Origin of the sequence: Actinoplanes sp. NPDC051494 (assembly GCF_044454705.1) — a bacterium.
Classification (GTDB): domain Bacteria; phylum Actinomycetota; class Actinomycetes; order Mycobacteriales; family Micromonosporaceae; genus Actinoplanes.
Map to the genome: position 1 here is coordinate 205,447 of NZ_JBITDZ010000003.1, position 223,882 is coordinate 429,328.

The following is a 223,882-nucleotide window of genomic DNA, read 5'->3' on the forward strand; positions in this document are numbered from 1 at the left end:
GGCGACGTCGATGGTGGCCTTGATCAGCTGGACCGTCTGGGTCAGCGTGATGGCCCGGGCCAGGGTCCGGGGCGCGGCCGCGAAGACCTCGTCGGAGATCTCCTGGGTGCCGGCGGCGGTGCCGCCCGAGCGCAGCCACTCGACCAGCGAGCGGATGCCGGCCTGGGCGACGAGCATGACCGACGACCGCTGATCGGCGGGCAGGGCCCGGAACCACGGCAGGGTTTCTTCCATCCGGGCGACGCTGGCCGAGGCCAGCGCTCCGGCGCTGCGCTCGACCCGGGGCAGGGTGGCGGCCAGAGGTGGGGCGGTACTCCCGGATTTGCGTGCCACCGGACCAGCATGGCAGGCCGGTCCGGGGCGGCGACGCGCGCGGGAGGAGGCGTACCTTTTGAGATATTTGTCCGTAATAGCGGTGCGCCTTCCCCGCGATTCCGGTCGGTGACCTGGCAGTGTGTCGTCCTAGTGCCACGCGGCTACGGTCTGGACAACTCGGCTCCGATCAGGGTCAAGCCAGGCCCCGCGATGCCGATGAGAGCGGTGCCGACGACCCGGCGACACGAACGGAAGGAGGCGGAAGTGACGGACCACGAGGGCGTACGCCCCGACGGGGAGCAGGACTGCGCCGAGATCGCCGTCCCGGTGATCGAGGAACCCGCCGACGACTTCCCGCACCGTGTCGGCTGCCGGACCCACCTGCACGGCTGGGCCGGCGCCCACCTGCACGGCGCCGTCCGCCCCCGCCGCCGCGCCGCCGGCCGAGGCCGTCCCCCCGGCCGCTGGTGCTGAGCCTGCTCCCCCTCGGCCGAGAAGCGCGGTAAAGCTCACTCCGTGGTGTGACCGTGCGGCGCGCCCGTCGGCTGTTGCCGGGCCGGGCGCCCACGGTGGGCGGGTGGACGACAAGAGACGGCTCATCCTCGACCAGGCCATGGCGCTTGTGGACGAGCGCGGGCTCGCCGCGATGTCCATGCGCGCGGTCGCCGAACGCGTCGGGCTCACCTCGATGGCGCTCTACCCGTACGTCGGGGGCAAGGACGCGCTGCTCGACGGCCTGGTCGAACTGCTGCACCTGGAACTGGGCAGCGACGACACCCAGGAAGCGGCCGACATCGACTGGCGGCAGCGGCTGCGGGCGCTGGGCCGGGCGGTCCGCGGACTGTCCCTGCGGCACCCCGGCGCGTACCCGCTGATGTTGAACCGTCCCTCGGCCGGCGGAGCCTGGCTGACCGCGGCGCTGCGGGCCACGCTGCACGACGCGGGCGTGCCCGCGCCGACCGTGCCGAGGCTGACCCGGATGATCTGCGCCTTCCTGCTCGGTTACACCACCGGCGAGGTCACCGGCGGCCTGCCCGGGACCACCGCGCAGCCGCCGGACGCGGAGTTCGACGCGGACCTGGACGACCTGGTCCGGCTCGTGGAGGTCACCGTCCGGGTCGCGTGAACCCGTTCGGCGGCGAGGCCACCCCGCGGTGCCCTATAAAGAGGCGAGAGGGAGGCCCGATGACCGACGAATACGTGGCTCAGCGGTACGCCCACCTGCGCCGCGCCGCGTTCCTGATGTGCGGCGACTGGACGCGGGCCGGTGCACTCGCCCGGGGCACGCTGGCCCGGGCGCTGACCGATCAGGACGTCGGCGACCTCGACCTGTGGGCGTACGGGGATCTGATGGCCGCGTTCAAGCCCGGTCACGGCCGCCGTGAGCACGTCTTCGTCGCGCCGCCGCAGACGGCCGGGGAGTCCGACGCCGACGCCGCGCTCAGCGACGTCTTCACCGTGCTCGTGCTGGACGCATTGCGCCGGCTGTCACCGAAGTGCCGCGCGGTCCTGGTGCTGCACCACTTCTGTCACCTGGCGGTGGGGGAGACGGCCGACGTGCTGGGCCTGGACGGCAGCAAGGTCACCGAGTACGAGGCGGAGGGTCTGGCCGCGTTCGGCGAGCTGCTGCGCGCGACCCAGCCGGCGCCGGCCCGATGAGCGCCGCGATGACCACGGTCCTGGAACGGGCCTGTGCCGGTGAGCCGGAACTCGGCGACGCGGTCGACGACATCTTCCGGCGGGCGGACCGGTTGCGCCGGCGCCGGGCCCGCTCGGTCGTGCTGGCCGGTCTGGTGGCCGTCGCGCTCGTCGTCTCTCTCGGGTACGCCCTCACGACGGTCCTGCTCCCGGGGGCCAAACCGCGCTCGACGGCGGCCGTGGCGGTGGCCCAGCCCCGTCCGTCCGGGGTGCTGGACCCGGTCCTGAAGGTGCTCGCTGTCCCGGTGGACGCCAAGGACCTGCAGATCGTGCCGCGCCCGCCGTTCTCCGGTCCGGGCTGGCGGCAGTACGCCGTGCTGGACGCCGGGGGTGCCCCGCGCGGGCTGGTCGAGGTCGCGGTCTTCGACGCCCCGGCCGGGCTGTGCCTGCCGGTGCTGGCGGACCCGACTTCCTGCGCGCAACCGGACCGTACGGCGTCCGGTTTCGACTATGCCCGTTACGACCGGACCGAGGACCAGGACTGGCAGGTGCACGAGGTGATCGCGCGCCGGGTCGTGGACGGGCGCACGGTGGCCGTCCAGGCGACCGGCGAGCGCGGCACGGGGGACCGGGAGCGGGGTGAGCCGCCGCTGTCCACCCGGGAGGCCGCCGAGGCGGCGACGGACCCGCACCTGCTGGACGGTTTCGGGCTGGGGGAGCGCTGCAACACGCCGGCCCCGGCCTGCCCGGTCCTGCAGGTCCCGGTCCGGCCGGTGGGCTGATCCGACTCTAGATGCGGCGGCGGATCAGGAACGCGACGCCGGCGAGGCCGAGCAGGACCACCAGGAGCACCGCGCCGTTGAGCAGGAAGAGCTGCTGCAGCTGGGCGACCACGTCCTTGCCGACGGCCAGCGGGTCGAGCTCCTCGTTGACGACGTCCGAGCCGGAGCCGCCGCCGATGCCGCCGGTGACGATGTCGGTCCGCTGCTCGAGCGGGACCCCGGCGACGCGCAGGGACTCCGACATGGTGAGCCGGCCGTAGAACCAGCCGGGGGTCTTCTTGCCGGTCGGCTGCTTGGCCGGCCGGAACGCGCGGGGGCCGCCCGCGGCCAGCGGGTAGACATCGTAGACCTGGCTGGCCTTGTTCTTGACCAGCACGGTGACGGTGAGCTTGAGGCCGAGCTTGTCGGCCTTGGGCTGGGTGGTGGTCGGCGTGGCGGAGCTCAGCCAGTTCACCTCGCCCAGCAGTCGCTGGTAGGCGTCCGGGTGCTCGGCCTGCTGGATGGTCAGCTTGCCGCCGTCGAACTTGCCCGCGACCATGACCGCGGTCGGGGCCGCGGGTGCGGCACTGGCCGGCGCCGATGCCAGGGACAGACCGATCGCGACCGTCGCGACCAGCGCGCCCGCCCCGGAAACGATCCGCATGAACATCCCTCGAGCCACCGTTCGGCCTCCCCCGCCTGCATGATGGGCATGATCCGCCACGCCTGCGTCGGCACAGCACTCTCCGCAGACCAGCTTCCCCGCAGACCGGCCCGGGCGCATCCCGGGGCGACGACCTTTTGGAGCCATCCGGAATCGGATCGCGGCGAAGGGGCGGTCACCTGGGACGGGGAGCTGATCGGCGGGCGAATAGTACCCAGCGGAAGCAAGTGATCGGGGTCTCGGTCACCCTTGCCGTGGATACCTCCACCCCTATGACGCGTGGCCCTGACCTGCTGGTTGCATCAATAGGTACGCGCGCACCGAATGTCTCGGAGCGCGCGTACCGAAATGGTTACGAAATGTTCAGGAGATCTTTGCGCGGGCCGCCACGATGCGGGCGAGCGTCTTCTCCCGGCCCAGGACCTCGAGTGATTCGAAGAGCGGAAGACCGACGGTACGGCCGGTGACCGCGACGCGTACGGGAGCCTGGGTCTTGCCCAGCTTGAGCCCGCGCTCCTCGCCGACCCGCTCGAGTGCGGCCTTCAGCGGCTCGGCCGCCCACTGCTCGAGAGCGCCGAACGCGGCCGTGGCGGCGTCGAGGATCTCGGCGGCGCCCTCCTTCATCGCCTTGTTCCACGACTGCTCGTCGGAGACCGGCTCGGCCAGGAAGAAGAAGTCCACGTAGTCGACGATCTCGCTCAGCACCGCGATGCGGGTCTGGGCGAGCGGCGCGACGTCGGCGAAGACCTGCATGTCGAACGACTCCGGGTCCCACGGCGGGGCCGGGATCGTCTCGGTGCCGCCGAGCCACGGCGCGCACACGGCCGCGAACTCCTCGGACGAGAGCGCGCGGATGTACTCGCCGTTGAACGCCCGCAGCTTCTTCACGTCGAAGAACGCCGGGGAGTGGTTGACGCCCTCGAGCTTGAACTCGTCCTCGACGACCTGCCACGGCACGATCTCGCGGTCGCCGGTGGGCGCCCAGCCGAGCAGCATGAGGTAGTTGCGCATCGCCGCGGCCAGGTAACCCTCGTCGCGGTACGACTCCAGCGCCACCTTGTCGCGGCGCTTGGAGAGCTTCTGGCGCTTCTCGTTGACGATGACCGGCACGTGCGCCCAGATCGGGGGCTTGACCCCGAGCGCCTCCCACAGCAGCTGCTGCTTGGGGGTGTTGGGCAGGTGCTCCTCGGCCCGGATCACGTGGGTGATGCCCATGGTCATGTCGTCGACCACGTTGGCCAGCAGGAAGACCGCGGTCCCGTTGCTGCGGGCGATCACGAAGTCCTCGAGGAGCTTGTTCTCGAACGTGGGCTCGCCCCGGACCAGGTCGACCACCACGGTCGAGCCCTCGTCCGGGGTGCGGAAGCGCAGGGCGCGCCCCTCGCCGGGGCCGAGCGCGCGCTCGCGGCAGAAGCCGTCGTAGCCGGTGTGGGTGTTGCCGGCGCGGGCGACGATGTCGTCTCGGGTGCAGTCGCAGTAGTAGGCGCGGCCCTCGCCATAGAGGCGGGTGGCCGCGGCGGTGTGTTCGCTCGCATACGAGGACTGGAAGTAGGGGCCCTCATAGGTGCCGCGCTCGATGCCGATCCAGTCCAGCGCCGAGATGATGCCCTCGGTCCACTCGGGACGGTTGCGGGCCGCGTCGGTGTCCTCGATACGCAGGACGAAGGCGCCACCGCTCTGGCGGGCGACGATCCAGTTCTGCAGCGCGGAACGGGCGCCGCCGACATGGAACATTCCGGTCGGTGAGGGGGCGAAGCGTACTCGTACTGTCACACAACCAGCGTACGGCGCCCGTCCACCAGGTTCGCGTCCGGTGGGAGAGCACGGCGTACGGCCGCGGGTAGTTTGCCGAAAGTTGTGATCACCGGCACCCCGTCCTTGCGCTCCCAGACCCCCTCGATGCGACCGTTGACCACCAGCGTGGGGGAGATCCAGCCCTGCGGCCGCGAGACCGCCGACCGGGGCCCGCTGCAGATCTGGTCCAGCTGCCGGGTGGCGGCCACCACGTACGGGTCGAAAGCCGGCAGCAGGTGCACGGTCTCGCCGCCCGCGGGCATCTCGGCGCCCTCCGGAAGCCCGTCCGGCCCCAGCTCCAGGCGTGCGAACGACTTCTTGGCCAGCGCCGGCCTCAGATCGAACCAGCGGGCGAACTCGGTGGACCCGGCCGGCCCGTAGGCGTCCAGGTAGGCGAGCGCCAGGCGGTCCACGGCCTGCTCGGTGCCGACCGGTTCCCAGTCACCCAGCCAGGCACGGGGCGCCACGAACGTCACATTGCGGCCGCGCGGCGGCCCGGAGCAGAGCAGTCCCCGGAACGCGAGCGGCTTGAGGATCGCGCCGAAGCCCTGGGTCAGCGGTTCGCTCAGCCCGGTGTGCCCGGTCGCCGCGATGATGGCGGCGGACAGCTCCTCCCGGGTCAGCGGCGTGTCGCTCAGCACGTCGGGCACCGCGGCGATGATGTCGGCCATCTGCTCCGCGGTCACGCCGTGGTACGTGAGCCAGGAACCCGTGGTCTCCCGGGTCCGGGTGCTCATCGCCGCGACCCAGTACGGCAGGTCATCGGCCGGGAGCAGGTGCAACGTCCCGCGGGCGGCCCACGTCCGGACCAGCGTACGGTCGCGGTGCAGGGCTTGCTCGAGGTCGTGACCGGTCCCGGCGCGCAGGTCGGTCGCGGCCTGGGCGGACGACGCCACCTGGGCGTGGATCCCGCTGAGCCGGCGGGCCACCTCGACCACGTCCCGGCCGCGGGTGGCGCCGAGGAACTGCCGTTCGACGCGCCGCCGCAGGATGTCGTCCAGATTCACCCCTTGGTTATACCGAGCCTCCTTGACCATGCGGCCGTGACCTGTGTAATTTACCAACTAGCTAATTAACCCAGAAGTTAAGTATGGAGGCCGGAGACATGGGCAAGATCATCGCGGTGGAGTACGTGACGCTCGACGGGGTTTTCGAGGAGCCGAGCTGGAGCGGCCCCTACTTCAACGACGAGCTCGGTGCCTGGCAGGACGCGAATCTGACGGAGGCCGACGCGCTGCTGCTCGGCCGAAAGACGTACGAGGGCTTCAAGGCCGCCTGGCCCGGCATGGAGGAAGCGACCGGGCATTTCGGCAAGAAGATGAACGCGATGCCGAAGCACGTCGCCACCACGTCGCTGACCGAGCCCGAGTGGAACGCCGCGTTCCTGACCGGCGAGGTGTCCGACGCGGTCGCCGCGCTCCGGGCCGGGTCGGAGAGCCTGCTGATCAACGGCAGCGCCGATCTGGTCAACTACCTGACCCGGCACAACCTGATCGACGAGTACCGCATCATGGTCTTCCCGGTCGTGGTGGGCGAGGGCCGCAAGCTCTGGCACGACGGCACCAAGGTCGCGCTGAGCCTGACGAAGACCTGGACCACGAAGACCGGTGTCGAGGTCAGCACGTACGTGCCGGCCTGACCTGGTGGCCGACGACCAGCTCAGCCTCATCTTCGCCTCGCTCGCCGACCCGACGCGCCGCGCGATCCTCGCCCGGCTCGCGGACGGGGAGGCCACGGTCAACGAGCTGGCCGCACCGTTCGCGATGAGCCTGCCCGCGGTCTCCAAACACCTCAAGGTGCTGGAACGCGCCGGGCTGATCTCCCGCGGCCGGGACGCCCAGTGGCGCCCGTGCCGGCTCGAGGCCGCGGGCCTGCACGAGGCCTCGGACTGGGTCAACCGCTACCGGCGTTTCTGGGAGTCGAGCTACGACAAGCTCGACGCCCACCTCAGACAGCTGATGAAAGGCGACACCTGATGGAATTCAGAGAGCTCGACATCGTACGGATCTTCGACGCGCCCCGGGAGCTGGTCTGGGCCGCGCTGACCGAGCCCGATCAGGTCGCCGCCTGGTGGGGTCCGGCCGGCATGAGCACGCCGCGCGAGAGCGTCGAGATGGACGTGCGCCCCGGCGGCGTCTTCCGGCTCACCATGGTCAGCGGCGACGGGTCGGAGTTCCCGTCCGACATGCGGTTCACCGTGGTGGAGCCGGTCGGGACCCTCGGGTACGAGTGGGAGGGCCAGCGTGGCATCGGAGGCGGCGGTGCGACCGTCACCCTCAAGGATCTGGGCGACGGCCGCACCGAGCTGACCAACCATTTCGCCGGCTGGACGACCGACGAGATTCAGGGCTTCATGGTGCAGGGCACCAACCAGCAGTTCGACAAGCTGGCCGCACTGATCAGACGGTGAACCGGCCGACCAGCACGGTCAGGCGCTGAGCGGTGTTGTTGAGCTCGTCCGCGGCCTGGTGCGACACCGCCACCGCGCTGCGCGTGCTGTCCACCGCCCCGCTGACCGCGCCGATACCCTGCGCGATGTCCTGGCTGCCGGTCGAGACCTCGGTGATGTTGCGGGACATCTCGGCGGTCGTCGCGGCCTGCTCCTCGACCGCGGCCGCGATCGCCGTCTGGTAATCGTTGACCTGGCCGATCGTCGCGGTGATCGCGGTGATCGCCTCGACCGCCTTGGCGGTGTCCGACTCGATGGCCGACACCCGGGCGGTGACGTCCTCGGTCGCCTTGGCGGTCTCCTGGGCCAGGTCCTTGACCTCGCCCGCGACCACCGCGAAGCCCTTGCCGGCGTCGCCCGCCCGGGCCGCCTCGATCGTCGCGTTCAGCGCCAGCAGGTTCGTCTGCTCGGCGATGCTGGCGATCAGCCGCACCACGTCGGCGATCTTGCCGGTGGAGACCCGCAGCTCGTCGATGACCCCGGAGGCGGTGGCGGTCAGGCCCACGCCGTCGCGGCCGGCCCGCGCCGCGTCCTGCGCGTTGCTGGAGATCTCGCTGATCGAGGCGCCCATCTCCTCGGCGCCGGCGGCGACCGTCTGCACCACGGCGGAGATGTCGTCGGCGGCCCGGCTGGCCGATCCGGCCCGCTCGGACGCGGACTCGGCGGACTGGGTCAGTTCGGCACCGGTCGTGGCGACCTGCCCGGCCGACTTCGACACCTCGTGGGAGGCGCCGGTGACCTCGACGATGACCTCGCGCAGCTCGGCCACGGCGGTGTTGAGCGCCTCCCCGGCCTGCCCGATCTCGTCGCCACCGGTCTCGGTGCTGCGGACCGTCAGGTCCCGCTTGGCCAGCCTGGTCAGCGACGCGGTCAGCCCGCCCAGCCGCTTGGAGATGCGGCGGGCCTGCCAGGCGGCCAGCACGCCACCGGCCAGGGCCATCAGCAGGGCGGCGATCCCGAACGCGATGAGCATGTCGCGGCGGCCGTCGCGCACCGCGGTGGCGGCACCACTCGCGTCGGCGTCGTAGCCGTTGACCGCGATCGCCCAGGAGTACGGCTTGTAGAACGACACCGTGGTGGTGGTCGCCCCGGCCGCGGCGCCGCCGGCTCCGGGCAGCTGGTACGTGGTCCGGAACGTGGTGCCGTCGGTGAGCTTCGGTGCCTCGGTGACGATCTGCTCGACGTACTTCACGCCCTTGGCGTCGGTGGCGTCGATCTGGGTGTCGGTGGCCGGGTCGGCCATGCTGGACGCGATGATCCGGCCCTTGTCGGCGGAGTTCGTGCTGTAGACGACGACCGAGCCGTTCTCGCGGATCTGGCTGCCCGCGATGGCCTCGGTCAGGTTGCTCAGCGCGGTGGTCTGCGGGGTGCCGACGAACAGGGCGCCGATCACGTCGCCGTCGCTGTTCTTGATCGGGTCGTACGCGGTGATGAACCAGTTGCCGACGACGCTCGCCACGCCGCGGTACTCCTTGCCGCCCTTGATGGCGGCGGCGACCGCGTTGGCGGAGCCGTCGGCGTTGGCCGCCGGGATGTACGTGCCGATCGCCCGGGAACCGGTCGCCGACTTGATGTTCGTGGCCACCCGCAGCAGGTCGCCGTTGGCGTTCATCCGCTGGAAGACGGTGACCGAGAGCCCGGTCAGGTCGGCGGTGTCGTCGACGAACGCGGTGGGCGTCTCCAGGTCGGTGTTCTGTCCCAGCCAGTCACCGCCCACGGCCATCCGGGGCAGCGTCACCGTGGTCTTCGCCTGGCTGACCTGGTTGGTCGCGGTCCACTTGGCGGTCTTGCCCTGCAGCGCGGCCCCACCGTTGACCTTGAGCACCGCCTCGGCGGTCTTCATCTGCCGGTTGACGCCGGACTGGACCTCGTCACCGACCGAGCTGACCAGCCGGCTGATCTCGTCGGAGGTGCGGTTCAGGTCGTCGGTGGTCAACTGGCTGACCTGCGACTCGGTCCGGTCGGCGAACGACTGGCTCTGCCAGGCGCCGACACCGACGAGTACTGCCGCCGTACTGAGCACACTGCCCAGACCGAGGGCCATGAGCTTGTGACTGATCTGAGCACGCACCATGCCGGACTATTCGTCCGGACCGGGCAAAAGCTGAGGGATGTACCCGGACATTCCCGGGCACATCCCTCAGTCGAAAAACCTCAGCTGTCGCCGCCGGTCTCGCCCACCGGCGCGGCGTTGACGTCGTCGATCGCGTACTTCTTGGCGGCCTCGGCCGGGACGTGCGCCGGAACCTTGCCGCGCAGCGCGAGCTGACGCAGCGTCGCCACCGTCACCGACTCCGCGTCCACGTGGAAGTGGCGGCGCAGGGCGTGCCGGGTGTCACTCATACCGTAGCCATCCGTGCCCAGCGACGTGTAGTCGTTCGGGATCCAGCGGCTGATCAGGTCGGGAACGGCCCGCATCCAGTCGCTGACCGCGACCACCGGACCCTCGGTGCCCTCGAGCTTGGTCTGGATGTACGGCTTGCGCCCCGGCTCACCCGGGTTGAGCAGGTTGTGCTCCTCGGTCTCCACCGCGTCGCGGCGCAGCTCGGTCCAGGAGGTCACCGACCACACATCGGCGCCGACACCCCAGTCCTGAGCGAGCAGCTCCTGGGCCTTGAGCGCCCACCCCATGCCGGTGCCGGACGCGAGGATCTGTGCCTTCGGCCCGGTGGTCTCCGGTGCGGCGGCGTACCGGTAGATGCCCTTGAGCAGGCCCTCCACGTCGACGTCGGCCGGCTCGGCGGGCTGCAGGATCGGCTCGTTGTAGACCGTCAGGTAGTAGAACAGGTTCTCCTGCTCCGCGCCGTACATGCGGTGCAGGCCGTTCTCCACGATGTGCGCGATCTCGAACGCGTACGCCGGGTCGTAGGCGACCACCGCGGGGTTGGTCGCGGCCAGCAGCAGCGAGTGACCGTCCTCGTGCTGCAGGCCCTCACCGTTGAGCGTGGTGCGCCCCGCGGTCGCGCCGAGCAGGAACCCCCGGGCCATCTGGTCGCCGGCCGCCCACAGCTCGTCGGCGGTGCGCTGGAACCCGAACATCGAGTAGAAGATGTACAGCGGGATCATCGGCTCGTCGTGCGTGGCGTACGCGGTGCCGGCCGCGATGAAGCTGGCGGTGGACCCGGCCTCGTTGATGCCCTCGTGCAGGATCTGCCCGGTGGTCGCTTCCTTGTACGACAGGAAGAGCTCACGGTCGACCGAGGTGTAGGTCTGGCCGTGCGGCGAGTAGATCTTCTTCGTCGGGAACAGCGAGTCCATGCCGAACGTACGGGCCTCGTCCGGGATGATCGGCACCCAGCGGGCCCCGAACTCCTTGTCCCGCATGAGGTCCTTGAGCAGCCGGACGAACGCCATGGTGGTGGCGATCTTCTGCTTGCCGGAGCCGCGCTTGACGTCACCGAACGTCTTCGACTCGGGGATCGCCAGCGACTTGGCCTTGGTGCGCCGGGTCGGCACGAAACCGCCCAGCTCACGGCGCCGCTCGAGCATGTACTGCATCTCGTCGGACTTCTCACCGGGGTGGAAGTACGGCGGGAGGTACGGGTTGTCCTCGAGCTGTTTGTCGCTGATGTCCAGGTACAGCCGGTCGCGGAAGCCCTTGAGGTCGTCCAGCGTCAGCTTCTTCATCTGGTGCGTGGCGTTGCGGGCCTCGAAGTGCGAGCCCAGCGTCCAGCCCTTGATGGTGTGCGCCAGGATCACCGTCGGCTGCCCGGTGTGCTCGCTCGCCGCCTTGTAGGCCGCGTAGAGCTTGCGGTAGTCGTGGCCGCCCCGCTTGAGACCCCAGACCTCGTCGTCGCTCATGCCGTCGACCAGCTTGCGGGTCCGCGGGTCACGACCGAAGAAGTTCTCCCGGACGTACGCGCCGGACTCGCCCTTGTACGTCTGGAAGTCGCCGTCCGGCGTGACGTTCATGAGGTTGACCAGCGCGCCGTCGGTGTCCTTGGCGAGCAGCGGGTCCCACTCCCGGCCCCAGACGACCTTGATGACGTTCCAGCCGGCACCGCGGAAGAACGACTCGAGCTCCTGGATGACCTTGCCGTTACCGCGCACCGGCCCGTCGAGGCGCTGCAGGTTGCAGTTGATGACGAAGGTCAGGTTGTCGAGCTCCTCGCGGGCGGCCAGGCCGATCGCGCCCAGCGACTCGACCTCGTCCATCTCGCCGTCGCCGAGGAACGCCCAGACGTTCTGGTCCGAGGTGTCCTTGACGCCGCGGTTGTGCAGGTAACGGTTGAACCGGGCCTGGTAGATCGCGTTCAGCGGGCCGATGCCCATGCTGACCGTCGGGAACTCCCAGAAGTTCGGCATCAGCCGCGGGTGCGGGTAGGACGGCAGACCGCCACCCGGGTGCGACAGCTCCTGACGGAAACCGTCCAGATCGTGCTCGCTCAGCCGGCCCTCGAGGTACGCCCGGGCGTACATGCCGGGGGACGCGTGACCCTGGAAGAAGATGTGGTCGCCGCCGCCGGGGTGGTCCTTGCCCCGGAAGAAGTGGTTCATGCCGACCTCGTACAGGCTGGCGCTCGACGCGTACGTCGAGATGTGCCCGCCGACGCCGATCTGCGGGCGCTGCGCGCGGTGCACCAGCATGGCGGCGTTCCACCGGATGTACGCCCGGATCCGCCGTTCCACCATCTCGTCACCCGGGAACCAGGGTTCCTGCTCCGGCGGGATCGTGTTGATGTAGTCCGTCGAGGTCAGGGGCGGGACACCGACCTGTCGCTCGCGCGCCCGTTCGAGCAGGCGCAGCATGACGTATCGGGCTCTCTTCGCCCCACCCTCGTCGATGACTCCGTCGAGCGACTCGACCCACTCACTTGTTTCCTGGGGGTCGATGTCCGGAAGCTGGCTCGGCAGGCCGTCACTGATCACCGGGCGCTTGCGTTCCGTGGCCACAGGCATTCCTCTAGGTCGGTGTCGGACCGTACGCCCATTGTGTGAGCCGCACGGCAATGGTTCCATCCTGCCCCCTCACCGTGGCTGTCGTCACGCCTACCGTCCGGCTGCGCGACGAGTGACACACGTACTCGGGGGTAACTAACGGTTAACCGGGGAGAAAACTGAACCGCACGTGCCGTTCCGGGTTGTCACCGTTGGTGTCAACGAGGCAGACGGACTGCCAGGTACCCAGCGCGATGCTGCCGCCGATCACGGGCAGCGTCGCGTACGGCGGGATCCAGGCCGGTAGCACGTGATCGCGGCCGTGACCGCGTGATCCGTGCCGGTGCCGCCACTTGTCCTGGGTCGGCAGCAGCTCGTCGATGGCCGTGAGCAGGTCCTCGTCGGAACCGGCACCGGTCTCGATGATCGCGATCCCGGCGGTCGCGTGCGGGACGAAGACGTGCAGCAACCCGTCGCCGCGACCCCGGACGAACTGCTCGGCCTCGGTTGTGATGTCCCGCACGACCGGCTTGTTGCCGGTCCGCACGGTGATCACGGTGGTGTCCATGACCGGGAAGTCTTCCATGCAGAGGTCCGTCCCCGGGAAGGCCGCCCCCGCAACCGCGCGGTGGCGGGCCTGGCCAAGGTCGGCAATGCTGGATCGGTGACCACCCCCCAGCACCTCGACGAGCGTTTCCGCGACGCGGTCTCGGCCCTCCAGCCGCGGGACCCGCGCCGCGCGCCCGGCGAACCGGTCCACGAGGGTTCGGCGCTCACCGGCGACCGGGCCCGGGAGCTCTTCGACGCCCAGCTCACCAGTCGTCACCTCGATCTCGCGGCCCGCTGGCTGCGCAGTTTCAACGAAGGCTTCTACACCATCGGATCCGCCGGCCACGAGGGCAACGCGGCGGTCGCGGCCGCCCTGCGCCCGGACGATCCGGCCCTGCTGCACTACCGCTCCGGCGCGTTCTACTGTGTCCGCGCGGTCCAGGCCGCCCCGCCGTTCGAGGAGGACGCCGATCCGCTGGTCGACGCCGCCCGCGACGTGCTGCGCGGCATCGTCGCGTCCGCCGAGGAGCCGATCGCCGGCGGACGCCACAAGGTCTTCGGACGGGCCGATCTGCAGATCATCCCCACGACGTCCACCATCGCTTCGCACCTGCCGCGAGCTGTCGGGATCGCGTACGCGATGAGCGCGGTCCCGGGCCTCAAAGGGGTCGACACCCCGTGGCCCGAGGACGCCCTCGTCGTCGCCTCGTTCGGGGACTCCTCGATCAACCACGCCACCGCCACGGCCGCGTTCAACACCGCCGGCTGGTACGACCACTCCGGGCGCCACCTGCCGCTGCTGCTCGTCTGCGAGGACAACGGTTACGGCATCAGCGTCCCGTCGCCGCGGGGCTGGGTGGCCGAGTCGTTGCGGTCCCGGCCCGGCCTGCGCTATTTCGCCGCCGATGGCACCGACCTGGCGGCCGCCCACGCCGCCGCCGTGGAGGCCGTCGCCTGGGTACGCGAGCAACGCCGGCCCGCGGTGCTGCACCTGTCCATGATCCGGCTGATGGGCCATGCCGGGGCGGATGCCGAGATCGCGTACCGATCGGCGGACGAGCTGTCCCGCGACCTGGACCGCGATCCCCTGATCCGGACCGCCCGGCTCCTGATCGAGGAGGGCTTCGCCACCCCCGACGACCTGATCACGAGGTACGACGAACTCGGCTGGCAGGTCCGCAAGATCGCCGAGGAGGTGCTCGGCGAGCCGAAACTGACCACCGCCGCGCAGATCGCCGCACCCCTGGTCACCCGGCGGCCGTTGCGCGTCTCCCGGCACCTCACCGACGCGGCCACCCGGGCGGCCGGCGCCGGCTCGGCCGCCCGCTCCCAGGCGTTCGGCGGCAAGCTCCCCGAGCGGGCCGGTCCGCTGACCCTGGCCCAGACGATCAACGCCACGCTCACCGACGCCATGCTCACCCAGCCCGGCGCGGTGCTGTTCGGCGAGGACGTCGCGGTCAAGGGCGGCGTCTACGGGGTCACCAAGAACCTGCGCGACCGCTTCGGTGCCGGCCGGGTCTTCGACACCCTGCTCGACGAGACGTCGATCCTCGGCCTCGGCCTGGGCGCCGGCCTCGCCGGGATGCTGCCGATCCCGGAGATCCAGTACCTGGCGTACCTGCACAACGCCGAGGACCAGCTCCGCGGCGAGGCGGCCACGATGGCGTTCTTCTCGAAGGGCGCGTTCCGCAACCCGATGGTCGTCCGGGTCGCCGGGCTCGCCTACCAGCAGAATTTCGGCGGCCACTTCCACAACGACAATTCGGTCGCCGTGCTCCGCGACATCCCCGGGCTGGTCCTGGCCGTCCCGTCCCGCCCGGCCGACGCCGCCCCGCTGCTGCGCTCCTGCCTGGCCGCCGCGGCCGTCGACGGCGCGGTCAGCGTGTTCCTGGAGCCGATCGCGCTCTACCACACCCGTGACCTGTTCCAGCAAGGTGACAACGAGTGGCTCGCCCCCTACGCTGCGCCGGGGGAGTGGTCCACCGCGCACATCCCGATCGGCCGCGCGCGGACCTATCCGGTCGGTTCCGCCGAGGACCTGACCATCCTGACCTTCGGCAACGGGGTCCGGATGTCCCTACGCGTCGCAGCCCAACTCGCCGCGGACGGGTACGGTTCCCGGGTGGTGGATCTGCGCTGGCTCAGCCCGCTCCCGGCCGCGGACCTCGTACGTGAGGCCTCCGCGACCGGCCGGGTCCTGATCGTGGACGAGACCCGGCGCTCCGGCGGGGTGGGGGAGGGAATTCTGGCGGCATTGGTGGACGGTGGCTTCGTGGGCGCGGCCCGCCGGATCGCCTCCGCGGACTCACCCGTTCCGCTCGGTCCGGCAGCACAAGAGGTCCTGATCGGGGAAGATGCCATCACACAGGGTGCCCATGCCCTGTTGACGCGGTAAATTGCCACACACTCGGTGCGCCACTTGCGCCCGGGCCCCTGAATGTGTGGACTACCCCCACACAACAGTCGTGAACAGCAAGGAGGAATTCGACAGTGAGCGCGACCGCTGGTCAGGCCGACGGCGTACGCAGCCTGGCGGACCGGTTCGGCTTCGAGCCGACCATGGTGGTCATGGAGATGGGCTACGACGATGACGTGGACGAAGATCTCCGTGACGCCCTGACCGAACGCGTGGGCGAGTTGGTCGACGAGGACACCGACGAGGTGGTCGACGCGGTACTCCTCTGGTACCGCGACGGCGACGGTGACCTATTCGAAATACTCACCGACGCCTTGAGCCCGCTCGCGGACAGCGGCGTGGTGTGGCTCCTGACCCCCAAGGCAGGCCGCGACGGCCATGTCGAACCCAGTGAGGTCAGCGAGAACGCGCCGACGGCCGGTCTCCAGCAGACCTCCACGGTGAACGCCGGCAAGGACTGGACCGCAGCCCGGCTGGTGTCGTCCCGCGGAGCCAAGAAGAAGTAAGACCGCAGGCGTACCCCCGCCGCCCCGTCACTCTCTCCCGTGGCAGGACGGCGAACGCCGCGCGGCCCTCGCCGCCGCGCGGCGCTTCGTGTTGTCCGGATATCGTGGTCCCATGGTGATCGACGTAGGCTCTCAGGCCCCGGACTTCACACTGAAGGACCAGAACAACCAGGAGGTGACGCTCGCCGACTTCCGCGGCCGCAAAGCGGTCCTGCTGGTGTTCTACCCGCTGGCCTTCACCGGCACGTGCCAGGGGGAACTGGCGGAAATCCAAGAGCACTACTCCGAGTACTCCAACGACTACATCCAAGTGCTGACGGTCAGCGTCGACTCGGTCTACAGCCACAAGATCTGGGCCGACAGGGAAGGATTCACCTTCCCGATGCTCGCCGACTTCTGGCCCCACGGCGAGGTGGCCCGGTCCTACGGCGTCTTCAACGACCAGGCCGGCTTCGCCAACCGCGGCACCTTCATCATCGACCGCGAGGGGCTCGTCCGCTTCGCCCAGATGCAGGCGGCCGGCGAACCCCGCGACCAGAAGACCTGGCGAGACCTCTTCCAGGACCTGATCTTCTGACCTCCGGTGCGGAGAAGGCTCCGGCCCGCAGGGTAGGATGGCCACTCCGGCACGCTGGAGCCGGGCGCGTAGCTCAGTGGGAGAGCACTCGCCTTACAAGCGAGGGGTCGTAGGTTCGAAACCTACCGCGCCCACCCTTTGACCAGGACCGGAACGGGCCACCCGGTCACCCGGCGGCCCGTTCCGTCTTAGTTTTCGTCTCAGTTGGGTTTCCAGAGCAGCCCGGCTACCTGCTCAGCGATGCCGGTTGCCAGCTGGGGCACTCCATGACCGCGCGCGCCGGCCAGGAGCGGCCGTTCGGCGCGCTTCGTGCGCCCAGCCGTCCCGCACTCCGGAATCCTTCCACGCGTCGTGATCGGCATGCCGGCTGCCTTGTCCGTTCCATCGGCGGGAAGGCGTTGCGGACGACGGCGAGGTGGGTCCGTACGGTCGCGGTCTTATCGCTGTGCCCGTAGCGGATCCCGGCGCCCTGGTAGTGGTTGCCCCACTTCACGCATTCGCCATCGCAGTCCGCTGCTGCGTGAGCCGCGCAGTGTCTGCCATCGACCGCGATTGCTGCGCTCGGCCTGTCCGGTGGTGGCCCGGCTGGTGAGCCAGGCGCCGATCGCGTGGATCCGCCAGGTGTGCCCACACCGCAGGACAGTGGTCAGCGATGACGGTGAGGGGGCATTGCTCACTTCGGACAGATTAAAAAGGACTCGGGAGGCCTTCGGGGAGCGGAAGAACTGTGGCTCCGCGGATGTCTGGCCCGATGGTCTTGGCATTGCTCTCCGCCAAACCGGGCAATGAGCCCCTGGTGCCAGGAGCGGCGAATCGGCGTTCGAGGCCATCGGTGGGCGGAACGGATTATCGCAATCTTTCGGGTCGTATGTGTGGGAAGAAAAAGCGTATTAGAAGAACATTCGACTTTGCTGTGAGCGATATGGATGATCTTGCAGTTCGCGCCACCCGCGAAGAAATGCCGGACCATCGCCGACGAGACCGACAGTGACGGCGAATTCCCCCTCGACATCACCATTCCCGGTGATACCGGCGCTCCGACCGCTGTCTACAGTGGCCAAGGCCGACGCCGCCGGCGCTGTCCGTCCGTACGACGAGGAGACCGGCAAGCTCGGCACCTTCGACCTGACGCTGGTCAAGTACACCGATGGCACCGGCACCACCACGCCGGACCTGGCGGCCGGCCCGATCGTCACCCGGCTCGACACCACCTGGCCCGGCGCGACCATCGAGTACGCCGGCGCCACGGTCGGTGTCAGCGTGCAGTCGGGTCAGGTCACCCCGGCCGTGTCCGACCCGACCGCCACGACGTTCAAGAACGTCGCCACCGCGACCGACGCCGAGGTCGCAGCGTTCCCGGCGGCGCGCAGTTGCTGAGCGTGCTGCGGAACAGCTCGGCGAGGACGTCGCAGAAGTACAACCTGTCCCTGCCCGCCGGTGTGCAGCTCACCGCGCTGCCCGATGGCGGCTACGTGATGCTCGACGCGGCCGGCCAGTCCGTCGGTCGTATCGACTCCCCGTGGGCCAAGGACGCGACCAGTAAGGATCTGTCTACCAGGTACACCCTCGCGGGCAACGTGCTGACCCCGACGACCAATACCACCGGCGCGACGTTCCCCGTGGTCGCCGACCCGAAGGTGTCGCTCGGCCTGCGCGTCTACGTCCGGTACTCCCGCGCCGAGGTCAAGGCCTTCAAGGCCCGCAACGCCCTCATCGCCGGCTCGTCGCTCACCGGCACGTTCAAGGACGCCGCGAACCGCGACCGGTGTGTGGAGCTGAAATTCAACTACCAGGGCATCGTGATGGAGTGGACGTCCCGGGCCCGCGGTTCCTGGTGCGCATAAGCGCGACCGTGGTATCACTTACGCCGGGTGCAATTTCGTCCCAGCCGGGATCATGTAGGGATAGCGAATGGTAATCGGAACCGGCGTGGCGAAGTCGCCATGGATCGGCGTGTTGATCGCCGTGGCTGCGATGGCAATGGTCAGCGTCTTCGCAGTGGCGCAGGATTGGGATCCTGGTTCCTGGGTGTGGGCGGCCGTCGTTTGCGCTGTGACGGGAATCTTTTCCTCCGTCATGCAGATTCGCCGGAACCGCCAGCTTGATTCCGCGGCCGGGCAGGCACGCGAATTCGGCAACGGGCCGGACCTCGGCAACAGCTCGCAATAGGTCACCGGCATCACCGACACGCCTCGCATCCTCAAGTATCCGAGGCGTGTCGCTGTGTCCGGCTCGCCTGAGCCATCGGGGTGACCGCTGGTGGGTTGCCCGATGGTCGTGGGAGCGCTCCCGACGTCGCAGATGGCGCAAGTTCCGGTTGCTGGCCGAAATTTCCGCGCGTTCCGCTTGGTCTCCTCTGAGCTGCGGTGATGCGCTCAAAATCAACGTTTGATCGGGTGCTGCGGGCTGCTCTACGGGGAAATCTCGGCGATTCAAGTTTCGGCGGCGTTTCGCTACCGTGTCGTATCGAGATGGCTCGATTCCTCCGGGCCGTCCTCGCTTGCGTCACGTCCTCAGCTCCCCGTCAGCGGAAGGCAACCGGCAATGACACATGACTTCGCTCGCGTACGCGGGCGCAGCACCAGCAGGCTGCGTGGTGTCGTCCTCACCGTGGCGGCCGGCGCCGTCGCCATCGGTGCCGCCATCACCTTCAGCGGCACCGCCGACGCGGCGACCACGCTCGGCGCCTCGGCCGCTGCCAGTGGGCGCTATTTCGGCACCGCGGTCGCCGCGTACAAGCTCAGCGATGCCACGTACCTCGGCATTCTGAGCCGCGAGTTCACCATGGTCACGCCTGAGAACGAGATGAAGTGGGACGCCACCGAGCCCAGTCAGAACACGTTCTCGTACGCGAATGCCGATCGGATCGTGGCCCAGGCCGTCTCGCAGGGGGCCCGGGTCCGGGGTCATGCGCTGGCCTGGCATCAGCAGCAGCCGGGTTGGGCGCAGAGCCTGAGTGGCACCGCGCTGCGGTCGGCGATGCTCAACCATGTCACCCAGGTCGCCACCCATTACCGTGGCCAGATCTACGCCTGGGACGTGGTGAACGAGGCGTTCGCCGACGGCGGTTCCGGCGCGCGCCGGGACTCCAATCTGCAGCAGACCGGCAACGACTGGATCGAGGCCGCGTTCCGGGCGGCCCGGGCGGCGGACCCGGCGGCCAAGCTCTGTTACAACGACTACAACACCGACGGCCAGAACGCGAAGAGCAACGCGGTGTACGCCATGGTCCAGGATTTCAAGACCCGCGGCGTCCCGATCGACTGTGTGGGTTTCCAGTCGCACTTCAACTCTGCCTCCCCGGTCCCCAGTGACTATCAGGCCAACCTCCAGCGGTTCGCCGCGCTCGGCGTCGAGGTACAGATCACCGAGCTGGACATCGAGGGTTCCGGCACCGCGCAGGCCGACTCGTACACCCGGGTCACCCAGGCCTGCCTGAACGTCGCGCAGTGTGCCGGCATCACCGTGTGGGGGATCCGGGACACCGACTCGTGGCGGGCGAGCGGCACCCCGTTGTTGTTCGACGGCAGCGGTAACAAGAAGGCCGCGTACACCTCGACCCTGAACACCCTCAACGGCGCCGGCACCTCGGTCCCCCCGACCACCACGCCGCCGGTCACCACCCCGCCCACGACCCCGCCGGTCACGACCCCGCCCCCGTCCGGTGGTGCGTGTTCCGCGGCCCTGTCGGCCAACGCCTGGACCGGCGGCTTCGTCATCACCGTCAAGGTCACCGCGGGTGCCTCGGCGGTCAGCACCTGGTCGGTGGCGCTCACCCTGCCCAGCGGATCCGCGCTCACCAACGCCTGGAACGCGCAGGCCACCGGCTCCTCCGGCGCGGTCCAGTTCGCGAACGTCTCGTACAACGGCCGCATCGCCGCCGGGGGCAGCACCGAATTCGGTTTCCAGGGCACGGGAACCCCGCCGACGGCGGTCTCCGGCTGCACCGCGAGCCTCGCATGACGACCCGGCGAACCGTCCGTGCCCTGCTGGGAGCGGCGGCGGCCGCCACCGCGCTGTGTGCCGCGGTGCTCGTCGCGGCCCCACCGGCCGTCGCGGCGTCCCTCGTGGAGATCACCGGTTTCGGCACCAACCCGACCGGCCTGAAGATGCACGTCTACGTCCCCGACAACCGCCCGGCCAACCCGGCGCTCCTGGTGGCGGTCCACTACTGCACCGGATCCGGTCCGGCCTTCTATTCCGGTACGCAGTTCGCCTCGCTCGCCGACCGCTATGGATTTGTCGTCGTGTACCCGTCGGCCACCCGCTCCGGCAACTGCTTCGACGTGTCCTCCCCGGGCGCGCTGCGCCACGACAGCACCAGCGACCCGGCCGGCATCGTCTCCATGGTCCGCTACGCCCAGCAGCACTACGGCACGGACCCGTCGCGCACGTACGTCACCGGTGCGTCGTCCGGGGGCATGATGACGAACGTCCTGCTCGGCGATTACCCGGACGTCTTCAGGGCGGGCGCCGCGTTCATGGGCGTCCCGTTCGGCTGCTTCGCCACCACCGACGGATCCGGCTGGAACAGTGCCTGCGCCCAAGGTCAGATCACCAAGACCCCACAAGCCTGGGGCGATCTCGTACGGGCCGCCTACCCCGGATACACCGGAACGCGCCCGCGTATGCAGCTGTTTCATGGCGTCACCGATGACACGTTGCGGTACCCCAATTTCGCCGAGGAGATCAAGCAGTGGACGGATGTTCTCGGTGTCAGCCAGACGCCGGTGCTGACGGACACGCCGCAAGCGGGCTGGACGCGTACCCGGTATGGCTCGTCCGGGGTGCAGGCGCCGGTCGAGGCGATCAGCGTGGCCGGTGTCGGCCATTCCCTGCCGCTCGCCGGACAGGCCCAGCTGGCGATCAGCTTCTTCGGACTGGACGGCACCGGCCCCACGCCGACGCCGACCACCCCACCGCCGACGACCCCGCCGCCCACCACCCCGCCACCGACGACCCCACCGCCCACCACCCCGCCACCGACCACCCCGCCGCCTGACCCGGGCACGGCGACGTGCAAGGTCGGTGACACCGTCAACGCCTGGAACACCGGCCTGACCTCGTCGATCACCATCACCAACACGGGCAGCACCCCGATCAGCGGCTGGACGCTGGCTTTCACCCTCCCGCAGGGCCAGACCATCACCTCCGGCTGGAACGCCTCCTACACCCCGTCGGCCGGCGCCGTGAAGGCCACCAACGCGACATACAACGCCCAGCTCGCCCCCGGCGCGTCGACCGGGATCGGCTTCCAGGCGACGCACACCGGCAACACCGCCCCGCCCAGCGCGTTCACCCTCAACGGAGCCACCTGCACGACCGCGTGACCGCGCACCCCGTCCCCGGGGCCCGGCCTTGATCATCGGATCAAGGCCGGGCCCCGGGCCGTGCCGGGCGTCACTGCCGGCCGCCCACGCCCTCCCCGGTCCGGCCGTCACTCGGGCTCGACGGCCACCTCCGCATCCGGCGGCTCGGCGGTCTCCGCTCCTCCCGCCGTGTCGCGGCCCCGGAACGGCGAACCCGCGTCCGGCTCGATCTCGCCGAGCGTCTCCAATCGCGCCCGGATGCCGCCCCGGCTGCGGCCGAACTCCTCCATCAGGGCGCGTTCGGTGCAGCCGCCCCGGAAGCGGGCCAGCAGGAGCGCGTCGTCCTCCGTGGACCATCGGGTGCCCCGGTTCGGATAGCGCTTCGGTCGCTCGACCGCGGCCTTCGCCTTGACCACCTTGCCGGGCGAACGCATGGCGACCAGCCCCGCCAGCGTGGACGACAGGGCCTCGGCCACCGCGGGAAGATCGAGCGACGAGATCCCGCCGCTCATCTCGCTCACGACCGCGCCCTCGGGACCCCAGCCGTACAGCGAGAGACTGACCTTCTCCCCGCCTGTCCCGGACGCGGTGATCTGATAGGTGTGCGCACCCACGACGAGGTGCTGCTCCAGCATGGTGTGCGGGCGCCGATCCTGCTCCGGCGCGAACCCGGTGTCATTCATGCGCCGACCGTAGGACGGCCCACTGACAGTTTTTCGCGGGCGTGTCCCGGCCCCCGGCGTTTCGTGTCAAAGACCCGACGACAGCCGCCGAGAGCCCGAAAAGCCCGAATCCCCCGAGGCATAATGGAGACGTCCGACCGCGGAGCGGCACCACTCGCCGCGGCACCGGACGAGCAAGCTGCCCAGCCCAGCACTTCTCGCGGCTGTGGTGCTCTCAGATCGCCCAGCGGTGTTCGCGGCGATCCAGCCCTGGCACGGCCCAGCGCCCTTCGCGGCCTTCCGGTGTGTCGCCCATCACCCCGCGTCGGGGGCGCGGCGGCCGAGGATCCGGTTGCGCAGGACGCGGACGCCAGGGCCGTCCAGTTCGGTCAGTACCGCTTGTCTGCCGCACATGGCCATCAGCAAGGTTTCCGCCGGCCCGGCAACCAGCTCACCCACCCCGGAGAACCAGTTGAGATCAGAAGCCTCGAAACGCAGCCCGGCCAGCCGCCGCCTCGGTGCGAAACCGAAAGCCTTCCCGCTGGTCAGAAACTCGAGGGACACCTTGAGCCGATCGAGCCGCAGACCATGAGGCAGTCCGAGCGGGCGCCGCATGTCCTGGCCGTGCACCTGCAGGTCGGTCAGCTGTCCCGGATATCCCACCAGCGGTGCTTCGAACGGATTGTCCGCGCCGTCGCGCAACTGCTGGGCCAGCTCGGCCGCCGGCCGGGCCGCCGTCCGCACGGCGAGCCGGGAGTTCGCCTTGTGCAGATTGAAGCCGCTCCTGACCAGCATGCCGAGCAGCGCTCGGCTGGGCGAGGGCGCGCCCGGTGCCGAGCCGCCGGAGGCCGCGATCAGGTGACCGGCCACCTCCTTGACCGTCCAGTCACCGCACAGACTGGGCGCGTCGAGCTGTGCGGGCTGCAGCGAATCGACCAGGTCGGCGAGGCGGCGACGCTCGTCGGCGATGGCGGCACGGATGTCCATTCGCGAAAGGCTAACGACGAACGGTCGCGACGGTGGCCCCGGCCCGGCCGACACCCTGGGGATCACCTGGTCCAGGTCAGGACCGGTCGCGGTTCCGGGGCTGTACACCCCCGCCGGCATCCGCGAAGGTCGACGGATGACCCCGGCGCCCGCGACGTTGTGGCGCAACCGGGAATTCAACCTGCTCTGGGTCAGTCAGTCCTGCTCCGACCTCGGCACGGCGATCTCCGGCCTGGCCGTACCCCTGCTGGTCCTGGCGCTCACCGCCTCGCCGCTGCGGGCGGGTGCGGTCGGCACGGTCGGGCTCGTGGTCACCGTGCTGTCGCGACTGCCGGCCGGGGTCCTCGCGGACCGTTTCGACCGCCGCCGGATCATGCTGGTCTGCGACGCGATCCGGCTGGTGGCCTATCTGGTCCTGGGCTGTGCCGTGCTCCGTGGCCAGGCGTCGCTCGCCCTGGTGGTCGCCGTGGTCGTGGTGGCATCGGGCGCCAACGCGTTCTTCGGTACGGCGGAGTATTTGTCCCTGCGTACGATCGTCGCCGCCGAGCAGCTGCCGGCGGCGGTGGCCCGCAACGAAGCCCGCGCGTACGGCACCTCCCTCGCCGGCCCACCCCTGGGTGGCCTGCTGTTCGGGCTCGGACACGCGGTGCCGTTCCTCGGCGACGCGGTCACGTTCCTGGCCTCGATGATCGGTGTCGCGATGGTGCGCCGCCCGCTGCAGGAGCCCCGCGAGACAGCCCCCGGCAGTCATCTGTCAGCGTTGGCGGAGGGCGTGCGCTTCGTGCTCGGCAACTCCTTCCTCCGTACGGTGGTGCTGGTCGTCGCCCCGCTGAACCTCGCCTTGCACGGGGTCATCTTCACGGTCATCGTGACGATGCAGGCGCACCGGGTGACCCCCGCCGTCATCGGCACGGTGGAGACGGTGGTCGGGGTGGGCGGGCTGCTCGGCGCGGTGCTCGCCCCGGCGCTGACCAGGCGCCTGGTGCTGCCCGTGCTGAACCGTGCGGTCTGCTGGTCGGCGGCGGTCCTCATGTCGCTGAGCGCCCTGGTCACCGACAGCGTGGCCGCCGCGGTCCCGGTCGGCCTGGCGGTCCTGCTGGGCCCGGCGACCAACGCGGCCCTGTTCGGCCACCAGGCAGCGGTCACCCCGGACCGTCTCCAGGGCCGCGTCGTCAGCGTCATCATCGTGCTGGCCACCTCGATCGCCGCCGCGGCCCCACTGCTGGCCGGTCTGATGATCACAACCATCGGCCCGCAAACAGCGATCCTGGCCTTCGCCGCCATGGTCTGCTGCTCAGCCGTCGCCGCCTCGGTCACCCACAGCCTGCGCGTCTGAAGCCGCCCACAGCTTGCGCGTCTGAAGTCGACCCACGGCCTGCGCGTCTGAAGCCGCCCTCGGTCTGCGCATCCGCAGGCATGCTCGGCCTGCGGGTCGCAGGGCCGGCGTGGATGGCGGGTTTAATGACCTGATGGCTGAGGATCATGGACCGCCGGATGCGGTGCTGCGGGCTTTCGGTGCGCACGGCGATCCGGTGCGGCTGGCCGGTGGGAAGGGCGGGACCTGGCGGGCCGGTGATGTCGTCATGAAGCCCTCCGAGGGTGATGACGAGGTTCGCTGGCGTGCCGGGGTCCTGTCCACGCTGCCCGAGTCGCCGGATTTCCGGATCGCGCGGCCGGTGCGGGCCGAGGACGGTGACTGGTTGGCGCACGGGTGGGAGGCGACGCGGCTCGTGGCGGGGGAGCCCGACCAGCGGCGGGTGGCGGAGATCGTCCGGGCCGGGGCGGCGTTCCACGGCGCGCTCGCCGGGGTGCCTCGTCCCTCCTTTCTGGACACCCGGCGCAATCCCTGGGTCACCGGTGAGCGGCTGGCCTGGGAGACGCAGGTGCCGGGTGCGGCGAGGCGGCCGAGTGTGCTGCTCGACGAGCTCCTGGCGGTCCGGGAGCCGGGGCGGTGGGCGGAGCAGATCGTGCACGCCGACCTGCTCGGCAACGTCCTGTTCGCCGAGGGGATGGCGCCCGCGGTGATCGACTGGGCCGCGTACTGGCGCCCGCCGGAGTGGGCGTCGGCGGTCGCGGTGGTGGACGCGATGGTCTGGCACGGCTTCGACATCGGGCTCGCCCGGCGGTGGGAACACGTTCCGTCGTGGGGGCAGCTCCTGGTCCGGGCCGCGATCTTCCGGCTCGCCACCTGGGACGCGGCCGGGTGGGCGGCCGAGCCCGAGCAGGCGTACGAGCGGGTGGTGCACAACATCGTCGCGTTCGTCGCGAGCGGAGGTTAGGGTCCGGGACATGGCAGGTATCAGGCTGGAACCGATGACCGACGCTCAGTTCGCGCGCTACCGCGAGTCCGCGGAGGAGGGATACGCCCGGCAGGTCGCGGAGTCGGGGGAGATGTCGTGGGAGGCCGCCGTCGAGAAGGCCACGAACGACTACGCGCGGATTCTGCCGGACGGTCTGCGGACCCCGGATCAGTTCCTGTTCCGCGCCTACGACACCGCAGCCGACGAAACAGCGGCTGATGACAAAGGTGCGGGGGTCGGGATGCTCTGGCTCAACATCGCGCTGAAGGTCGACGGGCTCCAGGCCTGGGTCTACGACGTCATCGTCGACGAGGAGCACCGGCGCCGGGGCTACGGCCGGGCCATCATGCGGGCGGGCGAGGAGCTCTGCCGCTCCCGTGCGGTGCGGTCCATCGGTCTCAACGTCTTCGGCGGCAATGCCGGTGCCCGGGCACTCTACGAGCAGGAGGGCTACGTGACGACCGCGTTGCAGATGAGGAAGCGCCTCTGAGCCCACCGGCGGGAGGTGCGAACCCAACTGCACCCGTACCTGTCTCATGTCGGGGCCCGGCCGCCCGATCCTTGTGGCACCTGCGGACGGCTCCGCGGGTGAGCGGGCCCGGTCGGACCCCCCTCGGCGACCGGGCCCGCTCAGCTTCCCCCAGGATCGAAGGAGCGTGCCGTGACCGCTCCCCACGACCTGCACATCGGCGCCGACCACGAGAAGACGGTCGTCTCGGCGTCCCCGCTGCGGATGCGGACCGGGCGGGCCCGGCGGTACCGGGCCGGTTCGGTGGTCGAGGTCGTGCCCCGGCGCCCGAGCGGCCGTACCCGTGCGGATCTGATCCGGGTCTCGTCGCAGTTGTCGCTGGTCCTGCTGGTGGTCAGCGCCTTGTTGACGGGTGCCGGCGTGCCCTGGACGGCTGCGGCCGCCGGTTCGCTGGCGCTGGTCGCGCTGGTGAGTGTGCGGCTGGCTCGTGCTGCCCGGCCCGGAACGTTCGCCCTGCCCAAGGACCAGGACGCCCCGGTGCTGCACGGGCCGCGGGAGAGGGCGGCTTACGGCCGGGCGGTGGCGACCGCCCGGCGGGTACGCGCGACCTGGCCCGCCCTGCGTCACATGATCGATCCGGCCGAGGCGGACCGGGGTCTCACCACGGCCCTGCGCGACCTGGCCGCGGTCATGGCCCGCCGTCAGCAGGTCCGCCGGCTGCGCGATGAGCTCGGGGCGGCGTCGGGGCACGGTCTGCCGGGGGAGAGTCCGGCCGCGGTGGCCCTCGCGGAGCAGCGGGACCGCGTCGAGGAGCTGTGGCGCGAGAGTGGTGCGGACGCCAACCGGATCATGGCGAGCATCCACGCTGCCGCTGTCGCCGGCGAGAACCTGATCCGGGAGCAGCGGATCCACGAGACGGCCCGCAACGCCGAGATGGCGATCGCCCGGCTGACCGCGACGGGCGTACCGGTCTCGGACGCCGGCCCGGAGCTGGCCGAACGCACCGCCGCGGTGATCGCCGCCTACCGCGAGCTGCAAGCCGAGCCCTGACCCGCAGCCCGCCAGCCGCAGCCCGCCAGCCGCAGCCCGCCTGCCAAAGCCCGCGCGAGCAAAGCCCGCCTGCCAAAGCCCCGCGCGAGCAAAGCAGGCCAAGCAGGCCAAGCAAAGCGACCGAAGCGGTCTAAAGCCGGCGCGCCAGATGGATAGTCGTCGCGCGGAGCAGGAACACGTCCTGGCGCCGCAGCACGCTTTCGGGCAGGTCCGGGTCGGTGAGCTGGTCGATGCGGGCCGCGTCCTGCGGGGTCTGCTGGCCGCGGTGGTTGGTCAGCACCACGCTGAGGTGCCGCCGGGCCGGGTCGGTCAGTGGTGACGGCAGGTCCAGCAGGAAGCTGCGGCTGGCCACCCGGGTGAGCCCGGCCTCGGCGAGCAACGCCGGCCAGGACCGTGGTGCGGCGACCGCTCCCATCGGGTGTTGCTGCTGGTGGGCGAGTTCCTCACCGCGGGCGGCCATCCGGCCGGACAGCCCCGCGTCGGCGTACGAAGGCAGGAACTGGGCCGGCAGTCCGCCCTCGCGCAGCGCCAGCACCCCGCCGTCACGCAGCAGCCCGGCGAAGGCCCGGACCCCGGCGGGTACGTCGGGCAGGTGGTGGGCGACCCCGCTGGCCCAGATGAGGTCGGCCCGGGGGAGGTGGCCGAAGTCCCGGGGGAGCGAGACCTGGCAGGTCGTGAAGCGGTCGCCCAGGCCGAGCCGTCCGGCTCGTTCCCGGGCGAGGGTGAGCAGGGTGCCAACGCCTGGTCCACCATCGGCGCGTTGATCTCGGCGTCGAGCACCAATTCGGGCCCGCGCCTCTCCCATTCCGGACTCGCGTGCATGGACGTCATTTTCCCAGACAGGCAAGTCGCTTAAAGTAGCCGATCAATTACTCAGGATCACCACGGTCGGACCGATTCTCGTACTTGTGCCTGCCTCCGTGGAAAGGGTCTCCCCCATGCGTCGTCAGCGTCGTCGTTTCGTCACCCCGGTCGCCGTACTGATCGCCCTGTTCGGTGTGGGTGCCGCGTCCGCGCAGGCCGCGGCCCGGGTCTCGGCCAACGACGACAAGGAACTCGTGGTCGCGTCGTCGGAGGTCCCGGCGGGCATGGAGCTGATCGCCTCCTACGAGGGCGAGGAGCAGTGGCAGGGCCCGCGGGTCGAACTGCCGAACCAGGCCTACCAGGCGGTGGTCTCCTACAAATGCGACAAGAACGGCTTCCTGTACGTGTCGTGGGACGGCGAACCGTACAGCTATGAGACCGCGCACTCGTCGGACGCCAAGGGCACGGTGACCCTCGACGGGCACGAGGGGGGCACTCGGGGGTACTTCTCCGTCGACACGTGGCTGGGCTGCTCGTGGTCGATGAAGGTCTACTCCTGAGCGATGCTCTTGGCGAACCAGTGGTCGGCGTACGCGCGGTCCCGATGGGGCGGGATCTCCGTGAAGCCGGCGGCGGCATAGAGGGCGCGGGCCTCGACGAGGTCGGTGCGCGTGTCGAGGCGCAGGGTGCGCAGGCCGCGGTCGAGGGCGAGCTCCTCGATCGCGGCCAGCAGCCGTCGGGCGACGCCGGTGCGCCGGGCCGCCGGCAACACGAACATCTTGGTGATCTCGCCGACCGGGGGCTCGGCGGGGCGCAGGCCGGCACAGCCCACCGCGGTGTCGCCGCGGAACGCCACGAGCAGGGCGATCAGGTCGTCGCCGGGGTCGTCGGCGAGCGCGGCGTCCACCTCGGGGGCGGACGCCGGTCGGCCGTGATAACGCGCCACCATCTCGGTCAGGTAGGCGCGGACGACCGGCGCGGCGACGGGGTCCCGGACCGGGAGCTCGCGAATCACGATCATGGTGCGGATCGTGCCAGTGTGGCCCCCGGATCAGCGAGCGGGTTTCGGGCGCAGCGTGCTCGGCGGGCGCGATCCGGCGGGCCGGGATCCGATCGGCCTACTACCCAACGGCCGCGTGCCTGCGTAGCGTGACGAGTTGTTCACCCATAAGTGTGACTCGACTACCGCGAAGTAGCCGCATACCTTGTCTCGTGACATGTCTTCCCCCGGTCAGACCCGTATACCGTCCGCTACCAGCCTCAACGATCCGGCGGCCGGTGGGTGGCCGATGCCCGGATCAGGCCGCCCGGCGGGACGTGGACATCTGGCGGGGGACGCTCGGGACGCTGGTCCGGGCCGGCCGGGGACCGATCGCGTCGAGGAGTATCACCTGCACGGCCGCCGCCGCGGGCAGTCGCCAGCCGTGCTGTTCCGGTGGGACGACCCAGCGCACCCGGCCCTGTGGGGTGGGGCTGGGCGCGGCCGGGACCCACGAGCCGCGCCCGTGGTGCCGGACGTCGAGGCAGGAGGCCAGCTCCGGGCGCAGCTCCTCGTCCGGGCGCACGAAGAACATCCAGCGGCCCGCCGGGGTGACCGCGACCGGGCCGATCAGTCCCGGCCCGATCACGCCGGAGTGCAGCCGGGCCGCGCCCAGGGCCCGCAGGCCGACGGCCGCGGTCACCTCCAGCACGTCGAACGTCCTGCCGGTGGCCAGCAACACCGGGTGCGGCAGGTGCCGCCACCACAGCGCCACCCGGGCGACGTCGGTGGACGCCTCGTCCTCCCATGCTTCGATCCGTTCACCGGTGCGATAGGAGCCGGGCGCGACGGCCCAGTCGTGTGCCGCGTAGCGCAGCGCCGCCCTGCGCAGGCGGATCCGGTCGACAAGACGCATTTTTCGGTATACCCCCGAATCGGAACTCGCTATACCAGGCGGGGCGGCCGTCACCAAATTCGACACGCGTCGTTGGTTCGGGCAGATCACCCTTTTGCAAGTTGCATGAGAAATTACGAGCCACGGTGAGCAGCCGACCACACAACCTGTGCGACCAGCACGGACGAGTGAGGTCCACACTGCACCTGAAACACCGTTCGGCTCACCGGCGGGGGACGCCGGATGAGTTTGGGGAGGCACCGTGGACGAGCTGCCGATCGGCCGCCGAGTCGCCTACTGGCGCGGCCGTCGAAAGATGTCCCAACAGGTCTTCGCGGACCGGTTGGGCAAATCCAAGAGCTGGGTCGACAAGGTGGAGCGGGGGGTCCGCCGGCTCGACAAGTTCTCCGTCGTCTACGAGATCGCGGACGTCCTGGCCATAGACGTGACGCTGCTGCTGGGCAAGGACGTCGAGCGGCGTCCGGAAGCGCTCAACTGCATTGACCAGGTCGAGGTCGAGGAGATCCGCGCCGCGCTCGAGCGCTACGACCAGATGAGCGCGTTCTTCCATCCGGTGCCACAGGCGCCACCGCTGACGGAGATGCGCAAAGCGGTCAGTCACGCCTGGCTGACGTACCAGCATGCCAAGTACGGCGTACTGGCGCGCAAGCTGCCGCAACTGCTGCGCGACGCCCAGGCCGCCGACAGTGCCCACGCCGGCGGCGAGGAGGCGCGCGACGCGGCGCATCTGCTCGGGCAGGTCTATCAGATCGCGTCGTCGGCGCTGCGCAAGGTCGGCGAGCACGAGTTGTCCTGGCTGGCCGCGGACCGCTCCATCGCGGTGTCGCAGCGGGCCGGTGACCAGCTGCTGGCCGGGATGGCCAGTCACCGGGTCGGCATGGCGCTGCTCTCGCTGGGCCGGGTCCGCTCGGCGCTCGAGGTCAACGTCAACATCGCCAACCGGCTCGCGCCGGTCTCCTCGGAAGCGGCCACCCCGGAACGACTCAGCGTGTACGGCCTCCTGCTGCTCACCGGAGCGATGGCGGCCGCCCGGATCGGCGACAGTGCCACCGTCCGTGACCTGGTCAGCGGCGCCGAGCAGGCGGCCGGTGCGCTGGGTGGGGACTACAACTACTACTGGACGTCGTTCGGCCCGACCAACGTGGAGCTGCACCGTGCGGCCGCGGCGGTCGAACTCGGCGACGGTGGCAAGGCGATCGAGACACACGAGGCGATCGACCGGGAGTGCTTCGCGGCGATGCTGCCGGAGCGGCGGGCACACCATTTCCTGGACATCGCGCGTGGCTACACCCAGCTGGGCAACGTGGAGAAGGCCAGCGAGATGCTGCTGGAAGGCGACCGGCTCGCCCCCGCGGAGATACGGTGCCGCCCGCTTGCCCATGAAGTGATCTCCGACGTGCTCCGACGCACGCGGGGGACCCCGCCGGCCCCCATCGCGGAGCTGGCAGAGCAGATGGGAGTCGGGGTATGAGGTGGGTTCTGCGGTGAGTCACGGAGTCCTTTACATCCTGGTCTGCGGCTCGCCGATCGCCCGGGACGTGGGTTTGCTGGTCGACCTGGCGAAGCACGACGGCTGGGAGGTCTGCGTGATCACCACGCCGGACGGGCGCAAGTTCGTCGACACGGCCGCGTTGCACGCCCAGACCGGGCACCCCGTGCGCAGTTACTACAAGAATCCCGGTGACAGTGATCTGCTGCCGCCGGCGGACGCGATGATCGTCGCCCCGGCCACGGTGAACACCGTGAACAAGTGGGCCGCCGGTATCACCGACACGCTGGTCCTGGGTCTGCTGGTCGAGGGCTACGGCTTCCAGACCCCGACCGTGGTGGTCCCGTACACGAACAAGGTCATGGCGATGCACCCGGCATTCCATGACAGCATCGCCAAACTTCGCAATTGGGGCGTTCACGTCCTGCACGGTGACGATGTCGTCCGTCTCGGCGGCCCCGGGCAGAACGACCGCTTCCGCAGCCACTTCCCGTGGCGCCGCGCGTTGCAGGTGCTGCACGCCCATTTGCCGGCCGGTGACCGAGTCGAGCCCGGGGCCCGCTCCTGAACCTGGGTAGAGTTGGCGGCCGTGACCGATACCGCCGTTGCCCCGCCCACCGTCCGTGAGGTGGTGGCCGCCCTCGACGCCCGGTATCCCCGGGCCTGGGCCGAGCAGTGGGACCGCGTGGGTCTCGTCCTCGGCGACCTCGATCTGCCGGTGCGCACCGTGCTGTGCGTCGTCGACTGCGTCCCCGAAACCGTCGAGGAAGCGGTCGCGGCCGGCGCGGACATGATCGTCGCGCACCACCCGTTGCTGCTCAAGGGCGTCTCCTCGGTCGCGCCCGACACGTTCAAGGGCCGCATCGTGCACCGGCTGATCAAGGCCGACGTCGCGTTGTACGTGGCGCACACCAATGCCGATGTGGCCAACCCGGGGGTTTCCGACGCGCTCGCGGACCGGCTCGGCCTGACCACCCTGCGGCCTCTCGTGGACCACGGTGAGGGCCGGGGGATCGGCCGGGTCGGGGAGCTGACCACGCCGCTCACCCTCGCCGAGCTGACCGCGTTCGTGGCGGAGAAGCTACCCCCCACCGCTGCCGGGGTACGGGCGGCCGGCGACCCCGATTCCCTCATCCGTACGCTCGCGGTCAGCGGAGGAGCGGGCGACTCGTTCCTGCGCGACGCCGCCGGCGCGGGCGCCGACGCGTACCTCTGCGCCGACCTGCGGCACCACCCGGCGAGCGAACACCTCGCCGCCGGCGGCCCGGCACTGATCGACGTCGCCCACTGGGCGAGCGAGCGGCCGTGGCTCGACGAGGTCGGCGCCTGGCTGCGTGAGCAGCTCGGCGTGCGTGCCCTCGTGTCCGACCTCGACACCGACCCCTGGACCGTGCACTCGGTCAGTTCAAATAAGGAGATCCACCCGTGAAGGCCGCCCCGGACGCCCAGCGCCGCCTGCTCGACCTGCAGGCCGTCGACACCGCGCTCAACCAGCTCGCGCACCGCCGCAAGTCCCTGCCCGAGCTGGCCGAGATCGACACCGTCTCGCGGGAGCTCTCGGCCCTCGAGGACGAGCGCGTCCGCGCCCAGGTGGCCGTCGACGACCTGGACCGCGACATCACCCGCTTCGAGCGCGACATCGAGCAGGTCCGCACCCGCAAGGACCGCGACCAGGCCCGGCTCGACGCCGGCGGCGCGCTGCGCGAGATCGAGGGTCTGCAGCACGAGCTGGCGACGCTCAACCGCCGTCAGGGCGAGCTCGAGGACGCCGAGCTCGAACTGATGGAGAAGCGCGAGACCGCCGAGCAGACGCTCAACGAGATCAAGAAGCGGATCAGCGACGCGCTCGAGCGGCGCGGGGCCGCCGAGGCCCGCCGGGACGCGGCGAACGCCGACATCACCAAGGAGCAGGAGTTCAAGACCCAGTCCCGGGGGCCGCTCGCGAACGACCTGCCCCAGGACCTGGTCCAGCTCTACGACAAGATCCGGGCGAACACCGGCCTCGGCGCGGCGCTGGTGCGGGCCGGGCGCTGCGGCGGCTGCCGGATCGAGCTGTACGGCGCCGACCTGAACCGGGTCAAGGCGGCCAAGCCGGACGAGGTCGTGCGCTGCGAGGAGTGCAGCCGCATCATGATCCGTACGAACGAGTCGGGCCTATGAGCGGTCTCACGGTGGCCGTCGAGGCCGACGGCGGGTCCCGGGGCAACCCCGGGCCGGCCGGGTACGGCGCTGTCGTGCTCGACATCGACTCCGGTGACGTGCTGCTCGAGCGGTACGCGTCGCTCGGCACGACCACGAACAACGTCGCCGAGTACTCCGGGCTGATCGCCGGGCTGACGGCCGCGGCCGAGCTGGGCGCCGACCACGTCGCGGTGCGGATGGACTCCAAGCTGGTCGTCGAGCAGATGTCCGGCCGCTGGCAGATCAAGAACCCGGGGTTGCGCCCGCTCGCCGCCCAGGCCGCGACGCTGGTCGCGAAGTTCTCCTCGGTGACCTTCGAGTGGATCCCGCGGGAGCGCAACAAGCTCGCCGACGCCCTGGCCAACCGTGCGATGGACGAGGCCGCCGGCAAGCCGGTGTCGTCCGCCGCGGTCGATCTGGACGTGACCACCGAACCCAAGCGAGAACGCAACTGGGCCCCGCCGTCGCTCGACAAGGCCACCCGGCTGATCCTGGTGCGCCACGGCGAGACCGCGATGACCCAGCAGGGCCGGTACTCCGGGCGCGGCGACGTGCCGCTCTCCGACGAGGGTGAGGCCCAGGCCATGGCCGCGGCCGGGCGGGTGGCGGGCATCAGCCGCGACGTCGCGGCCGTCGTCTCCTCACCCCTCCTGAGGTGTACGAGGACAGCTGAGCACATCGCGGCCGAACTGGGAAACATTCCGGTGACCGTGCTGCCCGAGCTGATCGAGTGCGACTTCGGCGATTGGGAGGGGCTGACGTTCGCCGAGGTCCGCGAGCGCTGGCCGGAGCAGCTGGACGCCTGGCTCGACTCGACGAGTGTGGCCCCGCCGGGCGGTGAGTCGTTCAAGACCGTGTCGAAGCGGGTCCGTGGGGCGATGGCGACGCTGCTCTCCGCGTACCCGTCGTCGGTGATCGTGGTGGTCTCGCACGTCTCGCCGATCAAGCTGGTCCTGCGCGACGCCCTCGCGTCGAGCGACGCGTTCCTGCACCGCATGTTCCTGGACGCCGCCGGTGTGTCCACCGTGGACATGTGGCCGGACGGCGGCATCGCGGTGCGTTCCGTGAACGAGACGGCGCACCTGAGATAAGTGACTGTTGACCCTCCGAGGCGCGAGTGATTAGGTTTCTTTACTAATGCTCGCCCTTGGAGGGCTCATGCGTTTGCTCGCGGCCGCCGCGGCCATTCTTGTCGGCGTCACCCTGGCGCCGACCCCCGCTCAGGCATCTCACCGCTCCTACGTCAAAGTCGGATACTTCACGCAGTGGGGTATCTACGGCCGCGACTTCCAGCTCGCCAAAGTGGACGCGTCCGGGGCCGCCGCCCGGCTGACCCACCTCAATTACGCATTCGGGCCGGTGACCGCCGACGGCGTGTGCGCCTCCGCCGATCCGTGGGCCGACTGGCAGACCTCTTTCCCTGCCGGACTCAGCGTCGACGGTGTCGCGGACGAGGCCGGACAACCGCTCGCCGGAAACCTCCACCAGCTCGCCGAGCTCAAAGCGAAACACCCCGCTCTGAAAGTGCTGATCTCGCTCGGCGGATGGACCGGTTCCGCGTACTTCTCCGATGCCGCCCGGACCGACGCCTCGCGCCGGAAACTCGTCAGCTCCTGCGTCGATCTCTGGATCAAGGGCAATCTGCCCGGCCTGCCCACCGGGGCGGCGGCCGGCATCTTCGACGGCATCGACCTCGACTGGGAATGGCCCGGCTCGTCCGGCAACGACGGCAATGTGATCCGCCCCGAGGACCGCCGCAACTTCACGCTGCTGGCCGCCGAATTCCGCCGCCAGCTCGGCCCCCGCCGCGAACTCACGGCCTTTCTGCCGGCCGCCCCGGCAAAGATCGACGCCGGCTTCGAGGCCCGCAAGATCTTCAAATACCTCGATTTCGGTACGGTCCAGGGGTACGACTTCCACGGCTCCTGGGAAACGCGCACCAACCAGCAGTCGGCGTTGCGGGTGCCGGCCGGCGCCCCGGACAACCCCGATTTCTCCGTCGAGGTCGCCATCGACACCTGGCGCGACCGCGGCGCACCCGGGAACAAACTCGTCCTCGGCATCCCGTATTACGGACAGGGCTGGACCGGTGCCCCGAGCGGCCTCTTCGGGCCGGCGGCCGGTGGTGCACCGGGCACGTTCGCGGTCGGCACCGAGGATTACAAGGTGCTCAAGAATTTGCCCGCCCAGGGATACCAGCTGCATCGCGACTGGCGGGCCGGCCACTCGTGGCTCTATGACGGAACAACGTTCTGGACGTACGACGACCCGGCTCAGATCCTGCAGAAAACGCTCTATATCCGGGCCAGGGGACTGGGTGGGGCGATGATGTGGTCGCTGGACGGCGACGACGCGAACGCGACGCTCACCCGTACCGTGTCCGCCGGTCTGTAGGTCCTCGCCAGGGCGGTGTGCCGTTCGGCGCACCGCCCTCGCCGTTCGGCGCAGGGGGTGATCTCGGCTCCGAACGGCGTGTGAAACCTCTCGGTAACGTGCGGCGCACGGGAGGTTATAGCCATGACGGAACCACAACCGCGCAGTGATCGCAGCCCCTGGAACTGGCTGCTCATAGTCCCCATCGTGCTGCCTGTGCTGACCCCGCTGTTCAACTTCGACGCGCCACGACTGTGGGGATTCCCCGCGTTCTACTGGCTGCAGTTCTCCTTCATCCTCGTCGGTGTCGTGACCACGTCCATCGTGTACCGGATGACGCGGAAGAGGTCGGGCAATGGGTGAACACATCACCGAGATCGTCGTCTTCACGATCCTGTTCCTGCTGGTCAGCGGCATGGGATTCCTGGCCGCCCGCTGGCGCGCCCCCAAGGACATGGCGCACCTCGACGAATGGGGTCTGGGCGGGCGCAGCTTCGGCGGCTGGATCACCTGGTTCCTCGTCGGCGGTGATCTCTACACCGCGTACACGTTCGTCGCGGTCCCGGCCCTGATCTTCGGCGCGGGCGCGGCCGGATTCTTCGCGGTGCCCTACACCGTGATCATCTACCCGCTGTTCTTCCTGATCCTCATCCGCCTCTGGTCGGTGTCGCACCGCCACGGATTCGTCACCCCCGCCGATTTCGTCCGCACCCGATTCGGCTCACCGACACTGGCGCTGCTCATCGCGATCACCGGCATCGTGGCGACCATGCCGTACATCGCCCTGCAGTTGATCGGCATCGAGGCCGTTCTCAAGACGATGGGCGTCACCGGCGACTCCGCGCTGGCCCGGCACGCACCGATCATCGTGGCGTTCGCGATCCTGGCCGCGTACACCTATCAGTCGGGTCTGCGGGCCCCCGCCCTGATCGCGTTCGTCAAGGACACCCTGATCTACATCGTCATCTTCGTGGCGGTGCTGTACCTGCCCTACAAGCTCGGCGGCTGGGGCACCATCTTCGACGACGCGGCCGCCAAATTCGAGGCATCGCCGGCCCCGAACGACGGCATCACCCTCAACGCGAACAACCAGATCCAATACATCACCCTGGCACTCGGCTCGGCGCTGGCGCTGTTCCTGTACCCGCACAGCATCACCGGCGTCCTGGCCAGCAAGAGCCGCAACGTCATCAAACGCAATATGTCGGCGTTGCCCGCCTACAGTTTCCTGCTCGGCCTGATCGCCCTGCTCGGCTACATGGCCATCTCGGCCGGCGTGAAACCGCTGCCCGGCAACAAAGCGGGCACCGTCGACAGCAACACGGTCGTACCGTTGCTGTTCGACCAGCAGTTCCCGGCCTGGTTCGCGGGCATCGCGTTCGCGGCCATCGGCATCGGCGCCCTCGTCCCGGCGGCCATCATGTCCATCGCGGCGGCGAACCTGTTCACCCGCAACATCTACCGCGAATATCTGCGCAAGGACGCGACCCCGGCGCAGGAGGCCAAGGTCTCCAAGATCGCGTCCCTGGTCGTCAAGGTCGGCGCGGTCGGTTTCATCATCTTCCTCGACCCGCAGTTCTCCATCGACCTGCAACTCATCGGCGGCATCATCATCCTGCAGACCGCCCCCGCGGTGGCGATCGGCCTGTTCACCCGCTGGTTCCACAAAGGCGGCCTCATCGCCGGCTGGATCGCCGGCATGGGCCTGGGAATGTGGATGCTGTATACCATCCCGAACGCGGCAACCGGCCGGAAGCACTTCGGCGGCTCGGCGTTCCCGCTCTCCGACTTCGGCTTCGACACCCCGCGAACCATCTACGTCGGTTTCGTGGCGGTCGCGGTCAACCTGCTCATCGCGGTCATCGCCACCCTGATCCTGCGGGCGGCCAAAGTCGTCGACGGCGGCGACGGCACCGAACTGTCCGACTACTTCGCCGACGAGGGCGACCCCCGCCTCGAAAGTGCCCGGACCACCCCGGACACCCTCACGTCATCCACGTAGTTCCCCAGCTCTGACCCGCTCCCGCCGCGGCTCCGGACGTCCTATCCGGGGCCGCGGCCTTTGATGTAGGAGTCCATGTCCCGGGTGAACCGCTCCAGCGCCGAGGCCAGATCCCGCCGTTCCTGCGGAGCCCAGTCCTTCAGCACGACGTCATAGAGCTCTCGCCGGGCCGCACTGACCGCGTCGACCTGCGAAAGCCCGTCGGCGGTGGCCTCGATGACCGTGCCCCGGCCGTCGTCCGGATCAGCGTGCCGCTCCACCAGCCCGTCCCGGAACATCGCACTGACCTGCCGGGTCACCGTGGAACCGTCAAGATTCAGCCGATGCGCGACGGCGGAGATGTTCTGCGGCCCCGACTCCTGCAGAAGCCGCAAAATAACGTACGCCGCCCGATCCAGCGCCCGATGCGGTCGAGGCGAGCTCCGCCGGGTGGCCTCCCCGAGCCGAATCAGCATCGCGACCTGAGTCTCGATGCTGCCAAGCGCTGATTCGTCGTCCATGCCGGGTAATGGTAGGTGGCCCTTCCTGAAAGTTTGCTGCGAATCCAACGGGTGAACCTTGGTTGGCCGACCGCGGCAGGGGAATGCAGATCGTCGATCGTCTATCGAGAGAGGGCCGGCCATGGAACATGCAGCCATCAGCGAAGAACTCCAGCGTTTCGTCCTACCCCTCGCGCGGTTCGACGGTGTGGCCCTGCAGGCCCGCAACCCCCGCGACCTGGCCGGCTTCTGGCACCACAACCTGCCCGGCACCACCGCCGACGAAGGCCGCGGCCGCCTGCGCCTCAACCCGTCCCACTCCCGCGCCGCAGCAGAGATCCTGAGGCTGATCCCCACCCCGGCACCGGCCCCCGACCCGTCCCGCGTCCATTTCGACATCCGTCTGCCCGGCCAGTCACCGACTGAGCTCCTGGAAGCGGGAGCGTCAGTGATCCGCCACCCCGGCGAAGACCCGTGGTGGGTGCTGGCCGATCCGGAGGGCAACCACTTCTGCGCCTACCCCGCAGTCGACGACCGCCCAGCCGGCGTCTTCCAACTCGTCGTCAAATGCCACGACGCGCCCGCCCTGGCCCACTGGTGGGCGGACATCCTGTCCGGCCAGGTCACCCTCGAGGGAGAATCCGCCCTGATGACCGGAGCCCCGGAATTCCCCTGGGACTACATGCTCTTCGACCCGGTCCCCGAACCCCGAACCGGCCCCAACCGCATGCACTGGCACGTCGAACTCCGCGACCCGGAACCGCACATCCTGGTCAAGCGAGGAGCAAAGGTCCTCCACACCCCCTTCACCGCCCCACCCTGCGACGCCCACGACGGCGCCTGGATCCTCGCCGACCCGGAGGGCAACGAGTTCTGCGCGCTGCCGGGCACGTAGACTGGGCGGTGACGGACGAGTTGGCTGGGCGGTCGCGTCGGCGTCCCCTCCGGGGGCCGCCACCGAGGAACGTCCGGACTCCGCAGAGCAGGGTGGTTGCTAACGGCAACCCGGGGCGACCCGCGGGAAAGTGCCACAGAGAACAAACCGCCGACCCCTCGGGGCCGGTAAGGGTGAAACGGTGGGGTAAGAGCCCACCAGCACCCCGGGTGACCGGGGTGGCTCGGTAAACCCCACCCGGAGCAAGGCCAAGCAAGGCAAGGATCGCAAGATCCGAACCGGCGCAGGGATTGAGGGCTGCTCGCCCGATCCTGCGGGTAGGCCGCAAGAGCATGCCGGCAACGGTAGGCCGAGATGGATGATCGCCCAGCGGCGAGCAATCGCCGCGGACAAAATCCGGCGTACAGGCCAACTCGTCCGTCACTATCAAGGTCGCTGGTGTCGGTACGTTCTGGCCGTGACCAGCTTTCCCGCCCAGGCTCGACGGGTCCGTGATCGTGAACTAGCGCTGCAGCACCGGCTCCTTGCGTTGCGGGAGTGCGTAATGCACTTCGGGCCCTATGGGTTCCGGGCTACCTGGCATCACCTCGTCGTCAGTGCCGGCATTCCGCAACGGCTCGAAGACGACCCGGCAGCGCTGGAGCGAGCGCTGGCCGAACTGGAAGAGGCCCGCGTGCTGTGGGCCGCTTACCGCGATGTCTTCGCAGAGCGCCGCCGCCAGGAGAAGGCGCTCGGTCGGCGTACGCCACGGCGGTCGGAGCGTTGGTACTCATGGCACCGAATCGCTTATTGCCCGGACCCCACGCGTCATCCGGGTGACCGCCTCGCGGCCGTCGTGCAGCGGGTCATGGACAACTACAGCACCGACGCGGACTGGTCTGCCATGTGCCCCGCGTGCGGCCGCGGTCGTCTCGAAACCGAACTCTGCTCCTATTGTGGCGTGGCTCCGCCCTACCCTGTGATCACCCTGCCGATGGACCTTGCCCCTTGGGCCGAGAGTCAGTGGGGTCACATCGGGCACAGGATCGCTCACCTCGATTGACCAGGCGTCATGCACGACCCGGACGGATCCGTCAAGCATCAGGTGGGACTAGACATGGTCCAGCAGGAGATCCGTTCCAGATCTCGGTGAGGGCTTGCCGGGCATGGCGGCTGGCCTGGTCGGGGTTGGATACCGTACTGGCATGTATCGCTGGAACGAGCGTGGTCTGATGGCGACGCCCGATGCCTGGCGGGACGCGTTCATCGACCTGCATGGGGAGAGCCGGGTCACCCTGACCGATGCCGGCCCTTGGGCGGGGAGGCTGGAGTGGCAGCGGTCGCGGTCGTACGGCATTGCGCTCTGCGGTAGCGTCCGCGAGGAGTTTGTGCGGGAGCGGCGGCATATCCGGGCCGATCCGCGTGGCGTGTTCGAGCTGCTGGTTCCTACCGCCGGGAGTGCCCAGGTGGAGCAGGCCGCGGCTGCGGGCGAGATCCGGCCGGGCGTTCTCGCGCTGTGTGACGTGGACCGGCCGGTGACCTTCACCCATGGCGTGGAGTTCCAGTCGGTCGCGTTGATTTTTCCCGGTGAGGCGATCTACCGTCGCAGTCCCGCTGTGGTCCGTGGTGAGCAGGTCTTCGACGGCACTGTGGGGCTCGGCCGGCTGATCCGGCAGACGGTGCTCACCCTCCAGCAGGAGCGGGAACATTTGTCCGAGGCGACCTTCGACATCGCCTGCGATCAGTTGCTCGACCTGCTCTGCCTGGTCGCCGAGGGTGCCGGCGACTCGGCGCCGGCCGCTCAGCGCAGAGAGGTCGAGGCGCAGGTGAGGCAGTATGTCCGCCGTCATGCTGCCGACCCCGACCTCTCCATCACCGGCATCGCCCGGGCTCTGGGCTGGTCGGCACGGTATCTGCAGGACGTACTACGGGCCGCCGGCACGACCTCCCGCGACCTCATCCGCGCGGAGCGGCTGCGGCTGGCCCGGACCCGGTTGGCCAGTTCGGCCTGGGACAACCGGTCGATCGCGCAGGTCGCGTACGCGTCCGGGTTCGCCAGCCACGCGTCGTTCGCCACCGCCTACCGCCGCGAGTTCGGCGGCACGCCCCGTGAGACCCGCGGGGACCGCCGGGAGTTGGGCGGCACGCCTCGTGAGACCCGCGGGGACCGCCGCGAGTTGGGCGGCATGCCCGGCGAGACCCGCGGTGAGTTCTGAGCCGGGCCTCAGGCCAGGGCGCCGCCGTCGACGCGGAGGGTGCTGCCGGTGATGTACGCGGCGTCCGGCCCGGCCAGGAACGCCACCGCACCGGCGACCTCGTCGGCCTCGGCGTACCGGTGCATCGGGATGACCGCCTGGAGCATGAACTGGCCGCCCTCGGAATCCTTCGACATTGCCATGTCGGTGTCGATGATGCCGCATTCGATCACGTTCACGTTGATTCCGCGCGCGGCGAGATCCTGGGCCCAGCCGCGGGTGTACGCCGTGACCGCGGCCTTGGTCGCCGCGTAGTCGGACATGCCGGCGGCGAAGGTCTTGCTGGCCAGGCCGGACGACAGGTTGACGATCCGGCCTCCTTCGCCCATGTGCCGCACGGCCCGGTAGGTCGTGTCGGCGACACCGGTCAGGTTGATGGCGACCTGCTCGTCGCGTACGGCGTCGGTGAGCTCGCCGGGCCGGAAGACTCCGGCGCTGTTGACCAGGATGTCGATCCGGCCGAATTGTTGAGCGACCGCGTCCACCATGGCTGTCACCTGCGCGCGGTCGGCCTGGTCGGCCTGGATGGCCTCGGCGCGTATGCCCTGCGACCGCAGTTCTTCGACCAGCGTCTTCGCCTTCTCCGCCTGTGCGACGTAGGTGATGACCACGTCCGCGCCCAGCGTGGCCAGCCGCCGGGCCGTCGCGGCGCCGATCCCCCGGCTGCCCCCGGTCACCAGCGCCACCTTGCCCGACAGAATTTTCTCGCTCACGAGCCACTCACTCCTTGTGAAATCCGCGCCTACCCCGTGCCCGGTCAACACTCGCCGCCGGGGCGCGCGTGGTCTTTCGCCCTGGCGCACAGCGCTTGCGCCAGGGCGCAGAGAAACGAGCGGCAGTAGCTAAGCTCGTCGATCAGAATCATCGCGAGCACTGGGGGATTCGTGGATGAAGAGGCGAGCCTGCTGCGTTTTGGTCTGACGCCGGCGGGTGCGGATCTGGACGCTGTCCGGGCCGTGCTGCGGGAGCAGGGGGAGTTGGATCCCTATTACCAGGATGTCGCCCTGATGAAGCTGGGCTGCGTGCAGCTTTTCAACGCCGGCCGGGTCGAGGATTCGCTGGTCGTCTGGGCGGCCAAGGAGTCCGGGTTCGACGCGCACTGCTCGATCGATGTGCAGCTGCTCTGCGGCGCGGGGCTCGAAGCCACCAAGGCCTACCTGGCAGCGGACGGCTCCCAGGAAGCTGCCGACGCACTGCGGTATCTGGGCGAGTGCGAGGCTACCGGGGATTTCACCGGGTTCACGCCGGAGGGCATCACCCGTCAATGGCAGCGGTATTACCGGGGTGAAGCTATTTGATGCGCTTCGTCGACCTGGCCACTGAGCTTTCATACTCGGGGTGTTTGTCCAGCCAGCCGCTCAGGAACGGGCAGATCGGGACAACCGTGCGCTGCTTCGAGCGGGCGTCTTCCATGGCTGCTCTGGCCAGGGCCGAGCCGACGCCGTGGGATTCGAAGGCCGGCTCGACCTTCGTGTGGGTGTAGGCGATGATCGGGCCGGACAGCTGGTAGGTGAGGACGCCGGCCAGGTCTCCCTGCTCGTCGCGTGCCTCGAAGCGTTCTTTGTCCGGGACGTCGGTAACCGTGATCTCCACCTGCCCATCCAATCATGGGCACCGGCATAGGGTCGGGGTGTGGCGCGGGTTCTGATTACGGGGATGTCGGGGACCGGGAAGTCGACGGTGCTGGCGGCGCTGGGTGCGCTGGGGCATCGGGTCGTGGACACCGACACCGAGCAGTGGAGCCGGTGGGTGACGCTGCCTGATGGGGAACGGGACTGGGTGTGGCGGGAGGATGCCGTCTCCGGTCTGCTGGCCGGGCATCGGGACGGGCATCTGTTCGTGGCCGGGTGCAAGAGCAACCAGGGGCGGTTCTACCCGCAGTTCGACCGGGTCGTCCTGCTGAGTGCTCCGGCTGACGTGCTGCTCGCCCGGATCGCCTCGCGGACCAACAATCCGTACGGCAAGCGGCCGGAAGAGCTCGCCGCCATCCTTCGGCACCTGGCCGAGGTCGAGCCGTTGCTGCGGGCTACCGCCACCGTCGAGATCGATGCTTCCGGGCCGGTCGCGGAGGTCGTACGGCGGGTGCTGGCGGGGTTGTGAAAGTCATCCGCAACGATTGCCGGGGGCCGTGCGTGTCCTCGCTGTGACAGCCAGCGCTGAGCGTGCCCACATAGGAGCGAGGCCGGTGGATCAGGCCCCTTCGTTCGACGAGTTGTATGCCGCGCATGATGCCGATCTGACCGTTCAGCTGTATTTGTACTTCGGGGATCGGCAGGAAGCGCACGACATCGTGCAGGAGGCATTTTGCCGGGCTTACGCCCGGTGGCGGAGCATTTCGCGGTACGAGGACCCGGTCGGCTGGGTTCGTCATGTTGCCTGGAATCTGGCGTTGAGCAAGTGGCGGCGTACCCGATCCGCTTTTGCGTTCCTGAATCGGCAGCGGCGCATCGAGCCGCAGGTCGCCGGGCCCGGGCCGGAACGGGTGGCGGTGCTTGCCGCGCTCGCGATTCTTCCGGAGCAGCAACGGCGGGTGGTGGTGCTCCGGTATGTCGCCGACCTGACCGTGCCGGAGATCGCCGAGCGGGAGCGCGTCGCGGAGGGCACGGTGAAGTCCTGGTTGCACCGGGCCCGGCTGGCGATGGCCGCTCACCTGAAGACCGATGATGCCGGGGAAGGCGCACGATGACCGACCAGCTGGAACAGCTTCTCAAGCAGGCCCGGACCGAGTCGTTGCGGGAGGTGCTGGCGCCAGGAACGGATCAGGTACGCCGTACCGTGCGGCGCCGCCGGGGGATTCTGGCCGGGACCGGGGCGGTCGTCGCGGTCGGGGTGATCGCGTCGGGGATCGCGCTGGCCGGGGGCGGCGGTGGTGGTGGCGATGTCGCGCCGATCGCTCCTCTGCCGGTCGCGCCGCCACCGCCGTCGGCGGAACTATGGGTGCCGGAAGGGCCGCTCCCGTCGCCGGATCCGGTGCTGGAGTCGCGGTTCGCGGCAGCCGATGCCGCGCTCGGCGACCGGCAGAAGGAACCTTTCGTCATGGGGACCACCGGGGTGGTGAGTCCCGATTACGAGAACCACGTGAACGACATGGCCGCGGACGACTATCAGCTCTATGTCTACTGTGGGGGAAAGGGCACGATCGACGTGGTGGTGAAGGCCGGGCAGGCCGGTGACACGAAACTGGCGGCCGGCACCGTGGAATGTGCGGACAGGCCCGATCCGGAGCCGTTGGCGTTCACCCAGCCGGTGACCGGCTATCTGCGGGTGTTCCTGAGCGGTGACAAACAGGCCTCGGACAAGGGCGCTTTCTCGTTCAAGTTCGTCCGGGTGGCGGATCTGGTGGTGCCGGCGAGTGCCGAATCGGTCGCGAACGCGGAGAAGGCGGCCCGGTTGCTGACCGCCGCCGGGGTCAGCGCGCCGGAAAAGGTGACCACCGAACGGGACAAGGCGGTGGACTCGCCGCACCCGGCGGGGGATTACCGGGCCAGTTTCGGGTGTGCCGGACCGGGGACGATGAGCTTCATCATCCGGTCGGGAAAGACGCTGCGCGACGGTACGGTCGCCACGAACGGACAGACGCAGACGGCGGTCAGTTATCGGTGCACGGCGGCCGGCAAGATCACCAAGGACGTGGCCATGAAACTCCCGGCCGGTTCGGCGTTCACCGTCACCGCGGAGGCCGACGACCCGGCGCGGGACAGGGCCGGCTGGGCGTGGGCGATCACCCCGGCCTGAGCCCGGTCAGCCCAGCTGGGTGGCGAGATCGTCGTACAGGTCGATGAGCTGGGCCATCGGGATCGGCCGGCGGGAGACCGCGGACAGGTCCCGGCCCTCGCGGGTGAACGGTGGCGGCATCGCGCTGATGCCCTGGCCGAGGTCGAGTTCGGCGACCTCGGCCGGCCAGCCGGGCCAGCGCAACGACGCGTAGAAACCGGTCAGGCCGCCGCTGAGAACGGCGGACAACCAGGCCGTGTAACCCTGGTCGAGGTCGAGCCAGCTCAAGGCGTCCGGGCCGAAATAGTGCACCGTCGGCCGGGCTTGCGGGGCCGGCTGGACCCAGGCGAAACGGCCGCCGAGAACGTCGTGCGCGACGACGACACCGTCGGGTTGGGCGATCACCTCGGGCAGGCCGTCGTGGCCGCTGCCGAGCACGCGCACCCAGCCGTGGTCCACGAGAATGCCACCGGAGGAAGCGACCACGGCGCCGAGCCAGGACCTGGTGGTGAGACCGCCCAGCGCGGTCAGGCAGGCCGCCGCCCGGGCCGGTTCGGCGGGCAGGACATCGACCGGATAGGGGGCCCCGGCGATCGCCGCCGAGATCTCGGGCCAGGCATTCTCATCCACGATCGGTCCGGCCTTCCGTGAGGGCGTCGCCAATGGGCGATCGGTTTCAGCTGAGGTCCGAGGGGTTCGTGTTCGCGCCGCACAACAGCACCACCACCCGTTCGTCCGGGGCGGGCACGTAAGCGCCCGAGGTCAGGGCCGCCTGGGCGGCCGCCGTTCCGTGCTCGACCGCCAGCCGGTACTCGTCCCACAGATGGCGACGGGCCTCCACAATGGCGTCGTCGTCGACGAGCACCGAGGTCAAAGACGTTTCCACCGCCGTTTCGTACGCGATCCGGCCGATCCGCCGCGCGCCGAGGGAATCCGCCGCGACCCCCGAGACCGGCACGTCCACCGGAGCGCCCGCGGCGAGGGCGGCGCTCAGGGCCCGCGCCGTGACCGGTTCGACCGCGACGACCTTCTTCTTGCCGTTCAGGGCCGCGACGACGCCCGCGATCAGGCCACCGCCGCCGACGGCGACCAGCACGGTGTCGAACGACGCCTGGTCCAGCAGTTCCAGGCCCAGCGTGCCGTTGCCGGCGACCATGTCCGCGTCGTCGTACGCGTGACAGAAGACCGCCCCGGACTCCTCGGACCGGACGATCGCCGCCGCGTACGCTTCCGCGTACTCATGGCCGGTCTGGGTGACCGACGCGCCCAGCTTGGCGAGTTTCGCGACCTTGACCGGCGGTGCGGTCTCCGGCACGTAGATCTCGGCGCGGACGCCCAGCTCGCGTGCCGCGTAGGCCGCGGCCAGCCCGGCGTTGCCACCCGAGGCCGCGATGATGCCCGACGCCGGCAGACCCCGCTCGGCCGCGGCGAGGATCTTGTTGAACATGCCGCGGGTCTTGAACGAGCCGGCGTGCTGCAGCAGTTCGAGCTTGTAGAGCACGGACCCGGTGTCGAGGACCGGCGTCGACCGGACCCGGCCGTGCAGTCGCCGGGTCGCGGTCTCGAGCGCGTTGCTGTTGATCACCAGGTCTTTCTACACGACGGCGGGATGCAGACGGGCGCCCGCGGGCACGGACTCACGTTCCCCCAGCAGGCGGGCCAGGTCCAGCAGCCGGTGGGAGAAGCCCCATTCGTTGTCGAACCAGCCCCGGACCTTGACCCGGCCGTCGGCGGTGACCCGGGTGCCGGCCGGGTCGAACAGGCAGGAGGCCGGGTTGCCGAGCACGTCGATCGACACGGTCGGGTCCGGCTCGTAGTCGATCAGGCCACGCATCGGCCCGGCCGCCGCCTCGGCCATCGCCCGGTTCACGTCCTCGACCGTGACCCGGCGGTCGATCTGCCCGCCCAGCTCGGCCAGGGACCCCACCGGCGTGGGTACGCAGTAGTAGCTGTGGCAGATCTCGCCGAGCCGCGGCAGCACGACGCTGACCAGGTCACCCGCCACATGATCGTGCGGGATGGTGCTCTGCGCGCCGGCCCGGCCCAGCCGCGGGTCGTCGCGGGAGGTGCCGACGGACTGGTCGTGCACCTTCTGCCAGCCCTGCATCGCCAGGATCACCGAGGTGTGCACGCTGTGCAGGTCGTACCGGTCGAGCAGCACTTTCGCCATCACGGACAGGGCGTTCACCCCGCAGGAGGCGGGCGAGACCACATCGTGCCGGTCCGGGTCGTAGCTGTCCTGGTTGGCCCCCCACACCAGGTACGCGTCCGGGTTGTCGGCGGAAGCACTGATCAGCACCTTGCGGGCGCCGCCGTGGCTGATGTGGGCGCGGGCGAGGTCACCGCCGCGGAAGCGCCCGGTCGCCTCGATGACGACGTCGACACCCTCGTCGGCCCACCGGATCCGGCTGGGCTGCTGCTCCTGGAACGCCCGGATCGAGCGGTCGTTGACGATCAGCTGCCCGGGACGCGTGGCGACGGTGCCGCCGAAACGGCCACGTAAGCTGTCCCGTTTCAAGCCGTAGGCCAGCCGATCCGGCGCCGCGATGTCATTAATGGCGACCACCGTGATTCCGGGATCGAGGGCCTGGCTGACGATACGCATAAGGGTGCGACCGATGCGCCCGAAACCGTTGATACCGATTCTGACACTCACCAGGAACTCCTCGCGGCCGGTCGATCAACAAGCGCTCACCACGCGACGGACAGCGCGGAAAATCGTACCCATGGGGTACCCGCGGTCACATAGCAGACACTATGAGTGTGCAACTTGCACGTCAACAGGGGCATCCGGAGGGGAGACTCACAGACACGCACCCGGGTGAGGAGCGCTTCCAGCCGTTTGATAGTCCTCACCGGACAGTGGTCTTCACCAGCTGATACGGTGGATCTGCGCAGGCCGGAGATCGTCCGGCGGCAGCGTGGTGAGCGACCGCAGGTCCCGGCCCCGCCCGGCAGGTGGCGGGGCGGCCGCCGCGGTCGCCGCAACGTCGGGTGTCACGGTCCGGAACGGGACGTCATGCCTGGTGAATCATTATTTGATGCATTCACGCCGGCCTTCGTGCCGATTCCGGCGGCGGCGCCCGTTGCGGAGCCCGCGGGGAATTCGGGCGTGCGGGATCGGTCCTCCCGAGACCGCCCGGGCGGGATTCGCGAAGCGGGCCGTCCACGACCTGAGAATTGACGGACCGCCATTCCCGGGCGCTGAGGTCAGGGCGCTGAGGTCAGGTCAGGGCGCTGAGGGATTCGACACCGGTGCGCGCGAAGTAGTAGATCGCGTGGCCACGGTGGTGGCTGAGCAGCCGGCCGATCGTCTCGCGGGCCGCCGGGGCGGCCGGGACGATGAGCAGGATGTGACCCTGCTGCCAGCCCGCGAGGTACAGGTTCATGATGGTGGCGTCGCGGCCCCAGTCCCGCAGGTGGCAGGGCCCGGCCTGCTGGGGGCGGATCGGCCGGGGGATGAAGCCCGCGTCCGACAGGGATCTCATCGCGGCGTCGGCGTGAGCGCGACCGGGGAGGAGACCGGCGACCGCGTCGACCGGGCGGGCGACCGCCGCTGCCGCGGGCGCCTGAGCGGTGAGGGGATGGACGGTGAGGGGATGAGTAGTGGTCATCGTGATCGCCTCCAGCGCAACCAGACTCCTCGAAGCCTAGGGCGGCGGCGCCCTGCCGGGAACGCGCAGGCGGATCCCCGACAGAAGCGCGTACCCGGATCACCAGGCGACGACGCCCTGGCGGATGGGCTGCAGCGAGCCGATCTGCAGCGACGCCATGGTGATGGTGCTCTTCTCCGGGGCGGGGAAACCCTCGAGCTCGGCCGACATGTCCGCGGTCCGGCAGCCCGCCGGGTCTTTCGAGGAGGAGGAGGAAACAGCGGCGACGGAGGCCGTCGTGGTGGCGGGCGCGGCGGAGGAAAGAGGCGCAGCGGCAGGAAGAGCGGGCGTGGTGGTGGAGGCGCAGCCAGCCGCGACGACAGCGACAGCGGCCACCGGGAGGAGGCGGAGCGCGAGGCAGGTGGTGGAGCGCATGATGGGATCCCTTCGACGATGTGCTCGACGCGTGCTGACCCCACCGACCCTGCCCGGTCCGTTGCGTCACCCGTCGCCGGGAATGTCGCTCTGGCACGAACGCGGGAGTAGTTTCCCGATCATCGCGATGGGCGGTGATCTTCTCGGCGATGCTGGAGGGATGGCCGAGGGGGACGATGCGATCAGTTCGGTACGCCAGTTCCGGCGGTTCGCGCTGGTGGTGTGCGTGGCGGGGGCCGTGGTGCAGCTGGTGCTGACCGCGTATTACCTGGGCATGGGCCACAAGGCGACCCCTCGTGACGTACCCGTCGGGTTGGTCTCCCCGGCCGCCAAGCAGGCCGCGGTGATCGACCTGCTGGAGCAGAACGGGGTCTTCCGGGTCGACGTCTTCGCCTCGGTGACGGAGCTGGACACCGCGATCAAACGCCGGGAGGTGTACGGCGGGGTCGACGTGACCGCCGCGCAACCGCACCTCTATACCGCGGGTGCCGCCGGGCCGGCCGCCGCGACGCTGCTGCGCACCACGTACACGACGGTCGTCGCACAGCAGAACGCCGAGCAGCTCAAGGCGCTCGCGCAGCAGGGTGACACCGTCTCGGTCGCGCAGGCCCAGCTGCTCGCGACGCCACCGCAGATCACCGACGTCGTCCCGCTGCCCGCCGACGACGTCAGCGGTGCCTCGCTCGGCTTCCTCACCCAGGCGCTCGCCCTGGGCGGCACCATCGCTTCGCTCGGCCTGGGCCGGCTCATCCCCCGGACGCGACGTTCCTGGAGGCGGGCGGCCGGGCACCTGACAACCCTTTTCCTGTACGCGGTGAGCTCGGCGGCCGTGGTCCTCTGGTCCATGAGCTGGTTCGGGGTCGGAGCGGGCGCGAACCACGCGGAGATGTTCGCCATCTTCGCGCTCGTGTCGCTGGCCATCACCGGCTCGACCGCGGGCGCTGTGGCGTTGCTGGGCCCGGCCGGCGCGCTGGTCGGTGCGCTGTACTTCACGATCGGCACGGTCATCTCGGGGGCCAGCATCCTGCCCGAGTTCCTGCCGGCGTTCGGCCGGGTGCTCGGGGAGAATCTGCCGACCGGTGCGGGGGTGCAGGCGGTTCGCGACGATCTGTATTTCCCGGCCGCGCCGATCGGTTCGCACCTGCTCGTGCTCGGCCTGTACGCCGGGGTCGGCTGCCTCCTCGTGCTGGTCACGAACCTGCTGCCGAACCGCAGCGACCGGGTTTCGGAGCTCGATCTGGAGGTCCGGGACCGGATCGAGGGCAACGAGGTCCGCGAGCCCGTGACGATTCCCTCACTCAACCCTTGATCCGATGTGACGTTTCCTGCGTGGATCCCTTAACAAGTGCCGGGTACGGTCGTACCTGTACTTGAAGCGTCAAGTGCTAAGGGAGCGCGTACATGTCTCTGGGTATTCGTAGTCGCGTCACCGTCCCGCTGAAGTTCGCGGACGGCTATGCCACCACGGCTGAGGTCATCACGTTCGACGGCCTCGCCGACGGCAAGGAGCACCTGGCCCTCAAGCTCGGTTCCCCCGGGGCCGTGCCGCTGGTCCGGCCGCACTCCGAGTGCATGACCGGCGACGTCTTCGGCTCCGAGCGCTGCGACTGCGGCCCGCAACTGCGCGAGGCCGTCGAGCGGATCGCCGAGACCGGCGGCTACCTGCTCTACCTGCGCCAGGAGGGCCGGGGCATCGGGCTCTACGCCAAACTCGACGCGTACGCGCTGCAGGACCTCGGCATGGACACGTACGAGGCGAACCGCGCACTCGGGCACGCCGATGACGAACGCGACTACACCGCCGCGGCGCAGATGCTCTCGGTGCTCGGCGTGACCGAGGCCGACCTGCTGACCAACAACCCGGACAAGGCCGGGCAGTTGCGCGAGCTCGGCGTGTCCGTGCGCTCGGTGCAGCCGACCGGGGTGCACGCCTCCGACGCCAACGTGCGCTACCTGCAGGCCAAGGTGTCGCACACCGCGCACACCATCGACCTGCCGCTGGCGGTCTGACTTCCGCGGTAGCCGCTCAGTTATTTTCCGGTTGCGCCGAACAGGCAGGGGTCAGCCGGTCGAGCGCGGGGGTTCGCTGTGGGGATCGAGGGCGTCAACAGTCGGATCGCGGCCATCCAGAGCCGGATGATCGCCATGCAGACCCAGCAGGCGACCAAGCCGTCGGCCACGACGACGACCGCGGCCGGGGGCTCCGGGGCCACGACGGCCTCGGGGGCCTCGTTCGCCACCGCGCTGCAGAGCGCCATGGGAGCGCAGGCGACCTCGGCGGCGCAGGCGACCACGGCAGCGGCCCCGGCGGACAAAACGTACTCGTTGAACGGCAAGGGGATTCCGACCGAGCTCGCGGCGTACGGGAACGGCAAGATCCCGGCGAACGCGCTGGAGAAAGTCGGCAGCACCGGCCACAAGCTCTGGGCGCCGGCGGCGCAATCGCTGAACCAGATGATGGCGGACGCCAAGGCCGACGGCGTGACCATCGGCATCACCGACTCCTACCGGCCGTACGAGGAGCAGGTCGACCTGGCCAAACGCAAGGGGTTGTACTCCCAGGGCGGGCTGGCCGCCAAACCCGGCACCAGCGAACACGGCTGGGGCATGGCGACCGACCTCGACCTCAACTCCAAGGCACAGACCTGGATGCGGGCCAACGGGGAGAAGTACGGCTTCACGGAGAGTGTCCCCCGCGAGCCCTGGCACTGGTCCTACAAGCCCAGGACCGCCTAGACCTTCAGGATCAGCTCGCCGTGCAGCAATGACATCCAGCCGTCGGGGTCGGCGGCCCACGTCCGCCAGCCGGCCGAGATGCGTTCCAGGTCCTCCTGGGTCGCGGCGTCGCTGTCCAGCGCCTGGCGCGCCAGGTCGGATGCGAGGATCCGGTCCGCCCAGAGGCCGCCCCACCACGCCCGGTCCCCGGGGGTGGCGAAGCACCACGTGCTCGACGACGGCGTCACGTCGGTGAAGCCGGCCGCGCGGGCCCAGGAGAGCAGCCGCCGGCCCGCGTCGGGTTCGCCGCCGTTGCTGCGGGCGACCCGTTCGTACAGATCGAGCCACTCGTCCAGCTCCGGCAGCTGCGGGAACCAGGTGAACGCGGCGTAGTCGCTGTCACGGACCGCGACGATGCCGCCCGGCCTGGTGACCCGGCGCATCTCGCGCAGCGCCTGGACCGGGTCGCCGACATGCTGCAGCACCTGATGGGCGTGCACCACGTCGAACGTGTCGTCCGGGAACTCGAGGGCGTGCACGTCGCCGACGACGAAGTCCACCGTCGTCAGCCCACGGCCGGCGACCTCAGCCCGGGCCAGGGCGAGCGCGTCCTCGGTGCGCTCCAGTGCGGTGACGCGCCCGGGTGTGATGTGCGTCGCGAGTTCCGCGGTGATCGTGCCGGGACCGCACCCGACGTCCAGCAGGGTGGCGCCGGAGGTCAGGTGGGGCAGGAGGTAGCCCGCCGAATTTTCTGCGGTGCGCCAGCGGTGGGAGCGCAGGACCGATTCGTGATGCCCATGTGTGTAGACGGCAGCCATGGCACCGACGCTACGACCGCGTCCCGTATTTCGGGAGCAAAATCCTGAGATCTGAGACGCGGTCGTTTTACCGATTTCCGTACGTGGTGCCGGGGCCGTAGCTTTGTGCCCATGAGGATCGGCATTGTGGGCGCGACGGGGCAGGTCGGCAGCGTTATGCGCCGCATCCTGGCCGAGCGCGAATTCCCGGTTGACCAGCTCCGTCTCTTCGCGTCCGCGCGCTCGGCGGGACGCACCCTGCCCTGGCGCGACGGCGAGGTGACCGTCGAGGACGCCGCCACCGCGGACTACCGCGGCCTGGACATCGTGTTGTTCTCCGCCGGCAAGGGCAGCTCCAAGGAGTACGCCCCGCGCGTCGCCGAGGCCGGTGCCGTCGTGATCGACAACTCGTCGGCGTACCGGATGGACCCGGACGTCCCGCTCGTCGTCGCCGAGGTCAACCCGGACGCCATCGCGAACCGCCCCAAGGGCATCATCGCCAACCCCAACTGCACCACCATGGCCGCGATGCCGGTGCTGCGCCCGCTGCACGACGAAGCCGGTCTCGTCGCCATGGTCGCCACCACGTATCAGGCCGTCTCCGGTGCCGGCCTGGCCGGTGCGGCCGAGCTCGACGAGCAGGTCAAGAAGGTCGCCGACCGGGCCCTCGAGCTCGTCCACGACGGCAGCGCGGTCGACTTCCCGGCACCCCGCTCGTTCGCCCGCCCGATCGCGTTCAACGTCCTGCCGCTCGCCGGCTCGATCGTCGACGACGGCCTCGGCGAGACCGACGAGGAACAGAAGCTGCGTAACGAGAGCCGCAAGATCCTCGGCATCCCGGACCTCAAGGTCTCCGGCACCTGCGTCCGCGTCCCGGTCTTCACCGGTCACTCCCTGCAGGTCCACGCCCGCTTCGCCCGCCCGATCAGCCCGGCCCGGGCGACCGAGCTGCTGGCGTCCGCCCCCGGCGTCGAACTCTGCGACATCCCGACCCCGCTGCAGGCGGCCGGCCAGGACCCGACGTACGTGGGCCGGATCCGCAACGACGAGACGGTCGACAACGGCCTGGCCCTCTTCATGTCCAACGACAACCTCCGCAAGGGTGCCGCCCTCAACGCGGTCCAGGTCGCCGAGCTGGTCGCCGCAACCCTGCGCTGACCGCCTTTCTGCTGCCGGTCCCGTCCCGCCATTTCGGTGGGGCGGGACTTTTTTGTCGTTCCTTCGGGGGGTCTTTGCGACGCTCCATTATGGAAAAATGGGTCTTTTTGTGCGAATCGGTAGCGCATGGCCGGTTTGAGGTGCACAGTGATGTCATGAACGACAGTGGGCCCGGCGGCGGCTACTTCTGGTGCCTCCGCCACAAGCGGGTCGAGTCCGGCGACGACGTGTGTCCGTCACAGTTCCGGCTCGGTCCGTACGCCTCCGCCGACGACGCCACGCGGGCACTCGACACCGTCGAGAAGCGCAACGCGGCGTGGGATTCCGAGGATGCCCGCTGGACCGGGGAGGTCAGCTAGGCCGGCAGGACCCGATCGCGCGGTCCACCGGCCCGCGCACGGTGTCCACGCCGGAATCTTCGGTCTCCAGGCGGAGACGAGCCCGCAGTCATTCGCAAGGAGGAACTTCCCCATGGCCGCTACCAAGAAGGCTGCCCCGGCCCGGGCAGCCGCGACCCGGGCCACCCCGGCCCGGGCCGCAGGCACCGCCACCCCGGCGGCGCCGAGAAAACCCGCCGCCAAGTCGGTGCCGGCGACGAAAGCCGCCGCCCAGCGGGTCACCACCAAGGCTGTCACCACCAAGCCCACCACGGCCAAGACCGTTGCGGCCAAGCCCACCGCGGCCAAGGCTGTCGCGGCCGGCGTGGTTGCGATCAAGCCCACGGCCGCGAAGCGCACGGCTGCCGCCGCCACCAAGTCCGCGGCGAAGCGTACGGCCGCCGCGACCTCAGGCACCACCAAGACTTCCGCCGCCCGCGCGACTGTCGGCCGGACGCCCGCCGCCAAGCGCACGGCAGCGGCCGGCAAGACCGCGGCTCCGGTGACCACCGCGACGGCGGCGAAGCGGACTGCTGCGGCCACCTCGGCAACCGGCGCGAAGCGGGCCATCGCCAAGCCGGTCGGCTCGAAGGCGTCGGCCACCACGAAGGCTCCGGCGACCAAGACCACGGCCAAGCGGGCACCCGCGACGAAGACCGCGACCAAGGCCCGGACGACCGCCGCCGCGCGGACGGCAACGTCCCCGGCCAAGGCCGCTACCGTCAAGCCGACCACCGCGAAGCCGGCTGCTGCGAAGAGGGCAGCGACCACGTCGGCACCGGCGAAGGCAACAACGCCGTCGGCCATTGGCGCCAAGACCGCGGCCAAGTCGAGCCCGGTGAAGGCCAGTTCCGCGAAGGCCAGTTCCGCGAAGGCCGGCTCTGCGAAGGCCGGGGCGGTGAAGGCCGGTGCGGCCCGGGCCGTGGTGAAGTCGGCGCCGGCCCGAGGTGCCGCGTCCAAGACCGCCGCGGTCAAGGCGACCGGTGTGGCCAAGAAGGCTGTTGCCACGTCGACCGCTGCGAAGCGGAGTTCGATGAAGCCGGCTGGCCCGTCAGCGCCCGCCGCGGGAAAGACCGTGGCGAAGAAGGCTGCTGCTACGAAGACCACGGCCACCAAGACCACGGCTACCAAGACCACGGCCACCAAGGCCGCGGCCACCAGGACCGCGGTGAAGAACGTTCCGGGCAAGAACGCTTCGATGAAGAGCGCGGCGGTCACGGCGGCCAAGGCTGGGACCACGACGGCCGCGACCAAGTCGGCTGGGACCAAGCCGGCTGGGGTCAAAACGGCGACGGGTAAGGGTGCTGCGGCCACGTCGGCGGGGTTGAAGGCGGTCGCGGTCAAGGTAGCCGCGGGTAAGACGGCAGCTGGGGGTAAGGCAGCGGCCAAGCCGGCTGCGGGAGCGGCGACCGCGGGCAAGTCGGCGGCGGGCAAGTCGGCGGCGGGCAAGGCAGCTGCGGGCAGGGCGGCCGTGGGTAAGGCGGTCGGGGGTAACGCGGCCGTGGGTAAGGCGGTCGCGGGTAAGGCGGTCGCGGGTAAGGCGGTCGGGGGTAAGGCGGCTGCTGGCAAGACGGCGGCGGGGGCTGTGTCGGCTGGGGGGCAGGCCGCGGGTTCGGTTTCGGCGGATGCGAAGTCGGCGGCGGTCAGGGCTGCCGCGGCCAAGGCTACGGCGGCCGCGGTCAAGGCTTCGCGGGCTGCCAAGTCTGCTGCCGGCAAGGCTGCTGCTAATGCGTCTCCCGCCACCCGGGTCACCACGGCCGGGCGCGCTGCCGGGAATGCCGGCGCCAACGGGCGTACGGGGGCCGGGGTCAAGGCCGGGAATGCGAAGTCCGCGGGGATGACCAAGAATTCTGCGACCAATGCCGGCCGGGTTGCGAAGCCGGCCGGGGCTGCTGCCGCTCGTCAGGCTACGGCCGCGGGCAATGGGCGTACCGGAGGATCTCGCAAGGCCACCGTGAAACGCTGAACCGGACCGCAGATCTCGGGCCGCGCCGATTTCGGCGCGGCCCTTTGCGTGTTAGGAATGAGCCGTGCCTATTGTTCGTGTGCTGGCTCCGCGCATTGATTTTTCCGTGCTGCGGACGGAGTTGGATCTGCCGGGCGAGTTTCCCGCCGAGGCGGTGGCCGAGGCGCGGGCGGCGGTGGCCACCGCGCTGCCGCCCACCGACCGGACGGACATCCCGTTCGTCACCGTCGACCCGGTCGGTTCGCGGGACCTGGACCAGGCCGTGCATCTGTCGCGGGCCGACGGTGGCGGTTTCCGGGTGCGGTATGCGATCGCGGATGTCGCCGCCTATGTCCGGCCCGGTGGGGCGCTCGAGGCGGAGACCTGGGTGCGGGGGCAGACGATCTATCTGCCGGACGGGAAGGTTCCGCTGCACCCGCCGGTGCTGAGTGAGGATGCCGTCAGCCTGCTGCCCGGTGTGGACCGGGCCGCGATCCTCTGGACCATCGACCTGGACGACTCCGGTGCCATCACCGCCGTCACCGTCGAACGGGCCCGGGTCCGTAGCCGGGCCCAGCTGAACTATCCGGACCTGCAGGTGGCCGCCGACGAGGGCAGAGCACCCGAAGCGGTCGCGCTGCTGAGCGAGATAGGAACGCTGCTCGCCAAGAATGCCGCCGCCCGGGGCGCGGTCAACCTTCCCCTGCCCGAGCAGGAAGTGGAGCCTGACGGGGACGGCTGGCGGCTGATCCTGCGAGCACAGCTGCCCGTCGAGAGCGACAACGCGCAGATCTCACTGCTGACCGGCATGGCCGCGGCGTCCCTGATGCTCGAAGGCGGGACCGGGCTGCTGCGAACGATGCCCGCACCACGCCCCGAAGCGGTCGACAAACTGAAGGCCGCCGCCCGCTCACTGGCGGTCGCCTGGCCGGACGGGGCGACGGTCGGCGCGGTCGTGGCGTCCGTCGAGCCGGCCGACCCACGCGGAGCCGCGTTCCTCAACCAGGCCGCCGAGCTGCTGCGCGGTGCCGGTTACACCGCCTTCGACGGTACGGCCCCCGAGCTGACCACCCACGGCGGAGTGGGAGCCCCGTACGCCCACGTCACGGCCCCGCTGCGCCGCCTGGCCGACCGCTACGCCACCGAGGTCTGCCTGGCCCTCCACGAGGCCCGCGAGATCCCCGCCTGGGCCCGCGAAGCCCTGCCAAGACTCCCCAGGACCATGACCACCACCGGCCGCACAGCCTCAGCAGCCGACCGGGCCGCCGTATCCCTGGCCGAAGCGGTCCTGCTCCAGAACCAGGTAGGCAGCACCTTCGAAGCAGCGGTCCTGGACGTGGACGACAAAGGCAGAAAGAGCGGCACGGTAGCGATCGACACCCCCGCAGTCCAAGCCCGCTGCGAAGGCAGCCTCCCCCTGGGAACCCGAACCCAGGTCCAGCTGACAAAGGCCGACCCCACCACCCGGGAAGTCCTCTTCACCCACCTTCCCGGCTGATACCGAGATCGTCGCGGGGTGACCGACCCCACCGCGTCAATCAGCGACGGAGATCAGAACCTTGCCCACGACGGACGCCTCGACAGCGGCATGCGCATCGCCGGTCAGGTGCAACGGGAAGTGATGCAACGGCAGCCCGTGCTCAGCCCCGACCGGCAACGCCCCGTCGATCAGCGCCGACGTGACATCCTCGCCCGCGGCGCGCAGAGCCTCGGCCCCGACGGTGTAAAGGATGAGGAACTGAATCCGGGTGTTGAGCATCATGTGCGGCCGGATGTCGAACGCGACCGTGTCCCCGCCGTTGTTGGCGTAGATCGCGATGGTCGCGTGATTGGCCGCGACCGCCTGATTCAGCGCGGCGTTGGTGGCCGGTGAGACCTCGACGATCAGATCGACCCCGTCCGGGGCGACGGCCCGGATCGCCGCCGCCGGCTCTGCCTCGCGGTAGTTGACCACGTGATGCGCCCCGGCCGCGGTGGCCAGGGCCGCCTTCTCGGGGCTGCTGACCGTCGTGATCACCGTGGCGCCGGCCCATCGGGCGAGCTGGATCGCCGCGTGGCCCACGGCTCCCGCGCCGCCCGCGACCAGGACCGTGCGGCCGTCGAGGGCGCCGGGGGAGAGGCGCCGGGGGCCGTCCTCCGCCACCGTCAGGGCCCGGTGCGCGGTGACCGCGGGTACGCCCATCGACGCGCCCGCGTCGTACGAGATCGGGTCGGGGAGGGGGAAGACGTGCTCGGCGGCGATGACGGTGAACTCGGCGGCGGTGCCGTAGGGGCTGTTGTGGGCGGCCAGCATGACCCAGACCCGGTCGCCGGGGCGGAACGCGGTGATGTCCGGGCCGACCGCGTCGATGGTGCCGGCGCCGTCCTGGTCGGGGGTGAGCTCGGGGAACGGCAGCTCGCCGGCGGATCGGCGTTTCCAGTCGGTGGGGTTGACGCCGGAGCGGATGATCCGCACGCGGACCTGGCCGGGGCCGGGTTCCGGGGTGGGCCGTTCGACGAGCTGGAGCACGGATGTGTCGCCGGTCTCGCTGAAGACGATCGCCTGCACGGTGACTCCTCGGTCAGGGAAGCAGAGGCGCGCCGACGTCGTCGAGCGGCCAGTCCGGGTGGTGGGTGATCTCCCAGAGGTGCCCGTCGGGGTCGGTGAAGTAACCGAGGTAGCCGCCGGACTCGGTGGGCAGGCCGGCGCGGACCAGGGTCGCCCCGGCCTGCACGACCGAGCGCAGTGCGTCGTCCACCGCGTGCGGGCTGTCGACCGCGATGCTGAGCATGGTGGCGCGGGTGCCGTCCGGGACGTGGGACGACACGGTGCGGTTGGGCAGGCCCGCGTCGACGGTCAGGTCGCTGGTGGCGACGAGGGAGAGGCGGCCGCCGGAGGTGTGGAAGTAGCTCACCACCCCGGGCACCGACGCCTTCGACAGGCGCCAGCCGAGCGACTCGTAGAACTCGGTCGCGCGGGCGACGCTGGCCACGCCGAGGGTGGCGAGGCCGACTCGGGCAGGAACGGACATGGACACCTCCGTGGTACGGAATGCCACCGTAGCGATCTTGCCCGAGCCGTGCCACATGGGGTTTTGTCCTAGAAGGTGTGTTCCGCGGCCGGGAACTCGCCGGTGCGGACCTCGTCGGAGAACTGCTTGACCGCGTCGCCGAGCAGCCCCGCCATGTCGGCGTAGCGCTTCACGAACCGGGGCGCCGTACCCTCGCGCAGACCGGCCATGTCCTGCCAGACCAGCACCTGGGCGTCGGTGTCCGGGCCCGCGCCGATGCCCACGGTCGGGATCGGCAGTTCCTTGGTGATCTGCGCGGCGACCTCGCCCATCACCATCTCGAGCACCACCGCGAACGCGCCCGCCCCGGTCACCGCCCGCGCGTCGGCGAGCACCTTCTCGGCGTCGCTGCCCCGGCCCTGGACGCGGTAGCCGCCGATGGCGTGCTCGCGCTGCGGCGTGAAGCCGATGTGCGCCATCACCGGGATGCCGGCCCCGGTCAGCGCCTCGATCTGCGGGGCGACCCGGCGGCCGCCCTCCAGCTTGACCGCGTGGGCGCCGGTTTCCTTCATGAACCGCACGCCGGTACGCAGGGCCTGCACCGGACCTTCCTCGTACGACCCGAAGGGCAGGTCGGCCACGATGAGCGGCGTCTTCGTGGCGCGCACGACCGCGCGTACCAGAGGGATCAGCTCGTCGACCGTGATCGGCAGTGTCGTCTCGTGGCCGAAGACGTTGTTGGCGGCCGAGTCGCCGACCAGCAGCACCGGGATGCCCGAGCGGTCGAAGATCGCGGCGGTGTACTGGTCGTAGGACGTGAGCATGGCCCAGCGGTCGCCGCGTTCCTTGGCCGCGATCAGGTCGCGGGTCCGCACGCGGCGGGTCGGTGGGCCGCCGTACAGGGTGGGCACGTCGGACATGGTGATCTCCTTCCCTCGAGGCCGCCGAATGCGGTCCCCGGGTACGACCGATCGTCGCACCGGGAACCGCTTCGTGGTCAGGGGTTCGTGGAGCCGATCACACACCCTCGCGGAATCTGTTGGTGATCGGGAGCCGGCGGTCGCGGCCGAAGGCCTTGATGGAGATCTTTGTACCCGGTGCGGACTGGCGGCGCTTGTACTCGGCGATATCCACCATGCGCAGCGTCCGGTCGACCAGCGCGGCGTCGTGACCGGCGGCGATGAGCTCCGCGCGGCCCTCGTCGCGGTCGATGTAACCGGTGAGGATCGCGTCCAGCACCTCGTAGTCGGGCAGCGAGTCGGAGTCGACCTGGCCCGGGCGCAGCTCCGCGGACGGCGGCTTGGTGATCGAGCTCTCCGGGATCGGCGGCTCGCCACCGCGCCGCGCGGCGTCCGCGTTGCGCCAGCGCGCGAGTTTCCACACCAGCGTCTTGGGGACGTCCTTGAGCGGGTTGAAGCCGCCCACCGAGTCGCCGTACAGCGTGGAGTAGCCGACCGCCAGCTCGCTCTTGTTGCCGGTGGTCAGCACGAGGTGGCCCTCCTGGTTCGACAGCGCCATCAGGATCACGCCGCGGACCCGGGCCTGCAGGTTCTCCACCGCGAGGCCAGACAGCGACATGTTGGCCAGGAACGCGTCGACCATCGGCTGGATCGGCTCGGTGCGGTAGTCCAGGCCGGTGCGTTTGGCCAGGTCGGCGGCGTCGTCCTTGGAGTGGGCGGAGGAGTACCCGCTGGGCATCGAGACGCCGACCACGCGTTCCGGGCCGAGCGCGTCGACCGCGATCGCCGCGACGACCGCGGAGTCGATGCCGCCGGAGAGGCCGAAGGTCACCGAGCGGAAGCCGTTCTTGTCGACGTAGTCGCGCAGCCCGAGGGTGAGCGCCGACCAGATCTCGGCCTCGTCGGTGATCCGCTCGGCGATGCCGCCGACCGCCGGGCCGTCGGTGACCGGGCGCGGCTGCTGGTCGAGCTCGACGCGCTCGATGCCCATGTCGTCGGCGCCGCTGTCCTCGCCGCGCAGCGACTCGGCCGAGGTGGCCGGGGCGGGCGGCGGGGTGCCGGTGGCCGGGGCCGGTTCGATCTCGACGTCGTGCACGAGCAGTTCCTCGGCGAACTGACCGGCGCGGGCGAGCAGCTCACCGCGGGCGTTGACGATCACCGAGTCGCCGTCGAAGACGAGTTCGTCCTGGCCGCCGACCATGTTCACGTACGCGACGGTGGCGCCGGCCTCGGCGGCCCGGCGCTGGATGAGCGGCAGCCGGACCTCGTCCTTGTTCAGCTCGTACGGCGAGGCGTTGATGTTGACCACGAGTCCCACCCCGGCCCGGCGGGCCGCGGCGAACGGGCCGCCGGCCTGCCAGACGTCCTCGCAGACGGTGAGCGCCACGTCGATCCCGCCGAAGCGGACGACGGTCAGCGAGTCGCCCGGCTCGAAGTAGCGGTCCTCGTCGAAGACGCCGTAGTTGGGCAGGTGGTGCTTGAAGTACGTGGCCTTGACCTTGCCGCCGAGCAGCAGCGCGGAGGCGTCGCGCCGGCCGCGGCCGCGGACCGCGTCGGAGCTGGTCGGCGCGGGGCCGTCCGCGTCGACGTAGCCGACCACGACCGCCACGTCACCGAGGCCGTCGGCGGCCAGGTCGGTGGCCAGCTGCCGCAGCGCGTCCTGCGAGGCGGCCACGAAGGAATCCCGGAAAACCAGGTCCTCGATGGGATAACCGGTCAGCATCATCTCGGGGAACGCGACCAGCTGGGCGCCGGAGTCCGCGGCCCGCCGGGTCCAGCGGCGGACCGATGCGGCGTTGCCGGCGATGTCGCCGACGGTCGAGTTCACCTGGGCGAGGGCAAGGCGCAACGAAGGCATGCATTCATTCTTGCTCAGTGTTGGCATGTCATGCTGTGGGTACCTGCCGTACTGTCTGAGATCAACATCGGCCCTTACCCGGGACGCGCGCCAGGGCGTTGGTCAGCGTAATCTCGGCGTAACGGGACCGGGAGAGACTGACCGCCGGGCAAGTTCAAGGGGTTGACGTGGACCGACAGCAGGAGTTCGTGCTTCGTACGCTCGAGGAGCGCGACATCCGTTTTGTCCGGCTCTGGTTCACCGATGTGCTGGGCACGTTGAAAAGCGTCTCGGTGGCGCCGGCCGAGCTCGAGTCCGCCTTCGAGGAGGGCATGGGCATCGACGGCTCGGCGATCGAGGGCTTCGCCCGCGTCTCCGAGTCCGACATGGTGGCCATGCCGGATCCGACGACCTTCCAGGTGTTCCCGTTCGAGGGCGGGGCCAGCGGCGAGAGCGCGCGGATCTTCTGCGACATCCTGCTGCCCGACGGCAGTGCCGCCTGGGCCGACCCGCGCCACGTGCTGCGCCGGATGCTCGCCAAGGCGGCCGAGAAGGGCTTCACCTTCTACACCCACCCGGAGATCGAGTTCTTCCTGGTGCAGGACGGGCCGCTGGACGGCTCGGTGCCGATCCCGGTCGACAACGGCGGGTACTTCGACCACACCACGCACTCGGTCGCCCGGGACTTCCGGCGCCAGGCCGTGCTCGCGCTCGAGCGGATCGGCATCTCGGTGGAGTTCAGCCACCACGAGGTCGCGCCGGGCCAGCAGGAGATCGACCTGCGCTACGCCGACGCGCTGACCACGGCCGACAACATCATGACGTTCCGGCACGTGGTCAAGGAGGTGGCGCTCTCCCAGGGGGTCCGCGCGACCTTCATGCCCAAGCCGTACACCGACCAGCCCGGCAGCGGCATGCACACCCACCTGTCGCTGTTCGAGGGTGAGCGCAACGCGTTCTACGACGCCGAGGACCCGCTGAAGCTGTCCAAGACCGGCCGCGCGTTCATCGCCGGTCTGCTGGTGCACGCCCGGGAGTACACCGCGGTCACCAACCAGTGGGTCAACTCCTACAAGCGGCTCTTCCCGCTGCAGCTGCCCGACCGGATCACCGAGTCGCCGGCGTTCGTCAGCTGGGGCGCGCTCAACCGCTCCGCGCTGGTCCGGGTGCCCGCGTTCGGCAAGCCCGGCTCGGCCCGCGTCGAGGTCCGCTCGCTGGACTCGGCGACCAACCCGTACCTGGCGTTCGCCATCATGCTCGGGGCCGGCCTCAAGGGCATCGAGGAAGGCTACGAGCTTCCCCCGGGTGCCGAGGACGACGTCTGGTCGCTGTCCCCGCAGGAGCGCAAGGCGATGGGCTACGAGTCCCTGCCGGAGAACCTGGCCGAGGCGATCGACGTGATGAGCAAGTCGGAGCTGATCCCCGAGGTCCTCGGCGAGCACGTCTTCGACTTCTTCCTGCGTAACAAACGCCAGGAATGGGAGCAGTACCGGCGCGAGGTCACCCCGTACGAGCGTCAGCGTTATCTCGGGACACTCTGAGGTTTCGACCGGCCGGTGGATCACGCGCGAGCGCGGGTCCGATACCGTGCCCACGACATACGTCGTGACGAGGGGGAATGTCGTGCTGGAGAATTTGCTCGAGGGTGCCGGCAAGAGCATCGTGTTCGGTGCGCTCGGGATCGGCCTGATGGCCGTGGGATTCGTGCTCGTCGATCTGCTTACGCCGGGCAAGTTGCGCGACCTGATCTGGGTCGACAAGAACCGCAACGCCGCCCTGCTGCTGTCGGCCAACCAGCTCGGCATCGCGCTGATCGTGTTCACCGCGATCTTCACCAGTTACGACAACTTCGCCGAGGGGCTCGCGTCGACCGCGCTCTTCGGCATCCTCGGCATCGGTGTGATGGGCCTGGCGTTCGTGGTGCTGGACTGGATGACGCCGGGCAAGCTCGGTGAGGTCATCTGCACCGACGAGCACCACCCCGGCGCCGTGGTCAGTGCCGCCTCGCACTTCGGTGCCGCGCTGATCGTCTGTGCCTGCATCGCGTGACCCTGGTCGAGCTTGAGCCCGTCACGAAAGAGAACTGGCGTACCTGCGCGGGCCTGACCGTGCACCCGGCACAGAAGGACTTTGTCGCCGACGTCACCTACTACCTCTGCATGTGCAACTACGGCGACACCTGGCATCCGCTGGCCGTCCGGCTCGAGGGCCAGGTCGTCGGGTTCTGCATGTGGGCCCGCGACGACGACGGCAGCCGGTGGATCGGGGGCGTCGTGGTGGACGCGGCCCGGCAGCGGCAGGGGATCGGGCGGGCCATGGTCACGGCGCTGCGCGACCAGCTGGCCGCCGTGCCGGGCACCCCCAACGTGGCCCTGAGCTATCAGCCGGCCAACACCGCGGCCCGGGCGCTCTACCTGGCGCTGGGCTTCGTGGAGACCGGTGAGGTCGAGGACGACGAAGTCATTGCCCGGTGGACACCCGGGGTGGACGTCGTACCCACCCGATAGCCTCGGTGTGTGGGCACAGCACTGGTGATCGAGAACGACCCGTCCGATGATCTGCGCCGGCTCGGCGACTGGTTCGCGGAGGCGGGGCTCGAGGTGACTGTCGTACGTCCGCACGCGGGTGATCCGCTGCCCGGGACGCTCGACGGTTACCTCGCTCTGGTGGTGCTCGGCGGCGACCAGACCGCCTACGCCCCGGAGGAGGGCTCCTGGCTCCCGGCGGTCGAGGGGCTGCTGCGCAAGGCGGTGCGCAACCACGTGCCGACGCTCGCGATCTGCCTGGGCGCCCAGCTGCTCGCACAGGCCCACGGCGGCCTGGTCGAGCGCAGCACGTCCGGCCCCGAGATCGGGCCGGGGCTGGTCGGCCGGCGCGACGCGGCCGACACCGATCCGCTGTTCAAATGGGTGCCGCTGCTGCCCGACGTGTTGCAGTGGCACGGCGACGAGATCACCGAGCTGCCGATCGGCGCCGTGCTGCTCGCCGCCTCGACCCGCTACCCGCACCAGGCGTTCCGGCTCGGCGACCGGGCCTGGGGCCTGCAGTTCCACCTCGAGTGCGACGCGGCCATGTTCGCCGCCTGGGCGGAGTCCGGCCGCACCGAGCTGGACGAGCTCGGCTACGACCCCGAGGTCGTGGTCGCGGCCGTCGCCGGCGTGCTCGCCGATGTGGAGGAGGTGTGGCAGCCGTTCGCGGCCCGGTTCGCCGCGCTGGCCCTGGGCGAGCTGCCGGACGCCGACATCCCGGTGCCGGGCAACCCGCGCACGCTGCCGCTGCTGGGCCAGTGAGGGCGGTCCGGCGGTGACCAGACCCAGCAGGCTCGCCCGGTACGGCTTCGCGGACAACGGTTCCCGGGCCGCCGACCTGCTCGGCCCCGAGGGCCTCGGGCTGTGGGACCTCGAGGCGCAGGAGCCGACCGGTGCGCCGGAGGCCGACCTGATCCACTCGCTGTCCCGGGCCGCCGACCCCAACCTGGCGCTGCGCCAGCTGCACCGGATGGTCGAGAACGCGGACCGGGAGGCCCGGCGCAGCAACGGCGGCCCGGCCCAGCCCAGCGGCGGGACGGATCTGTCCGCCAGCGCGGCGATGGCGGTGATCATGACCGCGCTGCACGCCGACGCCGGGCTGCGGCGCCGGCTGATCTCGGTGCTCGGCGCGTCCAGTGCGCTCGGCGACCACCTGGTCGCCAACAAGGACCAGTGGCGGGTGCTGTCCACCGGCAAGACCGGGCTGCCACCGGACGCGGACGGGCATCTCGGGTTCGGTGACGGGCCGCCGACCGTGCCGGCGCTGCGCACGGCGTATCGCACGGCCCTGCTGCGCATCGCGGCCGCCGACCTGACCGGTGGGCAGGGGCTGGAACCCACCATGGCGGCACTGTCGCGGCTGGCGGACGAGACACTCGTGGCCGCGTACGAGATGGCGGTGGCCGGCCTGCCGGAGAGCGCGAGCGAGCCGCGGTTGGCGGTGATCGCGATGGGCAAGTGCGGGGGCAACGAGCTCAACTACGTCTCCGACGTGGACGTGATCTTCGTGGCCGCCGGTGACGACGACCTGAGCGCGGGCACCACGGTGGCCGCCCGGCTGATCGAGATCTGCGGTCAGGTGGCGTGGCAGGTGGACGCCGCGCTGCGGCCCGAGGGCAACCGGGGCCCGCTGGTCCGCACGCTCGCGAGCCACCAGGCCTACTACCGGCGCTGGGCGCGCACATGGGAGTTCCAGGCGCTGCTCAAGGCCCGCCCGGCCGCCGGTGACCTGCAGCTGGCGGGGGAGTGGATCGACGATCTCGCGCCGCTGGTCTGGCACGCCGCCGAGCGGCCCGAGGCGGTCGCCGACGTGCGCGACATGCGCCGCAAGATCATCGAGAACGTGCCGCCGAAAGAGGTGGAGCGCGAGATCAAGCGGGGGCCCGGTGGCCTGCGCGACATCGAGTTCGCGGTGCAGCTGCTCCAGCTCGTGCACGGCCGGATCGACGAGACGCTGCACCACCCCGGCACGATGCCCACGCTGCGCGCGCTGGTCGCCGGTGGCTACGTCGGGCGGGAGGACGGCGAGACGCTGCTGCGCGGCTACCGGTTCCTGCGCGGCATCGAGCACCGGCTGCAACTGCAGCACCTGCGGCGTACCCACACCGTCCCCGACGACCCGCAGGCCCTGCGCTGGCTCGCCGCGGCCCTCGGCTACCGCGCGGTGCCCGGCCGCGACGCGGTCGAGGCGTTCCGGTCGGACTGGGTCGGGCACGCCGCCCAGGTCCGCCGGCTGCACGTCAAGCTGCTGTACCAACCGCTGCTCGAAGCGGTCGCCCGGGTGCCCGCCGAGGCGCTGCGGATGACCCCGGAGTCGGCCGGCCGGCGCCTCGAGGTGCTGGGCTTCGCCGACCCGGCCGGTGCGCTGCGCCATCTGCAGGCGCTCACCGGCGGGGTGAGCCGCACCGCGGCCATCCAGCGCACGCTGCTGCCGATGCTGCTGCAGGAGTTCGCCGACGCGCCGGAGCCGGACCGCGGGCTGCTCAACTACCGGCACGTGTCGGACAAGCTCGGCGGCACCCCGTGGTATCTGCGGCTGCTGCGCGACGGCGGCCCGGTCGCCCGCCGGCTGGCCCGGGTGCTGGCCCTGTCCAAGTACGCGACCGACCTGCTCATCCGTGACCCGGAGGCGCTGCGGCTGCTCGCCAACGACGCCGAGCTGCTGCCCCGCGACCGTGACACGCTGCACGACGGGTTCATCGCCGCCGCCGAACGGCACCTGCGCGAGGACGCCACCGATCCGAGACCGGCCATCGCGGCGGTCCGCGCGATCCGCCGCCGCGAGCTGTTCCGGCTGGCCTGCGCCGACATCCTCAGCGGGGCCGGCGAGCTCGCCCCGGCCCAGCCGCTCGACGTGCACGCGATCGGCATCGCGCTGTCCGACGTCACCGACGCGACGCTGGCCGCGGCCCTGCACGTCGCCCGCCGGGTGCACCCGGGGCCCGAGGGCATGCGGTTCGCGGTGATCGGCATGGGCCGGCTCGGCGGGTACGAGATGAGTTACCCGTCCGACGCCGACGTGCTGTTCGTCTACTCCCCGCCCGCGGGCGGGAACGACGGGGAGACCAGCACGGCCGCGCGGATCATCGCCGAGGAGATGCGCCGCACGCTGGCCGCGCCCGCCCCCGACCCGGAGCTCGGCGTCGACGCCGACCTGCGGCCCGAGGGACGTCAGGGCCCGCTCGTGCGCAGCCTCAACGCGTACGCGCAGTATTACGCCCGCTGGTCGAAGGTGTGGGAGTCGCAGGCACTGCTGCGGGCCCGGTTCGTCTGCGGCGACGACGACCTCGGCCGGGAGTTCGAGCAGCTCGCCGACACCATGCGGTATCCCGACGGTGGGCTCACCCGCGAGCAGGTCGTCGAGATCCGGCGGATCAAGGCCCGGGTGGAGACCGAGCGGATGCCCCGCGGCGCCGACCCGAACACCCACACCAAGCTGGGCCGGGGCGGCCTCGCGGACGTGGAATGGGCGGTGCAGCTGCTCCAGCTGCGGCATGCGTACGCGCTGCCCGACCTGCGCCGCACCCGCACGCTCGGGGCGCTGACCGCGGAGGCCGGCGCCAAGCTGATCGACAAGGTGGACGCCGCCGCGATGGAGGCGGGCTGGACCCTCGCCGCCCAGGTCCGCAACGCGCTGACGCTGGTCCGCGGCCGTCCCACCGACCAGCTGCCCCGGCACGGCGTCGAGCTCGCCGGCGTGGTGCTGCTGCTCGGCGGCGGCGACCCGGGCGAGTTCGTCGACCGGTACCTGCGGCTGACCCGGCGCTCCCGGGCCGCGATGGAACGGGTCCTCGATGCGTGAATCCGTCCGGCCGGTCCTGGCCGCGGCGGTGCTCGCGGTGCTGCTGCGCGTGCCATTCCTGTTCACCGGCCTCTCGACGGACGAGGGCGGCTACGCGTACGTGGCCCGGCAGTGGGCACGCGGCGAGACGCTCTACGGCGACGCGGCCTGGCTCGACCGGCCGCAGGGTCTGCTGCTCACCTACCGCGCGCTGCTGGCCCTGGACGGGTCGGGCTGGACCATCCGGCTCGGTGTGGTGCTCGGCGGGGCCGTCCTCACGGTCGCGCTCGCCGTGCTCGGCACGCTGCTGGTGAACCGGGCGACCGGCATCGCCGCCGCCTGGATCTACGCCGTGGTGGGGGTCGCGCCGCACCTCGAGGGCATGACGTTCAACGGTGAGCTGCTGGCGAGCATCCCGTCCACCGTCTCGATCGCGCTGCTGGTGCTCTGGTGGAGACGGTCGCGGTCGCTGTGGTGGCTGGCCGGGGCCGGGCTGCTGGCCGGGACCGCGCTGACGATGAAACAGTCCGGGATCGACGGTGTGGTCGTCGGGCTGGTCGTGCTGGTGCTGGTGCGCCGCTGGTCGGCGGTGGTCACGTTCGCCGCGGCGACGGCGGTGCCGCTGCTCGCGTCGGTGCTGCACGGGATCGTCACCGGCTGGTCCGCGTACTGGACCGCGCTGATCGGTTACCAGCTGACCGCGATGGGCGGCGACGGCTCCAACACCTCGACCCGGCTGACCGACCTCGGGCGGCACGCCGGGGACATCGCGTTCGACCTGGCGCTGATCCTGCTCGTGTCGCTGCTCGGGTGGCGGCTGCTCGACCGCGGTGGCCGGTGGGTGCTCGGCGGCTGGCTGTTCGCCGGGTTCGTCGGCATCAACCTGGGCGGCTCCTACTGGCCGCACTACTTCGTGCAGCCGTTGCCGGCCCTCGTGCTGCTGGTCGCGGCCGCGGTGGTGGGGCTGCGCCCGGCCCGGCTGGGCTGGGCGGTCGGTGGCCTGGTGGCGCTGCCCACGCTGGTCTGGCTCGTCGCGCTGGTGCCGATGCCGGCGCAGCGGCGGGCGGACACGATCCCGTACGACGCACTGGCCGCCCGGGACGCGACGATAGCGGCCGTGATCAGGGCTTCCACCGCACCGGAGCAGCAGATCTACGTGCTGGAGTCGGAGGCGCTGCTCTACTTCCAGGCCGACCGCACGTCGCCGTACCCGTACCTCTGGGGCAAGCCGATCGACAAGATCACGGACGCGTTGCCGGAGCTGCGCGCGATGCTGGCCTCACCCGCGCGACCGGCGCTGGTGCTGCTCGACACCCCGCCCGAGGCGGTCGACCCGTCCGGTGGCATCGCGGCGGACCTGGCCGCGCACTACCACCTCGAGGCGACCGTCGAGGGCGTGCCGATCCTGCGGGCGAACCCGTGACCGGCCTGCTCAGGACCCCGGCCGGGGTGCGGTGGCTGGGCTTTCTCGGTGCGCTGTGCTGCGCCGCGGACGCCGTGCTGTTCGGGGCGCCGACGTGGATCCGGCGGGGGGTGTCCGTCGTGAGTATCCTGCGGGGCCCGCACGGCGTACCCATCATGGTGCTCTGGATCGTCGGTCTGACCGCACTGTGCCTGGCCTGGTGGTGGGGGCGGCGGCTCGAGCTGACGCGCGGGTGGATCGTCGCGACGGCCGCGCTGTGGATGCTGCCGCTGCTCTTCGTGCCTCCGCTGGCCAGCCGCGACATGTACGCGTACGCGTGTCAGGGGTCGTTGTTCGGCGCCGGTTTCAATCCCTCGGTCTCGTCGATCTCGGAGCAGCCCTGTCCCTGGCTGGACTCGGTCTCGGTGGTGTGGCGCACGACGCCCACGCCGTACGGGCCGCTGTGGATCGTGGTGTCCGGGCTGGCCGCGTCGTTCGGCTCGCAGGCCGTGGCGCTGGGGATCTTCCGGGTCGTCGCGGCGCTGGCGATGCTGGCGCTGGCGTTCGTGCTGCCGCCGCTGGCCCGCCGCGTGGGCGTGGACGGGTCGCGGGCGCTGTGGCTGGTGCTGTGCAGCCCGCTGGTCATGGTGCATGTCATCGGTGGCGGGCACAATGACGCGCTGACGATGCTGTTGCTGGTCGGCGGGCTGGCCCTGGTCGCTGCCGGGCGCCGCTTCCTGCTGCTCGGCGGGGCGGTGATCGGGGCGGCGATCGCGATCAAGGCCACCATCGGGGTCGTGCTGCCGTTCGCGGCGCTGCTGGCCGCCGGTGGGCTGGAGCTGACCCGCGACGGGATCATGCGGTTCGCGCGGCGCGGGGGAGCGGTCGTCGGCGGCGCCCTGGCCGGGTTGGTCGTGCTCTCCCTCGGCTCGGGCCTGGGCTTCGGCTGGGCGACCGCGCTGTCCGGCGCGGGGGATTCGCGCAGCTGGACATCGCCGCCCACCGCGGTCGGGATCGCCGTCAACGCGGTCGGCACATGGTTCGGCGCCGAGATCGACGTGGTGCCCGCCGTCCGCGCGGTCGCGCTGGTCGTGATGCTGATCTCACTGGTGGTGCTCTGGTGGCGGTTCCGGCGCGGCGACGCGCTGCACGGCGCCGGACTGGCCTGCCTCGTCGTCATCTTCCTGGCCCCGATCACCCAGCCCTGGTACCTGTTCTGGCCGCTCGTGCTCTGGGCGGTCGCCGCGGCCGGGACCCGGTGGCTGGACGCCGCCGTGGTGGCCTCGATGTTCCTGATCCTGCCGAACGGCGACGGCGCGTGGAAACCGCTGCAGGTGCCGTTCGCGTTCCTGGTCACCGGACTGGCCGGCTGGGTGGCCTGGCGGGCGGTCCGCTGGCTGCGCACCCCTGTCCCGGCCCCGGAGGTCCCGGCCCCAGAGGTCCCGGTATGCGGGTGAGTCCACGCCTGATCCGCTGGGGTGGGCTGGCCGGCAGCGTCGCGACCGCCGGCACCGCCTGGCTCGGCGGCGCCGGATACGAGCGGGTGCCCAGCATCAATCCGGTGACCCTGCTCAGTGGCCAGCGTGGGGTGCTGCTGCCGATCCTCTGGGTCACCGGCACCGCGATCCTGATCCTGGCGTGGTGGTTCGGCCGGCACGTGGTGCCCTCGGTGCGGTGGGCGGTGGTCACGGCGGGGCTGTGGTTCCTGCCGGTGCTCCCGTTCCTGCCGCTGGGCAGTGCGGACGTCTACTCGTACGCGTGTCAGGGGTATGTGCAGTTCTCCGGCGGAGATCCGTACGCGGGCGGGGTCGGTGCGCACGGCTGCCCGTGGCTGGGCTCGGTGGCGTCGTCGTGGCTGGACTCGCCGGCCCCGTACGGTCCGCTGTTCCTGCTGCTCGCGGCCCGGATCGTCGGTCTGGCGGGCGACTCGCTCGCCGGGGTGATCGCGGGGTTGCGGGTGGTCGCGCTGGCCGGCGTGGCCATGATCGCGGTGGGCGTGCCGGTGCTGGCCCGGCGGTCCGGCCTCGACCCGGCCAAGGCGGTCTGGCTCGTGCTGGCCTGCCCGGTCGTGCTGGTCCACCTGATCTCCGGCGCGCACAACGACGCGCTCATGGTCGGGCTGATCGTTGTCGGACTCGCCCTCGCGTCACCGTCGTCACCGGCCCGGCTGGTCGCGGCCGGGGCGCTGCTGGGACTCGCGGTGGGCGTCAAGGCGACCGCGATCGTCGTCGTGCCGTTCGCGGTGCTGGCCGCGGTGCCGGCCGTGGCGTGGCGCCCGGTGCTCCGGGCGACGGCGGCGATCGGCGGCGGGCTGGTGCTCGCCACCGCCCTGCTCAGCCTGGCCTCCGGCCGCGGCGTGGGCTGGGTGGCCGGCCTGCTGCGCAGCGGCGACAGCGTGACCTGGGGCTCGCCCCCCACTGCCGTCGGCCTCACGATCAAGGCCCTGACCGGGTACGACGCGGTGCCCGCGACCCGCCTAGCCGGTGTCGCGCTGCTCGCTGTCCTGCTCGTGCTGCTCTGGTGGCGGACCGCCCGCGACGGTGGGGCGCTCGGGGGTGCCGGGCTCGCACTGGCCGCCACCGTGCTCTGCGCGCCGGTGTTCCACCCCTGGTACGCGGTCTGGCCCCTCGCGGTGCTCGCCGCGACCCGTGCGGAGAGCCGATGGCTGCTGGGACTCGTCGCGCTCGCGGCCACCCTGACCACCCCGGCCGGGTACAACTGGGGGCTCTACACCCGGGTGCCCGGCGCGATCGTCGTCACATCCGTGCTGCTCACCCTGGCCGTGGTCCGGGTCCGCCGGCACCGCGCCCGTAAGGTGGCCGCGTGACCCGATACCGGATCCCGCTCCTCGTCGTCCTGACCCTGACCGCAGCGGGGGTGCTCGTCTGGTCGGCGATCCACCACTTCTACTTCGACTCGACCGTCTACTCCGGCGCGGTCCGGTACTGGTTCCGCGACGGGGGGATGGTCTACGACTACCTGCTCAGCGGTAGTCCGTACGGCTTCACCTATCCGCCGTTCGCGGCGCTGGTCATGGCCCCGATGGCGTACCTGCCGGTGTGGGCGGTGATCACGCTCGCCTCGATCGCCACCGTGCTGGTGACCGTGCTGGTCACGTGGTGGCTGGTGGCCCCGCTGATCCGCCGGCACGGGTGGCAGCCCTGGTACGCGCTGGCGCTGGCGAGCTGCTTCGCGCTGATCTTCGAACCGGTCCGCGAGACGTTCGGTTTCGGTCAGGTCAACATGCTGCTGCTGGCGCTGGTCGCCGCCGACGTGCTGTTCGGGGTGTCCCGGGGCCGGCGCTGGGCCGGCGTGGGCATCGGCCTGGCCACCGCGATCAAACTGACCCCCGGCGTCTTCATCCTCTATCTGCTGGTCATCCGGCGCTGGCGGGCGGCGGGCACGGCGATCGCCACCAGCGCGGCGGCCACGCTGCTCGCCGCCGGGCTGTGGCCGGACGCGTCCCGCGAGTTCTGGACCGCGGCGCTCTGGGACACCAACCGGGTCGGCAACCTCGAGTACGTGTCCAACCAGTCGCTGCGCGGGCTGCTCGCCCGGGGCCCGTTCGACGAGTCCGAGTCGGTGCTGTGGATTCTGGTCGTGCTGGCCGCCCTCGGTGTCTGGGCCTGGCGGGTGCGCCGGGCGGACCCGCTCGGGGCGCTGGCCCTGACCGGCACGCTCAGCCTGCTGCTCAGCCCGGTCACCTGGGTCCATCACTGCGTCTGGCTGCTGCCCGTGCTGGTCCGGTGCATCGAGGGCTGGCCCCGGCACAAGCGGACGTTCTACGGCGCCGCCGGCTGGTACGCGCTGGTGAACACCCGGGTGACGTTCCTGTACGACGGTGGTCCGCGACCGCCGCTGCCGATCCTCGGCGCCAACCTGTACGTGCTGTTCGGCGTCGCGATGCTGGTGTGGATGCCGCTCACGGCCGGCTCCGCCGACCCCGCCCACGACGAGGTTCCCGCCGCGGTCCGGTCAGGTCAGGCGGTGGGGCGGGGCTGACGGACCACCATCGAGCCGACCGCGCGGTCGTGCAGGCCGCGCTGCTGGGAGTCCATGATCACCGCGGGTACGAAGAGGGCCAGCAGCACCGCCCGCAGCAGTGCCATGAGCAGACCGATCGCACCGCCGTCGGCGACCGAGACGCAGCGGAGCCGGGCCAGTGCCATGCCCGGGGTCTGTCCGAACAGGCCGATGAAGACCGTGTTGACCACGATGAGCACCACGACCGGCGGCCACGGGACGACCCGGGGATCGGCGTAGAAGCTGGCGACCAGCATGCAGAGGGCCCAGTCGATGAGCAGCGCGGCGAGCCGGCGGCCGAAGCCGCCCGGTTCCAGCCGTGCCGGGTCGAGGGCGTGTCCGGGGGTGTCGCTGTTGCGTGTCGCCACGGGACGTGAGAGTAACCGTAGAGCTTGGGATTCTCCCCCTCAGCCCCGCGACCAGCGATAGGGTCTGGGGGTTCGCGCGCAGTTCACAGCGTCCTTAACACGGCGGAAACATTTGGGATACGCCTGAGCAACCGGCTTCCCATAGCGTCGCGACCAGCCTAGCCACCGTGGCGGCCCACGCCGCCTCGTGTACTGAAGAAATCTGTGCCAGGAGGACGTGTGTTCGCCAATCCCGAGGAACTCCTGCGATACCTCAAAGACGAGGACGTCAAGTTCGTCGACGTACGGTTCTGTGACCTTCCCGGCGTGATGCAGCACTTCAACATGCCGGTGGAGTCGTTCGACGACAGCGTCATCACCGACGGCCTCGCCTTCGACGGATCCTCGATCCGCGGGTTCCAGGCCATCCACGAGTCCGACATGATGTTGCTGCCGGACGTCACCACCGCTTTCATCGACCCGTTCCGGATCCAGAAGACGCTGGCGCTGAACTGGTTCATCCACGACCCGTTCACGCGTGAGGCCTACTCCCGTGACCCGCGGAACGTGGCGAAGAAGGCCGAGACCTACCTGGCGTCGAGCGGCATCGCCGACACCGCCTACTTCGGTGCCGAGGCCGAGTTCTACATCTTCGACTCGATCCGCCACGAGACGGCCGCCAACCAGGCGTACTACTACATCGACTCCATCGAGGGCGCCTGGAACTCGGGCCGCGAGGAGCCGGGTGGCAACCTCGGTTACAAGACCGCCTACAAGGGTGGCTACTTCCCGGTCTCGCCGCTCGACCACTACTCCGACCTGCGCGACACGATGGTGCGCCGCCTGATCGACGTCGGCTTCACCGTGGAGCGCTCGCACCACGAGGTCGGCACCGCGGGCCAGGGCGAGATCAACTACAAGTTCTCGACGCTGCTGCACGCCGGCGACCAGATGCAGATGTTCAAGTACATCATCAAGAACACCGCGGTCGCGGCCGGCAAGACCGCGACGTTCATGCCGAAGCCGCTCTTCGGGGACAACGGTTCCGGCATGCACACCCACCAGAGCCTCTGGCTCGGTGGCGAGCCGCTGTTCTACGACGAGACCGGTTACGCCGGCCTGTCGGACATGGCCCGCTGGTACATCGGCGGCCTGCTGCACCACGCGCCGTCGCTGCTCGCGTTCACCAACCCGACCGTCAACTCCTACCGGCGCCTCGTGCCCGGCTACGAGGCCCCGGTCAACCTGGTCTACTCGCAGCGCAACCGCTCCGCCTGCACCCGCATCCCGGTGACGGGCAGCAACCCCAAGGCGAAGCGCGTCGAGTTCCGCGTCCCGGACCCGTCGTCGAACCCGTACCTGGCGTTCTCGGCGCAGATGATGGCCGGCCTCGACGGCATCAAGAACAAGATCGAGCCCCCGGCCCCGATCGACAAGGACCTCTACGACCTGCCGCCGGAGGAGTGGGGCAGCGTCAAGCAGGTCCCGGGCTCGCTCGACGCGGTCCTCAACTCGCTCGAGGCGGACAACGACTTCCTCACCGCGGGCGGCGTCTTCACGCCGGACCTCATCTCCACCTGGATCGACTACAAGCGCACCAACGAGATCGACCCGGTGCGCCTGCGTCCGACCCCGCACGAGTTCGAGATGTACTACAACGTCTGATCCGTTCCGACGCTGACAACGGCGGTCACCTCCGGCTCCACGCCGGGAGTGACCGCCGTTCTCGTCGGTGCCGCACCGTTCAGGGCGACGCCCGGACCTGTACGCCGACATGGCCCGCCTGGAGGACACCACCTACCTCCAGGACCGCGAACCGGCCGGCGCCTAATGACCCTGACCGTACGAAAGTGAGGTGGCGGGATGATCCGGATAGGTGGCCCGCTGGACGTGGCGTGGATCGTGGAGCAGACCGGGCCAGGGCTCACGGTCACCTCGGCGATCCCGCCGGTCTTCGAGGCGTACGCCACATTCCACGCGCCGGAGGACGTACCGGTCATGGACCATGAGCGCGCCGTCGTCGCGGCGCTGCTCCGGCACACCATCGGGCAACCCTGGTGGCTGGGCTATCTCGAGACCGGCGCCCACGACGTCGTGTTCGCCGACGCTCCCCGGGTGCTGCTCTACTCGGACTGGCCGTACGTGCTCGCCGAAGCCGGCCCCGAGCAGGCACTCACCTGGCGGACCGGGCACATGCGCGACGGGAACGGCGCCCTGCCCGACCTGTTCTTCCCCGCCGACCGGTCGTGGCTGGTCTCGGCGCTGTGGGACGACACCTGGAGCTGTCTCGGTGGCCCGGCCACGCTGATCGACGACCTCCGGCAGGACCCCCTGGTCAACGCTCACCGGGTCGATCCCGGCGAGGACGCCCTGCCGCCGGGGCTCGACCGGGAATAAGAATCACAGGTAGTCGAAGTAGCGGATCCACCATGTGCCGGGGCCCGCAGCGCGGAGTCGGCCGTGGTGAGCCCGGACGGCACCTGGATCACGGTCAATGTCATCGGTGCGCGGGCCGAGGCCACTGAACCGTGCGGCATCAGCTTTGCCGCCGAGGCCGTCGAGTCCGCCACGGCGGTCGCGGGGGTCAGGTGCCGGTGTCGACCGGGCCGGTCCCGCAATGACAGAACGGCCCGGCGAACCGCCGGGCCGTTCTCGGGTCATGGTCAGCGCGGGCGCTGCTGGCGGCTCATGCCCTTGGTGGGGCGCATGTTCTTCGGGATGGCGCCCTTGGGCATCTGCGGGCGGGCCATCAGCGCGCCGAGGCGCTTGTCGAGAGCGTTGACGTCCTTGCCGGTGAGGTTGCGCGGCAGCTTCATCATCGTGGTCCGCAGCTTGCGGATCGACAGCTCACCCTCCTGGGTACCGATGACGTAGTCGTACATCGGGGCGTTGCCGATGACCTTGGAGAGGCGGCGCTTCTCCTGGCTCACCAGCGTGCGGACCCGCTGCTGCTGGCCCTCGCCGAGCAGGATCACGCCGGGACGGCCGATCACCACGTGCACCATGTCGAACTGGGTCGTGGAGCTGGCCGCCGGGCGGACCCGCCAGTCACCGCGCAGGTTCTCCATGATCGAGGCGGCGGCGCCGGGCTGCCCCTCGGCGGAGTTCATCATCGCGGTGTTCGAGCGCAGGTTGAGCACGATCAGGCCGGCCAGCAACGCCACCATGACACCGATCGGGATCCACACCCAGCCGAGCCCCAGCAGGAACAGCAGCACCGCCACGGCGATGGGGATCAGCACCGCCGCGATCAGCAACGGAACGAACCACTTGTCCTGCCGTGCCGTGAATGCGAACACCTGGCCGATCTGCTTCAGCCGCTCGCGGAACGACACCTTCTCCTGGGGCTTTGCCATACCCGAAAGTGTAAGGGTCGGGTCACCGCCTCAGCGGGGCAGGATGCCCGGGTAAGGAGTCACGCCCGGCCGGATATGCGGCACCTTACGGATGTGGCGCCGGGGACTGCGCGCGAAGAGTCACTGACATGTTCAATTACGGAGATCCAGGGATCCTGCTCGCCATCCACGACCTACGGATCGCGCAGCTCCGGCGCGAGGCCGACGCCCACCGGCTGGCCCGGGAAGCCATCCGTGGCCGGCGCCGCCGAACCCCGGAGGACCGGGCCGGCCACGTTCGGGGCTGAACGTGTCGTACGGGCATGGCATGCTCGAAACCGTGACAGCGCACCCCAGCAGTGCGGTCCTGGTCGGTCGGGAGGCCGACCTGGCCGCGCTGCGGGATGCGCTCAAGCGCACCCGCGGCGGCGAATTCGCCGCGGTCCTGGTCGGTGGTGAGGCCGGCGTCGGCAAGACCCGCCTCGTCGAGGAATTTTCCCGTACGGCCTCCGCTGACGGTTTACGCGTCCTCACCGGGCAATGCCTCGAACTCGGCGAGGAGGGACTCCCGTTCGCCCCGTTCGCGGCGGCCCTGCGGGAGCTCGCCCGCACCGACGGCCCCGGCGTGCTCGACGACCGCTTCGCCCACCTGCTGCCGGAGCTCGGCCCCGCCCCGGAGACCGAGCTGACCCAACGCCGCGGCTACCTCTTCGACCTGGTCGCGGGCCTGTTCGCGCGGATCTCCGCGGACCGCCCGCTGGTGCTCGTCCTCGAGGACCTGCACTGGGCCGACCGTTCCACCCGCGACCTCATCGGGTTCCTGGCCCGCTCCGCCCGCCTCCCGCAGGTGTTGCTGGTCGCCACCTATCGCACCGACGAGCTGCACCGCGGCCACCCGCTGCGCCCGTTCCTTGCCGAGCTCGACCGGGTGCGCGGCGTCCAGCGCGCCGACGTCGACCGGCTGGACCGCGACGGCACCACCGAGATGCTGACCCACCTGCTCGGCACCGAGCCCGAACCGGCCCTCGCCGACACGGTCCACGACCGCGCCCAGGGCAACCCGTTCTTCATCGAACAGTTCGCCGCCTCCGCCGATCCCGTCTGCTGCGACATCCCGCACAGCCTGCGCGACCTGCTGCTCAGCCGGGTCGACCAGCTCGGCGACCAGGCCCAGCGGGTGCTGCGGGTCGCGGCGGTCGGCGGCACCAGCTTCGGCCACGAGACGCTCATCCGGGTCGCCGGGATGCCCGAGGCGGACCTCGAGACCGCGCTGCGCTCGGCGGTCGCGGCCCAGCTGATCACCGTCGAGGCCGACGGCGGCTACGAGTTCCGGCACGCGCTGGTCCGCGAGGCCGTGCACGACGACCTGCTGCCCGGCGAGCACGCCCGGCTGCACGTCCGCTACGCCGAGACGCTCACCGAACTGCCCACACTGGTCGCGGCGGGCCGGGCCCCGGCCGAGATCGCCCACCACTGGCACGCGGCCCGCGACTACCCCCGGGCCCTGGTCGCGGCCCGGGTGGCGGCCGGCACGGCGAGAGCCCAGAACGCGTACGCGGAACAGTCCCGGCTGCTGGAACGGGTGCTCGACCTGTGGGAGGTGGTCGGCGACGCGGCCCGGCTGCTCGACGCCGGCCACGTCGACCTGCTCGAGGAGGCGGCGCTCGCGGCCATCGACGCCGGCGACCACCAGCGCGCCCTCAAACTGACCCGGGCCGCCCTGTCCGACCTCGACGCGGCCGCCGAACCACTGCGCGCCGCCCGCCTGCTCGTCCGCCGGGCCAAACTGCTCTACAACGCCGGCACCAGCAACGGCGCGACCGAGGCAAGGGCGGCGTACAACCTGCTCCGCGACGCACCCGACGTCCCCGAACGGGTCCTGCTCCTCGCGGACGTCTCCCAGTCCCTCGGCGGCATCGACGACGACCTGGCCGCCGAGGTCGCGGCCACGGCGAGGGCGTCGGCGGCCTTCACCGGCGACGTCGCCGACACGGCCGCGGCGGCCATCACCTACGGCCTGCTGTGCGCCGGCCGCATCGCCGCCGAGGACGGCCTGCCCGCGATGATCGCCGCCGCGGACCGCGCCCGCCACGCCGGCGACCTGCCCAACCTGGTCCGGACCCTGGTGATCATCTCGGACTCGCTCTTCGAACTGGGCCGCTACGCGGAATCGGCCGCCGCCGCGGAAGAGGGCATCCCGTACGCGGACCGGGTCGGCGTGGGCCGTACCAAGGGTGTCTTCCTGCTCACCAACCACGCGGAAGCCCTGATCGCCCTCGGCCGCTGGGACGAGGCCGACGCCCGGCACGCCGAGGCCGCCCGCCTGGATCCACCGGGCACGCTCGCGTTGCCCTGGCTGCAGCTACGCGCCAGGTTACGCCTCGCCCGCGGTCACGACGGAGCGCAGCCGCTGGTCCAGCGAGCGGTCGCCTTCCTGGCCCGGCCCTACGTCGACCGGGAGAACCGGCTGTCCCTCCTGGAGCTACGCATCCAGGGAGCCTTGCACGCGGGAGACCACGCCACCGTCTTGAGCGCAGCCCGCATGGCGATGACCGAGCCAGGGATCATCGAACGCCCCCGCTACGGCTGGCCCCTCCTGTCCGCGATAGCAACGGCCGCGGCATCCGCTCCCGCCGTCCCGGCTCTTGCCGGTCCCGTTGCGGCTGGTTCCTCTAATTCCTTGCCGACCTCGGACCCGGGGGCCGGGTCCGCGGAGATCCTCGGGTGGGCTGCCGCGACCGCGGAGCGGATGCCGCGGCGATACCCGGCCGATCATGCTTACGCGGCCCACGTCGACGCGACCGTCGGCGGCGGCCCTGGCCGGTGGAGAGCCGCCGTGCACGCGTGGCGGGCCGACGGACAGCGCTACCAGCTCGCGGTCGCCCTGTTGCGACTCGCCGAGGCCTCGGCCGCGGCCGGCGAACGGGTGACGGCCGCTGAAGCGCTGGAGGAAGCTGCGGCCATCTCCCGGGCGCTCGGTGCCGCGGCCCTGACCTCCGAGGCCGACACCCTCGCGCGCCGGATCGGCATGCGCTCGGCCGCCCACGCGTCGGTCGCCGGGGCCGAGACCCTGACCGGCCGGGAACGCGAGGTGCTCCGGCTGGTGGCGGAAGGCAAGAGCAACCCCCGGATCGCGGAACTGCTCTACATCTCGCCCAAGACCGCCAGCGTCCACGTCTCCCGCATCATCGCGAAACTCGAGGTCACCGGCCGGGGCGAGGCGGCGGCCGTCGCCCACCGCCTCGGCCTGCTGGACTGACCCCGGGCGCTCAGCCGACGACGATGACCGTCTTGCCGAGCAGCTTGCCGTCGCTCGCCTCCTGGTGGACGGCCGGCAGTTCGGCCAGCGACCGGCGGTCGGCGATGTGCAGCTCGAGCACGCCGTTGTCGACCCGCGAGACGAGGTCGGCCAGGTGGGCGGCGTCGGGACCGACCCACACACCCGCCGTACGCACCGAGCGCCCCTCGTCGGCCGGCACCGGGCCGGCGGAGCTGACGACGATGCCGCCGTCGGCCACGTACGAGGTCAGCTTCGCGAGGTCCTCCGGAGCCAGCCGGACATGGTTCACCACCACGTCGAACGGCCCACCGACAGCGGCCGGGCCCGCGTCGAGGTCCAGCGGGCCGACGACCTGCTCCGCGCCGTACCGGGTCAGGCGGTCGGTGTGCTGGGCGCCGTCGACGGCGGTGACGTGCGCGCCGGCGGCGACGGCGAGCTGGACCACGATGCCGCCCACCGCCCCGCCCGCCCCGTTGACGAGAACGGTCTGCCCGGCCGTGATCCCGGCGAGCTCGACCGCAGCCTGACGGGCGGCCAGCCCGGTCAGGGGCAGCGCCGCGGCGTCGGCCAGCGTGATGTTGCGGGGAGCGGCGGTGACCAGGCCGGCCGCGACGACCGCGTACTCGGCGGCTCCGCCGTGCTCGTCGAGCGGGAACATGGCGATGACCGGGTCGCCGACCCGCAGCCCGCTGACGCCGTCGCCGAGCGCCGCGACGGTGCCGGCCAGGTCGAGGCCGGGGGTGATCGGCAGCGGGGTGGGGATCATCTCGGCGAGGACACCCAGCCGGATGTGGTCGTCGACGGGATTGAACGAGGTGGCCGTCACCTGCACCAGCACCTGACCGGCACCGGGGACCGGCTGCTCGACCTCCTCCTGGCGCAGGACCTCGGTGCCGCCGAACTCGTGGTAACGGATCGCTTGCATGGTTCTCTCCCTCATCCGGACTTGCCTAGGCAACTGAAGATGAGTGTCGCTGACTTGCCTAGGCAAGTCAACATGGGTGGCGGGGCAGCACTTCCGGTCGAGTAGGCTGCGCACATGACCGGCTCCCCCCACTGGCTCGACGACGAGCAGCAGCAGGTGTGGCAGGATCTGCGCACCGTGGTCATCGGGCTGCCGATGCTGCTGGACCGCCAGTTGCAGCGGGACGAAGGCATCTCCAACTTCGAGTACAGCGTCATGGCCCGGCTGTCCATGATCGAGTCACGCACGATGCGGCTCAGCGACCTGGCGGTGCAGTGCGACAGCACCCAGCCGCGGCTGTCCAAGCTGATGGTCCGTTTCGAGCACCAAGGCTGGGTCACCCGGTACCCCGACCCGGACAACGGGCGCTACACCCTCGCGACCCTGACCGACGCCGGCCTGCGGAAGGTCGAGGCCAGCGCCCCGGCCCACGTCGAGCAGGTCAGAAACCTGGTATTCGGCCCGGTCACCACCGCCCAGCAGCGCCACCTCGGCGTCGCGCTCGCCCGCATCGCCGCCCAGGTCCGCGAAAACCTCGACGGCCGCTGACCACCGCGGGTCGTGACATCACCGCGTCAGCGCGGGCCGCGACTCCACCGAGACGGCGCAGGCCGCGACATCACCACGACGGCGTAGGCCGCGACATGACCCCCGCGGACGCGACCGGTTGGTGGCCGTGGTCGGGAAGCCCGTCGGCAGCCGAGGCCGATGAAGCCGAGGCGGGGGTGATTGCGGCCGGGGAAGCTCACCGGGCCTGTGCCGCCGAAAGGCGGTCTGGCGTCCGTGGCCGGGGAAGACGACGGCCCGTGTGAGGCTTTGGCCGAGGAAGCCGGCGGGGTCCATGTGAGGGTCTTGGCTGGGGAGGGCTGCCGGGGGTCGTGTGGGGGTCTTGGCTGGGGAAACCTTCAGGGGACCGGGTAGGTGTCGCGGCCGTTGAAGCCTGCCGGGGCCAATGTAGGGGCCGTAGTCGGGGGTCTTGGTCGAGGAAGCCGGCCGGGCCCGCACTGAACCGGGCCGAGCCGGTGCCTCATGTGGAAACTGCCCGGCTGGCGTGGGCCAACCGGGCAGTTCCGTGAGATGGGTGAGGCTGGGCGGCCGGTGAGGCCGGGCGGCCCGCGGCGGGCTCAGCGGGTCAGGCCAGCCGGGGAAACGGGGCTGGGCTGCGGGCTGAGCGGGGCTGGGCTGCGGGCTGAGCGGGGCTGGGCTGCGGGCTGAGCGGGGCTGGGCTGCGGGCTGAGCGGGGCTGGGCTGCGGGCGGAGCGGGGCGCATCAGCCCGCAGAGGGTGGCCGGGACAGGTCAGCCGCGGGCGGCGAGGGCCTGCTGGTAGAGGCGGCCGGCTCGGTAGGACGAGCGGACCAGGGGGCCGGACATGACGCCGGCGAAGCCGATCTGCTCGGCTTCCTCGCGGAGCTCGACGAATTCCTCGGGCTTGACCCAGCGCTCGACCGGGTGGTGGCGGGGGGTGGGCCGGAGGTACTGCGTGATGGTGATCAGCTCGCAGCCGGCGCCGTGCAGGTCGCGCAGGGCCTGGGAGACCTCTTCGCGCTCCTCGCCCATGCCGAGGATGAGGTTGCTCTTGGTGACCAGGCCGGCGGCGCGGGCCTGGGTGATGACGTTGAGGGAGCGCTCGTAGCGGAAGCCCGGGCGGATGCGCTTGAAGATGCGCGGGACCGTCTCGACGTTGTGGGCGAGGACCTCGGGGGTCGCGCCGAAGACCTCGGCGAGCTGCTCCGGGTCCGCGTTGAAGTCGGGGATGAGGAGCTCGACGCCGCAGCCGGGCTGGAGCTTGTGGATCTGGCGGACCGTCTCCGCGTAGAGCCAGGCGCCGCCGTCGGGGAGGTCGTCGCGGGCGACGCCGGTGACGGTCGCGTACTTCAGGCCCATGGTGGCCACGGACTCGCCGACGCGACGGGGCTCGTCGGCGTCGAACTCGGCCGGCTTGCCGGTGTCGATCTGGCAGAAGTCGCAGCGGCGGGTGCACTGGTCACCGCCGATGAGGAAGGTGGCCTCGCGGTCTTCCCAGCACTCGTAGATGTTGGGGCAGCCGGCTTCCTGGCAGACCGTGTGCAGGCCCTCTTTCTGGACGAGCCCACGCATGTGCGTGTATTCCGGGCCCATCTTGGCCTTGACCTTGATCCACGGAGGTTTCCGCTCGATGGGAGTTTCGGCGTTGCGCGCCTCGATGCGCAGCATGCGGCGGCCCTCGGGAGCAATAGTCACAACCCCGAGGTTACGCCGAATGCTTGATCAACTTGAGCAGGGGCGACGAGGCTCACGTGAGCGAAAGTGTGAGGGCGCTCACGTCCTGCCGGTAAATCGCTCGCGACGACTCCTGTCCCGCCGTTAACGTGCTGGCCACGGCAGTGATGGAACCGAGTAACGCCCCGGCACCCCATCGGACGAGAGAGCCACCGGCAGCTGTGAAGGTGGCCCGATGACAGGGGCGCGAAGACACTCCTGAGCCGCAGTTGCACAAAGAGGCGTCCACAAAACGGACGTAAAGGTGTGGTGGCACCGCGAGGATCCCGCTCGCCCACACCTCCCTGGGGCCGCGTTGCTGACACCCGAGGAGGACCAAGCCATGCAACGCATCCTCTCCACCGAACTGGCGACCCACGAGAACCGGACCGTGACGGTCGCCGGTTGGGTACACCGCCGCCGGCTGCTCAAGTCGGTGGCCTTCCTGATCGTGCGGGACGCCGCCGGACTGAGCCAGGTCGTGATCACCGACCCCGCGGTGCGCGCGCTGGTCGGGACGCTCCCGGAGGAAACCGTCATCGAGGTCACGGCCACGGTCACCGCGAACGCTGCGGCTCCGGGCGGGGTCGAGCTGACCGAGCCTTCGGTACGGGCTCTGAGCGGCGCCGCGCCCGTACCGCTGCCGTTCGACCTGCATCGACCGGCGCTGAGCGCGACGATGGCCACCCAGCTGGACCATGCTGCTCTCGCCCTGCGTCATCCGTCGCGGGCGACGGCGTTGCGGGTGTCGGCCGCCGCGGCCGCGGGTTTTCGGGAGACGCTGGAGAAACAGCGGTTCGTCGAGATCCACACCCCCAAGATCGTGGGTACGGCCACCGAGTCCGGAGCGAACGTCTTCACGCTCGACTACTTCGGCCGTCCCGCCTACCTGGCCCAGTCGCCGCAGTTCTACAAGCAGCTCATGGTCGGCGTCTTCGAACGGGTCTACGAGGTCGGACCGGTCTTCCGGGCGGAACCCCACGACACGGCCCGGCATCTCGCGCAGTACACGTCGCTCGACGCGGAGCTCGGTTTCATCGAGGACCACCGCGACGTGATGGCGGTGCTGACCACAGTGGTCGCCGGGATGGTGGCGACGGTGTCGGCCCGCACCGGCGTCGACGTGCCGGTCGTGCCGCCGGAGATCCCGGCGGTGCATTTCGCCGACGCGCTGCGGATCGCCGGGGCGCCGGACGACGAGCCCGACCTCGCGCCGGCCCACGAGCGGGCGCTGGGGGAGTGGGCGCTGCGCGAGCACGGTTCGGACTTCGTGTTCGTCACCGGGTACCCGATGGCGAAACGGCCGTTCTACACCCACCCGCAGCCGTCCGACCCGCGCTGGAGCAACAGCTTCGACCTGCTGTTCCGGGGGCTGGAGCTGGTGACCGGCGGGCAGCGGCTGCACCGCCACGAGGACTACCTGGCGGTGGCGCCGTCACCGGAGAGGATCAGTGGCTATCTGGACGGTTTCCGGTACGGGATGCCGCCGCACGGTGGTTTCGCGATCGGCCTGGAACGTTTCGTGGCGCGCCTGACCGGGGCCGCGAACGTGCGGGAAGTGACCGCGTTCCCCCGCGACCTGCACCGCGTGACGCCGTAGAAAAGGCCGCCGCCCGGCCGCGCGACAAAGCGGCCGGGCGGCGATCGCCGAAGAGCGGGCCGGGCGGGCCGGTCGCCCAGAGCGGGCCGGTCGCCCATGGCGGTCAGAGCGGGCGGGGCGGTCAGAGCAGGGTCGGGAGGTGGCGTTCCACGACCGGGAGGACGTCGGCGACCGGGACCGGGCGGTTGAGCTCGGCCGAGAGCGAGGTCACGCCGGCGTCGCGGATGCCGCAGGGGACGAAGCGGTCGTAGTTGGCCAGGTCGCAGTCGGCGTTGATGGCGAAGCCGTGCTGGGTGACGCCGCGGGCGACGCGGATGCCGATCGCCGCCACCTTGCGGTCGGGGCCGCGGTCGTCGGCCCGGACCCAGGCGCCGCTGCGGCCCTCGACGCGTTCCGCGGTGACGCCGAACTCGGCGCACACGTCGATGAGGAGCTGCTCGATGCGGCGGACGTAGGCGACCACGTCCATCGGGTCCGGGAGCTTGACGATCGGGTAGCCGACGAGCTGCCCCGGGCCGTGCCAGGTGATCTTGCCGCCGCGGTCGACGTCGACGACCGGGGTGCCGTCCATCGGACGGTCCATCGGCTCGGTGCGTTTGCCGGCGGTGAACACACTGGGGTGTTCGAGCAGCAGGATCGTGTCGGGCTGGGTGCCGGCCACGACGGCCTCGTGCAGCCGGCGCTGCTCGTCCCAGGCCTCGCGGTAGTCGACCAGGCCCGGACGAAGGACCTGCAGCGTGGAAGTCGTCACCCCGTCAGCGTAGCCCGGCCCGCTCAGCCGTCGGAGCCCTCGCCGCCGTCGCCCGGCAAGGACTGCGGGTCGATGCCGGGCCGGACCCGCCAGAGCAGGACGTCCTGGACCCGCTCGCCCGGTCCGAACAGCTCCGTCACGGTGTTGACCAGGGCGGCCCGGAACAGGATCCCGTTCGGGCCGCTGATCTCGTCGGGGATGTACATGACCTTGACGTTCCAGAACGTCAGGTCCTCGCGGACCCGGGCCCGGTCGAAGTTGTCGACCTTGTCCCGGTAGCCGATCCGGGCGGCCCGCAGGAACGTGTTGTTGGCGTAGTAGGACGGGCCACCGAGGCGACCGGTGCCGTTCTCCCCGCCGGGGCCGAGGAAGTAGCCGTCCGGGATCTCGAACTGCTTGCCACCCCGGGCCATCGTGTACGCCTGCCAGCGCTGGGCGTCGATGGCCGCGTTGCTGGCGAACGGGAGCGCGGTCACCACGTCGCGGTTCTTCGCGTACTGCTTCCAGGTGCCGTCGGCGATGAACCGCGGTTCGGCCGAGCGCGGGTCGGTCATCAGCGGGGTGGGGATGATCGGGACGAGCGCGGCCGCGAACGCGGCGCCCCAGACGACGCGCGACCACAACCGGTGCCCGCGGCGGGTGAAGACCCGGTCGGCGAGCAGGGCCAGCGTGACACCGATCACGCAGACGACGATGAGGGCGAGCCGGCTGGGTAGTGCGGAGTCGAAGAACGGCAGGTCCATCACCTCGCCGTAGGGCAGCTCGACGTTGTCGTACACCGTGCCGTACCAGTTGAGGTGCGGGCCGAGCGACAGCGCGGTGAAGAGCAGCCCGACCACGGTCAGCGCCCGCAGCAGCGCTTTGCGGGCGCGGTCCGCGCGCCACCAGAGCACGGCCGTGCCGATCGTGACGAGCACCAGCAGCCCCGGGCCGAAGAACGACGCGGCCTCCGACGGGTTGGCGGCCAGGTCACCGCGGTGATAGCCGAGGAAACCCGCGATCGACCGTTCCGGGTACGAGAAGTACGACGCGGCGTCCTCGACGTAGTTGCCCTGCAGGAAGCCGGTGCCCTTGAACGAACCGGGTCCGGAGAAGTGCATGTACAGCGGGTAGGCGAGCAGCGTGCCCGCGACACCGGCGCATACCGCGAGCGCGGCGAAGGCCCGGGGTGCCGCCCGCATCGCCGGCGTGAACGTGGCCCGCGACGGCGCCCACGCGATGATGAACACCGCCGTCGCGACCGCGGTGAAGAACAGCAGCTCGGCGGCGACGGTGAAGCCGGCCGCCACGAGCAGGCCGAGGACGAGGCCGTTGAGGATCCAACGGCGCGAGGTGTACAGCCGGATCACCCACCAGAGGATCGCCGGCACCAGCCAGCCCGCGGTCCAGTTGAGGTGCCCGTTGGCGTGCGAGATCCAGCCCGGGGCGAAGCCGAGGAAGAGCCCGCCGATCACGGCCGCGGCGCGGTGCTCGACGAGGTGCCGGCGCAGGAACGCGTACCAGACGACGGCGGACATCGCGAGATTGAGGGTGAGGATCGTCACGTACGTGATCGGCGGCCCGGCCACGTAGGTCAGCGGCGCGAACAGCACCGCGAGCACCGTGATCGAGGTGTTGGCGGCCAGGTTGACCCCGACCGGGCTGTTCAGCAGGTCGGTGTAGAACGGGTTGGCGCCGTGCCGCACGATCTGGACGCCGTAGCCGAGCAGCCATTCGAAGAACGCGTGGTCGCTGCCGTTCCACTGCACGCTGCGGCGCGCCGGGTCGGCCCAGACCTGGGACGTCACCCAGTAGCCGGCGCCGAGGCAGAACAGCAGGTAGACCACGTCGACGAGCCGGCCGAGACGGCTGCCGCGGGACGCCTGCGCGGGGGCTGGTGGATCGGCCGCGATCACCTCGGGAACGGCTTCTGCTACGGACACGAGCTGCAAAGTAGCAGGCTCGTTCGCGTTGGACACATCCTGTTCGGACACGGCTTCGGGGGTTAACGCGGTGTTAACGAAGTGGCCGGGTCGAGGCCGGGCCGGATGCGCCACAGCAGCACGTCCCCGACCTGTTCGGGCTCGCCCAGCAGGTCCCGGGCGATCGTCTCGACCGCGGTGCGGTACAGCGGCTGATGCGATCCGGTGATCTCGTCCGGCAGGTACAGCGCCTCCACGTCCCAGTAGTCGAAGTCCGCCCGGGCCTGCTCACGGGTGCGGTCGTCGACGGGCATCCGGTAGTTGTAGTAGGCCGCCTGGAAGAACATCCAGTCGGTGGCGCGGAACTTCGCCCCGATCTGGCCGATGCCGTCCGGTCCGCCCGGCCCGAGGAAATACCCGGCGGGGATGCGGAACTGCTTCCCGCCCCGCGCCATCGTGTAAGCCTGCCAGCGCTGCCCGTCCGCCATGTCGGTGGTGGCGAACGGCAGCTCGCTCATCACCCCGTTGTCGCTGACGTAGTCGCGCCAGATGCCGTCGGCGATGAACGCCGGCTCCGGCACCCGGGACACCGTCGGCACCGGCAGCGGGACCAGCGGCAGCAGCGCCACCGCGAACCCGGCGGCCCAGGCGGTGTGCGCGGCCACCGACGGCATCGGCTCGGTCAGCAGCCGTTCGGTGAGCAGCGCCAGCACGATGCCGATCACGCAGGTCACCACCAGGGCGAGCCGGGCCGGCAAAGCGGAGTCGAACAGCGGCAGGTGCATCAGCGCCGCGTACGGCAGGTCGTACCCGATCAGTGCCGTGGTCATCTTGAGCCCCGGCCCCAGCGACAGCACCAGGAAGACCACGCCGACCGTGCTCAGCGCGGCGAGGGTCGAGCGCCGGCCGGGTGCCGCGCGGCGCCAGAGCGTCACGATGCCCACCGGGACGAGGATCATCAGGAAGAGACCGAAGTACGACGTCTCCTCGGTGGGGTTGGGCGCGATGTCGGTGCCGAGCCCCAGCCAGCCGGCGATCGACAGGTTCGGGTATTCGACGAACGACCGCAGCGACTCCGCGTAGTGGTACTGGTTGAAGCCGGTGCCGGTGAACGTGCGGGGCCCGTCGAAGTGCATGTAGAGCGGGTAGCTCAGGATGCCGAGGGCGACCACAGCCGCAGTCGTCAGCGCGGCCAGCACCGTCGGGGCGGCGTCGCGGGCCTCGCGCCACGTCGGCGGGGCGAGCGACCACACGGTCACGAACACGGCGCTGGCCAGCGCCGTGAAGAACAGCCCCTCGGCGGCGACGGAGAACCCGATCGCCAGCAGGACCCCCAGCGTCAGGCCGTTGCGCAGCCACCGGCCCGGCTCGCGCAGTTTGAGCACGGACCAGAGCACCACCGCCGGGACCCAGCCCGCCGTCCAGTTCAGGTGGCCGTTGGCGTGCGAAACGAACCCGGGTGCGAAGCCGATGAAGATGCCGCCCAGCGCCGCGGCGACCGTGCTGCGCACCAGGAAGCGGCGCAGGAACAGGAACCACGCGAACGCCGAGCCGGCCAGGTTGAGCGTCAGGATCGTCACGAAGGTGACCTGCGGACCGGCCAGGAAGGTCAGCGGCGCGAAGAGCGTGGTGTACACGGTGACGGAGGTGTTCGCCGCGAGGTTCACGCCCAGCGGGGCGTTCATCATCGTGGTGTAGAACGGGTCGGTCCCGTGGCCCAGCGTGTAGACGCCGTAGCCCATGAGCCACTCGAACCAGGCCTGGTCGCCCTTGTTGTCGGCCAGCACGCGGCCCAGCGGGTCACGCCACAGGCCACTCGTCTCGTACACCGCGAGCGTCAGCGAGATCAGGGCGACGGTCAGCTGCGGACGCCACGCCCGCAGGCGCTGCCGCGTGGTCGGGGACGACGCCGGGGGCTCGGCGGACTCGGACGGGACTGCCTCGACGACGGACACCAGCGGGAGGTTAGCAAGGCTGCCTGGGTGTCCGCCCCCGTCCCATGCGTTTTCGACCCCCGTGACGGGCGCCTCAGGCGGCCGCGGGGGTCTGCTCGCCGACCGCTGCCCGCAGCGCGGACTCCAGGGTCGGGTGGGTCCAGGTGAAGCCGGCGCGTTCCAGCACCCCCGGCAGGACCCGCTGGCTGCGCAGCGCCTCGTCGGCGAACCCGCCCAGCGCGATCTGCAGGGCGATCCCCGGCACCTGCAGCAGCGCGGGCCGGTGCAGCACCTTGGCCAGCGTCTTCGTGAACTCCGCGTTCGTGGCCGGGTCGGGCCCGACCAGGTTCACCGGGCCGGCCAGGTCGTCGCGCTCCAGCAGGAACTCGACCGCGTCCAGCCAGTCGGTCAGGGAGATCCACGGCACCCACTGCTTGCCGCCGCCGAGCTTGGCGCCCGCGCCGAGGCGGAACAGCGGCATCTGCGGCTTGAGGAGCCCGCCGTGCTGGTCCAGCGGCAGGCCGGTGCGCAGCAGCGCGACCCGGACCCCGGCGTCCTCGGCGGGCCGGGCGGCGGCCTCCCAGACCCGGCACACGTCGCTGAGGAACCCGGAACCGGCCGGGGCCTCCTCGGTGACCTGACGGTCGCCGGTGTCGCCGTACCACCCGACGGCGGAGCCCTGCAGCAGCACCGCGGGGCGGTCCTCGGCGGGCAGCTTGCGGATCGCGTGGGCGATCGTGCCCGCGGTGTCCACCCGGCTGCTGCGGATGAGGCTCTTGTAGTGCGCGGTCCAGCGTTTGTCGCCGACCCCGGCACCGGCCAGGTTGATCACGGCGTCGGCGGCCACCAGCAGGGCCGGGTCCACCTGCCCCTGCCGGGGTTGCCACGTCGCCTCACCGGGCCCCTTGGCCGGGCGCCGGACGAGCCGGACGACGTCGTGCCCGCTCGCACTCAGCCGCTCCGTGAGAAGGGTGCCGAGAAACCCGGACGCGCCGGCCATGAGGATCCGCATACCGACCATCATTCCCGATCTAGAAGCCACTCAAAACAGAGAAGGGGCGCCAAAGGCGCCCCTTCCTGCGGGAAATATCTCAGCTGAGCCCGAGGTCGCCCTCGAACTGGCCGGCCTCGAGGCGCTCCTTGATGGTGACCAGGAAGCGGGCGGCGTCGGCGCCGTCCACGATCCGGTGGTCGTAGGAGAGCGCCAGGTAGACCATCGAGCGCGGCACGATCAGCTCGCCCAGGTTCGGGTCGTCGACGACCACGGCGCGCTTGACGACCGCGCCGGTGCCGAGGATGCCGACCTGCGGCTGGTTGATGATCGGGGTGTCGAACAGCGCACCCCGGCTGCCGGTGTTGGTCAGCGTGAAGGTGCCGCCGGACACCTCGTCCGGGCTGATCTTGTTGTCCCGGGTGCGGCCCGCGACGTCCGCGATCCGCTTGGACAGCCCGGCCAGGTTGAGGTCACCGGCGTCCTTGATGACCGGGACGACGAGGCCCTTCGGCGTCTCCACCGCCATGCCCAGGTGCTCGGCGTCGTGGTAGGTGACCGTGCCGGCCTCCTGGTCGATGGACGAGTTGACCACCGGGTGCTGACGCAGCGCCTCGACCGCGGCCAGGGCGAAGAACGGCAGGAACGACAGCTTGACGCCGTGCTTGGCCTGGAAGTCGGCCTTGGCGCGCTGACGCAGCTGCGCGATCTTGGTGACGTCGACCTCGACGACCGTGGTGAGCTGCGCGGAGACCTGCAGCGACTCGACCATGCGCCGGGCGATCGTGGCCCGGATGCGGGTCAGCTTCTCCGTGCGGCCACGCAGCGGGCTCGGCTCCGGCTTGGCGGCCGGTGCCTTGCTCGCCGTCGCCGCGGGAGCGGCCTGAGCGGCCGGGGCGGGAGCGGCAGCCGCCGCCTTCGCCGCGGCTGCCTTGTCGGCGGCCTCGATGACGTCCTGCTTGCGGATGCGGCCACCGACACCGGTGCCGGTCAGCGCCGACAGGTCGACACCCTTCTCGGTCGCGAGCTTGCGGACCAGCGGCGTCACGTAACCGGCGTCGCCGGCGCCGTTGCTGCGCACCGTCTCGGCGGCGGGCGCGGTGGCCTGGGCCGGGGCGGGCTCGCTCTTGCCCTGCTCGGCCTCGACCGACGGGTCGGCATAGGACTCACCGGGCTGGTAGGACGGGGCGGGCGCCGACTCGATCCTCGGCTCGGGAGCCTGCTGCGGGGCCGGCTTCGCGGGGGCCTCCTGCTGGGGGGCTTCCTGCTTGGGAGCCTCCTGCTGGGGCGCCTTCTGCTGCGGAGCCGGGGACGACGCCGGGGCGCCGCCCGGGGTGCCGATGATCGCGAGGTCGGCGCCGACCTCGGCGGTCTCGTCCTCGGGGACCTTGATCTCGAGGACCGTGCCGGCGACCGGTGACGGGATCTCGGTGTCGACCTTGTCCGTGGAGACCTCGAGCAGCGGCTCGTCGACCTCGATGGTGTCGCCGACCTGCTTGAGCCAGCGGGTGACGGTGCCCTCGGTGACGCTCTCGCCCAGGGCGGGCATCTTCACCGCGGTGCCCTCGCCGCCACCGGTGGGAGCGGCGGTCTCCGGCGCGGGAGCCTCCTCCTCGACCGGCTTCTCGGTCGAGGGGGTGGTCGGCGCGGCGGGCTCGGGCTCGGGCTCGGCTTCCTGCTGGGCGGCGGGGGCCGGGGCGGCGGAACCGGCGTCCTCGCCGTCACCGGCGATCACCGCCAGCTCGCTGCCGACGTCGGCCGTCTCGTCCTCGCCGACGACGATGCGGGACAGCACGCCCGCGGCCGGCGACGGGATCTCCGTGTCGACCTTGTCCGTGGAGACCTCGAGCAGCGGCTCGTCGGCCTCGACCCGCTCGCCCTCCTGCTTGAGCCAGCGAGTGACGGTGCCCTCGGTGACGCTCTCGCCCAGCCGCGGCATGGTGACCGATACCGGCATTCTCAGAACTCCTTAACCGCTTGCGTACGGATCATGATCAGGCGTGTGCGTGCAGGGGCTTGCCGGCGAGCGCGAGGAACGCCTCGCCGAGAGCCTCGTTCTGCGTGGGGTGGGCGTGCACGAGCTGCGCGACCTCCTCCGGGAAAGCTTCCCAGTTGGTGATCAGCTGCGCTTCGCCGACGAGCTCGCCCACGCGGGCGCCGACCATGTGCACACCGACGACCGGTCCGTCGTTGACCCGGACCAGCTTGATGAAGCCCTGGGTCTTGAGGATCTGGCTCTTGCCGTTGCCACCCAGGTTGTAGTTGTACGACGTGACCTTGTCCGCGCCGTACTTCTCCTTGGCCTTGGCCTCGGTGATGCCGACCGAGGCGACCTCGGGGTCGGAATACGTCACGCGGGGGATACCGGCCTCGTCGATCACGACCGGGTTGAGCCCGGCGATCTCCTCGGCGAGGAAGATGCCCTGCGCGAAGCCGCGGTGCGCGAGCTGCAGGCCGGGCACGATGTCGCCGACGGCGTAGATGTTGCCGACGCCGGTGTGCAGCCGCTCGTTGGTGATCACGAAGCCGCGGTCCAGCGTGACGCCCTGCTCCTCGAAGCCCAGGCCCTGGGTCACCGGGCCACGGCCCACGGCGACCAGCAGGATCTCGGCCTCGATGGTCTCGCCGCCGGCGATGGTCGCGCGCACGCCGTTCTCGGTGTGCTCGACCTTCTCGAACGGCTTGCCGACCTTGAAGTTGATCTTCCGCTTGCGGAACGCGCGCTCGACCGCCTTCGAGATCTCCTCGTCCTCGGCGGCCACGAGCCGGGGCAGCGCCTCCAGGATCGTCACGTCGGCGCCGAACGACTTCCACACGCTGGCGAACTCGACGCCGATCACGCCGCCGCCGAGCACGATCGCCGAGGTGGGCACCCGGTCGAGCTTGAGTGCGTGCTCACTGGCCAGCACCCGCTTGCCGTCGACCTCGAGGCCGGGCAGCGAACGCGAGTAGGAGCCGGTCGCGAGAATGATGTTGCGGCCGACGTAGCGGCGGCCGTTCACCTCGACGGCGTCCTTGGCGACGAGTTTGCCCTCGCCCTGGACCACCGTGATCTTGTCCTGCTTGAGCAGGCCCTGCAGGCCCTTGTACAGGCGGCTGATCACGCCGTCCTTGTACGCGTTGACGCCGGCCATGTCGATGCCGATCAGGTCGGCCTTGACGCCGAACTGCTCGCTCTCCCGGGTCTGGTCGGCGATCTCCGCGGCGTGCAGGAGCGCTTTGGTCGGCACACATCCGCGGTGCAGGCAGGTGCCGCCCAGCTCCGCCTTGTCGATCAGCGCCACGGAGAGGTTCAGCTCGGCCGCACGCAGAGCGGCCGCATACCCGCCACTACCGGCGCCGAGGATCACGATGTCGAAGGTTTCGCCAGGCTGGCTCACGTCTACTCCCAGATCGCCCTGTCGCGAGATCATCCGTTGCCACATGGGTCACATGTTGGAAACGGTCACAGCTATCCAGCCCATCTTGTCACTCGATGAACCAATCGATGCAGTCAGGTGCCCTACGACACGTGCGCACTGGGTACCCTTGGCGGCAGTCGGCCTGTAAGGAGCCGGCTCATCCGAAGAGGAGTCGGCAGTGGCGTGGTTCCGGCGGCGCAAGGAGAACGTCCGCACCAGCGGCCGGCCCGCGACCCGGGAAGACCTTGAGTACCTGACCGAGTTCGTGCGTTCGCGGCGTGGTGTCGAAGCTTATATCGAGCCGCGGACCACCGTGACCGAGACGACGATCCTGTTGATCGCGCACGACGGTGAGTGGACCCGTCGGCGGATCGATTCTCCGGAGAGCGCCCGCCGGTTCGCACATCAGCTCGCCATGCCGATCTACGACATCCGGTTGATGGGTTACCCGCAGCGTATGCGGGATTACAACGAGCGTCGGAAGCGGCGTCCTTAGGCTTTCTCGCGCTGCAAGTCCCAGGGTGAGAGAGCCATCCGGGACCACCGGGATATGCCCGGAAGCGGCGCGATGAGGCCGGGACGGCAGGAGCGGCGCGGTCGGCACTGCGTACCGATGAAATGAGCGCCGCCCGGCAGGAAGCCGGACGGCGCTCGGGAAAGCTGGTGATCAGCCGTTGGCCGCGATGTCGTCGATCAGGGCGAGGAGGGTACGGACCGGGACGCCCGTGCCGCCCTTGCTCCAGTAGCCCGTGGGCTCGCTGGTGTGGTACGAGGGCCCGGCGATGTCGATGTGGGCCCACGGCATGCCCTCGGTGACGAATTCGCGCAGGAAGGCGCCGCCCTGCAGCATGTGGCCGGCGCGGTCCATGCTCGCGTTGACCTGGCTGATGTCCGCGATGTCGGAGTCCATGCCCTTGCGGACGTCGTCCGGCAGCGGCATCGGCCAGGCCGGCTCGCCGACGAGGTCGCCGGCCACCTTGACCCGCTCGGAGGTCTCCGGGTCGCCCATGATGCCGGCGATGCGCTTGCCGAGCGCGATGACCTGGCCGCCGGTCAGTGTGGACGTCTCGAACAGGTAGTCGGTGCCGTCGGCGCAGGCACGGGCCATGCCGTCGCCGAGGACCATGCGGCCCTCGGCGTCGGTGTTGAGGACCTCGACGCGCTTGCCGTTGAACATCGTGATGACGTCGCCGGGGCGGTAGGCGGTGCCGGAGGGCATGTTCTCGGCGATGGCGAGGTAGCCGCTGACCGCGACGTCCGGCTTGAGCGCGGCGACGGCGAGCAGGGTCGCGCCGACCGCGGCCGCGCCGGCCATGTCCGATTTCATCTCCCACATGCCGGCGGACGGCTTGATGCTGATGCCGCCGGTGTCGAAGGTGATGCCCTTGCCGACCAGCGCGACCCGCTTGGGGTTCTCCACGCCCTGCGGCGTGTAGGAGAGCTTGACCAGGCGCGGGGGCGCCTCGGAGCCCTGTCCGACCGCGACGATACCGCCGTAGCCACCGGCCTTGAGCGCCTCGAGGTCGAGCACCTCGACCTCGAGGCCGGTGCCCTCGGCGGCCGCGGCGACCGCGTCCGCGAACGTGGGCGGCCGCAGCTCGTTGGGGGGCATGTTGACCCAGTCCCGGGTGAGACGTACGGCCTTGGCGACGATCTCCGCGCGGGTGACCTCGGCGAGGGCGGCGGTGTCACCGGCGTCCGCGACGATGACCTTCAGGGCCTCCACCGGGTTGCGGCGGGCCGGCTGCGGCTTGGTCTTGTAACCGGCGAATTTGTAGGAGCCGAGCAGCGCGCCCTCCATGATGGCGCGCAGCACGGCCGGGGCGTCGGCGTCGTCGGGGACGGGCAGCGCCAGGGCGACCGTGCCGCTGCCTGCGAGGGCGCGGACGGCGGCACCGGTGCCCCGGCGCAGGGTCTCGGTGGCCGGGGCGGAGCCGGTCGGCTCGTCGCCGAGACCGACGGCGACGATCAGCGGGGCGGCGACGGTGCCCAGGGTGGCGAGCTTGGTCACTTCTCCGGGGGCGCCGGTGGCGCCGAGCAGAGCGAGCGTCGCGGTCAGCTTCCCGTCGAACGCGGCGGCGATGCTCTCGGCACCGGCCGCGGGCAGCAGGGCGCCGCCCTCGTCGGGCTGGCTGTGCAGCCCGATGACCAGGGCGTCGACGGCCAGTTCGGCGGGGTCGCCGTCGGCCAGGCTCAATGAGGGGGCGGGGTGGGTCACTCAGGCTCTCCGCGATCGCTGGGCCGGGGCTGTGGGTGGAGCGCCCCGGCGGCGTGGTCCGTCCGGTGCGGGTCGCGCCGGACGGCGGTGGTGTCCCGCCGATGCTAACCACATGCAAGGTCACGGGTAAGTTGCCACTCATGTCCGACGACCTGCTTCGCTCGCCGCTGCACGAGCGCCACACCGCCCTCGGAGCCAAGTTCGCCGCCTTCGGCGGGTGGGAAATGCCCCTGGAGTACGCGGGCGGGGGCGTCCTGCGCGAGCACGCCGCCGTGCGCGAGGCCGCCGGTGTGTTCGATGTCTCCCACCTGGGCAAAGCCCGGGTTTCCGGCCCGGGCGCGGCGGACTTCGTCAACGCCTGCCTGACCAACGATCTGGGCCGGATCGGGCCCGGCCAGGCGCAGTACACGCTGTGCTGCGACGACGCGTCCGGTGGGGTGGTCGACGACCTGATCGTCTATCTCATCAGCCCGTCGGAAGTTTTCCTGATCCCGAACGCCGCGAACACCGCCGAGGTGGTCCGCCGGCTCGCGCTGGCCGCGCCGGACGGGATCACCGTCACCGACGAGCACCGGTCCTGGGCGGTCCTGGCCGTGCAGGGGCCGGACGCGCCCGCGATCGTCAAGGGCCTCGGTCTGCCGGTCGAGCACGACTACATGTCGTTCTCGACCGCGTCGCTGAGCGGTGCCGAGCTGATCGTGTGCCGCACCGGTTACACCGGCGAGGTCGGCTACGAGCTGGTCGTGCCGTGGGACGACGCGGTGCGGGTGTGGGACGCGCTGGTCGAGGCCGGGGTCCGCCCGTGCGGGCTGGGCGCGCGGGACACGCTGCGCACCGAGATGGGCTACCCGTTACACGGTCAGGAACTCTCGCTGGAGATCACCCCGGTGCAGGCGCGTTCCGGCTGGGCGGTCGGCTGGTCCAAGCCGGCGTTCTGGGGCCGGGACGTGCTGGTCGCGGAGAAGGCCGCGAAACCCCGCCGGTCGTTGCGCGGGCTGGAGCTGACCGGCCGCGGCATCCCGCGGGGCCACATGCGGGTGTACGCGGGTGGCGAGCTCGTGGGGGAGACCACCAGCGGGACGTTCTCGCCCACCAAGAAGGTCGGTATCGCGCTGGCGCTGCTCGACACGGCCCCGGGGATCGCCGACGGGGACCTGGTGGAGATCGACGTCCGCGGCCGGCGGATCGAGGCGAAGGTCGTGAAGCCGCCGTTCGTCGAGACGTCGGTGCGTTAGTCAGATCGCTGGTGCGTTAGTCAGATCGCTTCAGAGGATCGCCAGGGCGACGATCGTCATGGTCGTCGCCAGTTCGGTCGTCGCGCCGATGACGTCGCCGGTGATGCCACCGAAGCGGCGTACGGCGTGACGCAGCACCATGATCAGGATCACTGTGACGGCGGCGACCGTGGCCGGGCCGGCCCAGAGCCGGTCCGGGACCGCCGCGGTCGCCAGCGCCGCGACCGGCATCGCCGCGAGGACCGTGACCGCGGTCGGCACGGTGCCGGCCACCAGGGCGCCGAGGCCGTCCGGGCGGGCCGCGGGCAGGCCCTTGCGGCAGGCCAGGGTCACGCCGAACCGGCCGGTGGTCCAGGCGGCGACGATCGCCCACGGGCTGACGCCGGTGCTGATCGCGGCGGTCTGGAGCAGGAGCGTCAGCACGATCGCGGCCACCCCGAACGGCCCGATGTCTGACTTTTTCATGATTTCCAGGGCGGCGGAGCCGGTACGGTACGAGCCCAGCGCGTCCACCGAGTCCGCCAGGCCGTCCAGGTGCAGTCCCCGGGTCAGCAGCACCCCAGCGGTGACGACGAGCGCGGCGCCGAGCAGGTTTGCGGGCAGCAGCTCGTGCCACCCGGCCAGGACCAGCCCGAGCCCGGCGCCCACCAGCGGCGCCAGCATCATCGCGCGGCCCGCGACCTGCCGGTCGATCCGTCCCGCGCGGACCGGTAGGACGGTCAGTGTCGTGACAGCCAGGCGCAGCCCGTCAAACACCGGGCTCGTCGACCTCGGGCTCGTCGAACTCTTCCGGTCCTTCCAGCAGCGCCGGGTGCACGGGCAGGGCCGCGGCCAGGGCGATCGCGGTCCGCAGCAACGGCAGCGCGGCCAGCGCGTTCGCACCCTCACCGAGGTCCAGGCCGAGCTCCAGCACCGGCGTCAGACCGAGCACGTCCGCGCCCTGGTGCACCAGCTGGTGACTGCCGGCGTCGGCGAGCAGGCACCAGTGCCGGCTCTGCGCCGCGAGATCACGGGCCACCAGCCCGGCCGCGATCCCCACCGGGCCGTCCAGCAACACCGGGATCCGCCGGGACGCGGCACCGAGCAGCGCCCCCGCGGCCACCGCGAGATCGGCGCCACCGAGCTGGGCCAGGATGTCCTTCGCCCCGCGCGGCTCCTGCCGGATCCGGTGCATCGCGTCCCGGACCGCGGCGCAGCGCCGCATCCAGGCCTCGTCGTCGTAGCGCCCGCCCGGAGCCAGTACCCGGGGCAGCACGGCGACCGGCTCGGCGCCGGTGGTGGCGGCGACGACAGCGGTCGCGGCGGCCTCCGTGCCGGAACCGCACGACGCGATGACAAGGGCTTCCCGGCCCTCGTCAGCGGCCGCGGTGGCCAGCTCCCACCCCTGCCGCAGCGCGGCGTCGACCCCGGCGGCGTCCAGCACCGGGCCATCCTCCATGGCCCCGGAACCGGGTACGCGGACCACGGCCACATCGGCACCGGCGGTAGCGGCCAGCCGGGCCAGCACACCCTCCCCGGCCTTGGTCTGAGCAGCCCGGCGGGCGCCCTCCGCGGCGTCGGCACCGGCCGACGAGCCCCCGGCGTGGTGCCCGTCGAGCAGCAGCACCCGGACCGGCCCCCACGGCCGCGGGATCGCGGTGCCCTGGGTCGCGGCGGCGAACTCGATCGCCTCGACGAGCGCGCCCACCCCGGCCCCGGGCAGATCCAGCTGAGCGAGCCGGTCCCGGGCGTCCGGCCCGGCGTCGCTGTCCGGCAACGGCAGATCCATCCCGGCCTCGATGACCGGGCCGTCCGCGTCGTCCTCCGAGCCGGCCGTGTCAGCCGAGCCGGCCGTGTCAGCCGAGCCGGCCGTGTCAGCCGAGCCGGCCGTGTCAGCCGGGCCGGCCGTGTCAGCCGAGCCGGCCGTGTCAGCCGGGCCGGTCGTGCTGGCTGTGTCGGTCGTGCTGGCTGTGTCGGTCGTGCCGGCCGTGTGGTTCGTGCCGGCTGTATCGGTCGCATCGGCCGGGCTGGGCTCGATCCCGGGCACGAGCGGCACGGCTGCGGCGGCGACCGTGACCTGCGTGGCTCGGCTCTGCGCCGCCGGAACCGACACGCCTGCCCGGGCCGCGTTGCCCGGCTCCGCCGTGACGGGGTCAGCGGCAGCGGGGTCAGCTGAGACGGGGTCTGTGGCGGCGGGGTCTGTGGCGGCGGGGCTCTCCGGGAGCGGGGTCCTCGGCGGGGCGGCGTTCGCGGCCTCGAGGTCCGAGACGATGCCGGTGTCCCCGGGGCCGGTCTTCAGCCAGGCCGGGCGGCCCGCGACCACCAGGACGACCCGGTCGCACGCGTCCGCGAGGGCCTGGTTGACGGTGCCCAGCGCGTCCGCGAACGCCCGGCCCAGCGGCGTCTGCGGCACCAGGGACAGCCCGACCTCGGGGCTGACCAGGACGATCCGGCCCGCGCACCCGCGTACCGCGGCGGCCAGTTCGGTGACCGTCGCCTCGTCGTCGTTGGGCTGCAGGGCCGGGTCCAGCAGGCCGGCCACCCAGCCGCCGAGGTCGTCGACCAGCAGCGTGTCGTCCGGCTTGGCGTCGTTGAGCATGGTCGTCAGCCGGGCCGGGTCGGCACCGGTCTCCTCGGTGGTCCAGGACTGCGGGCGGCGGCGCTGGTGCGACTCGATCCGGGCCAGCCACTCGGGATCGTCCTCACCGCCGACCGCGGTCGCGACATAGCGCACCGACGGCGCCCCGGCGACCAGCGCCTCGGCGAACGCGGACTTGCCGGATCGGATTCCGCCGAGAACCAGGACCGAACTCCACCCGTCACGAGACATGCCCCGTACCTTAGATCGTCCGTCCCCGGTACGCGGGACGGCCCATGTGCGCGCCCGGGCGGGCGTTGTCGGTGGCACACCGTAGGGTGGGTCTCACGCACGTTCAGACATCGAGGAGGGGCGACCGCATGCCGTGGAGTTGGCGGTACGAGGGCGTCGACGGGCAGCCCGTGGCAGGCCCGGCCGAGACGTTCAGCAGCCAGGCCGACGCCGAGTCGTGGATCGGGCAGGCGTGGCGCGAGCTCGCCACCGCCGGAGTCACCAAGGTCACTCTGCTGGAGGATGACCGGGTGGATTACCCGATGAGTCTGCTGCCCGAAGAGTGAGCAGTTTCCAGATCAGTCGCGAGGTGCCTCGCAGCGCCTTCGTGCCGAGCCCGGTCTTCGTCGGCATCCTGGCGGTGGTGCTGGTCAGCGCCTGGATGACGTGGACCGGGTTCGGCAACGTCCGCGTCGACGTGTTCCTGCTGGTCGTGTCCGGGTGGGTGCTCTCACTCACCCTGCACGAGTACGCCCACGCGATCATCGCGTACTTCTCCGGGGACCGGGGTGTCGCCGACCGTGGCTACCTGCGGCTCAACCCGTTGAAGTACACCCACCCCGTACTGTCGATCGTGCTGCCGTTGATCGCGGTCGTGCTCGGCGGCATCGGCCTGCCCGGTGGGGCGGTGTGGGTGGATCACGCGCACATCCGCAGCAAGGTCAAGGAATCGTTGATCAGCGCGGCCGGCCCGGCGACCAACGTGGTGTTCGCCCTGCTCCTGGCCGCGCCGTTCGCGTTCGGGGCCGGCGACGGCGCGCTGGTCTACTCGGCCGGGGGGATCACGCTGGGGCCGCACGGGGAGTTCTGGCTGGCCCTGGGGGCGCTCGCGTTCCTGCAGGTCACGGCGAGCCTGCTCAACTTCCTGCCGGTGCCGGGTCTCGACGGCGGCAACGCGCTGCGGCCGTGGCTCAGCGCGCCTTACCAGCGCGCCTACGACCTCTTCGCGCCGTACGGCTTCCTGCTGCTGTTCGTCCTGCTCTGGCAGTCGAGCGTGAATGTCTACTTCTTCAACGCCGTCGACTGGCTCAGCACCGCGATCGGGGTGCCGACGGACCTCGGTCAGATCGGGCTCTCGTACATGCGCTTCTGGAGCAATTGACCTGACGCTGTGCCGGGAGGGATCGCCTCCCGGCACCCTGGTCAGGGCCGGCGGGCCGGGCTGACGGTCTTGGCCGGGTCGCGCTCGGCGATCCCACCCACGATCTCGTCGACTGCCTTCATCAGGTCGGCGTCCAGCCGCACGCCGGACGCGGCGGCGTTGTCCCGGACCTGCTCCGGGCGCGACGCCCCGACGATCGCGGCGGACACGTTGCTGTTCTGCAGGACCCAGGCCACTGCCAGCTGGGCCATCGAGATCCCGGCCTGCTCCGCGAGCGGCTTCAATCTCTGTACGGTGGTGAGCACCTCGTCGCTCATGTACCGCTGGATGATGGGCGCGCTCGACTCCGTGCCGGCCCGCGAACCGGCCGGCGGCTGCTTGCCCGGCTCGTACTTGCCGGAGAGCACGCCCTGCGCGATGGGCGAGAACACGATCTGGCCGACGCCGACCTCCTCGCTGAGCGGCACCACCTCGGCCTCGATGACCCGCCACAGCATCGAGTACTGCGGCTGGTTCGACACGAGCTGGATCTTCAGGTCCTGGGCCAGCTCCCAGCCCGCCCGGATCTCCGTCGCCGTCCACTCCGAGACACCGATGTACAGCGCCTTGCCCGAGTGCACGACGTCGGCGAACGCCTGCATCGTCTCCTCGAGCGGTGTCGAGTAGTCGTAGCGGTGCGCCTGGTAGAGATCCACGTAGTCGACCTGCAGCCGCCGCAGCGACCCGTCGATCGACTCCATGATGTGCTTGCGGGACAGGCCGCGGTCGTTCTGCCCCGGCCCGGTCGGCCAGAAGACCTTGGTGAAGATCTCCAGCCCGGCCCGCCGCTCACCCTTGAGCGCCCGGCCGAGGACCTCCTCGGCCTTGGTCCCGGCGTACACGTCCGCGGTGTCGAACGTGGTGATGCCCACATCGAGGGCGGCCCGCACACACGCGAGCGCGGCGTCCTCCTCGACCTGCGACCCGTGGGTGAGCCAGTTGCCGTACGCGATCTCGCTGATCTTGAGGCCGGATCGGCCCAGGTGTCGGTACTCCATACGTCCTAAAGTACCGGCCGGGTCTCCGCCGACAGCCGCTCGATCTCACGCACCACGTCGCCGATGCTCCCGTGCACGACGTCCACCAGCGGCTCACCGCGCCGGTCCAGCGCCCCCCAGCGGTCCTCGGCGTCCCCGATCACGAACGCGGCCGGATGGATCACCAGCCTCGGGAACCGCGGCGTGACCAGCACCTGCCCGGCCCGGTCGACGACCCCGAGAAGATCGTCGGCGTCGATGACCGCCAGCCCCTCCTCGGTGAACCCGTCGATGCTCCCGCTGCCGGTCAGCACCGTCGCGAACCCGCGGTACCGGGTCGGCACGACCACCCGCCCATGCCGGTCCAGCGCACCCCAGCCACCCTTGCGGACCGGGGCCAGGCCGTGCCGGAACGGCAACACCTCGTCGAAGCCACCCGGCACGATCACCCGGTTGTGCCAGTCGATCGCGAACCAGCCACCATCCGCCCGGGAAACCCACGCCAACCCATCCGAGAAAGGCCCGACGTGTACGTATTCAGAGGCGCGATCAATCAGCAATGAACCGGTTTCGTCGATGAGTTCCCACGCCGCGACACCCGGCCGGCGAACCCACGCGGCCCCCTCCTGGAACGGCTGGGCCTCCGCGAACTGCTCGGCGATGACAACATCACCGTTACCGTCGGCGTACCCGAGGAATCCGGTCTCATAATCCGAGGCCGGCTGCGGGGCCCGGCTCTGCTGCAGAATCTCCTCACGCGACCGGGGATAGGGCCCCCACCCGCTCTCCTGAACCCGGGCCATGACCGCGTCGAGGGCAAACTCGGTGCGGGCGACCAGGTCAGGATCCTCGACCCGGCGAAGCTCCAGGGCCAGCTCAAAATGGTTGCACGCTTCGAGATACCGTCCCTGCTCGTAACCGGAACGGCCGGCATTGACATGCATCTCGGCCCGCAGGCGGTCAGGAAGCTCAACAGAATTGGCTTCCTCATAAAGCCGGTCGGCATCGGCGAAATCCCCCCGCCAATGCTGAACATGAGCGAGCCGAGCCTGCACCAGAGCAATCTGCGACAGTTCCCCGGTAGCCTCGGCATGCCGCAGAGCCTCCCGCCCGTCGGCCAGGGCCCGCCCGTACTCACCGAGCACCCGGCTCACCACGGCCCGCAGACTCAGCAACCGGGCGCGAACAGAATCCCGCTCCGCGTACTCGAGCTTGTCGGTGAGCCGATCCCGTACCACCATGAGCTGCTCTGGCTGATCGGCGGTCTCCCGCAGCGTGACCGGATCGACAACCCAGCGGTACGAAGCCAGCACCTGCTCCGGATCCGCCAACCGCCGGACCGGCTCCACCGAAGGCTCAGGCGGAGGGGCGACGGAGATCGTAGGAAGTTGCACACTCGGAGCCCGCACCGCGACCACGGTGGCCTCAGCGACAGCCTCCACAGCCGGCCGCTCAGCGAGGGTTGCGGCCTCGGTAAGTTCGGCTACCGGTTCGGCCGCGGCCGCTTTCTCCGCCGTAACCACGTCCACCGCAGCCTCACCCGCGGACAGTTCATCCTCGGCGAAACCAGGCATATCGGACGCGGTAACGACATCCTCGGTCACACCGACCGGCCCGATATCGTTCCCGGCATCCTCATCCGGCAGATCCTGAGATTCCGCTTCCACGACCTCCGGCTCCGGAGTCCTACCGTCCGGCGACCAGGTATGCGGCTCCCAGATCCCGACCTCAGGGTCCAGCTCATCCCCATCCACGCCTCGGCCTTGGCCTGCCGCGCCTTGGCCTGCGGCGCCTTGGCCTGCGGCGGCCTCATCCGCGCCGGATTCGTCGGCTGCGTTTTCTTCCGCGAAGCCTTCCCCAGACGCCGATTCCGGGCCGGGGCTCTCTTCTGAGACCGCCTCCTCAGCAACCGGCCTCTGTCGATCAGCCCCCGCAACCACGGTCTCCTGCACCGCGACCGCTTGGCCGACGTCGTCCTGCCCCGGTTCATCCCGGTCGACGGCGTCCCGGCCTGCGTCGTCCCGGCCTGCGTCGTCCGGGTCTGCGTCGTCCGGGTCTGCGTCGTCCGGGTCTGCGTCGTCCGGGTCTGCGTCGTCCGGGCCTGCGTCATCCGGGTCTGCGTCGTCTTGCCCCATGCCGGCCCGGCCTGCGTCTTCCTGGCCCGGGTCGTCCTGCCCCAGGACGACCCGGTCGACGGCGTCCCGGCCTACGTCGTCCAGGCCTACGTCCGACCGGCCTGTCTCTTCCCGGCCGATGTCTTCCTGATTCGGGTCGTCTTGGCCTGCGTCTTCTTGGGCAGCGCTTTCCCGAACCGTGTCACTGTGGGCCGAGCTTTCCAGGACCGTCGATTCCGCCCCCATACCTTCCAGGTCTTCTCCACCCTGGACCGTCGAATCCCGGGCGACATCGTCCTCGTCCGCGGCTTCCGGCTCGCTCGGCTCCTCGGCGTGGGTTTCCGGCGCCGCGGTTTCCGCGACCGCAGCTTCCTGGACCGCCAGCTCTTGATCGCCCGCCTCGTCCCTCCACCGGACCTGAGGATCAGGTTCCCCAGAGGCTCGTTGCGTCGTCGCCGGTTCCTGGGTCGCGAACTCCTGAGCAACGTCTTCCCGCGCCCCAAATCCCTGGACCGCAGCTTCCTGGACCGCAGGCTCCTGGACCGCAGGCTCCTGGACTGCGGTTTCCTGGGCCGCTGTCTCCTGGGCCGTGGGCGCCGGCATCGCGGTTTCCTGGATCTCGTCTGCCGCGGTTGCCGGTTCCTGGATCGCGACCTCGAGGTCTCCCGGATCCTGTACGTGGAGATCGGGCTCGGCGTTCTCGTCCGCCGTGTTGACTTCCGGCGAATCGGCGTCGATGGGGGCGAACCAGTCGGTCCTGCCCGGCACCGCGCCGCTGACGGGAGCGTCGGCCTCCACCGTTCCGGCCTCCGGTTCGGTGGGAGCGGGCGACACCGGGACCGGGTCGGGCTCGGTGGCGACCGCGCCCAGGCCGGTGACCGCTCCGAGACCACTCAGCGAGAGCAGCCACCCGAGGCCGCGCTCTTCCTCGGTCTCGGTCGCCGTTTCCTCGACCTCGTCGTCCGCTTCCGGGACATCCTGGATCGGCGCGGCCGGCAGCACCGGAGCCGGGAGGTTGGCGGTCGTGGCCGGGTCTGTCTCCGGCTCGGCGTCCGCTGCAGGCTCGATCTCGAACGCGACAGCATCGACCGGTGCCGAAGGCTCGACGAACGTCGCCTCCACGGTCTCCGGTGACGGGTTGCCACGAACCGGCGCCGGGATCCGCGTCTCTGTCGGCGCGTCATCACTGTACGGAGCCGGCTGCGTCGCACTCCCGGACGGTGTCTGGGCCGCGGCTGGATCGGGCTCGGCCGGGAAAGGTGCTGCTGGGCGGTGGTCCGGCTGGACCGGCGGGTACGGCGTCCGCCCCGAACCGTCGTGACCAGCACCGGACCGCGGGTCGGCAGGCCCACCCGACCGGGGGTCGAGCGGAGCACCCGACCGGGGGTCGAGCGGGGCACCGGACCGGGGGTCGAACGGTGGCGCGGACCGGGGGTCGAGCGGGGCACCGGACCGGGGGTCGAACGGTGGCGCGGACCGGGGGCCGACCCGGGGATCGGTGGGTGGTGCGGACCGGGGTCCGGTCCGGGCGTCGTAGGGCGCGACCGATCGCGGCGTGACCCTCTGGTCGAAGGGTGCACCGGACCGGGGTTCGACCCGGGCATCGTGCTGGGGTGCGGGCGGGCGGTTCTCCGGCCGGGGACCGAACGGCTGGGCCGCGCGATCCTGCACCGGCCGGCCGGGTTCGGCCTGCTGGTCCGGGCGGGAGTCGACGGACTGCGCCGGCCGGGAATCGTACGGTGGGGCCGGTCTGGTCTCGGGCCGGGAGTCGTACGGCGGTGCCGGACGGGTGGCGGGCCGGGAGTCGTAGGGCATGCCGGGGCGACCGTCGGGCCTCGCCTCCTGCGGATGGCCGGTCGTGGGAGGCAGCGGAGGGTTGGCGGCCGTGGGTTGCGGCGCCGCGTGGATCGGCTGAGGAGCCTGCGGGCGAGGATCCTGGTGGGCGGCCGGCCGGCGGTCGGACTGAGGTTCCCACGGTGAACCCTGGGCAGGGTTCGGTGCCGGGTGGCGAGGAGGCTGCGCGGGTCCGGGCTGATGCTGATGAATCGGCGCCTGCTGATGACCAGCCGGAGACTGCCCCGGACCGGTGCGCGGCTGACCGCCCAGACCACCGGCCCCCGGCCGCGCCGGTTGGCCGTCCGGCCGGGCCCGCAAAGGCTGACCATCAGGCCCGAGTCGCAAGGGCTGGCCGTCGGGCCCGAGCCGCAAGGGCTGGCCATCCGGTCCGAGGCGGGTGGGCTGAGCGTTGGGTCCGGGCCGCATGGGCTGGCCGTCGGGTCCGGGCCGCATGGGCTGACCATCGAGCCCGAGGCGGGTGGGCTGACCATCGGGTCCGGACCGCATGGGCTGACCATCGGGTCCGGACCGCATGGGCTGGCCGTCCGGGCCGAGGCGGATGGGCTGAGCGTTGGGTCCGGGCCGCATGGGCTGGCCGTCCGGGCCGAGGCGGATGGGCTGGCCGTCCGGGCCGGGACGGGTGCCGGGCCGCTCGCCGTAGGGGCGGGCGGGTGCGTCCTGGGGGCCGGGGGTGGACAGATGCTGCTGGCGGCGGTCGGTTTCGGGTAGGCGGGCCGCCTGGTTCCAGGATGGGCCGGGGCGGCCGGGGTTCACCGGGGGCGGGGGAGTCGCCGGGCCGTTCCAGGACGGTGGCTGGGAGGTCCGGTTCGGGTGCTGGGCCGCGCCGGGCGTGGCCGGGCCACCTTCCCATGCCTGCGGCGGGGTGGGAGGGGCTTGCGCCGCAGGGCCGTTCCACGACGGTGGCTGGGGGGCGGCCGGCGGGCGGGAGGGCGACGGGGGGCGCGGTGAACCGTCCCACGACGGTGGTGGCTGGGGTGGGCGGCCGACCGTGGCTCGCCCGGCGACGGGGGAGACCGGACGGGTCGGGTGACCGGGTGACGGTGGGCCGGAGGTCGGGCGCTCCTGGTAGGGCGGGCCCGAGATGGGTGGGCCCGAGGTGGGTGGGCCCGCGAAGCCGGGGTGCGAAGGAGGACCGGACACCGGCTGCCCCGGAGCGGTCTGACCGCCGAGGTAGGGCGGACCCGAGGTCGGCGGCCCGTTGAAAGAGGGGGACTGCCCATAGGAAGGCGGGCCGGAAGCAGGCCGCCCGTAAGCCGGCGGGCCGGAAGCGGGTCGGTCGTAGGGCGCGCCGGGAGCCGGCTGGCCGTAAGGCATGCCGGAGGCTGGTTGGCCGTAGGGCTGACCAGGTGCTGGTTGGCCGTAGGCGGGCGGGCCGGAAGCGGGTTGGCCGTAGGGCGCGCCGGGAGCCGGGCGGTGGTGAGGCGCGCTGGAAGTCGGTTGGCCGTAGGGCGCGCCGGAGGCCGGCTGGCCATAGGGCTGTCCGGGGGGCGCCTGGTCGTACGAGGGCGGCCCGGAAGCGGGCCGGCCGTAAGGGGGTCCGGAGGCCGGCTGGCCGTAGGGCGAGCCTGAACCCGGCTGACCGTAAGGAGGCCCCGAGGCGGGCTGGCCGTAAGCGGGCGGTCCGGACGCGGGCTGGCCATAGGCAGGCGGCCCGGACGCGGGCTGGCCATAAGGCTCGTAGGAGGGCGGCCCCGAGGAGGGTGACGCCGCGTAGGGGGGTGCCGAGTAGGGGGGTGCCGAGAAGGGCGGGGCGTACGACGGGGGTGATGAGGCCTGGGCGATCGCCTTGAAGTCCGCGTCCCAGGATGCCGCCGCCTCCGCCGCGGCTGCCGCGTCGTAGACCGGGTGGTGGACCGCCTGGCGGCGGCCGGGGTCGCCGGGGTAGCGCTGACCGGGCTGGGGCTTCCATTCGTACGTTATCTCGTAGACCCAGGCCGGCTCGTCCTCCCAGCCGTAAGCGCTTCCGGTCGAGCTCCAGCCGTTCATCGGGCACCCGGGTAGGTGCCGGACGTCTGGCTACGCTCGGTCACGACGTTCCACCTTGTCGAAAAGGGCACCGTAATAGTACGGAGTGTCCGGTACAGTCGCCGGGCTCCGCTGCGGGGTTCGTGAGAGGAGATTAACGGCGTGGACGTCCTTGACGCCAGGGTGCCGACGATCTCTCCGGGCAGGCCGTTCCGGGAATGGGTCACTACGTTCGGTGCGCTTTCATGGTCGGGTTTCCGGAGGTACGCGACCTACCGGCAGGCGACGATAGCCGGATCGTTCACCAACACCGTCTTCGGGTTCCTCAGGTGTTACGTGCTGCTCGCCGTGGCTGCCGGTGCGACTACGCGCAGACCGGGTGGTTACGACGTCGAGCAGCTGGCGACGTACGTCTGGGTAGGGCAGGGGTTGCTCTCCGTAGTTTCTTTGTGGAGTTGGTCCGAGCTCTCCGATCGGATCCGGTCCGGGGAGGTGACCGCTGACCTGCTGCGCCCGGTGCATCCGGTGGTCCTCTATCTTGCCCCTGATCTGGGCCGGGCCGGACATGCGATGATTTTCCGCTTTCTGCCGCCGCTGGCGGTGGGTGCGCTTTTCTTCGATCTGTACGCCCCCAGCCGCTGGTTCACGGTCCCGCTGTTCGCCGTCTCGGTGGTCCTCGCCGTCGTCATGAGTCTGGCCATGCGTTTCCTCGTCAACGCGACCGCCTACTGGTTGCACGACGCGCGCGGCCCCATCTTCCTGTGGATGTTGTCCGCCGGGGTGCTCGCCGGGCTCTATTTTCCGTTGCGATTCCTGCCGGACTGGCTCGCGGTCGCGCTCTGGGTGGGCACGCCGTTCCCCGGGCTGCTGCAGACCCCGCTGGACGTCCTGGTCGAGCGGGATCCCCCGGCCACCCAGGCGGCCCTGGTCGCACTGCAGGCGGTGTGGGCGGTCGTCCTGCTCGCCCTGGCCGTGGTCGTGCAGCGCCGCGCCGAGAAACGCCTGGTGGCCCAGGGTGGCTGAGCTGAAGGCGTACGTGGCGCTCGCGGGCGGTCAGTGGCGTTCGCTCGTCTCCTACCGCGCGTCGTTCGTGGTCGAGCTGTTCAGCAACCTCGGGTCGACGCTGCTGGACGTCGTCGCGGTGCTGGTGCTGTTCCGGGCGACCCGCACCGTGGCCGGGTTCGACCTGCCCGAGGGCCTGCTCATCGTGAGTCTGGCGTCGTGCGGGTTCGCGCTCGCCGACTTCGCGGTCGGCAACCTCGACCGGCTCAAGGGCTATGTGCGGGCCGGGACGCTGGACGCGGTGCTGATCCGCCCGCTCGGCGTGATGCCGCAGCTGATGCTCATGGACCTGCCGATCCGCAAGGCACTGCGGCTGGTCGTCGGCGGGGCGGTGCTGGTGGTGGCGTTGCGGCTGAACGATATCGACTGGACCCCGGCCCGGGTCGCGCTGGTGCTGGTGACTCCGGTCGCCGGGGGGGTCTTCTTCGGGTCGATCTTCGTGATCAGTGCCAGTCTCGCGTTCTGGTGGGTCGATTCCGGCGAGATCGGCAGTGCTTTCACGTACGGCGGGCGCGACTTCACCTCGTACCCGATCCCGGTCTATTCGGGGTGGTTCCGCGCCGTTTTCGCGTACGGGATGGGCTTCGGTTTCGTGGCTTATCAGCCGGCGGTGACGCTGCTGGGCCGGCCTGATCCGCTCGGTCTGCCCGGCTGGTCGGGCTTCCTCTCCCCGCTGGTGGCGCTGGTCGCCGCGGTCATTGCCGCGCTCGTCTGGCGCACCGGCATCAAGCATTATCGGAGTACGGGGTCATGATCGCCTGCACCGAGCGCAGCGAGGGCCGGAAGAGCATGACAAAGGCAGGCGGAGCATGAGCGTCATTCGGATGCGGGAACTGCGCAAAGAGTTCACGGTACGGATCAAAGCGGGCCGGTTGCGCCGCGAGAAACGTACGGTGTCCGCGGTCGACGGTATCGATCTGTCCATCGACCAGGGTGAGATGGTCGGTTACATCGGGCCCAACGGCGCCGGGAAATCGACCACGCTGAAGATGCTCACCGGCGTGCTGACCCCGACGTCGGGCGAGGTCGAGGTGTGCGGGCTGACGCCGGTGCCGCAGCGCACCCGGCTCGCCCTGCGGATCGGCGTGGTGTTCGGGCAGCGCTCGCAGCTGTGGTGGGATCTGCCGTTGCGCGAGTCGTTCACGCTGCTGCGGCACATCTACCGGGTGCCGCCGGACGCGCACGCCGCCCGGCTGAGGCGCTGCCGTGACCTGCTGGACCTGGACGGATTCATGGACACCCCGGTGCGGCAGCTGTCGCTGGGGCAGCGGATGCGCGGCGAGCTGACCGCGGCGTTGCTGCACGGCCCGTCGGTGCTGTTCCTGGACGAACCGACGATCGGCCTGGACGTGGTCAGCAAGCTGGCGGTCCGGTCCTTCCTCGCCGAGCTGGGCGCGACCGGCGACGTGACGCTGGTACTGACCACCCACGACCTGGCCGACATCGAACGCCTCTGCCGCCGGCTGGTGGTGATCGACCACGGCCGGGCGGTGCACGACGGCACCATCGAAGCCCTTCATCAGCGGTACGGATCCCGGCGCCGGCTCGTGGTGGACCTCGACGGGCCGTTGCCGGCGGATTTCGCGGTCCCGGGCGCGGACCTGCTGTCCACCGAGGCCGACCGGCACCGGGCGGTCTTCGAGCTGGTCTCCTCGTCGGCCGGCGCGGTGGTCGCCGCCCTGCCGTCGTTGCGCGACCTGTCCCTGGTCGAGCCGGACATCGAGGACGTGGTGGCCCGCCTCTACCGCGCGTGAGCCCTGGCGATCTTCCGGTACGCCGTGACCAGCGGGACGGCCGTGCGGCCCAGGCTCGGGGCCGACCTGGAAGTGGGCCACTACCTCGGCTAACGGTGCTCCGACACCAGCACGGCCCAGGTCCCGGGCGCCAGGGCCTCGTAGTGGTGGGGGACGTCGCCGGGGAACGACGCGTAGTCGCCGGGTTCCAGCTCGACCCGGTCCTCGGCCGGCCCGGCCTCGAGCCGGCCCGCCGCGACCACCACGTGCTCGACGGTGCCCGGGAGATGGGCCTCGGCCTGGCGGGGCTGGCCCGGCTCCATCTCCAGGATGTAGAGATCCCGCCGGGCGTGCACCGAACCGGCGGTGAGCAGGCTCGCGGTGAAGTCGGCGTGGTCGGCGCGCAGCCGGGTCTGCTCGGCGGCGCGGACCACCCGTACACCCGGACTGGGTGGTTCGACGAGGCGGCCGAACGGGATCCCCAGCGCGACGCCCAGCGACCAGAGCGTCTCGATACTGGGGTTCCCGGTGCCGTTCTCCAGCTGGGACAGCGTCGATTTGGCCAGTCCGGCCCGGCGGGCCAGTTCGGCCAGGGAGATCCCGGCCCGCTCCCGCTCCCGGCGCAGGGCGGCGGCGATCACGGCGAGCGGGGGTGCGGGTGGTGTCACGTTCACTCCGTCGATCGATTCGTTCGGTTTGACGAACGCCAGGCTTATGTTCGATATTATGAACTATGAGTACGCCACACCGAACGTTCGACCGCGCGCTGCTCCGCGACGCGGCGGCGATCGCGGCCGCCATGATCGCGGTAGGTGGCTCGTTCGGCGCCATCGCCATCGCGTACGAACTGCCCGTCTGGGTTCCCTTCGCCATGTCGACCCTGGTCTTCGCGGGCGGCGCCCAATTCCTCGCGGCCGGCCTGCTGGCGGCGGGCAACCCGATCGCGGCGGTCTTCGCGGGCCTGCTGCTGAACGCCCGGCACTTCCCGTTCGGCCTGGCGGTCGCCGAGACCATCGGCCCCCGCCTGCGCGACCGCCTCGTCGCCAGCCACCTGATGACCGACGAGACGGTGGCCTTCACCCTGCGCGAGCAGGACCCGGTCCGCCGCCGCCGCACCTACTGGACCATCGGCCTGACGCTGTTCACCTCATGGAACGTGGGCACGGCCCTGGGCGTCCTGCTCGGCGGAGCGGTCAGCGACACCGACTCGCTGGGCCTCGACGCGGCGTTCCCGGCCGGTCTGCTCGCCCTGATCCTGCCGTCACTGCGCGACCGCGCGACCCGGGCGGTGGCCCTGACCGGGGCACTGCTCGCGGTGGCCCTGACCCCGGTGCTCCCGGCCGGCCTGCCGGTGCTGTGCGCGCTGCTCGGCCTGCTCGTCCTCGTCATCCCCAGCCTGCGCCGGAGAGAATCCTGATGCTGATCGCAGCGATCGTGGTGCTCGCCATCGGCACCTACACCATCCGGTTGGGCGGGGTCCTGCTCCGCGACCGGCTCGAACTCTCCGACCCGGTCCAGCGTCTCCTCCCGATGGCCGCGGCGTCCCTGTTGGCGGCCCTCGCCCTGACGGCCGCCCTGATGGAGGACACGCACCTGGCCGGCTTCGCCCGCCCGGCCGGCGTCACCGTCGGCGTCCTCCTGGCCTGGCGCCGAGCCCCTTTCGTCCTGGTCGTCCTCGCCGCCGCCGCAACCGCCGCCCTCCTGCGCCTCGCCGGCCTCCACTGACGGTGCGGCCGGTGGTGCCGGCTCGGCCCGGCGCCCGCATAACGCCGGTGAACGCCGGCTCCGCGCCCGCCCCGCGCTGGCCTCGCGCCCGCCCCGCGCTGGCCCCGCGCCCGCCCCGCGCTGGCCCCGCGCCCGCCCCGCGCTGGCCCCGCGCCCGCCCCGCGCTGGCCCCGCGCCCGCCCCGCGCTGGCCCCGCGCCTGCCCCGCGCCCGCCCCGCGCCCGCCCGGCACTGGCCCCGCGCTGTGCTCGAGAAAGAACGTTCGTTCTGCCGGGGTGGGCTGGGGCGGCGGCGCGGGTGAGAGCTTGCCTTGACGTCGGTGTGAGCCCTTAGCGTGGTGTGCATGCTGATCGGGGAGCTGGCCGAGCGGGCCGGGACCAGCGCGCGGACGTTGCGCTACTACGAGGAGCACGGGCTGGTCGAGGCCGGCCGGGATGCGAACGGGTACCGGCGCTACGACGAGGGTGAGCTGCGGGTCGTGCACGAGATCCGGACGCTGCTCGCCGCCGGGTTCGGCGTGGACGACATCCGGCCGTTCGTGGCCTGCCTGCGGGCCGGGAACCCGGCCGGGCACGTGTGCCCGGACTCGGTGGCCGTGCTGCGCCGGCGGATCGCCGAGGTCGAGGCGTGTCTGGGCGAGCTCTCCGAGGTGCGGGACCAGTTGCGTGGGCAGCTGGCCCAGGCTATCGAGGAGAGGGCGACCCGATGCTTGTGGTGACCGATGAGAGTTTTGCCGATGTGGTGCTTGCCGCCCGGCTGCCGGTCGTGGTGGATTTCTGGGCCCGGTGGTGCTCGCCGTGCCGGCCGTTGGGGGCGGCGCTGGGGGACCTGGCCGCGGAGTTCGACGGGCGGCTGCTGGTCGTCTCGATGGATGTCGACGAGAACCCGGGGACCGCCCGGGCCTACCGGGTGATGGCGATGCCGACGCTGATGTTCTTCCGGGACGGCGCGGTGACGCACTCGACCGTCGGGAACCGCCCGAAGAGTGCTCTCCGGGCGGCCCTGCTGGATCAGATCTTGGCGCCGAGCTCCACCTGAGGCTTCGGGACGCGCATGCGGCGGAACGTCAGCGCGCGCATGATGCCGTACAGGTAGAGCGAGCCGAGGCGCTGGGTGGTGGCGGGGAAACGCTCGCCGACCAGCTTCTTGATCCGGCGGGAGATCAGGACGCTGTCGATGATCACCGTGATCGCGAGGATCGCCCAGAGCAGGTTGGCGGCGAGCTGGACCTGGGTGGGCATCTGGCCGGTGGAGCCGATGAACACGATGATCGCGCCACCGAAGAACCAGGTGCCGGCCGTGCGGCGGGAGTCGACGATGCTGCGGACCAGGCCGCGCTCGGGGCCACGGTCGCGGGCGAGCAGGTAACGCTCGTCGCCGGCGCGCATGCCGGCGGTGGCCTCGGCGCGCTCGACGCGCTGGCGGTCGCGCATCTGCTTCATGGCTTCGCGGCGGTTGGCGGGGGCCGCGGCCGTGTCGTGCCGGCGCTGGACGCTCACGCGTTTCGGCGTCTGCCGGCCCAGCTCCTTCTTGGAGGGCGTGTAGGCCTTGGGGCGTGACGCGGTGGCGGTGTCGTCCTCGGTCACCGTGGCGGTGGCGTCGGCGACGAGGTCGGCGGACTTGCGGCGAAACAGCGAGGACACCCCAGCAGAGTAGCCAAGGAAGCCGGCAAACCTGAAACCGCGCCGCCGATATGGATCGGCGGCGCGGTCATGTCAGACGAACCGGTAGTGGATCAGAGCCGTTCGACGTGGGCGCCGAGGGCGGCGAGCTTGTTCTCGAAGTCCTCGTAGCCCCGGTTGATCAGGTCGACGCCGTAGACGCGGGAGGTGCCCTCGGCGGCCAGCGCGGCGATCAGGTGGCTGAAGCCCGCGCGCAGGTCGGGGATCACCAGGTCGGCCGCGTGCAGCTTGCTCGGGCCGGCGATGACCGCGGAGTGCTTGAAGTTGCGCCGGCCGAAGCGGCAGGGGGTGCCGCCGAGGCAGTCGCGGTAGACCTGGATGGTCGCGCCCATCGAGTTGAGTGCCTCGGTGTAACCGAGGCGCTGCTCGTAGACCGTCTCGTGCATGATCGACAGCCCGCGGGCCTGGGTCAGCGCGACCACCAGCGGCTGCTGCCAGTCGGTCATGAAGCCGGGGTGCACGTCCGTCTCGAGGGCGACCGCGTTGAGCTCGCCGCCCGGGTGCCAGAACTTGATGCCACCCTCGACGCCGGTGACACCGGGCCGGCCGACCCGCGCGTCGGTGATCTCGAACTCGCCGCCGATGTTCGTGAAGACGTTCAGGAACGTCATCATGTCGGCCTGCTGCGCCCCGAGCACCTCGATCTCGCCACGGGTGGCGAGCGCGGCGGCGGCCCAGCTGGCGGCCTCGATGCGGTCCGGGATCGGCTTGTGCTTGTAGCCGTGCAGCTTCTTGACGCCCTGGATCTCGATGACCCGGTCGGTGTGCACGGTGATGATGGCGCCCATCTTCTGCAACACGCAGATGAGGTCCATGATCTCCGGCTCGATCGCGGCGTTGCGCAGCTCGGTGACGCCCTCGGCGCGTACGGCCGTGAGCAGCACCTGCTCGGTCGCGCCGACGCTCGGGTACGGCAGCTCGAGCTTGGTGCCGTGCAGACCGTTGGGGGCGGTCAGGTGCATGCCCTCGGGGGTCTTGTCGACGATCGCGCCGAACTCGCGCAGCGCCTGCATGTGGAAGTCGATCGGGCGGGGCCCGATGTGGCAGCCACCGAGGTCCGGGATGAACGCGTGGCCCAGGCGGTGCAGCAGCGGGCCGCAGAACAGGATCGGGATCCGTGAGGAGCCGGCGTGCACGTTGATCTCGTCGGTGCTGGCGGACTCCACGTTGGTGGGGTCCATCACCAGCTCACCGTCGTCGGCGCCGTCGGACACCTTGACGCCGTGCAGCCCGAGCAGACCGCGGACCACCTCCACGTCGCGGATGGCGGGCACGTCGTACAGATGGCTCGGCGTCTCGCCCAGCAGGGCGGCCACCATCGCCTTCGACACGAGATTCTTGGCGCCACGGACCCGGATCTGTCCCTGCAGCGGCGTGCCGCCGTGTACGGCCAGGACGTCGTCGGTCAACGCAACCTCCAGAGACGGGCACACGTTCGCGCGCCCGAACGAATAGGGGTGCTGCCGCGAGTAGGGGGCCACGGCAGTCGCCCGGGCAGCATAGCCCTGAGTGACCGTTACAGAAATCATCACAACGCCCACCAGGGCACGAATCGCAGATGATTAAGCCAAGAAAAAGGTGAGCCCTCTCGGAGGGCTCACCGATGACTACGCAGAGTTGCGATTTAGGGCAGTGCCAACATCTGGTCGAGGGCCACCCGGGCATACTTCGCGGTGTCCGCGTCGACGGTGATCTGGTTGGGTACCCGACCCGCGACCAGCTCCTCCAGCGCCCACACGAGGTGCGGGAGATCGATGCGGTTCATCGTCGAGCAGTAGCAGACCGCCCGGTCCAGGAACATGATCTGCTTGTCGGGGTGCTCAAGCGCCATCCGGCGTACCAGATTCAGCTCGGTGCCGACCGCCCAGCTGGACCCCGCCGGGGCCGCTTCCAGGGCTTTGATGATGTATTCGGTCGAGCCGACCTGGTCGGCGGCGCGGACCACCTCGTGGCGGCACTCGGGGTGCACGAGCACGTTGACGCCGGGCACCCGCTCGCGGACCTCGCGGACGCTCTCGATGGTGAAGCGGCCGTGCACCGAGCAGTGCCCGCGCCAGAGGATCATCGTGGCGTCCCGCAGCTGCTCGGCGGTCAGGCCGCCGTTCGGCTTGTGCGGGTCGTAGAGCACGCAGTCGTCGAGCGTGAGGCCCATCTCGAGCACCGCGGTGTTGCGCCCGAGGTGCTGGTCGGGCAGGAAGAACACCTTCTGGCCCTGCTCGAACGCCCAGTCCAGGGCCCGCTTGGCGTTGGACGAGGTGCAGACCACGCCGCCGTTGCGCCCGACGAAGCCCTTGATGTCGGCCGAGCTGTTCATGTATGTGACAGGAACCACATCATCGGCAATGCCGAGATCGGCGAACTGTTCCCACGCGGTCTCGACCTGACCGAGCACGGCCATGTCCGCCATCGAACAGCCGGCCGCCAGGTCGGGCAGCACGACCTTCTGCGCCGCGGTGGTCAGGATGTCGGCGCTCTCGGCCATGAAGTGCACGCCGCAGAACACGATGAACTCCGCGTCCGGCCGGGCGGCGGCCTCACGGGCCAGCTTGAAGGAGTCGCCGGTGACGTCAGCGAATTGGATGACCTCGTCACGCTGGTAGTGGTGACCCAGCACGAAGACGCGGGAGCCGAGCGCCGCTTTGGCAGCGGTCGCCCGGGCCACGAGATCAGGGTCGCTCGGCGCCGGCAGATCGCCGGGGCAGTCGACGCCGCGCTCGCTGGCGGGGTCGGTGTCCTGACCCAGCAGCAGGAGCGCGAGAGGGGAGTTCGCGGGTTCAGTCCAGGTCGACGTCACGCCACCATGTTTCCACAAGGTTGCCTGGTGTCAGGTGTGGCGAAGCACTCAGCGGCGCTTGCCCTGGGCCTTCGCGGCGAGCGAGCGCAGGCGTGCCTGGTTCTCGGGCTTGGAGAGCTGGTGCCGGCCCTGCTGGACAAGCTTCTGTCCCTTGGGGCTGCGAAGGAAATTCTGCAGTCGCTGCATGAGGGTCATGGAACTTATGTTCCCTGACGGACCTGAGCGAAACCTGTACCTTCTGTGGTCGTGCGCGTACTCATCTGCCCTGACAAGTTCGCCGGAACGCTGAGCGCCGCCGAGGCGGCCGCCGCGGTCGCGGAAGGCTGGCACGAGGTCGCGCCCGCCGACGAGTGTGTGCAACGGCCGCTCTCCGACGGCGGCCCCGGCTTCATCGAGGTGCTGGCCGGCGCGCTGGACGGCCGGGTGATCCCGGTCGCCACCGTCGATCCGCTCGGGCGCCCGGTCCGGGGCGAGGTCCTGCTGGCCGGCGGCACGGCATACGTGGAGAGCGCTCAGGCCTGCGGCCTGCACCTGCTGACCGAGCAGGAGCGCAACCCCAACACCACCACCTCGTACGGCCTGGGGCTGCTCCTCGCGGCGGCGGTCGAGACCGGTGCGGCCGAGGTGGCGGTCGGGCTGGGTGGCTCCGCCGTCAACGACGCCGGGGCCGGGATGCTGGCCGCGCTGGGTGCCGGGCCGGTCGACGGGTCCGGGTACGCGCTCCCGTACGGCGGTTCCGTGCTCGGCACCGCCGCGGGGCTCGCCGGGACGCCCCGCCTGCGCCAGGTGAGCCTGGTGGCGGCCACCGACGTGGACAACCCGCTGCTCGGCCTGCACGGGGCCAGCAACGTGTTCGGACCGCAGAAGGGCGCCTCCCGCGACGACGTGCTGCGACTCGACGCGGCGCTCGAGCACTTCTCGTCCGTACTCGAACGGGCTTTCGGTGTCGAAGGTCTCGCCGCACGGCCCGGAGCGGGCGCGGCCGGCGGGATCGGGGCGGCCCTGCTGGCCCTCGGCGGCCGGGTCGTCTCCGGGATCGGCCTGGTCACCCGCCTGATCGGGCTGGACGCCGAGCTCGACACGGCGGATCTGGTGATCACCGGGGAGGGCTCCTTCGACCACCAGTCGCTGCGCGGGAAGGTCACCGCCGGCATCGCCAACAGCGCTCGTGACCGGGGCCTGCCCTGCGTCGTGGTCGCGGGCCGCAACGAGACCGGGCACCGCGAGGCCGCTTCCGCGGGGGTGACCGAGACGTACGCTCTGGTGGAGCACTTCGGTTCGCTCGGGCTGGCGCTCGGCGAGCCGGCTCGCGGCCTGCGCGAAATAGCCTCCAGGCTGGCCCAGCAGTACAGCCGGTGACTTGGGGAATAAGACCAGGGAGAGCTAGCGTTGGCCGGTACGGCACATCACCGGACCGGCAGGGAGAACCGCAACGTGACAACTGAAGCGCACACCGAGTCGACCGAGGCCACCACGGCCGCGCCGACCGGCGTCATTTTGACCGACGTCGCGGCTGTCAAGGTCAAGGCCCTGATCGAGCAGGAAGGGCGCGATGACCTGCGCCTGCGCATTGCCGTGCAGCCCGGTGGCTGCTCCGGCCTGCGTTACCAGCTGTTCTTCGACGAGCGCTCGCTCGACGGGGATGTCGTCAGCGACTTCGACGGTGTCGAGGTCGTCGTCGACCGGATGAGCTCGCCCTACCTGGCGGGTGCCTCTATCGACTTCGCGGACCGTATCGACGCGCAGGGCTTCACGATCGACAACCCCAACGCGCAGAACTCCTGCGCCTGTGGTGACTCTTTCCACTGAGCCCCGCCCTCTGGCATCACGAAGGCCGTCCATCCCGTCCGGGAGGGCGGCCTCCGCCGTGTAACGCGGAGATGTCACGGGTGCGAACGGCCGGTAGGCTCCGGGGGTAATCGCACCCGACCCTGAGGGCCGACATGAAGATCGCCGTTACCGGCTCGATCGCCACCGACCACCTGATGCACTTCCCGGGCAAGTTCTCGGAGCAGCTCATCGCCGATCAGCTGCACAAGGTCTCGCTCTCCTTCCTCGTCGACGACCTGGTCGTGCGGCGCGGCGGCGTGGCGGCGAACATCGCCTACGGCATGGGCCAGCTGGGCCTGACCCCGCTCCTCGTGGGCGCGGTCGGCGCGGACTTCGCCGACTACCGCTCCTGGCTCGAGCGCCACGGGGTCGACTGCGACTCGGTGCACGTCAGCGACGTCGCCCACACCGCGCGCTTCGTCTGCACCACCGACGCGGAGCTCAACCAGATCGCCTCGTTCTACGCGGGCGCGATGACCGAGGCCCGCAACATCGAGCTCGCCCCGGTCGCCTCCCGCGCCGGCGGGCTCGACCTGGTCGTGATCGGCGCGAACGACCCGGCCGGGATGCTCCGGCACTCTCAGGAGTGCCGCGACCGGGGCTACGCGTTCGCCGCGGACCCGTCGCAGCAGCTCGCCTGGATGGACGGCAAGGACGTGCTGCCGCTGATCGAGGGCGCGCGCTTCCTGTTCACCAACGAGTACGAGCGCTCGCTGCTGGAGACCAAGACCGGCCTCACCGGCGACCAGGTGCTCGAGCACGTCGAGATCCGGGTCACGACGCTGGGCGCCGGCGGTGCCGAGATCACCGGCCGGACCATGGAGCGCATCCACGTGCCGGTCGCCCGCGACGTCGTCCCGCAGGACCCGACCGGGGTCGGCGACGGCTTCCGGGCCGGTTTCTTCGCGGCGCTCAGCTGGGGCGTCGGCCTCGAGCGCGCGGCGCAGGTCGGCTCGCTGGTCGCGGCGAACGTGCTGGAGAGCGACGGCGGCCAGGAGTACGACATCGTCACCGACAACTTCCTGAAGCGGCTGGCGGATTCCTACGGCGACGAGGCGGCGGCCGAGATCCAGCCGCACCTGGCCCAGGGCTGAGGGAGAGAACCATGGTGCTGGCCGTCTTCGCCGGGCTCCCGGGCGTGGGTAAGAGCACGCTCGCGCAGCAGGTGGGGGCGGCCATGCCCGCCACGGTCCTGGCCGTGAACGCGGTCGACTTCACGCTGCGGGCCTACGACGTGACCGAGCCCCGGCCCGGGTACGCCGCCTACGGCGTGGTGCTCGCGATCGCGGAGACCCAGCTGCTCATGGGCCACCACGTGATCATCGACGCGGTCAACCCGGTGCACGCCACCCGCCAGCTCTGGGTCGATCTTGCCGAGCGCCTCGACGTGCCGCTCAAGGTCGTCGAGGTGATCTGCGGCGACGACGCCGAGCACCGCCGCCGGGTCGAGCAGCGCTACGCCGCCCGGACCCACGACGGCATCCCCGACTGGGTGCGGGTCCTCGAACGCCAGGCGGAATACCAGCCCTACACCGGCCCGCGCCTGGTGGTCGACACGTTCCTGGCCAAGGAGCCGGTCGAGCCGGTGGTCGGCTACCTCACCCGCCGCACCTCGTAAGATCCGGTTCCCGGGGAGCCGAGATACTCCTGGCCCTTCAGCCGGCACCACGCCGGGATGTCGTTGGCCGCGGCCGGGTCGTCGGCCAGCACCCGCACCACGTCACCGACCGGCACCGACGGCATCGCCTTCGCCAGGTCGATGATCGGCAGCGGGCAGCGCCGGCCCCGCGAGTCCACCTCGATCACATCCCCGCCTCCCGCCGGATCGCCGCGACCAGGCCCGGCAGCACCGCCAGGAAGCGGTCCACCTCGGCCTCCGTCGTGCCCCGGTGCAGCGATACGCGTACGTTGCCGTGGCTCAGCACGCCCATGGCCTCCAGCACGTGACTCGGCCGCAGCGTCGACGCGGTGCACGACGAACCCGACGAGACGGCGAACCCGTGCCGGTCGAGGGCGTGCAGCAGCGCCTCGCCGTCGACGTACAGGCAGGAGAACGTCACCAGGTGCGGCAGCCGGCCGACCGGATCCCCGACGATCTCCACGTCCGGCACGGTCGCGGCGACGGTCGTCCTGATCTTGTCCACCAGGAGCCCGAGCCGTACCGCCTCCGCCTGCGCCTCGGCGGTCACCGCCCGCAGGCCCGCCGCCGCCGCGATGATCAACGGCAGGTTGAGCGCACCCTCCGCGTGCGGCCTGTGAAGATCATCACCGGGTTGCGGCGAGAGCCAGCGCACACCCTTGCGAACCACCAGCAACCCGACGCCGGCCGGGCCACCCCATTTGCGCGCGCTTCCGGTCAAGATCGACCACCCATGGGGTACGGGAGAGCGGCCCAACGACTGGGCGGCGTCCACGACCAGCGGCACCCCGGCCTCCGCGCACACCTCCGCGGCGGCCGCCACGGGTTGCACCGTGCCCACCTCGTGGCTGGCGCTGATCAGGCTCGCCAGGGCCACCCCCGGGGCGCGCACCGCCTTCTCCCACGCGCCGAGATCGAGCCGGCCCAGACGGTCGACACCGACCTCCGCGGCGTCACCGTGCCGGGCCGCCACGTGCAGCACGGCGGAGTGTTCGATCGCCGAGTGGACGAGTGTTCTTCCTGCTCGCGCGCGTCCGGCCAGTCCGCCGAGGACCGCCGAGTGGACGGCCGCGGTGCCGGAGGGAAGGAACGTGAGCTCGTCAGGGCGTACCCCCAGGATCTGAGCGACCGCGGCCGTCGCCGCCTCCCTCAGCTGTTGCGCCCGCCGGCCCGCGGCATAGAGCCGGTCCGGGTCGGCCCAGCCGTCCGCGAGCGCGGCCAGCAGCGCCTGCCGGGCCACCGGATGCATCGGTGCCGCGCTCGCCGTGTCCATGTACCCGGGCGCACCGGCTTGTTCCGCCGTGTTATCCACCCTCGGAACGGTATCGTCCACACCATCGGGGGTTGCACGGCCGGAGAAAGATCCGACCCCCGGCAGCCAGACGGCATCGGCAGGTCGAGTAATGTGCGACCGTCGGTGACACCTTGCCGCCGGTGTCCGGATTCCAGACGCCGGACGGTGCTCTAGGGAGGCAGGAGCAGGTGGTCTCAAAGAGTTCGGTCGCACGGCCGCGCGTCGTTCGGCTAGCCGGGCTCGGTGTCGGTGGTGCCATGCTGCTCGCCGTGCTGTCCGGTTGTTCGGCCAATTCCATCGGTGACAGACTCGGTGGCTTCGGCTGGCCGCGGCACGGCATCACGCTGCAGGCCCACAAGATGTACGACCTGTGGATCGCCGCGGTCATCGCGGCCCTGGTCGTGGGCATCTTCGTGTGGGGTCTGATCTTCTGGTGCATCATCCGGTACCGCAAGCGCGGCGACAAGCTGCCCGTGCAGACCCGGTTCAACATGCCCATGGAGGTCCTCTACACGGTCACGCCCGTGCTGATCGTCGCGGTGCTGTTCTACTACACGGCCATCGTGCAGACCGATGTGGACAAGCTGTCGGCCAAGCCCGACCAGACTGTCGAAGTCGTCGCGTTCAAGTGGAACTGGCAGTTCAACTACCGTGACGGGGTCGGCGCGGAAGCCAACACGGTCGCCTCGACGCTCGGCTCGACGGACGTCATCCCGATCCTCGTGCTCCCCACCGGTCGCAAGATCCGGTTCGAGGAGACGAGCAAGGACGTCATCCACTCGTTCTGGGTGCCGGAGATGCTGTTCAAGCGGGACGTCTTCCCGGGCAACGTGCGCAACACCTTCGAGGTCACCCTCGACAAGGAGGGCCGCTACGTCGGCCGCTGCGCCGAGCTCTGTGGCACGTACCACGCGTTCATGCAGTTCGAGCTCGTCGTGGTCGACCCCGCCCGGTTCGACAAGTTCCTGGCGGCCAAGGAGGCCGGTCAGGACACGCAGCAGGCGATGGCGACGATCGGCTACACCGGCGAAGAGTCGTACGCCGTCACGACCAAGCCGTTCGACAGCCGCCGCCACGGCGACTCGTGGAACCAGACCGGCGCCACGGCCGCGGGCAAGTAGGAGATCGAGTTGAAGACCGAATACAAGATCTTCGTAGGCGTCGCCGCCTTCCTCTTCGGAGCGGCGGCCGTCTACGGCTTCTACACCCACGGCGCCCAGGACCAGGTCGAATGGATCGGCACGGTCGCGCTGATCCTGTCCGGCCTGCTCTGCACGATGCTCGGCGGCTTCTTCTGGTTCGTCGCCCGCCGCATCGATGCCCGCCCCGAGGACCGCGAGGACGGCGAGATCGCGGAAGGCGCCGGCGAGCTCGGCTTCTTCAGCCCGGGCAGCTACTGGCCGTTCGGCCTGGCGCTGGCCTGCGCGACCGCCGGCCTGGGCCTGGTCTTCTGGATGTGGTGGCTGATCGCCCTCGGCCTGCTCATGGTCGTCTTCGCCGCCTGCGGCCTCCTCTTCGAGTACTACTCGGGAAGCCGTCACCCGGTCGAACACTGACCCGAGAACACCGAAGACCCGCACCCCGGCCCAGGCCGCGGTGCGGGTCTTTCTCGTTGTCCCCGAGCTCTGGGTCAGGCCGCCGTACGCTGCAGCGGGACCACCCGGTCACTCCCCGGCCGCAGCCAGACGCGAATCTCCAGGGGCGCGACAATCTCAGCAGCCCCGCAGCGGGAACAAAGCACGTCCCGCTCATCCTCGCAAAGCGACATCTCCGCGTCACAGACAACGCACCGAGGCTCACGCTCTTCCACGGGTGGCTCCTCTTCGCCGGAAGCTGGAATTACCCGAATGTCCTTCAAACGTTGACACGCCCATCCGAACCACCGTTGGACCCGCCCCGGCGTGTTGTCACAAATCAGGACACAGCGCCCGATCTGGCCCCGGCCACCGGGTCACCCTGACCCGGTCCCGCCAGGAGCACCCACCCGGGCCGGGGCCGGTCACCCCGCTCAAGCGCCGCAGTCGGTCGTCCCGCTTGTCACTTCGCTCAGGCGCGGCAGCCGGCCCCTCTGCTCAAGCGTGGCGGCCGGTCGTCCCGGGCGCGGGCCGCAGCCGGTCATCCCCGCTCAAGCGCGACAGTCAGTCGTCCCGCCGGCCACCCCGTTGGTCCCCATCCTGGCGAGCGACCCGCGAGCGGCGCTCAGGTGTCCGGTGCGGGCCGCCGGTGTCGCGACCGAAGAACCCCGGCGTGGCGTCCGCGGAGGGCGACCGTTCTCTTTGCGTGGCCATCAGTCGAGCGCCCCGCTGCTCCGGCCAGCAGAACGAACGTTCTTTCTAGGGCCGGGCGCGGTAGGTCACCGTTGGCGGCCGACGCCATCGGCCATCTGATCCGGCAGGACTGCCGGGTGCCTTACGCCGCCAGGATCGGCAGGCGGGGGCGTCAGACCGGTTCGGCGGCCTTGGCTTGCTTCGCGGCGGTGACCCAGCGGTTCAGCAGGGCTGTTGCCGCCCCTGAGTCCACCGTCTCCGCGGCCCGGGTGATTCCCTCGCGCATCGTGTCGGTGAACGTTCCGGGGAAGCCTGCGTGGGCTGCGAAGGCCGCCGCCGCATTGAGCAGGACCGCGTCGCGGACCGGGCCCTTCTCGCCGGCGAACATGCGCAGGGCCGCGTCCGCGTTGTAGGCCGCGTCGCCGCCGCGGAGGTCTCCCGGGGCGCTCCGGGGCAGGCCCAGGTCGACCGCGTCCACCAGGGATTCGGTGACCTTGCCGTCGGTGACCAGCCAGACGCGGGTCGGGGCGGTCGTGGTGAATTCGTCCAGGCCGTCCTCGCCGCGCATGACCAGGGCCGAGTCGCCGCGGCGGGCGAAGACCTCGGCCATGACCGGGGCCATGCGCAGGTCGAAGCAGCCGACCGCCGCGTTGCGGGGGCGGGCCGGGTTCGTGAGCGGGCCGAGGAAGTTGAAGAAGGTCGGGTGGCCCAGCTCCCGGCGGGTGATCGAGGCGTGCCGCATACCGGGGTGGTAGCGGGCCGCGAAGCAGAATCCGACGCCGGCCTCGCGTACCGTCCGGGCCACGCCGGCCGGACCGAGGTCGAGCGGGATGCCGAAGTATTCGAGCAGGTCGGCGGTGCCGCACGCGGATGACGCGGCGCGGTTGCCGTGCTTGACCACGGTGACCCCGGCGGCCGCCACGATGATGGCCGCCATCGTGGAGATGTTCACCGTGTGGGCCCGGTCGCCGCCGGTGCCCACCACGTCGATGGAATTCCCGCGGACGTCCTCGGGCAGGTCGACGGTGGTCGCGTTGGCCAGCATGGCCTCGACCAGCCCGGACAGTTCGGCCGGGGTCTCGCCCTTGGCCCGCAGTGCCACGGCGAAACCGGCCACCTGCACCGGGGTGGCGTTGCCCGCCATGATCTCGCCCATCGCCCAGGAGGTGTCCTGCGCCGGGAGCTCCTCGGAGCGCAGCAGGGCGCTCAGCAGGTTCGGCCAGGTTGGTGCGCCCATGGGGGCCTCCGTGAGGGCGAGGAGCGGACGAGGAGATGGTGAGCCGGCCCGCCGCGGAAGGCCGGCGGGCCGTTCGACGGGGAGGTGGTCAGCCCAGGGTGCCCATGGTGCCGAGGGGCACCGCCCCGCCGCGGCGGGCACGGAGCATGCCGGCGACGGTCTGACCCGTGGTGATCGGGTCGAGGGGGTAGATCAGGGTCTCGTCGACCTGCGCGAAAGCCGCCAGCCAGCGGTCGGCCGCACGGGCGATCACGACGCAGGTGGGCGGGGGAGTGGCGTACTCGTCCTTGGTCTGCCGCGCGATGCCCAGACCGCCGGCCGGGGACGCCTCGCCGTCGAGGACCATCAGGTCGATCTCGTACTCGTCGAGCAGCCGCCGGCACTCCTCCCAGGTGGAGGCATCGGCGAACTCGACCTTGAGGCCGGCCGCGGGGCGTACGCCGATCGCGAGTCGGATCTTGTCGCGGACCGCGCTGTCGTCGCTGTAGAGCAGGACCGTGTAACTGTCCGGCTCGGGCTTGGTGTCGTCGCTCATGATCTGCCCCGGCTTCCCACGCTCGTAGGTGCCCGCTGATGGTAGCGAACCGGTCATTCGGCGTCGGTCCGAGGTAGCGCCGGACCGGCCTCGTTTGTGATCTTGCTCGCGCCGGGCGTCGCGGCGGGCACGGCGGGCGGCGCCGTCGGGGCCGCCGCGGCCTGCTCGGCCTCGGCCCGGTCCAGGGCCCGGTCAATCCGTTTCGCCTCGCGTTCGGACTGTTTGACCCACTGCAGGACGAGGATGCCGAGCATCGTGACGCTGACCAGCTCACCGCCCGCCCAGAGCACGCCACCGGCCGTGACCTGGTCGTCGAACGGGTCCATCCAGCTCAGGTGCAGGTTCGGGTACCAGTCACCGCCGAGCAGGGTGCGGCTCTGCATGATCGTCAGGCCGAGCACGGTGTGGAACGGCACCGACAGCACCATGAGCAGCGCCCGGGCCGGGTAGGGCCAGCGGTTGGGCAGCGGGTCGAGGCCCAGCAGCGGCCAGAAGAACAGGCAGCCCGTGACGATGAAGTGCACGTGGATGAACTCGTGCAGCCAGGCGTGCTCGAGGGTCGCGCGGTACAGGCCGGTGAAGTAGAGGACGAACGGGTTCGCGATGAAGATCGCGAACGCCACCAGCGGGAACGTCAGGACCGTCGCGAACCGGCTGTGCACCACGGCGAGCACGATCTTGCGGCCCGGCTTCGGCAACGTACGCAGAGCCAGCGTCACCGGTGCGCCCAGCGCCAGGAAGATCGGACCCACCATGGACAGCACCATGTGCTGGATCATGTGCACGCTGAGCAGGGTTGTGTCGTACGCCTCGATGCCTGTGACGGTGACCGCAGCGATCGATCCGAGCCCGCCGGCGAGGAACGCCACGGTCCGCCCCGTGGCCCAGGTGTCGCCGCGCTGTCTGAGCCGGTGCACCCCGTACAGGTAGAGGGCCGCCGCGATCAGCATGAAGAGCGCGATGAGGCTGGTCAGACGGATCTGGGTGAAGATCTCGCCGGCGCTGAACGGTGGGGGGACAGTATCCCCCGCGGCCCGGACGAGCGTGGTCGTTTCGACGCGTTGCACCACTTCAGGCTAGGCCCAGGCAGGTTCCGCGCGTTCTACCGGGAGGCAACACGAACGGGATTAGGCCCCCCGCGACACGGAGAGGTGATCGCGGGGCAATAATGAGCCTCGTGACAGCGGCCCCAGCCATCGACAAGAGCCGGATCCACTCGCTGACCAGACCCAACATGGTCAGCGTGGGGACCATCGTGTGGCTCTCCAGTGAGCTCATGTTCTTCGCGGCGTTGTTCGCCATGTACTTCGCGATCCGCGCGGCGGACTACAGCCAGTGGGAACACCACACCGAGGCTCTCAACGTTCCGTACGCGACGACGTTCACGGTCATCCTCGTGCTCTCGTCCGTCACCTGCCAGCTCGGCGTGTTCGCGGCGGAGAAGGGTGACGTGTTCGCGCTGCGGCGATGGTTCACGATCACCTTCGTCATGGGCCTGATCTTCGTGCTCGGCCAGGCGAACGAGTACCGCACCCTCGTCGAGGAGGGTGTCAAGCTCAACGGTGACGGTTACGGCTCGATGTTCTACCTCACGACGGGCTTCCACGGCCTGCACGTCACGGGTGGTCTCATCGCCTTCATCGTCTACATGATCCGCACGACCATGGGCCGGTTCACCCCGGCGCAGGCGACGTCGGCGATCGTCGTGTCGTACTACTGGCACTTCGTCGATGTGGTGTGGATCGCGCTGTTCGCCATCATCTACTGGCTGCAGTAGCCCGCCGCCGTCCGTGAGTTCGAAGGTCAAGACCCAGAGGGATACAGCCCATGACTTCTGACACCCCCGCCGGACGGCGCTTCCGGGTGTTCAACCGGCGGCGGTCCGCGCCGAGCCGGGCGCGCAGGCGCCTCGGCGCCGCGGTCCGCATGCTCGCCGCGCTCGCCCTCGCCGGAGGCGTCTACACCGCCTTCGCCCCGGGCGCGTTCGCCGAGGAGGACCGGACACTCTCCACCGCCGCCCAGGAGGGCCAGGCCCTCTTCAACAACAGCTGTGTCACCTGCCACGGCCGCAACGCCGAGGGTGTCGAGGGCCGCGGCCCGAGCCTGGTCGGCGTGGGCTCCGCCTCCGTCGAGTTCCAGGTCGGCACCGGCCGGATGCCGATGACGCGCCAGGAGGCCCAGGCCGAGCAGAAGCGGCCGGTCTTCGACGAGACGCAGACCAAGCAGCTGGGGCAGTACATCCAAGAGCTCGGTGGCGGCCCGGAGATCCCGGACGGCAAGCTCAGCGCCAACGTCAAGACCAACCCCGAGGCGCTGGCCAAGGGTGGCGAGCTGTTCCGCCTCAACTGCGCGCAGTGCCACGGCAACGTCGGCGCCGGCGGTGCGCTCTCCTCCGGCAAGTTCGCGCCGGCTCTGCACGACCCGACCGAGGCGCAGATCTACGGCGCCATGCTGACCGGCCCGCAGAACATGCCGGTCTTCGGTGACAACCAGCTCACGCCGGAGCAGAAGACCGAGATCATCACGTACATCACGCAGCAGATCCAGGAGGACAAGGACCCGGGCGGTCTGTTCAACCTGGGTGGCTACGGCCCGGCGACCGAGGGTCTCGCGATCTTCATCGTCGGCATCACGATCCTGGTGTTCACTTCGCTGTGGATTGCGGGGAAGTCATGACCGTTACCGAGCACGGCTCACACGATTCCGGTGCCAAGCCGGTCGACGTCAACGACCCGCGGCTGTCGCGCTTCGACATCGTCCGCGAGGGCGCCCGGCGCGACGACATCGAGATCCTCGTCTACGAATCGCAGTTCCAGGGGACGAACTCCAAGGCGGAGAAGCGCGTCGTACGCAACATCTCCTCGCTGTTCATCATCTCCGGGCTCGCGGCGCTGGCGTTTGTCGTCTTCTTCATCATCTGGCCGTGGGAGTTCGAGCTCGGCCACACGCTGAGCGACTACTACACGCCGATCCTCGGCATCACCCTGGGCATCTCGCTGTTCGCCCTCGGCATCGCCATCCTGGCCTGGGCCAAGAAGCTGCTGCCGCACGAGGTCTCGATCCAGGACCGGCACAACAAGCCGTCCAGCGACGAGGACCGGCTGATCACCGGCCAGACCATGGCGTACCTCGTCGACGAGCTCGGCGTGCAGCGCCGGCCGCTGCTCAAGGGCGCGATCGCGCTGGGCATGGCGCCGCTCGGCCTGGCCGCGGCGGCCCCGCTCCTCGGCGGGCTGATCGAGAACCCGCACAAGGACGCCGAGCCGATGATGTACCACACCGGCTTCGACCCGGTGACCAACGACGGCGAGCTCGTCCGCCTCACCCGTGAGGACGGCAGCCCGATCCGTCCCGAGGACGTCAGCGTCGGCGGTCAGATGACCGTCTTCCCCGGCATCCCGCACGGCGCGACCAACCAGCACGCCGACTCGCCCACCCTGCTCGTGCACCTGCGGGCACAGGACGCCGAGGAAGCGCGGAACTCGGTCAACGCCGACAGCGTCAACAAGGGCGGCATGTTCGGCAACTACGTGGCGTACTCAAAGATCTGCACGCACGCCGGTTGCCCCGCTAGCCTGTACGAGCAGCAGACGAACCGGCTGCTCTGCCCGTGCCACCAGTCGCAGTTCCTGATCACCGACAACGCCCGTCCTATCTTCGGACCGGCCAGCCGCCGCCTGCCGCTTCTGCCCATCGAGGTGGACGAAGAGGGCTACTTCGTGGCAGCGTCTGACTTCCACGAAGCTGTTGGACCCGATTTCTGGGAGCGGCCATGAAACGCCGGAAGCTTGACCTCGCGCAAGTTCCCGCCAATGTCGGCAAGGGCGTCGACGACCGGTACAAGGTCGCAACCCCGCTGCGTGGCCTGCTGAACAAGGTCTTCCCGGACCACTGGTCGTTCCTGCTGGGCGAGATCGCGCTGTTCTCGTTCGTCGTGCTCCTGCTCAGCGGCGTGTTCCTGACGCTCTTCTTCGACCCGTCGATGAAGGAAGTCACCTACGACGGCCCCTACACCGCCCTGCGCGGCGTGGACATGTCGGCGGCGTACGCGTCCTCGCTGCACATCTCGTTCGAGGTGCGCGGTGGTCTGTTCATGCGGCAGATGCACCACTGGGCGGCGCTGCTGTTCATGGCGTCGATCGTCATCCACATGGCGCGGGTGTTCTTCACGGGTGCGTTCCGCAAGCCGCGTGAGGCCAACTGGACGATCGGCATCATCCTGTTCCTGCTCGGCTTCCTGGCCGGCTTCACCGGTTACTCGCTGCCGGACGACGGCCTGTCCGGTACGGGTCTGCGGATCGCCTCGGCGATCATGCTGTCCATCCCGGTCGTCGGCACCTGGGTCTCGGCCGCGATCTTCGGCGGTGAGTTCCCGGGCGAGTTCATCATCGGGCGCTTCTACATCGCGCACGTGCTGCTCATCCCCGGTGGCCTGCTCGCCCTGATCAGCGTTCACCTGGGCCTGGTCTTCGCGCAGAAGCACACCCAGTGGCCCGGCCCGCTGCGGACCAACGACAACGTCGTGGGCGAGCGCATGTTCCCGCGGTACGCGCTCAAGCAGGGCGGCTTCTTCATGGCCGTCTTCGGCACGATCGCGCTGCTGGCCGGCCTGTTCCAGATCAACCCGATCTGGCTCTTCGGGCCGTACCTCGCCTCCGCGGTGTCGTCCGCGAGCCAGCCGGACTGGTACGTCATGTTCATGGACGGCCTGGTCCGTCTCATGCCGGCCTGGCAGATCGACATCCCGATCGGTGACGGCTACGTCCTGCCGCCGCTGTTCTGGCCCGCGGTGGTCGGCCTCGGCGCGATCTTCACGCTGCCGATGCTCTATCCGACGATCGAGGCGCGGCGGACCAAGGACACCACGTCCCATCACCTGCTCCAGCGTCCGCGTGACGCACCGGAGCGTACGGGTGTCGGCGCCATGGCGTTCACGTTCTTCATCGTCGCCACGATCTCCGGTGCCAACGACGTCGTCGCGGACAAGTTCCACATCAGCCTGAACGCGATGACCTGGGCCGGCCGTATCGGCCTGGTTATCCTGCCGCCGCTGGCGTACTACATCGCGGTCCGGGTCTGCCTCGGCCTGCAGCAGCACGACCGTGAGGTCCTGGCCCACGGCGTCGAGACGGGCATCATCCGCCGCCTCGCCGACGGCCGCTTCGAGGAAGTCCACCAGCCGCTCGGCCCGGTCGACGACCACGGTCACCCGATCCCGCTCGAGTACGCGGGCTGGGTGGTCCCGAAGAAGATGAACCGCATCGGTGCCCTGGCGCCGGCCGTGAAGGGCTTCTTCTTCCCGGTCGAGACGCTCCCGGAAGCCCCGGTCTCCCCGGCGGTCCCGCCGCTGGCCGGCAAGGGCAGCCGCGAGGAGATCACCTCCGGCCGCTGATCCGGCGAGCACCACCAGTACCACGAAGAAGGGGACCCGCTCAGCGGGTCCCCTTCTCGCGTGCAGGAGTCAGTCGGCGTCGGGAAGGCCGATGGCGAAGGCATCCTCGAGGTCGTGCCGGGAGTAGGCGCGGAAGGCCACGTAGGTCTCCGTGTTCACCACGCCCGTGGTCTTCGAGATCCGGCCCGCGATGACCTCGGCGATATCGTCGAAGCGGGACACCCGCACGATGGCGATGAGGTCCGCGCCGCCGGCGACCGAGTAGACCTCGCTGACGCCGGGCAGGGCGGCCAGCGCTTCCGCGACCTCGGGGATCGAGTCGGTGGCGCAGTCGATGTGCACGATCGCGGTATTCACGCAAAGCTCCTCTGGTCGGCGTCGCCGTTCATGGTAGTCAGCGCACGATCGCGCCGGGCCGGGAGCGTCGGCCCCGCCCCGCCCCGCCCCGCCCCGCTTCGCCCCGCCCCGCTTCGCCCCGCCCCGCTTCGCCCCGCGCTGCGCTGCGCTGCCCTGCCCCGCCCCGCTCCGCTTCGCCCTGCCCTGCCCCGCTCCGCTTCGCCCTGCGCTGCCCTGCCCTGTGCTGCCCTGCCCTGCCCTGCGCTGCCCTGCCCTGTGCTGCCCTGCGCTGCGCTGCCCTGCGATCATGCCGGGCCGGAAGGCCGGCCCCGTCCGGAGTGCTGCCGGACGCGGACGGTCTCGGCCGGGTCGGCCTCGGCGGCGCTGAGTCGAGCGTTTGCGGCCTGTTCCTGCAGGACCAGCACGGCCAGGGCCAGGGCCAAGGCCAAGGCCGGGGCCAAGGCCAAGGCCAAGGCCGGGGCTGGGGCCGGGGCCGGGTCAGGCGGGCCGTCCGGGGTGGGCCGGGTTGCGAGAGCCGAGCCCTGTTGGCTGGACTGAGAGAGTCAAACCGGGTGAGTCGAGCCGGATGGGCCGGTCCGGGGTTGGCTGGGACCAGGTGGGCCGGGCCGGATGGGGTTGGGTCGACCGGGCTGGTCGGGTCACGCCGGCATGCTCGGGGAAGAGGACGTCGCCGGGTGAGGCCGGACGGGTCCGGGGGTGAGGTCGGTCAGCTGGGCTGGTCGGGGCCGGGCTGGTCGGGGCTGGCGGCTGGTCGGGGCCGGGTTGGCGGGGCCGGGTGGGCCTTGTGAGCCGGAAGCGTCAGGCCGGGACCGTCAGGGTGGTGCCGGCTCGGATCACGCCGGTCAGGGACTCGGCGGCGGTGACCGTCGCTCCTGGCCAGATCACGCTGCGGGTCACGTGGCCGGCGACCGTTGCTCCGGGGCCGATCACCGAGGCGGTGGTGGTGCCGGTGACGGTTGCGGTGGCGTCCACCAGGCCGGCTGCCGCGTGCAGGTTGGCCCGTAGGTAGTCGGCGGGGGTGCCGGTGTCGATGTAGGTGCCCGGGAACGCGACGAGCTCCAGCTCCCCGGCCGCCTCCGCCGGGCGCCAGACGGTGCGGACCAGGTCGGCGAAGGCCGGGGTGAGGTCGCGGACGTAGCTCCAGGGCAGGAGGGAGAAGCCCGCGAAGCAGTGGCCGCTGAACTCGCCGGTGCGGCCGGGCGCGGGCTCGGTGGTCAGCATGCGGACGGTGTCGCCGGTCCAGCCGTCGAGCAGGGCTGCGATGTCCTTGCCGGGTTCGCGGCCGCCCGCACCGGCGAGTTCAGCGGCCAGGTAGGCGTCCGCGTTGCCGACCAGGACGCCGCGTCCGGCGATCCAGTCGCGCAGCCGGCCCACGCCGCCGGAGGTGCCCAGCGGGCCGTCCGGTTCGACGGAGAGGTGCGCGCGGTCACCGACGTGGGTGACGACCTGGGTGGCCAGGTACGCCGCGTTGACGGCCACGCTCGACGGACCCTGGAGCCCGAGGCCGGCGACCCGGTGCAGCGCGTGGTCGAGGAGGGCGATGTTGCCGACCGGGCACAACGCCTTGGGCAGCAGCGTCGTGAGGGGACGTAGCCGTTGCCCCTCGCCCGCGGCCAGGATGATCGCGCAGACCCCGGGGGTGGTCATCCGATGCCGTACCGGCTCAGGACCCTGGCGGTGTTGGGGGTCAGGGTGGGCAGTTCGTCGACGGCGAACCAGTTTGCCTCGAGGACCTCGCCGCCGTCGACGACCAGGGGGGTGGTGGACGCCGGGACGTAGCCCATGAAGATCATGTCGACCCAGCCCTTGGCGTGCACGATGGCGTTGGGGACCGCCGGCTCGAGGTCGTCGGGGGCGATGACGACGCCGGATTCCTCGTGCAGCTCGCGGGCCGCGCCGACGTGCGGGGGCTCGGCCTTCTTGAGCAGGCCGGCCGGCAGGCCCCAGCCGCGGCCCGGGGGCTGGCGCAGGAGCAGGACGCGCCCGGGCTCCGGGGCTTCGGTGTCGCGGATGATGCAGACGGCGCCGACCAGGTATTTCGGGACGATCAGGCGCACGATCCGGCGGCGCAGCACGTGCGGCATCGAGTAGAACGCCTTGTATGCGGTGCCCCGCACCCGCCGAGGGATTTTCACGACCCCAAGGCTAGCGGTGCGGGTCATGCCGCTCAGTCCGGGTGGTCGACCAGGGCGATGAGCTGCTCGACGACCTGGTCGGGCTCGAGGTTGCGTTCGGTGACCGCCACCAGCATGGTCTCGAGGTCGGGGTAGCCGAGCTCTTCGGCGAGCCGGCGCAGCGGGACCTCACTGGCGAGGCCGCGGTCGTGCTTGCGCAGGGTCAGGCCGATGGTGGCGCGGCCGAGGCGGACCTTGTCCTGGATGCTGATGCCCGGTGCGGTGTCCTCGGCGAAGTAGCGGTTGATCTGCATCTGCGCCTGGGTCGACTTGACGAAGCCGAGCCATTCCTTGCGGGGGCCGCGGGGGGCACCGGGCTCCGGGTTCAGCTGGCCCTCGGTCTCGGTGAAGATCTCCAGGACGTCGCCGTCGCGCAGTTCCGAGCTGAGCGGGGCCAGCCGGCCGTTGATGGTCGCGGCGAGCGTCTGGTCACCCTTGCCGGGATTCAGCTCGTAGGCCAGGTCGACCGGGGTGGAGCCGGCCGGCAGCTCGAACGTCTGCCCCTTGGCGAACACGGTGACCTGGGCCTCGGCGAGGTCGCAGCGCAGCGAGGCGAGGAACTGGCCGGCGTCGGTGGCGTCCTCCTGCCAGTCGAGCACCCGTTTGAGCCAGGTCAGCTGGTCCTGGCCGAGGGCGTCCGCCTCCGACTTGGGATACCGGTAGCCGGTCGCGACGCCGAACTCGGCACATCGGTGCATGGAGACCGTACGGATGAGCACTTCGACCAGTCGCCCTTCCGGGCCGGTCACCGTCGTGTGCAGGGAACGGTAGAGGTTGTTCTTGGGGGAGGCGATGAAGTCCTTGAACCGGCCGGCCACCGGGCGCCACTGGCTGTGGATCGCGCCGAGCGCGGCGTAACAGTCGGTTTCCGGGCCGTCCACCACGACCACGATCCGGGGCAGGTCGAAGGGTACGGAATGACCGCCCGCGACCGTGTCCTTCCAGATCGAGTAGTAGTGCCGGGGCCGGGGCTGGACGTCGGCGCTGACCCGGTGGCGGCGCAGGGCCCCGCGGGCCTTGCCGGTGACCTCGGAGAGGTATTCACCCCAGCCGGGACGGTTCTTGACGTGCTCCTCGATGCGCGCGAAGGAGTCCGGCTCGAGGTGGTAGAGCACCACGTCGTCGAGGTCGCGCTTGAGGGCCTGGATGCCGAGCCGGTCGCAGAGCGGGACGAGGACGTCCAGCGTGGCCGTGGCGATCCGGGCCCGGGACGCGGGGGAGCGGACGCCGAGCGTGCGCATGTTGTGCAGCCGGTCGGCGAGCTTGATCACCAGCACCCGGACGTCCTTGCCGGCCGCGACGATCATCTTGCGGATGGTCTCGGCCTCGGCGACCTTGCCGTAGAACGCCTTGTCGAACTTGGTCACCCCGTCGACCAGGTGGGTCACCTCGGGGCCGAAGTCGCCGTTCAGCGTCTCCAGGGTGTAGCTGGTGTCCTCGACGGTGTCGTGCAGCAGCGCCGCGACCAGGGTCGTCGTGTCCATCCCGAGCTCGGCGCAGATCTGGGCCACGGCGAGCGGATGGGTGATGTACGGGTCACCGCTCTTGCGGAACTGGCCCCGGTGCATGTTCTCCGCGACCGCGTAGCTGCGGCGCAGGACGCCGGCGTCGGCGGACGGATGGATGGCGCGGTGGGTCCGGGTCAGAGTGGTGACCGGGTCGTCGTCATTGCCCTGAAAGCTCAGAAAGGACTTGAGCCGCTTGCTCAGCGGCGTGGGCAGGGCACGTCCCAGTACGGCGCCGTGGCCGGCGTCGACGTCCACTCGGACACCTCCTCACCGTCTCGCGCAACACCCGGATCGTCCAAGCGGACAAGTGCTCGCCATGTCCCGGGCGGATTCCTCGTCCGGCAGATCCTCTGACGACAAGGATATCCCCGGCATTCCCGCCACGTTCCCTACAGCCTAAGCGAGCGAGCGTCATCCGAACGGTCAGTTACCGATGAGCGAACGTATGACTCTCGACGTGACCCGGCCGCTTCCGCCCTGGTGAGAAGGCCGGTGAAGCGCGCAGCGCCACGTGCCGGTGACACCCAGTCGCCGGAAGTTTCCACCAGCCGGGTGTCGGGCCGGTCGAGCCAGGCGAGGATCCGCTCGGTCTCCTCGGCGGTCGCGGCCGGCACCGGCCCCGGTCCGGGTAGGACCGTCTCGGCCGTCGCCTGCGCCATGTCGAGCGTCGGCCGGGGATGCACCCGCGGCGGCGACGTCGCGGCGGCCGCCAGGCGACCGTGCCGGACCACGATGATCTCCCATCCGAAATCGTCGTTGCGCCGCGCCGCGACGAGCTCCCCGATGCGGGTCAGCGCGCCCAGCTTCTGCATCCGCACCATGGCCCGCAGCAGCGCCACGAGCCGGGACCGGATCACCGCGGCCTCCTCGTAACGCTGCTGCGCCGACAGCGTCTCGATCTTCTCCAGGAGCGCCTCGACCAGGGGTTCGGGGTCACCGTAGGTCGCGGTGCGGAACGGATCGGCGGCGCTCTCCGCGTACCGCTGGGGGGAGATCCTGTGCTCGCAGGGCGCCGGGCATTTCCCCAGCTCGGCCAGCGCGCAGGCCGGCGTGGTGGTCTTGATCGAGAGCTTGTGCGTGCACTGCCGCAGCGGGACCGCGTCATAGACCGCGGCGGCGGCCAGCTCCGCCGTCCTTCGCGAGCTGAACGGTCCGAGATAGGCCGCGCCGTCGTCGGCGAGCTGCCGGACCACGGACAGGCGGGGATAGACCTCGGCGGTCAGCTTCAGCCAGACGACGCGTTCCGGATACTTCGACCGCCGATTGTACGGAGGGGAGTGCGCGGCGATGAGTCGCAGCTCACGCACCTCGGCCTCGAGCGAGTGCGCACACTCGACGGCCTCCACCCGGGCCGCGGCGCCGATCATCTCGGACATCCGGGCCCGCTTCTCGCTCGCGGTGAAGTAGCTGCGCACCCGTTTCGCGATGTCGACCGACGTACCCACGTAGAGCGGGCGTTCGTCGGCGGCCCGGAAGATGTAGACGCCGGGCGCGTGCGGCAGCTCGTCGGCCAGGTGTTTCTTGCGCCGCTGCTGCGGGGTGACCGCCTTGCCGAACTCGATCGCGTCGCCCAGCGAGTACACCTTGAAGCTGCCGAGCCGCTCGATCAGCCCGTGCAGCACGTCGACGGTCGCCTTCGCGTCGTCGAGTGCCCGGTGGTTGGGCGTGACGGCCGCGCCGAAGAACTGGGCCAGCGTGCCGAGCTTGCGGTTGGGCACCTCGTCGCGGGTCAGCGCCCGCCGGGCCAGCGCGGCGGTGTCCACCACCCGCAGCTGCGGCCAGGCGTAACCGTGCCGGGCACAGGCGGCTTTCAGGAAACCGACATCGTACGGAGCGTTGTGCGCGACCAGCACTGCCCCGCGCAGGAACTCGAGCAGGCTGGGCAGCACCTGCTCGATCGGCGGGGCCGGAGCCAGCATCGCCTCGGTGATCCCGGTCAGCACGGTGATGAACGGCGGCAGGCGCTCCCCGGGGTTGACCAGGGTGCCGAACACCCCCAGCTCCTCGCCGCCGCGCACCTTGACGGCGCCGATCTCGGTGATGCCGCCGCCGTCCGGAGCCCCTCCGGTGGTCTCCAGGTCGAGCACCACGAACGTCGTGTCCCGCAGGGACAGCGCCGCGGGGTCGACGGAGCCGTCCGCGCTCAGGAGCGTGTCCAGAGTGCCCTGGACGTATGCCGGTTGTGCCACGGCGGGCACATTAGGCCGGGGGTACGACATTCCTGGGACGGCCCCCTGAAAACATCACTTGCTTCCGCAAGCTTTTACGCTGCCCACGGTGGGAGAATGAAAAGATGTCCGCGCCGCACGAGTACGACGCCACGCCTGCTGAGGAAGCGGCGCCCGTCGACGCGGACCCGACCGCCCTGCCGGAAATAACCGAAATATCGGACGCGGTCGAGGTCGGGGTGGCTGAAGGTGAGGTGGCTGTCGCCGGAGTGATCGACGCGGGAGCGACCGACGGCGGGGTGATCGACGCCGGGGTGATCGACGCCGGGGTGATCGACGCGGGAGCGGCCGACGGCGCGGTGATCGACGCCGGACTGACCGACGCCGGGGTGGTTGACGGCGGGGTGGGCGACGGCGGGGCTGAGCCGACGTTGCCGGAGCCCGTGCGGCAGCGGATCACCGTGCTCGCCGCCGCCGCGTTGCCCGGGATGCCGGCCGAGGAGATCCCGGTGCCGCTGCGCCGGGTCGCGCGGTTCGCGCCGAACCGGCGGGCCCGGCTCGGGGGGCCCGCGCTGGCCGCTCAGCTCGCCGCGGACCCGCTGTTCCGGCAGCGGATCGGCAGCCGGATCGTGACCGACTCCGGTGACCTGGGCGCGGCCGTGGCCGGTGGCATGGCGCCGGCCGCCGCGAACCCGGTCGAGGTCGCCGCGCTGGCCTATCTTGCCCGGCCCGAGGGCTGGCGGGCGCTGATCGAGGCGGCCGGGGAGACCGTGCGGGCCGAGGCCGACAGCGCCGCCGTCGCCCAGTTGGTGCAGGACGCCGAGCAACGGGCCGCGCGGGCCGAGCATGACCGCGCGGTCGCCCGGGTCGAGGCGGACAAGCTGCGTGACGAGCTGGTCCGGGTCCGGGAGGAGCTCGGCCAGCTGCGGGAGGAATCCCGGTCGGCCGCCCGGGCGCTGCGGGAGACCCAGGCCGCCCAGAAGCGGGCCGCCGACCTGCTGGCCACCGAGAAGGGGCGCACCGCCAAGATCGCCGCGGATCACGACGCCGAGCTGCGGCGGTTGCGCAGCCGGCTCTCGGAGGCGGAGACCCTCGCCGCCAGCGGCAAGCAGAGCGCCAAGGATGCCCGCGCCGCCGCCGACTCGCGCCTGTGGCTGCTGCTGGAGACGATTGGGCAGGCGGCCACCGGCCTGCGCCGCGAGCTCGCGATCGGCCCGGCCGACAAGCTCCCGGCCGATTTTGTCGCGGACACCGCCGCGGACCGGCCGGGTGCCGCCGAGCGTTCGCGCCCGCGGGCCCAGGACACCGACGACCCGGGCCGGCTCGACCAGCTGCTCGCTCTGCCCCGGGCGCACCTGATCGTCGACGGCTACAACGTGACCAAGCGCGGTTTCGCCGAGATGTCGCTCGAGCAGCAGCGCAAACGCCTGATCACCGGCCTCGGTGGGATCGCCGCGCAGACCGGCGACGAGGTCACCGTGGTGTTCGACGGCGCCGAACGGGTGCACGGGTTGCCCCCGGCGCCGCGCGGCGTCCGCGTGCTGTTCTCGCACAAGGGTGACACCGCCGACGAACTGATCCGCCAGCTGGTGCGGGCCGAACCGGCGGGCCGCCCGCTCGTGGTCATCTCGTCGGACCGGGAGGTCGCGGACGGGGTGCGCCGGCACGGCGCGTACCCGATGGGGGCCGACTCGTTGCTGCGGCGGCTGGCCCGGTCCTGAATTTTTGTCATACCCCTCGCATAGCGTGACCCTCACGGATGGTGGTTGGTTCGCGACACGCACTTCCCCCGGATCGCGGCCCGGCACCTCCCGCAGGAGGAGGAAGCGATGCTGATCGACTGCGGCCGCTGCCCCGGACGGGGGCGCGGATGTGAGGGATGCCTGATCAAGACGCTTGCCGAGACCCCCGAGGGCCTCGGTGACCTGACCCCCGGCGAGCTGCGCGCGATCGAGGTCCTCGAGATGGCCGGCTTCGACGTCGAGCTCCTGGAGACCCCCGACCCGCCGGTCGCCGTCCCGCTCTGGCGCCACCCCGGCAACGTGGCGTGATCAACCCGCCGGGCCACCGCCTCAGGGCGCATCTGACGGGTCACGACGGCCTGCGACGTGGTCCAGCTTCCGCCTCGCGGCGCGGTCCGATCACGCAGGTACAACACCGGTACCTCCGTGCCCGGCCCACTTGCGACGCGAAACCTGGACCACGTCTCGGCTCGCCGTGACCCGTCAGATGCGCCCTAGGATGGGCGCGTGACGCCTCGGGTGTGGGCTGCCGGCACTCTGGCAGTGCTTCTGGTCGGGTTGGTGGTCTATGCCCTGGTGGCGGTGCCGTGGCATCGACCGCCGGCGCCCCGGGCCGACCAGGTGGCCGCGCTGCGGGACTTCCCCGCGGACCAGGTGGCCCGGGGCCGGGCGTTCCACGCGGCGCTGCGCCCCGGGTCGTACGGGTCGATGGCGGTGGGTCTGGTCGTGACGCTGCTGCTCGGGCTGACGCCGCTGGGGGCGCGGCTGGTGACGTGGGCCGGGCGCCCGTTCGGGGATCACTGGGTGGCCCGGGCGGTGCTCGGCGGGCTGGTGATCGTGCTGGTCGTCGAGGTGGTGACGCTGCCGTTCGCGGCGTGGCGGCACCGGGTCGTGGTGGAGTACGGCATCTCGACCCAGACCTGGGGTGCCTGGGCGGCCGACCTCGCCAAGTCGTACGCCGTGGGGGCGGTGCTGGGCGGGCTGGCCCTGCTCGGGTTCTTCGCCGTGACCCGGTTCGCGCCGCGGTGGTGGTGGGCGTTCGGGGCCGCCGGGGCCGCTCTGCTGGTCGTGCTGCTCTCGTTCGTGCTGCCGGTGGTGGTCGAGCCGATCTTCAACAAGTTCACCCCGATGGCGGCCGGTCCGTTGCGCGACGACCTGCTGGGTCTCGCCGCCCGCGACGGCGTGCCCGTCAAGGATGTCCTGGTGGCCGACGCGTCGCGGCGGACCCGGGCGGTGAACGCGTACGTCTCGGGGTTCGGGCCGACCCGGCGGATCGTCGTCTACGACACGATGCTGACCGAGGCGACACCGGCCGAGGTGGTCTCGGTGACCGCCCACGAGCTGGGGCACGCCAAGCGGCAGGACGTGCTGACCGGCACGGTCATCGGTGCGCTCGGTGCCGCCGCCGCGGTGGTCGCGCTCTATCTGCTCGGGTCGCTGGGCTGGCTGCTGCGGTGGGCCGGCGCCGACGCGATGGGGGAGCCGCGGGCCGTCGCGCTGCTGCTCGCCCTGGTCACGCTCGCCGGGCTGGCCGGTGGCCCGGTGCAGGCGCTGGTCTCGCGCCGGGTCGAGGAGCGCGCCGACCGGCACGCGCTGGACCTGACCGGCGACCCGGCGACGTTCGCGTCGATGCAGCGCCGGCTCGGGACCGTCAACCTGTCCGATCCCGATCCGCCCGCCTGGGAGTATCTGATGTCCTCCTCGCACCCGTCCACCGTGGAACGCATGGCCGCGGCCCGTGCCTACGCCCGGGGCGAGCGCTGATGGCCCGTACCCTGCTGGTCACCAACGACTTCCCGCCCCGGCCCGGCGGGATCCAGCAGTTCGTGCACAACCTGGCCGTGCGCCAGCCCGCCGGTTCCGTGGTGGCGTACGCGTCGACGTGGCGGGGGGCGGAGAAGTTCGACGCCGAGCAGCCGTTCGAGGTGATCCGGGAGGACACCGGGGTGCTGCTGCCCACGCCCGCGGTGGCGCGGCGGGCGGCGCAGATCGCCCGGTCGCACGGCTGCGACAGCGTGTGGTTCGGCGCGGGGGCCCCGCTCGGGCTGCTGGCCGACGGGCTGCGCCGGCGGGCCGGGATCGAGCGGGCGGTGTCGCTCACCCACGGTCACGAGATCGGCTGGGCCGCGTTGCCCGGCGCGCGGCAGTTGCTGCGGAGCATCGCGCGCGGGAACGACGTGGTCACGTTCCTGACCGAGTTCCAGCGGGTGCGCCTGGACCGCGCGCTGCACGGGCTGACCTCGCTCGAGCGGCTCACGCCCGGCGTCGACGTGGACGCGTATAACCCGGGGGTGGACGGGTCAGGGGTCCGGGCCCGCCACGGGCTCGCCGGCCGGCCGGTGGTGGTGTGCGTGTCCCGGCTGGTGCCCCGCAAGGGCCAGGACATGCTGATCCGGGCGTTGCCGGAGATCCGGCGACGGGTCCCCGGTGCGGCGCTGCTGGTGGTGGGCGGTGGGCCGTACCGCAAGAAGCTCACGGCCCTGGCCCGCGCCGAGGGTGTCGCCTCCGATGTGGTCTTCACCGGGTCCGTCCCCTGGGCTGAGCTGCCCGCGCATTATGCGGCCGGCGACGTCTACGCGATGCCGTGCCGGACCCGGGGCGCCGGTCTGGACGTCGAGGGTCTGGGGATCGTCTACCTGGAGGCGTCGGCGACCGGGCTGCCCGTGGTGGCCGGCGACTCCGGCGGCGCCCCGGACGCGGTCCTGGAGGGCGAGACGGGCTACGTGGTCGGCGGCGGTGACGTGGCGTCGATCGCCGACCGGGTCGCGGGTCTGCTGGGCGATCCGGAGAAGGCGCGGCTCATGGGTGCGGCGGGCCGGGCCTGGGTCGAGCGGGAGTGGCGGTGGGAGACAAAGGCCGAGCGGCTGACCGCCCTGCTGCGTGCCAACTAATCTCACTCCTGGAATACATATGGACACTTTCCGTAGTTAAGCGGTAGGAACGGCTCAGAGCCCACGGGACGGGAGCCGTACATGCAGGATGCCCGCCAGCAGAGCGACGACGACCAACAGGAAGCAGTCGAAGAGGGCGAGCTTGCGCTGCCCTACTGGCTGACCAGCACCGAGGAAGCCGCGAACACCAGCATCGTGCACATGCTGCGGCGGTTGCCGCGGCTCCTGCGGTCCGCCTGGCTGCTGGCCTGGCACGCCAGCCCGGGCACCACCGCCGCGGTGGTGATCCTGCAGGTCCTCGGCGGGGTGGCCAGCGCCGCCGGCCTGATCAGCGTGGTTGGGGTCTTCGACGGGCTGCTGCGCGACGGGGCGACACCCGAGCGGGTCCGGGCCGCCGTACCCTCGCTGATCCTGCTGGTGGCGGCGATCGGGGTGCGGGGCGCGCTGAACTCCGCCGCCGCGTCGGCCAACGGCCGGCTCTCGCCGCAGGTGTACCAGGCCGCCGAGATGCGGCTGCTGGACCTCACGACCGGCGTCGGCCTGTCCACGTTCGACGACCCGGGCTGGCGCGACGCGATGGAACGGGCCCGCGACCGCGGCATCAACGCCGCCCAGCAGCTCGTCGACCAGGCCATCGCGCTGGGCACCAACCTGATCGGGCTGGTCGCGGCCGCGGGCGTGCTGACCGTGCTGCACCCGGTGCTGCTGCCGCTGCTGGTCTTCTCCGTGGTGCCGATCGCGTGGTCCTCGGCCCGGTCCGCCCGGCTGCGCTACCGCCTGCTGCTGCGCTTCATCGCGGTCTGGCGGCGCCAGCGGATGCTCGCCTACCTGCTCGCCGACCGGGATCCCGCGGCCGAGGTGCGGGCGTTCACGGTGCGCGGCTACCTGCTGGCCGAGATCAGGCGACTGCTGACCGCGGCCACCCGCGAGGAGGTCCGGCTCTCGACACGACAGATCAGGCTCGCGCTGTACGGGAACACGCTGAGCGGCCTCGTCACCGGCGTCACGTACGCGGTGCTGCTGTGGTTGCTGTGGACCGGCCGGATGGAACTCGCGGCGGGGGGCGCGGCGGCGTACGCGATCAGCATGGGTATCGGGAAGCTGACCGAGCTCGCCTACAGTGCCAACCGGGTCTTCGAGCAGGGGTTGTACTTCGCCGACTTCGAGGGGTTCTGCGAGCTCTCCCGCTCCCGGGCCGAGCCGGTGACCGGCGTGGCCGCGCCCGAGACGTTCACCGAGATCGTCCTGGACAAGGTCACGTTCAGCTATCCCGACGCGGAGCGCCCGGCCGTCCGGGACGTCAGCATGACGCTGCGCCGGGGGCAGATCATCGCGCTGGTCGGCGAGAACGGGTCCGGCAAGTCGACGCTGGCCAGCCTGCTCGCCGGGCTCTATCGGCCGGCGAGCGGCCAGGTCCGGTGGGACGGCCGGGACGTGACCGATTTCGATCCGGAGTCGGTGCGGCGGCGGGTGGCGGTGGTCATGCAGGAACCGACCCGCTGGCCGATGCCGGCCCGCACCACGATCAGCATCGGACGGTACGAGAAGGCGGTGCTCATGCCGGAGGTCGAGGCGGCGGCCCGGGCCGGTGACGCGCACGAGTTCGTGATGGAGCTGCCCCGGCAGTACGACACGCTGCTGTCGCGGGACTTCACCGACGGTGCCGACCTCTCCGGCGGGCAGTGGCAGCGGCTCGCGGTCAGCCGGGCGTTCTTCCGGGACGCGCCGCTGCTGATCTGCGACGAACCGACCGCGAACCTGGACGCCCGGGCCGAGCACGACGTGTACGACCGGTTGCGCGAGCTGGCCGCCGGGCGCACGGTCGTCCTGATCACCCATCGGATGGCGAGCGTGCGCGGGGCGGACCGGATCTATGTGCTCGACCACGGCTCGGTGGTGGAGGAAGGCGGCCACGAGGAGCTGATGGCGGTGGCGGGGACGTATTCCCAGCTGTTCACGTTGCAGGCCAACGCCTACCAGACAGCGGCGTAGCTCACAGGCGGGCGACCGGGTCCGCGTGCGAAAGTGGGCGGGTGGAGACGACCGGGCTGATCGTGGCGGCGATGGTGCTGCTGCTCGGCGTGGCCGCCGGGTGGTGGCGCCGCCGCACCGACGGCCGTCTGCGCACGACTGCTACGGAAAGAGGCACGGTGCCCGGGGGAGAAGAGGGCGAGCGGATCGAGGACGGGCTGCTGGCCGAGCTCGGGGTCGGGCCCGCCGACGCGACGCTGCTGCAGTTCTCGACGGCGTTCTGCGCGCCCTGCCGGGCACTGCGCCGGGTCAGCTCCGAGGTGGCCGAGCTGCTCCCGGGGGTACGCCACGTCGAGGTCGACGCCGAGAGCCATCTCGACGCGGTCCGGGCTCTGGGCATCTGGCGGACACCGACACTGCTCGTGCTCGATGGACGGGGCCGGGTCGTCAAGCGCGCTTCCGGCGTACCGTCGAAACCGCAGTTGATCTCGGTGTTGGGGGATCTGCTGCCGCCGGCGGCCACGTGACGGGATTCATGAGGATCTTGGCGCTCGGACGTGCGACAGTCCCTTCATGCAGCTCGATCCCCGTGGACCCCGGTTCGCCGCGGCACTGACCACCGTCGTCCTCGTCGCGGTCCTGGTGACCGGGTGGGGTGAGCTCGCGCTGTTCCAGACGCTGGTCTTCGCGCTCACCGCCGCCGACATCCGGCGCGGCCCCTACGCACTGCTGTACCGCTTCCTCGTCGCGCCCCGGCTCGGCCCGCCGGCCGAGCGGGAGGACGCCGCGCCGGTCCGCTTCGCGCAGCTGGTCGGCTTCGTCTTCCTCGTGGTCGCGTCGATCGGCTACCTGTCCGGCGCCCCCACGCTCGGCATGATCTGCACGGGGTTCGCCCTGTTCGCGGCGTTCCTCAACGCGGCGTTCGGGTTCTGCCTCGGCTGCGAGATGTATCTGGCGCTGCGCCGCCTGACCTCCCGCCCCGCCGCCTGAGAGGTTTTTCGCGGCGGGAGGTGTGCGGCGGCGGTGGGCCGGACCTCTAGGGTCGGCGTCATGACGCGCATCCTGCTGATCTCGGGAAGCATTCGTGCGGCTTCCCTGCACACCGCTGCGCTGCGGACGGCCGCCCAGGTCGCGCCCGAGGACATCACCGCCACAATGTACGAAGGGCTGCGGGGGCTGCCGGCCTACGTGCCGGGGGAGCAGCACGACGCCGTGACGCTGCTGCGGCACCAGGTGGCCACCGCGGACGGCCTGCTGCTCAGCACCCCGGAATACGGCGGGTCGCTGCCCGGCAGCCTGAAGAACCTGTTCGACTGGCTGATCGAGGGCCCGGAACTGTGGGACAAACCGGTGGCGTGGCTGTCGGTCGCCGCCGCCGGGCAGGACCAGGGTGCACTCGCGACACTGGAGAACGTGCTCGCGCACGGCAACGCGCGGGTGCTGCGGTCGGCGCTCATCCGGCTGCCGCTGCGACCCGAGGCGATCGGCGCGGACGGGCTGATCGAGGACGCTCAGCTGCACATGGCGATGCGGGACATGCTGCAGGCGTTCTCCCGGGCGGTGGCGCCCAAACCCACCGGCACGCCGTCCTGGCAGGTCAATTCGAGCTTGTACCCGATGGTCCCGCAGAAGCAGTTCTCAGCCCCGAAAACGCAGCGGGCGCCCCGCCATCTCCGCGAACCGTCCTAGAAAGTCGGGACACGCCGAGTACGTCCGGTTTCGTAATGATCACCGCCCGCAACCGAACCCGGGAGGGCCGGTGCGGGCGGTGGGACCACGTCAGAACTTGGGTGCGTCGGGGGCCTCGAGCAGTCCGAGCCGCAGCGCCGTCATCAGCGCCTGGGCCCGGTTGGCGGCACCCAGCTTCTCGTACAGCTTCGAGATGTGGGTCTTGGCGGTGGACTCCGACACGAACAACTGCTTGGCGATGCCGGCGACACTCATGCCATCGGCGAGCAGGCGCAGGACCTGACCCTCACGCGGGGAGAGCTGCGGGCCCGACGGCGCCAGCCGGCGCTTCATCGCCTCGGCCAGATCGGCCGCGGTGAACGCGCTGGGCGCCGACGCCGCGTGCCGGGCGGCTGCCACGACCTCGTCGGCGGGGGCGGTCTTGGGGACGAACGCGCTGGCCCCGGCCTCGAGAGCACCGAAGAGCTGATCGTCGCCGGCATACATCGTGAGGACCACGATGCCCATGTTGGCGTTGTTCTTGCGCAGCGCGCGGGTCGCTTCGAGGCCACTGCCGTCGGGCAGGCGAAGGTCCATGATGACCACGTCGGGCTGGAGCGCACCGGCCTGGCGGACGGCCTCGGCGGCCGTCGCGGCCTCACCGACGACCTCGAACTGCCGGTCCCGCTCGAACGCGTGCCGCAGCCCCTTACGGATCAGGTCGTGATCGTCGACGAGGAGCACCTTGGTGCGGGTCGTCGGCATCGGACTGGTCGACATGATCGGGTTACTCCCCCTCTGGTGCGGAAACGCTATCCCGCACGCTATCGCGCCGAGCGGATGTTCCAAGCACTACCGCAACGGTTGTCCCGCTGGGGTGTCGTGGACGGATCTCCAAGCGGCCCCGGATACGTTCCGCTCTCTCGGCCATGATCGCAAGGCCGTACCGCCCGTCCGGGCGGTCGTCGGCGAATCCCTTGCCGTCGTCGGAGACCTCGATCTGCGCGTACGGCGGGTCGACGGTGCACGTGACCCAGAGATTCGACGCCCCGGCGTGCTTACGGGCGTTGGTGATCGCCTCCTGGGCGATGCGCAGCAGTTCCGCCTCGGTCGCCGCCGGCAGCCGGGCGGTGGACTCGTCGAACGTGAAGTGCACCCGCAGGCCGGCCGACGTGCCCAGGGTGCGGGCGTACTCGGCGATCGCCGCCGCCAGCCCGCCGTTGCGGTCCACCTCGGAACGCAGCTCGAACAGGCTCAGCCGCAGCTCGGTGATCACCCGGGTGACCTCGCCGCGCAGCGTGCGCAGCTCCTCCGCGGTCTCCTCGGCCCCCTCCGGCAGCGTCGCCTGCGCGTTGTCGATGCCGTAGCCGACCATCACCAGCTCCTGCGCCACCCCGTCGTGGATCTCGCGGGCCAGGCGCTGACGTTCCTCATTGGTCGCGAGCGAGCGCACCTCGTCGAAGAGCAGGGCGGCCTCCAGCCGCAGCGCGGCCGGGCCGGTCAGTTCGGTCACGCTCGCGATCACCGACGACGGGTACGCGCTGGCGGTGTCCACCTCGAGGATGACCAGCCCGATGGTACGGACGCCGGCGACCAGCGGCACCACCAGTGACGACGAGGCGCCGGCGGACACCGAGCGGGCCTGCGACCGGTTGGCGGTGTGCGGCTGCTGGGTGGCCCACGCGTCCGCGATCGCCGAATCGGCGTCGAGCGTGACCTCCCAGTCCACCCGCTCGACCCCGGACTGGGCCAGCACGACCAGCCGGCCACCGCCGCTCGCCGACAGCACCGCGGTCCGGTCGGCCGGCACCACCGTGCGCAGCTCGTCCAGGAGGTGCTCGGAGATGCCGCCCGGGTCCAGGGTCGCGCCGGGCAGCGAACGGGCCACACTGCGCAGCTGGGTGAGCAGCCGGGTGGCCTCCGCGTACGGCTGGGGCTTGTTCTCGACCGGGGTCATCAGCTGGCGCATCGTGTCGGCCGCGAACGTGACGATCGCGCCGAGCACCAGCCACTGACCGCCGGCGGCGAGATAACCGGGCTGGGTGAGGATGGTCGGGTCGGCCCCGGTGATCACCCCGCCGACGACCATCGCCACCGCCGCGACGCCGAGCAGGGCGGCACACTCGGTGGGCCGGCGGCGTAGGGCCGCGGCCAGCAACGGCACCGCGAGGTACGGCAGGACGGCCTCGGCGCCGAAGCCGGCCTCGACGGTGTTGGTGAGGTTCGCGGCGGCGGCCACCGACCCGGCGGCGAGCCCGGTGACGGCGACCTCGGCGACCCGGCCGAGCGGCGCGATGATCCGGTGGTCCGGGGCGAAGAGCGCGGGCAGCCCGGCGATCAGCAGTAACGCGATCCAGCCCAGCTGACCCGGCTCATGGGTGGCGATCAGGGTGAGCGCCGCCACGAGAGCGAGCATGACGAGACGGGCGGCCACCACGAGGGGGTGGACACGCACGGGGACGCTGGCTGAGGCGGGCACGTGACGGATGGTAGCCGCACGGCACGGATCCGGCCCACTGACGGATGACCCCTTCTCCCCGCTCCCCGCGCGGGCGGCCGTCTCTCCCGCGTGGGCGGCCGTCTTCCCGCGCGGGCGGCCGGCCGGACCGTGGTGACGCGGTGGTGCGTCGTCGGGATCGGTCCGGGCACGCGGTAGCCTGCCTGCCATGGCGGACTCCTCGACGCAGTCGATCCAGGTCCAGGCGCCTCCTGCCGAGGTGGCCGCGGTGATCTGCGACTTCGACCGCTACCCGGAATGGGCGGACGCGGTGAAACTGGCCGAGGTCGTCGAGGAGTACGAGGACGGCTACGCCGCCCGCGTGCGCTTCGTCCTCGACGCGGGCCCGCTCGCCGACGATTATCAGCTCGACTACGCGTACGCGGAGGACCTGTCCCGCGTCGAATGGCACCTCGTCGCGCCGTCGAAGATGCAGAAAGTGCTCAACGGCTCATATGACCTGGCCGCGGATGCTGGCGGAAACACGACGGTGACGTACACCCTTGAGGTGGAGCTCACGGTCGGCATGCTGGGCATGTTCAAGCGCAAGGCCGAGAAAATGATCATGGACACGGCCCTGAAGGAGCTCAAGCGCCGCGTCGAGAGCCTCGCCAAGGCCTGACAGCCTGGGCCTGGACGACCCGCACCTGGACAACCTCGGCCCGCACGACCCGGGGCCGGCCAGGCCACGGCGGCACACTTCGCGGTCAGGGGGCAACACGATGGCAGCAAGCACAGGATCGGCACGCGAGGAAGCGGAACGACTCGTCGCCACGGTGCTGGCGATGGCATCCCAGGCCGGCGCCACGTCCGGAGGCGGCCTGGGTGACATGCTCACCGGGATCCTCGGGTCCGGCGGCAAGAAGGCGCATCAGGGCGGATCCTGGTCGACCGGGTCCGCGGAATGCTGCGTCTGCCCGGTCTGCCGGGCGATGGCGGCGATGAAGGACCCGAGCCCGGCGACCGCGGCCCGGCTGGCCTCGGGTGCGGGCGACCTCGCGACCGGGATGGCGGGCCTCATGCGCGGCTTCTCCGCGATGGCGGGCAGCGGGGGCGTCAAGCACCAGTCCGCCCCGCGCCCCGAGCCGACCCCCGACCAGTCCTGGTCGGCCGCGACCCGTACAACCGCGCCCCGGCCTCCCGCCGCCGACGCCGACGAGCCGACGATCGACGAGACCGCCGACCCGTGGACCGCGGCCACCCGCGAGGACGGCCGGTCCGCCCGCCGCGCGGCCGAGGAAGCCCGGCGCGTGGCGGAGGAAGCCCGGCGCGCGAAAGAAGAAGCCCGGCGCGTGGCCGAGGAAGCCCGGCGCGCGGAAGAAGAAGCCCGGCGCGTGGCCGAGGAATCCCACCGCGCGAAAGAAGGAGCCCGGCGCGCGGCCGAGGAATCCCACCGCGCCGAGGAATCCCACCGCGCCGAGGAACCCCACCGCGCCGAGGAAGCGGCCCGCCGCTCTCCGGCGGAAGCCCCTCGCGGTGCGGGAGGTACACCTCGCGCGGTGGCTGAGGACGGCGGGCGGTCGGTGTGGGAGCGGGCGGTGGCCGCGGACCGGCGGCCGGCCCGGCACGGAGCTCCGGGTCGCCCCGCCGGGGCCGGTGACGGCGCCCCGGTCGCGGGAGCGGAGGGGACCGGGGGCGGCGCTGCGGTCGGGGACCGCGGTGTGCGTACCGGAAATGATGCGGAAAAAGCCGTGACGCGCCCCACGGACCCATGGGCCGCAGCCGTCGCGAACTACGCGAAGAGGGACTCACCACGCGAAACCGCCGTGGCGGGAAGCGTCGGCGTAGATCATGATGTGGCGGCACATGGGACACCGGCCGGGGCCGGGGACCGCGGGGACCGGCCGGACGGGGACGTCGCCGGTGACGCGGAGTGACACAACAGAGGGGACGGACAGCGTGGCGCTGACCATCGGGATCGACGTCGGCGGCACGAAGGTGGCCGGCGGGGTGGTGGACGACGCGGGGACCGTGATCGCGCAGACGCGGCGGGAGACGCCGGCGGACGATCCGGCCGGCACCCGGGACACCATCGTCGCGGTCGCCACGGAGCTGGCGGCGCAGTACCCGGCCGCGAACGCGGTCGGGATCGGCGCGGCGGCCTGGATCGACGCGAGCGGGTCCACGGTGCTGTTCGCGCCGAACCTGGCCTGGCGCGACGAGCCGGTCCGCGACTACGTGGCGAAGGCCGTCGGGCTGCCGACCGTGCTGGAGAACGACGCGAACGTGGCCGCCTGGGCGGAGTTCCGCTTCGGGGCGGCCCGCGACGCCGACGACTCCATGGTGATGATCACCGTGGGGACCGGGATCGGCGGCGGGATCGTGCTCAACGGCGGGCTGTGGCGCGGTGCCCACGGGATCGCCGGTGAGCTCGGGCACATCCAGTCCGTCAACAACGGGCATCCCTGCGGCTGCGGCCGGCTCGGCTGTCTCGAGCAGTACGCGTCCGGCAAGGCGCTGATCCGGTTCGCCCGGGCCGGTGCGCGGCAGGAGCCGGAGCGGGCGCGGCAGCTGCTGGACCTGGCCGGCGGTGACCCGCTGGCGATCACCGGGCGGCAGATCACCGAGGCCGCCCAGGCCGGTGACGAGGTGGCCCGGGACGCGTTCGCGCAGATCGGTTACTGGCTCGGGGTCGCGATGGCCGACCTCGCGCAGGCTTTCGACCCGCAGGTGCTGGTTGTCGGGGGCGGGGTCATCGACGCCGGTGACCTGCTGATGGGGCCGACCGTCGCCACGTACGAGGAGCAGCTCGCGCAGCGTGAGCGGTTCCCGGTCGCGGTGATCAAGGCCGCGGAGACGGGCAACACGGCGGGCGTGCTGGGCGCGGCCGACCTGGCCCGCCGGATCTGAGGAGACGACGTGTCCGGGGTTTCCCTGCGGGTGCTCAGCTACAACGTGCACGGTCTGCGTGACGACCGGGCCGCGCTCAGCGGCCTGGTCCGCGAGATCGCCCCGGACGTCGTCATCGTGCAGGAGGCGCCGCGCCGGTTCCGGTGGCGGACCAGGTGCGCGGCGCTCGCCGACAGCTTCGGCATGGTGGTCGCCGAGGGCGGTATGCCCGCCCTCGGCAACCTGCTGCTGGTCAGCCTGCGGGTACGCGTGCACGAGACGTGGTGTCTGCGGTATCCGCTGACGCCCGGCCGGCACCTGCGCGGGGCGGCGTTCGCGCGCTGCTCGGTGCGGGGTGCCCGGTTCACCGTCTCCGGGTCGCACCTGGCCACCGATCCGGCCGAGCGGCCGACCCAGGCGGCGCTCTGGAAGGAGTCGCTGGCCGGGGTCGAGGGCCCGCTGGTGGCCGGCGGTGACCTGAACGAGGGGCCCGGCGGGGGTGCGTGGCGCACCGTCGCCGACGGGCTCACCGACACCGCCGGGCCGGGTGGCGGGTCCACGCTGACGTTCCCGGCGACGCTGCCCCGGCTGCGGCTCGACGGGCTGTTCGTCTCGCCCGGCATCGGGGTGAAGCACTACGAGGTGGTGGAGTCCGACGCCGCCCGGCGGGCCAGTGATCATCTTCCGGTGCTCGCGGAGCTGACGCTGCCTTCCGAGTAACGCTCGCTTCTGCGAGGATTCCCGGGTGCAAGACACCCCGGACATCGCCGGCCGGCACGACGCGGTTTGCGTGATCGGCGCGGGCGGCAGCGGCCTCGCCACCATCAAGAACCTGCGTGAGCAGGGATTCTCCGTCGACTGCTACGAGCGTGAGACGTCGGTCGGCGGTGCCTGGAACTGGCGCCACGACCGCAGCCCGGTCTACTCGACCATGCATCTCATCTCGTCGCGGCCGCTCACGGAATTCCCCGACTTCCCGATGCCCGACGACTGGCCCGACTATCCGCACCACAGCAAGCTGCTCGGTTACCTCGAGCGTTACGCGGAGCATTTCGGGCTGCGGGACGACATCTGGTTCGGCACCGAGGTGGTCGCGGTGACCCCGACCGGTGACGGCCGGTGGGACGTGACCACCCGCAGCACCGGGGGCGGCTCCGAGCGGGTCCAGCGGTATGCGGCGGTGATCGCCGCCAACGGGCACAACTGGGCGCCGAAGCCGCTTTCCGTGGACACCTCGGAATTCCAGGGCAAGGTCATGCACGCGTCGGCGTACAAGGACCCGGCTCAGTTGCGGGGCCGCAAGGTGCTGGTGATCGGTGGCGGCAACACCGGTTGCGACATCGCGGTGGAGGCGGCGCAGCAGGCCACGACGGTCTGGCACTCGACCCGGCGCGGCTACTGGTACGCCCCGAAGTACGTCTTCGGCCGTCCCGCCGACCAGGTCGACCACAAGATGCTGCAGCTGCGTCTCCCGCTGCGGCTGCGGCAGTGGCTCTATCACCGGACGCTGCGGATGACCGTCGGCGATGTCAGCCGGTTCGGGCTGCCCACCCCGGACCACCGGCCGTACGAGAGTCATCCGGTGGTCAACAGTCAGCTCGTGCACTACCTGGGGCACGGACGGATCAGCCCGGTCCCGGACGTGGCCCGGATGGAGGGCTCCACGGTGGAGTTCACCGACGGCCGGCGCGTCGAGCCGGACCTGGTCATCACCGCCACCGGCTACCTGCCGCGGTTCGAGTTCCTGGCGCCGGAGCTGCTCGACGTGGACGACGACGGCCGTCCCGACCTGCACCTGCACGCGTTCGCCCGGCGGCACCCGACGCTCGCCGTGGTCGGTCTGCTGCAGGCCGACGCCGGGCTGTTCCCGATGGCCCACTGGCAGAGCGTCGCGATCGCCCGCTGGCTGCGGCTGCGCCTCACCGATCCGGTCCGCGCGGCGGCGGTGCAGCAGCGCGAGTCGGAGCGCCCGCTGCGCAGCTGGACCCGGTTGCGGGTGGTGCCGTCGTCACGGCACTGGTTCGAGGTGGGCCACATCGATTATCTGCGGGCGGTCGAGGACCTGCTCGAACGGATGGAGACGGCGTCATGAGCTCGCGCGTGCTGCGGTTCGAGGACTGGACGTCACCGGTCCCGGCGACGAGGCGCGAGGTGCTCAGCGCGCTGCCGCACCCGGACGACGGTCAGCCCCCGCTGCTGTTCGTGCCCGGTCTCGGGCACGGCGCGTGGGCCTTCCGGGAGCATTGGCTCGGCCATGCGGCCCAGAGAGGCTTTTCCTCGTACGCCGTGAGCGCCCGTGCGGACGGGTCGCTTCGCGCGTACGTGCACGATGTCGTCCAGGTCGCGGCCGGCCTGCCGAAACAGGCCGTCCTCATCGGCCACGGCGTGGGTGCGCTGATCGTGGCGCACGCCCTCGCCCGCTATCCGGCCCGGGCCGCGGTGCTCTCGGCGCCGGTGATGGGCGGTTGGGCCACCCTGGGTTCGGCCCTGACGACCAATCCGCTGGGTACCATCCCCGCCGCGTTCGGTGGTGCCCTCAAGCTCAACCGCCGGCAGTTGTTCGCCGGCGACCTCCCGGAGGCGGACGGTTACCTGGCCCGGATGCGCCGCGAGCCGTCCGGCGTCTACCGCTCGGTGTTCGAGGCGCCGGAGCCGGGTGCCCCGGTCGGGTCCCCGCCGGTCCTGGTCGTGGGCAGCCCCGACGACCGGATCGTGCCCCGCACGTCGCTGGACCGGACCGCGGCCCGCTTCGGGAGCGCTCCGTTGCTCTTCCCGGGCATGGGCCACGACCTGATGCTGGACACCAACTGGCAGGAGCCGATCGATGCGATCCTCGATTGGCTCATCAAGGAGCTGGCGGCCTGAGTCTCAGCGGCGTAGTCCCGCCGCCACCCGGCCGGTCCGGTCCAGGGTCGTGAGGTAGGCACGGGCCCAGGCGATGATGTCGTGGGTGCTCAGGTGGGCGCGCATGGCGCTCATCCGGCGTTCCAGGTCGGCCGGGTCGGCTTCCATGGCGCGCAGCAGCGTCTCCTTGAGACCGTCGACGTCGTGCGGGTTGACCAGGAACGCGTCCGACAGCTCGTCGGCTGACCCGGCGAACTCGCTGAGCACCAGCGCCCCGGAGGCGTCCGCCCGGGCCGCGACGTACTCCTTGGCGACCAGGTTCATGCCGTCGCGCAGCGGCGTGACCACCATGACGTCGGCGGTCTGGTACAGCGCGGCTAGTTCGGCCCGGTCGAACGGCTGGATGAGGTAGTGGATGGCGGGCTCGCCGACCCGGCCGTACTCGCCGTTGATCCGGCCGACCTCGCCCTCGATCCGGTCGCGCAGCCGCCGGTAGCTCTCCACCCGTTCCCGGCTGGGCACCGCGACCTGCACCATCACGGTGTCGCGGACCTTGACCCGGCCGTCGCGCAGCAGTTCGCTGTACGCGGTGAGCCGGTGCTCGATGCCCTTGATGGGGTCGAGCCGGTCCATGCTGAGCAGCACCCGCCGCGGCCGGCCCAGGTCCTGGCGCAGCTGGGCGGCCCGTTCCCGGACGTCGCGCCGCGCCGCGAGCGACTGCATCTCGGCCACGTCGATCGACATCGGGAACGCCCCGGTGCGGATCGTGCGGCCGTCGAGGGTGATCTGGTCGTCGCCGGTGACCTCCGCGCCGAGCAGTTTCACCGCGAGCTGGGCGACGTTGTGCGCGGCCTGCGGGCGCTGGAAGCCGACGAGGTCCGCGCCCAGCATGCCGCGCAACAGGTCGAGCCGGCGCGGCAGCTGCATGAACAGTTCCGGCGGGGGGAACGGCACGTGCAGGAAGAAGCCGATGAGGACGTCGGGCCGGAGTTCGCGGATCAGCTGGGGGACCAGTTGCAGGTGGTAGTCCTGGACCCAGACCGTGCCACCGGGTTCGACCGCCTCGGCGGCGGCTTCCGCGAAGCGCCGGTTGACCGCGCGGTAGGTCTCCCACCAGCCCCGGTCGAAGACGGGCGGGAGCACCGCGTCGTGGTACAGCGGCCACAGGGTCGCGTTGGCGAAGCCCTCGTAGTACCCGGTGAGGTCCTTCTCGGACAGTCCCATCGGCCGGATCCGTAGCCGGCCGATGTCGGGCAGTGCCGGGGCGGGCCCGGCGCCACCGGCCCAGCCGACCCAGGTGGCCGGGGTGTCGTCGAGGATCGCGTGCAGAGCGCTGGCGAGGCCGCCGGGGCTGCGGCGCCATTCGCAGGCACCGTCCGGGGCGACGCTGTCATCCAGGGGGAGGCGGTTGGCGACGACCACGAGCGAGCTCTGGCGCATCACGAGAGGTTATCGGATGGTTACCCAGTGATACAACGACGAACTTTTATGTGTTGGTCACACGACGGCGCCGTCGTCCAGGTCATCGTCGTCGTCCCCGGTGCGTAGCCGCCAGACCAGCGTGACCGCGCCGGCCACGATCGCCGCGAACGCGATCAGCGTGACGTAGCTGGGGTCGATCGGCACCAGCCACGGGAACAGGAACAGCACGAAGCCCAGCACCACGCCGAGCACCCCGGCGACCGCGTACTTCGAGATGTGCGGCAGCGGGGGAGGCGGCGGCGGGATGTAGCGCTCGTCGTCGTCATCGTCGTCGGGCAGGTCGGCGCCGAACGTGTCCAGCCCGTCCAGCATCGAGGGCTCGTCCACCCGGTCGGTGCGGCGGCGGTTGTGCACCACCGGCCCCTCCGGGGCGGGCGGGGCCGGCTCCGGCGCTCGGCCGGCGTCGATGCCCTCGGCCTCGGGCCACGGCGGGGCGGCCGGGTCGGCGGTGTGGAAACCGGCCACGATCTTGGCCCACTCGGCGTCGACGTCGGGCTGGCTGCCGTTGGCGGGCTCGGGCCGGTCCGGCGCGGTCTGCGGGGTCGGGCCGACGCCCCCGGTCAGCTTCTGCAGGTGCTCACGGGCGGTGCCGAGGTGCTCGCGGTCGACGAAGAGCCGGTCGGTCGGCCGCGCCGGGAACGTGGTGGCCCGCAGGATCGGGTTGAGGTCGGCGGACGGCTGCAGGTAGGCGGCGATGCCCCCGGCCGCCAGCACGTCGAGCAGGTGTTCGCCCACGCGTGGATCCACGTCGCCCGCAGCCGCGTAGTCGGCCGCGTCGATCCCGTTGTCCCGCCGCCCACGACGAGCGCCACCCGCAGACACCCTGTAATCTCCTCGCCCCCGCGCTCCGCGCGCGCGTGCCTTGAATGGTGACACGACAGATGCCGGTTGCGGGAGTGCGTTGTGGCGTGCCGCTCCCGCTTCGTAGGCTTTTCCTGCCCCCCGGACCTCTGGCGCTCGGATAGGACACCGGTGTTCTACTGGCTGCTCAAGTACGTGTTCCTCGGACCTGCCATGAAATGTCTCTTCCGTCCCGATGTGTCGGGCCTCGAGAACATCCCCAGGTCCGGCCCGGTGATCCTGGCCTGCAACCACCTGTCCTTCTCCGACTCGATCTTCACACCCCTGGTGGTGAAACGCAGGGTGACATTCGTCGCCAAAGCGGAGTACTTCACCGGCAAAGGTCTCAAGGGCCTGCTCATGCGGCTCTTCTTCGTCGGCGCGGGGACGATCCCGGTCGACCGTTCGGGTGGGCAGGCGGCCCGGGCCGCGCTCGACACCCAGCTGCGGGTCCTGCGCTCGGGCAACATCGCGGGCATCTACCCCGAGGGCACCCGCTCCCCGGACGGCCGCCTGTACCGCGGGAAGACCGGCGTGGCCCGCCTCGCCCTGGAGAGCGGCGCGGTGGTCGTGCCGATCGCCCTGCTCAACACCGACGAGATCCAGCCCACCGGCACCCTGGTCCCCACCGTCAAGCGGATGCGCATGCGGGTCGGGCGCCCGATGGACTTCTCCGGCCGCCCGGCCGGTGACCGATTCGTCGAACGGGCGGTCACCGACGAGATCATGTACGAACTGATGACCCTGACCGGCCGCGAGTACGTCGACGTCTACGCCTCGACGCTCAAGACCGTGGGCAGCGGGCGGCCCGGGCCGTAGGTGGTGCCGGCGCGGTCGCGTTCGAGCCAGCCCGACTCGACCATCAGGCGGCGGGCTCCCGCGACGTCGGCGGTCAGTGTCGCGAGGCGGCGGTTGATCTCGTCCTCGGCGCAGAGGCCGTCGAGCGCGAGGTACCGGGCGAGGAGCTCGCCGAGCAGGGAATACCGGTCGCTGAGCGTCGGCGGGAACGTGGTCAGCCGGCCGTGGGCGAAGTTGCCGCGCAGCTGGGGGTAGTCGTCGAGCAGGGCGCTGATCGGCTGGAGCCGGTCGACCGCGGCCGCCGCGTCGCGCAGCCGGGACGGCTGGGCACGGTAGAACCCGTTGCCGGTGCCGGTCACGATGCCGGCCGCGACCAGGCGGGCGCAGGCGTCACCGACCTCGGGGAGCGGGCGGTCCACGGCGTAGGCGATCTCGGCCAGGGACGCGCCCTCGGTGCCCCGGCCGGCCAGCGCGGTGAACGCGGCCAGGCGGACGGGCACCGCGAGCTGGGTCAGGATCTCGGCGGCCTGTGCGGCATCGGCGGACATCCCGTCAACGTAGAAGCCCATGGCCGCCGAAGCATCCCTATTTCGTGGGGAGCCCGGCCATGACGTTCCACCGGGCCAGGTTGTGCTTGGCGTCGACGAGGGCGTCGTGGCGGCCCTGGGCGGTCGGCAACGGCGGTTTGCCCTTGTCGTCCCAGAGCTGGCGCAGATCCTTGGTGAACCGGGGGATGATCCGCGGCAGGGCCGGCATCGCACCCCAGAGCTGCGCGAGCGCCACGTGGTCGTACGACGCGTACCACGCCCAGAGCTCGATCTGCTCGTCGCGGCCCTTCACCGGCTCGGTGAGGAAGTCGTAGAGGTCGTCCCGGATGCGCTCGCGGGAGCGCCAGGCCGGGTCGCCGGGGGACGGCAGTTTGTCGAGCACGTTGCGGCGGACCCAGGGGATCGCCTTCGACTCGTCGAACTGGCTGGAAATGGCGTAGAACTCACGCCCGTGCTCGTCGACCATGCCGATGGACACGAGGTCGACCGTCAGGCCGTCCTCGATGAACTCGCAGTCGTAGAAATAGCGGTAGACCATCGCGGTCCATCCTTGCCTACTGCTCCCCGGCGTGTTCGCTCAGGGCCTCCCGCGCGTGCCGCAGCGCCTCGGCGTCGCCCCGGCGGGCCGCCCAGTCGGCCTGGACGGCCCAGCGGAAGCGGAGCATCACCGGCAGGGCGGCGTGCATCTCGTCCTCGGTGACCGGGCCGGCCGCGAGGTAGCCGTCGAGCAGTTCGGCGGCGGTGGCCTCGCCGCCCGCGTACACGACGGCGGCGGCCACGTCGTAGAGCAGCGGGCCGGTGCCGCTGGCGCCGCAGTCGAGCAGCCCGGCCCGGCCGGTGGCCGGATCGACGAGGAAGATCTCCGGGGCCGGGTCGCCGTGCAGGACACCGTAGGTGAGCCGGTCGGTGACGGTGAGCCGGGTCATCGCGGTGATCGCGGTGGTGACCGCGCGGTGCAGCCACGGCTCGGTGGTCAGGTGCGGGGCGTCCGGGTCGAGCTGGTTCCAGCGGCCGAGGCCGGGGTGGTGGAAGCGCTGCAGGGCCCGGTGCACCGCGCCCAGCCGGTCGCCCCAGAACTGCTGGTCGACCGGGTCGCGGCCGTCGAGGGTGCGGCCGGGGGCCCGGCGCAGCACGGCCATCGCGCCGTACGGGGTCTCCACGGTCAGCGCCCCGGCCAGCGTCCGGACCGGTTCGCCGGCCTCGATGCCGGTGGTGCGCAGGTGCTCGGTCGCCGCGAGCCCGGCCTCGACCGGTTGCCGGGCGGCGTGCTCGGCGAGGCGGGCCACGAAGCGCTCACCGCCCGCGGTCACGTCCCAGCCGTGGGAGAGCAGGCCCCCGGGGAGCACCGAGATCTCGGCGGGCACGAGGTGCCACTGGTCGCGCAGCATCGATCGAAGGAGCTCGTCATCCGGCACGGCGGCGATTATCTCTGTACGCACGGTGACGATGACGGACACCGTGGGCGATAGTTACGCGTGGCAATTGGGGGGTGTACAGAAAGCAACATCCGCGAAATGATCGAACGGTAGGCGCTGGAGGTATCAAATGGCGTTGATGACGCTCTTCATGCTAAGAGTGATCGTTCGCGTCGAGGGGCCGACGCCGGACAGCATTGTCGACGGTGGTCCCGACCGGGGGAAGGACTGACCGTGGATCATCGGCTGCCAGAGCCGGGTGACGCGCTTACTGGTGTGGAGATGTTCGCCGGGCTCGAGCCCGACGTGCGTCAGAGGGTGATAGCAGCCGCTGTCCCACGCACCTATCGCAAAGGCCAGATTCTGTGGGTTGAGCACGACCCCGGGGACTCGTTGATCGTCCTCCGCCGGGGTGCCGTCGCGGTGTTCCGCACCGCCTCCACCGGGGAAAGAGCGGTTCTCACCGTCGTCCGTCCGCCCGATGTGCTCGGTGAGGTGTCGTTGCTGGACGCCTCGACCCGGTCGGCCAGCGCGGAGGCCATCGAGGACAGTCAGGCGCTCGCGCTGTCCCGGGTGGCGTTCATGGATCTGGTCCACTCCAACCCCCGCATCCTCGACGCGGTGATGCGCTCGGTCGGCGGCCTCATCCGGCGCCTGACCGAGCAGAACGCCGATCACGTCTTCCTCGATCTGCCGGGCCGGGTCGCCAAGACCCTCGTACGCCTTGCGGGTGACAGTGCCGCCCCGATGATCACCATCGAGCTGAACCAGAGTCAGCTCGCGGAGATGGCCGGCGGCTCCCGGCAGAGCGTGAACCAGGCCATCGGATCGTTCGCCACGCGCGGCTGGCTGCGTACCGAAGGCCGGCGGATCGTGGTCACCGACGTGTCGGCGCTGCGCCGCAGAGCCGGCATGGCAGAACGCTGAATCTTGTCGTTTCGGTGGTCCTCACCCGGGAAGTCCAGGAGGACCACCGAGACGAAGGAGCACCTCCATGGACGAGCAGGCCAAGCGCGAGAAGCTGAAGGAACTGGTCAAGGACGCCCGGATCGGGATGCTGACCACCATGACCGCGACCGGCAAGCACGTCAGCCGGCCGATGGCGCTGCAGGAGGTCGAGTTCGACGGCGACCTGTGGTTCTTCACCTACAGCGACGCCGACCTGGTGGCCGAGATCCGGGTCAACCCGCAGGTGAACGTGTCGTTCAGCGACCCCAAGCAACACGCGTGGACGTCCGTGTCCGGTGCCGCGGTGCAGACCGACGACCGGGCCAAGGCCGAGCAGCTGTGGAACCCCATGCTCAAGGCGTGGTTCCCGGAAGGCCTCGACACCCCGAACCTCACCCTGGTCAAGGTGAACACCGAGTCGGCCGAGTACTGGGAGGCCGCGCACAGCTCCAAGGTGGTCACGCTGTTCGGCTACGCGAAGGCAGCGGTAACCGGAAAGACACCGGACGCGGGCGAGAACGAAACCGTCCAGTTGTAGCGGGGCGCGCTGGTTTGGTTGCGGAGAGCCGACTACAGTGCGCATGCGGCCCGCCTCCGGGCTTCTCGCGACCCGTTATTCCAGGGAGGACGAGCAAATCATGCGTATCGGCGTGCTCACCGGCGGCGGAGACTGCCCCGGGCTCAACGCGGTGATCCGGGCGGTGGTGCGCAAGGGCGTCGCCACCTACGGCCACGAGTTCGTCGGCTTCCGCGACGGCTGGAAGGGCCCGCTCGAGGGTCTGACGAAGCCGCTCGGGATCGCCGAGGTCCGGGGCATTCTGCCGCGCGGTGGCACCATCCTCGGCTCCTCGCGGACCAACCCCTTCAAGATCGAGGGCGGCGTCGAGAAGATCACCGCGAACCTCGCCGAACAGGGCGTGGACGCACTGATCGCGATCGGCGGCGAGGACACCCTGGGCGTCGCGACGCAGCTCGCCGAGCTTGGCGTCAAGGTCGTCGGCGTGCCCAAGACGATCGACAACGACCTCAACGCCACCGACTACACGTTCGGCTTCGACACCGCGGTCAACATCGCGATGGAGGCCATCGACCGGCTGCACACCACCGCCGAGTCGCACCACCGCACGCTGGTGGTCGAGGTCATGGGCCGGCACGCCGGCTGGATCGCGCTGCACGCCGGCCTCGCCGGTGGCGCCAACGTCATCCTGCTGCCCGAGCGCAAGTTCGATGTGGAGCAGGTCGCGACATACGTGACCAAGCGCTTCCAGGTCGAGTACGCCCCCATCGTGGTCGTCGCGGAGGGCGCGGAGCCGCTCGAGGGCCAGATGGTCACCCAGAACAAGGAACTCGACGCGTTCGGCCACGTGCGGCTCGGTGGCATCGGCATGTGGCTCGCCGAGACCCTCGAGAACAAGACCGGCAAGGAGGCCCGCACGGTCGTGCTCGGGCACATCCAGCGCGGTGGCACCCCGACCGCGTTCGACCGGGTGCTGGCGACCCGGTTCGGTCTGCAGGCCATCGACGCGGTCAACGACGGCGACTTCGGCAAGATGATGGCGCTGCGCGGCACCGACATCGTCCGGGTGCCGCTCGCCGACGGCACGGCCGAGCTCAAGACCGTACCGTTGGAGCGTTATGAAGAGGCCGAAGTCTTCTTCGGCAGCTAGCTGTCAGAGCAGGCCCTGCTCCGCCGACTGATAGTCCAGGCTTGGGTAGCGGCAGGGCCTGCCCCGGAAAACGGGAGTGTGCATGTCCGTCGTCGCCGTCATCGGCACCGGCAAGATCGGCGAGCTGGTCGTCTCCGGCCTGATCCGGGCCGGCCGCCCGGCAGAGCAGATCCTGGTGACGGCCCGCCGCCCGGAACGCGCCGCCGAGCTCGCGCAGCGCTACGGCGTGCGCAGCGTCGACAACCTCACCGCGGTCGTCGAGGCGGACATCCTGGCGATCGCGGTCAAGCCGCAGGACGCCGGCACGCTGCTCGACGAGATCCGCGCGAAGGTCCCGGCCGGCAAGCTGATCGTCTCGCTCTGCGCGGGCCTGCCGACCGGTTTCTTCGCGGCCCGGCTGCCCGAGGGCACCCCGGTCGTGCGGGTCATGACGAACACCCCGGCCCTGGTCGACGAGGCGATGACCGCGATCTCGGCCGGCCCGCACGCGACCGCCGAGCACCTGGCGGTCGCCGAGGAGATGTTCAAGCCGCTCGGCTCGACCATCCGGGTGCCGGAGTCGCAGCAGGACGCGGTCACGGCGCTGTCCGGCTCCGGGCCGGCCTATTTCTACCTGCTCGTCGAGGCGATGATCGACGCCGGGATCCTGCTCGGCCTGCCGCGCCAGGTCGCCCACGAGCTGATCGTGCAGACCGCGATCGGCTCGGCGGTCATGCTGCGCGATTCCGGTGAGCACCCGGTCAAGCTCCGCGAGGCGGTGACCAGCCCGGCGGGCACGACCATCTCGGCGATCCGCGAGCTCGAGAACCATGGGGTACGCGCGGCGCTGCTGTCCGCGCTGGAAGCGGCGCGCGACCGGGCCCGGGAGATCGCCGCCCAGAGCAGCTAGCTAGTACCAGATGGCGATGCTGGCGCCGTCGTTCTCCTCCGGAGGGCTGGGGTGGCTCAGGGCGGTGCCGGTGGCCATCCGGTGGGCGCTCCACGCGACCGCCGCCGCGTCCAGGATGTCGTCGGGCGGGGCCTGGCCGGCCGGGCCGAGGTTGTCGGGCAGCGCGATGCCGTGCTTCGCGAGCAGTTCCCGGCGGCGGGCCTGACCGGTCCAGGTCTTCTTCGCGTACGCGAGCGGCTCGCCGGCCATCTCGCGGAAGGACACCTCGGGGTGGGCCTCGAACAGCAGCCCCGGGTGGCGTTCCCAGATGGCGTTGGCCTCGAGCAGCTTGGGGCGCAGCGCCCAGGACTGCCGGCTGAGCCCGGCGCCGGTGAGCTCGCGGCAGACCCGGTTGGCGGCGGCGAAGTCGGCCTCCATCCAGACCGCGCGCGGTGGCACCCGGAAGACGCTGCTGCGGCGCGGGCCGAGCTGGTCGGCGGCGAGGGTGTCGGCCGCGCGCCAGCGGTCCGGGAGCATGCCGAGCGGGATGTCGACGCCGATCACCGCGGCGCCGGAGCTGCCCGCCACGATCTCGTACAGGGTGGAGGCCAGCATCGCGCGGCCGAACTGCCCGTCGCGGAGTTCGACGCCCACCCAGCCGAGCGCGTACGCGTCGACGCCGATCACATGGATGCTCATCCGCGGCTCAGCGGGGGAGCAGCTTCTCGACGACCGCCAGGATCTGCTCGTCCTGGGGTTCGGTCCGGGAGCCGAACCGCGCGGCCACCTCGCCGCCGGGTGCGACGACGAACTTCTCGAAGTTCCATCGGATGTCCTCGCCGTCACCGATCAGTTCCCGGTAGAGCGGGTGCCGGGCCGGACCGTTGACGTCGACCTTCTCCGTGAGCGGGAAGGAGACGCCGTAGTTGACCTGACAGAACTCGTCGATCTCGGCGGCCGTGCCGGGCTCCTGATCGCCGAACTGGTTGCAGGGGACACCGAGGACGGTCAGCCCGCGGGCGGCGTACGTCGCGTAAAGCTTTTCCAGGCCCGCGTACTGGGGCGTGAGGCCGCAGCGGGAGGCCACATTGACCACCAGGACGACATTGTCACGATGTTTCGCCAGGCCGGCGGGTCCGCCGGTGAGTGCGTCGATGTCGACGTCGTAGATGGTCATGTCGGCAGACTACGCGCTGTGCCTAGTTGAGTGCACGCCGTGGCGCCGTCTCTCGGAAAGTTACGACCTCGGGTATTCCTCGATGAGCTTCTTGACTGATGTTCGTTGATGTGACTACCGTCTCCTCATCTTTAGTTTGGAAAGTTTCCTAACTGTTGTTGAGGAGACGCAGTGAAGAGAACCCTCCGTCGCGCTATGTGGGCCGGGGCGATCGTGGCGGTCACCACCGCAGCGGTACCCATGGTCCAGGCGTCCGCCGCCGTCGCCTGCGCATCCCCCTGGAGCTCAACGGCGGTCTACACCAACGGCCTGACCGCCTCGCAGTCCGGCCACAACTACTCCGCCAAGTGGTGGACCCAGAACGAGAGCCCGGCCACGCACAGCGGCCAGTGGGACGTCTGGGCCGACCAGGGCACCTGTGACGGCGGAACCACGCCGCCGACGACGCCGCCCCCCACGACGCCGCCGACCACACCCCCCACCACCCCGCCGACCACCCCTCCCACGACCCCGCCGACCACGCCGCCGGGCACGGCCGGCAAGAACGTCGTCGGTTACTTCGCGGAGTGGGGCGTCTACGGCCGGAACTACCACGTCAAGAACCTCGTGACGAGCGGTTCCGCGTCGAAGCTGACGCACATCCTGTACGCGTTCGGCAACACCACCGGCGGGCAGTGCTCGATCGGTGACGCGTACGCCGACTACGACAAGGCGTACACCGCGGCCGACAGCGTCGACGGTGTCGCCGACACCTGGGACACCGGCGCCCTGCGCGGCTCGTTCAACCAGCTGCGCAAGCTCAAGAAGCAGTACCCGAACATCAAGGTGATCTGGTCGTTCGGCGGCTGGACCTGGTCCGGCGGCTTCACCCAGGCCGCCGCGAACCCGACCGCGTTCGCGAACTCCTGCTACAACCTGGTCAAGGACTCCCGCTGGGCCGATGTGTTCGACGGCATCGACGTCGACTGGGAGTACCCGAACGCCTGTGGCCTGAGCTGCGACGCGTCCGGCCCGCAGTCGTACAACAACGTGATCACCGCGTTGCGCAACAAGTTCGGTTCGTCCTTCCTGGTCACCTCGGCGATCTCGGCGGACGGCTCGAACGGCGGCAAGCTGGACGCGGCCGACTACGCGGCGGGCATCTCGAAGCTGAACCTGGTCTTCCCGATGACCTACGACTACTTCGGTGCGTTCGCCCCGCAGGGGCCGACCGCCCCGCACTCGCCGCTCACGTCGTACACCGGGATCCCGCAGCAGGGCTTCTGGTCCGACGCGGCGATCCAGAAGCTGAAGACCAAGGGCGTCCCGGCGAGCAAGATGCTGCTCGGCATCGGCTTCTACGGACGTGGCTGGACCGGCGTCAGCCAGTCGGCGCCGGGCGGTACCGCGAGCGGTGCGGCGACCGGGACGTACGAGCCGGGTATCGAGGACTACAAGGTCCTCAAGAACTCGTGCCCGGCCAACGGCACGGTCGGTGGTACGGCGTACGCGTTCTGCGGCAACAACTGGTGGAGCTACGACACCCCGGCGACCATCGGCACCAAGATGACGTACGCCAAGAACCAGGGTCTCGGCGGCGCGTTCTTCTGGGAGTTCTCCGGTGACACCAGCAACGGAGAGTTGATCACGGCGATCAAGAACGGTCTCAACTGATTCGTCTCATAGATCGGGGCGCCGGGCATCTGCCCGGCGCCCCTTTCGTGACGCTGGATAAGCTTCCGAGCATGCAGCGTGAGTGGCATCAGCTCAGTCATCCCGGTCTCGGTGCGACGGCACTGCAGACCTCCCGGCCGTCCACCGACTCCGCGGAGGACGCCGCGCTCGGCCTCGACCGCTGGCGCGAACTGCCGCGGTTGCAGATGCCGCCGTGGGCCGACATGAACGAGGTCGCCGAGGTCTGCAAGGTCCTCGACACCGTGCCGTCGATCGTCGCGCCCTACGAGGTCGACCAGCTCCGGCACCGCCTCGCCGAGGTCTGCGAGGGGCGCGCGTTCATGCTCCAGGGCGGCGACTGCGCCGAGACGTTCGCCGACAACACCGAGAGCCACCTGCTCGCCAACGCGCGCACGCTGCTGCAGATGGCGGTCGTGCTCACGTACGGCGCGTCGATGCCGGTGGTCAAGGTGGCCCGGGTCGCCGGTCAGTACACCAAGCCCCGGTCGTCGGCGAAGGACTCGCTCGGGCTGCCCGCGTACCGTGGCGATCTGATCAACTCGCTGGAGGCCAACGAGGCCGCGCGGGTCGCCGACCCGCAGCGGATGATCCGGGCCTACGCCAACAGCGCCGCGGCGATGAACATGCTCCGGGCCTACCTCGCCGGCGGCCTCGCCGACCTGGCCGGGCTGCACACCTGGAACAAGGACTTCGTGCGGGCCTCGCCGGCCGGCGAGCGCTACGAGGCCATCGCCCGCGAGATCGACCGGACGCTCGACTTCATCCGCGCCTGCGGCATGACCGACGACGAGGCGTTGCGTACGGTCAGCCTGTACTGCTCGCACGAGGCGCTCGCCCTCGAGTACGACCGGGCGCTCACCCGGGTGTCGGACGGCAAGGCCTACGGGCTCTCCGGGCACTTCCTGTGGATCGGTGAGCGCACCCGGCAGCTCGACCACGCGCACATCGACTACATCAGCCGCATCGCGAACCCGATCGGGGTGAAGCTCGGTCCCGGCACGTCGCCGGAGACGGCGCTGGAGCTGTGCGAGAAGCTCAACCCGGAGAACATCCCGGGGCGGCTCACCCTGATCAGCCGGATGGGCAACGGCAAGGTCCGTGACGCGTTGCCGGCGATCGTGGAGAAGGTGCACGCCAGTGGCGCCAAGGTGGTGTGGCAGTGCGACCCGATGCACGGCAACACCCACGAGTCGTCCAATGGCTACAAGACCCGCCACTTCGACCGGATCGTCGACGAGGTGCTCGGCTACTTCGAGGTGCACCGCGGGCTGGGCACCCACCCCGGTGGCATCCACGTCGAGCTGACCGGTGAGGACGTCACCGAATGCCTCGGTGGCGCCCAGGGCATTGAGGACCTCGACCTGCCGGACCGTTACGAGACCGCCTGCGACCCGCGCCTCAACACCCAGCAGAGCCTCGAACTGGCCTTCCTCGTCGCGGAGATGCTGCGTGGCTGACCTGCGCTCGGACACCGTCACCAAGCCCACCCCCGGGATGCGGGAGGCGATGGCGGGCGCCGAGGTGGGCGACGACGTGTACGCCGACGACCCCTCCGTCAACGCGCTCGAGGCACACGTCGCGGAGCTGTTCGGGCACGAGGCGGCACTGTTCTGCCCCACCGGCACGATGGCCAACCAGATCGGGCTGCAGCTGCTCGTCGCCCCGGGACACGAGCTGCTCGCCGGGTCGGACGCGCACGTGGTCACGTACGAGATGGGGGCCGCCGCCGCGCTCGGGGGCATCTCCACGCGTACCTGGCCGTCCTGGGGTGCCGCCCTGGACACCGACGCGATCGCGGCGATGATCCGCCCGCCCGGCTTCGGCGCGGTGCCGACCGCGGCGATCGCGGTGGAGCAGACCCACAACCTCGGCGGCGGGGGCATCGTGCCGCTGGCCACCCTGCACCGGCTCCAGGAGCTCGCCATCCTGGGCGGGGTGGCCCTGCACTGCGACGGGGCCCGGATCTGGCACGCGCACGTCGCCGACGGGGTGCCGCTGTTCACGTACGGTCAGCTGTTCGACACGCTGTCGGTCTGCCTGTCCAAAGGGCTCGGCGCACCGGTCGGCTCGCTGGTCATCGGGTCGCGGGAGCGGATCGCCCGGGCCCGGGTCCTCCGCAAGCGGATGGGCGGTGGCATGCGGCAGTCCGGCGTCCTCGCCGCGGCCGGCCGGTACGCCCTCGACCACCACGTCAAACGGCTCAAGCAGGACCACGCCCGGGCCCGCCGGCTGGCCGAGGCCCTGGAACCGTTCGGCGTCGTCGAGGCGTCGACGGTGCGCACCAACCTGGTCGCGCTCGACCTCACCAAGGCCCGGCTCGACGCGCCCGCGCTGGTCGCGGCCGCCCGCGAGCACGGTCTGCGGATGTCCGCGCTGCTGCCCCGCACGGCCCGCCTGGCCACCCACCTCGACCTGGACGACGACGACATCGACCAGGCCATTCTGGTCCTGCGCACCCTGCTGTCCTGACCTCGACATTCGGTACGACGTGGTTACATGCTCTGATGACCGAGCGGGCGACCGGAACCTTCACCACCACGTTCGAACCACTGCCGAGCAGCGACGAAACGCTCGGCCGGATGATCGTGTCGAAGACCATCGAGGGCGGTCTGCGGGGTACGGGACGTGCGGAGATGCTCTCGGTGGGCACCCCGATCGACGGCTCCGCGGGGTATGTCGCCATCGACCGGATCACCGGCACCCTGCACGGGCGGAGCGGCAGTTTCGTGCTCCAGCACTACGGCCTGATGGATCGGGGCTCGGGCACCCTGACCGTCCAGGTCGTCCCCGACTCCGGCACCGACGAGCTGACCGGCCTCACCGGCACGTTCAGCATCGACAACACCGGCGGTGAGCACCACTACGTCTTCGATTACGACGTGGCCGGTCCGGTCTGAGTCAGCCCAGCGTCGCGCTCGCCGCCCGGAGGTCGTCCAGGGCGGGCAGGGTGTGCTGGGCGAGGGTGGTGTCGTCGGCGTCGCGGCCGCCCTCGGACCACGCGGCGTAGCCCCGTTTGAACGCGAGGACCCCCATCTCGCCGGCCAGGGCCGCGGTCGGGCCGGGCACCCCGCGGGCGGCGAGCGCGGCGGTCATGGCGGCCGCGAGGCTGACGCTCTTGAGGGCGTCGCGTTCCTGGAGCTCGCCGCTGGTCGCGACCGCGGCCTTGAGGCGGGGGCCGAGCTCGCGGTTCATCGGGCCCATCGCGCCGGACGCGCGTTCGAGGCCGGCCGCCACCGCCTCGAGCGGGCTGGCGTCCGCGGGCGCCTCGGCGATCCCCTCGGCCAGCAGCCGGCTCAGTGCCTCCTGCCCGGCGACGAGCAGCTCGCGCTTGTCGGGGAAGTGCCGGAAGAACGTGCTCTTGGTGACGCCGGCGCGCTCGGCGATCTGCGCGACCGTGGTGGCGTCGTATCCCTGCTCGGTGAACAGGTCGACAGCGGCCAGGACCAGTCGTTCCCGCGCCCCGGGTTCCCATCGAGCCATGTGCCCATCATAGGCGATGGGACCTTTGTGCCATCACTCTGGTAGTGTGACGGGACAAGAGTCCCATCACCCTCGGGAGTATTCCATGCAGGTCTTCATCACCGGTGGCACCGGCCTGATCGGTTCCGCCGTCGTCGCCGAGCTGCTCGGCAACGGTCACACCGTGCTCGCGCTCGCCCGCTCCGACACCTCCGCGCGGGCCGCCGAGGAGGCCGGCGCCAAGACACTGCGCGGCGGTCTCGCCGACCTCGACGTCCTGCGCGCCGGAGCCGCCCAGGCCGACGGGGTCATCCACCTGGCGTTCAGCAACGACTTCAGCAGCGCCGAGGCGGTCGCCCGCTCGGTCGCCGAGGAGACCGCCGGCATCCTGGCCATGGGCGAGGAACTGGCCGGCACCGACCGTCCGTTCGTCGTCGTCTCGGGCACGCCCTGGGTTCCTGGCGCCGCCTCCACCGAGACCGACCCGCTGCCGCTCGACGGGCCGGTCGGCGGTCGCGGCCGGACGGTCATGGCGGCCCTCGAGCTCGCCTCCCGAGGGGTCCGCAGCACCGCCGTGCGGCTGCCGCGCACCGTGCACAACCGGGGCGAGGGCGGGTTCGCCGGGCTGCTGACCGCGATCGCCCGGCAGAGCGGGGTCTCCGGCTACCCGGGCGACGGCACCCAGCGCTGGCCGGCCGTGCACGCGCTCGACGCCGCCGTCCTGTTCCGGCTCGCCCTGGAGCAGGCCCCGGCCGGCACCGCGTGGCACGCCGTGGCCGACGAGGGCGACGCGGTGCGCGACATCGCCGGGGTCATCGGCCGGCGGCTGGGCCTGCCGGTCGCGTCGGTGCCGGCGGAGACGTTCGGGCCGCTCGGCGCGATCTTCGCGACCGACCAGCCGTCGTCCAGCGCCCGGACCCGCGAGACGCTCGGCTGGGAGCCCCGGCACCCGAGCCTGCTGGCGGACCTGGAGAACATCCAGCCCTGACAATGGGCGGATGAGATTCGTGCTCGCCGGCTCCGGGTTCCGCGCCGCGACGATCCACCGGGTGGCCTCGGTGTTGCCGGAGCTGAGCTGCGTGGGCGCCGTGGTGCGGGTGCCGGGCCGGTGTGCGCTGCCGGTGCCCGCGTTCGATGACCTGGCGCGGTGCGTGGCCGCGACCCGGCCGGACTTCCTGGTGACCGCGGTGCCCCGGACGGCGAACCCCGGCCTGATCATCGCGGCGGCCGGTCTCGGCCTGCCCGTGCTGGCCGAGACGCCGCCGGCCGCCGACGAGGCCGGTCTCCGGGCCCTCCTGGCGGCGGTGGGGGAGTCCGCTCCTGTGCAGGTGGCCGAGCAGTACCCGTTGATGCCCACGCACGCCGCCCGGCTCGCCGCGGTCCGCTCCGGCATCATCGGGACACCCACCCAGGTGCAGGTCTCCTCCACCCAGCAGCACCACGCGGTCGCGCTGATCCGGGCCTACCTCGGCGCCGGCCATGAGCCGGCCGTCATCCGCGCGGTCCGGACGGTCGCGCCGCTGGTGGATCCGCTGGACCGCGGCGGGTGGACCGACGACCCGCGGCCGAGACCGGCCACCACGACCATCGCCACCCTGGACTTCGGCGCCGGCCGGTCCGGTGTCTACGACTTCACCACCGGGCAGACCCGCAACATGCTGCGATTCCGCCGGCTGCTGGTCCGCGGCACCCACGGCGAGCTGCGCGACGACGAGATCGTGCACCTGCCCCGGGCCCGGACCGTCGTCCGGACGCCGCTGACCCGCCACCTCGGCACGATCACGCTCGGCGACCGGGTGCTGCACCGCGATCCGTACCCGGACCTGCGGTTCAACGACGACGAGATCGCGACCGCGACCCTGCTGCAGGCCACGGCCTTGTGGGTACGCGGTGCCGGGCCGCCGCCGTACCCCCTGATCGAGGGCGTGCGTGACCACGAGCTGGCACTAGCCGTCGAAAGGGCGGCCTCAGGCCGGTGATCTCAGGGTCTTCAGCAGGGCGATGTCGGCCGCGTGGCCCTCGTGCTCCTTGGACGGCGTCTCGACGATGACCGGGACGCCGGCGGTGGCCGGGTGGGCGAACAGCTCCGCGAACGGGGCCGTGCCGATGGTGCCGGCGCCGATGGTCTCGTGGCGGTCGCGGGTGGAGCCGCAGGCGTCCTTGGAGTCGTTGGCGTGGATCAGCTGGAGCCGGCCCGGCCCGACGGTGGCGATCAGCGCGTCCAGGGTGCCGGTCATGCCGCCGGGGGTGGCCAGGTCGTGCCCGGCCGCCCAGGCGTGGCAGGTGTCGAAACAGACGCCCAGCCAGGGGTGGTTCTCGACGGCCTCGAGGTAGGGACCGAGGTCCTCGACCTTGGAGGCGAGGCTGCGGCCGCCGCCCGCGCTCGGTTCGACGAGCAGCTTGGGCAGACCCTGCGCCGCGGCCCGGTCGAGCAGCGGGAGCAGCGCCTCGCGGAGCTGGTGCAGCGCCTTGTCGTCGTGGGCCGGGTCGACCGAGCTGCCCGCGTGGTAGACCACCGCGGTCGCGCCGATGGCCTGACCGCGGCGCAGGGCGTGGGTCAGCGTGTCGACCGAGCGCTCGACGGTCAGCTCGGTCGGCGATCCCAGATTCACGAGCAGAGAGGCATGGATGTACGCGGGGAGCGCCCGCTCGCCGCACCCGTCGCGGAACAGGGTGTCCTGCCTCGGGTCGCCGGGCGGCAGCGCCCAGCCCCGGGAGTTGGCGACGTAGACCTGTACCGCCTCCGAGCCCGCGGCGTCGGCGTAGGGCAGGGCCGCCCTGGCCAGCCCACCGGAGGTCTTCGTGTGCGATCCGATGCGGCGGGTCAGAGACAATTCAGCACGACCTCGGTCTGCGGCGGCACCTGGGTGTTGCCGCCCGGGCTCTGCTGGCGGACCAGGCCGTTGGGGTTGAACTGCACGCGGACCCGCAGGTTCATCCCCTCCAGCGTCTGCTGGGCCTGGGGGCAGGGCTGGTTGGTCAGGTCGGGGACGGTGACCAGCGGCGGGCCGTTGCTGATCCGGAGCTTGATCTCGGTGTCCTTCTCGACGCCCGTGCCGGGGTCGGGGGACTGGCTCAGGATCGAGTTGGCCGGTTCGTCGCTGTCCTGCCGTTCCTCGAGGACACGCAGCCCGAGGCCCTGCAGCTGTGCGCGGGCCTCGTCGATGCTCTTGCCCTTGACGTCGGGCACGCTGATCGGGGCCTTGCCCTTGCTGACCACGATGGTCACGGTCTCACCGGGTTTGAGCGACTCGCCGGCCTTGGGGTCGGACGAGATGACCACACCCTGCGGGACCGTGTCGCTGTACTTCGCGGTGCCTTCCTTGACCTTCAGCTTCGCGCCGTCGAGCTCACCCTTGGCCGCGGCCTGCTCCAGGCCGACGATGTCGGGCACCTGATAACGCTCGGGGCCCAGCGACAGCGTCACGTCGAGCACACCGCCCTTGAGCATGTTCTCGCCGGCCGGCGGGTTCTGGGCCAGCACCACGTCCTTGGGGGTGTTCTCGTCGTAGCGGCCGTCGTCGTAACGGATCGAGAAGCCGCCGGTGGTGGCCTGCTGCTCGGCGATCTGCCGGGTCGCGTTCACCAGCTGCGGTGCGTCGGTGTAGCGCCCGACCATGACCCACCAGGTGCTGCCGACGACGGTGAGGACCATCAGCGCGACGGCGACCATGATCAGCACCCGGCGCCGGTCGGTGCCACCGCCGTGGGCCGCGGCCGGCATCGGGGGCGCGGAGCGGCGGCGCTGGCCACCGCGGTGCACCGTGCCACCGCCCTGGTCGGGCAGCCGGGCCCAGGTGGGCCGGTCGCCCCCGGAGCGGGGGAACGGGGACGTCAGGGCCGGGACGACCGTGGTGGCGTCGGCGGCCGGCGGGCGCTGCGGGACCTGGCGCAGCAGCGCGGTCTCCACGTTGGCGGCGCCGAGGTCGTCGCGGACCACCTGGACCTCGGCCAGCAGCGCGCCGGCGTCGGTGGGGCGGGCGCCGGGGTCGCGGCGGGTGGCCCGGGCGACCAGGTCGTCGAGCGCCTTGGGTAGGCCCTTCACGACGCTGGACGGCGCGGGCACGTCGTTGTCGACGTGGCGCCAGGCGATCTCGACCGGCTCGCCGCCGTCGTAGGGCACCTTGCCGGTGAGCATCTCGAACAGCACGATGCCGGCCGAGTAGACGTCGGAACGGGCATCGGAGCGCCCGTCGGTGACCAGTTCCGGGGCGACGTACGCCACGGTGGCCATGAGCTGGCCGGAGTCGTCGGAGGAACTCGCCTCGACGGCGCGGGCGAGCCCGAAGTCGGCGACCTTCACCACGCTGTCGACGAGGTTGGCGAGCCCGCCGCTGGGCGCCTCGGCGACCAGGACGTTCTCCGGCTTGACGTCGCGGTGCACCAGGCCGGCGCGGTGCGCGGCGGCGATCGCGGCGAGCATCTGCTCCAGGATGGCCAGTGCCTCGACCGGGTTGAGCCGGCGGCGCTGGGTGAGCAGGTCGCGCAGGGTGCGGCCCTGGACGTACTCCATGACGAGGTAGGGCAGGCCCTGGTGACGGCCCTGGTCGTAGACCGCGACCACATTGGGGTGGGTCAGCCGGGCGATCGTCTTCGCCTCGTCGGTGAAGCGGTCGACGAAGTGCACGTTCGTCGCCTGCGACGGGTGAATGATCTTCAGGGCGACCGTGCGCTCGAGCCGGTCGTCCACGGCGGTGTACACGGTCGCCATGCCGCCACGGGCTACGCGCCCGGTGATCCGGTAGCGCCCGTCAATCGTCGTGCCGATCAACGTGTCGGCGACAGTCGTGTCCATCGGCGTGAAGTGTATGTGGCGTTTCCCGTGACGTGGACCAGGATCTGGTAGCTGAGACCGAACGGGTACTGCGCGGCGTGCCGACCTGCGCATTTGGAAGAAATTGCCCCGCGACGCCGGAGCGTCGCGGGGCAATTATCGTGAAAAATCGGATCAGTGCTTTTTGGCGCCCCAAGACGGCTTTGTCGGAGCTTCCGTGCTGGCCGCCGTCGACGGCTCCGTCGACGGGGACTCCGTGGCCGGGGTCGGCACCGGCGGATCGACCGGCGCGGGCGTCGGCACCGGGATGCCCGGATCCGGTGTCGCGGTGGCCGGGGTCGGCGCCGGCGGGCTCGAGCAGTCGCACGGCTTCGGCTCGGGGGTGGCCGGGGTGGTGGCCACCACTGTGGTGCGTGCCGGCACCGGAGTCGTGGTGACCGTGGCCCGCGTACCCGCGGGGGTCGGGCCCGTGGGGGTCGGGTCCGTGGTGACCGCGGTGGTGGGGGTGATCACCTGGATCGTGCTCCCCGCCGTCGGCGGCGTGGGCACGTCCACCACGCCCGGCAGGATCGCGGCACCCCGGCCGAAGCCCTCGTTCGACAGGTCCCGGCCCGGCGCCGCGGCGGCCAGCGGGTACGGCTCGCCGGCCACCCCGTCCCCGCCCAGCGCGCCGGCACCGTCGGCCACGACCAGATAACTGCCGGTCGCACCGGCCACCGCCAGAGCGCCGAACGCGGTGACCGCGACCACCCGGCGCGGCCGGCGCACCGGGGCCGGGCGCGCGTGGGCCGGCTTGAACGGCCGGGTGGACGGGAACGTCCCGGTTCCACCGAGGGTGCCCGTTGCGCCGAAAGTGCCCGTTCCGCCGAAAGTGCTCAGCCCGGCCGACGTCACGTTCTCCTCGGCGGGCTCCGGCCGGCCCAGGTCGTAGCGCACCGAGCGCCACGCGCCGGCCACCTCGTTGCGGGTCCTCCGCCACAGGGTCATCGCCACTGCTCTCCGATCTGCGTACGCCGGGCCTTCCCGGCTCCTTCGTGGGGCTCCGCGTGGTGCACCCGGAGCGCGGCATGGCACGCTGGTCGGGTGACCGAATCCGTAACCGACGGCCCGCAGGCCGGCCCGGCCGAGTGGATCAATCTGCCGGACGTGGCGGAGAAGCTCGATGTGTCGATCAGCAAGGTGCACCAGATGATCCGCGACGGCGTGCTGCTCGCGGTCCGTCGCGACGGCATCCGTGTGGTGCCGGCCGAGCTGGTGGCCAACGACACCGCGCTCAAGCACCTCCCTGGCGTCCTCACGCTGCTCCGCGACTCTGGGTACAACGACGAAGAGGCGCTCAAGTGGCTCTACGAGCCCGACGAGACGCTGGACGGGAGCGGCGCCAAAGGGCTCGGTGGTGACCGGGCCCGCGAGGTCAAGCGACGCGCGCAGGCGCTCGGGTTCTGATCCGGCCCGTATGCGGCATTTCTCATATCTGTTCGTGCTCGGCGGCTGCCTCGCCGCGGCACTGTGGCTGGAGCCCGTGCTCAAGGTCAACGTGCTGCGCCGGTGGCGCCGCCTGCTGCTGACGATGGTCCCGGTGCTGGTGGTCTTCGTGCTCTGGGACCTCGCGGCGATCGCGGCCGGGCACTGGACGTTCGACCCGGAGCAGACCACCGGCGTGCTCTTCCCCGGTGGCCTGCCGCTCGACGAGGTGCTCTTCTTCGTCGCGGTGCCGACCTGCGCGATCCTGGGCTTCGAGGCGGTCCGCGCGGTGCTGCGCCGGCCCGCGGGCGACGAATGAGCTACACCGTGGCGGCCCTGCTCGGGGTGGCCGGGGCGCTGGCCGTCGACCTGTTCGTGCTCCGGACCCGGCTGGTGCGCCGGGTGGTGTTCTGGGCCACCTACCCGATCATCATCACGTTCCAGCTGCTGTCCAACGGCATCCTCACCGGGCGCCACATCGTGATCTACGACCCGGACGCGATCATCGGGCTGCGGATCGCGTACGCGCCGGTGGAAGACCTTTTCTTCGGTTTTGCGCTGGTGCTGCTGACGCTCTCGGTGTGGGTCTGGCTCGGCCGCCGCGGGGTCCAGCCCGAGCCCCGCGCGGCCGGCCGCAGGTTCAGACGGCGCGCCGGGTAGCCGCGTCGGCCAGCTCCAGGAGCACCTCGCGGCCCTCGGGATCCAGCTCGGCGTTCTCCAGGGCGGCCAGGGCCGTGCCGGTCAGCGTCGTGATCCGCTCCTCGGTACGGGCCAGCGCCCCGGTCCCCGTGATGATCGAGCGCAGCCGGGTGATGCCCGCCGCGTCCAGGGCCTGGTCACCGAGACCCCGCTCCAGCTCGGCGCGCTCCGCCGGGCCGGCCGCCTCGAACGCGGTGGCGATCAGATACGTCCGCTTGCCCTCGCGCAGGTCGTCACCGGCGGGCTTGCCGGTCTGCCCCGGGTCGCCGAACACCCCCAGCACGTCGTCGCGGAACTGGAACGCCACCCCCAGGGCCAGCCCGTACGCGGAATAGGCCGCCCGCACCCCGTCCGGCGCCCCGGCCAGCGCGGCGCCGATCAGCAGCGGGCGCTCGACGGTGTACTTCGCCGACTTGTAATGGGCCACCTTGTCCGCCCGCTCCAGCGACGTGTCCCCGGTCACCGGGCTGAGCAGGTCGAGATACTGCCCGACGGTCACCTCGGTGCGCATCTCGTCGAAATCGCCCCGGGCCCGGGCCAGCGCCTCCAGGGCCACCCCCGAGGTGTGCAGGAGCTCGTCCGACCAGACCATCGCCAGGTCGCCGAGGAGCACCGCGGTGTTGTCGCCGAAATCACCGCCGTCGCCGCGCCAGCCGGCCGCCGCGTGCCGGGCCGCGAACCGCCGGTGCACCGAGGGCTCACCGCGCCGGGTGTCCGAACGGTCGATCAGGTCGTCGTGGATCAGCGCCGCGGCCTGCACCAGCTCGAGCGCGGACACCGCGGCCACGACCTGGTCGGAGTCGATCCCGCCGGCGCCCCGGTAACCCCAGTAGGCGAACGCCGGGCGCAGCCGTTTGCCGCCGCCCAGCACGAAGTCCTCGAGCGTGTCGGCCACGTCACCCAGGGCATCGTCGATCGTCAGCAACCGGGTGCGCTGGGCGGCGAGGAACGCGCCGAGCGCCTTGTCGACCCGGGGTCGCAGTCCGGCACGGTCGAGCGGGGAGGTGGCAGCGCTGGGGATCACGGCGCCCAACTTAGCCGGTAGAGTCGGGGCGTGGCTTTCGGTCTTCCCTCACGTCTCCCGGCATCCCCGTCGATCGGACATCTGATCCGCCGGCCCGAGCCGACGTTCTCGTTCGAGTTCATGCCGCCCAAGACGCGCGAGGCCGAGCAGATCCTCTGGCAGACGATCCGCGAGCTGGAGGCGCTGCGACCCGACTTCGTCTCCATCACCTACGGCGCCGGCGGCAGCTCCCGCGACACCACGGTCGACGTCTCCGAGCGGGTGGCGACCGAGACGACCCTGCTGCCGATGGCGCACCTCACCGCGGTCAACCACTCGGTCGCCGAGCTGCGCAACGTCATCGGGCGGCTGGCCGGTGCGGGCATCCGCAACGTGCTCGCCGTGCGTGGCGACCCGCCCGGCGACCCCAACGGCGAGTGGGTGCGGCACCCCGAGGGTGTGCACTACGCCGAGGATCTCGTCCGGCTCCTGCGCGAGGTGGGGGACTTCAGCGTCGGGGTGGCGGCCTTCCCGTACAAACACCCCCGCTCGGCGGACATCGAGGCCGACACCCGCAACTTCATCCGTAAGTGCCGGGCCGGCGCCGACTTCGCGATCACCCAGATGTTCTTCCAGGCCGACGAGTATCTCCGGCTGCGTGACCGGGTCGCCGCGGCCGGCTGTGACACCCCCATCGTGCCCGGCGTGATGCCGGTGCTGCGGATGGCGACGATCGCCCGCTCGGCGCAGCTCTCCGGCGCGCCGTTCCCGCGGGAGCTGCTGACCCGCTTCGAACGGGTCGCCGACGACGCCGACGCGGTGCGCCGGCTCGGCATCGAGCTGTGCAGCGAGATGTGTCAGCGGCTGCTCGACGAGGGTGTCCCGGGCATCCACTTCATCACCATGAACCGCTCCACCGCGACCCGCGAGGTCTGGCAGAACCTCGCCGCCGCGCCCGCCGCCGCCGCGTGAGGTGACCTGGGAGCAGTACGCCTCGGCGTGGTCCGCGCTGCACGGTGGCTTCGACCCGCGTACGGCGTCCGGGGTGGTCCGCGGCTGGGTCCGCCTGGCCTGGCGCGGCGGCAACCTGCTGGGCCGGCTGGGCGTCGGGCCGTCCACCGTCACCACGGCCGGCCTGTTCCTGTGCGTGCTGATCCCGTTCGTGCCGCTGGCCGCCGGTGCGGTGCTGGTGCTGCTGGCCGCGTTCGCCGACGCGCTCGACGGCGCGGTGGCCGTGGTGACCGGCAAGGTGAGCCGGCTCGGCTACGTGTACGACTCGGCCGCCGACCGGCTCGGCGAGCTGGCGTGGCTCGCCGCGTTCTGGGTGGCCGGCGTCCCGGGCTGGCTGGTCGTGGCCGGCCTGGCGGTGAGCTGGCTGCACGAGTACGTCCGGGCCCGGGCGACCGCCGGCGGCATGGCCGAGATCGGTGCGGTCACGGTGGGCGAACGGCCCACCCGGGTCTCGGTGGCGATCAGCGGCCTGGTGCTCGCGGCGGTGGCCGGCCTGGTCCACCCCGGCTGGGACACGACCGTCGCGGTGGTCGCGGTGGGCGTCTGGGTCACCCTCGGCCTGATCGGCTTCGCCCAGCTCACCGCCGCCGTCCGCCGGGCCCTGATCGATTAAACCCGTTGTCCGGTACGCCCATCCGTCCTACCTTTTCCTCATCGCCGAGCGCTGGGGAGGTGGCCCGCGATGAGCATGGTCCTCGTTCTGAACGCCGATTTCGGGCCGCTGCACCGGGTCAGCGTCCGGCACGCCATCCGCATGCTGTTCCGTGAGGTCGCGGTCGTGGAAGAGGTCCGGCCGGACGCCCGCATGGGGGTCTTCCCGATCCCGACCGTGGTCCGGCTGGTCAGTTACGTCGTGACCCGCTGGCGGCGGAGCCGGGGCCCGGGCTGGTCCCGTGGCGGTGTCCTCAACCGGGACGGCCGGCGCTGTGCGTACTGCGGGGGCGCCGCCTCGACCATCGACCACGTGCTGCCCCGCTCCCGTGGCGGTCAGAACTCGTGGAGCAACACCGTCGCCGCGTGCGGGCGCTGCAACCAGCGCAAGGGGGACCGCACCCCGGCGGAGGCGCGGATGCCGCTGAGCTGGACGCCCCGGGCGCCCAGCTGGACGGAGGCGGCCGCGTGGTGAGGACGACGGCCGGCGGGCACGCACGGGGGCCCGCCGGCCGTCCCCTTTCGTATCATCCGCTGCCGGACCATCGCGTTACGCTCGGTGGATGGCTCAGCAGGCTCCTCCCCGTACCGTCCGCGACCTCACCGGCATGCTCAACTCGGCGGGCCACGTCCTGGCGAACCGGCTGGCCGGGGCGCTGGCCGAGGTCGGCCTGACCGATCGCATGCAGTGCGTCCTGGTGCACGCGCTCGAGCAGGAACGCACCCAGATCCAGCTCGCGGTGCTTGCCGACCTCGACAAGACGACGATGGTCAGCCTGGTCGACGAAATGGAGCGCCGGGGCTTCGCCGAGCGCCGCCCCGCGCCGGCCGACCGCCGCGCCCGGATCGTCGTGGTCACCGACCTCGGCCGCCAGGTCGCCCAGCAGGGCCAGGAGATCGTCGATCGGGTACACGGCGCCGCCCTGGAGGCGCTGCCCGAGGCGGCCCGGTCCGCCCTGATCGAGGCGCTCACCCGGATCGTCGACGACGGCACCGACCCCGGCCCGAAGCCGGTGCGCCGCGTCCGTCAGCACCACGCCTCCTGACCCCGCCCGCCAGATCGATCCCTTGCAGATAGTCTGCTTCCGGATTATCTGTTACGGTCGTTCGCATGGATGCCCTGACGTCTGCCCGGAACCGGTCCGCGGCGCTCGCCGTGCTCTGCGCGGTGGCGCTCATGATCGTGCTGGACAGCACGATCGTGGCCGTCGCGGTGCCGGCCATCCAGTCCGGCCTCGGCTTCTCGTCCGCCGGCGTGGCCTGGGTCATCAACGGCTACCTGATCGGTTTCGCCGGACTGCTGCTGCTCGCCGGGCGGCTCGGCGACCTGGTCGGGGCGCGGGCGGTGTTCCTGGCCGGGCTGATCGTCTTCACCGTCGCGAGTGCGCTCTGCGGTCTCGCCCGCACCGCCGGATTCCTCGTGGCGGGCCGTTTCGTCCAGGGACTCGGCGGTGCGCTGGCCTCCGCCGTCATCATCGGGCTGATCGTGCGGCTGTATCCGGAGCCGGCCGCCCAGGCGCGGGCGATCGGCGTCTACAGCTTCACCCAGGCCGGCGGCGCGGCGGCCGGTTTCGTGGCGGGCGGCCTGCTCACCGATGCCGCCGGCTGGCCGGCGATCTTCCTGATCAACCTGCCGATCGGTGTCCTCGCCCTGGTCGCCGCGCTGCGGGTGATCCCCCGGGAGGCGGGTCCCGGCCTGCGGTCCGGGATGGACCTGCCGGGCGCGTCGCTGATCACCGCCGGTCTGTCGGCCGGCGTCTACGCGATCGTGGACGGCGGTTTCGCGTACGGGATCCTGGCCGTCCTGCTCGTGCTCGGTTTTCTGGTCCGCCAGCGGTTCGCGGCGAACCCGCTCGTGCCGTTGCGGGTCCTGCGCGAGCGCCGGCTCCTGATCGTCAGCGCCGCGATGGTGCTGATCTTCGCCACCGGCATGGGCTTCCAGTTCGTCAACACCCTGTTCCTGCAGCGTGTCCTCGGCTACGACCCGATCACCACCGCCCTCGCGTTCGTCCCCACCCCGGTGGCGATCGGGCTGGTCTCACTGGTCGTGGCGCCCCGCGTCACCGCTCGCCTCGGTCCCCGTCCGGTGCTGCTCGCCGGCCTGGCCGGCCTGCTCGCCGGTCTGCTGCTGCTCGCCCGGATGCCGGTCGGCGCGCGGTACGCGACCGACGTCCTGCCGGCGCTGGTCCTCATGGGCCTGGCCGTCGGCGTGGTCATCCCGGCGGTCATCATGCTGGTCATGGCCGGCGCCGCGCCACGCGACACCGGCCTGGTCTCGGGCCTGGCCAACACCGCTCAGCAGGCGGGTGGCGCGATCGGCCTGTCGATCCTCGCGGTGGTCGCCGCCCGGCTGACCGGATCGCGGGTGGCCGCCGGGACGGCCGAGGTGGCGGCGCTGCGCGACGGTTACTCGCGGGCCTTCCTCGTGGCGGCGGCGTTCGTGGCCGGAGCGATGGTCCTCGCTGCCCTCATCCCGGCTCCCCGCTCATCTGTCAACGTATCGTTGACAGATGAGCGATCTGGATCAGCTGGCTGAGATCGGCCCGGCCCGGGCCCGGCTCGACGAGCGAGAACTCGAGCTGATCGACCGGGCCCGGCAGGCCGGTGCCACCTGGACCGCGGTCGCCGCCGCGCTCGGGCTGGCCAGCCGGCAGGCCGCGGAACAGCGTCGGCAGCGCCTGGTCGCCGCGTCCCGCTCCCGGCGCCACGATGCGGATCTGCGGTACGCCCTGAGCATCGTCACCCTTCGCGAAGCGGTCACCGACCTGCACCGGAGCATCGCCGCCGACCGTCGCTGGGCCGACCGCCTCACCCGGGCCGACCTGGTGCGGGCGACGGTCTCGGCGGCACTCGACGCCCCGCCCGGTGCGCTGTTCGAGCTGGCCTCGCAAGCGGCCGCGGACCTGCGCGGTGCGGCTCTCCCCGGGTATGTCCGGCTCGCGTTCCGCAAGCTCCAGGATGCTCTGTCAACGCCTCGTTGACGGTCTTGCGCGACGATGGGGCAGGTTCCAAAGCTATGAGTCATGGTGACTCAACCCCTTCTGGCCCGCAACGCCGCGCTGTTCGTGGCGATCTCGCTGCTCGCGGGCTTCGGCAGCACCGCGATGTCCCTGGTCGCCGGCATCTGGACGCTCGACCTCACCGGCTCGCCGAGCCGGGCCGCGCTGGCCGGGCTGTTCGGGTACGCGCCAACCCTGGCCGGCCCCTGGCTAGGCGGCCTGGTCGACCGGCTCCCGCGGCGGCCCCTGCTGGTCGGCACGAACCTGCTGCTCGCGGCATCTGTGCTGCTCCTGCTCGGGGTCACTGCGGCGGACCGGGCCTGGCTGCTCTACGTCGTGTCCCTCGGCTACGGGCTGAGCTACGTCCTGCTCGACGCGGGCGAATCGGCGCTCCTGCCCGCCGCGCTGCCCTCGGACCGGCTCGGCTACGTCAACGGCTGGCGCTCCAGCGCCCAGGAAGGCATGAAGCTGGCGGCCCCGGGGGCCGGCGCCGGCCTGTACGCCTGGCACGGCGGCGCGGCGGTGGCCGTGCTCTGCGCGGTGCTCCCGCTGGTGGGGGCGGCACTGTATGCCTTGGTCCGGCCAGGCGACCGGCCCGCGACCACCCCGCCGGGGTCGTGGTCGGACTCTTCAGCGGCCACCGCCGACGGAAAGAACGTTCGTTCTCTCAGGGCGAGGTGCGCGGGCGAGGGCGAGCCGACCGGGGCGAGGTGGGCGGGTGAGGGCGAGCCGACCGGGGTGGGGAGCGCGGGTGAGGGCGAGCCGACCGGGGTGGGGAGCGCGGGTCAGGGCGAGCCGACCGGGGCGAGGTGGGCGGGTCAGGGCGAGCCGACCGGGGTGGGGAGCGGGGATGGGTTCCAGGCCGGGGTGGGGAGCGGGGGTGGGTTCCGGGACGGGCTGGCGGTGCTGGTCTCGGCCCGGGTGCCGCGGGTCACGGTCGGGGTGGCCGCTGTCGCCATCGCGATGTCGGCGTTCTCGACCGCCCCGCAGTATGCCGTCGTGCTGCACGACATGGCCCTGCCCAGCACGTTCCTCGGTGTCCTGCTCAGCGGCCAGGGCGCCGGGTCCGTCGTGGGCGGGCTGACCGTCGGGCGGGTGATCTCGCGATGGGGTGCACCGGCCGCCGCCGTCGCCGGGGCCGTGCTGTTCGCCGCCGGGCTGCTCGCCCGGTGCCTGCCGTGGTGGCCGGCGATGGTCGTGGGCGCGGTCGCCGGTGGGGTGGGTCTGCCGTGGACGCTCGTCGCGGCGGTCACCGCCGTGCAGACCCATGCTCCCGACCGGCTGCTCGGCCGGGTGTCCGCCACCGCGAACACCGTCATGTTCGGCCCGATCGCCCTGGCCAATCCGCTCGGTGCGGTGGCCGTGCACCTCGGTGGCCGGCCCGGGCTGGGCATCGCCGCCGCGGTCTGCCTGGGGGCCGCCGCCGTCGCGTCACGTGGCGGGGGTCAGGGCCGGAAGCCGAACGCGAGCAGGTCGGCCGGGTCCGAGGTCACGCACGCGACGTAGTTGTCCGGGCGGATCAGGAAGTAGGCCGGGGTGGTCACGTCGTAGGCGCGGTGAGCGTACCCATCGGGGTCGTCGATCTCGAAGGCCCGGACATCGTCGCCCAGCGGGACCGGCGGGGTGCCGAACGCGAGCAGTGTCCAGTGCGGGCCGCGGAGCAGGTCGAACACGCGGGCCCCGGCGGCCAGCGGGGCGTCCGGCGCGCGGTCTCCCGCTCGCACCGCGCCGGGGGTGGTCCGGTGGTCGAGGGCCAGCGGGCCACCCCGGTAGTTCAGGGACAGCTGGCGCAGCACCGGGTCGTCGCGGCGCATCGCGTCCTCGGTCGCCTCGGACTGCTTGGCGAGCAGGCGGGTGCTGATGCCTAGGACACCCGCGGCGACCGGCAACCGCTCCGCCTCGTACGTGTCCAGCAGTTTGTCGTCGCCGGTGGCCAGTTTCCAGCCGAGGTTGTACGCGTCCTGGACGCCGGTGTTCAGTCCCTGGCCCCCGGCGGGGGAGTGCACGTGCGCCGCGTCGCCGGCCAGGAAGACGTTGCCGACCCGGTAGCGGTCGACCATGCGGATGTTGGCGCGGAACGTGGAGGTCCAGGTCACCTCGTCCAAGGTCAGGTGCGGCACGGTCTCGGCCAGGACCTCGGTCACCGACGTCGCGAGCGGTGCCGTCAGCTGCCAGATGTCGGTGCCGGGCAGCGGGCAGAGACCCAGACGGGGGGTACGCCCGTCGGGCCCCGGCCAGATGTGCCAGACGTCGCGGCTGAGCTCGCCGCTCAGGCGGACGTCGGCGATCAGCATGGTCAGCGTCTCGTGGGTGTCGCCCTCGAAGCCGACGCCCAGCGCCTTACGCACCGTGCTGCGCCCGCCGTCCGCGCCGACCAGGTAGCGCACGGTCACCTCCTCGCCTGTGCTCAGGGTGACGTGGACGCCGTCTCCGTCCTCGCGCAGCGTGCTCACCCCGACGCCGAACTCGACCGTGCCCCCGAGTTCGGCGAGGCGCCCGGCCAGCAGCTCCCCGGTGCGCCACTGCGGAACCATCAGGGTGTTCGGGTACGGCACCTCGGGCGTCGGCTCGTGCAGCTCGTCCATCCGCCGGTCCATGTCGCCGTCCGGGGTGTGGATGCGCAGCGGGGGATAAACGGCGCCGCCGGCCAGGAAACGGTCGAGCACGCCGAGGTCCTCCAGCACCTCCAGGGTGCGCGGTTGCAGGCCCTTGCCCCGCGATCCCTCGAACGGCGCCGGCGCCAGCTCGACGATCCGGTGCGGCACGCCGCGTCGCCGCAGCTCGATGGCCAGGGTGAGCCCGGTCGGACCGGCGCCCGCGATCAGTACGTCCATGGTGACTCCTTCAGTGAATCAGGGTTCAGTGAATATGGATTCACCGTACGGCGGCTGATAATCTGCGTCAAGGGCAAGGAGGACGCGATGACGGTGGGCATGCGGCAGCAACAGGCCGCGCAGACGGGGGCGGAGCTCAAGGCGGCCGCGATCCGGGTCTTCGCGCGCCTCGGCTACCTCAACGCGAAGATCACCGACATCACCGCCGAGGCCGGTCGTGCGGCCGGCTCGTTCTACAAGCACTTCGCCAACAAGGAAGCGCTGCTCGAGTCGCTGCTCGCGGACATGCTGCGGCAGGCCGACGCGTCGGTGTCCGACGAGGGGCACAGCGACGACTTCAGCGACCGGGCGGCCATCCGTTTCCACATCGCCACGTTCTGGCACTTCTACCGGCGCAACCGGGTGGTGATGCAGGCGCTGCGGCAGGCCGCGATCGTCGACCCGGTCTTCGAGCAGCGGTCCCGCGAGCTGACCGACCCGGACGTCCACCACATCGCCGGCCACCTGGTCCGCGCCCGTGACGCCGGGCTGCGGCTGCCGGGCGACCCGCTGGTGCTGGCCAGTCTGTTCTCGGCGATGCTCTCGGCCTTCGCCGACGTCTGGCAGTCCGGCACCGGCCCGGAGCTGGGCCGCGACCTCGGCGACGACGAGGCGATCGAGACCCTGACGTCGTTCGTCTACGCCGGCATCGGCGGCAGCACGCCATAGTCGATGACGAGGGAGGCGCGTTCCCACGGGCGGCACTCGGCGAAGTAGAGCTTCTGGCCCTGGACGTAGCGGGCCTGTGACGGGTGCTCCGGGTCGGGATGGCTGCCGTCACGGGCCGCCATCCGGGGCACCGTCACCTCGAACGGGGCGGCCAGGAAGATCGTGAAGTCCCAGTGCCCGGCGAGCTCGTCACGATGCAGGAAGAGGCCGTCCACCACGACAGTGGCGCCGGCCGGCGCCTGGTGCCACGGCAGGTCGAGGAGTTCGTCGGTGTCGACGTCGTGCACGGCCGGGCGGTACCCGCCGGACCCGCCCGGGGCGAACGGTTCCAGGACGTTGGTGATGAGCGCCGGGTAGTCGTACGAGTCGAGCCAGAAGCCCTCGGGAGAGTGCCGTCCGCGACGGTGCCGGATCGCGCGGGGGTGGTGGAAGCCGTCCGCGCTGATGTGGACGGCGGGCCGGCCGGCCGCGTTCAGGTCGGCGACCAGGCGCCGGGCGAATGTCGTCTTGCCCACGCCGTCCACGCCGTCGACGGCCACCCGGCGTGCTTCGACGGGGATGATACTCATTCGAGACCTCCAGCGCAGGAAAGGGACAGCGAACTCACAGCTTGCCCGCTACGGTCCTCGGCGTGACTGAACAGCCCCCCATCTCCCATACTCCTTACGCGACGTACCCGGGTGCTCCCGCCCCGCAGAACACGTCGACCAACGGTTTCGCCATCGCCGCGCTGATCTTCGGCATCATCGGCGGCGTGCTGCTGAGCGTCATCTTCGGCATCGTCGGCCTCGTCCAGATCAAGAACCGCGGCCAGAAGGGCCGTGGCCTCGCGATCACCGGTCTGGTGCTGTCCGGCCTCTGGATCGTCGGCATCGTCGTCGGCGTGATCCTGCTGGTCGCCGCCGACAACAAGAAGAGCGCCCCGGACTACACCGGGGACATCTCGGTGACCCGCCTCGCGGTGGGTGACTGCCTCAACGGCCTGCAGGAGACGAGCGCGGTCGAGAACCTGCCCAAGGTGCCCTGCGCCGGGCAGCACGAGGGCGAGGTCTACGCGACGTTCGAGCTGAAGGCCGGTGCGTTCCCGGGCCTCGACGCGGTGACCAAGCAGGCCGACGACGGCTGCTCCGATCGCTTCAAGGCGTTCTCGGACACCGACGACGAGGCCATCGAGCTGTTCTACCTGCACCCGGTGGAATCCACCTGGACGCTCGACCGTGGCGTCACCTGCATCGCCACCAAGGCCGGTGGCCTCACCGGTTCGCTGAAGAAGTAACGCGGAAAAGGGCGGCCCCCGGCGGGGGCCGCCCTTTCTGTGTATCAGCTCCTGCGCAGTGCGTTGCGGTAGTCGGCGTTGAGCCGGCCGATCAGGGTGAGCGGGATGCCCTTGGGGCAGACCGTGGTGCACTCGCCCATGTTGGTGCAGCCGCCGAAGCCCGCGTCGTCCTGGGCCTCCAGCATGTCGATCACCCGGCTGTCGCGCTCCGGCTGGCCCTGCGGCATGAGGCCGAGGTGCGACACCTTGGCGGCGGTGAACAGCATCGACGAGCCGTTCGGGCAGGCCGCCACGCAGGCACCGCAGCCGATGCAGGTCGCCGCCTCGAACGCCAGGTCCGCGTCCGGCTTGGGCACCGGCGTGGAGTGCGCCTCGGGAGCCGTACCCGTCGGGGCCGTGATGTAGCCGCCGGCCTGGATGATGCCGTCGAACGCGCCGCGGTTGACGACCAGGTCCTTGATCACCGGGAACGGTGCCGCGCGCCACGGCTCGACGTCGATGGTGTCGCCGTCCTTGAACGAGCGCATGTGGAGCTGGCAGGTGGTGGTGGCCCGCTCCGGGCCGTGCGCGACACCGTTGATCATCACGCCGCAGGCGCCGCAGATGCCCTCACGACAGTCGTGGTCGAACGCGACCGGGTCGTCCCCGTCGAGGATCAGCTTCTCGTTGAGCACGTCGAGCATCTCGAGGAAGCTCGCGTCCGGCGAGATGTCCTTGACGTCGTACGACACCATCTTCCCGGAGGAAGACGGGCCGGCCTGACGCCACACGCGTACCTGGATGTCCATTACTTGTAGCTCCGCGTACTCGGGTGGACGTATTCGAATTCGAGCTTTTCCTTACGCAGCGTCGGCGCCTCGCCGGTGCCACCGAACTCCCACGCTCCGACGTAGCCGAACTCGTCGTCGTGGCGCAGGGCCTCCCCGTCGGGGGTCTGGCTCTCGGCGCGGAAGTGACCGCCGGCCGACTCCGCGCGGTGCAGTGCGTCGATGCACATCAGCTCGCCGAGCTCGAAGAAGTCGGCGACCCGGCCGGCCTTCTCGAGGTTCTGGTTGAGCTGCTCGCCGGTGCCGGGCACCTTCACCCGGGTCCAGAACTCCTCGCGCAGGCCGCGGATGAGCCCGATGGCCTTGGTCAGGCCCTCCTCGGTGCGTTCCATGCCGCAGTACTCCCACATGATGTGGCCGAGTTCGCGGTGGAACGAGTCCACGGTGCGGTCGCCGTTGATGCTCAGGAACGTCGCGATGCGGTCCTCGACCTGCTTCTGCGCGGCGACGACCTGCTCGTTGTCCTTCGACACCTTCTCGTACGGCCCGGAGGCGAGGTAGTTCGCCAACGTGTACGGCAGCACGAAGTAACCGTCGGCGAGCCCCTGCATCAACGCGGACGCGCCGAGCCGGTTGGCACCGTGGTCGGAGAAGTTGGCCTCGCCGACCACGAACAGCCCGGGGATCGTCGACTGCAGGTCGTAGTCGACCCAGAGACCGCCCATCGTGTAGTGCACGGCGGGATAGATGCGCATCGGCGTCTCGTACGGGTTCTCGCCGGTGATCCGCTGGTACATCTCGAAGAGGTTGCCGTACTTGGCCTCGACGGCCGGCTGGCCGAGCCGGTCGATCGCGTCGGCGAAGTCGAGGTAGACGCCCAGCCCACCGGGACCGACGCCGCGGCCCTCGTCGCAGACGTTCTTGGCCGCGCGCGACGCGATGTCGCGGGGCACCAGGTTGCCGAACGACGGGTAGATCCGCTCGAGGTAGTAGTCGCGCTCGTCCTCGGGGATGTCGCCCGGGGCGCGCTTGTCGTCACCGCGCTTGGGCACCCACACCCGGCCGTCGTTGCGCAGCGACTCGCTCATCAGCGTGAGCTTGCTCTGGTGCGACCCGGACTCGGGGATGCAGGTCGGGTGGATCTGCGTGTAGCAGGGGTTCGCGAACAGCGCGCCCTTGCGGTGTGCCCGCCAGCTCGCCGTGACGTTGCAGCCCTTGGCGTTGGTGGACAGGAAGAAGACGTTGCCGTAGCCGCCGGAGGCCAGCACCACCGCGTCCGCGAGGTCGGTGGTGATCTCGCCGGTGACCATGTCCCGGACGACGATGCCGCGGGCCTTGCCGTCCACGACGACCAGCTCGAGCATCTCGTGGCGGGCGAACATCTCGATGTTGCCGAGCCCGATCTGGCGTTCCATGGCCTGGTAGGCGCCGAGCAGCAGCTGCTGGCCGGTCTGGCCCCGGGCGTAGAACGTGCGCGACACCTGGGTGCCGCCGAACGAGCGGTTGTCGAGCAGGCCGCCGTACTCGCGGGCGAACGGGACGCCCTGGGCCACGCACTGGTCGATGATGTTCGCGCTGACCTCGGCGAGGCGGTAGACGTTCGACTCGCGGGCGCGGAAGTCGCCGCCCTTGACCGTGTCGTAGAACAGCCGGTACACCGAGTCGCCGTCGTTGCGGTAGTTCTTCGCGGCGTTGATGCCACCCTGCGCGGCGATCGAGTGCGCGCGCCGCGGGCTGTCCTGGTAGCAGTACGACCGGACCTTGTACCCGGCCTCGGCCAGCGTCGCCGCCGCCGAGCCGCCGGCCAGGCCGGTGCCGACCACGATGACGTTCAGCTTGCGGCGGTTGGCCGGGTTGACCAGCTTGGCCGAGAACTTGCGGCGTTCCCAGCGGGTCTCGATCGGTCCGTCCGGGGCCGCCGTGTCGGCGATGGGCTCGCCTTCGTTCCAGAAACTCATGTCAGTCCACCAATCCGGTGAGCACGGCGAACGGCACCGACAGGTAGCCGGCGACCAGGACGACGGAGAGGACCAGGGCGACGGCGCGGGCGATGTGCTCGCCGCGGGGACGCTGCTGGCCGAGCGTGCGGAACGCGCTCCACAGCCCGTGCCGCAGGTGGAAGCCGACGGCCACGATGGACAGCACGTAGAACAGCGTCACGTACCACTGCTCGGCCTTGAAGTCGGCGATGACCCGCGTGGACGGCTCGGTGTCGCCGCCGGCCGGGTTCAGCGTGCCGGTGGTCAGGTCGAGGATGTGGTAGATCACGAACAGCACGATGATGACACCGCCCCAGCGCATGGTCCGCGCCGCGTAGCTGCCCTGGACCTTGGGCCGGTGGGCGTACTTCACCGGCCGGGCCTTCCTGGCGCGGCGGGTCAGGATCGTGGCCGCGACGATGTGCCCCACGACCGCGACGACCAGCCCGAAACGCATGATCCACAGGAACCAGGCGTGCGGGAGCAGCGGCTCGGCGATGGTCCGCAGCCAGTGCGCGTAGTGGTCGAACGCGTCGGCGCCGAAGAAGATCTTCAGGTTGCCGATCATGTGCGCGTACAGGAAGCCGACGAGCAGCAGCCCGGTGACCGCCATGAGGATCTTGAGTGCGATCGAGGACCGCACGCCGTTGGGCCGGCGCTTGCCCTGCTTGGCCGGCACCGTGGTCGCCGGACCAGCCTTCGCCGCCGGGGTTGTACTGGTATCTACCGCCACACCTGGACGGTAGGAGCCATCCGTTGATTCGTCTAATGCATGATCGCCGGGGTAATCATAGACGTAAGCTATCGAGGTGCAGCTGCAGCAACTCCGGTACTTCTTAGCGGTGGAAGAAACTCGGCATTTCACCCAAGCGGCGGACATTCTAGGCGTATCGCAACCCACGTTGAGTAAGCAAATTCACAGCCTGGAGACGACGCTCGGCGCGCCGCTGTTCGAGCGCGCCCGCAACGCGGTCGTCCTGACCGCGGCCGGTGACACGCTGCTGCCCCTCGCCCGCCGGATGGTCGCCGACGCGGACGCCGCGAAGGACGCGGTCCAGGAGATCGTCGGGCTACGCCGCGGCCGGGTCCGGGTCGGTGCCACCCCCAGCCTCTGCTCGTCGCTGGTGCCGGCCGTGCTGCGCCGCTTCCACACCGAGCACCCGGACGTCGAACTGCTGGTCAACGAGGGCAGTTCGCAGGACATGATCGCCCACCTGCTGGCCCGCGACCTCGACCTCGCCCTGATCGTGCAGCCGGAGCACGGCGTCGACCCGTCCCTGCACGCGGCGCCGGTGCTGCGCGAGAGCCTGGTGGTGGCGTCGGTCCGCTCCGGGCCCCCGCCGACCGGCAAACCGCAGCTCGACCTGCCCGACCTGCGCGACACCCCGATGGTGATGTTCCGCGCCGGCTACGACCTGCGTGACGTCACGCTCGAGGCCTGCCGCCGGGCCGGTTTCACCCCGCGCTTCGCCGTCGAGGGCGGCGAGATGGACGCGGTGCTGTCCTTCGTCGAGGCCGGCCTCGGCGTGGCTCTCGTACCGAGCATGGTGCTGGTCAACCGCCCGCTGCTGCGCGCGACCCCGCTGGCCTCGCCCGGCATGCGCCGCACCATCGCCCTGGCCCACCGGCGGCGGGCGATCCTGCCGCACGCCGCCGAGGCCCTGCGCGCCACCGTCCTGGCACACATCGCGACCGGCGAGTTACCAGCCGGCGTCCAGCCGCTCTGACGGTTCGACGTGGTCCAGGCAGACCACGAGGTCGTACGCCTCCAGCACGTCGACCTCCTGCCATCCGTCGAGCACCCGGGTGCTCGACGGGCCGGTCATCTTCCCCCGGGCCGGCCGCAGATCCAGGATCCAGCCGCCCTCGGGCAGCGCCGACTCCACACTGTCGTCCCGGGCCGGGGGCAGCGCGACGTCCACGACCGCCACCCCACCCGGCTCGGCCGGGTCCCGGCGCCGGCTCGTCGTCACCCCGCCGACCGTGGTGACGGCGACGGACAGGTAGCCGGCATCCCGGAGGTGGGTGCCCATGGTGGGCACGCTCATCCCGGGCAGCGGCATGGGAACGCGCTGGATGTGGCTGTTCGCGGCACCGATGACAATCTTGGAACCGGGCGCCGGAACGGTCAGCGCGGTCTGCGCCATGCCCAGGTCCCGCGCGGCGTGATTGCCGCGCAACCCCTGGTCCAGCAGGACGGCGAGCCGCACCTGATGGCGCAGCTCCCGGTCCGCCCCGCGGGTCTCGAGACGGGTGAGCAGATCGGTGAGCAGGGCCGTCACCCGGTCGCGGTCCGCGCGGTCCAGTCCCGCGTACGCCTCGTGCGCGAGCAGCGGATGCCGGTTCGCATACCGCCCGGTCAGCTCGGCGAGCTCGGCGTCCTCACCCCGCACGATCCCGGGCACCGTCGGGGTCGCCGGGACGTCGAGCCCCAGGAACCCGAGCGGTGCGGTGGTGACCCGCATCCACGCCAGCAGCTCCCGGATCTCCGGTGTCTGTCCCATCCGGTTGGTGAGGCCGCGGGACGCGAGGTCGTCCAGCTCCCCGGGCCCGCCCCGGACCCACGCGTCGACCGCCCGCCCCTCGGCGAACCCGGACTCCAGCGCGTACCCATCGAAGCCGCAGCGTTCCACCAGCGGCTTGGTCAACCGCAGCCGCAGGTCCTGATACTGCTTGATCCAGTGCGCGCTCTCCCCGACGGCCACGATCCGGGCCTCCCGCACCGCCTCGACCAGCGGGGTCAGGTCATCGAGCGGCTCGGCGTGGTCGGCGGCATAGGTCCGGAATTCCGAGAGCATGCGCCGATGCTAGTCAGCGGACCCCGGGGTGGCTGACCACCCCGTTCAGGTGACATGGGGTGCACCGGTGGCCGGGGGTGTCCTACGCTTCCCAGCTGAAGCGACAAGGAGCAACGTTGATCCGCCCACCCGCGCCCGCCGCGCCCACCGCGATCACCGTCCGCTGTGTCGACGCCGACTGTCTCATCGTCGTGCTCACCGCATCGGGACGCTGGGACCCGGCGATGCGCCATCAGAGCGTCACCGTGCTGCGGGAATGCCTCGCCGGCCGGCCCGAGGGCCTGATCATCGACCTGACCGGGCTCGACGACCGCGCCGCACTGAGTGTGCCGATCTGGGCCGAGGCCCGGCACCTCGGCTCGGCTATCCTCCCGCCGGTCCCGGTCGTCTACTGCGTCACCCCGCACACCGGCCTCGCCCAGGCTCTGGTGCCGGTCCACCCGACCGTGGGGCAGGCCCACGCCGCACTGCTCGGCGAGTAGTCAGGCCGGGCCGATGGCGTCGGCGACGATCCGGGCGGACAGGGTGACCATGGGCAGGCCCCCACCGGGGTGGGTGGAGCCGCCGACCAGGAACAAGCCGTCGACCGGGCCGCGGTTCGCCGGCCGGAGCAGACCGCCCGCCGTACCGTAGATGGCACCGCCCGGCGCCGCGGTGGCGGTGGCCAGGTCGGCGGGCGTGCGGGTCTCGAGGAAGCGCAGCCGGTCGCGGACGTCCAGGCCGCGGGCGGCGAGCACGGCGAGGACATGCTCCGCGTACGCGTCCGCGAGCCCCGCCCGGGTCCAGTCCACGGTGTCCGCCGCGGTGCCGTGCCGGGGCGCGTTGACCAGCACGAACCAGGCCTCGGCGCCGGCCGGGTGCACCGCGGGATCCGCGGCCCGGGTCACGAACACGGTGGGGTCCGAGGCGGGCCGGGCGCGCCGGCCGTGGGCCGGGTCGCCGAAGACGGCGTCGAACTCGGCGTCGTAGTCACGCGGGAAGAACACCGTGTGGTGGGCCAGCTGGGGGGTCTCCCCGTCGACACCGAGCAGCATGACGAAGCCGGCGAGGCTGCGGTCCGCGAGTCCGGCGAGCCGGTCCGGGGCGGGCAGCAGGTCGCGGTACAGCACCGTGGCGTCCACGTCGGAGACCACCACGTCCGCCGGGACCGCCTCGCCCGACGCCAGCACGACACCGGTGGCCCGGCCCGCGGTCGTGGTGATCGAGGTGACCTCCGACGACAGGTGGATCCGCACCCCGAGCGCCTCGCAGCGCTGCCGCAGCGCGGTGGCCAGCACGCCCAGGCCGCCGGGGAGGTACCAGCCGCCGAACGCGAGTTCGGCGTAGGGGACAGCGGCGAGCGCGGCCGGGGCCCGGCGCGGATCGGCGCCGGTGTACGTCGCGTACCGGTCGAGCAGCATCCGCAGCCGCCGGTCCCGCAGGTAGCGCCGGCCGAGCCCGCGCAGCGACCGTCCCGGCGCGATCGCGAGCAGGTCGCCGACCCGCCACGACAACCGGGCCAGGCTGGCCGGGGTGACCTCGCGCTGCAGCACCGACCGCCAGGACGCGCCCCAGATCCGCTCGGCCCGGTGCCAGAAGCGGCGCCAGTCGGCGGCGGCCGCGGCCCCGAACGCGTCGGCGACCCGCTCGGCGAAGACGTCCGGGTCGGACGACGAGTCCAGCACCGAGCCGTCCGGGAACACGTGGCGCACCACCGGGTCGAGCGGCGTCGCGTTCAGGTCGAGCCCGAGATCGGTGAAGACCTGGGGCAGGGTCAGCAGGCTGGGACCGGTGTCGAACAGGAAGCCGTCGCGCTCGTGACGGCCGAGTTTGCCACCGGGCGTCGCCGCGCGTTCGTGCACCGTGACGTCATGTCCGGAGTCCGCCAGCCGGATGGCCGCGGCCAGCCCGCCGACGCCCGCGCCGATCACCACGATCCTGCTCATACCGTCCGTCCTCGCCAGGTCAGGAGCCCGCGCCGGCGCAGTGCGAACGAGCGCACCACCAGCCAGGCGAACAGCACGATGGAGACCGGGTGGGCCAGCGCGTCGGGCCGGCTCCGCCCGCCGGTCGCGGCCGCGCTGACCACCCGCCCGAGCACCCCGGTCAGGTACGCGGTCAGGGACCAGGCCGCGAGATCCAGCCGGGCCATGGCCAGGAACACGACCGTGGCGATCGCCGGGGCCGCGTACAGGAAGAGGAGCAGGACCACGACGGCGGCCGCACCGGTCGCTGATCCGAACGACGCCCACAGTGACTTGCTGTAGCCGTCGGCCAGCTCCCGCCATGACGAGTACATGTGACATGTCGCCAGCCGTGACCCGTCCGCGAGCGCGATCCGGCCGCCGGAGCGTTTCACCGCCCGGGCCAGCGCGATGTCCTCCAGCACGTCGGCCCGGACCGCCGCGTGCCCGCCGGCCCGCTCGTACCCGGCCCGGTCGATCACCAGCCACTGCCCGCCGGCCGCGGCCAGCGACGGCCGCGGGGAGCGTTCCATCATCCGGACCGGCAGGAACGTCAGCCAGGACCATTGCAGCAGCGGTTGCACCAACCGCCCGGAACCGGCGATCCGCGGGTACGGCGAGAGCAACGTGGCCCCCGCCGACCGCAACAAGGCGACGCCTCCCGCCACGGCATCCGGGGCGAGCACCACGTCGGCGTCCACGAACACCAGCACGTCGGCATCCCGCGCCGCCGCCGCCAGCCGGTCGCAGGCGTGCGGTTTGCCCAGCCACCCGTCCGGCAGCGCGGCCCCGGTCAGCAGGTGCACCTTGTCGCCGGCGATCTCGCGGACCAGGTCGGCGGTGCCGTCGGTGGACCCGTCGTCGAGGACGTAGATCTCCAGCTCCGGCACGCCGCTCTGCCCCAGCAGCGATTCCAGGCAGGGTGTCACCCGGCCGGCCTCGTCCCGCAGCGGCAGCAGCACCGCGACCCGCTCGGTGACCACCGCCCGGCGTGGCGGGCGCCGCAGCAGCGCCGCGTTGATGAGGGTGTGCCCGGTGAGCGCCACCCATGGCAGCAGGGCGAACCACGGCAGCAGGGCAGTCCACGGCAGCGGGGCAGTCCACGGCAGCAGCGTGGCCCCGATCATCCGGCCCGTCCCGCCCGCAGCCGCACGGCGAGCGGCAGCACGGCCGCGCCCATGAGCAGCCCGCCCCACAGCGCTGACCCGGGAAGATCCAGGAAGACCGCGTGGGCGAGCACGGACGAAGCGTACGTCCAGAACCAGAGCGCGAACATCGGTGCGTCGCGGTCTCCCGGGGTGCCGCCGGCCGGGCCGGTCAGCGCGCGCAGGGCGGTCATCAGGACCAGGGCGAAGCCGAGCCAGCCCGCATAGTTGCCGATCGGGATGCCGGGCACCCCGGGCAGCGCGGGGATGGGGGAGTGCCAGAGCCAGTAGCCCTCGGCGACCATCTGCGGGTCGAGGAACAGGTCCCAGGCGGCGAGCCCGAGCGCCGCGACGGCCACCCGCAGTGCCGGGGCGCGGGTCAGCCGCACGGCCGCGAGCCAGGCCGGCCACGCCATCCAGGTCCAGGCCAGCGGGATGATCAGCGGTACGCCGAGGAGTTTCGGCCCCAGCTGCCCGGAGTAGTCGTAGGTGCCGAACGGGAAGCCGGTGGCCACCCCGATCGCCTCGACCGCGAAGCCGCCCACGGTCGCGGTGGCCACCAGGGCGAGCGCCGCGCGGGGACCCCGGCTCCAGGCCGCGTGGGCGACCGAGAGCAGGTAGCCGAGCAGCACCGTCGTCACGGTCATGGCGGCCCGGACCCCGCCCGAGGTCAGCGGATAGCTGATCTGGACCAGGACCAGGACACCGAGCAGCGCCCACAGGCCGGTGCCGTGGCGCGGGGGGTTAAATGCCGACAATGCCGGGAACGCCCTCGACCGGGGCGCGTTCGGTGAGCGGCAGGTCGCGTCCGAGGATCGCGAACGCCCGCTCGTCGCCGGGGAAGAAGAAGTCGCGCAGGACGTCCTCGAAGCCGAACCGCCGGTACAACCGCCAGGCCCGGGAGCGCTGCTCGTCGGCCTCCGGCGTCGACAGCAGGACGGTCTCGCCGTGCGCCATCGTCAGCAGCGCGCGCAGCTGGCGGGCGCCGATGCCGTGGCCCTGGGCGCTCGGGCGCACGTGCAGCTCGACGACCTCGAAACAGGTGCCCAGCCAGCGGTCCCGGTCGGTCTCCGGCAGCGCCGAACGGACCTGGTCGTGCCACCACTGACCGGTGCTGGACGCGTAGCCGTAGCCGAAGCCGGCCAGGTGGCCCTCGGTGGTCAGCGTCGCGACCGCCCGGAAGCCACCGCGGCGCACGTGGGCGCCGATGTATCCACGACGGGTCTGCAGCAGCTCGGCGCGGTAACCCATCGCCTCGCCGTACACGCTGACCACGTCGTCCAGCCGCCGGAGCATGTCGTCCGGCTGCCAGGGGACGAGCCTCATCTCGCTCCTTCCCGCCAGCCCAGCACGGTTGTGTCGCCACTGATGTCGCGCACCGCGAAACGGGCGAACAGATCCTCCGCGTACCACTGTGCGGAAGGGGTCCGGGCGATCACCGCGCGGTGCTCCGGCTGACGGTACGCGAACGCGGTGAGCTCCGCCGAGCTGCTCCACACCGTGACGGTGCCCTGCCAGCCCACCGGCGCCTCACCGATGCCGAAGCGGGCGAGCAGCCCGGGCGCCGCGGCGAGCTCCCGCGCGACCGGTGGCACCGCGTTCCAGAACGTGAGGGCCCGCGACGGCCGCAGCCGGGCCCGGGTCAGGGCCAGGACCATGCCTTCGGTACGACCACCGCGCGGCTCCCCGAACGGTGTCCGGCGCGACCATCGGCCCCGGCTGGCGATCGGCGTCAGATCGACCCGGGCCCGCCCCGCGGCCAGCCGGTCCCACCCGGCACCCACCGAGCCCAGGTCACCACCGCCGTCGTTGTCCCACGCGAGCACCGCGGCGAACCGGGTCAGGTCGGCGTCGCCGGGCCCGAAGCTCGTGCCGGTCCCGGTGCCGAGGAGCTTGCCGAACGTCACGCCGGGCAGCCGCCGCAGCCGCCGCGGATCGGTCGCCATCCGGACGAGGGCGCCGCCGACCGCTCGCCGCGGCACTCGCCACACGTGCAGGGTGACCAGCGGCGGAACCGGATTCATGCCTGCACGCTATACCGGGGCGTCACGTCGCCGGCTTGCGCACCAGCACGGTGACCCGCAGCCGGTGGTAGGACGTGGTCTCCCGGGCGACGTACAACCGCCGGAGCGCGGTGCGCTGAGCGGCCGGCAGCTGCGACAGCACCGATCCCGTGGGGTCGGTCGCGACGAGCCAGATCCGCTGGGTCGTGCCCAGACAGGCGATGAGGTCCGGGCAGGCCTTCCGCTTCCAGGAGTACGCGTTCTCCGGCGGCACGTCCCACAGGACCTCCCGTGGCTGCTCCGATCGGGGCTGGTCGCGCCACTCGTACCGGAAACCCCGGTGCGCGTACGGGTAGTTGGCGAACACGATGCCGTCCCCGGGCTGCTCCAGCGCCCTGATGTGGGCGGCCGCCTCGCGGTACCCGAACCCGGTCCGGGAGAACTCGTGGCGGAGGCCGGTCTGCTGGGGCCAGCCCAGGAACGCCAGGATCGCGACGGCGGCCACCCCGGCGGCCACGATCTTCGCGGTGAACCCGGGGCCGGCCGGCTCGCCGGCGAACCGGCGCAGGGCGACGCCGGCGAGCAGCAGCCACGCCGGGACGGTGAAGAGCATGTAGCGCGGGTAGAAGAAGTGGAAGTCGGGGAACGTGTAATACGCGATCACCGGCGGCAGCAGGGCCCACGTCGCGAGGAAACCGGCGGTCCACCGCTGTTGCTTCTCGAACGCGAGCATGATCACCGCGATCAGCCCCAGGGCCACGGCGAAGCCGGCCACCCCGGCGTTCATGAACACGTCCTCGGGGAAGGCCTGCACCCGCGCCCACGTGTTGGGGGGAACCCAGCTGATCTGCCCGTTCTGGGTGCTTCCCTTGAGGGCCAGCGGCGAGAAGGTGACAACCGCCACGATCACCGCGAGGGGCCAGCCGATCAGCAGGCGGAGCCGTTCCCGGCCCCCGCTCGCGAGCGCGGCCCGGAGCACCAGCAGAAAGTGTGCGGCCAGGGCCATGGCGCTGACGACATGGCTGAAACCGATCGCCATCACCGCGAGCGAGTACAGCACCCAGCGTCCGACGGTCGGCCGCTCCAGCGCCCGCAGCAGCAGCCAGATCGCGGTCACCGTGGCGAGCGTCGCCATCGCGTAGGGACGCGCCTCCTGCCCGTACCGGGAAACGGCCGGGACCAGCGCGACCAGCAGTCCGGCCAGAATTCCCGCGGGTGCGTCGAAGAGCCGCCGCCCGATGAGCGCGAGCACCCCGGCAGCCAGGGCCATGCTCAGGGCGGACGGCATCCGCAGGGAGGTCTCGGAATCCCCGAACACCGCGATCCAGCCGTGCATGAACACGTAGTACGGCAGCAGGACGATGTCCACCGACTGGATCAGCTTGCGGAGATCGGGGAACGTGAGCGTCGCCGACCACCACGTCGCGTTTTCATCCGCCCACAGCTGTCGGTGACCGATCTCGATCAGCATCACGATCAGCGTCACGACGAACGGCGGCAGCATGACCCGCACGCTGCCGGATTCCCACGGCCGGACCCGGCGCTTGGCGGCTACCTGCGTCTCCTGATCGTGATCGGGGGTCGTATCCGCAGGTGCAGCCGTGTCGGCGGCCATAAAAAAGACTCCGAAGGTGAAGGAACGACGTGGAAGCTGCTCATCTTAGAGGGGCTCCGCACTCTCCCCGACCCCGCAGCTGTCCCGCCGTCAGCGTGAGTCATCGATCATGATTGACGACTCTGTCAGGCCAGCGCCGCGCTGAGGAGCGTCACTGCCGCGATCAGGCCGGCCCGGGGGGTTTCCCGCCAGTCCGCGGCCAGGGGTTCGAGGCCGGTGGAGTGCGGATAGCGGTCGCGCAGGTCCGGGATCTGGCGCGCGGTGGACGCGGCGTGGGCCAGCCAGGCGGTGGTGCCCGCGTCGTCCATGCGCCGGTAGGCCGCGCTGGTCTCGGCCGCCGAGCGGGCCACCGCGTACAGCGTGGTGATGGCCGGCGGCCGCAGCCGGGCCGGGACCTGCCAGGTGGTGAGCACCGTGGCCAGGCGTTCGAGCCATTCCTGCTCGTGGGGGCCCTGGGACCACGGCCGGCCGGGCAGCCAGGGGTGGGCCAGGTAGACCGCGAACAGGTGGCCCGCCCAGGCCTGGAGGTCGTCGCCGAGGGTGGCGCCCGGGTCGGTCCAGGCCGGCATCGCCGAGGCGTGGTCGCTCATCAGGGCGAGCAGGTTCTCCTTGGTCCCCACGTAGGGGTAGAGCGCCATCGGGGTCTTGCCGAAACGGGCCGCCACCAACCGGGTCGACACCGCGGCCAGACCGTCATGGTCCGCGATGGCGATGGCGGCCTCGAGGATCTCGTCCAGGTCGAGCTGCTGGCGGGGGCCGCGCCGGGGAGTGGGCAGCGCGGTTCCGTGGTGGCGCCACAGGCGGCGGACGTGCGCGTCGACATCCATAGTCCTTACACTATAAGGAGTTTCCGGACGGAAGGGGAGAGTCATGGATGTCACGGTGCTGGGCGAGGGGCCCGCGGTGCTGCTGCCGGTCGGCACGGCGATCACCGAGGGGGAGGCCGCGGACAGGGCGCGGGCGTGGGGCGCCGGCCAGAACCTGGGGCACGCGCTGGCGACCGGGCTGGTCGAGGCCGGTTTTCAGGTGATCGCCGCCGACTACGAGGCCCACCTGCGGGCGCATCCGCGCCCGGACGACCTCGACGCCGGGGCGCTCGCCGGTGACCTGCTGGGCATCGCCGACGCGGCCGGGGTCGAGCGGTTCGCCTACTACGGATACTCCTGGCTCGGGCTGGCGGGGCTCCAGCTCGCGATCCGCACCGACCGGCTGACCGCGGTCGCGATGGGTGGCTTCCCGCCGCTCGACGGCCCCTACGAGGCGATGCTGAAGGTCACCCACGCGACCCATCGGGCGGCGGTGGAGCAGGGGTCCGAGCCGGTTCCCGAGGCGGAGCCGGGCGACTGGGACGCGGCCGGGATCAGCCTCGACCCGGACCAGACCCGGCAGTACGTCACGCTGTATGAATCCCTGCGGGGCTTCGACGAGCGGGCGGCCCTCGCCGGGGTGCGCGTCCCCCGGCTGGCGTTCGCCGGGGCCGACGACACCATTGTCTACAGTGCGAAGTGGGGCGATGCCACGGTCGTGATCGGGGACGCGCTGCGACGCAACGCCGCGGAGCTGATCGCGCTCGGGTGGCGCGTACGGGTGATCGAGAAGGCCGACCACCTGGTGGCCATGCAGGCGGCGCAGGTCCTCCCGATCCTGATCCCGTTCCTGCGGGAGGCTACGGGAGGTCAGGTGGCGGCGATCGGCAGCTGACGACCCTGCTCGGCGACGCGCTGCCGGAGGCCGGGCTCGACCGGCTCGGCGCGTCACCGGGCCGGCTGCGCGCCTCCGCCGAGGTGCCGGAGCAGGAAATCGGCGGTGGTGTCGGCCGCCTCGGTGACGTAGGGATCGACGTCGTACAGGTCGATGTGCTGCTTGGCGTCCAGCCAGTGGATCTCCTTGGGGCCCGGCGCCGCCAGGTAGGCCGCCTCGGCGAGCTCGGGGGAGCAGTAGTCGTCGGTGCGGCCGTGCACGATCAGCAGCGGCGTCCCGCCGAGCAGCGGGGCCGCGCCGAGCGCGTCGAGCGTCATCAGGGAGTGCAGCGAGCCGTACGTGACCCGGTTCTCCCAGTGCTCGGCCGCCGACCGGCCGGTGCCGTAGTACTCGTACGGTTCGGCACCGCCCATCGCCGCCGGCCCGTCACCGGCGGTGACCGCGGGCAGCTCCTCCTCGTAACGGTCGATGAACGAGCGGATCGCGCCGCGGTACCCCTGCGGGTCGGCCGCGGCGAAACGGGCCGGGCTGTTGTAGGCGCCGGCGATGCCCGCGGCGACGGCGATCCGCGGGTCGGTCGCGGCGGCCCGGACCGCGTACCCGCCACCGAGACAGATGCCGACGACGCCGATGCGCTCCGGATCCACCTCCGGGTGCTCGGCGAGCAGGCCGACCGCGGCCCGCAGGTCGGCGAGTTTGCCCTGGCTGTCCTCGTGGGCCCGGCGGCCGCCGCTCTCGCCGAAACCCCGGTGGTCGAACGCGAGGGTGGTGAGTCCGCGCCGGTGCAACTCCGCCGCGTATCGGCCGGTGACCTGCTCCTTGACGCCGGTGAACGGCCCGGTGAGCACGACGGCGGGGGCGCCGGGGGTGACCCGCAGCTCCCCGGCCAGCTCGATGCCGTCGGCGGTGAACGTGATTCGCATGGCTCGACGGTAAGCGCGTTCGTCCGATCAGGACAGAAGGCACTTCGCGGTACCCTTATCCGTGTCTCTGGTCGTTCCTGATGTGCTCGAAGAGGGCTGCACCACGCGGCAGGCCCTCGAACGCCTCGCGTCCAAGTGGCGGGTCCTGCTCATCTACGCCCTGATGGACGGCCCGCAGCGGCACGCCGTCCTGCGCCGCCGGGTCGCGGGCATCACGCAGAAGGTGCTGACCGAGACGTTGCGGGACATGGAGGCCGACGGCCTGGTGGAGCGCCGGGTGCTCAAGGAGGCCCCACCGCGGCACGTCGAGTATTCCCTGACCGAGCTGGGCCGCACGCTGGAGGAGCCACTCGCCGCCATCTGCGAGTGGGCCACCAAGCACGGCCGGGCGTGACTCAGCCGCGGATCTTGGCGAACGTCGCGGTCGCCACCGCGGGCAGCGCCTTCGCGGCACCGTCGACGTCGCCGCCCTCGTCGAGTTCGTTGACGCTGATGCTGAGGTACATGTTGCCGTCCCAGGCCTCCAGCTGCGGGCCCGTGATCTCGTCGACGTACGTGAACGCGGCGGTGCCCACACCCGGCACCTCGGTCAGCTCGACGCCGGACTTCTCCTGCACCCCGCGGAAGCCGTCGTAGATGATCTTGCCGTCGGCGCCCTTGACGGACTGCGTGCGTACCGTGACGGTGAATTTGTCGTAGGACTTGGCGCAGTTGACCTGCGAGCCGACGGTGGAGCTGATGAGGCCCTCGTCGCGGATCTGCGAGGCGCCCAGCACCGCGTCCATGGCGGTCGTGTCGACGTTGTCGCAGCCCTTGCCGGACGGCTGGTACGTGACGCCGGTCGCGCCCGGGGTCTGCTTGCTTTCCGTGGTGCTGTCGTCACTGCCGCCGCAGGCTGTCGCGCCGAGCAGCGTCATGACGGTGAGGCTCGTGACGAGCCCGATCCTGCCCCCGTGTGAGTTCATGGCAGCGAGTTTCCCGGAGCCGATCCGCCCTGGTCAGCCGGGGTCTCCCGGGGTTGTGCATCCCACCGCGTCCGGGGTTGCGCCTTGAGTAGATCTTGTGATGTGACCTAGTCTCAGAAGGTCGACGCATTGAAACGTTTAAATATGTGGTGATCACCGCCCCGCGCAACTCCCCCCACCGAGGAGAAACCGCATGGCCCCGCACATCCCCCGAAAACTCGTCGCGCTCGCCGCCGCCACCGTCCTGGCCGGCAGCGGGTTCGCCGCCACCCGGGCGGACGCCGCCCCGGCGCTCGTCACGACCCCGGTCAGCCTCACCGGCGCGCACTGGATCTGGTCCGACGACGGCGATCCGGCCACGAACGTCCCCGCCGGCACCCGCTACCTGCGCCGCACCTTCACCGCCCCGTCCGGGCCCTACACCGACGCCCAGCTCGTGGTCGCCGGCGATGACAACGTTGACGTCTGGCTCAACGACACGTATCTGGCCGGCTCCCCGCGCGGCACCGACTCGTGGAAACGCGCGCAGTACGTCGACCTCGCCGCGGCGCTCAAGCCCGGCGCCAACACGCTCACCGTCGCCGCCCGCAACACCAGCGCGGGTGCCGCCGGAGTGCTCGGCCGGGTCCGCATCGCCGGCGCCGGCTCGACCGTCGACCTGGTCACCGACGGGACGTGGCAGGCCGCGGCGAGCGTGCCGCAGACCTGGAGCGCGGCCCGGGACGCCGGTGCCTACGGCGTGGCGCCCTGGCGGCTGGACGTCGTGGCGCCCAGCTCCGGCAGCGCCTCCCCGGTCAGCCTCGCCGGGCTGACCACCGAACGCCGCACCGACCCCGTCGGGATCGACGCGCCGAAGCCGCGGTTCGGCTGGCGGCTCGTCTCCGCGGCCAACGGCCAGCTCCAGGGCCGCTACCAGGTCACCGTCGGCACGAGCGCCGGTGCCGCCGACGTCTGGGACAGCGGTCAGGTCGCCTCGGCTGCGAGCACCGACGTCGCGTACGGTGGCCCGGCGCTGGCCGGCAACCGCACCTACCACTGGCGGGTGCGGGTCTGGGACGCCCAGGGCCGGGCGAGCGCGTGGAGCGCGCCGGCCCGGTTCGACACCGGCGTGACCACGTGGCAGGCCGACTTCATCGGGGGCCCGGCCGGCGCGACGATCACCGGCGCCTCCTGGATCTGGTATCCCGAGGGCGACCCGGCCGTCGAGGCCCCGGCCGCCCAGCGGTATTTCCGGCGCACCGTCGACCTCGCCGCACCCGGCTCGGCCACCCTGGTGGTGACCGGTGACGACACCGCCGACGTGTGGGTCAACGGCACCCCGGTCGCCGCCTCCCGCCGGGCCACCGACTCGTGGAAACGGGCCACCACCGTGGACGTCTCGGCCTACCTGCGGGCCGGGGCCAACACGATCGCGATCGCCGCGACCAACACCAGCGCCGGACCGGCCGGCCTGCTCGCGAAACTCGTCGCGGGGACGACGACCGTGGTCAGCGACGGTTCGTGGAAGACGTCGCAGACCGGCCCGGCCGGCTGGGAGCGGTCCGGCTTCGACGACAGCGGGTGGCCGGCGGCCAGGGTCACCGCGGCGTACGGGGCCGGCCCGTGGGGAGCCCAGGTGGCGGTGCCGAACCCGGCGCCGTACCTCAGCAAGGCGTTCACGGTCGCCAAGCCGGTCGCCCGCGCACGGCTCTTCGCCACCGCGCTCGGCCTGCAGGACACCTACCTCAACGGCGCGAAGGTCGGCACCGAACGCCTCGGCCCCGGCTGGACCGACTACAGCAAGCGCCTGCAGTACAGCGGTTTCGACGTGACCCGGAGCCTCAGGCAGGGCGACAACAACCTGGGCGCGCTGCTGGGCAACGGCTGGTACTCGGGGAACATCGGCTTCGCGGGCAACCAGCGCTACGGCACCGCACCGTGGTACTCGGCGGAGTTGTCCATCGAGTACACCGACGGAACGCGCGCTGACGTGCGTACCGATGGAAGTTGGTCCTCGTCGCCCAGCACGATCGTGTCCGACGACCTGTACCACGGCGAGGATCAGGACGCCCGCGTCGCGGGTGGCCCGCGGCCGGTCACGGTCCGCACCGGCGCGAAGCCGCACCTCGTCGCCCAGGTCGACCCGGGGGTGACCGTCCAGCAGGAACTGCGGCCGGTCGCGATCACCCAGCCGAGACCCGGGGTGTGGATCGCCGACCTCGGCCAGAACTTCGCCGGCTGGAACCGGCTCAAGGCGACCGGACCGGCCGGCACCCGCGTCACGCTGCGGCACGGCGAGATCCTCAACGCCGACGGCACGCTGTACACCGCGAACCTGCGCGCCGCCCAGGCCACCGACACGTTCACCCTGGCCGGCACCGGTGCGCAGGAGGTCTTCGAACCGCACTTCACGGTGCACGGCTACCGCTACGTCGAGATCACCGGATTCCCCGGCACCGTCACCGCGGACAACCTGACCGGGCTCGCGGCCTGGACCGACGGCGCCGAGACCGGTGACTTCACCACGAGCGACCCGCTGATCAACCAGGTGCAGCACAACATCCTCTGGGGCGCCCGCTCCAACATGCTGTCCATCCCGACCGACTGCCCGCAACGCGACGAACGCCTCGGCTGGACCGGCGACATCGCGTCGTTCGGCGCCACCTCGACGTTCAACTTCGACGCCCACGGCCTGCTCGACAAGTTCGCCGACGACCTCGTCGACGCGCAACGGGCCGACGGCGCGTTCACCGACGTGGCGCCGGCCGTGATCGACGGCGCGGGCAAGGCCGGCTGGGCCGACGCGGGCGTGATCGTGCCCTGGACGCTGTGGCAGCGCTACGGCGACCTCAGCGCCGCCGACCGGCACTTCACGGCCATGGCGCGGTATGTGGACTACCTCCGCTCGACCGCGGGCGCCGACCTCATCCGCGACCACGAGACGTTCGGCGACTGGCTCAACGTCCAGGACGAGACGGCCCGCGACCTGACCAGCACGGCGTTCTTCGGATACTCGGCCCGGCTGCTCTCGCGGATGGCCGCGGCGACCGGCCGCACCGCCGAGGCGGCGTCCTACGGAACGCTCGCCGACCGGATCGCGACGGCGTTCACCAGCCGGTTCATCGCCGCGGACGGCACGGTCAGCGGCAACAGCCAGACCGGGTACGTGCTCCCGCTCGCGTTCGGCCTGGTTCCGCCGTCACTCACCCAGGCCGTGGCGGACAAACTCGCCGCCAAGGTCGCGTCGCGCAACGGTCACCTGTCGGTCGGTTTCATGGGCGTGGAAAATCTGCTCCCGGTGCTGGCCACCCACGGTCACCTCGACACGGCGTACCAGATCCTGCAGCAGCCGGACTACCCCGGCTGGGGCTACATGAACTCCCGCGGAGCGACCACCATCTGGGAGCGCTGGGACGGCATCCGGCCCGACGGCACCCTGCAGGACGTCGGCATGAACTCCTTCAACCACTACGGCCTCGGCTCGGTCGGCGACTGGCTCTACCGCACCGTCGGCGGCGTCGCCCCGGCGGCGCCGGGATACAAGCAGGTGCTGATCGCCCCCAAGCCGGGCGGGACACTCACGTCCGCATCAAGTTCCCTCACCACGGGGTACGGCCCGACGAGCGCATCCTGGCAGCGAAGCGGATCAAGGTTGTCGCTCAAGGTCGTCATCCCACCCAACACCACGTCCACGGTCCAGGTGCCGGCCCCCACGGCGGCAGCGGTGACAGCCCCACCGGAAGCAGTCCCCCAGGGCTACACCGACGGCGCGGCAACCTACGCCCTCCCCTCAGGCACCTACACCTTCACCGTCGCCTAGCTCATTTGCTCTTTCCGCCCGGGGTGTCCAGTCTTCTGGACACCCCGGGCGGCAACTCGCTGGTATCGCGGATCGATTGAGGCCGACCACGATGCTTTGGCGCGCCTGTTGGCCGTGGTTGCTCCGGCTCAACTGGCGGCGGTCGCGGTGCCCTCCGGTTTCGACTGGGAGGACAGGCGGGCGGTTGTGGAGCGGATAGCCACGCTGGATCAGCCGAGCCCCGCCCTGGAACAGGGCGGAGGCGGGCCGTAGGTCTTTGCGCCAGGGCGCGTAGTGACGCTCCGAGCCGTCACCGTGATCGGCCAGTGGGACCACCGCACGGAGCCCGGCTGCTGTCTCCGCGGCCTGCTCCGGCAGATGCCGGGTGATCAGCTCCCACGCGGGTACGAAGAGTTCCTGCCACCGGGCCGCTTCGTCGTCGGTCAGCCGGGCCAGCGGGACGGCGTGATAGCCGTCGCGATACGGGCTGGCGTCCTCGAGGCGTAACCGGCATCCCCGCCCGTCGAGCTCGTCACGCTGCTCCGGTGGCCGAGAGCCGCGTCAGATCCGCGGCGACCCGGGCACTGATGTGGCGGATCAACTTCAGCATGTCAGCACAGTAGACGGAAGCATTGCGGAAACCGTCCGACGCTCGGTAGCGATGGGCGTAATGTCCGCCACCGCAGACATCCCGGACCTCGCAGCGAAGACAGTCGTCGCCGAGAGCTCGCAGCCCGATCTGCCGGGCGGCCACGCCGGGATGATCGAGCGCCGCCTCGAACCCGTCACGAAGCACATTCAGGCCGGTGTCACACGCCCCCTGGTAGGCGGATTTCAACGAGTCGACCTGCTCGATCGCACCGTCGGTCTCGATCACCACGACCGCCACCGGACTCAGGCCGACCTGCTCGGACTGACTCGTACCGCCGAGCACCAACGCCAGCACGTCCTCGAAAAGGCGGATGGCGACCTCTTGGCGGGGAGCGTCGTACCAGCGGTCGAAGATCGCGATCAGCCAGTCCGCGTGCGGCGCCGGGCCGCTACCGTCCGGGCGGAACGGCGGCGCCGACCAGTTGGCATGGGGGATGAGGAGGTCGAGAGCGGGTGGCCGGTAGGAGATCAGGGCCTCGTAGCAGGCGATCGGGTCGGTGGTCGGGTCGACAGTGCAGAGCAGCCCGGCGAAGGACGCTCGATACGGTTCCGAGGCGAGCAGCAGGAGCGCTCGGTCGACCTCGGCATGACTGCCCTTGCCGTTCGCGCGGAGCCGATGGCGATCGTGATCCGCGGGCGTGCCGTCGAGGCTGACCCCGATGCCGACCCCACGGGCGTGCAGGCGTTTCAGGGTGGCCTCGTCGAGCAGGACGCCGTTCGTCTGCATCTGCACGTCGAGGCGGCCGAGACCGTCGAAGGCCCGGTGGAATGCTCCGACCACCTCGTCGAGGCGGGCCGCACCGGCGAGGAGCGGCTCACCGCCGTGCAGCACCAGGCGCATGCTGTCGAGCTGGTGGGTGCGGGCGTGGTCGGCCATCCGCCCGGCGGCGGCCCGCGCGATGTGCGGTTCCATCAGCAGGGGACGCGTCCGCCAGGACTGGTCGGCCATCTCGTAGACGTAGCAGTAATCGCAGGCCAGGTTGCAGCGTTGATGGACCTTGAGCACGACGTCACGGAACGGCGTCGGGCACCAGCCGGTGGCACGCAGCGCCGCCACGTCGAGGGCCCGGTGCGGCCACCGGGGCGCCGGGGCGACGATCGGCAGCGAGGTGGGTCGAACGGTGGGCATGAGGTCCTTCCGGCGGTCCGGCTCCGCGTCCGATGCTAGAAAGGTGGCGGCTCGATGTCACCTTCGCCCCGGTTGCCCTGGGCCATCGCCAGCGCCTGCGGGTGATCCTGACCCTGGGCGGCACGCAGCGCGTCGAGGCTCGGCTCGATGAGGGTCAGTGCGGTCGCCGGCTCCCGGTCGCGCAGCAGCAACCCGAGGTTGACCGCGCCGGTCAGCATGTCTGGACGCTGGTCCCGGCGGGCCTCGCGGTCCGCGCGGTGCGGTCGTGTCGCGGACCGAACCGCTCGTGAACACCCTCACCCCGGACAAGCACTCGGGAAGTGGATTCGCGGAGCTGTACCAGGCGCTGGCGGCGAAGTTCGCGTGACCGATCGGGTCTTGTGACTAGTTGCTCAACGACTATGATGGGCGCATGGACGAACTTGATCTGGCCGGCGCGCGCGAGCTGAAGACCCTGCTGGGAGTGAGCCAGCAGCGCGTCTATCAGCTCACCAAGCTCCGGGGTTTCCCGGACCCGGTCGCCGAGCTCGCGCAGGGTCGCATCTGGCTGGCCGGGGAGGTGCGGACCTGGATCGTTCAGCGCCGGGCCGCCCGGGGCGGGACCCGCGCATGAACCGGTTCAGGTGGCGGGTGTGGGAAGCCGGGAAAGGGGAACAGGGATATGTATGGCGATCGATATTGAGGAATTGACGATCTGTCCCGCACGAATCACGCTCGACGCGGCGCAGCTGGCGTTCTTCGGCGGGCTCCCCGCGGACGCGCCGAGTGTGCAGTCGGAGCTGGGCTGCGAGCTCGAACAGGGGCACGAGGGCTCCCATGCCGCGCTGGGCCAGCAGGTCGACGCCACCATGTGGTGGATCCAGTGGACGTTGAGCGCGTCCGAGATCAATCCGTACACGTGGTGCCCGGAACGGCAGGACGCCGTCGAGAGCCGGGTCGAAACGGATTGTCACCTGTTCGTCGGGCACCCCGGCCGGCATTCCTCCGCGGAGCGCTCCTGGCACCGCGCGGAGGTGGCCTGAACCGGTACACGTGGGCGGTGAGCGTGGACATCGTCCCCGTCCTGGCCCACGATGGTGGTGATGATCCCGTTCCTGGCCACGATGATCGCCGCCGGTGCGCTGGCCGCTCCGGCGCCGGCGCAGCCGGTGTGCACGGTCGCCGATCCGCGGGCGGCCGAGATCTCCGGGCTGGTCGCGTTCCCCGACGGCGGGTACGCCGTCATGAACGACGGATCGGACGACCCGGACCGCCGGAAGATCTTCTTCCTGAACGGGCGGTGCGAGGTGACCCGGTCGGTGGCGTACCCGTCCCGGCCCCGCGACACCGAGGACATGGCCCGCGCGCCGGACGGCACACTGTGGATCGCGGACATCGGCGACAACAGCGGCTCGCGGGAGACCATCGGGTTGTGGCGGCTGGCCCCCGGCGCGCGGAAACCCAAGCTGTACCGGATGAGCTATCCGGACGGCGCGCACGACGCCGAGGCGCTGCTGCTCGCACCGGACGGCACCCCGATCGTGGTGACCAAGGGCGTCGGTGCCGCGGGCGTCTACGTACCCGGGAAGAAGCTGAAGACCGGCCGCACCACGCCGCTGGACCGGGCCGGTGCCGTCACCCTGCCGATCAGTGACACCAGCAATCCGTACGGGCTGGCCGGCCGGCTCGTGATCACCGGCGGGGCGGTGAGCCCGGACGGATCGCGGGCGGTGCTCCGTACCTATGCGGACGCGTTTGAATTCGGCGTGACCGGCGGTGACGTGCTCGGCGCGATCACGACGGGGTCGCCGCGCCGGGTGGCGTTGCCGGACGAGCCGCAGGGCGAGTCGATCGCCTACAGCGCGGACGGATCGGCGCTGCTCACCGTGTCGGAGGGCCGCAAGCCACCACTGCTGCGATATCCCGTCGCCGCGCCGGCCCCGACGGCTTCCCCCTCCGCGCCGCCTCCCTCGACCGCGGCATCGCCCTCGTCGGCCGCGGCGCCGCTGGTCAGCAGCGAGCCCGCCGATCGCGGGATGCTGCTGACCGCCGTCCTGCTCCTGCTGTTCGTGGGTGCCCCGATCGGACTGCTCGCCTACCGGCGGCTCGCCCGCTGAACGAGGGCGGCGACGGTTGCCGCGCTGTCGTCGGTCAGGCTTTCCAGGGCGTACGAGGTCGGCCAGAACCCGCCGGCCTCGTCGAGCGCCGCCTCACCGCTGAAGCCCAGGGTCGAATAGCGCGCCTTGTCCATGAGCCCGCTGCGGAAGAACACGATGACCTTCCCGGCCCGCGCCCACCCCGGCTGCCCGTAGTAGAGCTTCGGCGTCAACTCGGGTGCCGCGTCCGCGACCACGGTGAGCAGGCGTTGCGCCGTGGCCCGATCGGGTAGCGGCATCTCGGCGATCTTCGCCAGCACAGCGGACTCCTCGGCGGCCGCCTTCTCCGCGGCACCGGTGCGCCGGGACCCGGCCTTCAACTCGGCCGCCCGGTCCTTCATGGCGGCACGTTCTTCCGCGGAGAACTTCGGTGATGAACTCATCCATTCACGCTACGAGAGGCGCGTACGCCGCGCTTCTCGATTCCTGATCGACACGGTGTGACCATGGTCCGATGGATCAGCGCATTCTCGTCACCGGCGCCCGGCGCGGCATCGGCGCGGCCCTCGCCATCGGTCTCGCCCGCCCCGGCGTCACCCTGCTGCTGCACCACCTGGACGCCGCCGGCCAGGCCGGGGACGTGGCCCGCCGCTGCCGCGACCTGGGCGCGAGCACGAGGCTGCTGGACGCCGACCTGAGCGACCCCGCCGCGGTGACCGCGATGGCCGCCCGCGCCGGCGACGTCGACGTCCTGGTCAACAACGCGGCCCGGGCCTCCAACGTGCCGATCGGCGAGATGACCACCGGGGAGTGGGGATCCACGTTCGCGGTCAACGTCACCGCACCCATGCTGCTCGCCCAGACCCTCGGCGCGGGCATGACCGTACGAGGCTGGGGGCGCATCATCAACGTCGTGTCACCGACGGTGGCGCTGGGCGGGCCGTCCGGACCCGCGTACGTGGCGAGCAAGGCCGCCCTGATCGGCCTGACCCGTTCCCTGGCCCGAGCCCTCGGCCCGGCCGGGGTGACGGTCAACGCGCTCTCACCCGGCGCGATCCGCACCGAGGGCGAGGACGAACTCGAGGAGGCCGAGCGGGCGGCCGGCCGGGACGTCCCCGATCACCAGGCCCCGTTGGCGGCGACCCAGGCGGTGCCGCGCGGCCTGACCCCCGAGGACCTGGTCGATACGGTACGGCTGCTGGCCGCCCCCGGCTCGGCGGCGCTGACCGGCCAGGTCCTCGAGGTCGGCGGCGGCCTGGTCTTCCGCTGACGCCCGGTCGCTGCGACGCGTAGGAGTCGTGGACCGGGTCAGGACGGGGTCCGGTTCCTGGTGACGAGGCCCTTGATGAGGCGGTAGGCGCCGTACAGCATGGGTCCCCAGGCGACGATGTAGAACGTCGCGCCGGACGAGAGGGTCCAGAGCGTGATGATGATGCCGGCGAGCAGCCAGACAGCGCCGAAACCGATGTCGCGGCGGGCGCGGGTCTGCGCCTCGGCGTCCTGGGCGGCTCGCTGGACGCGTTGTGCTCGCGCGGCTTCCTCGGCGTCCTCGATCGGGGGCTGATAGGCGCGCTGTGCGGGCGGCCGGCCCGGGTAGGCCGGAGGCTGCGCCGCGGGCGGGGCCGGCGGGGTCGGGGCCGGGGCCGGTGGTGGGGGAGTGGATTCGTACGAGGGGTGGTTGTCGAAGGTCGGGTCCGGGAAGGTCATGGCGTTGCCCCCGTTGCGGTTTGTCAGCTGACCGGGATGCCGTGCTGGTCGAGCATCCCCATGAGGTGGTCGAGGAGCGGGTCGCGGCCGTCGGTGATCTCGACCGGTAGTGCGATCGTCCGGCCCGGCCGGGTCACCAGCCGGGTCACCAGCCGGTAGTGGACGAGTTTGCCCCTGTCCTCGCCGGCCTTCTGGAGGAACGGCTTGAGCTCGGCGATCTCGTTCCAGGCGTACGCGGTCACCCGGCCGTTCTTGCGGTGCACGAAGCCGCCCGTGTACACGTGGTAGGACTGGGCGCCACGCACGAACGACCTGATGACCAGGACGATCGCGACCACGGTGGCGAAACACAGCAGGTTGGCCACCCAGCCGAGGACGTCCTCGAGCAGGCCCGAGGCTTTCGGGCCGAGGACGCCCAGCAGCACGAACGCCAGGATGCAGCCGGCCAGCAGGAGCAGGGACAACCCACCGGAGATCGCCGGGCTCAGGAGATACCGGCTGGCCAGGCGTCGTCCGAGCCCGCGGGCCAGGGCGGCACCGGTGATCTCGGCGGGTGGTTCTTCGCCGTACGGTTCGGGCTCGGTCATGGTCTGCCCCCGGGCGACGGCCGGCGCCGTCTGATGGCCCGCCGGATGCGGTAGAGGATCATCAGCAGGCCGCCGGTGATCATCAGCCAGACCTGCATCGGCAGGTGCGGCAGGTGCCACCCGTCGCGCTCGGCGTCCGGTGCCGCCGCCGGCTCCGCACCAGGGCCCGCGTCCGGCTGCGTGTCCGCGTCCTGCTGGGCTTCCGTGTCCGGCTGGGCTTCCGTGTCAGGCTGGGCTTCCGTATCAGGCTGGGCACGAGCGGCGACACCGAGCCAGGTACGGCCGGACGGGTCGGCCGCGGCGGCGGTGAACGAGCGGGCCGCCGCGTCCGCCGCCCCGGGCCATCGTTGGCGGAAGGTCTGCTCGTCCACCGGAGCGAGGTTCACCTGAGCGAAGTCCACCCCGCCGTACGAGTAGGTGTAGCGGTAGACCTTGGAGCCGCGCTTCACGTCCCGCACGATCGTGAACTCGCCGTGGTGGTATGACGTGACGTACTTGTCGAACGTCGTGCGTGGCTTCCAGTCGTCCTTGAGCGGCCAGGCGTGGACGGTGCCGCGGTCGATCAGATCCGCGACCGGCCCGGTCCCGGGGTTCGCCCGGTACCACTCGGCGCCGACCCGGCTGAGGTACACCCGGCGCAGGTCGGCGTACTCGGGCGCGGTGTTCACCCGCTTGATCAGCGCCGGCAGCAGGTAGGTGCGGTACAGGTCCTCGAGGTGCTTGCCGGCCGCCTCGTTCCTGGCCGGGCATTTCGCCCCGTCGACCGCGTCGGTGCCGGGCTCGAGGAAGACCCGCTCCACCCGTACGGTCAGTGGTGCGTCCAGGATGTAGAGGCCACCGTTCTCCTCGCGGACCTGTGCCGGCTCCGGGACGATCCACGTGCGCACGGTGACGCACGGCTGTTCCCCGTACCGTTCGCGCAGGGTGTCGAGGCCGGCCCAGTATTTCCTGCCGGTGGCGGTGTCGGGATGCACCTCGGCGGCCAGGGTGGTCTTCATCCGCAGGTCGGCCTCGAGCAGGACCTTGCCGGCCTCGGTGCTGCCGAGACGTTTCTCGACGATCTGGTCGGGCTGGTTGGGGTTGAGGTTGACCCAGTTCGTCTCGGGCGGAAGGCTCAGCCAGACGAAGAACGCGTCGGACGCCAGCAGCGCGGCCCGGCGTCCCTGGTCGAGCCTCGTGGCGCTGTCGGCCGCCGTCGGTGTGCCTTTCGCGGCGGCCGCGTCGAACGCGAAGCGTGTGCCGGTCCCGGCACCGGGACCGGCGACGTACCGCAGCTCGAGGGTCGAGAAGTCGATACCACCGAGGTCCGTCCTACCGGCCAGCGCGTCGGCCAGCGCGCCGTTCGCCGGCCCGGTTCCCGGGGGTGCGCCCACCTGCGCGCCCGCGAACGCTCGGGCAGCCTTCCGGTAGTCCCGGCCGGCAGCGAGATACGCGTCGTAGAAGCTCTTGATCAGCGCTTTGATCTCGTCCAGGGTGGTGGCATCGCCGATGTCCAGGTAGAGCATCGGCGTCCGGGCCTCCGCGGGGAGGGTCATGTCGTACAGCCCGGGGAACCAGCGGACGAACAGTCCCCGGTCGATGGCGTTGTTGGGGTTGAGGTTCGTCTGACAGAAGTTCGGCGCTCGGGAGCACGGGATGAGCTCGGACAGGCCGGCGAACACGGCGGTCGTCAGATCCTTGCCCAGCGCGGATTTCAGGTAGAGATAGGCCAGCTTCTCGGCATGCACATCGTTGAGGGTGGTCAGGCCGCCGAATCCGGGTGCCTGGTTGCCGCGGTACTCCACGCTGCTTTCCGGCTCCCAGCCGGAGGCACCACGGCGGTAGATGTCTACCCATGTCCTGGTGAGGCTGTCGGCCTGCGGCGGCAAGCTCGCGGTGACGATGCACTTGAGGACACCGTTGTCGTAGTAGAGGAACACCGCGACGTTGCGTCCCCAGGGGATCCCGGACCGGTGGGCGTCGCGGTACTGCAGGGCCGGCTCGTAGAGCGGGTTGCCGAACGGGACGGGCTGAAGCCAGGCGTCCCGCGGAACCGGATCAAGCGCTGCTCGTGCGGGTGTGCCGGCGGTGGTGACGAACAGCGTGATCAGGACGGTGAGCGCGGCCACGAACCGCCGGAGGAATCCCTGACGCGCGGTCATGCGTCGTCCTCGCTCTGGAGCTCGACCACCTTGTACGACCAGAATGTCCGAGCTGCCAGGGCGTCCGGGTCCACCGCCGCCAGCTCACGGCGGAAGGCGGCGGTGCCGTCATCGCCGGCGTGCCGGATCAGGGCGAAATAGCGCCCGGCGGTGAGGAGGAAGAGTCCGACGTCCGAGTTGACGAAGTCCGGTGGATCGGACTCGGCCGGGTCGGGCGGCCATTGCAGCACCACCCCGGTGTCCAGCTCGACCACGAAGATCGGTATGCCCGCCGACCCGGCGATCGGAAGGCAGCGACGGCCGGCGCGCTCGAACGGCGCCAGGGCGTCCCCGTGCTCGAAGTCGAGGCCCCAGATCGGCTCGGTGGGCAGCCCGACCCCGGTCAGGAAAGCGCGGGTGCGCTCGGGCACCGTGTCATCGATCTCGGCTGTCACCGGAGCCAGCGAATCACCCCAGAGACGCCGGATCTCCCCCGTGAGATCCATCGCGATCCTCCTTCAAGGACCTTACGGTCCCGCGGAGCACGGTACAACGCTTCGACAAGTGTCGATCTTGTGGTCGCTGTCATCAGATGGATCCACCCCGCATCCCGTACGGAGCTGGGCGCGTTAGGGCTGGTAGAACGTGGGGAAGGTGGCGCGGTGGACAGTTCGGTGGCAACCGTGCGGTATCGGGCACGCCGGTGGGTCCTGGGGCCGGACGACCGGGTCACCGTGGGGCGCGGCAGCCGGTGCACGGTCCGGCTGCCCGACGACGGTCACCTTTCCCGGCTGGCCGCGGCGATCCAGCTGGTCGGCGGCGCTGTCCTGGTGAGCAACACGTCGGCCACCAAACCGTTCGTGGTACGGCCACCGGTCGGTGAGGACCTGGTGGTGGCACCCGGCGCGGCCATCGGGCCCCCGTGCGGGCGGTTCGCCGTCGTGCTGGCCGGCTCGCTGGGTGACGAGTTCGTGGAGGTCGACGGGCCGGCGCGGGAATCGGCGCCGATGCGGCCGGGGATCGTGACCCGGTCGGCCGACACCTTCACCGGGCCCGACCGGTTCACCGCGGCTCAGCACCGGGTGGTCGCCGAACTGTGCCGCCCGCTGCTCACCGGTTCCGGGACGGCCGCGCGCCCCGCGACGTACGCGGAGATCGGCGAACGTCTCGGCCTGAGTCCGCAGTACGTCCGCAATGTTCTCAAGGTCGTCCGCGAGAATCTGACCGGTTACGGCATTCCCGGAATGGTCGCCGCCGAGCAGATCCCGAATGACGATTTCCGGCTTCCGCTGGCGCGGTGGGCATTGTGGAACGGTTGGGTGAACCGCGGCGACCTGGGTGATCCCAGTGGAGAATGAGACCGGTGCGGCCACCGGGGGGCCGGCGGTGCTTCCGGCGCCGCGTCCCAACGGCCTGTTCGCGGGACCGCCCGAGGCCCCGGACCGATTCGAGTTGCTCGGTGAGCCCCGGCGCGGCGGCGAGGGCCTGACCTGGCGCGCCAGCTATCACGGGGAGCTCCGGTCGGCGGTGCCGCTCGCGGTCAAGGCCCTGCACCGGCCGGACGGGGCCGATGACGACTGGCCGTCCGAGGACATTCTCCAACGGTGGAAGGACCGCACGGTGCTGCTCCAGCACCTGCATCTGGAACGGCTGGTATGGCTCAACGAGGTATTCGTCGGCGCCGCCCCACATCACCGGGGTGAGTCAAGCGCCGGTCCGCGGGTGCCCTATGTGGTCATGGAATGGCTCGACGGCCCGACCCTGGCCGAGCTGATCGGTGGCGAACCGGCGACCGCGGGCACCCTGGGCCAGCGCATGCAATACGTCCACGAGGTCGCCGAGGCCCTGCACGAACTGCACGCGGCGAGCAGATCCGCGGGCAATCCGAGTCTGCACCGGGACGTGAAGCCGGGCAATTGCATCGTTCATCCGGCGCGGGGTGTGGTGCTGATCGACGTGGACGGGATCCGGACCGCCGACGACGGATTCGACCCGGCCGGAATGCACACGCCGGCGTACACGGCACCGGAGATCCTGCGGAATCCGTATCGGCCCCGGGAGGATTCCGGAGACCGGTACGCGCTCGGGGCCCTGGCCGTTCTGTGTCTGCTCGGCGAGGATCCACCGGCCGCCGGCGCGGCATTGCCGGATCTGGTCGCGCCCCGGATCCGCGCCGTGGCCCGGACGGCCGGGGTGAACGATCCCGGCGCCCTGGTGGCCCAGGTCCTCGCCATGCTCCGCTCGGATCCGGCCGGCCGGCCCGCCGACGGACCGCGGTGGGCTCAGGAACTGCGCCGGCTCGCCATTTCCCGTACGCGGAAAGCGCCTCGCCGTTGGCCCTTTCTGGTGGCCGCCGGATCGGTGGCTCTCGCGGCGGCCGGCGGCGGAATGGCGGTCGCCGCCCCGTGGGGGTCCGGCGCCCACCCGACGGCCCCGGTCACCGTGTCCAGCGACCCGGCCGCGCCGTCGCCGTCGCCGTCGCCGCCGGTGCCGTCACCGCGCATCTCCGCCGCGCCGAGCACGCGCACAAGCGTCGCCACCAGCACCGTTGTCGCCAAGCTCCCTCGCTCGTCGCCCACGCCACCGCCCTCGGCATTACCCTCGCCCTCGGCATCGCCCTCGGCGTCGATGGCCGGCGCCACGGTCCCCACGACCGGGAAAATCACCGCACCGGCGGCCCGATCCGACGTACAGAGATGTGCTTATGTCTCGGGAACGGCTCGGCTCGCGGCCGGAAAGACATTGATCCTCGCCGTGCGCAACCTGAACAACGACGAGCCCGAAGAATGGTACGTCCAATTCCCGCGCGGCTGGAAAGAACCGTCCACACTGTCCGTCTGGGAAGGCGTCGAATTCTTTCCGGGCGCACCCGGTCAGCATTACGAGATCGGCCTGTTCGCGGTCGACCTGGACGTCGCCAGAGCGGCGCACGCGGCCGGCGTCGGGCCCAGCAACGACCTGGCCGACAGCGCCACCGAACTGGCCACCCGTGAGGTCGTCCAGATCGCCGGCGGCGACGGCAGCGACTGCGGCTGACGAGTGATGCACCCCCGTACTATTGCGCGCTCCTGATCCACGCTGAACTGCTCCTATCGGTCGGAAACACCATTTATAGGAGTGGTCATGCGCAAGCTCATCCACCATGCCGCCCGGCTCACCGTCGCGGCCCTCGCCCTCAGCCTGCTCCCGTTCACCGCGGTCCCCGCCCAGGCCGGCGCGGGAACATTCCGGCTCAGCGCCGGCGAACAACTCGGCACCGACGCCCGCCTGGTCTCCCCGAACGGCCGGTTCGTCCTGGTCATGCAGTCCGACGGCAACCTCGTCGAGTACGCGCCCGGCGGCGTCGCGGTGTGGTCCACCGGCACGAACCGGGCCGGCTCGATCGTCCGCATGCAGACCGACGGCAACCTGGTCGTCGTCGCCCCCGGCAACATCTCCGTCTGGTGGACCGGCACCCACGGCAACCCGAACGCCGCCCTCGAACTGCAGGACGACGGCAACGCGGTGGTGTACGGGGCAGGCCACGTCGCCCGCTGGGCCTCCGGCGTCCGCAACGGGGGAGGTGGCGGTGCCGGCGACCGCATCGCGTCGATCGCCCGCGGCGAGGCCGCCAACCCCGGCCGCAACAGGGAGAACGGCGCGAACTGCAACTACTACTCCGGGGCGCTGAACGTGGGCAGCAGGTGCGCCGGCGGCTGGCGGTCCGAGGCCTGGTGCGCCGACTTCGCCCGCTGGGTGTGGGGCCAGGCCGGGGTGAACACCGCCGGCCTGACCGCCGGGGCGATCAGCTTCCAGACGTACGGCACCAGCCACGGCACCTGGCACTCCGGCTCCGCCCTGGCCGGCGTGCAGGCCGGTGACGTGATCGGCTGGAACTTCGGCGGCAGCACCGCGAACGACCACGTGGGCGTGGTGGTAGCGGTCGGCGGTGACACGGTGACGACCGTCGACGGAAACTACAACGACCGCATCACCACCCGTACGATCCGGCGCGGAACCGCGGGCGTCTCGGGATACACCCACCCGTAAGCACGCAGCGCCCGCCGGAACGGATCCGGCGGGCGCCCGTACTGGATCAACCGGCGGGTTCCGCGTCCTGCCGCACATAGGACAGCCCGTCCAGCTGCAAATCGGAGAACCCGTAGCCGAACCCCGTATCGACCGGATCAATCCGCCAGCGGAAGGTCTGCGGCGCCCGGTCCGGAAAATGCAGGGTCAGCTTCTCCCCGGAAATCACCACGGTGCCGGCCCGCAACACACCGATCCGGCCGTTCGCCTGCTCCGCGTCACCATCGGAGGAGAAGGTGTACGACCAGTTCGCGGTCGCGCCGTCGGTGCCCCCGGACCAGGTGCCGACCAGCTCGGCCGGAACCGGCGTCCTGGGCAGCGTGCTGCTGTCACTGCCACCGGTGTCGCCGCCGCCGCGCTCCCGGATGACGAGCACGGCGGCGAGCAGGGCCACCACCAGCACAATGCCACCGATGACAGCGAACAATTGCCCCGTCGACATCCCCGTACGGTTGTCGATCCGATTGTCCCGACCGGCCGCATAGGCCGCGCCCCCATGCGCCGGCCGGGCGTGCTCCGGCTCAGGATCCGCGGTGTGCTTGCTCAATCTCGTCCCGATCTCGATGACGGCCGCGGTCCCGGTGAGCACCACAAGGCCCACAATCCAGCCGACCCTGTGGGGAGCGTCGCTGACAACATTCGTGGCGATCCCGACACCCACACTCACCACCACGGTCGCCGCACCGGCAACAACCTGCCGCCGCCGATCCGACATGGCAACCTTCCAGCCGCAGCGCTACCGCTTCGGAAGGTTATCCACGCCAGGAGATCGACGGTGCTGCTGTCACTCTTATGAGCACACTGCCCTGGTGCGGACGACCGGCAAGGTCGCCCGCACCAGGACCCCCGTTGATGACCTGATCAGGCTTTGACCCATGCGGTGCAGTAGGTGGCATACGGGTCGCACAGGCGCCACGACGCCACGGTGTAGGAAATCGCGTGGACCTGGTAGAAATCGTTGTCGATGCCGTAATACCGAATCGTGCGCCCACCCGGAACCTGGACATCGATCCACACCCGGCCATGACCCGCGGCCAGATCCCAGATGCCGAAGTATTTGGTGCTGCCGACGGTGTCGAGTTGAGCCTGCCCGCTCGTCACCCCCAGGTGGATCGTCTTGAGCACCCTGCTGGACGCGGCGTTCGCGGGCCCGGCCCCGATCCCCACCAGAGCGACCACCATCACCACAGCCGCCAGCATCTTCTTGATCATCGCGAGTCTCCGTCCCTTGGTTACGTTCGACTCGATCGTTCCGGCCAGGGCGGCGAAGGCGCCACATGTACCTGTCCCTGACCTGCGGATATCTGACCCCGGGGACAGATAGGCCCCGCGCGACGGAAGGCATCGGGGCGGTCGGTGCCGGCAGACCGGTTGGGTGCAGGTGCGCGTTGCTCGTACCTGCAACGGGTTGCTGTGGCAAGCGTGAGCCATCTCATGGCCGCCGAGGACGACAGTCCAGAGGACTGCCCAGTTCACCCGGAAGGCGCCGCCCATCGCGGCGGCAAGGCTCCACTCGGCTCAGGAAGTCGCAGGTCAATCACCCCGCGTTCCGATCCCGCTACCAGCCCGCACGATGCCCCTGATTCACCTGTGCGTCGCCTGTGGACCGTTCTGCTACGCCTCGGACGGTGACGGTGAGGGCCTGGACAAGGACTTAGAAGATCTTTAATCTTTCGATGCCGTTCGGGCATTACATGGGGGAACTTCTCGGTGACACACAATCATGCTGTCTTTTGTCGTCAGTACTTCACTGCAGGTCTCGTGGCCGTCCTCGTCGCCGCGGCGACACCACTGGCTGCTCCGGCGGTAGCGCGAGCTGCCCCTGCGGTCGCAGCGGTGCCGCGGGTCGCACCGGATCAGAGCAGCGCGTTACGGCTCGCGCAGCAGCTGAAAATTCATGTCGAGTGATCTTGAGCGGGCCGTTCATGACCTATTGGTCGAGGGATTGACAGATTGGGTGCCGGTAGACCAAATCATTGACATTGCGCGCGAGATTGCCGCAAGGAGCAGTTATGGCTTTGTCGATATCGCGCGCAATTTGATAACCACTTTAATTCAGGATGATCTTATGATGCCGGGTGATATTGGTTCTGAAGGATTCGAAAGATGGGCAGGGGTGCCGGAAGATTTGATCGCAAGAGTGGTTAATCAGTGCCAGGATATGGATTGGCTCCCGCAAGGGGCCGGCTGCTGGCTAGCTAATACAGATATCGGCAATCGGCTGGCCGTGCAGTAGTGGAGCCATACCGCGACTTACACGCGTCGGACTTGCTTACGTAGAGTGCCATATGCGTGCGCTGACCTCTGGATGCCGGCCTGCGTCGCTGCGATGTCAGCAGGCTGGTGTCCCCGATGACATTATGTCCGCGACCGCTCCGAGTTGGCCGATCACGTGATCACCACTGCGATGAACGCCCTGGCCCCGTCCAGGTGGGTCGCGGCGGGCGAGGCTACGGCAACAACACCGGCCTGCGGGCCCGGATCCGACCGCGAATACCTGTGGGCCCGGGTCCCGATCCGGGTGTTCTGGCGGCCCGCACGCGGCCCTTGGCTGCTCACCCGGCGCAACATCAGCACCGGCGAGCTGGCCTACCGCGTCTGTTACGAACCTCGCAAAACTCGATTGATGGACCTCGCCCGCATCGCCGGCAGCCGCCGGGCGGTCGAGGAATGCTTCCAGCAGGCCAAGAACCAGGTCGGCCTGGACGAATACCGAGTCCGCGACAGGCGGGCCTGGTACGACATCACCTTGTCCATGGCCGCCCACGCCTGGCTCGTCGTCGCCAGAAACCTTGCCCTGAAAGGGGAACCTGCACCAGCGAGCACATGATGATCGGCTACGCCGTACCCGAGATCCGACGCCTGCTCGCCGCACTGACCGTCCGCTGCCACCAGCCGAAACAGCATGTCTGGTGGTGGTCACGCTGGCGACGCAGACGCCAATACCAAGCCCGCCTCAGCCACTACAAACGCCAAGGCTAACCACTCCGATGAATGCCGTTTCGGTATTAGATGTGCGATTGTCGGCTAGCGCACTGACGGCAGGATGGTGTAGCCAGGGGCGGCAGCTAAATGCCATTGATTTTGTCTATTGGCGACAGCTGGTAATAGCGGCGTACTGTTCTTTCGGAGCGGCCAATCCGAGCGGCAATTTCGGCGGGATGCATTGCGGGATCCATTTTGAGCCAGAAGGCTACGGAATTCGCTGTATCTACCCGCGCGGGACGGTCGGCGCTAAAAGTGTTCTTGGCTCCTCTGATGCCAGACGGCCCCGTTGGGGTAAGTTCATTTACCGATGCCGATATGCTGTTGCTGCCCATGGCGGGAAATTGGCAGTTTTGATTGACGGATCCCCATGAGGAGACTCTGGGTTTTCCGGGTTTATGGTCCCGTTGGCCACCGCCTTGGCCCGTCGGGCACGCGCTCCATATCGGAGTCTCAAAGCTGGGAAGCGTCGCCTTGTCGGATGCGGGAGCACCATCGGAGTCTCTAGGACCTGGTGACTGTCGGAAGGCGACTTTCCCGGAACTCGAACGAGAGTAGGTGGAAGATCTTTGGCTAAACGGTGTAGCGTCCGGCGATCTCCACAAGGCTGACGCTGGCGACGAGGACGAGTCTGTCGACGGAAATCGGCAGGAGGAAGAGAAGCTCCAGCGTAGGTTTCGCCGTACCGGGCGGCAACGCCTGCCATGTGCCAGTAGGAGACCCAGGCGGCGATCGCGGCGATGACCGCAGCCGCGAGGAGCCGTACGACGGCGAGGGCTTGGTGGTTGGCGGGGACCCGGGAGACCAGCCATGGCATCGACGTCGAGGTGGTAACCCGCAAAGCGGAGAAAGGTTTCCGGGTTCTGCCACGTCGACGGGTAGCCGAGCGGACCTGTGGCTGGCTGATACAGCACCGTCGCCTCGCCCGAGACTACGAGGCTTTGCCGCAACGATCACGCACCACGATTCATTGGGCGATGGCTAACGCAATGTCCCGCAGGCTGACCCAGGAATCCACCCAAACCTGGCATGACTACTATGCCAGGACCGACCGAAACGGACGTCATCGGATCAGATGCCCCCTTAGATGTCTCCTCGCTGACTGCTCGGATGTTCCACAACCTGGCCAGGCGGGTGCGTACTAACGCGGATGGCGACTGGTTATCCGTACCGCCATGGCTTCTCTAACCACAGAACGTGCTCGCACAAAATCGCAGTGACACGGACCGGTAGGTATGAGGCGGTACGGCATCTGACCGATAGTCCAATCATGACGAATCAGACTTTTAATCTTTAGCTTTAGTTTCCTGGTCAAGGGTGCGGGCGTCGAGATCTGAAGGCTTTGTCTGTGGGCGCCCTTTGTTGGATTAATCGTCGATATTGCGGTGATTCTGGTCTTCGCTACTCTGCCGCCGGCGTCTTCGGCTCCGATGCCCTTTGCCGGCGGCAGGGATGTTCTGTAGCTGAAGAGCAGCACCACCAGAACGATCGTCGCCAGTAGCCATATCGCTATTCGTCTCACCAGCCGAACCGTTCGCGATGGATCTGGGCGGCGGGGACGCCCGTTGCGCGGGCTGCTGCTCGCACCGCTTCCGTCCAGGGGTCCGGGCCGCATATGTACAGGTCATGGCTGGCGATGTCCGGGGCCAGGGATTGCAGTGCTGCCGCGTCCGTGTAGTCCGCGTATTCCATCGGCAGCCATGATCTCGGGTGCGCGCGCGGGCCGATCAGGGGGACCAAACGGACGCCTCGGCGGTCGGCCAGCCATTCGATCTCGGCCAG

General features: G+C 70.9%; 222 protein-coding genes, 1 tRNA gene and 1 other RNA gene (2 of these 224 running past the window's edge). 128 read left to right on the plus strand and 96 right to left on the minus strand.

The window, feature by feature from the left end:
- Positions 1-333 carry the 5' portion of a PucR family transcriptional regulator gene (locus tag ACIA6A_RS13450; protein WP_396097845.1) on the minus strand. Its footprint begins 852 nt before the window's first position, so only the first 333 of its 1,185 coding nucleotides appear in the window; it begins with the start codon at positions 331-333; its stop codon lies off the left edge, out of view.
- Between the two features lie 246 nt (positions 334-579).
- Here ACIA6A_RS13450 and ACIA6A_RS13455 point away from each other — a divergent pair, with 246 nt between their 5' ends.
- From ACIA6A_RS13455 to ACIA6A_RS13470, 4 genes are all read left to right on the plus strand, one after another.
- On the plus strand, positions 580-789 hold the full coding sequence (locus ACIA6A_RS13455; RefSeq protein WP_396097846.1) for a hypothetical protein: 210 nt from the start codon (positions 580-582) through the stop codon (positions 787-789).
- A 103-nt stretch (positions 790-892) separates the two neighbouring features.
- Positions 893-1,441, plus strand: coding sequence for a TetR/AcrR family transcriptional regulator (locus ACIA6A_RS13460; RefSeq protein WP_396097847.1), 549 nt, complete (start codon positions 893-895; stop codon positions 1,439-1,441).
- Between the two features lie 59 nt (positions 1,442-1,500).
- Positions 1,501-1,974 carry a hypothetical protein gene (locus ACIA6A_RS13465; RefSeq protein WP_396097848.1) on the plus strand — a complete coding sequence of 158 codons (474 nt, stop codon included), beginning with the start codon at positions 1,501-1,503 and terminating at the stop codon, positions 1,972-1,974.
- Between the two features lie 8 nt (positions 1,975-1,982).
- On the plus strand, positions 1,983-2,735 hold the full coding sequence (locus tag ACIA6A_RS13470; protein WP_396097850.1) for a hypothetical protein: 753 nt from the start codon (positions 1,983-1,985) through the stop codon (positions 2,733-2,735).
- Positions 2,736-2,742: 7 nt separating this feature from the next.
- On the opposite strand, the gene ACIA6A_RS13475 is transcribed toward ACIA6A_RS13470, so the two are convergent.
- The 3 genes from ACIA6A_RS13475 to ACIA6A_RS13485 form a co-directional block, all read right to left on the minus strand.
- Positions 2,743-3,378 (minus strand): hypothetical protein, encoded by a 636-nt coding sequence (locus ACIA6A_RS13475; protein WP_396097851.1) that lies wholly within the window; start codon positions 3,376-3,378, stop codon positions 2,743-2,745.
- A gap of 363 nt (positions 3,379-3,741) precedes the next feature.
- Positions 3,742-5,151 (minus strand): glutamate--tRNA ligase, encoded by a 1,410-nt coding sequence (gltX, locus tag ACIA6A_RS13480; protein ID WP_396097853.1) that lies wholly within the window; start codon positions 5,149-5,151, stop codon positions 3,742-3,744.
- The gene (locus ACIA6A_RS13485) at positions 5,148-6,179 is read right to left on the minus strand and encodes a winged helix DNA-binding domain-containing protein (RefSeq protein WP_396097855.1); all 1,032 of its coding nucleotides are present in this window, start codon (positions 6,177-6,179) and stop codon (positions 5,148-5,150) included. Before ACIA6A_RS13485 ends, gltX begins: the two co-directional genes overlap by 4 nt.
- 83 nt (positions 6,180-6,262) lie before the next feature.
- Here ACIA6A_RS13485 and ACIA6A_RS13490 point away from each other — a divergent pair, with 83 nt between their 5' ends.
- Genes ACIA6A_RS13490 through ACIA6A_RS13500 form a run of 3 tightly spaced genes read left to right on the plus strand, consistent with a single transcriptional unit; the run spans position 6,263 to position 7,582 of the window.
- Complete coding sequence (locus tag ACIA6A_RS13490; RefSeq protein WP_396097856.1) at positions 6,263-6,811, plus strand: dihydrofolate reductase family protein; 549 nt, start codon at positions 6,263-6,265, stop codon at positions 6,809-6,811.
- Between the two features lie 4 nt (positions 6,812-6,815).
- Positions 6,816-7,148 carry an ArsR/SmtB family transcription factor gene (locus ACIA6A_RS13495; RefSeq protein ID WP_396097857.1) on the plus strand — a complete coding sequence of 111 codons (333 nt, stop codon included), beginning with the start codon at positions 6,816-6,818 and terminating at the stop codon, positions 7,146-7,148.
- Positions 7,148-7,582: an SRPBCC domain-containing protein gene (locus tag ACIA6A_RS13500; protein WP_396097858.1), complete on the plus strand. Its 435-nt coding sequence runs from the start codon at positions 7,148-7,150 to the stop codon at positions 7,580-7,582. The genes ACIA6A_RS13495 and ACIA6A_RS13500 overlap by 1 nt, the downstream gene beginning before the upstream one ends.
- Here the strand turns inward: ACIA6A_RS13500 and ACIA6A_RS13505 are convergent.
- The 3 genes from ACIA6A_RS13505 to ACIA6A_RS13515 form a co-directional block, all read right to left on the minus strand.
- Positions 7,572-9,695, minus strand: a complete 2,124-nt coding sequence (locus ACIA6A_RS13505) for a methyl-accepting chemotaxis protein (protein ID WP_396097859.1) — start codon at positions 9,693-9,695, stop codon at positions 7,572-7,574. The genes ACIA6A_RS13500 and ACIA6A_RS13505 overlap by 11 nt on opposite strands.
- 80 nt (positions 9,696-9,775) lie before the next feature.
- Entirely contained in the window at positions 9,776-12,514 is a 2,739-nt protein-coding gene (gene aceE, locus ACIA6A_RS13510) for a pyruvate dehydrogenase (acetyl-transferring), homodimeric type (protein WP_396097860.1), read from the minus strand.
- 148 nt (positions 12,515-12,662) lie between these two features.
- The gene (locus tag ACIA6A_RS13515; RefSeq protein ID WP_396098536.1) at positions 12,663-13,067 is read right to left on the minus strand and encodes a YjbQ family protein; all 405 of its coding nucleotides are present in this window, start codon (positions 13,065-13,067) and stop codon (positions 12,663-12,665) included.
- Positions 13,068-13,136: 69 nt separating this feature from the next.
- On the opposite strand from ACIA6A_RS13515, the gene ACIA6A_RS13520 reads away from it, so the two are divergent.
- The 6 genes from ACIA6A_RS13520 to ACIA6A_RS13545 all read left to right on the plus strand — a co-directional run bounded on the left by ACIA6A_RS13520 (position 13,137) and on the right by ACIA6A_RS13545 (position 18,391).
- A complete protein-coding gene (locus ACIA6A_RS13520) occupies positions 13,137-15,443 on the plus strand; it encodes a thiamine pyrophosphate-dependent enzyme (protein WP_396098537.1) in 2,307 nt (768 codons plus the stop codon).
- 95 nt (positions 15,444-15,538) lie between these two features.
- On the plus strand, positions 15,539-15,970 hold the full coding sequence (locus ACIA6A_RS13525; RefSeq protein WP_396097861.1) for a DUF3052 domain-containing protein: 432 nt from the start codon (positions 15,539-15,541) through the stop codon (positions 15,968-15,970).
- 112 nt (positions 15,971-16,082) lie between these two features.
- Entirely contained in the window at positions 16,083-16,547 is a 465-nt protein-coding gene (locus tag ACIA6A_RS13530; RefSeq protein ID WP_396097862.1) for a peroxiredoxin, read from the plus strand.
- A 62-nt stretch (positions 16,548-16,609) separates the two neighbouring features.
- Positions 16,610-16,681, plus strand: a tRNA-Val gene (locus ACIA6A_RS13535).
- A gap of 919 nt (positions 16,682-17,600) precedes the next feature.
- Positions 17,601-17,924, plus strand: coding sequence for a hypothetical protein (locus ACIA6A_RS13540; protein WP_396097864.1), 324 nt, complete (start codon positions 17,601-17,603; stop codon positions 17,922-17,924).
- 2 nt (positions 17,925-17,926) lie between these two features.
- Positions 17,927-18,391, plus strand: a complete 465-nt coding sequence (locus tag ACIA6A_RS13545) for a hypothetical protein (protein ID WP_396097865.1) — start codon at positions 17,927-17,929, stop codon at positions 18,389-18,391.
- An 18-nt stretch (positions 18,392-18,409) separates the two neighbouring features.
- Here ACIA6A_RS13545 and ACIA6A_RS13550 read toward each other — a convergent pair whose 3' ends face one another.
- Positions 18,410-18,736, minus strand: a complete 327-nt coding sequence (locus ACIA6A_RS13550; protein WP_396097866.1) for a hypothetical protein — start codon at positions 18,734-18,736, stop codon at positions 18,410-18,412.
- A gap of 355 nt (positions 18,737-19,091) precedes the next feature.
- On the opposite strand from ACIA6A_RS13550, the gene ACIA6A_RS13555 reads away from it, so the two are divergent.
- On the plus strand, positions 19,092-20,510 hold the full coding sequence (locus ACIA6A_RS13555; RefSeq protein WP_396097867.1) for an endo-1,4-beta-xylanase: 1,419 nt from the start codon (positions 19,092-19,094) through the stop codon (positions 20,508-20,510).
- Entirely contained in the window at positions 20,507-21,877 is a 1,371-nt protein-coding gene (locus tag ACIA6A_RS13560) for a PHB depolymerase family esterase (protein WP_396097868.1), read from the plus strand. Before ACIA6A_RS13555 ends, ACIA6A_RS13560 begins: the two co-directional genes overlap by 4 nt.
- A gap of 107 nt (positions 21,878-21,984) precedes the next feature.
- On the opposite strand, the gene ACIA6A_RS13565 is transcribed toward ACIA6A_RS13560, so the two are convergent.
- Positions 21,985-22,539, minus strand: coding sequence for a hypothetical protein (locus ACIA6A_RS13565; RefSeq protein ID WP_396097870.1), 555 nt, complete (start codon positions 22,537-22,539; stop codon positions 21,985-21,987).
- 294 nt (positions 22,540-22,833) lie between these two features.
- Positions 22,834-23,505, minus strand: coding sequence for a maleylpyruvate isomerase family mycothiol-dependent enzyme (locus tag ACIA6A_RS13570; protein ID WP_396097871.1), 672 nt, complete (start codon positions 23,503-23,505; stop codon positions 22,834-22,836).
- A gap of 136 nt (positions 23,506-23,641) precedes the next feature.
- Here ACIA6A_RS13570 and ACIA6A_RS13575 point away from each other — a divergent pair, with 136 nt between their 5' ends.
- From ACIA6A_RS13575 to ACIA6A_RS13590, 4 genes are all read left to right on the plus strand, one after another.
- Positions 23,642-24,841, plus strand: a complete 1,200-nt coding sequence (locus ACIA6A_RS13575; protein WP_396097872.1) for an MFS transporter — start codon at positions 23,642-23,644, stop codon at positions 24,839-24,841.
- A 133-nt stretch (positions 24,842-24,974) separates the two neighbouring features.
- On the plus strand, positions 24,975-25,784 hold the full coding sequence (locus ACIA6A_RS13580; protein WP_396097873.1) for a TIGR02569 family protein: 810 nt from the start codon (positions 24,975-24,977) through the stop codon (positions 25,782-25,784).
- A 34-nt stretch (positions 25,785-25,818) separates the two neighbouring features.
- Entirely contained in the window at positions 25,819-26,295 is a 477-nt protein-coding gene (locus ACIA6A_RS13585; protein ID WP_396097874.1) for a GNAT family N-acetyltransferase, read from the plus strand.
- Between the two features lie 171 nt (positions 26,296-26,466).
- Positions 26,467-27,324: a hypothetical protein gene (locus ACIA6A_RS13590; RefSeq protein WP_396097875.1), complete on the plus strand. Its 858-nt coding sequence runs from the start codon at positions 26,467-26,469 to the stop codon at positions 27,322-27,324.
- A gap of 130 nt (positions 27,325-27,454) precedes the next feature.
- Here the strand turns inward: ACIA6A_RS13590 and ACIA6A_RS13595 are convergent, their stop codons facing one another.
- Complete coding sequence (locus tag ACIA6A_RS13595) at positions 27,455-28,129, minus strand: class I SAM-dependent methyltransferase (protein ID WP_396097876.1); 675 nt, start codon at positions 28,127-28,129, stop codon at positions 27,455-27,457.
- Positions 28,130-28,262: 133 nt separating this feature from the next.
- Between ACIA6A_RS13595 and ACIA6A_RS13600 the strand changes: the two genes are divergently transcribed.
- Positions 28,263-28,688 (plus strand): hypothetical protein, encoded by a 426-nt coding sequence (locus ACIA6A_RS13600; RefSeq protein WP_396097877.1) that lies wholly within the window; start codon positions 28,263-28,265, stop codon positions 28,686-28,688.
- On the opposite strand, the gene ACIA6A_RS13605 is transcribed toward ACIA6A_RS13600, so the two are convergent.
- Entirely contained in the window at positions 28,679-29,149 is a 471-nt protein-coding gene (locus tag ACIA6A_RS13605; RefSeq protein WP_396097878.1) for a GNAT family N-acetyltransferase, read from the minus strand. The genes ACIA6A_RS13600 and ACIA6A_RS13605 overlap by 10 nt on opposite strands.
- Positions 29,150-29,426: 277 nt before the next feature.
- Complete coding sequence (locus ACIA6A_RS13610; RefSeq protein ID WP_396097879.1) at positions 29,427-30,023, minus strand: bifunctional DNA primase/polymerase; 597 nt, start codon at positions 30,021-30,023, stop codon at positions 29,427-29,429.
- 241 nt (positions 30,024-30,264) lie between these two features.
- On the opposite strand from ACIA6A_RS13610, the gene ACIA6A_RS13615 reads away from it, so the two are divergent.
- From ACIA6A_RS13615 to mctP, 8 genes are all read left to right on the plus strand, one after another.
- Entirely contained in the window at positions 30,265-31,494 is a 1,230-nt protein-coding gene (locus tag ACIA6A_RS13615; protein WP_396097880.1) for a helix-turn-helix domain-containing protein, read from the plus strand.
- A 13-nt stretch (positions 31,495-31,507) separates the two neighbouring features.
- The gene (locus ACIA6A_RS13620) at positions 31,508-32,080 is read left to right on the plus strand and encodes a flavoprotein (protein WP_396097881.1); all 573 of its coding nucleotides are present in this window, start codon (positions 31,508-31,510) and stop codon (positions 32,078-32,080) included.
- A gap of 21 nt (positions 32,081-32,101) precedes the next feature.
- Positions 32,102-32,941 carry a Nif3-like dinuclear metal center hexameric protein gene (locus tag ACIA6A_RS13625; RefSeq protein ID WP_396097882.1) on the plus strand — a complete coding sequence of 280 codons (840 nt, stop codon included), beginning with the start codon at positions 32,102-32,104 and terminating at the stop codon, positions 32,939-32,941.
- Complete coding sequence (locus ACIA6A_RS13630) at positions 32,938-33,672, plus strand: zinc ribbon domain-containing protein (protein ID WP_396097883.1); 735 nt, start codon at positions 32,938-32,940, stop codon at positions 33,670-33,672. Before ACIA6A_RS13625 ends, ACIA6A_RS13630 begins: the two co-directional genes overlap by 4 nt.
- Positions 33,669-34,784: a bifunctional RNase H/acid phosphatase gene (locus tag ACIA6A_RS13635; RefSeq protein ID WP_396097884.1), complete on the plus strand. Its 1,116-nt coding sequence runs from the start codon at positions 33,669-33,671 to the stop codon at positions 34,782-34,784. The genes ACIA6A_RS13630 and ACIA6A_RS13635 overlap by 4 nt, the downstream gene beginning before the upstream one ends.
- Positions 34,785-34,851: 67 nt before the next feature.
- Positions 34,852-36,087 (plus strand): glycoside hydrolase family 18 protein, encoded by a 1,236-nt coding sequence (locus tag ACIA6A_RS13640; protein ID WP_396097885.1) that lies wholly within the window; start codon positions 34,852-34,854, stop codon positions 36,085-36,087.
- A gap of 123 nt (positions 36,088-36,210) precedes the next feature.
- Positions 36,211-36,429, plus strand: a complete 219-nt coding sequence (locus ACIA6A_RS13645; RefSeq protein ID WP_396097886.1) for a DUF3311 domain-containing protein — start codon at positions 36,211-36,213, stop codon at positions 36,427-36,429.
- Positions 36,422-38,068: a monocarboxylate uptake permease MctP gene (gene mctP, locus ACIA6A_RS13650; RefSeq protein ID WP_396097887.1), complete on the plus strand. Its 1,647-nt coding sequence runs from the start codon at positions 36,422-36,424 to the stop codon at positions 38,066-38,068. Before ACIA6A_RS13645 ends, mctP begins: the two co-directional genes overlap by 8 nt.
- Positions 38,069-38,109: 41 nt before the next feature.
- Here mctP and ACIA6A_RS13655 read toward each other — a convergent pair whose 3' ends face one another.
- Positions 38,110-38,616 (minus strand): MarR family winged helix-turn-helix transcriptional regulator, encoded by a 507-nt coding sequence (locus ACIA6A_RS13655; RefSeq protein ID WP_396097888.1) that lies wholly within the window; start codon positions 38,614-38,616, stop codon positions 38,110-38,112.
- A gap of 73 nt (positions 38,617-38,689) precedes the next feature.
- Between ACIA6A_RS13655 and ACIA6A_RS13660 the strand changes: the two genes are divergently transcribed.
- From ACIA6A_RS13660 to ACIA6A_RS13675, 4 genes are all read left to right on the plus strand, one after another.
- Positions 38,690-39,442, plus strand: coding sequence for a VOC family protein (locus ACIA6A_RS13660; protein WP_396097889.1), 753 nt, complete (start codon positions 38,690-38,692; stop codon positions 39,440-39,442).
- A 16-nt stretch (positions 39,443-39,458) separates the two neighbouring features.
- Positions 39,459-39,862, plus strand: an RNA gene (rnpB, locus tag ACIA6A_RS13665) — RNase P RNA component class A.
- Between the two features lie 37 nt (positions 39,863-39,899).
- Positions 39,900-40,484: a hypothetical protein gene (locus ACIA6A_RS13670; protein ID WP_396097890.1), complete on the plus strand. Its 585-nt coding sequence runs from the start codon at positions 39,900-39,902 to the stop codon at positions 40,482-40,484.
- Between the two features lie 142 nt (positions 40,485-40,626).
- The gene (locus ACIA6A_RS13675) at positions 40,627-41,637 is read left to right on the plus strand and encodes an AraC family transcriptional regulator (protein ID WP_396097891.1); all 1,011 of its coding nucleotides are present in this window, start codon (positions 40,627-40,629) and stop codon (positions 41,635-41,637) included.
- A gap of 8 nt (positions 41,638-41,645) precedes the next feature.
- On the opposite strand, the gene ACIA6A_RS13680 is transcribed toward ACIA6A_RS13675, so the two are convergent.
- Positions 41,646-42,389 (minus strand): SDR family NAD(P)-dependent oxidoreductase, encoded by a 744-nt coding sequence (locus ACIA6A_RS13680; RefSeq protein ID WP_396097892.1) that lies wholly within the window; start codon positions 42,387-42,389, stop codon positions 41,646-41,648.
- A gap of 171 nt (positions 42,390-42,560) precedes the next feature.
- Between ACIA6A_RS13680 and ACIA6A_RS13685 the strand changes: the two genes are divergently transcribed.
- Complete coding sequence (locus ACIA6A_RS13685; RefSeq protein WP_396097893.1) at positions 42,561-42,974, plus strand: hypothetical protein; 414 nt, start codon at positions 42,561-42,563, stop codon at positions 42,972-42,974.
- Here the strand turns inward: ACIA6A_RS13685 and ACIA6A_RS13690 are convergent.
- On the minus strand, positions 42,967-43,269 hold the full coding sequence (locus ACIA6A_RS13690) for a GNAT family N-acetyltransferase (RefSeq protein WP_396097894.1): 303 nt from the start codon (positions 43,267-43,269) through the stop codon (positions 42,967-42,969). The genes ACIA6A_RS13685 and ACIA6A_RS13690 overlap by 8 nt on opposite strands.
- 39 nt (positions 43,270-43,308) lie before the next feature.
- Here ACIA6A_RS13690 and ACIA6A_RS13695 point away from each other — a divergent pair, with 39 nt between their 5' ends.
- Genes ACIA6A_RS13695 through ACIA6A_RS13705 form a run of 3 tightly spaced genes read left to right on the plus strand, consistent with a single transcriptional unit; the run spans position 43,309 to position 45,411 of the window.
- Positions 43,309-43,776: an AAA family ATPase gene (locus tag ACIA6A_RS13695; protein WP_396097895.1), complete on the plus strand. Its 468-nt coding sequence runs from the start codon at positions 43,309-43,311 to the stop codon at positions 43,774-43,776.
- Between the two features lie 43 nt (positions 43,777-43,819).
- Positions 43,820-44,362 carry an RNA polymerase sigma factor gene (locus ACIA6A_RS13700; RefSeq protein ID WP_396098538.1) on the plus strand — a complete coding sequence of 181 codons (543 nt, stop codon included), beginning with the start codon at positions 43,820-43,822 and terminating at the stop codon, positions 44,360-44,362.
- Entirely contained in the window at positions 44,359-45,411 is a 1,053-nt protein-coding gene (locus ACIA6A_RS13705; RefSeq protein ID WP_396097896.1) for a hypothetical protein, read from the plus strand. Before ACIA6A_RS13700 ends, ACIA6A_RS13705 begins: the two co-directional genes overlap by 4 nt.
- A gap of 6 nt (positions 45,412-45,417) precedes the next feature.
- Here ACIA6A_RS13705 and ACIA6A_RS13710 read toward each other — a convergent pair whose 3' ends face one another.
- The 5 genes from ACIA6A_RS13710 to ACIA6A_RS13730 all read right to left on the minus strand — a co-directional run bounded on the left by ACIA6A_RS13710 (position 45,418) and on the right by ACIA6A_RS13730 (position 49,418).
- Positions 45,418-46,020 (minus strand): DUF2625 family protein, encoded by a 603-nt coding sequence (locus ACIA6A_RS13710; RefSeq protein ID WP_396097897.1) that lies wholly within the window; start codon positions 46,018-46,020, stop codon positions 45,418-45,420.
- A 46-nt stretch (positions 46,021-46,066) separates the two neighbouring features.
- Positions 46,067-46,975 (minus strand): threonine/serine dehydratase, encoded by a 909-nt coding sequence (locus tag ACIA6A_RS13715; RefSeq protein WP_396097898.1) that lies wholly within the window; start codon positions 46,973-46,975, stop codon positions 46,067-46,069.
- A 9-nt stretch (positions 46,976-46,984) separates the two neighbouring features.
- The gene (locus tag ACIA6A_RS13720; protein WP_396097899.1) at positions 46,985-48,046 is read right to left on the minus strand and encodes a type I glyceraldehyde-3-phosphate dehydrogenase; all 1,062 of its coding nucleotides are present in this window, start codon (positions 48,044-48,046) and stop codon (positions 46,985-46,987) included.
- 568 nt (positions 48,047-48,614) lie between these two features.
- Positions 48,615-49,004 (minus strand): hypothetical protein, encoded by a 390-nt coding sequence (locus tag ACIA6A_RS13725; RefSeq protein ID WP_396097900.1) that lies wholly within the window; start codon positions 49,002-49,004, stop codon positions 48,615-48,617.
- A 99-nt stretch (positions 49,005-49,103) separates the two neighbouring features.
- Positions 49,104-49,418, minus strand: a complete 315-nt coding sequence (locus tag ACIA6A_RS13730; protein ID WP_396097901.1) for a hypothetical protein — start codon at positions 49,416-49,418, stop codon at positions 49,104-49,106.
- A gap of 31 nt (positions 49,419-49,449) precedes the next feature.
- On the opposite strand from ACIA6A_RS13730, the gene ACIA6A_RS13735 reads away from it, so the two are divergent.
- The 3 genes from ACIA6A_RS13735 to ACIA6A_RS13745 all read left to right on the plus strand — a co-directional run bounded on the left by ACIA6A_RS13735 (position 49,450) and on the right by ACIA6A_RS13745 (position 52,154).
- Positions 49,450-50,727, plus strand: a complete 1,278-nt coding sequence (locus tag ACIA6A_RS13735) for a hypothetical protein (RefSeq protein WP_396097902.1) — start codon at positions 49,450-49,452, stop codon at positions 50,725-50,727.
- Positions 50,728-50,819: 92 nt separating this feature from the next.
- Entirely contained in the window at positions 50,820-51,428 is a 609-nt protein-coding gene (gene ribA / locus ACIA6A_RS13740; protein ID WP_396097903.1) for a GTP cyclohydrolase II, read from the plus strand.
- A gap of 78 nt (positions 51,429-51,506) precedes the next feature.
- A complete protein-coding gene (locus ACIA6A_RS13745; protein ID WP_396097905.1) occupies positions 51,507-52,154 on the plus strand; it encodes a D-alanyl-D-alanine carboxypeptidase family protein in 648 nt (215 codons plus the stop codon).
- Here ACIA6A_RS13745 and ACIA6A_RS13750 read toward each other — a convergent pair.
- Positions 52,151-52,951 carry a class I SAM-dependent methyltransferase gene (locus tag ACIA6A_RS13750; protein WP_396097906.1) on the minus strand — a complete coding sequence of 267 codons (801 nt, stop codon included), beginning with the start codon at positions 52,949-52,951 and terminating at the stop codon, positions 52,151-52,153. The genes ACIA6A_RS13745 and ACIA6A_RS13750 overlap by 4 nt on opposite strands.
- Before the next feature lie 111 nt (positions 52,952-53,062).
- Between ACIA6A_RS13750 and ACIA6A_RS13755 the strand changes: the two genes are divergently transcribed.
- Positions 53,063-54,088, plus strand: coding sequence for an aspartate-semialdehyde dehydrogenase (locus tag ACIA6A_RS13755; RefSeq protein ID WP_396097907.1), 1,026 nt, complete (start codon positions 53,063-53,065; stop codon positions 54,086-54,088).
- 236 nt (positions 54,089-54,324) lie between these two features.
- On the opposite strand, the gene ACIA6A_RS13760 is transcribed toward ACIA6A_RS13755, so the two are convergent.
- On the minus strand, positions 54,325-55,809 hold the full coding sequence (locus tag ACIA6A_RS13760) for a hypothetical protein (protein ID WP_396097908.1): 1,485 nt from the start codon (positions 55,807-55,809) through the stop codon (positions 54,325-54,327).
- A 686-nt stretch (positions 55,810-56,495) separates the two neighbouring features.
- Between ACIA6A_RS13760 and ACIA6A_RS13765 the strand changes: the two genes are divergently transcribed.
- Positions 56,496-57,908: an RNB domain-containing ribonuclease gene (locus tag ACIA6A_RS13765; protein ID WP_396097909.1), complete on the plus strand. Its 1,413-nt coding sequence runs from the start codon at positions 56,496-56,498 to the stop codon at positions 57,906-57,908.
- Positions 57,909-57,944: 36 nt separating this feature from the next.
- On the opposite strand, the gene ACIA6A_RS13770 is transcribed toward ACIA6A_RS13765, so the two are convergent.
- The 4 genes from ACIA6A_RS13770 to ACIA6A_RS13785 all read right to left on the minus strand — a co-directional run bounded on the left by ACIA6A_RS13770 (position 57,945) and on the right by ACIA6A_RS13785 (position 62,217).
- Positions 57,945-58,958 (minus strand): NADPH:quinone reductase, encoded by a 1,014-nt coding sequence (locus ACIA6A_RS13770; protein WP_396097911.1) that lies wholly within the window; start codon positions 58,956-58,958, stop codon positions 57,945-57,947.
- A gap of 13 nt (positions 58,959-58,971) precedes the next feature.
- Positions 58,972-59,421, minus strand: coding sequence for a VOC family protein (locus tag ACIA6A_RS13775; RefSeq protein WP_396097913.1), 450 nt, complete (start codon positions 59,419-59,421; stop codon positions 58,972-58,974).
- 68 nt (positions 59,422-59,489) lie between these two features.
- Positions 59,490-60,320 carry a 3-methyl-2-oxobutanoate hydroxymethyltransferase gene (gene panB / locus ACIA6A_RS13780; protein WP_396097914.1) on the minus strand — a complete coding sequence of 277 codons (831 nt, stop codon included), beginning with the start codon at positions 60,318-60,320 and terminating at the stop codon, positions 59,490-59,492.
- A 97-nt stretch (positions 60,321-60,417) separates the two neighbouring features.
- Positions 60,418-62,217: an NAD+ synthase gene (locus ACIA6A_RS13785; RefSeq protein ID WP_396097915.1), complete on the minus strand. Its 1,800-nt coding sequence runs from the start codon at positions 62,215-62,217 to the stop codon at positions 60,418-60,420.
- A 167-nt stretch (positions 62,218-62,384) separates the two neighbouring features.
- Between ACIA6A_RS13785 and ACIA6A_RS13790 the strand changes: the two genes are divergently transcribed.
- From ACIA6A_RS13790 to ACIA6A_RS13830, 9 genes are all read left to right on the plus strand, one after another.
- Positions 62,385-63,737, plus strand: coding sequence for a glutamine synthetase family protein (locus ACIA6A_RS13790; RefSeq protein ID WP_396097916.1), 1,353 nt, complete (start codon positions 62,385-62,387; stop codon positions 63,735-63,737).
- Positions 63,738-63,819: 82 nt separating this feature from the next.
- Positions 63,820-64,245, plus strand: a complete 426-nt coding sequence (locus ACIA6A_RS13795; RefSeq protein WP_396097917.1) for a DUF350 domain-containing protein — start codon at positions 63,820-63,822, stop codon at positions 64,243-64,245.
- Positions 64,242-64,703 (plus strand): GNAT family N-acetyltransferase, encoded by a 462-nt coding sequence (locus tag ACIA6A_RS13800; protein WP_396097918.1) that lies wholly within the window; start codon positions 64,242-64,244, stop codon positions 64,701-64,703. Before ACIA6A_RS13795 ends, ACIA6A_RS13800 begins: the two co-directional genes overlap by 4 nt.
- A gap of 9 nt (positions 64,704-64,712) precedes the next feature.
- Positions 64,713-65,486 (plus strand): type 1 glutamine amidotransferase, encoded by a 774-nt coding sequence (locus tag ACIA6A_RS13805; RefSeq protein WP_396097919.1) that lies wholly within the window; start codon positions 64,713-64,715, stop codon positions 65,484-65,486.
- A gap of 13 nt (positions 65,487-65,499) precedes the next feature.
- Positions 65,500-68,526 carry a bifunctional [glutamine synthetase] adenylyltransferase/[glutamine synthetase]-adenylyl-L-tyrosine phosphorylase gene (locus tag ACIA6A_RS13810; protein WP_396097921.1) on the plus strand — a complete coding sequence of 1,009 codons (3,027 nt, stop codon included), beginning with the start codon at positions 65,500-65,502 and terminating at the stop codon, positions 68,524-68,526.
- Positions 68,519-69,928 carry a hypothetical protein gene (locus ACIA6A_RS13815; protein ID WP_396097922.1) on the plus strand — a complete coding sequence of 470 codons (1,410 nt, stop codon included), beginning with the start codon at positions 68,519-68,521 and terminating at the stop codon, positions 69,926-69,928. The genes ACIA6A_RS13810 and ACIA6A_RS13815 overlap by 8 nt, the downstream gene beginning before the upstream one ends.
- Positions 69,925-71,364 carry a polyprenol phosphomannose-dependent alpha 1,6 mannosyltransferase MptB gene (mptB, locus tag ACIA6A_RS13820; protein ID WP_396097923.1) on the plus strand — a complete coding sequence of 480 codons (1,440 nt, stop codon included), beginning with the start codon at positions 69,925-69,927 and terminating at the stop codon, positions 71,362-71,364. The genes ACIA6A_RS13815 and mptB (ACIA6A_RS13820) overlap by 4 nt, the downstream gene beginning before the upstream one ends.
- Positions 71,355-72,734 carry a polyprenol phosphomannose-dependent alpha 1,6 mannosyltransferase MptB gene (gene mptB / locus ACIA6A_RS13825; RefSeq protein WP_396097924.1) on the plus strand — a complete coding sequence of 460 codons (1,380 nt, stop codon included), beginning with the start codon at positions 71,355-71,357 and terminating at the stop codon, positions 72,732-72,734. The genes mptB (ACIA6A_RS13820) and mptB (ACIA6A_RS13825) overlap by 10 nt, the downstream gene beginning before the upstream one ends.
- The gene (locus ACIA6A_RS13830; RefSeq protein WP_396097925.1) at positions 72,731-73,909 is read left to right on the plus strand and encodes a glycosyltransferase 87 family protein; all 1,179 of its coding nucleotides are present in this window, start codon (positions 72,731-72,733) and stop codon (positions 73,907-73,909) included. Before mptB (ACIA6A_RS13825) ends, ACIA6A_RS13830 begins: the two co-directional genes overlap by 4 nt.
- On the opposite strand, the gene ACIA6A_RS13835 is transcribed toward ACIA6A_RS13830, so the two are convergent.
- Positions 73,888-74,298, minus strand: coding sequence for an RDD family protein (locus tag ACIA6A_RS13835; RefSeq protein ID WP_396097926.1), 411 nt, complete (start codon positions 74,296-74,298; stop codon positions 73,888-73,890). The two genes, ACIA6A_RS13830 and ACIA6A_RS13835, sit on opposite strands and share 22 nt — an antisense overlap.
- A 219-nt stretch (positions 74,299-74,517) precedes the next feature.
- On the opposite strand from ACIA6A_RS13835, the gene glnA reads away from it, so the two are divergent.
- Positions 74,518-75,942, plus strand: a complete 1,425-nt coding sequence (gene glnA, locus ACIA6A_RS13840; protein ID WP_396097927.1) for a type I glutamate--ammonia ligase — start codon at positions 74,518-74,520, stop codon at positions 75,940-75,942.
- Between the two features lie 198 nt (positions 75,943-76,140).
- Positions 76,141-76,674 carry a hypothetical protein gene (locus tag ACIA6A_RS13845; RefSeq protein WP_396097929.1) on the plus strand — a complete coding sequence of 178 codons (534 nt, stop codon included), beginning with the start codon at positions 76,141-76,143 and terminating at the stop codon, positions 76,672-76,674.
- A gap of 266 nt (positions 76,675-76,940) precedes the next feature.
- Here the strand turns inward: ACIA6A_RS13845 and ACIA6A_RS13850 are convergent, their stop codons facing one another.
- Positions 76,941-77,633, minus strand: coding sequence for a DUF4191 domain-containing protein (locus ACIA6A_RS13850; protein ID WP_396097930.1), 693 nt, complete (start codon positions 77,631-77,633; stop codon positions 76,941-76,943).
- A 128-nt stretch (positions 77,634-77,761) separates the two neighbouring features.
- Between ACIA6A_RS13850 and ACIA6A_RS13855 the strand changes: the two genes are divergently transcribed.
- On the plus strand, positions 77,762-77,920 hold the full coding sequence (locus tag ACIA6A_RS13855; RefSeq protein ID WP_396097931.1) for a hypothetical protein: 159 nt from the start codon (positions 77,762-77,764) through the stop codon (positions 77,918-77,920).
- A 32-nt stretch (positions 77,921-77,952) separates the two neighbouring features.
- Positions 77,953-80,871: an AAA family ATPase gene (locus ACIA6A_RS13860; RefSeq protein ID WP_396097932.1), complete on the plus strand. Its 2,919-nt coding sequence runs from the start codon at positions 77,953-77,955 to the stop codon at positions 80,869-80,871.
- Positions 80,872-80,881: 10 nt separating this feature from the next.
- Here ACIA6A_RS13860 and ACIA6A_RS13865 read toward each other — a convergent pair whose 3' ends face one another.
- Positions 80,882-81,817, minus strand: a complete 936-nt coding sequence (locus tag ACIA6A_RS13865) for an NADP-dependent oxidoreductase (protein WP_396097933.1) — start codon at positions 81,815-81,817, stop codon at positions 80,882-80,884.
- 114 nt (positions 81,818-81,931) lie between these two features.
- On the opposite strand from ACIA6A_RS13865, the gene ACIA6A_RS13870 reads away from it, so the two are divergent.
- A complete protein-coding gene (locus tag ACIA6A_RS13870; RefSeq protein ID WP_396097934.1) occupies positions 81,932-82,405 on the plus strand; it encodes a MarR family winged helix-turn-helix transcriptional regulator in 474 nt (157 codons plus the stop codon).
- 748 nt (positions 82,406-83,153) lie between these two features.
- On the opposite strand, the gene lipA is transcribed toward ACIA6A_RS13870, so the two are convergent.
- Complete coding sequence (gene lipA / locus ACIA6A_RS13875; RefSeq protein WP_396098539.1) at positions 83,154-84,050, minus strand: lipoyl synthase; 897 nt, start codon at positions 84,048-84,050, stop codon at positions 83,154-83,156.
- A 388-nt stretch (positions 84,051-84,438) separates the two neighbouring features.
- On the opposite strand from lipA, the gene aspS reads away from it, so the two are divergent.
- Positions 84,439-85,695, plus strand: coding sequence for an aspartate--tRNA(Asn) ligase (aspS, locus tag ACIA6A_RS13880; protein ID WP_396097936.1), 1,257 nt, complete (start codon positions 84,439-84,441; stop codon positions 85,693-85,695).
- Positions 85,696-85,816: 121 nt separating this feature from the next.
- Here the strand turns inward: aspS and lipB are convergent, their stop codons facing one another.
- From lipB to lpdA, 6 genes are all read right to left on the minus strand, one after another.
- Complete coding sequence (gene lipB, locus ACIA6A_RS13885; protein ID WP_396097938.1) at positions 85,817-86,446, minus strand: lipoyl(octanoyl) transferase LipB; 630 nt, start codon at positions 86,444-86,446, stop codon at positions 85,817-85,819.
- Between the two features lie 23 nt (positions 86,447-86,469).
- Positions 86,470-88,368: a DUF2079 domain-containing protein gene (locus tag ACIA6A_RS13890; protein WP_396097939.1), complete on the minus strand. Its 1,899-nt coding sequence runs from the start codon at positions 88,366-88,368 to the stop codon at positions 86,470-86,472.
- A gap of 62 nt (positions 88,369-88,430) precedes the next feature.
- The gene (locus ACIA6A_RS13895; RefSeq protein WP_396097940.1) at positions 88,431-90,302 is read right to left on the minus strand and encodes a DUF2079 domain-containing protein; all 1,872 of its coding nucleotides are present in this window, start codon (positions 90,300-90,302) and stop codon (positions 88,431-88,433) included.
- Positions 90,303-90,375: 73 nt separating this feature from the next.
- A complete protein-coding gene (locus ACIA6A_RS13900) occupies positions 90,376-91,293 on the minus strand; it encodes a TIGR01777 family oxidoreductase (protein ID WP_396097941.1) in 918 nt (305 codons plus the stop codon).
- A 79-nt stretch (positions 91,294-91,372) separates the two neighbouring features.
- Positions 91,373-93,229 (minus strand): 2-oxoglutarate dehydrogenase, E2 component, dihydrolipoamide succinyltransferase, encoded by a 1,857-nt coding sequence (gene sucB, locus ACIA6A_RS13905; RefSeq protein ID WP_396097942.1) that lies wholly within the window; start codon positions 93,227-93,229, stop codon positions 91,373-91,375.
- A 37-nt stretch (positions 93,230-93,266) separates the two neighbouring features.
- Positions 93,267-94,685, minus strand: a complete 1,419-nt coding sequence (gene lpdA, locus ACIA6A_RS13910) for a dihydrolipoyl dehydrogenase (RefSeq protein WP_396097943.1) — start codon at positions 94,683-94,685, stop codon at positions 93,267-93,269.
- 166 nt (positions 94,686-94,851) lie between these two features.
- Between lpdA and ACIA6A_RS13915 the strand changes: the two genes are divergently transcribed.
- The gene (locus tag ACIA6A_RS13915) at positions 94,852-95,169 is read left to right on the plus strand and encodes a hypothetical protein (RefSeq protein ID WP_396097945.1); all 318 of its coding nucleotides are present in this window, start codon (positions 94,852-94,854) and stop codon (positions 95,167-95,169) included.
- 171 nt (positions 95,170-95,340) lie between these two features.
- Here ACIA6A_RS13915 and ACIA6A_RS13920 read toward each other — a convergent pair whose 3' ends face one another.
- Positions 95,341-96,891 (minus strand): leucyl aminopeptidase, encoded by a 1,551-nt coding sequence (locus ACIA6A_RS13920; RefSeq protein WP_396097946.1) that lies wholly within the window; start codon positions 96,889-96,891, stop codon positions 95,341-95,343.
- Between the two features lie 140 nt (positions 96,892-97,031).
- Between ACIA6A_RS13920 and gcvT the strand changes: the two genes are divergently transcribed.
- Positions 97,032-98,126, plus strand: a complete 1,095-nt coding sequence (gene gcvT / locus ACIA6A_RS13925) for a glycine cleavage system aminomethyltransferase GcvT (RefSeq protein WP_396097947.1) — start codon at positions 97,032-97,034, stop codon at positions 98,124-98,126.
- A 30-nt stretch (positions 98,127-98,156) separates the two neighbouring features.
- Here the strand turns inward: gcvT and ACIA6A_RS13930 are convergent, their stop codons facing one another.
- Both ACIA6A_RS13930 and ACIA6A_RS13935 read right to left on the minus strand, forming a co-directional pair.
- Entirely contained in the window at positions 98,157-98,882 is a 726-nt protein-coding gene (locus tag ACIA6A_RS13930; RefSeq protein ID WP_396097948.1) for an adenosylcobinamide-GDP ribazoletransferase, read from the minus strand.
- Positions 98,875-100,935: a bifunctional adenosylcobinamide kinase/adenosylcobinamide-phosphate guanylyltransferase gene (locus ACIA6A_RS13935; protein ID WP_396097949.1), complete on the minus strand. Its 2,061-nt coding sequence runs from the start codon at positions 100,933-100,935 to the stop codon at positions 98,875-98,877. The genes ACIA6A_RS13930 and ACIA6A_RS13935 overlap by 8 nt, the downstream gene beginning before the upstream one ends.
- Positions 100,936-101,063: 128 nt before the next feature.
- Between ACIA6A_RS13935 and ACIA6A_RS13940 the strand changes: the two genes are divergently transcribed.
- Both ACIA6A_RS13940 and ACIA6A_RS13945 read left to right on the plus strand, forming a co-directional pair.
- Entirely contained in the window at positions 101,064-101,261 is a 198-nt protein-coding gene (locus ACIA6A_RS13940; RefSeq protein WP_396097950.1) for a hypothetical protein, read from the plus strand.
- Complete coding sequence (locus tag ACIA6A_RS13945) at positions 101,258-102,076, plus strand: site-2 protease family protein (protein WP_396097951.1); 819 nt, start codon at positions 101,258-101,260, stop codon at positions 102,074-102,076. Before ACIA6A_RS13940 ends, ACIA6A_RS13945 begins: the two co-directional genes overlap by 4 nt.
- A 41-nt stretch (positions 102,077-102,117) precedes the next feature.
- Here ACIA6A_RS13945 and ACIA6A_RS13950 read toward each other — a convergent pair whose 3' ends face one another.
- Together ACIA6A_RS13950 and ACIA6A_RS13955 are read right to left on the minus strand one after the other, a co-directional pair.
- The gene (locus ACIA6A_RS13950; RefSeq protein WP_396097952.1) at positions 102,118-103,113 is read right to left on the minus strand and encodes an aldo/keto reductase family protein; all 996 of its coding nucleotides are present in this window, start codon (positions 103,111-103,113) and stop codon (positions 102,118-102,120) included.
- 5 nt (positions 103,114-103,118) lie between these two features.
- On the minus strand, positions 103,119-106,328 hold the full coding sequence (locus ACIA6A_RS13955) for a WG repeat-containing protein (RefSeq protein WP_396097953.1): 3,210 nt from the start codon (positions 106,326-106,328) through the stop codon (positions 103,119-103,121).
- A 2,862-nt stretch (positions 106,329-109,190) separates the two neighbouring features.
- Here ACIA6A_RS13955 and ACIA6A_RS13960 point away from each other — a divergent pair.
- Genes ACIA6A_RS13960 through ACIA6A_RS13970 form a run of 3 tightly spaced genes read left to right on the plus strand, consistent with a single transcriptional unit; the run spans position 109,191 to position 111,844 of the window.
- Positions 109,191-110,051: an ABC transporter permease gene (locus ACIA6A_RS13960; RefSeq protein ID WP_396097955.1), complete on the plus strand. Its 861-nt coding sequence runs from the start codon at positions 109,191-109,193 to the stop codon at positions 110,049-110,051.
- Positions 110,044-110,844 (plus strand): ABC transporter permease, encoded by an 801-nt coding sequence (locus ACIA6A_RS13965; protein ID WP_396097956.1) that lies wholly within the window; start codon positions 110,044-110,046, stop codon positions 110,842-110,844. The genes ACIA6A_RS13960 and ACIA6A_RS13965 overlap by 8 nt, the downstream gene beginning before the upstream one ends.
- A gap of 55 nt (positions 110,845-110,899) precedes the next feature.
- A complete protein-coding gene (locus tag ACIA6A_RS13970; protein ID WP_396097957.1) occupies positions 110,900-111,844 on the plus strand; it encodes an ATP-binding cassette domain-containing protein in 945 nt (314 codons plus the stop codon).
- A gap of 89 nt (positions 111,845-111,933) precedes the next feature.
- On the opposite strand, the gene ACIA6A_RS13975 is transcribed toward ACIA6A_RS13970, so the two are convergent.
- Positions 111,934-112,491 (minus strand): helix-turn-helix domain-containing protein, encoded by a 558-nt coding sequence (locus tag ACIA6A_RS13975; RefSeq protein WP_396097958.1) that lies wholly within the window; start codon positions 112,489-112,491, stop codon positions 111,934-111,936.
- A gap of 65 nt (positions 112,492-112,556) precedes the next feature.
- Here ACIA6A_RS13975 and ACIA6A_RS13980 point away from each other — a divergent pair, with 65 nt between their 5' ends.
- The 4 genes from ACIA6A_RS13980 (at position 112,557) to ACIA6A_RS13995 (ending at position 114,585) form a co-directional block, all read left to right on the plus strand.
- Entirely contained in the window at positions 112,557-113,240 is a 684-nt protein-coding gene (locus ACIA6A_RS13980) for an AzlC family ABC transporter permease (protein WP_396097959.1), read from the plus strand.
- The gene (locus ACIA6A_RS13985) at positions 113,240-113,548 is read left to right on the plus strand and encodes an AzlD domain-containing protein (protein ID WP_396097960.1); all 309 of its coding nucleotides are present in this window, start codon (positions 113,240-113,242) and stop codon (positions 113,546-113,548) included. Before ACIA6A_RS13980 ends, ACIA6A_RS13985 begins: the two co-directional genes overlap by 1 nt.
- A gap of 342 nt (positions 113,549-113,890) precedes the next feature.
- Positions 113,891-114,265 (plus strand): MerR family transcriptional regulator, encoded by a 375-nt coding sequence (locus tag ACIA6A_RS13990; protein WP_396097961.1) that lies wholly within the window; start codon positions 113,891-113,893, stop codon positions 114,263-114,265.
- Complete coding sequence (locus ACIA6A_RS13995) at positions 114,253-114,585, plus strand: thioredoxin family protein (protein WP_396097962.1); 333 nt, start codon at positions 114,253-114,255, stop codon at positions 114,583-114,585. Before ACIA6A_RS13990 ends, ACIA6A_RS13995 begins: the two co-directional genes overlap by 13 nt.
- Here the strand turns inward: ACIA6A_RS13995 and ACIA6A_RS14000 are convergent.
- The 4 genes from ACIA6A_RS14000 to ACIA6A_RS14015 form a co-directional block, all read right to left on the minus strand.
- Entirely contained in the window at positions 114,558-115,190 is a 633-nt protein-coding gene (locus ACIA6A_RS14000; protein ID WP_396097963.1) for a DUF3043 domain-containing protein, read from the minus strand. The genes ACIA6A_RS13995 and ACIA6A_RS14000 overlap by 28 nt on opposite strands.
- 92 nt (positions 115,191-115,282) lie before the next feature.
- A complete protein-coding gene (gene murA / locus ACIA6A_RS14005) occupies positions 115,283-116,638 on the minus strand; it encodes a UDP-N-acetylglucosamine 1-carboxyvinyltransferase (RefSeq protein WP_396097964.1) in 1,356 nt (451 codons plus the stop codon).
- Between the two features lie 215 nt (positions 116,639-116,853).
- On the minus strand, positions 116,854-118,023 hold the full coding sequence (gene nadA, locus ACIA6A_RS14010) for a quinolinate synthase NadA (RefSeq protein ID WP_396097965.1): 1,170 nt from the start codon (positions 118,021-118,023) through the stop codon (positions 116,854-116,856).
- 48 nt (positions 118,024-118,071) lie between these two features.
- Positions 118,072-118,218 carry a hypothetical protein gene (locus tag ACIA6A_RS14015; protein WP_396097966.1) on the minus strand — a complete coding sequence of 49 codons (147 nt, stop codon included), beginning with the start codon at positions 118,216-118,218 and terminating at the stop codon, positions 118,072-118,074.
- Positions 118,219-118,269: 51 nt separating this feature from the next.
- Here ACIA6A_RS14015 and ACIA6A_RS14020 point away from each other — a divergent pair, with 51 nt between their 5' ends.
- The 4 genes from ACIA6A_RS14020 to ACIA6A_RS14035 all read left to right on the plus strand — a co-directional run bounded on the left by ACIA6A_RS14020 (position 118,270) and on the right by ACIA6A_RS14035 (position 121,471).
- Entirely contained in the window at positions 118,270-119,382 is a 1,113-nt protein-coding gene (locus ACIA6A_RS14020) for a glycerate kinase (RefSeq protein ID WP_396097967.1), read from the plus strand.
- 75 nt (positions 119,383-119,457) lie between these two features.
- Entirely contained in the window at positions 119,458-119,832 is a 375-nt protein-coding gene (erpA, locus tag ACIA6A_RS14025) for an iron-sulfur cluster insertion protein ErpA (RefSeq protein ID WP_396097968.1), read from the plus strand.
- Positions 119,833-119,966: 134 nt separating this feature from the next.
- Positions 119,967-120,947, plus strand: a complete 981-nt coding sequence (locus ACIA6A_RS14030) for a carbohydrate kinase family protein (RefSeq protein WP_396097969.1) — start codon at positions 119,967-119,969, stop codon at positions 120,945-120,947.
- A gap of 11 nt (positions 120,948-120,958) precedes the next feature.
- Positions 120,959-121,471, plus strand: coding sequence for an AAA family ATPase (locus ACIA6A_RS14035; RefSeq protein WP_396097970.1), 513 nt, complete (start codon positions 120,959-120,961; stop codon positions 121,469-121,471).
- On the opposite strand, the gene ACIA6A_RS14040 is transcribed toward ACIA6A_RS14035, so the two are convergent.
- Both ACIA6A_RS14040 and ACIA6A_RS14045 read right to left on the minus strand, forming a co-directional pair.
- Positions 121,447-121,659, minus strand: coding sequence for a sulfurtransferase TusA family protein (locus ACIA6A_RS14040; RefSeq protein WP_396097971.1), 213 nt, complete (start codon positions 121,657-121,659; stop codon positions 121,447-121,449). The genes ACIA6A_RS14035 and ACIA6A_RS14040 overlap by 25 nt on opposite strands.
- Positions 121,656-122,765: a cysteine desulfurase family protein gene (locus tag ACIA6A_RS14045; protein ID WP_396098540.1), complete on the minus strand. Its 1,110-nt coding sequence runs from the start codon at positions 122,763-122,765 to the stop codon at positions 121,656-121,658. Before ACIA6A_RS14045 ends, ACIA6A_RS14040 begins: the two co-directional genes overlap by 4 nt.
- A gap of 278 nt (positions 122,766-123,043) precedes the next feature.
- On the opposite strand from ACIA6A_RS14045, the gene coxB reads away from it, so the two are divergent.
- Positions 123,044-123,907 (plus strand): cytochrome c oxidase subunit II, encoded by an 864-nt coding sequence (coxB, locus tag ACIA6A_RS14050; protein ID WP_396097972.1) that lies wholly within the window; start codon positions 123,044-123,046, stop codon positions 123,905-123,907.
- A 9-nt stretch (positions 123,908-123,916) separates the two neighbouring features.
- On the plus strand, positions 123,917-124,342 hold the full coding sequence (locus ACIA6A_RS14055; RefSeq protein WP_396097973.1) for a cytochrome c oxidase subunit 4: 426 nt from the start codon (positions 123,917-123,919) through the stop codon (positions 124,340-124,342).
- Positions 124,343-125,225: 883 nt separating this feature from the next.
- Here the strand turns inward: ACIA6A_RS14055 and trpD are convergent.
- The 3 genes from trpD to ACIA6A_RS14070 form a co-directional block, all read right to left on the minus strand.
- Positions 125,226-126,290, minus strand: coding sequence for an anthranilate phosphoribosyltransferase (gene trpD, locus ACIA6A_RS14060; RefSeq protein ID WP_396097974.1), 1,065 nt, complete (start codon positions 126,288-126,290; stop codon positions 125,226-125,228).
- A gap of 88 nt (positions 126,291-126,378) precedes the next feature.
- Positions 126,379-126,825, minus strand: coding sequence for a hypothetical protein (locus ACIA6A_RS14065; RefSeq protein WP_396097975.1), 447 nt, complete (start codon positions 126,823-126,825; stop codon positions 126,379-126,381).
- A 53-nt stretch (positions 126,826-126,878) separates the two neighbouring features.
- Positions 126,879-127,892 carry a cytochrome c oxidase assembly protein gene (locus ACIA6A_RS14070; protein ID WP_396097976.1) on the minus strand — a complete coding sequence of 338 codons (1,014 nt, stop codon included), beginning with the start codon at positions 127,890-127,892 and terminating at the stop codon, positions 126,879-126,881.
- Positions 127,893-128,002: 110 nt separating this feature from the next.
- Here ACIA6A_RS14070 and ACIA6A_RS14075 point away from each other — a divergent pair, with 110 nt between their 5' ends.
- The 4 genes from ACIA6A_RS14075 to ACIA6A_RS14090 are packed head-to-tail and all read left to right on the plus strand — an operon-like array spanning position 128,003 to position 132,217.
- Positions 128,003-128,602, plus strand: coding sequence for a heme-copper oxidase subunit III (locus ACIA6A_RS14075; protein WP_396097977.1), 600 nt, complete (start codon positions 128,003-128,005; stop codon positions 128,600-128,602).
- A 50-nt stretch (positions 128,603-128,652) separates the two neighbouring features.
- Entirely contained in the window at positions 128,653-129,501 is an 849-nt protein-coding gene (locus ACIA6A_RS14080; RefSeq protein ID WP_396097978.1) for a cytochrome c, read from the plus strand.
- Positions 129,498-130,601, plus strand: coding sequence for a ubiquinol-cytochrome c reductase iron-sulfur subunit (locus ACIA6A_RS14085; RefSeq protein ID WP_396097979.1), 1,104 nt, complete (start codon positions 129,498-129,500; stop codon positions 130,599-130,601). Before ACIA6A_RS14080 ends, ACIA6A_RS14085 begins: the two co-directional genes overlap by 4 nt.
- The gene (locus ACIA6A_RS14090; RefSeq protein ID WP_396097980.1) at positions 130,598-132,217 is read left to right on the plus strand and encodes a cytochrome bc complex cytochrome b subunit; all 1,620 of its coding nucleotides are present in this window, start codon (positions 130,598-130,600) and stop codon (positions 132,215-132,217) included. Before ACIA6A_RS14085 ends, ACIA6A_RS14090 begins: the two co-directional genes overlap by 4 nt.
- A gap of 69 nt (positions 132,218-132,286) precedes the next feature.
- On the opposite strand, the gene ACIA6A_RS14095 is transcribed toward ACIA6A_RS14090, so the two are convergent.
- From ACIA6A_RS14095 to ACIA6A_RS14115, 5 genes are all read right to left on the minus strand, one after another.
- Positions 132,287-132,574 (minus strand): Lrp/AsnC family transcriptional regulator, encoded by a 288-nt coding sequence (locus tag ACIA6A_RS14095; protein ID WP_396097981.1) that lies wholly within the window; start codon positions 132,572-132,574, stop codon positions 132,287-132,289.
- A 798-nt stretch (positions 132,575-133,372) separates the two neighbouring features.
- On the minus strand, positions 133,373-134,221 hold the full coding sequence (locus ACIA6A_RS14100) for an NDP-sugar synthase (protein ID WP_396097982.1): 849 nt from the start codon (positions 134,219-134,221) through the stop codon (positions 133,373-133,375).
- On the minus strand, positions 134,218-134,736 hold the full coding sequence (locus tag ACIA6A_RS14105) for an NUDIX domain-containing protein (RefSeq protein ID WP_396097983.1): 519 nt from the start codon (positions 134,734-134,736) through the stop codon (positions 134,218-134,220). Before ACIA6A_RS14105 ends, ACIA6A_RS14100 begins: the two co-directional genes overlap by 4 nt.
- Positions 134,737-134,741: 5 nt before the next feature.
- Positions 134,742-136,511, minus strand: coding sequence for a RelA/SpoT family protein (locus ACIA6A_RS14110; protein WP_396097984.1), 1,770 nt, complete (start codon positions 136,509-136,511; stop codon positions 134,742-134,744).
- 134 nt (positions 136,512-136,645) lie between these two features.
- Entirely contained in the window at positions 136,646-138,445 is a 1,800-nt protein-coding gene (locus ACIA6A_RS14115; RefSeq protein WP_396097986.1) for a DEDD exonuclease domain-containing protein, read from the minus strand.
- A gap of 104 nt (positions 138,446-138,549) precedes the next feature.
- Between ACIA6A_RS14115 and ACIA6A_RS14120 the strand changes: the two genes are divergently transcribed.
- The 8 genes from ACIA6A_RS14120 (at position 138,550) to ACIA6A_RS14155 (ending at position 146,717) form a co-directional block, all read left to right on the plus strand.
- Positions 138,550-140,145: an NYN domain-containing protein gene (locus ACIA6A_RS14120; RefSeq protein ID WP_396097987.1), complete on the plus strand. Its 1,596-nt coding sequence runs from the start codon at positions 138,550-138,552 to the stop codon at positions 140,143-140,145.
- 45 nt (positions 140,146-140,190) lie between these two features.
- On the plus strand, positions 140,191-140,475 hold the full coding sequence (locus tag ACIA6A_RS14125; protein ID WP_396097988.1) for a hypothetical protein: 285 nt from the start codon (positions 140,191-140,193) through the stop codon (positions 140,473-140,475).
- Between the two features lie 198 nt (positions 140,476-140,673).
- Positions 140,674-141,930, plus strand: coding sequence for a M48 family metalloprotease (locus ACIA6A_RS14130; RefSeq protein WP_396097989.1), 1,257 nt, complete (start codon positions 140,674-140,676; stop codon positions 141,928-141,930).
- A complete protein-coding gene (locus ACIA6A_RS14135) occupies positions 141,930-143,057 on the plus strand; it encodes a glycosyltransferase family 4 protein (protein ID WP_396097991.1) in 1,128 nt (375 codons plus the stop codon). Before ACIA6A_RS14130 ends, ACIA6A_RS14135 begins: the two co-directional genes overlap by 1 nt.
- An 81-nt stretch (positions 143,058-143,138) precedes the next feature.
- Positions 143,139-145,049, plus strand: coding sequence for an ABC transporter ATP-binding protein (locus ACIA6A_RS14140; protein WP_396097992.1), 1,911 nt, complete (start codon positions 143,139-143,141; stop codon positions 145,047-145,049).
- Between the two features lie 41 nt (positions 145,050-145,090).
- A complete protein-coding gene (locus tag ACIA6A_RS14145; protein WP_396097993.1) occupies positions 145,091-145,555 on the plus strand; it encodes a thioredoxin family protein in 465 nt (154 codons plus the stop codon).
- 46 nt (positions 145,556-145,601) lie between these two features.
- Entirely contained in the window at positions 145,602-146,018 is a 417-nt protein-coding gene (locus tag ACIA6A_RS14150) for a DUF4395 domain-containing protein (RefSeq protein WP_396097994.1), read from the plus strand.
- A gap of 60 nt (positions 146,019-146,078) precedes the next feature.
- Complete coding sequence (locus tag ACIA6A_RS14155; RefSeq protein WP_396097995.1) at positions 146,079-146,717, plus strand: NADPH-dependent FMN reductase; 639 nt, start codon at positions 146,079-146,081, stop codon at positions 146,715-146,717.
- Positions 146,718-146,807: 90 nt separating this feature from the next.
- Here ACIA6A_RS14155 and ACIA6A_RS14160 read toward each other — a convergent pair whose 3' ends face one another.
- Positions 146,808-147,476 carry a response regulator gene (locus ACIA6A_RS14160; RefSeq protein ID WP_023359837.1) on the minus strand — a complete coding sequence of 223 codons (669 nt, stop codon included), beginning with the start codon at positions 147,474-147,476 and terminating at the stop codon, positions 146,808-146,810.
- A gap of 7 nt (positions 147,477-147,483) precedes the next feature.
- Complete coding sequence (locus ACIA6A_RS14165) at positions 147,484-149,175, minus strand: GAF domain-containing sensor histidine kinase (RefSeq protein WP_396097996.1); 1,692 nt, start codon at positions 149,173-149,175, stop codon at positions 147,484-147,486.
- 187 nt (positions 149,176-149,362) lie between these two features.
- On the opposite strand from ACIA6A_RS14165, the gene ACIA6A_RS14170 reads away from it, so the two are divergent.
- From ACIA6A_RS14170 to ACIA6A_RS14195, 6 genes are all read left to right on the plus strand, one after another.
- Complete coding sequence (locus ACIA6A_RS14170) at positions 149,363-149,815, plus strand: SRPBCC family protein (RefSeq protein ID WP_396097998.1); 453 nt, start codon at positions 149,363-149,365, stop codon at positions 149,813-149,815.
- A gap of 100 nt (positions 149,816-149,915) precedes the next feature.
- Entirely contained in the window at positions 149,916-151,070 is a 1,155-nt protein-coding gene (locus ACIA6A_RS14175; RefSeq protein WP_396097999.1) for a hypothetical protein, read from the plus strand.
- 22 nt (positions 151,071-151,092) lie between these two features.
- Positions 151,093-152,043, plus strand: coding sequence for an ROK family glucokinase (locus ACIA6A_RS14180; protein ID WP_396098000.1), 951 nt, complete (start codon positions 151,093-151,095; stop codon positions 152,041-152,043).
- 9 nt (positions 152,044-152,052) lie between these two features.
- Positions 152,053-152,742 carry an endonuclease/exonuclease/phosphatase family protein gene (locus tag ACIA6A_RS14185; protein ID WP_396098001.1) on the plus strand — a complete coding sequence of 230 codons (690 nt, stop codon included), beginning with the start codon at positions 152,053-152,055 and terminating at the stop codon, positions 152,740-152,742.
- A gap of 25 nt (positions 152,743-152,767) precedes the next feature.
- Positions 152,768-154,114, plus strand: coding sequence for a flavin-containing monooxygenase (locus ACIA6A_RS14190; RefSeq protein WP_396098003.1), 1,347 nt, complete (start codon positions 152,768-152,770; stop codon positions 154,112-154,114).
- A complete protein-coding gene (locus tag ACIA6A_RS14195) occupies positions 154,111-154,887 on the plus strand; it encodes an alpha/beta hydrolase (protein ID WP_396098004.1) in 777 nt (258 codons plus the stop codon). The genes ACIA6A_RS14190 and ACIA6A_RS14195 overlap by 4 nt, the downstream gene beginning before the upstream one ends.
- Positions 154,888-154,890: 3 nt before the next feature.
- Here ACIA6A_RS14195 and ACIA6A_RS14200 read toward each other — a convergent pair whose 3' ends face one another.
- Together ACIA6A_RS14200 and ACIA6A_RS14205 are read right to left on the minus strand one after the other, a co-directional pair.
- A complete protein-coding gene (locus tag ACIA6A_RS14200; RefSeq protein ID WP_396098006.1) occupies positions 154,891-156,306 on the minus strand; it encodes a trehalose-6-phosphate synthase in 1,416 nt (471 codons plus the stop codon).
- A gap of 57 nt (positions 156,307-156,363) precedes the next feature.
- Complete coding sequence (locus ACIA6A_RS14205; RefSeq protein WP_396098007.1) at positions 156,364-157,170, minus strand: DUF308 domain-containing protein; 807 nt, start codon at positions 157,168-157,170, stop codon at positions 156,364-156,366.
- Between the two features lie 150 nt (positions 157,171-157,320).
- Between ACIA6A_RS14205 and ACIA6A_RS14210 the strand changes: the two genes are divergently transcribed.
- The gene (locus ACIA6A_RS14210) at positions 157,321-158,007 is read left to right on the plus strand and encodes a lysophospholipid acyltransferase family protein (RefSeq protein WP_396098008.1); all 687 of its coding nucleotides are present in this window, start codon (positions 157,321-157,323) and stop codon (positions 158,005-158,007) included.
- Here the strand turns inward: ACIA6A_RS14210 and ACIA6A_RS14215 are convergent.
- Genes ACIA6A_RS14215 through ACIA6A_RS14225 form a run of 3 tightly spaced genes read right to left on the minus strand, consistent with a single transcriptional unit; the run spans position 157,959 to position 159,949 of the window.
- Entirely contained in the window at positions 157,959-158,534 is a 576-nt protein-coding gene (locus ACIA6A_RS14215) for a DUF2087 domain-containing protein (RefSeq protein ID WP_396098009.1), read from the minus strand. The two genes, ACIA6A_RS14210 and ACIA6A_RS14215, sit on opposite strands and share 49 nt — an antisense overlap.
- A gap of 37 nt (positions 158,535-158,571) precedes the next feature.
- A complete protein-coding gene (locus ACIA6A_RS14220) occupies positions 158,572-159,072 on the minus strand; it encodes a polyadenylate-specific 3'-exoribonuclease AS (protein ID WP_396098010.1) in 501 nt (166 codons plus the stop codon).
- A gap of 16 nt (positions 159,073-159,088) precedes the next feature.
- Entirely contained in the window at positions 159,089-159,949 is an 861-nt protein-coding gene (locus ACIA6A_RS14225; protein WP_396098011.1) for a phosphotransferase enzyme family protein, read from the minus strand.
- A gap of 234 nt (positions 159,950-160,183) precedes the next feature.
- Here ACIA6A_RS14225 and ACIA6A_RS14230 point away from each other — a divergent pair, with 234 nt between their 5' ends.
- The 4 genes from ACIA6A_RS14230 to proC all read left to right on the plus strand — a co-directional run bounded on the left by ACIA6A_RS14230 (position 160,184) and on the right by proC (position 163,453).
- Entirely contained in the window at positions 160,184-160,876 is a 693-nt protein-coding gene (locus ACIA6A_RS14230; protein WP_396098012.1) for a Crp/Fnr family transcriptional regulator, read from the plus strand.
- A gap of 67 nt (positions 160,877-160,943) precedes the next feature.
- Positions 160,944-161,435 (plus strand): pyridoxamine 5'-phosphate oxidase family protein, encoded by a 492-nt coding sequence (locus ACIA6A_RS14235; protein ID WP_396098013.1) that lies wholly within the window; start codon positions 160,944-160,946, stop codon positions 161,433-161,435.
- A 100-nt stretch (positions 161,436-161,535) separates the two neighbouring features.
- Positions 161,536-162,564: a 6-phosphofructokinase gene (locus ACIA6A_RS14240; RefSeq protein ID WP_396098014.1), complete on the plus strand. Its 1,029-nt coding sequence runs from the start codon at positions 161,536-161,538 to the stop codon at positions 162,562-162,564.
- 82 nt (positions 162,565-162,646) lie between these two features.
- A complete protein-coding gene (gene proC, locus ACIA6A_RS14245; protein ID WP_396098015.1) occupies positions 162,647-163,453 on the plus strand; it encodes a pyrroline-5-carboxylate reductase in 807 nt (268 codons plus the stop codon).
- Here the strand turns inward: proC and ACIA6A_RS14250 are convergent, their stop codons facing one another.
- Both ACIA6A_RS14250 and ACIA6A_RS14255 read right to left on the minus strand, forming a co-directional pair.
- Positions 163,454-164,131 (minus strand): DUF429 domain-containing protein, encoded by a 678-nt coding sequence (locus tag ACIA6A_RS14250; RefSeq protein WP_396098016.1) that lies wholly within the window; start codon positions 164,129-164,131, stop codon positions 163,454-163,456.
- A 7-nt stretch (positions 164,132-164,138) separates the two neighbouring features.
- Positions 164,139-164,609: a glutathione peroxidase gene (locus ACIA6A_RS14255; protein WP_396098017.1), complete on the minus strand. Its 471-nt coding sequence runs from the start codon at positions 164,607-164,609 to the stop codon at positions 164,139-164,141.
- Between the two features lie 171 nt (positions 164,610-164,780).
- Between ACIA6A_RS14255 and ACIA6A_RS14260 the strand changes: the two genes are divergently transcribed.
- From ACIA6A_RS14260 to ACIA6A_RS14275, 4 genes are all read left to right on the plus strand, one after another.
- Positions 164,781-166,262, plus strand: coding sequence for a glycosyl hydrolase family 18 protein (locus tag ACIA6A_RS14260; protein WP_396098018.1), 1,482 nt, complete (start codon positions 164,781-164,783; stop codon positions 166,260-166,262).
- Positions 166,263-166,333: 71 nt separating this feature from the next.
- Positions 166,334-167,740: a class II 3-deoxy-7-phosphoheptulonate synthase gene (locus tag ACIA6A_RS14265; protein WP_396098020.1), complete on the plus strand. Its 1,407-nt coding sequence runs from the start codon at positions 166,334-166,336 to the stop codon at positions 167,738-167,740.
- Entirely contained in the window at positions 167,733-168,752 is a 1,020-nt protein-coding gene (locus ACIA6A_RS14270; RefSeq protein ID WP_396098021.1) for a threonine aldolase family protein, read from the plus strand. Before ACIA6A_RS14265 ends, ACIA6A_RS14270 begins: the two co-directional genes overlap by 8 nt.
- A 35-nt stretch (positions 168,753-168,787) precedes the next feature.
- On the plus strand, positions 168,788-169,180 hold the full coding sequence (locus ACIA6A_RS14275; protein WP_396098022.1) for a DUF3224 domain-containing protein: 393 nt from the start codon (positions 168,788-168,790) through the stop codon (positions 169,178-169,180).
- A 1-nt stretch (position 169,181) separates the two neighbouring features.
- Here ACIA6A_RS14275 and ACIA6A_RS14280 read toward each other — a convergent pair whose 3' ends face one another.
- Entirely contained in the window at positions 169,182-169,763 is a 582-nt protein-coding gene (locus ACIA6A_RS14280; RefSeq protein ID WP_396098024.1) for a TetR/AcrR family transcriptional regulator, read from the minus strand.
- A gap of 85 nt (positions 169,764-169,848) precedes the next feature.
- Here ACIA6A_RS14280 and ACIA6A_RS14285 point away from each other — a divergent pair, with 85 nt between their 5' ends.
- Positions 169,849-170,730: an SDR family oxidoreductase gene (locus tag ACIA6A_RS14285; RefSeq protein ID WP_396098025.1), complete on the plus strand. Its 882-nt coding sequence runs from the start codon at positions 169,849-169,851 to the stop codon at positions 170,728-170,730.
- A gap of 10 nt (positions 170,731-170,740) precedes the next feature.
- Positions 170,741-171,721 (plus strand): gfo/Idh/MocA family oxidoreductase, encoded by a 981-nt coding sequence (locus ACIA6A_RS14290; protein WP_396098026.1) that lies wholly within the window; start codon positions 170,741-170,743, stop codon positions 171,719-171,721.
- Here ACIA6A_RS14290 and ACIA6A_RS14295 read toward each other — a convergent pair.
- From ACIA6A_RS14295 to ACIA6A_RS14305, 3 genes are all read right to left on the minus strand, one after another.
- Entirely contained in the window at positions 171,710-172,576 is an 867-nt protein-coding gene (locus tag ACIA6A_RS14295; protein ID WP_396098027.1) for a deoxyribonuclease IV, read from the minus strand. The genes ACIA6A_RS14290 and ACIA6A_RS14295 overlap by 12 nt on opposite strands.
- Positions 172,567-174,537 carry a Stk1 family PASTA domain-containing Ser/Thr kinase gene (gene pknB / locus ACIA6A_RS14300; RefSeq protein WP_396098028.1) on the minus strand — a complete coding sequence of 657 codons (1,971 nt, stop codon included), beginning with the start codon at positions 174,535-174,537 and terminating at the stop codon, positions 172,567-172,569. The genes ACIA6A_RS14295 and pknB overlap by 10 nt, the downstream gene beginning before the upstream one ends.
- 153 nt (positions 174,538-174,690) lie before the next feature.
- Complete coding sequence (locus ACIA6A_RS14305) at positions 174,691-175,503, minus strand: hypothetical protein (protein WP_396098029.1); 813 nt, start codon at positions 175,501-175,503, stop codon at positions 174,691-174,693.
- 96 nt (positions 175,504-175,599) lie between these two features.
- Here ACIA6A_RS14305 and ACIA6A_RS14310 point away from each other — a divergent pair, with 96 nt between their 5' ends.
- The 3 genes from ACIA6A_RS14310 to ACIA6A_RS14320 are packed head-to-tail and all read left to right on the plus strand — an operon-like array spanning position 175,600 to position 176,640.
- On the plus strand, positions 175,600-175,962 hold the full coding sequence (locus ACIA6A_RS14310; RefSeq protein WP_396098030.1) for an Rv2175c family DNA-binding protein: 363 nt from the start codon (positions 175,600-175,602) through the stop codon (positions 175,960-175,962).
- A gap of 10 nt (positions 175,963-175,972) precedes the next feature.
- Positions 175,973-176,299, plus strand: coding sequence for a lycopene cyclase domain-containing protein (locus tag ACIA6A_RS14315; protein WP_396098031.1), 327 nt, complete (start codon positions 175,973-175,975; stop codon positions 176,297-176,299).
- Positions 176,296-176,640 (plus strand): lycopene cyclase domain-containing protein, encoded by a 345-nt coding sequence (locus ACIA6A_RS14320; protein ID WP_396098032.1) that lies wholly within the window; start codon positions 176,296-176,298, stop codon positions 176,638-176,640. The genes ACIA6A_RS14315 and ACIA6A_RS14320 overlap by 4 nt, the downstream gene beginning before the upstream one ends.
- Here ACIA6A_RS14320 and ACIA6A_RS14325 read toward each other — a convergent pair.
- Positions 176,621-177,703 (minus strand): polyprenyl synthetase family protein, encoded by a 1,083-nt coding sequence (locus tag ACIA6A_RS14325; protein ID WP_396098033.1) that lies wholly within the window; start codon positions 177,701-177,703, stop codon positions 176,621-176,623. The two genes, ACIA6A_RS14320 and ACIA6A_RS14325, sit on opposite strands and share 20 nt — an antisense overlap.
- A gap of 30 nt (positions 177,704-177,733) precedes the next feature.
- Between ACIA6A_RS14325 and metF the strand changes: the two genes are divergently transcribed.
- The 7 genes from metF (at position 177,734) to ACIA6A_RS14360 (ending at position 183,849) form a co-directional block, all read left to right on the plus strand.
- Positions 177,734-178,654, plus strand: coding sequence for a methylenetetrahydrofolate reductase [NAD(P)H] (gene metF, locus ACIA6A_RS14330; protein ID WP_396098034.1), 921 nt, complete (start codon positions 177,734-177,736; stop codon positions 178,652-178,654).
- Between the two features lies 1 nt (position 178,655).
- On the plus strand, positions 178,656-179,306 hold the full coding sequence (locus ACIA6A_RS14335) for a CDP-alcohol phosphatidyltransferase family protein (RefSeq protein ID WP_396098035.1): 651 nt from the start codon (positions 178,656-178,658) through the stop codon (positions 179,304-179,306).
- A 69-nt stretch (positions 179,307-179,375) separates the two neighbouring features.
- Entirely contained in the window at positions 179,376-179,819 is a 444-nt protein-coding gene (locus tag ACIA6A_RS14340; RefSeq protein ID WP_396098036.1) for an HNH endonuclease, read from the plus strand.
- Positions 179,820-179,907: 88 nt separating this feature from the next.
- A complete protein-coding gene (locus ACIA6A_RS14345) occupies positions 179,908-180,390 on the plus strand; it encodes a MarR family winged helix-turn-helix transcriptional regulator (protein WP_396098037.1) in 483 nt (160 codons plus the stop codon).
- Positions 180,391-180,455: 65 nt separating this feature from the next.
- The gene (locus ACIA6A_RS14350) at positions 180,456-181,880 is read left to right on the plus strand and encodes an MFS transporter (RefSeq protein WP_396098038.1); all 1,425 of its coding nucleotides are present in this window, start codon (positions 180,456-180,458) and stop codon (positions 181,878-181,880) included.
- Positions 181,855-182,325 (plus strand): hypothetical protein, encoded by a 471-nt coding sequence (locus tag ACIA6A_RS14355; protein WP_396098039.1) that lies wholly within the window; start codon positions 181,855-181,857, stop codon positions 182,323-182,325. Before ACIA6A_RS14350 ends, ACIA6A_RS14355 begins: the two co-directional genes overlap by 26 nt.
- Positions 182,326-182,367: 42 nt before the next feature.
- Positions 182,368-183,849 (plus strand): MFS transporter, encoded by a 1,482-nt coding sequence (locus tag ACIA6A_RS14360; protein ID WP_396098041.1) that lies wholly within the window; start codon positions 182,368-182,370, stop codon positions 183,847-183,849.
- Here the strand turns inward: ACIA6A_RS14360 and ACIA6A_RS14365 are convergent.
- Positions 183,789-185,177: an FAD-dependent monooxygenase gene (locus ACIA6A_RS14365; RefSeq protein WP_396098042.1), complete on the minus strand. Its 1,389-nt coding sequence runs from the start codon at positions 185,175-185,177 to the stop codon at positions 183,789-183,791. The genes ACIA6A_RS14360 and ACIA6A_RS14365 overlap by 61 nt on opposite strands.
- A gap of 87 nt (positions 185,178-185,264) precedes the next feature.
- Here ACIA6A_RS14365 and ACIA6A_RS14370 point away from each other — a divergent pair, with 87 nt between their 5' ends.
- Complete coding sequence (locus ACIA6A_RS14370; protein ID WP_396098044.1) at positions 185,265-185,885, plus strand: TetR/AcrR family transcriptional regulator; 621 nt, start codon at positions 185,265-185,267, stop codon at positions 185,883-185,885.
- Here ACIA6A_RS14370 and ACIA6A_RS14375 read toward each other — a convergent pair.
- The gene (locus tag ACIA6A_RS14375; RefSeq protein ID WP_396098045.1) at positions 185,855-186,454 is read right to left on the minus strand and encodes a uridine kinase; all 600 of its coding nucleotides are present in this window, start codon (positions 186,452-186,454) and stop codon (positions 185,855-185,857) included. The two genes, ACIA6A_RS14370 and ACIA6A_RS14375, sit on opposite strands and share 31 nt — an antisense overlap.
- A gap of 62 nt (positions 186,455-186,516) precedes the next feature.
- Between ACIA6A_RS14375 and ACIA6A_RS14380 the strand changes: the two genes are divergently transcribed.
- Positions 186,517-187,161: a DUF4190 domain-containing protein gene (locus tag ACIA6A_RS14380; protein ID WP_396098047.1), complete on the plus strand. Its 645-nt coding sequence runs from the start codon at positions 186,517-186,519 to the stop codon at positions 187,159-187,161.
- A gap of 44 nt (positions 187,162-187,205) precedes the next feature.
- On the opposite strand, the gene ACIA6A_RS14385 is transcribed toward ACIA6A_RS14380, so the two are convergent.
- Genes ACIA6A_RS14385 through ACIA6A_RS14395 form a run of 3 tightly spaced genes read right to left on the minus strand, consistent with a single transcriptional unit; the run spans position 187,206 to position 190,550 of the window.
- Positions 187,206-187,949, minus strand: a complete 744-nt coding sequence (locus ACIA6A_RS14385; RefSeq protein WP_396098048.1) for a succinate dehydrogenase/fumarate reductase iron-sulfur subunit — start codon at positions 187,947-187,949, stop codon at positions 187,206-187,208.
- The gene (locus tag ACIA6A_RS14390) at positions 187,949-189,886 is read right to left on the minus strand and encodes a fumarate reductase/succinate dehydrogenase flavoprotein subunit (RefSeq protein ID WP_396098049.1); all 1,938 of its coding nucleotides are present in this window, start codon (positions 189,884-189,886) and stop codon (positions 187,949-187,951) included. Before ACIA6A_RS14390 ends, ACIA6A_RS14385 begins: the two co-directional genes overlap by 1 nt.
- A 1-nt stretch (position 189,887) precedes the next feature.
- Positions 189,888-190,550 (minus strand): succinate dehydrogenase cytochrome b subunit, encoded by a 663-nt coding sequence (locus ACIA6A_RS14395; RefSeq protein WP_396098541.1) that lies wholly within the window; start codon positions 190,548-190,550, stop codon positions 189,888-189,890.
- Positions 190,551-190,710: 160 nt separating this feature from the next.
- Between ACIA6A_RS14395 and ACIA6A_RS14400 the strand changes: the two genes are divergently transcribed.
- Positions 190,711-191,634, plus strand: a complete 924-nt coding sequence (locus ACIA6A_RS14400) for a LysR family transcriptional regulator (RefSeq protein ID WP_396098542.1) — start codon at positions 190,711-190,713, stop codon at positions 191,632-191,634.
- On the opposite strand, the gene ACIA6A_RS14405 is transcribed toward ACIA6A_RS14400, so the two are convergent.
- Complete coding sequence (locus tag ACIA6A_RS14405; RefSeq protein WP_396098050.1) at positions 191,608-192,705, minus strand: erythromycin esterase family protein; 1,098 nt, start codon at positions 192,703-192,705, stop codon at positions 191,608-191,610. The two genes, ACIA6A_RS14400 and ACIA6A_RS14405, sit on opposite strands and share 27 nt — an antisense overlap.
- A gap of 116 nt (positions 192,706-192,821) precedes the next feature.
- On the opposite strand from ACIA6A_RS14405, the gene ACIA6A_RS14410 reads away from it, so the two are divergent.
- Entirely contained in the window at positions 192,822-193,187 is a 366-nt protein-coding gene (locus ACIA6A_RS14410) for a hypothetical protein (RefSeq protein ID WP_396098051.1), read from the plus strand.
- Here the strand turns inward: ACIA6A_RS14410 and ACIA6A_RS14415 are convergent, their stop codons facing one another.
- The 7 genes from ACIA6A_RS14415 to ACIA6A_RS14445 form a co-directional block, all read right to left on the minus strand.
- Positions 193,188-194,630: a phytoene desaturase family protein gene (locus ACIA6A_RS14415; RefSeq protein ID WP_396098052.1), complete on the minus strand. Its 1,443-nt coding sequence runs from the start codon at positions 194,628-194,630 to the stop codon at positions 193,188-193,190.
- Positions 194,627-195,724, minus strand: a complete 1,098-nt coding sequence (locus ACIA6A_RS14420) for a glycosyltransferase (protein ID WP_396098543.1) — start codon at positions 195,722-195,724, stop codon at positions 194,627-194,629. Before ACIA6A_RS14420 ends, ACIA6A_RS14415 begins: the two co-directional genes overlap by 4 nt.
- 47 nt (positions 195,725-195,771) lie before the next feature.
- Positions 195,772-196,551 carry a carotenoid biosynthesis protein gene (locus ACIA6A_RS14425; RefSeq protein WP_396098053.1) on the minus strand — a complete coding sequence of 260 codons (780 nt, stop codon included), beginning with the start codon at positions 196,549-196,551 and terminating at the stop codon, positions 195,772-195,774.
- Entirely contained in the window at positions 196,538-197,119 is a 582-nt protein-coding gene (locus ACIA6A_RS14430; RefSeq protein WP_396098054.1) for a GNAT family N-acetyltransferase, read from the minus strand. Before ACIA6A_RS14430 ends, ACIA6A_RS14425 begins: the two co-directional genes overlap by 14 nt.
- Positions 197,116-197,817 carry a monooxygenase gene (locus ACIA6A_RS14435; protein WP_396098055.1) on the minus strand — a complete coding sequence of 234 codons (702 nt, stop codon included), beginning with the start codon at positions 197,815-197,817 and terminating at the stop codon, positions 197,116-197,118. The genes ACIA6A_RS14430 and ACIA6A_RS14435 overlap by 4 nt, the downstream gene beginning before the upstream one ends.
- 22 nt (positions 197,818-197,839) lie before the next feature.
- Positions 197,840-199,300 (minus strand): glycosyltransferase family 39 protein, encoded by a 1,461-nt coding sequence (locus ACIA6A_RS14440; RefSeq protein WP_396098056.1) that lies wholly within the window; start codon positions 199,298-199,300, stop codon positions 197,840-197,842.
- A gap of 236 nt (positions 199,301-199,536) precedes the next feature.
- Positions 199,537-200,238 carry a TetR/AcrR family transcriptional regulator gene (locus tag ACIA6A_RS14445; RefSeq protein WP_396098057.1) on the minus strand — a complete coding sequence of 234 codons (702 nt, stop codon included), beginning with the start codon at positions 200,236-200,238 and terminating at the stop codon, positions 199,537-199,539.
- Positions 200,239-200,281: 43 nt separating this feature from the next.
- Here ACIA6A_RS14445 and ACIA6A_RS14450 point away from each other — a divergent pair, with 43 nt between their 5' ends.
- On the plus strand, positions 200,282-201,112 hold the full coding sequence (locus ACIA6A_RS14450) for an alpha/beta fold hydrolase (RefSeq protein ID WP_396098059.1): 831 nt from the start codon (positions 200,282-200,284) through the stop codon (positions 201,110-201,112).
- Positions 201,113-201,165: 53 nt separating this feature from the next.
- Here ACIA6A_RS14450 and ACIA6A_RS14455 read toward each other — a convergent pair whose 3' ends face one another.
- Positions 201,166-202,035: an alpha/beta hydrolase gene (locus tag ACIA6A_RS14455; RefSeq protein ID WP_396098060.1), complete on the minus strand. Its 870-nt coding sequence runs from the start codon at positions 202,033-202,035 to the stop codon at positions 201,166-201,168.
- 61 nt (positions 202,036-202,096) lie between these two features.
- Between ACIA6A_RS14455 and ACIA6A_RS14460 the strand changes: the two genes are divergently transcribed.
- Complete coding sequence (locus ACIA6A_RS14460; protein WP_396098061.1) at positions 202,097-202,429, plus strand: winged helix-turn-helix transcriptional regulator; 333 nt, start codon at positions 202,097-202,099, stop codon at positions 202,427-202,429.
- A gap of 1 nt (position 202,430) precedes the next feature.
- On the opposite strand, the gene ACIA6A_RS14465 is transcribed toward ACIA6A_RS14460, so the two are convergent.
- Positions 202,431-203,000, minus strand: a complete 570-nt coding sequence (locus tag ACIA6A_RS14465) for a hypothetical protein (RefSeq protein ID WP_396098062.1) — start codon at positions 202,998-203,000, stop codon at positions 202,431-202,433.
- A gap of 193 nt (positions 203,001-203,193) precedes the next feature.
- On the opposite strand from ACIA6A_RS14465, the gene ACIA6A_RS14470 reads away from it, so the two are divergent.
- Positions 203,194-206,799, plus strand: coding sequence for a family 78 glycoside hydrolase catalytic domain (locus ACIA6A_RS14470; RefSeq protein WP_396098063.1), 3,606 nt, complete (start codon positions 203,194-203,196; stop codon positions 206,797-206,799).
- Between the two features lie 511 nt (positions 206,800-207,310).
- Here the strand turns inward: ACIA6A_RS14470 and ACIA6A_RS14475 are convergent.
- On the minus strand, positions 207,311-208,558 hold the full coding sequence (locus ACIA6A_RS14475; protein ID WP_396098064.1) for an FxsB family cyclophane-forming radical SAM/SPASM peptide maturase: 1,248 nt from the start codon (positions 208,556-208,558) through the stop codon (positions 207,311-207,313).
- Positions 208,559-208,593: 35 nt separating this feature from the next.
- Positions 208,594-208,776 carry a hypothetical protein gene (locus ACIA6A_RS14480; RefSeq protein ID WP_396098065.1) on the minus strand — a complete coding sequence of 61 codons (183 nt, stop codon included), beginning with the start codon at positions 208,774-208,776 and terminating at the stop codon, positions 208,594-208,596.
- Between the two features lie 194 nt (positions 208,777-208,970).
- On the opposite strand from ACIA6A_RS14480, the gene ACIA6A_RS14485 reads away from it, so the two are divergent.
- From ACIA6A_RS14485 to ACIA6A_RS14495, 3 genes are read left to right on the plus strand one after another with little or no spacing between them, the layout of a single operon-like run.
- Positions 208,971-209,171, plus strand: a complete 201-nt coding sequence (locus tag ACIA6A_RS14485; RefSeq protein ID WP_396098066.1) for a helix-turn-helix transcriptional regulator — start codon at positions 208,971-208,973, stop codon at positions 209,169-209,171.
- A gap of 52 nt (positions 209,172-209,223) precedes the next feature.
- Positions 209,224-209,580 carry a hypothetical protein gene (locus tag ACIA6A_RS14490; protein ID WP_396098067.1) on the plus strand — a complete coding sequence of 119 codons (357 nt, stop codon included), beginning with the start codon at positions 209,224-209,226 and terminating at the stop codon, positions 209,578-209,580.
- 60 nt (positions 209,581-209,640) lie between these two features.
- On the plus strand, positions 209,641-210,654 hold the full coding sequence (locus ACIA6A_RS14495; protein ID WP_396098068.1) for a hypothetical protein: 1,014 nt from the start codon (positions 209,641-209,643) through the stop codon (positions 210,652-210,654).
- On the opposite strand, the gene ACIA6A_RS14500 is transcribed toward ACIA6A_RS14495, so the two are convergent.
- The gene (locus tag ACIA6A_RS14500) at positions 210,633-211,076 is read right to left on the minus strand and encodes a DUF1801 domain-containing protein (protein WP_396098069.1); all 444 of its coding nucleotides are present in this window, start codon (positions 211,074-211,076) and stop codon (positions 210,633-210,635) included. The genes ACIA6A_RS14495 and ACIA6A_RS14500 overlap by 22 nt on opposite strands.
- Before the next feature lie 71 nt (positions 211,077-211,147).
- On the opposite strand from ACIA6A_RS14500, the gene ACIA6A_RS14505 reads away from it, so the two are divergent.
- Positions 211,148-211,903 carry an SDR family NAD(P)-dependent oxidoreductase gene (locus tag ACIA6A_RS14505; RefSeq protein ID WP_396098070.1) on the plus strand — a complete coding sequence of 252 codons (756 nt, stop codon included), beginning with the start codon at positions 211,148-211,150 and terminating at the stop codon, positions 211,901-211,903.
- Positions 211,904-211,941: 38 nt separating this feature from the next.
- Here ACIA6A_RS14505 and ACIA6A_RS14510 read toward each other — a convergent pair whose 3' ends face one another.
- From ACIA6A_RS14510 to ACIA6A_RS14525, 4 genes are read right to left on the minus strand one after another with little or no spacing between them, the layout of a single operon-like run.
- Complete coding sequence (locus ACIA6A_RS14510) at positions 211,942-212,340, minus strand: hypothetical protein (RefSeq protein ID WP_396098071.1); 399 nt, start codon at positions 212,338-212,340, stop codon at positions 211,942-211,944.
- Positions 212,341-212,363: 23 nt separating this feature from the next.
- The gene (locus tag ACIA6A_RS14515; RefSeq protein WP_396098072.1) at positions 212,364-212,927 is read right to left on the minus strand and encodes a hypothetical protein; all 564 of its coding nucleotides are present in this window, start codon (positions 212,925-212,927) and stop codon (positions 212,364-212,366) included.
- A complete protein-coding gene (locus tag ACIA6A_RS14520; protein WP_396098073.1) occupies positions 212,924-215,068 on the minus strand; it encodes a hypothetical protein in 2,145 nt (714 codons plus the stop codon). The genes ACIA6A_RS14515 and ACIA6A_RS14520 overlap by 4 nt, the downstream gene beginning before the upstream one ends.
- Complete coding sequence (locus ACIA6A_RS14525; protein WP_396098074.1) at positions 215,065-215,553, minus strand: SUKH-4 family immunity protein; 489 nt, start codon at positions 215,551-215,553, stop codon at positions 215,065-215,067. Before ACIA6A_RS14525 ends, ACIA6A_RS14520 begins: the two co-directional genes overlap by 4 nt.
- 156 nt (positions 215,554-215,709) lie before the next feature.
- Here ACIA6A_RS14525 and ACIA6A_RS14530 point away from each other — a divergent pair, with 156 nt between their 5' ends.
- The 3 genes from ACIA6A_RS14530 (at position 215,710) to ACIA6A_RS14540 (ending at position 219,076) form a co-directional block, all read left to right on the plus strand.
- Positions 215,710-216,405 carry a hypothetical protein gene (locus ACIA6A_RS14530; RefSeq protein ID WP_396098075.1) on the plus strand — a complete coding sequence of 232 codons (696 nt, stop codon included), beginning with the start codon at positions 215,710-215,712 and terminating at the stop codon, positions 216,403-216,405.
- Positions 216,395-218,083: a hypothetical protein gene (locus tag ACIA6A_RS14535; RefSeq protein WP_396098077.1), complete on the plus strand. Its 1,689-nt coding sequence runs from the start codon at positions 216,395-216,397 to the stop codon at positions 218,081-218,083. Before ACIA6A_RS14530 ends, ACIA6A_RS14535 begins: the two co-directional genes overlap by 11 nt.
- 87 nt (positions 218,084-218,170) lie before the next feature.
- Positions 218,171-219,076 carry a CHAP domain-containing protein gene (locus tag ACIA6A_RS14540; RefSeq protein ID WP_396098078.1) on the plus strand — a complete coding sequence of 302 codons (906 nt, stop codon included), beginning with the start codon at positions 218,171-218,173 and terminating at the stop codon, positions 219,074-219,076.
- Positions 219,077-219,122: 46 nt separating this feature from the next.
- On the opposite strand, the gene ACIA6A_RS14545 is transcribed toward ACIA6A_RS14540, so the two are convergent.
- Positions 219,123-219,830, minus strand: coding sequence for a hypothetical protein (locus ACIA6A_RS14545; RefSeq protein ID WP_396098079.1), 708 nt, complete (start codon positions 219,828-219,830; stop codon positions 219,123-219,125).
- Between the two features lie 146 nt (positions 219,831-219,976).
- The gene (locus ACIA6A_RS14550; protein WP_396098081.1) at positions 219,977-220,327 is read right to left on the minus strand and encodes a hypothetical protein; all 351 of its coding nucleotides are present in this window, start codon (positions 220,325-220,327) and stop codon (positions 219,977-219,979) included.
- Between the two features lie 685 nt (positions 220,328-221,012).
- On the opposite strand from ACIA6A_RS14550, the gene ACIA6A_RS14555 reads away from it, so the two are divergent.
- Together ACIA6A_RS14555 and ACIA6A_RS14560 are read left to right on the plus strand one after the other, a co-directional pair.
- Positions 221,013-221,351, plus strand: a complete 339-nt coding sequence (locus tag ACIA6A_RS14555; RefSeq protein WP_396098082.1) for a hypothetical protein — start codon at positions 221,013-221,015, stop codon at positions 221,349-221,351.
- Between the two features lie 144 nt (positions 221,352-221,495).
- Positions 221,496-221,945: a hypothetical protein gene (locus tag ACIA6A_RS14560; protein ID WP_396098083.1), complete on the plus strand. Its 450-nt coding sequence runs from the start codon at positions 221,496-221,498 to the stop codon at positions 221,943-221,945.
- Positions 221,946-223,618: 1,673 nt separating this feature from the next.
- Here the strand turns inward: ACIA6A_RS14560 and ACIA6A_RS14565 are convergent.
- Positions 223,619-223,882, minus strand: partial view of a ferric reductase-like transmembrane domain-containing protein gene (locus ACIA6A_RS14565; RefSeq protein ID WP_396098084.1) — the 3' end only. 1,080 nt of this gene lie beyond the right edge of the window; 264 of the gene's 1,344 nt are visible here — the last part of the coding sequence; its start codon lies off the right edge, out of view; its stop codon occupies positions 223,619-223,621.

What these genes read in the sequence shown, in the direction of transcription:
- ACIA6A_RS14235 (WP_396098013.1), top strand. Translation starts at nt 160,944, where the DNA reads ATGGACGAGCAGGCCAAGCGCGAGAAGCTGAAGGAACTGGTCAAGGAC.
- ACIA6A_RS14375 (WP_396098045.1), bottom strand. Translation starts at nt 186,454, where the DNA reads ATGAGTATCATCCCCGTCGAAGCACGCCGGGTGGCCGTCGACGGCGTG.
- ACIA6A_RS14490 (WP_396098067.1), top strand. Translation starts at nt 209,224, where the DNA reads ATGGCGATCGATATTGAGGAATTGACGATCTGTCCCGCACGAATCACG.
- ACIA6A_RS14360 (WP_396098041.1), top strand. Translation starts at nt 182,368, where the DNA reads ATGGTGACTCAACCCCTTCTGGCCCGCAACGCCGCGCTGTTCGTGGCG.
- ACIA6A_RS13490 (WP_396097856.1), top strand. Translation starts at nt 6,263, where the DNA reads ATGGAGGCCGGAGACATGGGCAAGATCATCGCGGTGGAGTACGTGACG.
- ACIA6A_RS13995 (WP_396097962.1), top strand. Translation starts at nt 114,253, where the DNA reads ATGCTTGTGGTGACCGATGAGAGTTTTGCCGATGTGGTGCTTGCCGCC.
- ACIA6A_RS13755 (WP_396097907.1), top strand. Translation starts at nt 53,063, where the DNA reads ATGAGGATCGGCATTGTGGGCGCGACGGGGCAGGTCGGCAGCGTTATG.
- ACIA6A_RS13970 (WP_396097957.1), top strand. Translation starts at nt 110,900, where the DNA reads ATGAGCGTCATTCGGATGCGGGAACTGCGCAAAGAGTTCACGGTACGG.
- ACIA6A_RS14470 (WP_396098063.1), top strand. Translation starts at nt 203,194, where the DNA reads ATGGCCCCGCACATCCCCCGAAAACTCGTCGCGCTCGCCGCCGCCACC.
- ACIA6A_RS13705 (WP_396097896.1), top strand. Translation starts at nt 44,359, where the DNA reads ATGACCGACCAGCTGGAACAGCTTCTCAAGCAGGCCCGGACCGAGTCG.
- ACIA6A_RS14135 (WP_396097991.1), top strand. Translation starts at nt 141,930, where the DNA reads ATGGCCCGTACCCTGCTGGTCACCAACGACTTCCCGCCCCGGCCCGGC.
- ACIA6A_RS13635 (WP_396097884.1), top strand. Translation starts at nt 33,669, where the DNA reads ATGAGCGGTCTCACGGTGGCCGTCGAGGCCGACGGCGGGTCCCGGGGC.
- ACIA6A_RS14365 (WP_396098042.1), bottom strand. Translation starts at nt 185,177, where the DNA reads ATGGACGTACTGATCGCGGGCGCCGGTCCGACCGGGCTCACCCTGGCC.
- ACIA6A_RS14315 (WP_396098031.1), top strand. Translation starts at nt 175,973, where the DNA reads ATGCGGCATTTCTCATATCTGTTCGTGCTCGGCGGCTGCCTCGCCGCG.
- ACIA6A_RS14155 (WP_396097995.1), top strand. Translation starts at nt 146,079, where the DNA reads ATGACGCGCATCCTGCTGATCTCGGGAAGCATTCGTGCGGCTTCCCTG.
- ACIA6A_RS13570 (WP_396097871.1), bottom strand. Translation starts at nt 23,505, where the DNA reads ATGGACATCCGTGCCGCCATCGCCGACGAGCGTCGCCGCCTCGCCGAC.
- panB (WP_396097914.1), bottom strand. Translation starts at nt 60,320, where the DNA reads ATGTCCGACGTGCCCACCCTGTACGGCGGCCCACCGACCCGCCGCGTG.
- ACIA6A_RS14320 (WP_396098032.1), top strand. Translation starts at nt 176,296, where the DNA reads ATGAGCTACACCGTGGCGGCCCTGCTCGGGGTGGCCGGGGCGCTGGCC.
- ACIA6A_RS14220 (WP_396098010.1), bottom strand. Translation starts at nt 159,072, where the DNA reads ATGGTCTACCGCTATTTCTACGACTGCGAGTTCATCGAGGACGGCCTG.
- ACIA6A_RS14255 (WP_396098017.1), bottom strand. Translation starts at nt 164,609, where the DNA reads ATGACCATCTACGACGTCGACATCGACGCACTCACCGGCGGACCCGCC.
- ACIA6A_RS14525 (WP_396098074.1), bottom strand. Translation starts at nt 215,553, where the DNA reads ATGGATCTCACGGGGGAGATCCGGCGTCTCTGGGGTGATTCGCTGGCT.
- ACIA6A_RS14080 (WP_396097978.1), top strand. Translation starts at nt 128,653, where the DNA reads ATGACTTCTGACACCCCCGCCGGACGGCGCTTCCGGGTGTTCAACCGG.
- ACIA6A_RS13900 (WP_396097941.1), bottom strand. Translation starts at nt 91,293, where the DNA reads ATGCGGATCCTCATGGCCGGCGCGTCCGGGTTTCTCGGCACCCTTCTC.
- ACIA6A_RS13595 (WP_396097876.1), bottom strand. Translation starts at nt 28,129, where the DNA reads ATGGGAGAGGCGCGGGCCCGAATTGGTGCTCGACGCCGAGATCAACGC.
- ACIA6A_RS14345 (WP_396098037.1), top strand. Translation starts at nt 179,908, where the DNA reads ATGGCTCAGCAGGCTCCTCCCCGTACCGTCCGCGACCTCACCGGCATG.
- ACIA6A_RS14350 (WP_396098038.1), top strand. Translation starts at nt 180,456, where the DNA reads ATGGATGCCCTGACGTCTGCCCGGAACCGGTCCGCGGCGCTCGCCGTG.
- ACIA6A_RS14355 (WP_396098039.1), top strand. Translation starts at nt 181,855, where the DNA reads ATGAGCGATCTGGATCAGCTGGCTGAGATCGGCCCGGCCCGGGCCCGG.
- coxB (WP_396097972.1), top strand. Translation starts at nt 123,044, where the DNA reads ATGCTGCTCGCCGTGCTGTCCGGTTGTTCGGCCAATTCCATCGGTGAC.
- ACIA6A_RS13660 (WP_396097889.1), top strand. Translation starts at nt 38,690, where the DNA reads ATGGAACATGCAGCCATCAGCGAAGAACTCCAGCGTTTCGTCCTACCC.
- ACIA6A_RS14385 (WP_396098048.1), bottom strand. Translation starts at nt 187,949, where the DNA reads ATGGACATCCAGGTACGCGTGTGGCGTCAGGCCGGCCCGTCTTCCTCC.
- ACIA6A_RS14195 (WP_396098004.1), top strand. Translation starts at nt 154,111, where the DNA reads ATGAGCTCGCGCGTGCTGCGGTTCGAGGACTGGACGTCACCGGTCCCG.
- ACIA6A_RS14455 (WP_396098060.1), bottom strand. Translation starts at nt 202,035, where the DNA reads ATGCGAATCACGTTCACCGCCGACGGCATCGAGCTGGCCGGGGAGCTG.
- ACIA6A_RS14550 (WP_396098081.1), bottom strand. Translation starts at nt 220,327, where the DNA reads ATGATCAAGAAGATGCTGGCGGCTGTGGTGATGGTGGTCGCTCTGGTG.
- ACIA6A_RS13555 (WP_396097867.1), top strand. Translation starts at nt 19,092, where the DNA reads ATGACACATGACTTCGCTCGCGTACGCGGGCGCAGCACCAGCAGGCTG.
- ACIA6A_RS13610 (WP_396097879.1), bottom strand. Translation starts at nt 30,023, where the DNA reads ATGCGTCTTGTCGACCGGATCCGCCTGCGCAGGGCGGCGCTGCGCTAC.
- ACIA6A_RS14415 (WP_396098052.1), bottom strand. Translation starts at nt 194,630, where the DNA reads ATGAGCAGGATCGTGGTGATCGGCGCGGGCGTCGGCGGGCTGGCCGCG.
- ACIA6A_RS14370 (WP_396098044.1), top strand. Translation starts at nt 185,265, where the DNA reads ATGACGGTGGGCATGCGGCAGCAACAGGCCGCGCAGACGGGGGCGGAG.
- ACIA6A_RS13600 (WP_396097877.1), top strand. Translation starts at nt 28,263, where the DNA reads ATGCGTCGTCAGCGTCGTCGTTTCGTCACCCCGGTCGCCGTACTGATC.
- ACIA6A_RS14510 (WP_396098071.1), bottom strand. Translation starts at nt 212,340, where the DNA reads ATGACCTTCCCGGACCCGACCTTCGACAACCACCCCTCGTACGAATCC.
- ACIA6A_RS13475 (WP_396097851.1), bottom strand. Translation starts at nt 3,378, where the DNA reads ATGCGGATCGTTTCCGGGGCGGGCGCGCTGGTCGCGACGGTCGCGATC.
- ACIA6A_RS14280 (WP_396098024.1), bottom strand. Translation starts at nt 169,763, where the DNA reads ATGGCTCGATGGGAACCCGGGGCGCGGGAACGACTGGTCCTGGCCGCT.
- ACIA6A_RS14090 (WP_396097980.1), top strand. Translation starts at nt 130,598, where the DNA reads ATGAAACGCCGGAAGCTTGACCTCGCGCAAGTTCCCGCCAATGTCGGC.
- ACIA6A_RS13640 (WP_396097885.1), top strand. Translation starts at nt 34,852, where the DNA reads ATGCGTTTGCTCGCGGCCGCCGCGGCCATTCTTGTCGGCGTCACCCTG.
- ACIA6A_RS13865 (WP_396097933.1), bottom strand. Translation starts at nt 81,817, where the DNA reads ATGCAAGCGATCCGTTACCACGAGTTCGGCGGCACCGAGGTCCTGCGC.
- ACIA6A_RS14450 (WP_396098059.1), top strand. Translation starts at nt 200,282, where the DNA reads ATGGATGTCACGGTGCTGGGCGAGGGGCCCGCGGTGCTGCTGCCGGTC.
- ACIA6A_RS14290 (WP_396098026.1), top strand. Translation starts at nt 170,741, where the DNA reads ATGAGATTCGTGCTCGCCGGCTCCGGGTTCCGCGCCGCGACGATCCAC.
- gcvT (WP_396097947.1), top strand. Translation starts at nt 97,032, where the DNA reads ATGTCCGACGACCTGCTTCGCTCGCCGCTGCACGAGCGCCACACCGCC.
- ACIA6A_RS13815 (WP_396097922.1), top strand. Translation starts at nt 68,519, where the DNA reads ATGCGTGAATCCGTCCGGCCGGTCCTGGCCGCGGCGGTGCTCGCGGTG.
- sucB (WP_396097942.1), bottom strand. Translation starts at nt 93,229, where the DNA reads ATGCCGGTATCGGTCACCATGCCGCGGCTGGGCGAGAGCGTCACCGAG.
- ACIA6A_RS14045 (WP_396098540.1), bottom strand. Translation starts at nt 122,765, where the DNA reads ATGGACACGGCGAGCGCGGCACCGATGCATCCGGTGGCCCGGCAGGCG.
- ACIA6A_RS14430 (WP_396098054.1), bottom strand. Translation starts at nt 197,119, where the DNA reads ATGAGGCTCGTCCCCTGGCAGCCGGACGACATGCTCCGGCGGCTGGAC.
- trpD (WP_396097974.1), bottom strand. Translation starts at nt 126,290, where the DNA reads ATGGGCGCACCAACCTGGCCGAACCTGCTGAGCGCCCTGCTGCGCTCC.
- ACIA6A_RS14465 (WP_396098062.1), bottom strand. Translation starts at nt 203,000, where the DNA reads ATGAACTCACACGGGGGCAGGATCGGGCTCGTCACGAGCCTCACCGTC.
- ACIA6A_RS14445 (WP_396098057.1), bottom strand. Translation starts at nt 200,238, where the DNA reads ATGGATGTCGACGCGCACGTCCGCCGCCTGTGGCGCCACCACGGAACC.
- aspS (WP_396097936.1), top strand. Translation starts at nt 84,439, where the DNA reads ATGCAACGCATCCTCTCCACCGAACTGGCGACCCACGAGAACCGGACC.
- ACIA6A_RS13750 (WP_396097906.1), bottom strand. Translation starts at nt 52,951, where the DNA reads ATGGCTGCCGTCTACACACATGGGCATCACGAATCGGTCCTGCGCTCC.
- ACIA6A_RS14540 (WP_396098078.1), top strand. Translation starts at nt 218,171, where the DNA reads ATGCGCAAGCTCATCCACCATGCCGCCCGGCTCACCGTCGCGGCCCTC.
- ACIA6A_RS14505 (WP_396098070.1), top strand. Translation starts at nt 211,148, where the DNA reads ATGGATCAGCGCATTCTCGTCACCGGCGCCCGGCGCGGCATCGGCGCG.
- ACIA6A_RS13575 (WP_396097872.1), top strand. Translation starts at nt 23,642, where the DNA reads ATGACCCCGGCGCCCGCGACGTTGTGGCGCAACCGGGAATTCAACCTG.
- pknB (WP_396098028.1), bottom strand. Translation starts at nt 174,537, where the DNA reads ATGGACACGACTGTCGCCGACACGTTGATCGGCACGACGATTGACGGG.
- ACIA6A_RS14240 (WP_396098014.1), top strand. Translation starts at nt 161,536, where the DNA reads ATGCGTATCGGCGTGCTCACCGGCGGCGGAGACTGCCCCGGGCTCAAC.
- mctP (WP_396097887.1), top strand. Translation starts at nt 36,422, where the DNA reads ATGGGTGAACACATCACCGAGATCGTCGTCTTCACGATCCTGTTCCTG.
- ACIA6A_RS14160 (WP_023359837.1), bottom strand. Translation starts at nt 147,476, where the DNA reads ATGTCGACCAGTCCGATGCCGACGACCCGCACCAAGGTGCTCCTCGTC.
- ACIA6A_RS13950 (WP_396097952.1), bottom strand. Translation starts at nt 103,113, where the DNA reads ATGGAGTACCGACACCTGGGCCGATCCGGCCTCAAGATCAGCGAGATC.
- ACIA6A_RS14085 (WP_396097979.1), top strand. Translation starts at nt 129,498, where the DNA reads ATGACCGTTACCGAGCACGGCTCACACGATTCCGGTGCCAAGCCGGTC.
- ribA (WP_396097903.1), top strand. Translation starts at nt 50,820, where the DNA reads ATGTCTCTGGGTATTCGTAGTCGCGTCACCGTCCCGCTGAAGTTCGCG.
- ACIA6A_RS13730 (WP_396097901.1), bottom strand. Translation starts at nt 49,418, where the DNA reads ATGCGCTCCACCACCTGCCTCGCGCTCCGCCTCCTCCCGGTGGCCGCT.
- ACIA6A_RS14545 (WP_396098079.1), bottom strand. Translation starts at nt 219,830, where the DNA reads ATGTCGGATCGGCGGCGGCAGGTTGTTGCCGGTGCGGCGACCGTGGTG.
- ACIA6A_RS13470 (WP_396097850.1), top strand. Translation starts at nt 1,983, where the DNA reads ATGACCACGGTCCTGGAACGGGCCTGTGCCGGTGAGCCGGAACTCGGC.
- mptB (WP_396097924.1), top strand. Translation starts at nt 71,355, where the DNA reads ATGCGGGTGAGTCCACGCCTGATCCGCTGGGGTGGGCTGGCCGGCAGC.
- ACIA6A_RS14440 (WP_396098056.1), bottom strand. Translation starts at nt 199,300, where the DNA reads ATGCTGCCGCCGTTCGTCGTGACGCTGATCGTGATGCTGATCGAGATC.
- ACIA6A_RS13500 (WP_396097858.1), top strand. Translation starts at nt 7,148, where the DNA reads ATGGAATTCAGAGAGCTCGACATCGTACGGATCTTCGACGCGCCCCGG.
- ACIA6A_RS13465 (WP_396097848.1), top strand. Translation starts at nt 1,501, where the DNA reads ATGACCGACGAATACGTGGCTCAGCGGTACGCCCACCTGCGCCGCGCC.
- ACIA6A_RS14105 (WP_396097983.1), bottom strand. Translation starts at nt 134,736, where the DNA reads ATGACCCGCACCGCTAGCCTTGGGGTCGTGAAAATCCCTCGGCGGGTG.
- ACIA6A_RS13940 (WP_396097950.1), top strand. Translation starts at nt 101,064, where the DNA reads ATGCCGTGGAGTTGGCGGTACGAGGGCGTCGACGGGCAGCCCGTGGCA.
- ACIA6A_RS13935 (WP_396097949.1), bottom strand. Translation starts at nt 100,935, where the DNA reads ATGTCTCGTGACGGGTGGAGTTCGGTCCTGGTTCTCGGCGGAATCCGA.
- ACIA6A_RS14170 (WP_396097998.1), top strand. Translation starts at nt 149,363, where the DNA reads ATGGCGGACTCCTCGACGCAGTCGATCCAGGTCCAGGCGCCTCCTGCC.
- ACIA6A_RS13565 (WP_396097870.1), bottom strand. Translation starts at nt 22,539, where the DNA reads ATGAATGACACCGGGTTCGCGCCGGAGCAGGATCGGCGCCCGCACACC.
- ACIA6A_RS13605 (WP_396097878.1), bottom strand. Translation starts at nt 29,149, where the DNA reads ATGATCGTGATTCGCGAGCTCCCGGTCCGGGACCCCGTCGCCGCGCCG.
- ACIA6A_RS14175 (WP_396097999.1), top strand. Translation starts at nt 149,916, where the DNA reads ATGGCAGCAAGCACAGGATCGGCACGCGAGGAAGCGGAACGACTCGTC.
- ACIA6A_RS14555 (WP_396098082.1), top strand. Translation starts at nt 221,013, where the DNA reads ATGTCGAGTGATCTTGAGCGGGCCGTTCATGACCTATTGGTCGAGGGA.
- ACIA6A_RS13675 (WP_396097891.1), top strand. Translation starts at nt 40,627, where the DNA reads ATGTATCGCTGGAACGAGCGTGGTCTGATGGCGACGCCCGATGCCTGG.
- ACIA6A_RS14285 (WP_396098025.1), top strand. Translation starts at nt 169,849, where the DNA reads ATGCAGGTCTTCATCACCGGTGGCACCGGCCTGATCGGTTCCGCCGTC.
- lpdA (WP_396097943.1), bottom strand. Translation starts at nt 94,685, where the DNA reads ATGATCTCGCGACAGGGCGATCTGGGAGTAGACGTGAGCCAGCCTGGC.
- ACIA6A_RS14340 (WP_396098036.1), top strand. Translation starts at nt 179,376, where the DNA reads ATGAGCATGGTCCTCGTTCTGAACGCCGATTTCGGGCCGCTGCACCGG.
- ACIA6A_RS14150 (WP_396097994.1), top strand. Translation starts at nt 145,602, where the DNA reads ATGCAGCTCGATCCCCGTGGACCCCGGTTCGCCGCGGCACTGACCACC.
- ACIA6A_RS13980 (WP_396097959.1), top strand. Translation starts at nt 112,557, where the DNA reads ATGAGTACGCCACACCGAACGTTCGACCGCGCGCTGCTCCGCGACGCG.
- ACIA6A_RS14480 (WP_396098065.1), bottom strand. Translation starts at nt 208,776, where the DNA reads ATGCTGACCGGCGCGGTCAACCTCGGGTTGCTGCTGCGCGACCGGGAG.
- ACIA6A_RS13855 (WP_396097931.1), top strand. Translation starts at nt 77,762, where the DNA reads ATGTTCAATTACGGAGATCCAGGGATCCTGCTCGCCATCCACGACCTA.
- ACIA6A_RS14405 (WP_396098050.1), bottom strand. Translation starts at nt 192,705, where the DNA reads ATGCTCTCGGAATTCCGGACCTATGCCGCCGACCACGCCGAGCCGCTC.
- ACIA6A_RS14485 (WP_396098066.1), top strand. Translation starts at nt 208,971, where the DNA reads ATGGACGAACTTGATCTGGCCGGCGCGCGCGAGCTGAAGACCCTGCTG.
- ACIA6A_RS14065 (WP_396097975.1), bottom strand. Translation starts at nt 126,825, where the DNA reads ATGAGCGACGACACCAAGCCCGAGCCGGACAGTTACACGGTCCTGCTC.
- ACIA6A_RS13645 (WP_396097886.1), top strand. Translation starts at nt 36,211, where the DNA reads ATGACGGAACCACAACCGCGCAGTGATCGCAGCCCCTGGAACTGGCTG.
- ACIA6A_RS14035 (WP_396097970.1), top strand. Translation starts at nt 120,959, where the DNA reads ATGGTGCTGGCCGTCTTCGCCGGGCTCCCGGGCGTGGGTAAGAGCACG.
- ACIA6A_RS14495 (WP_396098068.1), top strand. Translation starts at nt 209,641, where the DNA reads ATGATCCCGTTCCTGGCCACGATGATCGCCGCCGGTGCGCTGGCCGCT.
- ACIA6A_RS13530 (WP_396097862.1), top strand. Translation starts at nt 16,083, where the DNA reads ATGGTGATCGACGTAGGCTCTCAGGCCCCGGACTTCACACTGAAGGAC.
- ACIA6A_RS14265 (WP_396098020.1), top strand. Translation starts at nt 166,334, where the DNA reads ATGCAGCGTGAGTGGCATCAGCTCAGTCATCCCGGTCTCGGTGCGACG.
- ACIA6A_RS14390 (WP_396098049.1), bottom strand. Translation starts at nt 189,886, where the DNA reads ATGAGTTTCTGGAACGAAGGCGAGCCCATCGCCGACACGGCGGCCCCG.
- ACIA6A_RS14435 (WP_396098055.1), bottom strand. Translation starts at nt 197,817, where the DNA reads ATGAATCCGGTTCCGCCGCTGGTCACCCTGCACGTGTGGCGAGTGCCG.
- ACIA6A_RS13580 (WP_396097873.1), top strand. Translation starts at nt 24,975, where the DNA reads ATGGCTGAGGATCATGGACCGCCGGATGCGGTGCTGCGGGCTTTCGGT.
- ACIA6A_RS14140 (WP_396097992.1), top strand. Translation starts at nt 143,139, where the DNA reads ATGCAGGATGCCCGCCAGCAGAGCGACGACGACCAACAGGAAGCAGTC.
- lipA (WP_396098539.1), bottom strand. Translation starts at nt 84,050, where the DNA reads ATGCTGCGCATCGAGGCGCGCAACGCCGAAACTCCCATCGAGCGGAAA.
- ACIA6A_RS14030 (WP_396097969.1), top strand. Translation starts at nt 119,967, where the DNA reads ATGAAGATCGCCGTTACCGGCTCGATCGCCACCGACCACCTGATGCAC.
- ACIA6A_RS14275 (WP_396098022.1), top strand. Translation starts at nt 168,788, where the DNA reads ATGACCGAGCGGGCGACCGGAACCTTCACCACCACGTTCGAACCACTG.
- ACIA6A_RS13585 (WP_396097874.1), top strand. Translation starts at nt 25,819, where the DNA reads ATGACCGACGCTCAGTTCGCGCGCTACCGCGAGTCCGCGGAGGAGGGA.
- ACIA6A_RS13990 (WP_396097961.1), top strand. Translation starts at nt 113,891, where the DNA reads ATGCTGATCGGGGAGCTGGCCGAGCGGGCCGGGACCAGCGCGCGGACG.
- ACIA6A_RS14215 (WP_396098009.1), bottom strand. Translation starts at nt 158,534, where the DNA reads ATGTCCGCCGATGCCGCACAGGCCGCCGAGATCCTGACCCAGCTCGCG.
- ACIA6A_RS14475 (WP_396098064.1), bottom strand. Translation starts at nt 208,558, where the DNA reads ATGCCCACCGTTCGACCCACCTCGCTGCCGATCGTCGCCCCGGCGCCC.
- ACIA6A_RS13985 (WP_396097960.1), top strand. Translation starts at nt 113,240, where the DNA reads ATGCTGATCGCAGCGATCGTGGTGCTCGCCATCGGCACCTACACCATC.
- ACIA6A_RS14250 (WP_396098016.1), bottom strand. Translation starts at nt 164,131, where the DNA reads ATGAGCATCCATGTGATCGGCGTCGACGCGTACGCGCTCGGCTGGGTG.
- ACIA6A_RS13505 (WP_396097859.1), bottom strand. Translation starts at nt 9,695, where the DNA reads ATGGTGCGTGCTCAGATCAGTCACAAGCTCATGGCCCTCGGTCTGGGC.
- ACIA6A_RS14305 (WP_396098029.1), bottom strand. Translation starts at nt 175,503, where the DNA reads ATGACCCTGTGGCGGAGGACCCGCAACGAGGTGGCCGGCGCGTGGCGC.
- ACIA6A_RS14015 (WP_396097966.1), bottom strand. Translation starts at nt 118,218, where the DNA reads ATGACCCTCATGCAGCGACTGCAGAATTTCCTTCGCAGCCCCAAGGGA.
- ACIA6A_RS14100 (WP_396097982.1), bottom strand. Translation starts at nt 134,221, where the DNA reads ATGACCACCCCCGGGGTCTGCGCGATCATCCTGGCCGCGGGCGAGGGG.
- ACIA6A_RS14200 (WP_396098006.1), bottom strand. Translation starts at nt 156,306, where the DNA reads ATGCGCCAGAGCTCGCTCGTGGTCGTCGCCAACCGCCTCCCCCTGGAT.
- ACIA6A_RS13515 (WP_396098536.1), bottom strand. Translation starts at nt 13,067, where the DNA reads ATGGACACCACCGTGATCACCGTGCGGACCGGCAACAAGCCGGTCGTG.
- ACIA6A_RS13850 (WP_396097930.1), bottom strand. Translation starts at nt 77,633, where the DNA reads ATGGCAAAGCCCCAGGAGAAGGTGTCGTTCCGCGAGCGGCTGAAGCAG.
- ACIA6A_RS13560 (WP_396097868.1), top strand. Translation starts at nt 20,507, where the DNA reads ATGACGACCCGGCGAACCGTCCGTGCCCTGCTGGGAGCGGCGGCGGCC.
- ACIA6A_RS13725 (WP_396097900.1), bottom strand. Translation starts at nt 49,004, where the DNA reads ATGACCACTACTCATCCCCTCACCGTCCATCCCCTCACCGCTCAGGCG.
- ACIA6A_RS13775 (WP_396097913.1), bottom strand. Translation starts at nt 59,421, where the DNA reads ATGTCCGTTCCTGCCCGAGTCGGCCTCGCCACCCTCGGCGTGGCCAGC.
- ACIA6A_RS13870 (WP_396097934.1), top strand. Translation starts at nt 81,932, where the DNA reads ATGACCGGCTCCCCCCACTGGCTCGACGACGAGCAGCAGCAGGTGTGG.
- ACIA6A_RS14120 (WP_396097987.1), top strand. Translation starts at nt 138,550, where the DNA reads ATGTCCGCGCCGCACGAGTACGACGCCACGCCTGCTGAGGAAGCGGCG.
- ACIA6A_RS14520 (WP_396098073.1), bottom strand. Translation starts at nt 215,068, where the DNA reads ATGACCGCGCGTCAGGGATTCCTCCGGCGGTTCGTGGCCGCGCTCACC.
- ACIA6A_RS14515 (WP_396098072.1), bottom strand. Translation starts at nt 212,927, where the DNA reads ATGACCGAGCCCGAACCGTACGGCGAAGAACCACCCGCCGAGATCACC.
- ACIA6A_RS13845 (WP_396097929.1), top strand. Translation starts at nt 76,141, where the DNA reads ATGATCCGGATAGGTGGCCCGCTGGACGTGGCGTGGATCGTGGAGCAG.
- ACIA6A_RS13785 (WP_396097915.1), bottom strand. Translation starts at nt 62,217, where the DNA reads ATGCCTTCGTTGCGCCTTGCCCTCGCCCAGGTGAACTCGACCGTCGGC.
- ACIA6A_RS14500 (WP_396098069.1), bottom strand. Translation starts at nt 211,076, where the DNA reads ATGAGTTCATCACCGAAGTTCTCCGCGGAAGAACGTGCCGCCATGAAG.
- proC (WP_396098015.1), top strand. Translation starts at nt 162,647, where the DNA reads ATGTCCGTCGTCGCCGTCATCGGCACCGGCAAGATCGGCGAGCTGGTC.